183 protein-coding genes, 6 tRNA genes, 4 pseudogenes and 1 riboswitch (2 of these 194 only partly in view) are annotated in these 230686 nt (G+C 74.1%); of the genes and pseudogenes, 84 read left to right on the top strand and 109 right to left on the bottom strand.

The window, feature by feature from the left end; translation table 11 throughout:
• Positions 1-475, bottom strand: the 5' portion of a protein-coding gene (locus AC0OLQ_RS21505) for a DUF6058 family natural product biosynthesis protein (RefSeq protein ID WP_484527724.1). 137 nt of this gene lie to the left of the window's left edge; 475 of the gene's 612 nt are visible here — the first part of the coding sequence; the start codon lies at positions 473-475; its stop codon lies off the left edge, out of view.
• Between the two features lie 476 nt (positions 476-951).
• Here AC0OLQ_RS21505 and AC0OLQ_RS21500 point away from each other — a divergent pair.
• The 6 genes from AC0OLQ_RS21500 (at position 952) to AC0OLQ_RS21475 (ending at position 2669) form a co-directional block, all read left to right on the top strand.
• Positions 952-1024: transfer RNA gene (locus AC0OLQ_RS21500), tRNA-Pro, on the top strand.
• Between the two features lie 31 nt (positions 1025-1055).
• Positions 1056-1128: transfer RNA gene (locus tag AC0OLQ_RS21495), tRNA-Glu, on the top strand.
• Between the two features lie 28 nt (positions 1129-1156).
• A tRNA-Gly gene (locus tag AC0OLQ_RS21490) sits at positions 1157-1230 on the top strand.
• A gap of 31 nt (positions 1231-1261) precedes the next feature.
• The gene (locus tag AC0OLQ_RS21485; RefSeq protein ID WP_484527723.1) at positions 1262-2461 is read left to right on the top strand and encodes an RtcB family protein; all 1200 of its coding nucleotides are present in this window, start codon (positions 1262-1264) and stop codon (positions 2459-2461) included.
• A 39-nt stretch (positions 2462-2500) separates the two neighbouring features.
• A tRNA-Arg gene (locus AC0OLQ_RS21480) sits at positions 2501-2573 on the top strand.
• 23 nt (positions 2574-2596) lie between these two features.
• Positions 2597-2669, top strand: a tRNA-Gln gene (locus AC0OLQ_RS21475).
• Between the two features lie 6 nt (positions 2670-2675).
• Here the strand turns inward: AC0OLQ_RS21475 and AC0OLQ_RS21470 are convergent.
• The 3 genes from AC0OLQ_RS21470 to AC0OLQ_RS21460 are packed head-to-tail and all read right to left on the bottom strand — an operon-like array spanning position 2676 to position 3537.
• Positions 2676-2840 carry a hypothetical protein gene (locus AC0OLQ_RS21470; protein ID WP_357340413.1) on the bottom strand — a complete coding sequence of 55 codons (165 nt, stop codon included), beginning with the start codon at positions 2838-2840 and terminating at the stop codon, positions 2676-2678.
• On the bottom strand, positions 2837-3058 hold the full coding sequence (locus AC0OLQ_RS21465) for a helix-turn-helix domain-containing protein (protein ID WP_148425500.1): 222 nt from the start codon (positions 3056-3058) through the stop codon (positions 2837-2839). Before AC0OLQ_RS21465 ends, AC0OLQ_RS21470 begins: the two co-directional genes overlap by 4 nt.
• Positions 3058-3537 carry a DUF2975 domain-containing protein gene (locus tag AC0OLQ_RS21460; protein WP_357340411.1) on the bottom strand — a complete coding sequence of 160 codons (480 nt, stop codon included), beginning with the start codon at positions 3535-3537 and terminating at the stop codon, positions 3058-3060. Before AC0OLQ_RS21460 ends, AC0OLQ_RS21465 begins: the two co-directional genes overlap by 1 nt.
• A gap of 57 nt (positions 3538-3594) precedes the next feature.
• On the opposite strand from AC0OLQ_RS21460, the gene AC0OLQ_RS21455 reads away from it, so the two are divergent.
• Positions 3595-3667: transfer RNA gene (locus AC0OLQ_RS21455), tRNA-Arg, on the top strand.
• 35 nt (positions 3668-3702) lie between these two features.
• Here AC0OLQ_RS21455 and AC0OLQ_RS21450 read toward each other — a convergent pair.
• From AC0OLQ_RS21450 to AC0OLQ_RS21430, 5 genes and pseudogenes are all read right to left on the bottom strand, one after another.
• A complete protein-coding gene (locus AC0OLQ_RS21450) occupies positions 3703-4593 on the bottom strand; it encodes a Gmad2 immunoglobulin-like domain-containing protein (protein WP_484527722.1) in 891 nt (296 codons plus the stop codon).
• Positions 4581-5972 carry an ATP-binding protein gene (locus AC0OLQ_RS21445; RefSeq protein ID WP_484527721.1) on the bottom strand — a complete coding sequence of 464 codons (1392 nt, stop codon included), beginning with the start codon at positions 5970-5972 and terminating at the stop codon, positions 4581-4583. Before AC0OLQ_RS21445 ends, AC0OLQ_RS21450 begins: the two co-directional genes overlap by 13 nt.
• Positions 5973-5979: 7 nt before the next feature.
• A complete protein-coding gene (locus AC0OLQ_RS21440) occupies positions 5980-6660 on the bottom strand; it encodes a response regulator (RefSeq protein ID WP_357340405.1) in 681 nt (226 codons plus the stop codon).
• 92 nt (positions 6661-6752) lie between these two features.
• Positions 6753-7307 carry an AMIN-like domain-containing (lipo)protein gene (locus AC0OLQ_RS21435; RefSeq protein WP_484527720.1) on the bottom strand — a complete coding sequence of 185 codons (555 nt, stop codon included), beginning with the start codon at positions 7305-7307 and terminating at the stop codon, positions 6753-6755.
• A 115-nt stretch (positions 7308-7422) separates the two neighbouring features.
• A pseudogene (locus AC0OLQ_RS21430) lies at positions 7423-8682 on the bottom strand (MFS transporter); the annotation flags it as partial.
• Positions 8683-8756: 74 nt separating this feature from the next.
• Between AC0OLQ_RS21430 and AC0OLQ_RS21425 the strand changes: the two are divergent.
• Both AC0OLQ_RS21425 and AC0OLQ_RS21420 read left to right on the top strand, forming a co-directional pair.
• Positions 8757-8924, top strand: coding sequence for a hypothetical protein (locus AC0OLQ_RS21425; RefSeq protein ID WP_484527719.1), 168 nt, complete (start codon positions 8757-8759; stop codon positions 8922-8924).
• A 24-nt stretch (positions 8925-8948) separates the two neighbouring features.
• Positions 8949-9752, top strand: a complete 804-nt coding sequence (locus tag AC0OLQ_RS21420) for an ArsR/SmtB family transcription factor (RefSeq protein ID WP_484527718.1) — start codon at positions 8949-8951, stop codon at positions 9750-9752.
• A gap of 9 nt (positions 9753-9761) precedes the next feature.
• On the opposite strand, the gene AC0OLQ_RS21415 is transcribed toward AC0OLQ_RS21420, so the two are convergent.
• Positions 9762-10355: an HD domain-containing protein gene (locus tag AC0OLQ_RS21415; RefSeq protein WP_357340390.1), complete on the bottom strand. Its 594-nt coding sequence runs from the start codon at positions 10353-10355 to the stop codon at positions 9762-9764.
• A gap of 137 nt (positions 10356-10492) precedes the next feature.
• On the opposite strand from AC0OLQ_RS21415, the gene AC0OLQ_RS21410 reads away from it, so the two are divergent.
• From AC0OLQ_RS21410 to AC0OLQ_RS21390, 5 genes are all read left to right on the top strand, one after another.
• Positions 10493-11452, top strand: a complete 960-nt coding sequence (locus AC0OLQ_RS21410; RefSeq protein WP_484527717.1) for a TolB family protein — start codon at positions 10493-10495, stop codon at positions 11450-11452.
• Between the two features lie 145 nt (positions 11453-11597).
• Positions 11598-12389 (top strand): class I SAM-dependent methyltransferase, encoded by a 792-nt coding sequence (locus AC0OLQ_RS21405; protein ID WP_484527716.1) that lies wholly within the window; start codon positions 11598-11600, stop codon positions 12387-12389.
• A gap of 55 nt (positions 12390-12444) precedes the next feature.
• On the top strand, positions 12445-13446 hold the full coding sequence (locus AC0OLQ_RS21400; RefSeq protein ID WP_484527715.1) for a hypothetical protein: 1002 nt from the start codon (positions 12445-12447) through the stop codon (positions 13444-13446).
• Positions 13443-14096, top strand: a complete 654-nt coding sequence (locus AC0OLQ_RS21395; protein ID WP_484527714.1) for a sulfurtransferase TusA family protein — start codon at positions 13443-13445, stop codon at positions 14094-14096. Before AC0OLQ_RS21400 ends, AC0OLQ_RS21395 begins: the two co-directional genes overlap by 4 nt.
• Before the next feature lie 15 nt (positions 14097-14111).
• Positions 14112-15014, top strand: coding sequence for an inositol monophosphatase family protein (locus AC0OLQ_RS21390; RefSeq protein WP_484527713.1), 903 nt, complete (start codon positions 14112-14114; stop codon positions 15012-15014).
• A gap of 3 nt (positions 15015-15017) precedes the next feature.
• Here AC0OLQ_RS21390 and AC0OLQ_RS21385 read toward each other — a convergent pair whose 3' ends face one another.
• Positions 15018-15326, bottom strand: coding sequence for a hypothetical protein (locus AC0OLQ_RS21385; protein ID WP_484527712.1), 309 nt, complete (start codon positions 15324-15326; stop codon positions 15018-15020).
• Between the two features lie 162 nt (positions 15327-15488).
• On the opposite strand from AC0OLQ_RS21385, the gene AC0OLQ_RS21380 reads away from it, so the two are divergent.
• A complete protein-coding gene (locus AC0OLQ_RS21380; RefSeq protein ID WP_484527711.1) occupies positions 15489-16127 on the top strand; it encodes a M23 family metallopeptidase in 639 nt (212 codons plus the stop codon).
• Here AC0OLQ_RS21380 and AC0OLQ_RS21375 read toward each other — a convergent pair.
• The gene (locus tag AC0OLQ_RS21375) at positions 16124-16924 is read right to left on the bottom strand and encodes an SDR family oxidoreductase (RefSeq protein WP_484527710.1); all 801 of its coding nucleotides are present in this window, start codon (positions 16922-16924) and stop codon (positions 16124-16126) included. The two genes, AC0OLQ_RS21380 and AC0OLQ_RS21375, sit on opposite strands and share 4 nt — an antisense overlap.
• A 155-nt stretch (positions 16925-17079) precedes the next feature.
• On the opposite strand from AC0OLQ_RS21375, the gene sigJ reads away from it, so the two are divergent.
• Positions 17080-17958, top strand: a complete 879-nt coding sequence (gene sigJ, locus AC0OLQ_RS21370; RefSeq protein WP_484527709.1) for an RNA polymerase sigma factor SigJ — start codon at positions 17080-17082, stop codon at positions 17956-17958.
• 47 nt (positions 17959-18005) lie between these two features.
• On the opposite strand, the gene AC0OLQ_RS21365 is transcribed toward sigJ, so the two are convergent.
• From AC0OLQ_RS21365 to AC0OLQ_RS21350, 4 genes are all read right to left on the bottom strand, one after another.
• A complete protein-coding gene (locus AC0OLQ_RS21365; RefSeq protein WP_484527708.1) occupies positions 18006-18905 on the bottom strand; it encodes a GNAT family N-acetyltransferase in 900 nt (299 codons plus the stop codon).
• A 104-nt stretch (positions 18906-19009) separates the two neighbouring features.
• Complete coding sequence (locus AC0OLQ_RS21360; protein ID WP_484527707.1) at positions 19010-19639, bottom strand: methyltransferase domain-containing protein; 630 nt, start codon at positions 19637-19639, stop codon at positions 19010-19012.
• Positions 19636-20322, bottom strand: a complete 687-nt coding sequence (locus tag AC0OLQ_RS21355; protein ID WP_484527706.1) for a TIGR04282 family arsenosugar biosynthesis glycosyltransferase — start codon at positions 20320-20322, stop codon at positions 19636-19638. The genes AC0OLQ_RS21360 and AC0OLQ_RS21355 overlap by 4 nt, the downstream gene beginning before the upstream one ends.
• Positions 20319-20993: a glycosyltransferase family 2 protein gene (locus AC0OLQ_RS21350; RefSeq protein WP_484527705.1), complete on the bottom strand. Its 675-nt coding sequence runs from the start codon at positions 20991-20993 to the stop codon at positions 20319-20321. Before AC0OLQ_RS21350 ends, AC0OLQ_RS21355 begins: the two co-directional genes overlap by 4 nt.
• Before the next feature lie 145 nt (positions 20994-21138).
• Here AC0OLQ_RS21350 and AC0OLQ_RS21345 point away from each other — a divergent pair, with 145 nt between their 5' ends.
• On the top strand, positions 21139-22647 hold the full coding sequence (locus AC0OLQ_RS21345; protein ID WP_484527704.1) for a hypothetical protein: 1509 nt from the start codon (positions 21139-21141) through the stop codon (positions 22645-22647).
• Between the two features lie 125 nt (positions 22648-22772).
• Here AC0OLQ_RS21345 and AC0OLQ_RS21340 read toward each other — a convergent pair whose 3' ends face one another.
• Entirely contained in the window at positions 22773-23834 is a 1062-nt protein-coding gene (locus tag AC0OLQ_RS21340) for an NAD-dependent epimerase/dehydratase family protein (RefSeq protein ID WP_484527703.1), read from the bottom strand.
• A 195-nt stretch (positions 23835-24029) separates the two neighbouring features.
• Between AC0OLQ_RS21340 and AC0OLQ_RS21335 the strand changes: the two genes are divergently transcribed.
• Together AC0OLQ_RS21335 and AC0OLQ_RS21330 are read left to right on the top strand one after the other, a co-directional pair.
• Positions 24030-25349, top strand: a complete 1320-nt coding sequence (locus AC0OLQ_RS21335; protein ID WP_484527702.1) for a molybdopterin-dependent oxidoreductase — start codon at positions 24030-24032, stop codon at positions 25347-25349.
• Positions 25342-25791: a hypothetical protein gene (locus tag AC0OLQ_RS21330; RefSeq protein ID WP_484527701.1), complete on the top strand. Its 450-nt coding sequence runs from the start codon at positions 25342-25344 to the stop codon at positions 25789-25791. Before AC0OLQ_RS21335 ends, AC0OLQ_RS21330 begins: the two co-directional genes overlap by 8 nt.
• A gap of 111 nt (positions 25792-25902) precedes the next feature.
• On the opposite strand, the gene AC0OLQ_RS21325 is transcribed toward AC0OLQ_RS21330, so the two are convergent.
• Together AC0OLQ_RS21325 and AC0OLQ_RS21320 are read right to left on the bottom strand one after the other, a co-directional pair.
• Positions 25903-26118 (bottom strand): nuclear transport factor 2 family protein, encoded by a 216-nt coding sequence (locus tag AC0OLQ_RS21325; RefSeq protein ID WP_484527700.1) that lies wholly within the window; start codon positions 26116-26118, stop codon positions 25903-25905.
• Between the two features lie 104 nt (positions 26119-26222).
• Positions 26223-27455 (bottom strand): ArsB/NhaD family transporter, encoded by a 1233-nt coding sequence (locus AC0OLQ_RS21320; protein ID WP_484527699.1) that lies wholly within the window; start codon positions 27453-27455, stop codon positions 26223-26225.
• A gap of 108 nt (positions 27456-27563) precedes the next feature.
• Between AC0OLQ_RS21320 and AC0OLQ_RS21315 the strand changes: the two genes are divergently transcribed.
• On the top strand, positions 27564-33356 hold the full coding sequence (locus AC0OLQ_RS21315; RefSeq protein ID WP_484527698.1) for a WD40 domain-containing protein: 5793 nt from the start codon (positions 27564-27566) through the stop codon (positions 33354-33356).
• Between the two features lie 282 nt (positions 33357-33638).
• On the top strand, positions 33639-43319 hold the full coding sequence (locus AC0OLQ_RS21310; RefSeq protein WP_484527697.1) for a hypothetical protein: 9681 nt from the start codon (positions 33639-33641) through the stop codon (positions 43317-43319).
• Positions 43320-43449: 130 nt separating this feature from the next.
• Here the strand turns inward: AC0OLQ_RS21310 and AC0OLQ_RS21305 are convergent.
• The 5 genes and pseudogenes from AC0OLQ_RS21305 to AC0OLQ_RS21285 form a co-directional block, all read right to left on the bottom strand.
• Positions 43450-44219 (bottom strand): annotated as a pseudogene (locus AC0OLQ_RS21305) (PhzF family phenazine biosynthesis protein); the annotation flags it as partial.
• A 16-nt stretch (positions 44220-44235) separates the two neighbouring features.
• Positions 44236-44754: a GNAT family N-acetyltransferase gene (locus AC0OLQ_RS21300; protein WP_484527696.1), complete on the bottom strand. Its 519-nt coding sequence runs from the start codon at positions 44752-44754 to the stop codon at positions 44236-44238.
• A gap of 19 nt (positions 44755-44773) precedes the next feature.
• Positions 44774-45222 (bottom strand): annotated as a pseudogene (locus tag AC0OLQ_RS21295) (DinB family protein).
• Between the two features lie 138 nt (positions 45223-45360).
• Positions 45361-45756 (bottom strand): annotated as a pseudogene (locus tag AC0OLQ_RS21290) (DUF2000 domain-containing protein); the annotation flags it as partial.
• Positions 45757-45838: 82 nt separating this feature from the next.
• Positions 45839-46915, bottom strand: coding sequence for a Glu/Leu/Phe/Val dehydrogenase dimerization domain-containing protein (locus tag AC0OLQ_RS21285; protein ID WP_484527695.1), 1077 nt, complete (start codon positions 46913-46915; stop codon positions 45839-45841).
• A gap of 93 nt (positions 46916-47008) precedes the next feature.
• Between AC0OLQ_RS21285 and AC0OLQ_RS21280 the strand changes: the two genes are divergently transcribed.
• Entirely contained in the window at positions 47009-47467 is a 459-nt protein-coding gene (locus AC0OLQ_RS21280) for an Lrp/AsnC family transcriptional regulator (RefSeq protein WP_484527694.1), read from the top strand.
• A 98-nt stretch (positions 47468-47565) separates the two neighbouring features.
• On the opposite strand, the gene AC0OLQ_RS21275 is transcribed toward AC0OLQ_RS21280, so the two are convergent.
• Positions 47566-48804, bottom strand: coding sequence for a ricin-type beta-trefoil lectin domain protein (locus AC0OLQ_RS21275; protein ID WP_484527693.1), 1239 nt, complete (start codon positions 48802-48804; stop codon positions 47566-47568).
• 268 nt (positions 48805-49072) lie between these two features.
• On the opposite strand from AC0OLQ_RS21275, the gene AC0OLQ_RS21270 reads away from it, so the two are divergent.
• A complete protein-coding gene (locus AC0OLQ_RS21270; protein WP_484527692.1) occupies positions 49073-51718 on the top strand; it encodes a glycoside hydrolase family 3 protein in 2646 nt (881 codons plus the stop codon).
• Between the two features lie 105 nt (positions 51719-51823).
• Here the strand turns inward: AC0OLQ_RS21270 and AC0OLQ_RS21265 are convergent, their stop codons facing one another.
• The 4 genes from AC0OLQ_RS21265 to AC0OLQ_RS21250 all read right to left on the bottom strand — a co-directional run bounded on the left by AC0OLQ_RS21265 (position 51824) and on the right by AC0OLQ_RS21250 (position 56463).
• Positions 51824-53101, bottom strand: coding sequence for an MFS transporter (locus tag AC0OLQ_RS21265; RefSeq protein WP_484527691.1), 1278 nt, complete (start codon positions 53099-53101; stop codon positions 51824-51826).
• The gene (locus tag AC0OLQ_RS21260; protein WP_357340316.1) at positions 53098-53673 is read right to left on the bottom strand and encodes a helix-turn-helix domain-containing protein; all 576 of its coding nucleotides are present in this window, start codon (positions 53671-53673) and stop codon (positions 53098-53100) included. Before AC0OLQ_RS21260 ends, AC0OLQ_RS21265 begins: the two co-directional genes overlap by 4 nt.
• Before the next feature lie 86 nt (positions 53674-53759).
• Positions 53760-54242 carry an SsrA-binding protein SmpB gene (smpB, locus tag AC0OLQ_RS21255; protein WP_357340314.1) on the bottom strand — a complete coding sequence of 161 codons (483 nt, stop codon included), beginning with the start codon at positions 54240-54242 and terminating at the stop codon, positions 53760-53762.
• A 55-nt stretch (positions 54243-54297) separates the two neighbouring features.
• Complete coding sequence (locus AC0OLQ_RS21250) at positions 54298-56463, bottom strand: FUSC family protein (protein WP_484527690.1); 2166 nt, start codon at positions 56461-56463, stop codon at positions 54298-54300.
• A gap of 135 nt (positions 56464-56598) precedes the next feature.
• Between AC0OLQ_RS21250 and AC0OLQ_RS21245 the strand changes: the two genes are divergently transcribed.
• Complete coding sequence (locus AC0OLQ_RS21245) at positions 56599-57528, top strand: NAD(P)-dependent oxidoreductase (protein WP_484532396.1); 930 nt, start codon at positions 56599-56601, stop codon at positions 57526-57528.
• Positions 57529-57553: 25 nt separating this feature from the next.
• Here AC0OLQ_RS21245 and AC0OLQ_RS21240 read toward each other — a convergent pair whose 3' ends face one another.
• Positions 57554-58678 (bottom strand): vanadium-dependent haloperoxidase, encoded by a 1125-nt coding sequence (locus AC0OLQ_RS21240; RefSeq protein ID WP_484527689.1) that lies wholly within the window; start codon positions 58676-58678, stop codon positions 57554-57556.
• Between the two features lie 321 nt (positions 58679-58999).
• Here AC0OLQ_RS21240 and AC0OLQ_RS21235 point away from each other — a divergent pair, with 321 nt between their 5' ends.
• Positions 59000-60058, top strand: a complete 1059-nt coding sequence (locus AC0OLQ_RS21235; protein WP_484527688.1) for a PKD domain-containing protein — start codon at positions 59000-59002, stop codon at positions 60056-60058.
• Positions 60059-60154: 96 nt separating this feature from the next.
• Here AC0OLQ_RS21235 and AC0OLQ_RS21230 read toward each other — a convergent pair whose 3' ends face one another.
• Genes AC0OLQ_RS21230 through AC0OLQ_RS21220 form a run of 3 tightly spaced genes read right to left on the bottom strand, consistent with a single transcriptional unit; the run spans position 60155 to position 62357 of the window.
• Complete coding sequence (locus AC0OLQ_RS21230) at positions 60155-60808, bottom strand: lysoplasmalogenase (RefSeq protein ID WP_484527687.1); 654 nt, start codon at positions 60806-60808, stop codon at positions 60155-60157.
• Positions 60805-61632 carry a sterol desaturase family protein gene (locus tag AC0OLQ_RS21225; RefSeq protein WP_484527686.1) on the bottom strand — a complete coding sequence of 276 codons (828 nt, stop codon included), beginning with the start codon at positions 61630-61632 and terminating at the stop codon, positions 60805-60807. The genes AC0OLQ_RS21230 and AC0OLQ_RS21225 overlap by 4 nt, the downstream gene beginning before the upstream one ends.
• Positions 61629-62357 carry a FadR/GntR family transcriptional regulator gene (locus AC0OLQ_RS21220; protein ID WP_484527685.1) on the bottom strand — a complete coding sequence of 243 codons (729 nt, stop codon included), beginning with the start codon at positions 62355-62357 and terminating at the stop codon, positions 61629-61631. The genes AC0OLQ_RS21225 and AC0OLQ_RS21220 overlap by 4 nt, the downstream gene beginning before the upstream one ends.
• Positions 62358-62514: 157 nt before the next feature.
• Between AC0OLQ_RS21220 and htpG the strand changes: the two genes are divergently transcribed.
• Entirely contained in the window at positions 62515-64407 is a 1893-nt protein-coding gene (gene htpG, locus AC0OLQ_RS21215; RefSeq protein WP_484527684.1) for a molecular chaperone HtpG, read from the top strand.
• A gap of 108 nt (positions 64408-64515) precedes the next feature.
• Here the strand turns inward: htpG and AC0OLQ_RS21210 are convergent, their stop codons facing one another.
• The 3 genes from AC0OLQ_RS21210 to AC0OLQ_RS21200 form a co-directional block, all read right to left on the bottom strand.
• A complete protein-coding gene (locus tag AC0OLQ_RS21210; RefSeq protein WP_484527683.1) occupies positions 64516-65214 on the bottom strand; it encodes an SDR family oxidoreductase in 699 nt (232 codons plus the stop codon).
• Between the two features lie 29 nt (positions 65215-65243).
• The gene (locus AC0OLQ_RS21205; RefSeq protein ID WP_484527682.1) at positions 65244-65720 is read right to left on the bottom strand and encodes a winged helix-turn-helix transcriptional regulator; all 477 of its coding nucleotides are present in this window, start codon (positions 65718-65720) and stop codon (positions 65244-65246) included.
• An 85-nt stretch (positions 65721-65805) separates the two neighbouring features.
• Positions 65806-67374: an LLM class flavin-dependent oxidoreductase gene (locus AC0OLQ_RS21200; RefSeq protein WP_484527681.1), complete on the bottom strand. Its 1569-nt coding sequence runs from the start codon at positions 67372-67374 to the stop codon at positions 65806-65808.
• A 169-nt stretch (positions 67375-67543) separates the two neighbouring features.
• Between AC0OLQ_RS21200 and AC0OLQ_RS21195 the strand changes: the two genes are divergently transcribed.
• The 3 genes from AC0OLQ_RS21195 to AC0OLQ_RS21185 all read left to right on the top strand — a co-directional run bounded on the left by AC0OLQ_RS21195 (position 67544) and on the right by AC0OLQ_RS21185 (position 70912).
• Positions 67544-69379 carry a glycoside hydrolase family 3 protein gene (locus AC0OLQ_RS21195; RefSeq protein WP_484527680.1) on the top strand — a complete coding sequence of 612 codons (1836 nt, stop codon included), beginning with the start codon at positions 67544-67546 and terminating at the stop codon, positions 69377-69379.
• A gap of 143 nt (positions 69380-69522) precedes the next feature.
• A riboswitch (cyclic di-AMP (ydaO/yuaA leader) is annotated at positions 69523-69695 on the top strand.
• On the top strand, positions 69695-70351 hold the full coding sequence (locus tag AC0OLQ_RS21190) for a transglycosylase family protein (RefSeq protein WP_484527679.1): 657 nt from the start codon (positions 69695-69697) through the stop codon (positions 70349-70351). Its footprint overlaps the riboswitch before it by 1 nt.
• Before the next feature lie 111 nt (positions 70352-70462).
• Positions 70463-70912, top strand: a complete 450-nt coding sequence (locus AC0OLQ_RS21185; RefSeq protein ID WP_484527678.1) for a YbaB/EbfC family nucleoid-associated protein — start codon at positions 70463-70465, stop codon at positions 70910-70912.
• Positions 70913-71012: 100 nt separating this feature from the next.
• Here the strand turns inward: AC0OLQ_RS21185 and AC0OLQ_RS21180 are convergent, their stop codons facing one another.
• The gene (locus AC0OLQ_RS21180; protein WP_484527677.1) at positions 71013-73070 is read right to left on the bottom strand and encodes a M4 family metallopeptidase; all 2058 of its coding nucleotides are present in this window, start codon (positions 73068-73070) and stop codon (positions 71013-71015) included.
• Positions 73071-74037: 967 nt separating this feature from the next.
• On the opposite strand from AC0OLQ_RS21180, the gene AC0OLQ_RS21175 reads away from it, so the two are divergent.
• From AC0OLQ_RS21175 to AC0OLQ_RS21155, 5 genes are all read left to right on the top strand, one after another.
• A complete protein-coding gene (locus AC0OLQ_RS21175; RefSeq protein WP_484527676.1) occupies positions 74038-77163 on the top strand; it encodes an OmpL47-type beta-barrel domain-containing protein in 3126 nt (1041 codons plus the stop codon).
• Between the two features lie 21 nt (positions 77164-77184).
• Entirely contained in the window at positions 77185-78150 is a 966-nt protein-coding gene (locus AC0OLQ_RS21170) for a sugar phosphate isomerase/epimerase family protein (protein ID WP_484527675.1), read from the top strand.
• Complete coding sequence (locus tag AC0OLQ_RS21165) at positions 78147-79304, top strand: multicopper oxidase domain-containing protein (protein ID WP_484527674.1); 1158 nt, start codon at positions 78147-78149, stop codon at positions 79302-79304. Before AC0OLQ_RS21170 ends, AC0OLQ_RS21165 begins: the two co-directional genes overlap by 4 nt.
• A 189-nt stretch (positions 79305-79493) precedes the next feature.
• The gene (locus tag AC0OLQ_RS21160) at positions 79494-83549 is read left to right on the top strand and encodes a ThuA domain-containing protein (RefSeq protein ID WP_484527673.1); all 4056 of its coding nucleotides are present in this window, start codon (positions 79494-79496) and stop codon (positions 83547-83549) included.
• A gap of 244 nt (positions 83550-83793) precedes the next feature.
• Entirely contained in the window at positions 83794-85710 is a 1917-nt protein-coding gene (locus tag AC0OLQ_RS21155; protein WP_484527672.1) for a CocE/NonD family hydrolase, read from the top strand.
• Positions 85711-85753: 43 nt separating this feature from the next.
• On the opposite strand, the gene AC0OLQ_RS21150 is transcribed toward AC0OLQ_RS21155, so the two are convergent.
• Entirely contained in the window at positions 85754-86980 is a 1227-nt protein-coding gene (locus tag AC0OLQ_RS21150) for a PucR family transcriptional regulator (RefSeq protein ID WP_484527671.1), read from the bottom strand.
• Between the two features lie 234 nt (positions 86981-87214).
• Between AC0OLQ_RS21150 and AC0OLQ_RS21145 the strand changes: the two genes are divergently transcribed.
• From AC0OLQ_RS21145 to AC0OLQ_RS21130, 4 genes are all read left to right on the top strand, one after another.
• Positions 87215-88117 carry a dihydrodipicolinate synthase family protein gene (locus tag AC0OLQ_RS21145; RefSeq protein ID WP_484527670.1) on the top strand — a complete coding sequence of 301 codons (903 nt, stop codon included), beginning with the start codon at positions 87215-87217 and terminating at the stop codon, positions 88115-88117.
• A 158-nt stretch (positions 88118-88275) separates the two neighbouring features.
• Entirely contained in the window at positions 88276-90333 is a 2058-nt protein-coding gene (locus AC0OLQ_RS21140; protein ID WP_484527669.1) for a M6 family metalloprotease domain-containing protein, read from the top strand.
• A gap of 71 nt (positions 90334-90404) precedes the next feature.
• Positions 90405-90836 carry a hypothetical protein gene (locus AC0OLQ_RS21135; protein WP_357342359.1) on the top strand — a complete coding sequence of 144 codons (432 nt, stop codon included), beginning with the start codon at positions 90405-90407 and terminating at the stop codon, positions 90834-90836.
• A complete protein-coding gene (locus tag AC0OLQ_RS21130) occupies positions 90833-91432 on the top strand; it encodes a TlpA family protein disulfide reductase (protein WP_484527668.1) in 600 nt (199 codons plus the stop codon). Before AC0OLQ_RS21135 ends, AC0OLQ_RS21130 begins: the two co-directional genes overlap by 4 nt.
• 8 nt (positions 91433-91440) lie before the next feature.
• Here AC0OLQ_RS21130 and AC0OLQ_RS21125 read toward each other — a convergent pair whose 3' ends face one another.
• From AC0OLQ_RS21125 to AC0OLQ_RS21115, 3 genes are read right to left on the bottom strand one after another with little or no spacing between them, the layout of a single operon-like run.
• Positions 91441-92046, bottom strand: a complete 606-nt coding sequence (locus tag AC0OLQ_RS21125) for a YdeI/OmpD-associated family protein (protein ID WP_357342354.1) — start codon at positions 92044-92046, stop codon at positions 91441-91443.
• A gap of 15 nt (positions 92047-92061) precedes the next feature.
• Complete coding sequence (locus AC0OLQ_RS21120) at positions 92062-93468, bottom strand: CoA transferase (protein WP_484527667.1); 1407 nt, start codon at positions 93466-93468, stop codon at positions 92062-92064.
• A 37-nt stretch (positions 93469-93505) separates the two neighbouring features.
• Positions 93506-95821: a transglycosylase domain-containing protein gene (locus AC0OLQ_RS21115; RefSeq protein ID WP_484527666.1), complete on the bottom strand. Its 2316-nt coding sequence runs from the start codon at positions 95819-95821 to the stop codon at positions 93506-93508.
• Positions 95822-96064: 243 nt separating this feature from the next.
• Here AC0OLQ_RS21115 and AC0OLQ_RS21110 point away from each other — a divergent pair, with 243 nt between their 5' ends.
• Entirely contained in the window at positions 96065-97324 is a 1260-nt protein-coding gene (locus AC0OLQ_RS21110; protein WP_484527665.1) for a glycoside hydrolase family 6 protein, read from the top strand.
• Between the two features lie 57 nt (positions 97325-97381).
• On the opposite strand, the gene AC0OLQ_RS21105 is transcribed toward AC0OLQ_RS21110, so the two are convergent.
• Entirely contained in the window at positions 97382-98062 is a 681-nt protein-coding gene (locus tag AC0OLQ_RS21105; RefSeq protein ID WP_484527664.1) for a hypothetical protein, read from the bottom strand.
• A gap of 141 nt (positions 98063-98203) precedes the next feature.
• Positions 98204-99445, bottom strand: a complete 1242-nt coding sequence (locus tag AC0OLQ_RS21100; RefSeq protein WP_484527663.1) for a hypothetical protein — start codon at positions 99443-99445, stop codon at positions 98204-98206.
• A 155-nt stretch (positions 99446-99600) separates the two neighbouring features.
• Here AC0OLQ_RS21100 and AC0OLQ_RS21095 point away from each other — a divergent pair, with 155 nt between their 5' ends.
• Genes AC0OLQ_RS21095 through AC0OLQ_RS21085 form a run of 3 tightly spaced genes read left to right on the top strand, consistent with a single transcriptional unit; the run spans position 99601 to position 102509 of the window.
• Positions 99601-100539 carry a diacylglycerol/lipid kinase family protein gene (locus AC0OLQ_RS21095; protein ID WP_484527662.1) on the top strand — a complete coding sequence of 313 codons (939 nt, stop codon included), beginning with the start codon at positions 99601-99603 and terminating at the stop codon, positions 100537-100539.
• A gap of 43 nt (positions 100540-100582) precedes the next feature.
• Positions 100583-101356, top strand: a complete 774-nt coding sequence (locus AC0OLQ_RS21090; protein ID WP_484527661.1) for a nucleotidyltransferase domain-containing protein — start codon at positions 100583-100585, stop codon at positions 101354-101356.
• A 55-nt stretch (positions 101357-101411) separates the two neighbouring features.
• On the top strand, positions 101412-102509 hold the full coding sequence (locus AC0OLQ_RS21085; RefSeq protein WP_484527660.1) for a glycoside hydrolase family 18 protein: 1098 nt from the start codon (positions 101412-101414) through the stop codon (positions 102507-102509).
• Positions 102510-102524: 15 nt separating this feature from the next.
• On the opposite strand, the gene AC0OLQ_RS21080 is transcribed toward AC0OLQ_RS21085, so the two are convergent.
• From AC0OLQ_RS21080 to AC0OLQ_RS21040, 9 genes are all read right to left on the bottom strand, one after another.
• Positions 102525-103382, bottom strand: coding sequence for a peptidoglycan-binding domain-containing protein (locus AC0OLQ_RS21080; RefSeq protein ID WP_484527659.1), 858 nt, complete (start codon positions 103380-103382; stop codon positions 102525-102527).
• A gap of 1 nt (position 103383) precedes the next feature.
• Positions 103384-103506, bottom strand: coding sequence for a hypothetical protein (locus tag AC0OLQ_RS21075; protein WP_484527658.1), 123 nt, complete (start codon positions 103504-103506; stop codon positions 103384-103386).
• A gap of 231 nt (positions 103507-103737) precedes the next feature.
• Positions 103738-105387: a hypothetical protein gene (locus AC0OLQ_RS21070; protein ID WP_484527657.1), complete on the bottom strand. Its 1650-nt coding sequence runs from the start codon at positions 105385-105387 to the stop codon at positions 103738-103740.
• Complete coding sequence (locus AC0OLQ_RS21065; RefSeq protein ID WP_484527656.1) at positions 105384-107183, bottom strand: hypothetical protein; 1800 nt, start codon at positions 107181-107183, stop codon at positions 105384-105386. Before AC0OLQ_RS21065 ends, AC0OLQ_RS21070 begins: the two co-directional genes overlap by 4 nt.
• A 41-nt stretch (positions 107184-107224) precedes the next feature.
• The gene (locus AC0OLQ_RS21060; RefSeq protein WP_484527655.1) at positions 107225-109066 is read right to left on the bottom strand and encodes a hypothetical protein; all 1842 of its coding nucleotides are present in this window, start codon (positions 109064-109066) and stop codon (positions 107225-107227) included.
• Entirely contained in the window at positions 109063-113577 is a 4515-nt protein-coding gene (locus AC0OLQ_RS21055; protein WP_484527654.1) for a hypothetical protein, read from the bottom strand. The genes AC0OLQ_RS21060 and AC0OLQ_RS21055 overlap by 4 nt, the downstream gene beginning before the upstream one ends.
• Positions 113574-118376 carry a hypothetical protein gene (locus AC0OLQ_RS21050; RefSeq protein ID WP_484527653.1) on the bottom strand — a complete coding sequence of 1601 codons (4803 nt, stop codon included), beginning with the start codon at positions 118374-118376 and terminating at the stop codon, positions 113574-113576. The genes AC0OLQ_RS21055 and AC0OLQ_RS21050 overlap by 4 nt, the downstream gene beginning before the upstream one ends.
• Position 118377: 1 nt before the next feature.
• Positions 118378-121995, bottom strand: a complete 3618-nt coding sequence (locus AC0OLQ_RS21045) for a DUF6603 domain-containing protein (protein ID WP_484527652.1) — start codon at positions 121993-121995, stop codon at positions 118378-118380.
• A gap of 28 nt (positions 121996-122023) precedes the next feature.
• A complete protein-coding gene (locus tag AC0OLQ_RS21040; RefSeq protein WP_484527651.1) occupies positions 122024-126391 on the bottom strand; it encodes a peptidoglycan-binding protein in 4368 nt (1455 codons plus the stop codon).
• A 294-nt stretch (positions 126392-126685) separates the two neighbouring features.
• Between AC0OLQ_RS21040 and AC0OLQ_RS21035 the strand changes: the two genes are divergently transcribed.
• Together AC0OLQ_RS21035 and AC0OLQ_RS21030 are read left to right on the top strand one after the other, a co-directional pair.
• Entirely contained in the window at positions 126686-127333 is a 648-nt protein-coding gene (locus tag AC0OLQ_RS21035) for a LuxR C-terminal-related transcriptional regulator (RefSeq protein WP_484527650.1), read from the top strand.
• Between the two features lie 115 nt (positions 127334-127448).
• The gene (locus AC0OLQ_RS21030) at positions 127449-128057 is read left to right on the top strand and encodes a response regulator transcription factor (RefSeq protein WP_357342331.1); all 609 of its coding nucleotides are present in this window, start codon (positions 127449-127451) and stop codon (positions 128055-128057) included.
• Here AC0OLQ_RS21030 and AC0OLQ_RS21025 read toward each other — a convergent pair.
• The 6 genes from AC0OLQ_RS21025 to AC0OLQ_RS21000 form a co-directional block, all read right to left on the bottom strand.
• Entirely contained in the window at positions 127987-129771 is a 1785-nt protein-coding gene (locus AC0OLQ_RS21025; RefSeq protein ID WP_484527649.1) for an ATP-binding cassette domain-containing protein, read from the bottom strand. The genes AC0OLQ_RS21030 and AC0OLQ_RS21025 overlap by 71 nt on opposite strands.
• On the bottom strand, positions 129768-131435 hold the full coding sequence (locus AC0OLQ_RS21020; RefSeq protein WP_484527648.1) for an ABC transporter ATP-binding protein: 1668 nt from the start codon (positions 131433-131435) through the stop codon (positions 129768-129770). Before AC0OLQ_RS21020 ends, AC0OLQ_RS21025 begins: the two co-directional genes overlap by 4 nt.
• 63 nt (positions 131436-131498) lie before the next feature.
• Positions 131499-131618, bottom strand: a complete 120-nt coding sequence (locus AC0OLQ_RS21015; RefSeq protein ID WP_357272928.1) for a SapB/AmfS family lanthipeptide — start codon at positions 131616-131618, stop codon at positions 131499-131501.
• Positions 131619-131680: 62 nt separating this feature from the next.
• Positions 131681-131800, bottom strand: coding sequence for a SapB/AmfS family lanthipeptide (locus AC0OLQ_RS21010; protein WP_088974649.1), 120 nt, complete (start codon positions 131798-131800; stop codon positions 131681-131683).
• Positions 131801-131873: 73 nt separating this feature from the next.
• Complete coding sequence (lanKC, locus tag AC0OLQ_RS21005) at positions 131874-134465, bottom strand: class III lanthionine synthetase LanKC (protein WP_484527647.1); 2592 nt, start codon at positions 134463-134465, stop codon at positions 131874-131876.
• A 242-nt stretch (positions 134466-134707) separates the two neighbouring features.
• Entirely contained in the window at positions 134708-135568 is an 861-nt protein-coding gene (locus tag AC0OLQ_RS21000) for a S1 family peptidase (RefSeq protein ID WP_484527646.1), read from the bottom strand.
• Positions 135569-135754: 186 nt separating this feature from the next.
• Between AC0OLQ_RS21000 and AC0OLQ_RS20995 the strand changes: the two genes are divergently transcribed.
• The 3 genes from AC0OLQ_RS20995 (at position 135755) to AC0OLQ_RS20985 (ending at position 140121) form a co-directional block, all read left to right on the top strand.
• Positions 135755-138550, top strand: a complete 2796-nt coding sequence (locus AC0OLQ_RS20995; protein ID WP_484527645.1) for an FAD-binding and (Fe-S)-binding domain-containing protein — start codon at positions 135755-135757, stop codon at positions 138548-138550.
• 24 nt (positions 138551-138574) lie between these two features.
• The gene (locus AC0OLQ_RS20990) at positions 138575-138997 is read left to right on the top strand and encodes a glutaredoxin domain-containing protein (protein WP_484527644.1); all 423 of its coding nucleotides are present in this window, start codon (positions 138575-138577) and stop codon (positions 138995-138997) included.
• A 92-nt stretch (positions 138998-139089) separates the two neighbouring features.
• Positions 139090-140121, top strand: coding sequence for a nitronate monooxygenase (locus AC0OLQ_RS20985; protein WP_484527643.1), 1032 nt, complete (start codon positions 139090-139092; stop codon positions 140119-140121).
• Between the two features lie 124 nt (positions 140122-140245).
• Here the strand turns inward: AC0OLQ_RS20985 and AC0OLQ_RS20980 are convergent, their stop codons facing one another.
• Genes AC0OLQ_RS20980 through AC0OLQ_RS20960 form a run of 5 tightly spaced genes read right to left on the bottom strand, consistent with a single transcriptional unit; the run spans position 140246 to position 144051 of the window.
• Positions 140246-141484, bottom strand: a complete 1239-nt coding sequence (locus AC0OLQ_RS20980) for a styrene monooxygenase/indole monooxygenase family protein (RefSeq protein ID WP_484527642.1) — start codon at positions 141482-141484, stop codon at positions 140246-140248.
• A gap of 18 nt (positions 141485-141502) precedes the next feature.
• Entirely contained in the window at positions 141503-142108 is a 606-nt protein-coding gene (locus AC0OLQ_RS20975) for a GTP-binding protein (protein ID WP_484527641.1), read from the bottom strand.
• Positions 142086-142427 carry a DUF742 domain-containing protein gene (locus AC0OLQ_RS20970; protein WP_357342309.1) on the bottom strand — a complete coding sequence of 114 codons (342 nt, stop codon included), beginning with the start codon at positions 142425-142427 and terminating at the stop codon, positions 142086-142088. The genes AC0OLQ_RS20975 and AC0OLQ_RS20970 overlap by 23 nt, the downstream gene beginning before the upstream one ends.
• A gap of 20 nt (positions 142428-142447) precedes the next feature.
• Complete coding sequence (locus AC0OLQ_RS20965; protein WP_484527640.1) at positions 142448-142897, bottom strand: roadblock/LC7 domain-containing protein; 450 nt, start codon at positions 142895-142897, stop codon at positions 142448-142450.
• On the bottom strand, positions 142894-144051 hold the full coding sequence (locus AC0OLQ_RS20960) for a sensor histidine kinase (protein ID WP_484527639.1): 1158 nt from the start codon (positions 144049-144051) through the stop codon (positions 142894-142896). The genes AC0OLQ_RS20965 and AC0OLQ_RS20960 overlap by 4 nt, the downstream gene beginning before the upstream one ends.
• A gap of 299 nt (positions 144052-144350) precedes the next feature.
• Here AC0OLQ_RS20960 and AC0OLQ_RS20955 point away from each other — a divergent pair, with 299 nt between their 5' ends.
• From AC0OLQ_RS20955 to AC0OLQ_RS20940, 4 genes are all read left to right on the top strand, one after another.
• Positions 144351-144977 carry an SGNH/GDSL hydrolase family protein gene (locus AC0OLQ_RS20955; protein WP_484527638.1) on the top strand — a complete coding sequence of 209 codons (627 nt, stop codon included), beginning with the start codon at positions 144351-144353 and terminating at the stop codon, positions 144975-144977.
• A gap of 37 nt (positions 144978-145014) precedes the next feature.
• On the top strand, positions 145015-145395 hold the full coding sequence (locus tag AC0OLQ_RS20950) for a VOC family protein (RefSeq protein WP_484527637.1): 381 nt from the start codon (positions 145015-145017) through the stop codon (positions 145393-145395).
• Positions 145396-145508: 113 nt separating this feature from the next.
• On the top strand, positions 145509-147293 hold the full coding sequence (locus tag AC0OLQ_RS20945; RefSeq protein WP_484527636.1) for an N-acetylglutaminylglutamine amidotransferase: 1785 nt from the start codon (positions 145509-145511) through the stop codon (positions 147291-147293).
• Between the two features lie 41 nt (positions 147294-147334).
• Positions 147335-147610 carry a YegP family protein gene (locus tag AC0OLQ_RS20940; RefSeq protein ID WP_357342290.1) on the top strand — a complete coding sequence of 92 codons (276 nt, stop codon included), beginning with the start codon at positions 147335-147337 and terminating at the stop codon, positions 147608-147610.
• 10 nt (positions 147611-147620) lie between these two features.
• Here AC0OLQ_RS20940 and AC0OLQ_RS20935 read toward each other — a convergent pair whose 3' ends face one another.
• A complete protein-coding gene (locus tag AC0OLQ_RS20935) occupies positions 147621-148730 on the bottom strand; it encodes a carboxylate-amine ligase (protein ID WP_484527635.1) in 1110 nt (369 codons plus the stop codon).
• A 183-nt stretch (positions 148731-148913) separates the two neighbouring features.
• Entirely contained in the window at positions 148914-149225 is a 312-nt protein-coding gene (locus AC0OLQ_RS20930; RefSeq protein WP_484527634.1) for a hypothetical protein, read from the bottom strand.
• 118 nt (positions 149226-149343) lie between these two features.
• On the opposite strand from AC0OLQ_RS20930, the gene AC0OLQ_RS20925 reads away from it, so the two are divergent.
• Both AC0OLQ_RS20925 and AC0OLQ_RS20920 read left to right on the top strand, forming a co-directional pair.
• Complete coding sequence (locus AC0OLQ_RS20925; protein ID WP_357342284.1) at positions 149344-149964, top strand: L-threonylcarbamoyladenylate synthase; 621 nt, start codon at positions 149344-149346, stop codon at positions 149962-149964.
• Between the two features lie 76 nt (positions 149965-150040).
• On the top strand, positions 150041-151615 hold the full coding sequence (locus tag AC0OLQ_RS20920) for a Na+/H+ antiporter (RefSeq protein ID WP_484527633.1): 1575 nt from the start codon (positions 150041-150043) through the stop codon (positions 151613-151615).
• Positions 151616-151839: 224 nt separating this feature from the next.
• Here AC0OLQ_RS20920 and AC0OLQ_RS20915 read toward each other — a convergent pair whose 3' ends face one another.
• The 4 genes from AC0OLQ_RS20915 to AC0OLQ_RS20900 form a co-directional block, all read right to left on the bottom strand.
• A complete protein-coding gene (locus AC0OLQ_RS20915; protein ID WP_484527632.1) occupies positions 151840-153015 on the bottom strand; it encodes a zinc-dependent alcohol dehydrogenase in 1176 nt (391 codons plus the stop codon).
• A gap of 10 nt (positions 153016-153025) precedes the next feature.
• A complete protein-coding gene (locus AC0OLQ_RS20910; protein ID WP_484527631.1) occupies positions 153026-154006 on the bottom strand; it encodes an SRPBCC family protein in 981 nt (326 codons plus the stop codon).
• A 215-nt stretch (positions 154007-154221) separates the two neighbouring features.
• Complete coding sequence (locus tag AC0OLQ_RS20905; RefSeq protein ID WP_357342275.1) at positions 154222-154554, bottom strand: putative quinol monooxygenase; 333 nt, start codon at positions 154552-154554, stop codon at positions 154222-154224.
• 46 nt (positions 154555-154600) lie between these two features.
• A complete protein-coding gene (locus tag AC0OLQ_RS20900) occupies positions 154601-155605 on the bottom strand; it encodes a hypothetical protein (RefSeq protein WP_484527630.1) in 1005 nt (334 codons plus the stop codon).
• A gap of 309 nt (positions 155606-155914) precedes the next feature.
• Between AC0OLQ_RS20900 and AC0OLQ_RS20895 the strand changes: the two genes are divergently transcribed.
• Positions 155915-156991 carry a DUF6081 family protein gene (locus tag AC0OLQ_RS20895; protein ID WP_484527629.1) on the top strand — a complete coding sequence of 359 codons (1077 nt, stop codon included), beginning with the start codon at positions 155915-155917 and terminating at the stop codon, positions 156989-156991.
• A gap of 59 nt (positions 156992-157050) precedes the next feature.
• Positions 157051-157356, top strand: coding sequence for a DUF1330 domain-containing protein (locus tag AC0OLQ_RS20890; RefSeq protein ID WP_484527628.1), 306 nt, complete (start codon positions 157051-157053; stop codon positions 157354-157356).
• Between the two features lie 10 nt (positions 157357-157366).
• On the opposite strand, the gene AC0OLQ_RS20885 is transcribed toward AC0OLQ_RS20890, so the two are convergent.
• The 3 genes from AC0OLQ_RS20885 to AC0OLQ_RS20875 all read right to left on the bottom strand — a co-directional run bounded on the left by AC0OLQ_RS20885 (position 157367) and on the right by AC0OLQ_RS20875 (position 162736).
• Positions 157367-158110 (bottom strand): N-acetyltransferase, encoded by a 744-nt coding sequence (locus AC0OLQ_RS20885; protein WP_484527627.1) that lies wholly within the window; start codon positions 158108-158110, stop codon positions 157367-157369.
• A gap of 97 nt (positions 158111-158207) precedes the next feature.
• Positions 158208-161315 carry a GH92 family glycosyl hydrolase gene (locus tag AC0OLQ_RS20880; RefSeq protein WP_484527626.1) on the bottom strand — a complete coding sequence of 1036 codons (3108 nt, stop codon included), beginning with the start codon at positions 161313-161315 and terminating at the stop codon, positions 158208-158210.
• Positions 161316-161698: 383 nt separating this feature from the next.
• The gene (locus tag AC0OLQ_RS20875) at positions 161699-162736 is read right to left on the bottom strand and encodes a LacI family DNA-binding transcriptional regulator (protein WP_484527625.1); all 1038 of its coding nucleotides are present in this window, start codon (positions 162734-162736) and stop codon (positions 161699-161701) included.
• 337 nt (positions 162737-163073) lie between these two features.
• Between AC0OLQ_RS20875 and mmsA the strand changes: the two genes are divergently transcribed.
• From mmsA to AC0OLQ_RS20860, 3 genes are read left to right on the top strand one after another with little or no spacing between them, the layout of a single operon-like run.
• The gene (mmsA, locus tag AC0OLQ_RS20870; RefSeq protein ID WP_357342253.1) at positions 163074-164621 is read left to right on the top strand and encodes a multiple monosaccharide ABC transporter ATP-binding protein; all 1548 of its coding nucleotides are present in this window, start codon (positions 163074-163076) and stop codon (positions 164619-164621) included.
• Positions 164618-165916: a multiple monosaccharide ABC transporter permease gene (gene mmsB, locus AC0OLQ_RS20865; protein ID WP_357342251.1), complete on the top strand. Its 1299-nt coding sequence runs from the start codon at positions 164618-164620 to the stop codon at positions 165914-165916. The genes mmsA and mmsB overlap by 4 nt, the downstream gene beginning before the upstream one ends.
• A 54-nt stretch (positions 165917-165970) precedes the next feature.
• A complete protein-coding gene (locus AC0OLQ_RS20860; RefSeq protein ID WP_357342249.1) occupies positions 165971-167077 on the top strand; it encodes a substrate-binding domain-containing protein in 1107 nt (368 codons plus the stop codon).
• Positions 167078-167187: 110 nt separating this feature from the next.
• Here the strand turns inward: AC0OLQ_RS20860 and AC0OLQ_RS20855 are convergent, their stop codons facing one another.
• From AC0OLQ_RS20855 to AC0OLQ_RS20840, 4 genes are all read right to left on the bottom strand, one after another.
• The gene (locus AC0OLQ_RS20855) at positions 167188-172647 is read right to left on the bottom strand and encodes an ATP-binding protein (protein ID WP_484527624.1); all 5460 of its coding nucleotides are present in this window, start codon (positions 172645-172647) and stop codon (positions 167188-167190) included.
• 211 nt (positions 172648-172858) lie between these two features.
• Positions 172859-173650, bottom strand: a complete 792-nt coding sequence (locus AC0OLQ_RS20850; protein WP_484527623.1) for an ABC transporter permease — start codon at positions 173648-173650, stop codon at positions 172859-172861.
• On the bottom strand, positions 173647-175155 hold the full coding sequence (locus tag AC0OLQ_RS20845; RefSeq protein ID WP_484527622.1) for a hypothetical protein: 1509 nt from the start codon (positions 175153-175155) through the stop codon (positions 173647-173649). Before AC0OLQ_RS20845 ends, AC0OLQ_RS20850 begins: the two co-directional genes overlap by 4 nt.
• Positions 175152-176096, bottom strand: a complete 945-nt coding sequence (locus AC0OLQ_RS20840) for an ABC transporter ATP-binding protein (protein WP_484527621.1) — start codon at positions 176094-176096, stop codon at positions 175152-175154. Before AC0OLQ_RS20840 ends, AC0OLQ_RS20845 begins: the two co-directional genes overlap by 4 nt.
• Positions 176097-176240: 144 nt before the next feature.
• On the opposite strand from AC0OLQ_RS20840, the gene AC0OLQ_RS20835 reads away from it, so the two are divergent.
• The 4 genes from AC0OLQ_RS20835 to AC0OLQ_RS20820 all read left to right on the top strand — a co-directional run bounded on the left by AC0OLQ_RS20835 (position 176241) and on the right by AC0OLQ_RS20820 (position 180002).
• Positions 176241-177362 carry a sensor histidine kinase gene (locus tag AC0OLQ_RS20835; RefSeq protein WP_484527620.1) on the top strand — a complete coding sequence of 374 codons (1122 nt, stop codon included), beginning with the start codon at positions 176241-176243 and terminating at the stop codon, positions 177360-177362.
• Entirely contained in the window at positions 177359-178024 is a 666-nt protein-coding gene (locus tag AC0OLQ_RS20830) for a response regulator (protein WP_484527619.1), read from the top strand. Before AC0OLQ_RS20835 ends, AC0OLQ_RS20830 begins: the two co-directional genes overlap by 4 nt.
• Before the next feature lie 214 nt (positions 178025-178238).
• Positions 178239-178928, top strand: a complete 690-nt coding sequence (locus AC0OLQ_RS20825; protein WP_484527618.1) for an NADPH-dependent F420 reductase — start codon at positions 178239-178241, stop codon at positions 178926-178928.
• A gap of 36 nt (positions 178929-178964) precedes the next feature.
• A complete protein-coding gene (locus tag AC0OLQ_RS20820) occupies positions 178965-180002 on the top strand; it encodes an LLM class flavin-dependent oxidoreductase (protein ID WP_484527617.1) in 1038 nt (345 codons plus the stop codon).
• A gap of 81 nt (positions 180003-180083) precedes the next feature.
• On the opposite strand, the gene AC0OLQ_RS20815 is transcribed toward AC0OLQ_RS20820, so the two are convergent.
• The gene (locus AC0OLQ_RS20815; protein ID WP_357341649.1) at positions 180084-180548 is read right to left on the bottom strand and encodes a MarR family winged helix-turn-helix transcriptional regulator; all 465 of its coding nucleotides are present in this window, start codon (positions 180546-180548) and stop codon (positions 180084-180086) included.
• 138 nt (positions 180549-180686) lie between these two features.
• On the opposite strand from AC0OLQ_RS20815, the gene AC0OLQ_RS20810 reads away from it, so the two are divergent.
• Positions 180687-181247 (top strand): NADPH-dependent FMN reductase, encoded by a 561-nt coding sequence (locus AC0OLQ_RS20810; RefSeq protein ID WP_357341650.1) that lies wholly within the window; start codon positions 180687-180689, stop codon positions 181245-181247.
• A gap of 70 nt (positions 181248-181317) precedes the next feature.
• On the opposite strand, the gene AC0OLQ_RS20805 is transcribed toward AC0OLQ_RS20810, so the two are convergent.
• Positions 181318-182070 carry a GAF and ANTAR domain-containing protein gene (locus tag AC0OLQ_RS20805; RefSeq protein WP_484527616.1) on the bottom strand — a complete coding sequence of 251 codons (753 nt, stop codon included), beginning with the start codon at positions 182068-182070 and terminating at the stop codon, positions 181318-181320.
• Between the two features lie 261 nt (positions 182071-182331).
• Between AC0OLQ_RS20805 and AC0OLQ_RS20800 the strand changes: the two genes are divergently transcribed.
• On the top strand, positions 182332-182694 hold the full coding sequence (locus AC0OLQ_RS20800) for an STAS domain-containing protein (protein ID WP_484527615.1): 363 nt from the start codon (positions 182332-182334) through the stop codon (positions 182692-182694).
• Positions 182695-182846: 152 nt separating this feature from the next.
• On the opposite strand, the gene AC0OLQ_RS20795 is transcribed toward AC0OLQ_RS20800, so the two are convergent.
• The 9 genes from AC0OLQ_RS20795 to AC0OLQ_RS20755 are packed head-to-tail and all read right to left on the bottom strand — an operon-like array spanning position 182847 to position 190824.
• Complete coding sequence (locus AC0OLQ_RS20795) at positions 182847-184091, bottom strand: MalY/PatB family protein (protein ID WP_484527614.1); 1245 nt, start codon at positions 184089-184091, stop codon at positions 182847-182849.
• A gap of 10 nt (positions 184092-184101) precedes the next feature.
• Positions 184102-185352, bottom strand: coding sequence for an acyl-CoA dehydrogenase family protein (locus AC0OLQ_RS20790; RefSeq protein ID WP_484527613.1), 1251 nt, complete (start codon positions 185350-185352; stop codon positions 184102-184104).
• Positions 185352-186380 carry a phosphotransferase family protein gene (locus AC0OLQ_RS20785; protein ID WP_484527612.1) on the bottom strand — a complete coding sequence of 343 codons (1029 nt, stop codon included), beginning with the start codon at positions 186378-186380 and terminating at the stop codon, positions 185352-185354. Before AC0OLQ_RS20785 ends, AC0OLQ_RS20790 begins: the two co-directional genes overlap by 1 nt.
• Positions 186377-186829, bottom strand: coding sequence for a MaoC family dehydratase (locus tag AC0OLQ_RS20780; protein WP_484527611.1), 453 nt, complete (start codon positions 186827-186829; stop codon positions 186377-186379). Before AC0OLQ_RS20780 ends, AC0OLQ_RS20785 begins: the two co-directional genes overlap by 4 nt.
• Before the next feature lie 17 nt (positions 186830-186846).
• Positions 186847-187602, bottom strand: a complete 756-nt coding sequence (fabG, locus tag AC0OLQ_RS20775; RefSeq protein WP_484527610.1) for a 3-oxoacyl-ACP reductase FabG — start codon at positions 187600-187602, stop codon at positions 186847-186849.
• A 6-nt stretch (positions 187603-187608) separates the two neighbouring features.
• On the bottom strand, positions 187609-188301 hold the full coding sequence (locus AC0OLQ_RS20770) for an HAD family hydrolase (RefSeq protein ID WP_484527609.1): 693 nt from the start codon (positions 188299-188301) through the stop codon (positions 187609-187611).
• The gene (locus tag AC0OLQ_RS20765; RefSeq protein ID WP_484527608.1) at positions 188298-189281 is read right to left on the bottom strand and encodes an NADPH:quinone oxidoreductase family protein; all 984 of its coding nucleotides are present in this window, start codon (positions 189279-189281) and stop codon (positions 188298-188300) included. The genes AC0OLQ_RS20770 and AC0OLQ_RS20765 overlap by 4 nt, the downstream gene beginning before the upstream one ends.
• Entirely contained in the window at positions 189278-190060 is a 783-nt protein-coding gene (locus AC0OLQ_RS20760; protein ID WP_484527607.1) for an SDR family oxidoreductase, read from the bottom strand. Before AC0OLQ_RS20760 ends, AC0OLQ_RS20765 begins: the two co-directional genes overlap by 4 nt.
• Positions 190060-190824 carry an SDR family oxidoreductase gene (locus AC0OLQ_RS20755; protein WP_484527606.1) on the bottom strand — a complete coding sequence of 255 codons (765 nt, stop codon included), beginning with the start codon at positions 190822-190824 and terminating at the stop codon, positions 190060-190062. The genes AC0OLQ_RS20760 and AC0OLQ_RS20755 overlap by 1 nt, the downstream gene beginning before the upstream one ends.
• Positions 190825-190966: 142 nt before the next feature.
• On the opposite strand from AC0OLQ_RS20755, the gene AC0OLQ_RS20750 reads away from it, so the two are divergent.
• A complete protein-coding gene (locus AC0OLQ_RS20750; RefSeq protein WP_484527605.1) occupies positions 190967-191566 on the top strand; it encodes a TetR-type transcription factor C-terminal domain-containing protein in 600 nt (199 codons plus the stop codon).
• A gap of 39 nt (positions 191567-191605) precedes the next feature.
• Here the strand turns inward: AC0OLQ_RS20750 and AC0OLQ_RS20745 are convergent, their stop codons facing one another.
• From AC0OLQ_RS20745 to AC0OLQ_RS20735, 3 genes are all read right to left on the bottom strand, one after another.
• A complete protein-coding gene (locus tag AC0OLQ_RS20745; RefSeq protein ID WP_484527604.1) occupies positions 191606-192421 on the bottom strand; it encodes a hypothetical protein in 816 nt (271 codons plus the stop codon).
• A 72-nt stretch (positions 192422-192493) separates the two neighbouring features.
• Complete coding sequence (locus AC0OLQ_RS20740) at positions 192494-194122, bottom strand: acyl-CoA dehydrogenase family protein (protein WP_484527603.1); 1629 nt, start codon at positions 194120-194122, stop codon at positions 192494-192496.
• Positions 194119-194718: a TetR/AcrR family transcriptional regulator gene (locus AC0OLQ_RS20735; RefSeq protein WP_484527602.1), complete on the bottom strand. Its 600-nt coding sequence runs from the start codon at positions 194716-194718 to the stop codon at positions 194119-194121. Before AC0OLQ_RS20735 ends, AC0OLQ_RS20740 begins: the two co-directional genes overlap by 4 nt.
• 215 nt (positions 194719-194933) lie before the next feature.
• Here AC0OLQ_RS20735 and AC0OLQ_RS20730 point away from each other — a divergent pair, with 215 nt between their 5' ends.
• The 10 genes from AC0OLQ_RS20730 to AC0OLQ_RS20685 all read left to right on the top strand — a co-directional run bounded on the left by AC0OLQ_RS20730 (position 194934) and on the right by AC0OLQ_RS20685 (position 203713).
• On the top strand, positions 194934-195752 hold the full coding sequence (locus tag AC0OLQ_RS20730; protein WP_357341666.1) for a basic amino acid ABC transporter substrate-binding protein: 819 nt from the start codon (positions 194934-194936) through the stop codon (positions 195750-195752).
• Positions 195753-195834: 82 nt separating this feature from the next.
• Positions 195835-196629: an amino acid ABC transporter permease gene (locus AC0OLQ_RS20725; protein WP_357341667.1), complete on the top strand. Its 795-nt coding sequence runs from the start codon at positions 195835-195837 to the stop codon at positions 196627-196629.
• Between the two features lie 4 nt (positions 196630-196633).
• Positions 196634-197473, top strand: a complete 840-nt coding sequence (locus tag AC0OLQ_RS20720) for an amino acid ABC transporter ATP-binding protein (RefSeq protein ID WP_357341668.1) — start codon at positions 196634-196636, stop codon at positions 197471-197473.
• Positions 197474-197515: 42 nt separating this feature from the next.
• A complete protein-coding gene (locus AC0OLQ_RS20715; protein ID WP_484527601.1) occupies positions 197516-197938 on the top strand; it encodes an acyl-CoA thioesterase in 423 nt (140 codons plus the stop codon).
• 4 nt (positions 197939-197942) lie between these two features.
• Positions 197943-198230 carry a DUF1905 domain-containing protein gene (locus tag AC0OLQ_RS20710; RefSeq protein ID WP_357341670.1) on the top strand — a complete coding sequence of 96 codons (288 nt, stop codon included), beginning with the start codon at positions 197943-197945 and terminating at the stop codon, positions 198228-198230.
• Between the two features lie 25 nt (positions 198231-198255).
• A complete protein-coding gene (locus AC0OLQ_RS20705) occupies positions 198256-199032 on the top strand; it encodes an SIR2 family NAD-dependent protein deacylase (protein ID WP_484527600.1) in 777 nt (258 codons plus the stop codon).
• A gap of 190 nt (positions 199033-199222) precedes the next feature.
• Positions 199223-200353: a low temperature requirement protein A gene (locus tag AC0OLQ_RS20700; protein WP_484527599.1), complete on the top strand. Its 1131-nt coding sequence runs from the start codon at positions 199223-199225 to the stop codon at positions 200351-200353.
• A gap of 128 nt (positions 200354-200481) precedes the next feature.
• Positions 200482-201834, top strand: coding sequence for an extracellular solute-binding protein (locus AC0OLQ_RS20695; protein WP_484527598.1), 1353 nt, complete (start codon positions 200482-200484; stop codon positions 201832-201834).
• Between the two features lie 8 nt (positions 201835-201842).
• Positions 201843-202793, top strand: coding sequence for a carbohydrate ABC transporter permease (locus tag AC0OLQ_RS20690; protein WP_484527597.1), 951 nt, complete (start codon positions 201843-201845; stop codon positions 202791-202793).
• The gene (locus tag AC0OLQ_RS20685) at positions 202790-203713 is read left to right on the top strand and encodes a carbohydrate ABC transporter permease (RefSeq protein WP_484527596.1); all 924 of its coding nucleotides are present in this window, start codon (positions 202790-202792) and stop codon (positions 203711-203713) included. The genes AC0OLQ_RS20690 and AC0OLQ_RS20685 overlap by 4 nt, the downstream gene beginning before the upstream one ends.
• 6 nt (positions 203714-203719) lie before the next feature.
• Here AC0OLQ_RS20685 and AC0OLQ_RS20680 read toward each other — a convergent pair whose 3' ends face one another.
• Together AC0OLQ_RS20680 and AC0OLQ_RS20675 are read right to left on the bottom strand one after the other, a co-directional pair.
• Positions 203720-204493 carry an alpha/beta fold hydrolase gene (locus AC0OLQ_RS20680; RefSeq protein ID WP_484532395.1) on the bottom strand — a complete coding sequence of 258 codons (774 nt, stop codon included), beginning with the start codon at positions 204491-204493 and terminating at the stop codon, positions 203720-203722.
• Positions 204494-204681: 188 nt separating this feature from the next.
• Complete coding sequence (locus AC0OLQ_RS20675; protein ID WP_484527595.1) at positions 204682-205446, bottom strand: DUF427 domain-containing protein; 765 nt, start codon at positions 205444-205446, stop codon at positions 204682-204684.
• A 167-nt stretch (positions 205447-205613) separates the two neighbouring features.
• On the opposite strand from AC0OLQ_RS20675, the gene AC0OLQ_RS20670 reads away from it, so the two are divergent.
• A complete protein-coding gene (locus AC0OLQ_RS20670; protein WP_484532394.1) occupies positions 205614-206837 on the top strand; it encodes a multidrug effflux MFS transporter in 1224 nt (407 codons plus the stop codon).
• A gap of 62 nt (positions 206838-206899) precedes the next feature.
• The gene (locus AC0OLQ_RS20665) at positions 206900-207829 is read left to right on the top strand and encodes a diacylglycerol/lipid kinase family protein (protein ID WP_484527594.1); all 930 of its coding nucleotides are present in this window, start codon (positions 206900-206902) and stop codon (positions 207827-207829) included.
• A gap of 4 nt (positions 207830-207833) precedes the next feature.
• Here the strand turns inward: AC0OLQ_RS20665 and AC0OLQ_RS20660 are convergent, their stop codons facing one another.
• From AC0OLQ_RS20660 to AC0OLQ_RS20645, 4 genes are all read right to left on the bottom strand, one after another.
• Positions 207834-208103: a hypothetical protein gene (locus AC0OLQ_RS20660; protein WP_484527593.1), complete on the bottom strand. Its 270-nt coding sequence runs from the start codon at positions 208101-208103 to the stop codon at positions 207834-207836.
• Between the two features lie 13 nt (positions 208104-208116).
• Positions 208117-208515: a DUF2267 domain-containing protein gene (locus AC0OLQ_RS20655; protein ID WP_484527592.1), complete on the bottom strand. Its 399-nt coding sequence runs from the start codon at positions 208513-208515 to the stop codon at positions 208117-208119.
• A gap of 87 nt (positions 208516-208602) precedes the next feature.
• Complete coding sequence (locus AC0OLQ_RS20650) at positions 208603-209328, bottom strand: L,D-transpeptidase family protein (RefSeq protein ID WP_484527591.1); 726 nt, start codon at positions 209326-209328, stop codon at positions 208603-208605.
• 79 nt (positions 209329-209407) lie between these two features.
• Positions 209408-209740 (bottom strand): hypothetical protein, encoded by a 333-nt coding sequence (locus tag AC0OLQ_RS20645; RefSeq protein WP_484527590.1) that lies wholly within the window; start codon positions 209738-209740, stop codon positions 209408-209410.
• A gap of 129 nt (positions 209741-209869) precedes the next feature.
• Between AC0OLQ_RS20645 and AC0OLQ_RS20640 the strand changes: the two genes are divergently transcribed.
• The 3 genes from AC0OLQ_RS20640 (at position 209870) to AC0OLQ_RS20630 (ending at position 212823) form a co-directional block, all read left to right on the top strand.
• Complete coding sequence (locus tag AC0OLQ_RS20640) at positions 209870-210622, top strand: dienelactone hydrolase family protein (protein WP_484527589.1); 753 nt, start codon at positions 209870-209872, stop codon at positions 210620-210622.
• 62 nt (positions 210623-210684) lie between these two features.
• Positions 210685-212004, top strand: coding sequence for an FUSC family protein (locus AC0OLQ_RS20635; RefSeq protein WP_484527588.1), 1320 nt, complete (start codon positions 210685-210687; stop codon positions 212002-212004).
• Positions 212005-212109: 105 nt separating this feature from the next.
• Positions 212110-212823 (top strand): RraA family protein, encoded by a 714-nt coding sequence (locus AC0OLQ_RS20630; protein WP_484527587.1) that lies wholly within the window; start codon positions 212110-212112, stop codon positions 212821-212823.
• 13 nt (positions 212824-212836) lie between these two features.
• Here AC0OLQ_RS20630 and AC0OLQ_RS20625 read toward each other — a convergent pair whose 3' ends face one another.
• From AC0OLQ_RS20625 to AC0OLQ_RS20565, 13 genes are all read right to left on the bottom strand, one after another.
• On the bottom strand, positions 212837-213463 hold the full coding sequence (locus AC0OLQ_RS20625) for a response regulator transcription factor (protein WP_357341686.1): 627 nt from the start codon (positions 213461-213463) through the stop codon (positions 212837-212839).
• The gene (locus AC0OLQ_RS20620) at positions 213460-214725 is read right to left on the bottom strand and encodes a sensor histidine kinase (protein ID WP_484527586.1); all 1266 of its coding nucleotides are present in this window, start codon (positions 214723-214725) and stop codon (positions 213460-213462) included. Before AC0OLQ_RS20620 ends, AC0OLQ_RS20625 begins: the two co-directional genes overlap by 4 nt.
• 9 nt (positions 214726-214734) lie before the next feature.
• On the bottom strand, positions 214735-215184 hold the full coding sequence (locus tag AC0OLQ_RS20615) for an ABA4-like family protein (protein ID WP_484527585.1): 450 nt from the start codon (positions 215182-215184) through the stop codon (positions 214735-214737).
• Positions 215181-216113, bottom strand: a complete 933-nt coding sequence (locus AC0OLQ_RS20610) for a hypothetical protein (RefSeq protein ID WP_484527584.1) — start codon at positions 216111-216113, stop codon at positions 215181-215183. Before AC0OLQ_RS20610 ends, AC0OLQ_RS20615 begins: the two co-directional genes overlap by 4 nt.
• A gap of 171 nt (positions 216114-216284) precedes the next feature.
• The gene (locus AC0OLQ_RS20605) at positions 216285-216677 is read right to left on the bottom strand and encodes a VOC family protein (protein ID WP_484532393.1); all 393 of its coding nucleotides are present in this window, start codon (positions 216675-216677) and stop codon (positions 216285-216287) included.
• 21 nt (positions 216678-216698) lie between these two features.
• Positions 216699-217886 carry a DNA polymerase IV gene (gene dinB / locus AC0OLQ_RS20600; protein WP_484527583.1) on the bottom strand — a complete coding sequence of 396 codons (1188 nt, stop codon included), beginning with the start codon at positions 217884-217886 and terminating at the stop codon, positions 216699-216701.
• 39 nt (positions 217887-217925) lie between these two features.
• Positions 217926-218843, bottom strand: coding sequence for an NADP-dependent oxidoreductase (locus AC0OLQ_RS20595; protein ID WP_484527582.1), 918 nt, complete (start codon positions 218841-218843; stop codon positions 217926-217928).
• Between the two features lie 90 nt (positions 218844-218933).
• Positions 218934-219428 carry a DUF2231 domain-containing protein gene (locus tag AC0OLQ_RS20590; RefSeq protein WP_357341692.1) on the bottom strand — a complete coding sequence of 165 codons (495 nt, stop codon included), beginning with the start codon at positions 219426-219428 and terminating at the stop codon, positions 218934-218936.
• Positions 219429-219555: 127 nt separating this feature from the next.
• Positions 219556-220302 carry an ABC transporter permease gene (locus tag AC0OLQ_RS20585; protein ID WP_357341693.1) on the bottom strand — a complete coding sequence of 249 codons (747 nt, stop codon included), beginning with the start codon at positions 220300-220302 and terminating at the stop codon, positions 219556-219558.
• Between the two features lie 62 nt (positions 220303-220364).
• Entirely contained in the window at positions 220365-223553 is a 3189-nt protein-coding gene (locus AC0OLQ_RS20580; RefSeq protein ID WP_484527581.1) for a penicillin acylase family protein, read from the bottom strand.
• 196 nt (positions 223554-223749) lie between these two features.
• Positions 223750-224835, bottom strand: coding sequence for an endonuclease/exonuclease/phosphatase family protein (locus AC0OLQ_RS20575; RefSeq protein WP_484527580.1), 1086 nt, complete (start codon positions 224833-224835; stop codon positions 223750-223752).
• Between the two features lie 96 nt (positions 224836-224931).
• Positions 224932-225345: a VOC family protein gene (locus AC0OLQ_RS20570; protein WP_357341696.1), complete on the bottom strand. Its 414-nt coding sequence runs from the start codon at positions 225343-225345 to the stop codon at positions 224932-224934.
• A 136-nt stretch (positions 225346-225481) separates the two neighbouring features.
• Positions 225482-226615: a peptidoglycan recognition protein family protein gene (locus tag AC0OLQ_RS20565; protein ID WP_484527579.1), complete on the bottom strand. Its 1134-nt coding sequence runs from the start codon at positions 226613-226615 to the stop codon at positions 225482-225484.
• 272 nt (positions 226616-226887) lie between these two features.
• On the opposite strand from AC0OLQ_RS20565, the gene AC0OLQ_RS20560 reads away from it, so the two are divergent.
• The 4 genes in view from AC0OLQ_RS20560 to AC0OLQ_RS20545 are tightly spaced (at most 38 nt apart) and all read left to right on the top strand, a layout consistent with a single transcriptional unit that may run on beyond the window.
• Positions 226888-227970 (top strand): LacI family DNA-binding transcriptional regulator, encoded by a 1083-nt coding sequence (locus AC0OLQ_RS20560; protein WP_484527578.1) that lies wholly within the window; start codon positions 226888-226890, stop codon positions 227968-227970.
• Positions 227967-228899 carry a carbohydrate ABC transporter permease gene (locus AC0OLQ_RS20555; RefSeq protein WP_484527577.1) on the top strand — a complete coding sequence of 311 codons (933 nt, stop codon included), beginning with the start codon at positions 227967-227969 and terminating at the stop codon, positions 228897-228899. The genes AC0OLQ_RS20560 and AC0OLQ_RS20555 overlap by 4 nt, the downstream gene beginning before the upstream one ends.
• A gap of 1 nt (position 228900) precedes the next feature.
• The gene (locus AC0OLQ_RS20550) at positions 228901-229740 is read left to right on the top strand and encodes a carbohydrate ABC transporter permease (RefSeq protein WP_484527576.1); all 840 of its coding nucleotides are present in this window, start codon (positions 228901-228903) and stop codon (positions 229738-229740) included.
• Between the two features lie 38 nt (positions 229741-229778).
• Positions 229779-230686 carry the 5' portion of an ABC transporter substrate-binding protein gene (locus AC0OLQ_RS20545; RefSeq protein WP_484527575.1) on the top strand. It continues 388 nt past the right edge of the window, so only the first 908 of its 1296 coding nucleotides appear in the window; its start codon is at positions 229779-229781; its stop codon lies beyond the right edge, outside the window.

Genomic DNA, 230686 nt, shown 5'->3' with positions numbered 1-230686 from the left:
CGACCAGCGCGTGCAGCCGGTCGAGCCAGGCCGCCGACCCGGCGTCCGGCTCGGCCGGCGCCGCCCCGATCGCCGCGGTCAGCTCGTCCTTGCGCCGGATCGACTCCGGCGTCACCGAGCGCAGGCAGACGTACTGCCCGCTGAGGTAGGCGTCCCACTCCGCCGCGCCGCGCGCCCGGTCCGCCCAGTGCCCGACGAACCAGCCGGGCAGCGCGTCCACCCCGCCGGCCCGCTCGGCCAGCGCGAACAGGTCCGCCGGGACCATCTCCGCGCCGTCCGACCGCAGATAGCCCGGCAGCGGCAGCCGCCGGTCGAGCATCAACCGGCGTACGCCGTCCGGGTCCCGCCCGGTCGCCGCGCACAGCGCGTCGAGCACCACGAACTGGGCGCTGACGTACGCGTCGTCCGCCGCCGTCATCGGGTGCTCCCCGTTGACCTCCCGAAACCACTCCGCCACCCGGTGCCGCAAGTCCATTCCGTGCCCCTTCCGCTTCGGATGACAGCAAGGCTAGGGCGGGCACCGTTCGGGGCCGGCCGAAACGTTCTCGCGAATATCCGTTGCCGCGCTCCCGGCCCCGCCCGTACCGTGAACGGGCAAACGTCAACCGGCACCACCACCCAGGGAGCACACCGTGTCGCAGCAGAACCGCACCCGAGCCGAGCGGCCCGCGCCGCGCGGCGGTGCCCTGCTGCCCGAATCGGGCCTGGGTCGCTGCCGACGGCAGCAGTGGCAACCGGGGTGGTGGCGCGACTAGCGCCGGCGCGACACACACGCGCAGCCGCCCTCCCCGTGACCGGGGACCGGGCGGCTTTTTCGTCACCCACTCCGGGTTCTCGTACCTCGCAGCACATCCTCGTCCCGACCTCCGGCCGGCGACGTCGCTTCTTCTCAACTCAACAGTGGACGGCATGAGCACGATGCCCGGCCGGCGCGCCAGCGCCGGCCGGCAACCGGGACGAGGGAGCTGGCTGACCCGCTCGCCTTGGGCGCGAGAGACACGCGGTTCGATTCCGCGGTCCCGGACACCACGCGGACGGCACCCGCCGCGCCGCACGGGCCGTTGGAGCAATTGGCAGCTCACCCGGTTCTCACCCGGGAGGCTACGGGTTCGAGTCCCGTACGGCCTACGCCCGGTCCCGACCCCGGGACCACCACGCGGTTGTAGCGCAGTCAGGCAGCGCGTCACCTCGCCATGGTGAAGATCGCCGGTTCGAATCCGGCCAGCCGCTCGAACAGCACCCCTGAACCGAGGAGACGACGATGGGTTTCACCCCGCTGGCCGGTACCCGGGCGCCGGTCCGGGTCTGGACCGACCCGTACACGATCGAGGCGCAGGCGGCCCGGCAGCTGCGCAACATCGGCGCGCTGCCCTGGGTGCAGGGCGTCGCCGTGATGCCGGACGTGCACTTCGGCAAGGGTGCCACCGTCGGCTCGGTCATCGCCATGCTGCAGGCCGTCTCGCCCGCCGCGGTCGGCGTCGACATCGGCTGCGGGATGTCCGCGGTCCGCACCTCGCTCACCGCGGCCGACCTGCCCGACGACCTCGCCCCGCTGCGGACGGCGATCGAGGCGGCCATCCCGGTCGGCTTCGCCATGCGCACCGACGCGGTCGACACGCGCCGGATCCGCGGTCTGGAGCAGGGTGGCTGGGACGCGTTCTGGCGGGGCTTCGCCACCCTCGACCGGAAGGTGGCGCAGCTGGAGACGCGGGCCCAGCGCCAGCTGGGCACCCTCGGCGGCGGGAACCACTTCATCGAGGTCTGCCTGGAGCAGGGTGGCCCGGACGACGGCCGGGTCTGGCTGATGCTGCACTCCGGCTCCCGCAACATCGGCAAGGAACTGGCCGAGCGGCACATGGCGGTGGCCCGCGGGCTGCCGCACAACGTCGACCTGCCCGACCGGGACCTCGCGGTGTTCCTCGCCGGCACCCCGGAGATGGACGCCTACCGCCGGGACCTCTTCTGGGCCCAGGAGTACGCGCGCCGCAACCGGGCCGTCATGCTCGCGCTGCTCTGCGGGGTGGTCCGGGACGAGTTCCCGCAGGTGACCTACGACGAGCCGATCTCCTGCCACCACAACTACGTGGCGGAGGAAAGCTACGACGGGGTCGAGGTGCTGGTGACCCGCAAGGGCGCGATCCGGGCCGGCCGGGGCGACCTGGGCATCATCCCGGGCTCGATGGGCACCGGGTCGTACATCGTGCGCGGCAAGGGCAACCTCGACGCGTACTGCTCGGCGTCGCACGGGGCCGGGCGGCGGATGTCGCGGGGGCAGGCGAAGCGGACGTACAGCACCGCCGACCTGGCCGAGCAGACCGCCGGCGTCGAGTGCCGCAAGGACGCCGGGGTGGTCGACGAGATCCCCGGCGCGTACAAGGACATCACCCAGGTGATGGCCCAGCAGGAGGACCTGGTCGAGGTGGTCGCCCACCTCAAGCAGGTCGTCTGCGTGAAGGGTTGAACCGACCGGCGCCCCTGGGGGGAGGGGCGCCGGTCGTCCGCCCCGGTGGCGCAGCGGAGAGCGCGCCGGTCTACGAAACCGGAGAGCCCAGGTTCGAATCCTGGTCGGGGCACGGTCCGCGGTACGCGGATCCCATGCGAGCTGGTGCAACCAGGCAGCACATCCGATTCTGGATCGGAGAATTGAGGTTCGAATCCTCAGCTCGCAGCGATACCTACCGGCTGCGTCGGACGATCCGCACGCCGATCGCGAGCGCGCCGATGACGAGCAGGCCGGCCAGGAGTTGGAGGCCGGGCGAGTCGTCGGCCTCCCCGTACACCAGGCCGGCGATGCCGAGCGCGACGGCGAGGACCGCGACCAGGCCGAGTACGTACTTCATCGGTTTTCTCCCTCTTCCTCGACCCACTCGAGCAGGTCGCCGGGCTGGCAGTCGAGCACCCGGCACATGGCCTCCAGGGTGCTGAAGCGGACCGCCTTGGCCCGGCCGTTCTTCAGCACCGCGACGTTCGCCGGGGTGAGCCCGACCCGCTCGGCGAACTCGCCGACGCTCATCTTGCGTTTGGCCAGCTCGACGTCGATGCGGACCACGATGGGCATCAGATCACCGCTTCCATGTCGGTCCGGAGCGTGGTGGCCTGCCGCAGCAGCTCCCGCATCACCACCATCAGCAGCCCCAGCACGGTCACCCCGGTCACCAGCAGGAACAGCAGGATCGGCAGGCCCGGGTCGTCCGCGTTGAAGCCGACGTAGAGGAAGACGCCCACGAGCACCACCCAGGCGGCGGCGATGGCCCACACGATCGCGTCGACCCACCCCAGCGACGCCTCGCTGAAGATGCGGTCGTTCTTGACCAGGGTGAGCAGCTTCCAGGTGCACACGATCACCACCTGCACGCAGAGCACCCAGAACACCGTCACCGCGGTCGCCGGCCATCTCAGGTAGGCCATGTCCGGGTTCTCCCTGGCCATGTGCGCGAACTGCCCGGGCAGTGACATGACCTGGAACAGGACCAGGATCCCGAACAGCAGCACGAGGAAGGCTTTGAGCGGAGCCACCGCCCGTTGAGCTGTGAACATGCATCGACTATCACTCGCTACCTATCGAATGTCAATAGGTTCCGGGTGATTGCCCAGGCCCCCGTGGCGCAGTGGAGAGCGCGTCGGATTCCGAATCCGAAGGCCGCTGGTTCGAGTCCAGCCGGGGGCACGCACCGCTCCGACCGCCGTCCGCTGTGGGTCGCGTCAGCGGGCGGCGGCCATCTGGACCGGGATGCGGATCACGTTGATCCGGGAGCCGTCGCGCGCCGACACCTCGTACACCTCGATCGTCCCCGGTCCGGCCGTCGCGCGCCGGTAGCGGACGTCCAGCCGGTAGCCGCCGCGACAGCCGGAGCCGCAGGAGGCGGTGGTGAACGCGGTGCCGATCTCCTGGCCCGCGGCGTCCAGCACCCGGACGCTCACCGTCGCCTCGTACACGTCGGCGGTCCCGGTCACGGTGACCGGGCTGCCCACCGGGTCGCCGATCGCCGGGGCGGTAACCACGATCGGGGGCAGCAGGTCGGCGTAGTCGTCCCGCCCGGTCGCGCTGTCGGCCGGGGCGAAGGCGACCCGCCGCACGGTGGGGAACTGGGTGAGCGTCCAGACCACCTGGGCCCGGCGCAGCCGGGCGGTGGCCGCCCCGCCGGCGTCGAAGCCGGCCGGGGGCGACAGTGTCGCCACCCCGCCGGCGATGCGGGTCACCCGCGTGCCGGCCGGGACCAGGGTGGTCAGGCCGGTGGCGGTCTCGGCCGGGGACGGGCCGGCGGCCAGTTCGGTGAGCGCCAGGCGGGACGTGGCCACGGTGGCCGGCAGCGCACGCCGGGTGGGCACGAGTTTCCCGTCCCGGGCGAACCAGAGCTGCACGGTCAGCGGCCCGTCCGGCTCGGTCGGCGCTGCGGTGGTCGGCCTGCCGGTCGTGGCCGCAGTGGTCGGGGTGCGTGGCGCGGGCGGGGTCGGCGCGGGCGTGCCGGTCGGGCCGGCGGCGGTGGTGGGCGACGGGCCGGCCGGGGCGGGCCCGAGGGTGCCGGTGCGCGGCGGGGCGCAGGCGGCGGTGAGCAGCAGCAGCGCGGTGAGCGGCGGAATCAGGCGTCGCATGAGGTGCCCCCGGCGTCGAGGGGAAGGGTGAGGCGGAAGCGGGTGCCCCGGCCGACCTCGCTGGCCACGTCGAGCCGGCCGCCGAGCAGCCGGGCGTTCTCCCGGGCGATGGCCAGGCCGAGTCCGCTGCCGGGGCCGGTGCGGGCCGGGTCGACCTTGTAGAACCGGTCGAAGATGTGCGTCAGGTGGGCGGCGGGGATGCCGGGGCCACGGTCGGCGACCTCGACCATGAGCTGGGCGCCGGTGTGCCGGATCTCCGCGCGCAGGTCGCCGCCGCCGTGTTCGACCCCGTTGGCCACCAGGTTGGTGAGGATCCGTTCGAGCCGGCGCGGGTCGGTCAGCACCGGCGGCGCGTCGCCGTCCACGGTGGCCCGGCCGCCGCCCTGATGGGCGGCGACGATCCCGCGCAGCAGCGCGCCGACGTCCACCGGGCGGGTGGCGAGCACCTCCCGCCCGGCGTCCAGCCGGGAGATCTCCATCAGCTCCTCGACGAGCCGGCGCAGCCGGACCACGTCGGCGACGAGCAGTTCGGCGGCCCGGCGGGCGTCGGCGGGCAGGGCGTCGAGCTGGTCGGCGAGGAGCGAGGCCGCCGCCACCAGGGCGGTGACCGGGGTACGCAGCTCGTGCGCCACGTCGGCGGTGAACCGCCGTTCCCGGGCCTGCGCCTGGGAGAGCGCTTCGATCTTGGTTTCCAGCGCCTGGGCCATCTCGTTGAACGAGGTGGCCCAGGCGCTGAACTCGTCCCTGCCGCGCACCGGCAGCCGGGTGTGCAGCAGCCCCTCGGCGACGGCCCGGGCGGCCCGGCTGGCCCGGCCGACGGGTTCCAGGGTGCGGCGGGCGAGGGCGTTGCCGACCGCGGCGGCGAGCAGCACCACCGCCGCCCAGCCGACCACCGAGGCGGTGCGGAGCTGGTCGAGGGCGGTGACGAGGTCGTCCTCGACGGTCACCACGTACAGCTCGGCGGTGGAGCCGGGGATCCGGCCGCCGACGACCAGCAGGTGTGGCCGGCCGGGGGTGCGCTGGAAGCCGAGCTGCCCGGCGGCGATCGTGGCGCGCAGGTCGGGGCCGGGGCTGGGCGCGTACCGGGGGTTGGACGCCTGGCTGTCGCCGGCGACCAGCAGCACGTGCCGGCCGGACTCTTCGAAGCTGGTCAGCAGGTCGGCGCGGCGGGCGTCGGTCAGCGGCAGGAACTGGGCGGCGACCACCAGTTGGTAGCGGGCGTCGGCCGCCGCGCGTTGCAGCGAGCCGTCGAACCGGGCCTGCCGCAGCATGAGGTAGGACCCGCCGGCCAGCGCGCCGGCGGACACTCCGGCGACCAGGACGAACGCGACGACGAGCCGGCGCCGCAACCGCCCGGGTACGACTCTGCCGGCCACCATGGCGCGCTCACCCCGTCGCGAGCTTGTAGCCGGCCCCGCGGACCGTCCGGATCAGGGTCGGCGCGCCCGGGTCGTCCTCCACCTTGGCCCGCAGGCGCTGCACGGCGACGTCGACCAGCCGGGAGTCGCCGAGGTAGCTGTGCCCCCAGACCCGGTCGAGCAGCAGCTCCCGGGTGAACACCTGGCCGGGGCGCCGGGCCAGCTCCAGCAGCAGCCGGAACTCGGTGGCGGTGAGGGTCAGCTCCCGGCCGTCCTTGCGGGCCACGAAGCGGGCCGGATCGATCTCCAGCGGCCCGGCAGCCACGGTGGTCTCGGGGGCCGGGGCGACGGTCCGGCGCAGCACGGCCCGTACCCGGGCCACCAGCTCGGGCAGGTCGAACGGCTTGCGCAGGTAGTCGTCGGCCCCGCACTCCAGGCCGACCACCACGTCGATGGTGTCGGTACGGGCGGTCAGCATGAGGATCGGCACCTGACTGGTGCGCCGGATCTCCCGGCACACCTCGAATCCGTCCAGACGGGGAAGCATCACGTCGAGCACGATGAGGTCGACCGGGCCGGCCCGCCACGCGGTGAGGGCGGCCGGACCGTCGACGGCGGTGGCCACCCGGAACCCGGCCCGGCGCAGGCCGAGGGCCGTCACCTCCCGGATGGAGGCGTCGTCCTCGACGACCAGCACACGGCCCTCCATGACCACTCAGGGTAGTCCGGCGCGCCGCTGCGGGGCGTGGGCGCAACGGGCGGTGATGAGGGGCCGGTCGGCCCCTCTCACCTCGGGAAAGGTCACGCCTGCCACTGGTGGGCCACGTCGATCACGATGCGGCTGTGCGTGCCGGGGCCGCTGAGCACGAAGACCCGGTACGGCAGTCGGGCGCGGACGCCCACCGCGAAGGTCGTGTAGCCCTCGAAGCTGCCGCCGAAGACGACGTCCCGCAGCGTCCGGTAGCCCAGCACGGTCGCGGCGTGCTCACCGGCGCGGTACGGCAGGGTGGCGACGTGCGCGTCGTCGTACGCGGGCGCCCGCAGCGACACCGACAGCAGCGCGTCCCCGGCGGTGTACGGGCTGAGCGCGAGCCCCTGCCCCTCGGTGTACGTCTCGCCATAGGCGACGGAGTAGCCGTTCGCCGGCCCGGCGAACTCGAAGACCACCCGGTCCCAGCAGTCGTGCCGCCCGGTGCGGACCTCGATCAGCGGATCGCTGGTGAGCGTGCCGGCCGACTTGGCCGTGCTGCCCCAGGTGATCCCGCAGTACGGCGACGCCGCGGTCGCGCCGCCGGTGCCGGCGATCAGCCCGCCGAGCACGACGACCAGCGCCAGCAGTGTTCTCCTCAGTCTCATGGTGCCCTCCCTGCCAATGTGCCGGGACCCCGTCCGGCGTCCCTGCCCCGACGGTCGGCGCGCCGTGCCACAGCGGCTTCGCAGCCGGGTAACCGCCGGGTAACAGCGGGGGGCGCCACCCGGCGGTGGGCGGCAGCCGGTCCGGGTCGGGCAGCGTGCGCACGGGGGACCGGTACAGTGGCAGCCACGTGAACGCGGCGCCGATCGCGCCGACCCAGAGCGAGGTACGGGCGCCGGCGTACTGGCCGAGCAGGCCGGCCAGCCCGGCGCCGACCGCGATCGCGCCGGTGAGCAGGAACCGGAAGGTGGCGTTCATCCGGCCCAACAGCGCGTCCGGGGTGACCCGTTGCCGCAGGCTGACGCCGATCACGTTGCCGATCCCGGTCCGCCAGGCCAGCGCCAGCCAGCCGAGGCCGGCCAGCCACAGCCACGCGCCGGTGTCGACCAGAGCGACCAGCGCGCCGGCCGGGGCCACCAGCAGCCCGGGCAGCCAGAGTGCCCGGCCGTGCCCGATCCGGGCGGCCAGCGGACGGGCGGTCACCGCACCGAGCAGCGCTCCCACCCCGCCGGCGCCGAGGAAGAGCCCGAGCGCGCCGGCGCCGAGGCCGAGTTCGCGCAGGAAGACCACCGGCAGCATGGTGGTCATCAGGTTCACGGTGAGGTTGATGCCGGCCAGCGAGACGGCCAGCGGGCGCAGCAGCCGGTTGCCCAGCACGTGCCGGACGCCCTCAGCGAGCTGTCGGCCGAAGCCGCCCGCCGGCCGGTCCTGTCCGGTCCCGTCGGTGGCGATGGGGCGTACCCGGGTGAGGGCGAGCGCGGAGAGCAGGTGGGTGACCGCGTTCAGGGCCAGGGCGAGTGGGGCGCCGAGCCACTGCACGAGCACGCCGCCAAATCCCCGGCCGCCGATCTGGATGGTGGCGTTGGTGGTCATGAGCAGCGAGTTCGCCGCCACCAGGCGGTCCCGGCCGACCAACTCCGGCAGGAAGCTCTGCGCGGCCACGTCACCGAAGACCGTGCCGACGCCGGTGAGCAGCACGACCGCGTAGAGCTGGCCGAGGGTCAGCGCGTCCGCCCACCAGGCCAGCGGGATCGAGGCGTACAGGGCGGCGCGGGCCAGGTCGGCGGCGACCATCACGGTGCGGCGGGGCGACCGGTCCACCCAGACCCCGGCGGGCAGCCCGACCAGCAGGAAGGCGGCGGTGCCGAGCACCGCGAGCAGGCCGACCTGCCCGGGGGTGGCGGCGAGCACGGACACGGCCAGCACCGGCACGGCCAGGTAGCCCACCTGGAAGCCCAGGCTGTCGGCCAGGTTCGCCGTGTACACGTAGCGGAACGGGCGGGGCCAGCGGATCGATGGGGGAACGGTGGTGGTCATGACAGGGACCCTGGTCGGCGGCCACCGCCGCGGTCGATAAGTTTGAGCCAGGTCGAATCCGTCGGGAGGTGCGGGTGCTGAGCGTCGCGCTGGGGGTACGGGACCTGGCCGGGATCCGGTTCGCGATCTCGCCGCTGTGGGAGGCGATCGCCAGCGTCCGGGTGCTCCGGAGCCCCGACTGGTTCCCCGCCCACCAGCTCTGGCACCGGCAGGTGCGGCCCCGTCTGTCCACCGTGGACTGACGGCTCCTCGCCGACCTCGTGCCGATGCCGACCGTGGTGATTCCGAGCTTCGTCTGCCCGCCCCCGCCGTCCGCCCTGCCCACCATCGACTGGGAACTGGCCGCGCTCGCCGCCACCCCACCGGAGGTGGTCCGGGCCGGCCTGGACGAGCTGCCCGGGCCGCGTCCGCCCCGGCTCGCCGCCCTGTACGCCGACCCACCGGCCGGGCTGGCCCGCCTCGCACAGGTGATCGCCGACTACGTCGAGGTGGCGATCGCCCCGTACTGGCCCCGGATGCGGACCCTGCTGGAACGCGAGGTGCTCGTCGGCGCCGGGCGGATGGCGACCGACGGCGGGCGCGGCCTGCTCAACCGGATCGACCCGTACGTCTCCTGGGACGATGGGACGTTGCACATCGACCACCTGACCCGCGCGGGGACCTTCGACCTGGGCGGACGGGGCCTGCTGCTGGTTCCGTCGGTCTTCGGCGGCGGGCGGGTCTGGTCCAACCTGTCGGAGCGGGCCTCGCAGCCCCTCCTGCGCTATCCGGCCCGCGCGGTCGGGACCCTCTGGGAGCGCAGCGCCGCCCCGGCCAGCGCGGCACTCGCCCGGGTGCTGGGGCGTACCCGGGCCACGCTGTTGCACGAACTCGCCGTGCCCGCCGCCACCACGGAGCTGGCCCGGCGCTGCGGCCTCAGCGCCGGCACGGTCTCCCACCACCTGACGGCGCTGCGCGACGCCGGCCTGGTCGGCACCCACCGGGCCGGGCGGTTCCTGCTGTACGCCCGGACCGGCTCGGCGGAGTCGCTGCTGGCCGGTGCCGGCCCGCCCGAGCCGGTCGGCGGCTGAGGCCGGGCGTCAGCCGTGCACCGGATGCTCGGCCTGGAAGGCGAGCCGGCGGTCCGCGTCGGCGGCCAGCCCGGCGAGCACGTCGTCGAGGTCGAGGAAGGCCTGCCAGCGCGGCTGGCCGGTGATGTCGGCCAGCCGGTCGACCACCAGCTCCTCCAGGTCGGTGACGCGCTTGCCCTTCCACACCTTGTCGGCGAGGCTCACGAGCAGGTCCTCGAGCTGCACGCCCGGTGCGTGCCAGGCGGCGTGGGTGACGGCGAAGCGGGCCCGCTCCTCGGGGACGCCGAAGCGCAGCAGCAGCTGGTAGCCCGCCTCCTCGTGCGCCGAGCCGGGTCCGGACAACTCCTCCGGGTGCTCGACCTTGCCGAGGTCGTGGATCGCCGCCCCGAACAGCACCGCCTGCCGGTCGAACGGCACCAGGGGGAAGCGCGCGGCGAACGCGGCGGTGAGCTGCCGTGCGACGTCGTGCACCAGCCGCAGGTGCGCGGCGAGCCGGGGCGGCGCCTGCAGGGCGGTGAGCAGTTCGGCGGCCACGCCCGGCAGGGGCGGCAGTGGCGGATCGCCCGGATCGGTGAGGGCGCGGCGCAGCGCGTCGGAGGTCACCGGGGCGAGGGTACCGGCCGCCGGGGCGATCACCGTACGGGGTGACCGAGTGGCCGACCGTGGAACGGCCGCTCGTCCGATGCCATCGTGATCGTCCGTTCAGGAGGGTGGATCGACGTCTATCACGGGGGTGTTCCATGACCGAGTTGAATCGCCGGGCCCTGCTGCGTGCCGCCGTGCTGGCCGGGGCGGCCACGGCGACCGGGCTGGCCGGTGGGCTGACCGCCACGGCGCCCGCCGCCGCGGCGGAGTCCACCGAGGTGGTCAACGGGCCGTGGCTCGTCACCGGCAGCGCGGGGCTTCTGCAGATCAACCGGGGCCACACCACGCCGCAGGTGCTGCTGACCCACGCCTACGACGCCACCACCTCGCCCGACGGCCGGTACGTGGCCGTGAACAACCTGACCTACGAGGGCGAGACCGGGTCGAACCTGTCGCTGTTCGACCGGGTGACCGGCGAGGTCCGGAAGGTGATCAGCGACCCGTTCGGCATCTCGTACGAGTGGCCGACCTGGTCCCCGGACGGCACGGAGGTCGCCCTGGTCGTCGACCGCGAGACGCTGGTCGCGGTGAACGTGGCCACGGGCAGCCGGCGGGTGCTCGTCCAGGGGCACACGATGTACCGGCCCAACTGGTCCCGGGACGGCTCCATGATCGTCATGCAGTGGATCAGCCGGTCGGAGGGCCACCAGCTGCGCATGCTGGAGCTCGCCACCGGGCGGGTGCGGCGGGTCTACGCGCCCGAGGAGGGCGAGCGGTTCGGCTGGCCGGTCTTCATGCCCAACTCGGAGCGGGTGGTGTTCTGCACCAACCGCTGGTACCGGGACGTCGACCTGCCGCTCGGTGAGGACTCGCTGGCGTCGGTGCGGATCGACGGCACCGGCCTCAAGAAGCTCACCGACGAGCCGCGGATGTACCTGTCGCCGGTGTTCTCTCCGGACGGCCGCTACTGCGGGGCGCTGTCGGTGCCGCCGACCAACGAGTATCCGGACGGCGGCAACATCATCGTCTCGACCAGCGGCTTCGGCGACCAGTGGTGGATCCCGGGGGACGAGTACGACGACAGCATGCGGGTGGACTGGGCCCGCGCCATCTGACTCGACCACGACCCGCGACGCGGCGGCCGGCATCCCGGCCGCCGCGTCGGCGTACCGGGGTGGATTGCCGCGCTACCGGACGGTGGCGGTGCGAGGCTGGACGCGGGCGCCGCCGACGGGGGCGACGACCGCAGTGGAGGGTGCGATGGCCGAGCCGCCGACCGGGTCCTCGTCGCGCAGCGCGCAGGCGCACGGCCGCCGCGCCAACCGGCGCAGCTACCACGACGGCGCGCAGGTCAACGGGTACGTCGACGACCCGTACCACCGGATCCGCCGCGCGGTCGCGGCCCGGCTGATGGTCGACGGCGTGCCGGCGGGACGGCCGGTGCTGGAGCTCGGCTGTGGCCCGCGCAGCATGCTCGACCCGGCGGCGCTGCCCGGCCCGCTCGTGGTGGCCGACATGGCCGAGGCCGCGCTGGGCGCGGCCCGGCGGGCCGTCGGCGGCGACGCCCTGCCGGTCTGCCTGGACGCCACCCGTGGCCTGCCGTTCCGCGCCGGCAGCTTCGCCGGCCTGCTCACCGGAGAGCTGATCGAGCACGTCTACGACCCGCTGGCGCTGCTGCGCGAATGCCACCGGGTCCTCGCCCCAGGCGGCCTGCTGGTGCTGACCACCCCCAACCTGGCGCCCGCGCAGGACCGGCTGGCCTTCCTCGCCGGGCGGGCGCCCCGCCAGGTGGACCCCCTGCACCCCTACCTGTGGCTGCACATCCGGCCGTTCACCGCGTCGCTGCTGCGGCGGGTTCTGTGCCGGGCCGGGTTCGCGTCGCTGGCGATCCGCTCCAATGAGGTCGGTTGGCGGCTCCCGGGTGGACGCTGGGTCGCCTCCCGGCTGCTGGCCCGGGTCGCGCCGGGGCTCGGCGGCTCGCTGATCTGCGCCGCCAGGCGGACCGCGGAGACACCGTCACCGAGGGATGCCGGGCACCCGAACAGGGCGTGATGGTGATATTGACATAGGGCTATCATGAAGCTTCCGTCGTCGACCGGGGGATGTCATGGCGCGCCTGTTCACCTGGGTCGTCAACAATCTCGACGCGTTCATCGGCCTGCTGCTGGCCGTCACCGTGGCCGTCCTCGGCCTGACCAACACGGTCAGCCAGGACGTGGTCAACAGCGCCATCCTGCTGGTCCTGGCGGTGCTCGCACAGGCCGTGCTGCGCGACCGGCTCCGCCGGGAGACCGCCCAGCAGGAGGTGCGGGAGGTGATGCGGGACACCCGCGACCGGCTCACCGAACTGGTCCCGCAGATGCACGAGATCACCGGCCCGGAGGGGGCGCTGAACCGGGCCCGCGAGGCGATCGACAGCGTCTCGATGGTGCGGGTGCTGCACGGCAGCGAGGTCGGGCAGGCCCTGGCCGAGGCCCGCCGGCACACCGACCGGTGGACCTTCAAGGGCGGCACCGGCACCTTCACCCGGGCGGTCACCCTGCCGGAGTGCCTGGAGCACGCCCGCCGGCGCAACGCCACCCTGAGCTTCGCCATCGAGATCATCGACCCGACCGACGAGGACGTCTGCGAGCGGTACGCGCGGTTCCGGCGCAGCCTCGACCCGGACGCGCCGGGGGAGCGGTGGACCGTCGACCGCACCCGCAAGGAGTCGTACGCGACGGTGCTGGCCGCCTGCTGGCACCTGCAACGCTCCGGGCTGCTGACCGTCGAGGTCCGGCTCACCGCGCAGATGACCACCTTCCGCTACGACCTCTCCTCGACGTGCGTGATCATCACACAGGAGAACCCGCAGACCCCGGCGCTGCGGATCGACCGCAAGGAGCTCTACTACAACCGGTTCAACATCGAGTTGCAGTACAGCCGCGAGCAGAGCCGGCGGGTGCCCGTCGAGGCCGCCGCGCCGGTGAAGCTCGACGACGAGCCCTCGGTGGAGCAGGTCCGCCGGCTGTTCACCACCCTCGGGCTGCCGCTACCCCGCTCCTTCGGCGACCGCGAGGTCGCCGACATCGTGAGCCGGGCCATCCAGGCGAGGAACCCGTACGCATGATGAGCTACGCCGACCTCGAACGGGAGATCGACCGGGGCGCCCGGCCGGAGCTGCTACGCGGCTGGGTGCTCGACGTCCTCGACGACGTCGCGGAGGGGCGGCGGCCACTGCGGGCCGTCCGGCACCCGCTCGGCTTCACCTGCCTGCCGGTGGAGCGCACCGGCCCGGACGGAATCTGCGTGCACGCGTGGCCGGCCGACCCGCCGCCGGTGCGGCCGACCACCTCGACCATGCACTCACACAGCTGGGACCTGCTCAGCCACGTGCTGCACGGCGCGGTTCGCAACGAGCTGATCGAGGTGACCGACGCCTCCGCCGACCCGTCCTGGCGGATCTACGAGGTGCACAGCCGCGGCGACGTCGACGAGATGGCGGCCACCGACCGGCTGGTCACCGCGGTGACGGCCACCGTGGAGACGCATTCCGCCGGCGACTCCTACGCGCTGCGCGCCGGCGGCTTCCACACCTCGGAAGTCGGCGCGGGCGAGCCGGCGGTGACCGTGGCGCTCGGCCGGACCACGCCCGGCGTGTGCGACCTGAGCCTCGGCGCGGTGGACGGGCGCAGCCACCGGATACGCCGGGACCGCTGCGACGCGGCGGAGACGGCACGGATGGCGCGGGAGATAGCGCGACTGGTGGCACGGGGCTGACTGGCTGGAGGAGCCATGGACGTGGAGTCGAGCAGAGACGGGCCCGACCTGCGCGACGCGCACCGGTTCGCGGTGGAGGCGGCCCAGGCGGCCGGGCGGCTGCTGCGCCGGGGGACCCGGGGGGAGCTGCACGCCCGGGCCAAGAACGACTCCGGTGACCTGGTCACCGACCTGGACCTGGCCGCCGAACGGCTGATCGTCGACCGGATCCGGGCCCGTTGGCCGGAGCACGGGGTGATCGCCGAGGAGGGCGGCGAGTACGCCGCCGACAACTCCTGGGCCTGGCTGGTCGATCCGCTCGACGGCACCAACAACGTGGCGATCGGGCTGCCCGCGTACGTGGTCGGGATCGCGCTGTGTGACCGCGGCTCGCCGGTGGTGGGCGTGGTGCACGACCCGGTCGCCGGGCGCACCTGGTCCGCCGTGCGCGGCCGGGGCGCCTTCGTGCACGAGTCCGGGCCGGCCGCCCGCCCGCTGCAGGCGCCCCACCGCCCGGTGCCGACCGCGCCGGTGCTGGCCTGGACCCAGGGACATGAGGTACGCCGTGACGACAGCACCGCCCGCGCGCTGAAGGTCGTGCTCGACACCACCGCCCGGCGGGTGCTGCAACTGTGGGCGCCGCTGTTGTCCTGGGTGATGCTGGCCCGCGGCGACATCGACGGCATCGTCGGCTACCGCCCCGAGGCGGTCGATCTGCCGGCCGGGATGCTGCTCGCCGTCGAGGCCGGCATGGTGGTCCGGGCCCTCGACGGCGGCTGCTTCGACGACCGGTACGGCTGCCCGGCGGACCGGCGCAGCTTCGTGGCCGGCCCGCCGGAGACCATCGACCGGCTGGTGAAGCTGGTCACCGCGGCGCAGTGGATCGAGCCGCAGGTCCGCCAGCTCACCCCGATCAGCCTCTCCACCGTGGGCTGGTGAGGGTCAGTCCTCGAACCCGGGCTGGAACCGGCGGGAAGGTTCACCCTGTTCGGCCCACCAGCGCCCGCGCCGCACCTGCACCCCCGGCACGCCATCCAGCAGTCGGTCCGCGTCGACCAGGCTCGCCAGCGCCTGCGGCAGATCCGCGCGGAGTTCGGCGGCAGCCTCGTCGACGGTGTCCGGCTCGCTCGACCAGTCGATGTTCGCGTCCCGGAGCCGTCGCACCGCGAGGGCCGCCACCGCGTCCGGATCGTCCACGACGACCTCGACCCGGCAGTACACCTGCATCACGACCGGCTCACCGTTCTCCATGCGCCGCACCATCCCACCCGGATGTCCGACGAGCCAACCCATTCCTGACGCTTCGGCCTGGAAGCCGGTCCAGCGGTGATTCTCGGCGTGGGGAACCGGGGTGCCGTGCTCAGCGTAGCTGACGCCGCCGCGACCTTGCCGGTGCCTGCCATGCTCGGCGGGATGACGACCGGCCAGCCACCCAGACGCCGCACCGGCCGCCGTGCCGTTCGCATCGCCCTCGCAGTCGGCGCGGTCGCGGCCGTGCTCGCCGTCGCCGCCATCGTCGTACCCCTGCTGTGGCCGCCGGGTCCGCGCCCGCTGTTCCAGCTCCCCGTGCCCTGCGGCGAGCGTTGGCGGCTGGGCACCTACCCCGGCCACGATGACTACGACATCGACCTGTTCCCCACCGCGGGCGACGCGTGGGGGCGGCCGGTGCTCGCCTCCTACGCCGGCACGGTCACCGTGGCGGGGATCAACGGGTCGCTCGGTGGGCGTACCCCGGAGAACCCGAAGGGTCCGCGCGGACGCGGCGGAGGGTACTGGGTGAAGATCGACCACGGCGGCAAGTGGCAGACCGAGTACCTGCACCTGCTCGAACCGCCGCTGGTCCGGGCCGGCCAGCGGGTCGCCCGCGGCGAGCAGCTCGGGCGGGTGGGCAGCACCGGTGACTCCGGCGCCCCGCACCTGCACTACGAGCAGCACCGGGGCTGGGAGAAGGTCGAGACCTGGTTCGACGGTTCAGCCTCGGGCATCACCCACGACGACACCGAGTACGGCGTCACGCTCACCAGCAACAACTGCCCGGCCGGGCGGCCCTAGCCACGGGCCGAAGGCTGGCCGGCAGGGTACGCCGGGTGCGGCAGCCGCTCGGCCAGGAACGCCTCCCAGGTCCGTACGCCGAGGGTGGCGCCGGGGCGGGCCAGGTTGTCCCCGTTCCGGTACGCCCGGCCGGCTTTGCCGGGCAGCCGGACCGGCAGCCGCAGCCGCCGCCGGCCGACCGCGGCCAGATAGCCGGTGACCAGTTCGTTCAGGCCGTACACCCGTGGGCCGGCCATCTCGGGCACCAGGCCGGCCGGCGCGCCCAGCGTCAGCTCGACCATCCGGGCCGCCACCTCGTGGGCGTCGACCGGCTGGAGCCGCATCCCGCCGGGCACCGGGACCACCGGCAGTTTCGCCATCTTCTCCATCATGGTCAGCACCAGGTCGTGGAACTGGGCGACGCGCACCGTGGTCCACGGCACGCCTGACCCGGCGACGGCCCGCTCGGCGTCCAGCTTGGACCGCAGCCAGGCCAGCGGCACCCGGTCCGCCCCGACCACCGAGATGTACACGAGGTGCCGCACGTCCGCGCGCCGGGCGGCGTCGACCAGGTGGCGGGTCGCCACGTCGTCGCCCTTGGGCCCGCCGGCCAGGTGCAGCACGGTGTCGACCCCGCGTACCGCCGGGTCGACGCCGGCGCCGGTGCGCAGGTCGGCGGTGACGTGCGTGAGGCCGTCGCCGGGCCGGCCGCCGTGACGGCTGAGCACCCGCACCGGGTGACCCGTCTCGCGCAGCAGCGGCACGACGAGGCGGCCGAGGGTGCCGGTGCCGCCGGTGACCAGGATCGGTGCGTTCATGTCGTCCTCCGTTGAGATCCGCTAGGTTTCGGGCTTCACCGGCTCGACCCGTGGCGGCGGGGAAGTGTGACCGGAGTGACCGGCGTCACCCCTTGTCACACGGGCGGGCCGGCGCGGGTCGGTCAACCGGGAACCCCGCGAGGAAGGACTGGGACATGGGCGAGGACACCTGGCTGGCCGAGCGGTTCGAGCAGCAGCGGCCGCAGCTGCGGGCGGTGGCGTACCGGATGCTGGGCTCGCTGAGCGAGGCCGAGGACGCCGTGCAGGAGACCTGGCTGCGGCTCGCCCGGACCGATGCCGCCGCGGTGGACAACCTGGCCGCCTGGCTGACCACGGTGGTCGCCCGGGTCTGCCTGAATACCCTGCGGGCCCGCGCCACCCGCCGCGAGGATCCCCTCGACGTACGCCTGCCCGACCCGGTCGTCGACGTCGCCGAGGTGGACGCCGATCCCGCGCAGGCCGCGGTGCTGGCCGACTCGGTCGGGCTGGCGCTGCTGGTGGTCCTGGACACCCTGACCCCGACCGAGCGGCTCGCCTTCGTGCTGCACGACATGTTCGGTGTGCCCTTCGAGGAGATCGGCGCGCTGGTCGACCGGTCGCCGGCCGCCGCCCGGCAGCTCGCCAGCCGGGCCCGCCGCCGGGTCCGTGGCCAGGCGCCCGCACCCGACCCGGACCTGGCCCGCCAGCGGGAGGTGGTCACCGCGTTCCTGGCCGCCGCCCGGGAGGGCGACTTCGACGGGCTGGTCGCCGTGCTGCACCCGGACGTGGTGCTCCGTTCCGACGGCGGGACCGCCCGGGCCCGGCACTCCACCGTGCTCACCGGCGCGCGGGTGGTGGCCGCGCAGGCCACCACGTTCGGCCGGTTCTCCCCGTTCGCCCGGCCGGTGCTGGTCAACGGCGCCGCCGGCGTGCTGGTCAGCGCGGGGGGCCGGCCGCTGTCGGTGATGGCGTTCACGGTCACCGACGGGCGGATCGTCGCCATCGACGTGATCGCCGACCCGGAGCGGCTGGCCGCGCTCGGCCTCGCCGACTGAGTCCGGTGCCGAGGGCCGGCCCGCGGGTGGGTCGGCCCGGATCGGCGTCAGGGGAGGATGACCAGGTTGGCCATGTCGACCACCGGCCGGTAGCCGAGGTTGGCGTAGATCCGGTTCGAGGTCGGGTTGGCCTGGTCGGTGAAGAGGCAGACCCGGGCCCCCTCGGCCCGCAGGAGCCGGGAGACCTCCGCGACCGCGTTGCCGGCCCAGCCCCGCCCGCGCTGCTCCGGCGGTGTGTAGACCGGGCCGACGCGCGCGACGCCGAACGACGGCGGGTTGGCGGCGGTGAGGTGCACCCGCCGGCCCGCCTCGTCGGTCCAGAACCACAACCGCCCGTCCCGGATCCGGCGCAGCAGCTCGGCGCGGTCGGGGGTCTCGTGCGCGCTGACCCCGCGCGGGCGGCCCGCCTGCTCGTCGGCGTCGGCCATGAACGCGTCGAACCACTCGGCGGCCAGGTCGACGTCGTCCTCGGTCGCGACGGCCAACTTGCCGGGCACCCGCGCCGGCCGGACCAGCTCACCGAGTTCGTGCAGCCGGGTGTGCTGGGCGACCTCGACCCGGCCGCCGCCGAGCCGGGTCACCTCGTCGGCACACCGTTGCACGGCGGGCAGCGCGCCGTTGACCGCACGCACCTCCTCCCCGCGCTCGTGCCACACCCGGGCCAGCGCCACGGCCGCCTCGTCGGGCATCGGCAGCAGGAACGGCGGGCGCGGCGCGAAGGGCGCCGTCCGCATCCCGGCGCCGACGACGGCGCCGGACCCGTCCCGGACCACCAGCCACCAGTCGTGCTCGGGGAGTGCGACCCCGTCGGCCCGCCGGGCCAGCAGCCGGTGCGCGACGGTGGCCACGACCGTGCCGACCACCGGGTTCGCCGCCAGATGGTCACCGGCCGCGGCGAGGAACTCGCCCGGATCGGTGTGGAACTGCAGGCTCGGGACGCCGCTCATCCGCGCACGGTAGCCCGCCGCCGGGCCGCACCCGTACCGGATTTTCCGGGGCCGACGCCGAGGCCCGGCGGGGCCCGGGTCCTGGTGGGCGGGCGACGGCCGCGCTACCCGGCGACCAGCTCGGCGAACCAGCGCCGGCCGGCCGAGTGGAGCTCGCGGACGACCAGGCCGGCCGCCGCGGCCGGCTCGTGCACCGCCCGGGTGTCCAGCCGGGCCCAGCCGAAGCTCGGCCCCCGGTGCCGTCCGGACACCACGCGGGCCCGGCCCTGCCAGGTGCCGCTGCCGGGCGGGTCCAGCTCGACCAGAACCGTGCCGTCCGGGCGGAGCAGCTCCCGGCACCGGCGCAGCAGCCGCCCGGGGTCGCCGCCGATGCCGATGTTGCCGTCCAGCAGCACCACGTGCCGCCACCGGCCCTCGGCGGGAAGCGGATCGAAGAGGTCGGCCTGGACCGCGACGGCGCCCCGCGCCCGGGTCAGGGCCACCGCCCGGGCCGAGACGTCGACCCCCACGGTGGTCAGCCCGGCCCGGGCCAGCGCCAGGGTGAGGCGGCCCGGACCGCAGCCCAGGTCCAGCGTCGGGCCGGCGCAGCGGGCCACCACCGCGGCCGTCGCCGGCTCGGCCGGCCCGTGCCACCGCTCCACCGGCAGCCGGCGGCGCGTCCCGTCGCCCTGCACCAGCCAGTGCGCGTCGCTGTCCCGGTGCCGCAGCGCGGTGGCGAAACCGTCGGCGGTCACCGCCGGCCCCCGACCGGCCGGGCCCGCCGCACGGCGGCGACCTCCCGGGCGAACCGGCCCGTGGGAGCCAGGGCGGTCACCGCGAGCGCGTCGGTCCAGTCGTCCACGTCGCGCAGCACCGGCAGCGTCCCGATCCGCAGGCCGCGCCCGGCCAGCGCGGCCCGGGTGCGCCGCCCGGTGTCAGGGGTGGACATCGGCACCCCGCGTAGCGCCGCCGCCTGCCGGGGGTCGCGCAGGCCCAGCGCCCACCAGCCGCCGTCCGCGGCCGGGCCGAGCACCGCGTCGGTCGCCGTCCCGTCGAGCCGGCGTACGGCGGCGGCCAGCCGCGCCGCGGTGAGCTGCGGCGTGTCCATGCCGATCTGGAGCACCGGCCGCCCCGGGTAGGCGGCGGCCACATCGGCGTGTGCGTACGCGAGCCGGTCGGCGAGGTCGTCGCCGCGCTGTGGCAGCACCGGCCAGCCGGCGACCGCGGCGGCGAGGTCCGTCCCGTCCTCGGCGTCGGCGAACCGGCCGGCCAGCGCCAGCACCGGGACGACGCCCGGGGTGGCGGCGACGGCGTCGAGGGTGTCGCGCAGCGCGGCCGCGGCGATCCGGGCCGCCTGCGCGGGCTCGGCCGGCGGGCAGAGCCGGGTCTTGACCGCCCCGGCCACGGGCGCCTTGGCCACCACCAGCAGGACGGTCACCGGGGGCCGTCCACGCTGCGCAGCACGGCCAGGAAGTCCCGGGTGGCGCGGACCGTGCCGCGGACCGAGCCGGAGACCTTGGACCGCGTCCCGGCGGCGCGCGGGGCGTAGCGGACGTCCCGCTCGTGGATCCGCCAGCCGGCTGCGGCGGCCCGGATCATCAGTTCGAGGGGGTAGCCGAAGGCGCGGTCGGTGACGCCCAGGGCGAGCAGGGCGTCCCGCCGGGCCACCCGGATCGGGCTGAGGTCGCGCAGCGGGACCCCGCGCTGCCGCAGCAGCGCGGCGACCAGCGCCGTGCCGGCCCGGGCGTGCCACGGCCAGACCCCGGCGGACACCGGCCGGCGCCGGCCCACCGCCAGGTCGGCGGCGCCGGCCGCCACCGGGGCGACCAGCGCGGGCAGCTCGCCCGGGTCGAAGGAGCCGTCGGCGTCGAGCACGCAGACCAGCTCGGTCTCGGCGTGTTCCAGGCCGGTGTGCACGGCCGCCCCGTAGCCCCGGCGGGGCTCCCGCACCACCCGCGCGCCGTGCCGGGCGGCCACCTCCGGCGAGCCGTCCCGGGAGCCGTTGTCCACCACGATCGCCCGGTAACCGGGCGGCAGCGCGGTCAGCACGCCGGGCAGGGCGGCGGCCTCGTCCAGGCACGGCAGCACCACGTCGATCTGTGTCGGCATGCCGCCGACGCTAGGCCGGTCCGCGCCCCGCCAGGCCCGGATCGTGCTTACGGAACCCTTACCGAGCAGGCATTTCTTACCATCCGGTGACGTGCCGGCGGATCCGCCCACCCGGCGGCCCGGCGGGCCGTACCGTCCGGTCGTCATGAGATCCGCAGCCACCCTGCCCCGCGTTCCCGGCCCACGGCGGACCATCCCCGGGCACCGGGGCGATCTGGTCGCGCTGGCCGTCGAGGCGGTGCTGCTGGCCGCCGCGGTCGCCGTCGGGCTGGTGCTCAACCGCCGGGGCGCGGGCCTGCACGCGGACGCCGCGCCGCTCTACGCCACCTGGCGGCCGCACGCCGGTTGGGGCACCCCGCTCGCCGTGCTGGTCGCGGTGGTCGTGCTGGGGCCGGGTCTGCGCTGGGCGCGGACCGCCCGCTGGGGGCCGCTGCTGGCCGCCGGCTGGCTGGCCGCGGTCGCCTGGACGCTGTCGCTGGCCCTGGTGGACGGCTGGTCGGCCGGGTTGGCCCGGCGGCTCACCGTGCAGGCGGAGTACCTGCACGAGGTGCCCGGCGTCACCGACATCCCCCGGATGCTGGCCGGCTTCACCGACCGGATCCTCGACTTCCAGCCGGACTCCTGGTCCACCCACACCGCCGGGCACCCGCCGGGCGCGCTGCTGGTCTTCGTCTGGCTGGACCGGATCGGCCTGGGCGGGGGCGCCGCCGCGGCGCTCTGCTGCGTGCTGGTCGGCGCGACCGTCGCGGTGTCGGTGCCGGTCACCCTGCGCGCGCTGGGCACCGCCGAGGCGGCCCGGGCGGTGCTGCCCTTCCTGGTGCTGCTGCCCGGCGCGGTCTGGCTGGGCGCCTCCGGCGACGCCGTCTTCACCGGCGTGGTCGCCGCCGGGCTGGCCCTGCTGGCGGTACGCGGCCCGGCCGCCGCGCTGGCCGGCGGGCTGCTGCTCGGCTTCGCGCTGCACCTGTCGTATGGGTTCGTGCTCGTCGGCGCCCTGGCGGTGGCCGTGCTGGCGCTGCGCCGGGACCGCCGCCGGGCCGCCCTGCTCGCCGCGACGGCCGGCGTCGCCGGCGTCACGGCGCTCTTCGTGCTGGCCGGCTTCCGCTGGTGGGAGGGGTACGACCGGGTGGTCGAGCGCTACTACCAGGGCTGGGCGGCCGACCGCCCGTACGGGTACTGGGTCTGGGCGAACCTGGCGGCGCTGCTGCTCTCGGCCGGGCCGGTGCTCGGGCCGGCGCTGCGCCGCGCCGGGCTCGCCGCCCGGCCGGTGCTCGGGCCGACGCTGCGCCGCGTGGCGCTCGCCGCCCGGGCCGCCTGGCGATCACCCGGCGCCGCGCGGGGCGGCCGGCCCCGTGACCGGGTGCCCGGCCGGCCGGTCGGCGGGCTCAGCGGTGCCATCCGGCTCGGCCGACGGTGGATGGCGCCGGTGGCGGCGCTCGGGCCCACCGTCCTGCTGCCGGCCGCCGCCGCGCTGGCGGTGGCCGCCGCCGACCTGTCCGGGATGAGCAAGGCCGAGGTGGAGCGGATCTGGCTGCCGTTCGCGGTCTGGCTTCTGATCGCCGTGGCACACCTACCCGCGCCGACCCGCCGCTGGTGGCTGGCCGCCCAGGCGCTCACCGCCCTCGCCGTCAACCACCTGCTGTTCACGGTCTCCTGACCGTTTCGGATCTTGGCGACTTCCCGTTCCCCCCGAACGCCAACTCGCCAAGATCTCCCGGCACCCGCGTCGATCATGAGGTTGGCGGTGGCGAATCGGGCGGATCGCACCGCCAACCTCAGGGCTCAGGTGAGCAGGGCGGCGGGTTCGCGGAGGGGGTCGGTGGCGAAGGCGGTGACGCCGTCGGTGAAGGCGACCCGGGCGGTGTAGCCGAGCAGGTCCCGGGCCCGGGTCGGGTCGGCCACCACGTGCCGGACGTCGGCCGCCCGGGCGCCGCCGACCACGTCCGGCTCGGGGCCGCCCATCGCGCGGGCCAGGGCCGCCGCCAGGTCACCGACGGTGTGCGGCTCGCCGGAGCAGACGTTCACCGGGACCATGCCGTCCGGGGTGGGCGCGGTGAGCGCCAGCAGGTTGGCCCGGGCCACGTCGGTCACGTGCACGAAGTCGCGGCGCTGCCGGCCGTCCTCGTACACCAGGGGCGGCCGGCCGTCGGCGAGCGCCGAGCGGAACAGCGAGGCGACCCCGGCGTACGGGGTGTCGCGAGGCATCCGGGGCCCGTAGACGTTGTGGTAGCGCAGCGCCCACACTCCGCCCCCGGTCTGCCGGGCCCAGGCCGCGGCGTAGTGCTCCTGGGCGAGCTTGCTGGCCGCGTACGTGCTGCGCGGCTCCAGCGGGGCGTCCTCGGGGACCAGGGCCGGGTCGAGGGTGCCGCCGCAGGCCGGGCAGGTCGGGTCGTAGCGGCCGGCGGCCAGGTCGACGGGCCGGCGCGGGGCGGGGCGGACCACGCCGTGCCGGGCGCAGATGTACCGGCCCTCGCCGTAGACCACCATCGAGCTGGCCAGCACCAGCCGGGACACCCCGGCCCGGTGCATGGCGGCGAGGAGCACCGCCGTGCCGTGGTCGTTGTGTCCGGCGTAGTCGGGAGCGTCGGAGGGGTCCAGCCCGTGCCCCACCATGGCCGCCTGGTGGCAGACCGCGTCCACCCCGGACAGCAGCCGGTCCAGCAGCGCGGCGTCGCGGACGTCGCCGATCACCGGGTCGTGCGGCCGGGACCACTCCGGCAGCGCGCCGCCGTGCGCCTGGGGGAGCAGGGCGTCGAGGCAGACCGGCTCGTGGCCCTCGGCGACGAGCAGGTCGGCGATCTGCGATCCGATGAAGCCGGCCGCGCCGGTGACCAGTACCCGCATGCGGCCAGGCTAGGGCACCGCGGGGTCCGGTTCGGGCGGTTCGCGGTGCACGTCAGCGGTCCGTAATGACGGCGGCGGTAAGGGTTCGGTAATGCGGCAAACCGGACCGGCGCGCGGATGCGGCGTCTAGCGTCCTGCTGGAGGGACCACCGGCGTGACGGATGGGGCCCCGGACCGTGCAATCCAGGAGGAGACGTGCCCGCCAGCCCACCCCCACCGGACGACGCGCCGTCGGCCGCCCCGGCGGCCCTGTGGGCGGCGCTGGCCCGGCACCGGCCGCCCGGGGTGGACGCCGTCGACCGCGCCTGGCGCAGCCCGGTCCGGGGGCCCTGGCTGACCTCGGTGCTCGGCGCCGTGCTGCTGGCCACCCTGCCCCTGGTGATCGTGACCGGGCTGCTCGACTGGATCGCCTACGGTCCCCGCTTCGACCAGGCGTTCCCCCGGGACGTGGGCTGGCTGCACCCGCCGGTGTTCGACTGGCCGACCCGACCCGCCTGGCTGTTCCGCCTCACCCAGGGGCTGCACGTGACGCTCGGGATCGTGCTGCTGCCGGTGGTGCTGGGGAAGCTCTGGTCGGTGGTGCCCAAGCTCTTCGACTGGCCGCCGGCCCGTTCGGCCGCCCAGCTGCTGGAGCGGCTGTCGCTGCTGCTGCTGGTCGGCGGCATCCTCTTCCAGACGGTCACCGGCCTGCTGAACATCCAGTACGCCTACCTGTTCGGCTTCGACTTCTACACCGCACACTGGTACGGCGCCTGGATCTTCACGGCCGCGCTGGTCACCCACGTGGCGATCAAGCTGCCCCGGCTGGTCACCGCGCTGCGCGGGCCGGGCTTCGCGCGTACCCCGGTTGAGTTGACCCGGCCCGAGCCGGCGGATCCGGACGGCCTGGTGGCCCGGCGGCCCGGGCCGGCGACGATGAGCCGGCGCGGGGTGCTCGGCCTGGTCGGCGGCGGCGCGCTGCTGCTGGCGGCGCTGACCGTCGGGCAGAGCGTCGACGCGCTGCGCGGCACCGCGCTGCTGCTGCCGCGCGGCCGCCGGGTCGACGACGGGCCGACCGGCTTCCCGGTCAACCGGAGCGTCGCCGTGGCCGGGGTGACCCCGGACCAGGCCGGCCCGGGCTGGCGGCTGACCCTGCGCGCCCGAAACCGCACGGTCACCCTGGACCGGGCCCGGCTGCTCGCCCTGGCGCAGCACACCGCCGTCCTGCCCATCGCCTGCGTGGAGGGCTGGTCCACCTCGCAGACCTGGACCGGGGTCCGGCTGCGCGACCTGGCCGCCCTGGTCGGGGCGGTCGATCCGGCCACCGCCCGGGTCCGGTCGCTGGAGCGCGCCGGCCTGTTCCGCGAGGCCGTCCTGCACGGCGGTCAGGTGACCGACCCGGACGCGCTGCTCGCCCTGCGGGTCAACGGCGTCGACCTGACCCCCGACCACGGCTACCCGGCGCGGATCATCGTGCCGGCGCTGCCCGGCGTGCACTGCACGAAGTGGGTGGCGGAGATCGCGTTCGATGGCTAGGTTCCGGCGCGCCTACGGCGCTGCGCCCTGGCACCTGCTGCTCCTGGCCGGCTGCTTCGCGGTCACCGGCTGGATCGCGCTGCGGCTGGCCGGTGCGGCGTCGGCCGGCCGGATGCTGCTCTGGTTCCTCGGCGCGGTGATCGCGCACGACCTGGTCCTCTTCCCGGTGTACGCGTCGCTCGACCGGATGCTGCGCCGCCCCCTGCGGCGGGGCGGCACCCCGTCGCCGCTGAACCACGTCCGGGTCCCCGCGCTCGGCGCCGGCCTGCTGTTCCTGGTCTACCTGCCCGGGGTCCTCGGGCTCGGCGACGGCACCTACCTGGCGGCGACCGGCCTGGCGCCCCGGGCGATGCTCGGCCGGTGGCTGGCGGTCAGCGGCGCGCTCTTCGCAGTGAGCGCGCTGCTCTACGCCGCCCGTCGGCTGGTCCGCCGGGCCCGCTGACGGGTCACGGGGCGATGCGCAGCCGGCGGATGTGGCGGTCGTCGTAGTCCTCGAACCGGAACCGCAGGCCGGCGAACGGGCTGCCCGGGAAGTCGCCGCTGATGGTGGCGGTCACGACGTGCCCGCCGGGGTGTCCTCGACATCGGTGATCTCGTAGGAGACCAGCGGCGTCTCGCGGCGCCACGCACGGATCTCCGCGATGCCCCGGTGGGTCCGCCCCTCGTCCTCGACGACGGCGTCGTCGGCGAAGAGGGCGAAGTAGGGATCCTTGTCCGGCTGGCCGGCGAGCGCGAAGTAGCGGCGGATGATGTCGGGCGGGGTGTTCACGGTGCTGGCTCCTTGCCGGGTCGTGGCGGGTCGTTCTGATCCTGCCCGGCGGGTACGACGGACACGGCCGGTTCGCACGGTTCCGGCGGCACCGGGGGCTGGGGTCAGGACCCCGGGCCGACCAGCAGGGCGGCCACCGTGGCCGTGGTGGCCAGGACGGCGAGCGCGGCGCTGGTGGCCACGAACCGGCCCAGCGGCACGGCCACCCCGGCGGCCCGGCAGCGCTCGTACCAGATCAGCGTCGCCAGCGAGGCCCACGGGGTGGCGAGCGGGCCGACGTTGGTGCCGATCAGCAGGGCCAGCAACTGGGTGTGGTGGTCGGGGGCGATGACCGCCTCGCCGGCCACGTACGCGGGCAGGTTGTTGACCACGTTGGCGAAAAGGGCGCCGACCCCGCCGGCCCGCAGCGCCCCCTCCGCGCCGGGGTCGGCGCCGATCAGGGTGCCCATCACGGTGTCCAGGCCGTGCCGGCCGATGGTTTGCACCACCAGGAACAGCCCGCTCACGAAGACCAGCAGCCGCCACGGGATCAGCGCGAGCCGCAGGCTGCCCCGGGCACGCACGGCGAAGCCGGCGACCAGGATCGCGGCGGCCACCCCGGAGGCCAGCCCGATCTCGACCCCGGCCAGGATCCCGGCGACGAAGAGCAGGCACGCGGCGAGCGCGGTGCGGTAGAGCACCCGGTCGGGCGGCACGTGCGGCGGCGGCGGTACGAACGGGTCGGCGCCGGCGCGGGCCGGCCGCCAGTACCACCACCAGAGCAGCAGCATCGTGATCACGATGGCGACCAGCTGCGGCCACCACATCCGGGCCGCCCAGGGCACCGGCTCCAGGTCGATCCGGTCGCTGGCCAGGATGTTGGTCAGGTTGGACACCGGCAGCAGCAGGCTCGCCGTGTTGGCCAGCCAGACCGTGGTCATCGCCAGCGGGGTCGGCGGCACGCCCAGCTTGCGGGCCAGGGCGATCATCACCGGAGTGAGCAGGACGGCCGTGGTGTCCAGGTTGAGCGCGATGGTGGTCACCGAGGCGAACCCCACACAGAGCCAGAACAGCGCCCGGTAGCTGCCCCGGGCGGTGATCGCCACCCGGGCCGCGAGCGCGTCGAAGACCCCGGCCACCGCGGTCAGCTCGGCCAGCACCACCACCGTGCCGAGGAAGATCAGGATGGGCACGATCCGGCGTACGGTGGCCTCGGCGTCGGCGCGAGGGAGGAGTCCGGTGAGGACACAGACGACGCCCACCGCGGCCAGCCCGAGCGCGATCCAGTCCAGGACGTGCAGCCGCCCCCAGCGGCTCCGGTCCGGTGCGGCGGACGGCGGCTGGCCCACGGTCTCCACGAGGGATGATCCTCGCACACCGTCGCCCGGCCGGACCGGCCCGACGCGGCCGGCGCAGCGGCTGCCGAGGGTGTCCACGAATTGACCGTCGGTGGCCATAATGATCCTGTGTCCGTAGGCGCGCACCCGACCCGGTCCGACCGCCCCATCGACTTCTTCATCAGCTACTCCCCGGCCGACGAGCGCTGGGCGACCTGGCTGGCGTGGGAGTTCGAGGCCGCCGGCTACCGCACGCTGCTGCAGGCGTGGGACTTCGTGGCCGGCACCAACTTCATCGACTTCATGGACCGCGGGGTCCGCGAGGCCGAGGTGGTCGTGGCGGTGCTGTCCGAACGCTACCTGCACTCCACCTACGGCAAGCTGGAGTGGCAGGCCGCGCTGCGCGCCGACCCGGACGGCACCGGCAACAAGCTGGTCACCGTGCGGGTCGAGGACTGTCCCATCGACGGCCTGCTCGCCACCATCACCTACGTCGACCTGGTCGGCGTGGCCGATCCGGCGCAGGCGCGGGCCCGGGTGCTGGACCGGATCCGGCAGGCGCTCGACGGCCGGGCCAAGCCGATGCGGCAGCCGGCCTTCCCCCACCACCCCGCCGACCCGGCCGGGGTGCTCGCCGCGCCCGCCGGTGCGCCCGCACCCCGCCGCGCCCGACGTACCCCGATCAACCCGCCGCCGTTCCCGCCCGCCGCGGCGGCCGTGCCGGCGGCGCGCGGCACCCTCACCGTGCTCCAGGTGGCCGGGCCTCGCTTCGGCCGCGGAGTGATCGAGCCGGGTGCCCCGGTCACCCCCGGCGAGCTCCAGGAACACCTGATGGGCGACCTCACCCTGCTGATGAACGACGGGGTGCCCCGGCCGGACCTGCTGGTGGTGGCCGGCAACCTGACCGAGTCGGGCAGCCCCCGGGAGTTCTCCGACGCGCTGAGCTTCCTCACCGGGCTGCGGGTGCTGCTCGGCCTGGAGCCGCACCGGCTGGTCGTGGTGCCCGGCCCTCGCGATGTCACCATGGCCGCCAGCCGGGCCTACTTCGCCACCTGCGAGGCCGACGACGTCGACCCGCAGCCGCCGTACTGGCCGAAGTGGCGGCACTACGCGCGCCTCTTCGACGAGCTCTACCAGGGCCTCGAGGACCGGATCTTCGACAGCGAGCAGCCGTGGACCCTCTTCCCGGTGCCGGACCTGCGGGTGGTGGTTGCCGGGCTGAACTCCACCGTCGCGATCACCCACCGCGAGGAGGACCGGTACGGCTTCCTCGGCGAGGCCCAGTCCACCTGGTTCGCCCAGCGGCTGCGCCACTACCAGCAGTCCGGCTGGCTGCGGCTCGGCGCGATGGCGCACGCCCCCGGCCCGCGCACCCCGTACGCCGACGAGCTGGCCGTGCCCGACCCGGCGTCCCTGCGCGACCGCGGCTCGTTCAACCGGCTGGTCGGCCCGATGCTCAACCTGCTGCTCGCCGACGCCGCGCCCGGCGCCCGGGTCGACCCGGTGGTGCCGCTGGCCACCGCCTCCCGCGACGGCCGCGCCCAGGTGCTCCGGCTCGGCGCCGACGGGATGACCCGCTGGGTGCTCGGCCGCGACGACCGGCACGACGTCGGCGAGCCGACCAGGCTGAGCTGGCCGCGCGCCGAGGCGACGTTCGGCGCGGCCGGCCCGGCCCAGGTGCCCGACCCCCGGCAGCCCAGCGTGGTCGAGGGGCCGACCCAGGGCGCCGCCGAGGCGTCGGCCGCCGCGCCGGCCGTGGTCGCGCCCGCCCCGCTGGAGCGCCTGCTCGACCGGCTCGCCGAGGTCTGCGAGGCCCGCCACGACCGGGTGGTGGTCCGCCGGGTCGAGGCCGACCCGCCGCACCTCTACATCACCTACCGCGCCGACGGCGTGGTCCGGCAGCAGCGGGTCGGGGCGTACGTGGGCACCCCGACCCCGGCCGACGTCGACCACTTCGCCCGCCGGGTGCACGCCACCGATCCGGACATCCCCTCCGAACTGGTCTACGACGGCGACCGGGTGCCGCGCGGACTGGCCGAGGCGGCGCAGCGGCGCGGTGTGCGGGTGCTGCACCTCACCGAGTTCCAGGGCCTGCTCGACCTGCGCGAATACGTCGCCGCGCAGACCGCCCGGCTGCAGGCCGACCGGCTCTACCCGCCCGGCCAGTACGTGCCGCAGCGCTACCGGCACCTGGTCGGCGCCGACCAGCGGGTCCGTGAGGACGTGGTGGACGAGCTGCTGGAGCTGATCTCCGCGCCCGACGGCCGGTTCGTGCTGGTGCTCGGCGACTTCGGCCGGGGCAAGACCTTCGCGCTGCGCGAGGTGGCCCGCCGGCTGCCCACCGCCGCCCCCGACCTGATCCCGATCCTGGTGGAGCTGCGCGCGCTGGACAAGGCGCACTCGGTCGACGGGCTGGTCGCGGCGCACCTCGCCAACCACGGCGAGCAGGTGATCGACCTCAAGGCGTTCCGCTACATGCTCCGCCAGGGCCGGATCGTGCTGCTCTTCGACGGCTTCGACGAGCTGGTCGCCCGGGTGACCTACGACCGGGCCGCCGACCACCTGGAGACGCTGCTCCAGGCGGCCGAGGGCCACGCGAAGATCGTGGTGAGCAGCCGGACCCAGCACTTCAAGACCAACTCGCAGGTGCTGACCGCCCTGGGCGAGCGGGTGGGTCTGCTGCCGCACCGCCGGGTGCTGGCCATCGAGGACTTCACCCCCGGCCAGATCGAGACGTTCCTGCGCAACCGCTACGGCGGCGACGAGCGGGCCGCCCGCGAGCGGCTGGACCTGCTGGCCGGGGTGAAGGACCTGCTCGGCCTCTCCCGCAACCCGCGGATGCTCGGCTTCATCGCCAACCTCGACGAGGGGCGGCTGGCCGCGGTGGCCGGGGCCGGCGGCACGTTCAGCGCGGCCGCGCTCTACCGGGAGATCCTGGAGTCCTGGCTGGACTTCGAGGAGCGGCGCACCCAGGGGATCCCGGGCGCGCCGGTGAGCCTGCGCCGGCCCGAGCTGTGGCACGCGGTGAGCCGGCTCGCCTTCCAGCTCTGGGAGAGTGGCGAGTCCCACCTCCGGCTGGCCGAGCTGGCCGAGGCCGCCGGCCAGCTCGCCGGGCTGGCCGACTCCCGGCTGTCCGGGCCGCAGGCGATCCACGCGGTGGGCGCCGGCAGCCTGCTGGTCCGCACCGACGACGGGCTGTTCGGGTTCATCCACACGTCGGTGATGGAGTGGCTGGTCGCCGAGGGGATCGCCGAGCAGCTCAACCGGGGCGAGGAGCCGCCCGCGCTGGCGGTGCGCCCGCTGTCGGCGCTGACCGTGGAGTTCCTCGGCGACCTGGCCGACCCCGCCCGGTGCACCGCCTGGACCGCCCGGGTGCTGGGTGACGAGGCGGCCGGGGAGACGGTCCGGGCCAACGCGCTGCGGCTCAGCGCGCGGCTGCGGCTGCCCGACCGGGCCGACCTGCGCGGCGCCGTGCTGCGCGGCGAGGACCTCTCCCACCGGGAACTCGCCGGGGCGGACCTGACCGGCGCCGACCTGACCGACACCCGCCTGGTCGCCACCAACCTCACCGAGGCGCGGCTGGAGCACGCCCGGCTGCGCGGCGCCCGCCTGGACCAGGCCCGCCTCGCCGGGGCGGACCTGCGCGACGCGGAGCTGGCCGGCGCCCGATTGTTCCGCGCCGACCTGCGCGGCGCCCGGATCGCCGGCAGCAGGTGGCACCGCACCGCGTTGATCGACGTGAGCGCCGACGCGGCGCTGCTGCGCGCGCCGGAGCTCCGCGGCGCCGTGGTCGCCCCGGGCCGTCCCGTCGCGCCGGGCCTGGCCCCGCCCGCGGTGGGCGTGGCGTACGGCTTCGAGGTGGGCCGGCTGCCGGTGCCGGTGGCGTACAGCCCGGACGGCGCGGTGCTCGCGGTGGGCAGCGACGACGGTGGTGTGCTCATCTGTGACACCGCCGCCGGGCTGCCGGTGCGGACCCTCCAGGGCCACCGAGGCCGGGTCTACGCGGTCCGCTTCGACGCCGCCTCGCACCAGCTGGTGACCGGGGCGGCCGACCTCACCGTACGGCTCTGGGACGCCGACCACGGCGACGTGCGGCACGTCATCGAGGACGTCTTCGCCGGCTGGGTGTGGCCGCTGCTCACCGACGGCGAGCGGGGCCGGCTGGTGGTGGGCGACGCGGCCGGCGTGGTCCGGCTCTACGACACCCGGACCGCCCGGCTGCGCCACGAGTGGCCCGGCCACGCGGCGCCGATCTGGGGCACCTCGTTCAGCCCGGACGGCCGGCGGGTCGTGGTGGTGGACAGCGCCGGCGTGCTCCGGGGCTGGGACATCCCCTCCGGCCGGCTCGCCTTCGAGGTGCGCGAGCCGGAGGTGGTCTACCGGGTGGTGCACAGCCCGGACGGCCGGCTGCTGGCCGCCGTCGGCCAGCACGGCCGGGTCTGGATCCGCCGGGCCGTTGACGGCGAGCTGCTGCGCCAGCCGCGCGGCCACGAGGCCGACGTGTACGCCCTCGACATCCACCCCGACGGCACGCTGATGGCGACCGGCGACACCCATGGCGCGTTGCGGCTCTGGGAGGTGGAGACCGGCCGCCCGGTCCGGGTGCTCGGCCGCCAGCGCGGCGCCATCTACAGCGTCCGGTTCAACCGCGACGGCAGCCTGCTCGCCACGGCCGCCAGCGACGGCGCGATCCAGCTCTGGGACAGCGCCGACGGTCAACTGCGGCACGAGCTGACCCGGCACCGCGGCTCGGTCTGGCCGGTGGTCTGGCGGCCCGACCAGGCGCAGGTGGCGACCAGCAGCAACGACGGCACCACCCGGCTGTGGGACGTGCGCACCGGGCAGCTCCAGCACACCCTGCGCGGGCACGGCCGGCGGGTCACCGCGCTGTCCTTCCGGGACGACGGTGACGTCCTCGCCGCCTGCGGCAACGACGGCGTCGTCCGGCTCTGGGAGCCGCGCACCGGCCGGCTGGTCCGGCAGCTCGCCAGCCCCGCCGACCGGCTGCTGTCGGCGGTCTTCTGCCCGGGTGAGTCGCTGGTCGCCGCGCCGAGCGGCGACGGCGGCGTGCACCTGTGGAACACCGACACCGGCGTCGACGAGCGGGAGCTCAACGTGGACACCGACCACGTCTGGGCGGCCGCGTTCAGCCCCGACGGCGACGCCCTCGCCACCGCCAACGACGACGACACGGTGCGGCTGTGGTACAGGCGTACCGGCCGGCACTTCGCCACCCTCACCCCGCACCGGGGCCGGGTGCGCGCGATGGCGTTCAGCCCGGACGGCGAGACCATCGCCACCGGCTGCGACGACCAGCTCGTCCGGCTCTGGGACGCGGCCACCGCGACCTGCCGGCTCACCCTCGAACACCACACCGACCGGGTGTACGCGGTCTCCTTCAACACCGACGGGACGCTGCTCGCCAGCGCCAGCAACGACGGCGTCGCCGTGGTCTGGGACGCGCTCACCGGCGAGCGGCGCACTGTGCTCACCGAGCACACCGGCCGGCTCTGGTCGTGCGCGTTCAGCCCCAACGGCAACCTGCTCGCCACCGCCGGCGATGACCTCGTCATCCGGCTCTGGGACCCGGGCACCGGTCGGCTGCACGGCACGCTGGCGGCACACACCCGGCGGGTCTGGTCGGTGGCGTTCAGCCCCGACAGCAGCCTGCTGGCCAGCGCCGGCGACGACGGCACCGTGCGGCTGTGGGACGTCGCGGACCCGGAGCACGCCCAGCTGCGGACCACCCTGATCGGCCTGCCGGACGGCTGGGCGGCGGTGAGCCCGGACGGCCGGTACAAGTTGGACGGTGATCCGGGCGGCCAGTTCTGGCACGTCATCGGCACCTGCCGGTTCGAGGTGGGGGAGCTGGACCCGTACCTGACCCAGGTGCGGCGGCTGGCCGTCGACGCCCCGTTCTGACCCGGGCGAACCACCGGCCGCGCGCCGGCGCCCCGCGCGGAGCGCTCTTCACCAGCGTCGGCACCGGCCGTTTCGTTACACGCCTCGCCGGGTTGCGTCCGTGCCGGTGTGTCGATCTGGCTGACCGCTCAGTCCGGTCAGGACGCCCGGCGTAGTGACGTCGACTGATCGGCTTAACGCTGTGTCACGATCTCGACACAGAAGTTGTGGGTCTCCTCCGCGATCGATGTGCTGGCGCGGGACCAGCGCCGTCGGTGACGGGCGTCGAGGAAGAGGTGGCTCATGGTGGCTCTACGGCGGCTGCTCGCCGGACTGACCGCGGCGGTGGTGACCGCCGCGCTCGCCCTGGTGTGGACGGCGACGCCGGCCCACGCGGACGAGGCGTGGGAAAGCGCGCTCAAGACCCTGATGTCCAAGACCGCCACCTGGACCGAGGGCGGCCTGTCCCGGGTCGGCCGGCTCGGCCAGCCGCTGCCGCTGCTCGGCGTCAGTCCGGGCGCCCTGGTGGACACCGACAAGCTGGCCCGGAAGGCGTCCGACGCCCTGGCCGGCGCCCTGACCAGGGAAGACGTGGACCTCGGCGGCGGCACCCGGTTGACCAGCACGGTCACCACCACGGGCGGCGACCACCTGCTCGACGTGGTGGTCACCACCAAGCGGCAGGTCACCGCGAAGGACCTGGCGGTCGGCGGGGTGACCGTCGCCAAGGCGGTCGACGTCACCGGCTGGGCGACCCTGCACCTGCGGGCCCGGCACACCGCCGCGGGGGAGACCTACCTGGTCCGCGACGGGGACACCCCGCGCCTCGACATCGACGCGGCGGCGACGCTCCGCGCCGACCTGGACCAGGCCACCGCCTCGGTCGGCATCCTCGGCGTCACGCTCACCGCCGGCAGCACCCTCGCCGCCCGGACCCACGTCAAGGCCACCGTCACCGACCCCAACGGCGACGGCCGGCTCGCCTTCGACACCGGCGCCGGCGCCGGGACCGGTGAGCTGGGCGCGGCCGGTTCCCTCGCCGGTCTGGTCCAGGTGGCGCTGGACAACTCCGGCGGCGGCCGGATCTCCGACACCGAGACCGAGCCCGGCCCCGGCTCGGTGCACGGTCAGGTCAACCTCGGCGCGGCCACCGCCGGCGCCCCCTTCGACCTGCCCGCCGTCGCCGCCACCGTCAAGGTCGACTGGAACGACATCAGCGTGGGCAGCCCGACCGTCACGACCACCGGGCTCGACGAGACCATCGCGAAGTTCCGCAACATGAGCCCGCTGGACCTGGCCTCCGGGCTGGCCCAGCTCGCCACCCTGCTCAGCGGGGTGCAGCAGAGCGGGCCGGCCGGCAACCTGAGCCTGCCCTTCCTGCGCGGCACCTTCGCCGACGCCGTGAAGGTCAACGAGAAGCTCACCGGTTTCCTCAAGAAGTACGTGCACCCCAAGCCGGACGACCCGGAGTTCGACCCCGCCACCGACGACCCGGCCAAGGCCGGCCAGCCGAAGTTCAGCTCGATCCAGCAGCTCGTGGCGTTGCTCGCCGCCGAAGGGCTGCCGGTCGACAACCTCTCCTTCGCCGGCGAGAAGCTGGTCTTCCGGCTGAAGCTGGAGCGGGAGTCCACCGTGGCGGTGCCGCTGGACCCGGTCGCCGCCTCGGTCTCCGGCCGCGGCGCCACCTTCACGGCCAAGGGCTTCAGCGTCGCCGAGAACCGGTTCACCCCCGGTGAGCTGGTCGGCCAGCGGGTGGTCGCGGGCACTTCGGCCGGCACCATCGCCGCGAACACCGCCACCACGGTCACCCTGACGGAGAACTGGATCGGCGGCCAGCCGGGCCCCGAGAGCGTGTGGGTGATCAGCGGCTCCAGCCCCAACATCGGCGCGGTCGAACTGGCCGGCGCCCTCACCAAGCCGGCCGGCGGGGACAAGAAGGTCGGCCTCCGGACGGCCAACGCCCAGGCCAGCTTCGCCACCGTGAAACCGCGCTACAGCGCGGGGGTCACCCTCGTGCTCGACCTGCGCGACGACCTCGGCAGCCCGGCCGCCAACGCGGACCGGGTACTGCTGCGCACCGACCCGGCCACGCCGCTGTTCGCGGCCGACTTCCCGGTGACCACCGCGGTCGACTTCTTCGCCACCGCCGGCTTCCTCAAGGTCAAGCTCGGTGGCGACCTCTCCGTCGGCCCGGCCGCCGCCGGGCAGCGGATGCTCCAGGTCAGCTTCAAGCAGGCCCAGGACCTCAGCCTCGGCGAGCTGTTCCGCCGGTTGCAGTCCGAGCCGGGCGACCTGCTCGCCGTCTCCTCCTCGGTGAAGACCACCGGCCGGGTCACGGTCAGCGTCCCGGGCGCCACCGGCGCCCTCGGCCAGGGCGTCGGCGTGGACGTCAGCTGGAAGGCCGGCGAGCAGCCGGTGGTGGACACCAGCAGCCTCGACGGCATCTTCGCCGTCGACTTCAACCCGGACGACCCGAAGGCCCTCTTCGCGGTCGTGGTCGAGGCGCTGCGGCTGGTCAACGCCGCGCTCACCCAGCCCGGCGGCGGCAGCGGGCCGCTGAACACCGAGATCCCGCTGCTCGGCCGCTCGGCCCGAGAGCTGCTCGGCGCCGACGAGAGCGGCGTCGGCAAGGGCGTCACCTTCACCGCCGACGGGGCGAACTTCCTGCTCAAGGACGGCAACCGCAGCGGTGACGCCGCCTTCGACCCCCGCCTGGCCAAGCGGACCGTGGTCATCGGCAGCAAGGCGTACCGGGTGCTGGACCGCGTGGACGACCAGACCCTGCGGATCGACGCGGCCGGCACGGCGAAGCCCGCCGACGGCACCGCGTACGCGCTGCGCCCCGAACTGGCCGACGCGCTGGACAAGCTGCTGGCCGCACCCCCGGACACCCTCCAGGACGCCCTCGACCAGCTCAACAACGCGATCGGCGCGGACAGCGGCATCCAGTTCACCCTGGACGAGCGGGCCGGCGGCCCGTACCTGCGGGTCGGGCTGGACTGGAAGCGCAACGTCCGCACCGCCGGGCCGCTCGCCTTCGCCTGGGACGGCGCCCGCGAGCTGGTCAGCCTCGACAGCTCCGGCACCTTCGCCCTCGACGTGGACGCCCAGGCCAAGTTGGGCCTGCTGCTGCCGCTGAAGCTCAACGCGGCGCCGCTGCTGGACAAGACCTCCTCGGCCAAGGTCAGCGTCAAGGGTGGAGTGGACGACGCGGCGCTGGCCGCCCGGGTCGGCCCGCTCGCCCTCGACCTCGGCAAGGACCCCGACTTCGCCACCGTCAAGGCGAACCTCAGCGTGGGCCTCGGCGGGCTCGCCGCCGACGGGCCGGTCACCGACCTGCTCGGCCTGACGCCGACGTTCACCACCGCCGGCGTGGACTGCGGCGGCGGGGTCGGCGGCACGACCACCCCGGTCTGCGCCCGCGCACCGCTGTTCGTCAACAACTGCGAACCCGCCGACGACACCAATCTGCTCACCTTCGCAATGGGGCTGGACCTGCTGCCGCACGCGCAGACCCCGGACCTCACCTCCTGCTTCGCCAACCTGTCGCTGAAGCTGACCGACTTCAACGTCGGCATCGACGGCTACCTGGCCAAGGTGGAGGAGGCGCTCCGGCTGGCCAGCTTCGACGGCAAGCTGCCGCTGGTCGGCGACGACCTGCAGCAGGGCCAGAAGTTCGTCGCCCAACTGCGCGCGGACGTCAAGGCGGCGATCGGCCCGGTGCTGGCCAACGCCACGCTGGACAGCGCCGGCATGCAGACGGCGCTCAACGACGTGCTCAAGGATCTGGACCCGGGCGTGAGCGCGGTGGTCGGCTGCCGCAGCGGGGTGGCCACCCCCTGCCAGCCGGAGGACTTCCAGTCCATCCGGATCAAGCTGACCGCGTCGCGCGGCGCGCCCTCGGCCGCGGACGGCTGCAAGGACGCCGGCGACAGCGACAAGTGCCTCGGCGTCAACGTCCCGCTCGACCTGGGCATCCCCGGCCTGTCGCTGAAGGCGAAGAAGGGCGCCCCCGACGGCATCCAGGCCAAGCTCGGCTGGAAGCTGCACCTGGACCTGGTCCTCGACCGGGACGAGGGCTTCTACGTCCCCACCCACGACGGGGACACCGCGCCCGAGGTGCAGATCGGCGCCAACTTCGACATGACCGGCGACCTGGCCGCCCAGCTCGCCTTCATCCAGGTGAACGCCACCAAGCAGGGCACCGCGCCGCTGGTGCGGGCGTACTTCGGGGTCGACCTGAAGGGCTCCGCCGGGGAGAAGAGCTGCTTCGACCCGGCGGTGGCCGCGGACTGCGCCGCCGACGCGGACGCCAAACTCACCCTCGCCGAGTTCGCCGACCTGGGCTCGCTGCTCGCCACCGACCTCACCGCCCAGGTGAACATCGACTGGAAGCTGGCGGCGGCGGTGAACACCGGCGACGAGGTGGGCTCCGCGCTGCCCGGCATCAGCGCCCGCTTCGGCCTCAAGTGGGGCCTGGAGCACAAGCAGGGCGGGCTGAGCGCCACCGGCGGCGGGGTCACCACCCCGCTCCAGGTGACCTTCACCGACGTCGCGCTGGACGCCGGCGCCTTCTTCAGCAAGATCCTCAAGCCGGTGGTGGAGAAGCTCAAGGCGGTCACCGGCCCGCTCCAGCCGGTCATCGACACCCTGTACGCGCCCATCCCGGTGCTGTCGGACCTGTCGAAGGCCACCGGCGGACCGGACATCACCCTGGTGTGGCTGGCCAAGACGTTCAGCACCCTGACCGGCGGGCCGAAGCTCGACTTCGTCGACACCGTGCGCGCGGTGATCACCTTCGTGAACCGGATACCGGACTGCGACGCCGGCTGCTCGATCCCGCTCGGCCAGTTCCTGGTCGACCCGGCGAAGGCGCTCACCACCGAGGCCTCCCCGGCGTCGGCCGAGAGCCTGATCAAGCGGGACGACCCGTTCACCAAGGCGAAGACCGCTGACGAGGTGAAGTCCGCGGTGGACACCGCCGCCGGCAACGACGGGGAGAAGCTGTTCGCGCCGGGCTCCGACGGGAAGTCCAACGCCCAGAAGACCGGCTTCAGCTTCCCGATCTTCGACAACCCGGGCTCGCTGTTCGGGCTGCTCATGGGGCAGGACGTCGAGCTGGTCAGCTTCGACTCCGGGCCGCTGTCGCTCGGGTTCAGCTGGCGGCAGTCCTTCGGCCCGGTGTACGCCCCGCCGCCGGTGCTGATCACCCTCTCCGGCAGCGCCTCGGTGACCGCCCGGTTCATCGCCGGCCTGGACACCGCCGGCATCCGGCACGCGGTGGAGGCCGCCACCGACGGCACCGCCCTCGACGCGGTCAGCCTGCTCGACGGCCTCTACTTCAAGACCAGCGACAGCAGCGGCAAGCCCGTCCCGGTGGTCACCCTGCGCGGCGAGATCGCCGCGGGGGCCGAGGTCAGCGTGCTCATCGTCAAGGCGGGCATCCAGGGCGGGATCCGGCTCACGGTCGGATTCAGCTGGAACGATCCGAACAACGACGGAAAGTTCCGCACCAGCGAGTTCCTCCAGGCGCTGCTGGTGAACCCGGTCTGCCTCTTCACCACCAGCGGCCAGCTCTCGGTCTTCCTCAAGGTCTACATCACCATCGACCTGTTCCTGTTCTCCAAGACCTTCGACTTCACCCTGGTCGACGCCACCCTGCTGGACTTCCGGGCCCAACCCGACTGCAAACCGAAGCCACCCGAGCTGGGCGGCACGGTCGGCGACACCCTGGTCGTCTTCGCCGGCAAGTTCGGCAAGAAGGAGCAGCGCGGAGACAAGGCGTGGGACAACGGCGCCGGCACCTACGCCGGTGATGTGGTGAAGGTGTACGCGCTGCACTACGCCGACGCGGGCACCGAGGGCGCCACCGACGACTTCGACGGCTTCGCGGTCGAGGCGCTCGGGCGCAAGCAGGAGTTCCTCGACCCGAACCTGGCCCGGGTGGTCGTCGACGGGCGCGACTACCAGGTCGCCGACGCGGACAAGGTCTCCCTGTCGGTGCTGCTGCTCGGCGACGGTGACACCAGCGGTGACGGCACGAAGACCTCCGCGTTCGACAAGGCGGCCGTGGTCCTCGGCTCCGACGGCAGGGACCAGATCCGCACCGGCACCGGCCCGGCGTACGTGGACGGGCGCGACGGGGACGACGTGATCGTCACCGCCGAGGCGGCCGGCCAGGTGAGCCGGGTGGCCGGCGGCGGCGGGCAGGACAGCGTCACCACCGGCGACGGCAACGACGTGGTGGCCGGCGACAGCGGCCTCGGCGCGGTGGACCGGGCCGGCGCCACCACCGTGCACACCTCGGTCGGGGACAAGAGCCTCGACGGCCTGGTCGACTGGACCAGGCTGGCGGACCCGGCCGAGGCGACCTCCGGCGTGGCCGACCACGTCACCGTCGGCCACGGCGCCAGCACCGTCTACGGCAACGGCGGCGACGACGTGCTCGGCGTGGTCCTCGACGACCGGCCGAACGGGAAGAACCGCCTGGTCGGCGGCCCCGGCGGGGACATCGTCAACGGCGGTAAGGGCGACGACACCATCCACACCGCCGGGAGCGCCCTCCCGGCCGACCAGGACGCGGACGGAAGCGGCGACGCCGGGCTGACCAACAAGGTCGACACCGGCTCCGGCGAGGACACCGTGCACGGCAGCGCCGGAACCGACCTGGTCGTGTCCCACTCGGCCAACGGGCAGACCGGCCACGTGTACGGCTACGGCGGCGACGACGTGCTGGTCGGCGGGTACGGCACCGACGAGCTGTTCGGCGGCCCGGACGAGGACTACGTGATCGCCGAGCCGTCCAGCGTCGGCGAACCGGACGGCACCGACGGTTACGGCCCGGCCCGCCAGGTCGTCCACCAGCCGTTGCCGGCCGACACCCGGTCGCAGACCAAGCTGCTCGTCGGCGGCCTGGGCAGCGACCACGTGATCGGTGGCGACGGCGGGGCGATCGTCTTCGGCGACAAGCGGCTGACCGCCGAGACCTGCGCCGACGCCACCCTCGCCGGCGACCAGCCGCCCGCCACCGACCAGGGCGCGGCCGACCTGATCCTCGGCGGCGCCGGGGTCGAGGTGGTCGCCTCCGGCAGCGGGAACGACCGTGCCGACCTCGGCGGCGGCGACGACCGGGCCTGCGGCCAGCTCGGCGACGACACCCTGCACCTGGGCGGCGGCGCCGACCGGGCCTGGGGCGGTCCGGGCGTCGACCAACTGCACGGCGACGACGGGATCGACCTGCTCTTCGGCAACACCGGCGACGACGGCCTGTACGGCGGCACCGGCGTGGACACCGCCGAGGGCAACGAGGGCGCCGACCAGGTCCTCGGCGGCCCGGACGACGACGTGCTCTACGGCGGCGGCCGGGTGGCCGGCGCGGCCGACGGCCGGGACTTCGTCTACGGCGAGGAGGGCGTCGACCGGATCGTCGGGGACAACGGCACCCCGCGGATCGGCGACGTCGGGCCGTACCCGTTGGACCTGGCCGGGGACGTGCCGGCCGCCGGCGCCGGGGACGTGCTCTCCGGCGGGCCCGACGGCGACATAGCGTACGGCGGGCTCGGCGACGACCGGGTCGACGGCGACGGTGGGGACGACCAGTTGGAGGGCAACAACGGCGCCGACGGCGTCCACGGTGGCCTCGGCAGGGACGAGATCGTCGGCGGCTCCGCCCAGGAGCCCCTCGCCGGCAACGGTCGCCCGGACACCGGCGACCAGCTCTACGGCGACGGCGACCCCGACCTGATCGCCGGGGACAACGCTCGGTTCACGCCGGCCACCGCCGACGCGACCCGGGTCACCCAGGGCCGGACCGGCCCGGCGCGCAAGGTCACGTTGCTCGACCTCGGGTTCGCCCCGCTGGCCGGCACCAGCGGCGGTGACCTGATCTCGGGCGGCGACGCCGACGACGTCATCCTCGGGCAGGGCGGCCCGGACCGGGTGCACGCCGACGCGGGCGCCGACTTCGCCGAGGGTGGTCCCGGCTCCGACTGGGTCGAGGGCGACACCGGCGACGACGACCTGGTCGGCGGCTCCAGCACCGCGTACGACGGGACCGGGGCGGCCACGACGGGCCAGCCGGACACCGCGGACGCCGTGTTCGGCGGACCCGGGTCCGACGCGGTCATCGGGGACAACGGTGCGGTGCTCCGCCCGCTCTCCGGTGAGCAGCCCACGGCGGTGACGGTCCGGCTCGGGGCGGACGGCAACCCGTTCGGCCCGCGGATCGTGGTGCTGCTGGACCGGGCGGCGGCCACCGCCAACCGGTTCGGCGCGGACCGGATCAGCGGCGGCGACGGCGTCGACACCCTCTGGGGTCAGGACGGCGACGACGCGCTGACCGGCGACGGCGACGGCGACTACCTGGAGGGCAACGGCGGCGCGGACGCGCTGCGCGGCGACACCGCCCTCGGCGCGGCGGGCCGGACAACGGTCTCGCCGCTGCCGGACCCGGGCTGGCCGGGTGACCCGGCGGCCCCGGCCGACCTGGTCGGCGCCGGCGCGCCGGCCGGGCAGGACGACCTCATCGGCGGCAGCGCGGCCGCCGGGTTCCGGGACACCGGGGACGTCGTCGAGGGCAACGGCGCCGACGACGTGCTCCTCGCCGACAACGGCTCGCTGCTGCGCACGGTGACCACGGCCGGCGGCAAGGCGGCCGAGCGGGTCTACACCGAGCGGTACCCGACCGGCGCGGTGCCGGCCGACACCACGGTGGCCCGGACCCACGACCCGGCGCTGCCCGGCCCGTCCACCCGGTTCTGCACCACCGCCCAGGCCACCTGCGAGCCGGCCGGCGCCTACGGCAACGACCAGCTCTACGGTGACGCCGGCAACGACGGGGCCTGGGGCCAGGACGGCGACGACCTGATCCGGGGCGGCGCCGGCGACGACGACCTCTTCGGTGAGCTGGGCGCGGACACCCTCTACGGCGAGGACGGCCAGGACGCCATCCTCGGCGACCGGGGCGGCGTGGTGAACCAGTTCCTCAACGCCGACGACGTCGCGGCGCTGGGCTTCAGCCTGACGCTCTCCTCGGTCCCGCAGGAGTCGTTCACCGGGTTCCGGGCCGGCGGGTACGACCGCCGGGTGGACCTGCTGCACGACACCGACGGGGATGCCTGGATCGGCAGCGCCACCTCGGCGCCCATGCCGTACGCCGGGCTGACCGCCGGGGCGGCCGACCTCATCCGGGGCGGCGCCGGCGCGGACAACATCCACGGCGGCTTCGGCGACGACGTGGCCAACGGCGACAGCGGCGGCGACGAGGTGTTCGGCGGCGAGGGCTCGGACGTGCTCTGGGGCGGCAAGGGCTGCGACCCGGTGCTCGACGCGGCCAACCCGCAGTGCCGGGTGGACGGCGTGTTCAGCGCCGCCGCCCGGGGCGACCAGGACCAGTACGTCGACCACCTGTTCGGCGGGGCCGGGGCGACCAGCGGCCCGGCGGTCACCGCGGTGCTCGGCTCCGACCTGCTGGACTTCCGGCCGCGCGGCTCCTACCCGGACAACTGTGCGGCGGGGGCCTGGCCGGTGGACCTGGCGGCCGGCACGGTCGACCCGTGCCGCTGGTTCGAGGCGACCAACCTGGACAACGACGTCCTGGCCGACAACCAGCACCACCACGGCACCGACTGGATCTACGGCGGCTGGGACCGCGACGTGCTCCAGGGCGACGTGACGCAGAACGGGCCGAACAACGGTGACCGGCTGTTCGACTGGAACGGCGCGTACAACCTGTTCACCCACTGCAACTCGGCGTACGGCGGGTTCAACGACATCCGCCAGCACAGCCCGGCCATGCAGGACTTCCTGACCGGGCTGGCCTGGGCCACGGGCGCCGGACGCAGCCCCGGCGACGTGACCACGGCGGGCACCTCCGCCTTCCTGGAGCTGTCCTACGTGTATCCGCGGGACAACAAGGACCAGGGGGCCGGTACGGCGTTCCCGACCACCCCCGGGCACTTCGACACACCGTCCTGCACCGACTGAGCGACGCGTCCGGGGCCCGGCTCTCCTGGGGGGAGCCGGGCCCCGGCGTGCTCAGCCCTCGGGCGCGGGGCATGACCACGGCGTTGCCGGTCACCCGGATGCCGCCGGTGGCCGGCACGTCCACCACGAGCAGGCCCGGCCGACCCAGGTCGGCCCCCTGGTGCAGGTGCAGGGTGGTCGGCGGCTCGACCAGGCCATGGGTACGCAGGTAGCCGCCGAGCGCGGCGGCGGCTGCGCCGGTCCCGGGTCCTCGACGACGCCCCCGACGGGGAAGGGGTTGCGGACCTCGAAGCGGGTGCCGGCGGCGCGCCACACCAGCGCCACGGTGGTCCAGTCCTGCCGCAGCATCAGGTCGCGCAGCCGGTCGAAGTCGTAGTCGAGCGTGGCCAGCCGCTCCCGGGTCGCCGCGGCCAGGACCAGGTGGTGCGCGCCGGCGTACGCGACGCGGGGCGGCAACGCCGGATCGAGGTCCCCCGCGCCCCAGCCCAGGGCGGCGAGCGCCTCGGCGAGGTCCTCCGGCGCCACCGGCGCGTCGGAGGGCGCCACGCTGGTCAGGGTCGCGGTGGGCCGTCCGTCGGCGTCCCGGGCGGTCGCCACCGGAACCGTTCCGGCCGGGGTACGGAAGATCAGCTCGCCGGTGCCGCCGCGCTCGGCGACGGCCACGGCGGAGGCGATGGTGGCGTGGCCGCAGAAGGGCACCTCGGCCTGGGGGCTGAAGTAGCGGACGTCGTACTCGCCGGGCCCGGTGGCGGTGAGGAACGCCGTCTCGGAGTATCCGACGTCGGCGGCGATGGCCTGCATCTGCGGGTCGGTGAGGTCAGCGGCGTCGAGGACCACGCCGGCGGGGTTGCCCGCCGTCGGGTCGGTGGTGAAGGCGGCGTACCGCAGGACTTCCGTCATGACGCCAGGCTACGGGTCAGCCGCTGGCGGCCCGTACCCAGCGGATCTCGCCCTCGTGCCGGATGTCGGTCGGGGTGAGGCCGGCGGCGGTGGCGACGGCGGCGGACGCCCGGTGCTCCGGATGGATGTGGGCGATCACCGTGCCCACCCGTCGTTGCCCCAGCCAGCCGATCAGCGCGCGGGTCGCCTCGGTGGCGATGCCCCGCCCCTGCCAGGGGGTTCCCACCACCCACGCGATCTCCGCGAGGCGCTCGTCGGCCGGGCCGCTGACGGTCGCCTGGACCGTGCCCACCAGGCATTCCTCGTCGGTAAGCTGGATCACCCAGTTGCACCAGGAGACGGCCGGGCCGGGGGAACCGGCGACGAGCCGTTCGTAGCGGGCGCGCAAAGCCTGCGGGTCGGCGGGGGAGCCGCCGATGAAGGTGTGCAACCGCGGGTCGGCCAGCGCGGCGGCCATCTCCTCGGCGTGCTCCACGAGCAGCGGCAGCAGGAGCAGCCGCTCGGTGCGGATGGGGTCCGGGGTGAGGGGCGTCATGCTCCTGATCATGGCAGTGTCACATGCCGACCGTCCCGTCGATCCGTTCGCGGAGCAGGTCGGCGTGCCCGTTGTGGCGGGCGTACTCCTCGATCAGGTGCACCAGAACCCAACGCAGCGAGACGGTACCGCGCCAGGCGTCGTGACCTTCGACGTCGAGGTCGCGGGCGTCGGCGATGAACGTGTCGGCGAACGTGACCTCGTCGTGCCAGGCCCGGTGGGCGGCGGCGATGACGGTGGGCTCGGGTACCGCGTCGTCGAAGTCGCCGTCCGGGTTGGTCCGGGACGAGAACCGCGGGGGTGGTCCTGCCCGGCCAGGACCTGGCGGAACCAGCGGCGCTCCACGTCGGTGAGGTGCCGGACGAGGCCGAGAAGCGACAGCGTCGACGGCGGCACCGTCCGGCGGGCCAGGGCTTCCTCGACGCCGGCGCACTTCAGGGCGAGCGTGTGGCGCTGGGCTCGGAGCATGTCGTGCAGCAGTTGCCGTTCACCGACGTTGGCGGGCGTGCTGAACCGGCCGTCCTCGGCGGTGGGGAACAGTCCCGCCTTTCGGTGCGTCCGGTCCGGCCGTGCGCCGACCGTGGCGTCCGCGGCGTAGAGCGGGAGTCGCTTCGTCAGGGCGGTGATCCGGTTACGCGGGCCGTACGCCGCGACGGCGACGTAGTCGATCTCCTCGGCGGGCGTCGCGGCGAGCGCGGCCAGGTAGTCGTGGTAGGTCCGGGCCTGTCGGGCGACCTCGTTGAAGCCCACGGTGATCAGATCGTCGTCGGCGCGAGCGCTGCGGTGCAGGTCGCGGAGCTGGTCGGCGGTGGCGCTGAGGATGGGCACCGGATGGGGGTTCAGCCCGGCGTGCCGCCCGCCGGATCCGTCCTTGGCGTCGGCGGCCGGTGGGTGGGGCAGCCGTCCGCCGAGGCTCAGCGCGAGCACCGCCGCCGCGTTGGCCGCCAGCGCGGCCGGCAGGTCGGCGCGGACGACGATCACGAGTTTGGTGTTCAAGGTCATGCCGTGACGCTCCAGATCGGTCCGAGGTTGAGGGCGCGGGCGCGGGCGCGGGCGCGGGTGCGTGGGCGACGGCGGGTACGGCTCATCGGTGGCCGTCCCGGATGCGCTGGCAGGCCCGGAAGCGGGCGGCGGTGGCCGGGGTCGAGCCGGTGGCACGGGCGGTACGCAGGACGCCGGTGAGGGTGTCGGCGATGCCGTGGACCCGGACGGCGGCCTGCTCGGAGGTCTCGCCGTGCAGCTCGACGGCGGTGGCATGGATGATGCCGCCCGCGCTGACGACGATGTCCGGCGCCCAGAGGATGCCCCGCTGGTGCAGCAGGTCCGCGGTGGCCGGGGTGTCGAGCTGATTGTTGGCCGGCCCGGCGATCGCGGTGCAGCGCAGCTTCGGCACCGAGTCCGCGGTCAGCAGGCCGCCGAGGGCGGCGGGGACGAGGACGTCCACGTCGGCGGTCAGGCAGTCCTGCGGGCTGACCCAGGCGGCGCCGGCGGCGTCGGCGAGCGGGCGCCGGGTGTCGTCGAGGTCGCTGGCGACCAGAGTCGCGCCGGTGCCGGCGAGCATCCGCAGCAGGTGGCCGCCGACGCGGCCGAGGCCGAGCACGGCGAGGCTGCGCGTGGAGAGGTCGGCCGAACCGAACCGCTCGGCGCACAACGCGCGCAGCGCGGCGAGCACCCCGGCGGCGGTGTGCGCGGACGAGTCGCCGCTTCCGCCGGCGTCGACCGGTCGGCAGAACACGTACGGCGTCCGCTCGGCGATGGTCACCATGTCGTCCGGTCCGGATCCCACGTCCGGGCCGGTGGCGTAGGCGCCCGCCAGACCGGCGATGACATCGCCCACTTCGTGCAGAATGGCCCGGCGGGTGGCCCCGTCCGGTGTCCGGCCCGGCGGGAGGGCGACGACCGTCTTGCCGCCACCGTTGGGCAGCCCGGCCAGTGCGCACTTGTCCGACATCGCGGCGGAGAGCCGCAGCGCGTCGGTGAGACCGTCCCGCCAGTGCGGGTAGCGCGCCAGGCGGCAGCCACCGATGGCCTGCCCGAGCGCGGTGGAGTGCACCGCGACGATGATCGGCAGGCCGGACCGGGTGCCCCGCCTGACGACGACGTGTTCGTGCATGGACCCGCTGTCGATCTCCGCCGTGACCACGATGGTTCCTCCTGTCATCCGCCTGCCGGATCGGGGTTGACAGTAGGCAGATGGACGGTTATCGCCGGGCCGTACCGAACGTCGTTCGGAAAAGGTGGCACGATCTCGGTCGTGGACGAACTTGATACGGCGATCATCCAGCATCTCCAGACACATGCGCGGCAGACCAACCGCGAACTGGCCCGCGCCGTGGGCATCGCGCCGTCGACCTGCCTGGAACGCGTGCGCGCGCTGCGGGAACGCGGCGTGATCACCGGCTACCACGCCGAGATCAGTCTCGCCGCGCTCAACCGCGGGGTGCAGGCCCTGTTGCATGTGCAGGTCCGTCCGCTGAGCCGCACAGTCATCGAGGGCTTCAAGAAGTACGCGATGAGCCTGCCCGAGGTCGTGTCGGTGTTCGTGGTGGCCGGCGGCGACGACTTCCTGGTCCACGTGGCCGTGCCCAGCGTGGACAGCCTGCACGCCTTCCTCATGGACAAGTTCAGCGGACGCCGCGAGATCGTCGGGTTCCGCAGCTCGGTCATCTACCAGCACGCGCGCAAGCAGGTGATCGAACCGCTCGACGGGTGAGCACCGGACCCCTCGAGTCCTTCGGGTCGCGGCGACGCCGGGGCGGACGGGTCTGTACCGTCCGCCCCGGGGTCACTCCTGCGAAAAGGCGGTCGCGGTCAGCGGCGCCACTTCTGGTTCGCGCCGCCGGTGCAGTCCCAGATCTGCAATCGGGTGCCGTCGGCGGAGCTGACGCCAGTGGCGTCCAGGCACTTGTTGGACTGCGGGTTCACGATGTCGCCGGCGGCCGTGAAGGTCCACCGCTGGGCGCCGGTGCCGTTGCAGTCGTAGAGCTGCACCTTGGCGCCGTTGGCGGTCGACCCGCCGGCCACGTCCATGCACTTGCCGAGCGCACGCACCGAGCCGTCGGCGTTCCAGGTCCACCGCTGGGCGGCGGTGCCGTTGCAGGTCCAGAGCTGGATCGGGGTGCCGTTGGCGGTGCTGGCGGACGCGACGTCGACGCACTTGTTGCCGTACCCGACGATCGGCGCGCCGGTGGTGGAGCCACCGCCGTTGTCCCAGGCCTGGACCCGGACGTAGTCGATCACCATGGTCTGCGGGAAGATGGTGCTGCCGTCCGGCGAGCCGGGCCAGTTGCCGCCGACCGCGACGTTCATGATCATGAAGAACGGGTGGTCGAAGACCCACCGGTTGCTGCCGGCGTCGGCCGGGGTCTTGCGGGAGTACGCCACGCCGTCCAGGTACCAGGTGATCGAGTCGGGCGCCCAGTCGACGGTGTAGGTGTGGAAGGCGTCCGCGAGCGCCTGGCCGCCCGGGAGCGAGGTCTGACCGGTCAGCGCGGCGCCGCCGGAGTAGCCCGGCCCGTGCAGGCTCCCGTGCACCGTGGACGGCTCCCGGCCGATGTTCTCCATGATGTCGATCTCGCCGCTGTTGGGCCACGGGTTGGTGGCGATGTCGTTGCCGAGCATCCAGAACGCGGGCCAGAGCCCCTGCCCGCGCGGGATCTTGATGCGCGCCTCGAAGCGGCCGTACGCCTGGCTGAACGTGCCGTTGGTGAGCAGCCGCGCCGAGGTGTACTGGCAGCTGCCGTACCAGCAGGAGTAGCCGGCCGGGTTCTCCTTGCGGGCGGTGATGACCAGGTTGCCGTTGCCGTCGAGGGCGGCGTTGCGGGTGCTGTTGGTGTAGTACTGCAATTCGTTGTTGCCCCAGCCGCTGCCGCCGGTGTCGTACCGCCAGCGACTGCCGTCCGGCGGTGTGCCGGCCGCGCCGTTGAAGTCGTCGGACCAGGTCACCGCGCCGGGCGCGGCCACGGCGGGAGCGCCGCTGACGGTGGTGAGCGCGGCCGTGAGGCCCACGGCCGCGAGGGCCACGGCGGCGATGGTGCGGATGCTGCGCACGGGGTGCCTCCCTGCGGTTTCCGGTCGTCCCCGCTGCGGCGGACCTGAGTCGCCGAACGGTAAACAAACCGTAAAGATATACTTCGATGAAGTTATGAACGAAGTGCGGACCTGTCAAGAGAGCGCTTCCCGGGGTTGCCGCGACCGGTTCCGGAACCGGTCGGAAATATTGACGCGATGCGATGCGGTTCGGGAGGATCCGGAACCGGGACGTGGGCGGTCCGGGGCCGACGGGGCACCGGGCGACCGGTCCTGGGGGAGGCGCGAGATGAGACTGTCCAGACCCGCCACGCTCGCCGGGGCCGGCGCCCTGGTGGTGGCCCTGCTGCCGGCCCCGCCCGCGGCGGCCGCCGACGCCGGCACGGCCACGGTCACCACCGGCCGGTCGGTGTACGCGGCGGCCGAGGGCAGCCGGGTGCCGGTGGACGTCGGTGTGTCCACCCCCGACGGGCGACCCCTGGCCGCGCCGGTCACCGTGCGCTGGGCCACCGGCGCCGGCACCGCCACGCCCGGCGCCGACTACGCCGCCGCCTCGGGCACGCTCACCTTCCCGGCGGGCAGCCCGTCCGGCGCCACCCGCTCGGTCGCGGTCAGCGTGCGTGCGGACGGGGCGGCGGAGACCGCCGAGACGGTGCCGCTGACCCTGGCCGCCGACGGGGCCACCGTCGCGGCCCGGCCCACCGTGGTGGTCGGCGCGCACGGCCTGCCGTACCTCGACTCCCGGCTGCCGGTGCGGCGGCGCGTCGCCGACCTGCTCGGCCGGATGACCCTGGCGGAGAAGATCGGCCAGATGACCCAGGCCGAGCGGGCGGCGGTCGCCGACGACCCCGCCGCGGTCGCCCGCTGGCAGCTCGGCTCGGTGCTCTCCGGGGGCGGCTCGACGCCGGCCAGCAACACCCCGGCGGCCTGGGTCGAGATGGTCAACGGGCTCCAGGCGCAGGCGCTGAGCACCCGCCTCCAGATCCCGATGATCTACGGCATCGACGCCGTGCACGGCCACGGCAACGTCGTCGGCGCCACCGTCTTCCCGCACAACGTCGGGCTCGGCGCCACCCGTGACCCCAAACTGGTCGAGCGGGTCGGCCACGCGACCGCCGCCGAGGTACGCGCCACCGGCATCCCGTGGGACTTCGCCCCCTGCCTCTGCGTCTCCCGGGACGAGCGGTGGGGCCGCAGCTACGAGAGCTTCGGTGAGGACCCGGCCCTGGTGGTGTCGATGGAGACCGTCATCGACGGCCTCCAGGGCCGGCCCGGCCGGCTCGACGACGACGACCGGGTGCTGGCCACCGCCAAGCACTACGCCGGCGACGGCGACACCGACTACGACGAGGCCGTCGCCGCCGCGAACGAGGGCAAGCCCTGGTGGGAGCAGAAGTACCCGATCGACCAGGGGGTCACCGTCACCGACCGGGCGCACTTCGCCCGCGTCGACCTCGCCCCGTACCTGCCGGCCGTGCGGGCCCACAAGGTGGGCAGCGTGATGCCCTCCTTCTCCAGCGTGGACTGGACCGAGGACGGGCTCGGCAACCCGACGAAGATGCACGCCCACCGCGAACTCATCACCGACGTGCTCAAGGGCCGGCTGGGCTTCGACGGCTTCCTGATCTCCGACTGGGAGGGCATCCACCAGATCCCCGACCCCGCCGAGCCGACCAACGGCGGGCTGACCGCGTACAAGGTCCGGGTCGGGGTGAACGCCGGCACCGACATGTTCATGGAGCCGTACAACGCCGAGCAGTTCGAGCAACTGCTGCTGGCCGAGGTGACCGCCGGGCGGGTGAGCACCGCGCGGATCGACGACGCCGTGCGGCGGATCCTCACCAAGAAGTTCGAGCTCGGTCTCTTCGAGCACCCGTACGCCTCGGCCGACAACGTCGACCAGGTCGGCAGCGCGGCGCACCGGGCCGTCGGCCGGGAGGCGGTGGCGAAGTCGCAGGTGCTGCTCAAGAACAGCGGGCGGGCCCTGCCGCTGCGCCGCGACGCCTCGATCTACTTGGCCGGGCGCAACGCCGACGACCTCGGCAACCAGGCCGGCGGCTGGACGATCACCTGGCAGGGCGTCTCCGGCGCCGACGCCGTCCCCGGCACCTCGATCCTCGACGGCATCCGCGAGGTCGCCCCCGGGGCCCGGGTCACCTACAGCGCCGACGCCTCGGCCCCCACCGACGGCGCTCAGGTCGGTGTCGTGGTGGTCGGCGAGACCCCGTACGCGGAGGGCTACGGCGACGTCGGCGGCCCGGAGTGCGGCTGGTGCAGCGTGCCGCAGCAGGAGGAGAAGTCGCTGCGGCTCCAGCCCGCCGACCGGGCGGTCGTCGACAAGGTCTGCACTGCGCTGCCGACCTGCGTGGTCCTGGTGGTCTCCGGCCGGCCGCAGGTCCTCACCGACCAGCTCGGCGAGATCGACGCCCTGGTGGCGTCCTGGCTGCCGGGCAGCGAGGGCGCCGGCGTGGCCGACGTGCTCTTCGGCCGCCGCCCGTTCACCGGCCGGCTGCCGGTGAGCTGGCCGCGGGACGAGGCGCAGGTGCCGGTCAACGTTGGCGACGCCGACTACCGGCCGCTGTTCCCGTTCGGCTGGGGCCTGCGCACCGACCCGGGCCGGGACCGGCTGGCCGCGGTCGCCGCCGACCGGCCGCAGGTGCGGGCGGCCCTGGCCCCGGCCGGCTGGAACGCCGACGGCTCGCTGCGCGACGCCCCCCGGGTGCTGGACCGGCTCGGGCGACAGCTCGGCGCGGACCGCCGGGACGCCGGGCTGGTCGAGGCGATCCTCGGAGTCGCCCGGGACGCCGCCCAGGCCGCCGTGGTGCGGGGGAGCGCGCCGGAGAACTGGGCGGCGCTGATCGCCGACGCCGACCACGCCCAGCTCACCGACGACCCGGTCCGCGCGTTCACCCTGCTCGCCCGCGTGGCCGCCTGACCCGGCACGCCGGTCTCCCCGGGTGAGCGGTCATCGGGGAGACCGGCGTGCCGGCCCGGGCCGGCCGGGTCGCCGCGCGCGGTCCCGGCCGGCTGCCGGCCGCCGTCACTCCGCCCCGGTGACGGCGGGCGTGGGTGAGCGGTCCGACTGCGGCTGTTCCGGTGGCGCCGGCCGGCGCAGGTCCCGCCACGGGCCGCCGAGCAGCGGGGTGAGCACCACCAGCAGGTAGCCGGCGCCCACGGTGACGAGGGTGGCGGTGGTGCCGAACCGGTCGGCGGCCAGCCCGGCGCCGAACGCGCCCACCGGCATGGCGGCCCAGGCGCCCGCCCCGATCACCCCGTACACCCGGGCCCGCATGGTCGCCGGCACCCGCTCCAGCTCCACCGCGCCGATCAGCGGGTTGATGGCGCCGGCGGCCAGGCCGGACACCACGCAGACCGCGGCGATCACCGGCAGTGGCGGGGCGGCGGCGAGGGCCCAGAAGGGCGGCGCCCCGCAGACGGCGAAGGCGGTGACGAAGGTGGCGCGGCGCGGCAGGCGGTGCCCGACGGCGCTGAACAGCAGCGAGCCGACCAGCGCGCCGCCGCCCATCGCGCCGACCAGCACGCCGAAGGCGGTCGCCCCGCCGAGGTCCCGCGCCGCGACCACCGGCATCAGCACGTTGCTCTTGGTCGCGTCGAAGAGGTTGGTGACCAGCACCAGCAGCACCATGGCGCGCAGCAGCGGCTCGCGGACCAGGAAGCGCAGCCCGGCGGCGAAGTCCCGCCAGTAGCCGGCCGAGGGTTCGCCGGGGCCGCCGGACGGCCGCAGGCTCCCCGGCACCAGCACCGCCACCGCCAGCGCCGAGACGCCGAACGTCGCCGCGTCCACGGCCAGCACCGGGAGCGCGCCGAGCGCGCCGACCAGCAGGCCGGCCACCGGCGCGCCGATCAGGCGGGCGCCCCGCTCGGTGGCGCCGAACCAGCCGATCGCGCGCTCGATCGGCACACCGGCCTCGGTCGCCGCCTCGGGCAGCAGCGCCGTCCGGGCCGTCTGGCCCGGGGTGTCGAGCAGGCCGCTGACGAAGACCAGCCCGAGCAGCGCCGGGAACGGCAGCCCGACCGTGGCGTGCAGCAGCGGTACGGCGGCGACCGTCACGCCGGAGACCAGGTCGGCCAGCACGCTCGCCCGGCGGTAGCCGATCCGGTCGACGAGCACGCCGCCGAAGGCGCCGCCGAGCACCACCGGCGCGGTGGCGAACGCGCCGGCCAGCCCGGTGGCGGCGGGGGAGCCCGTCTCGGCCAGCACATAGAGCGGCAGCGCGATCAGGGTGAGCATGTTGCCGGTGAGCGAGACCGTGTGCGCGGCCAGCAGCCCGGCCAGCGGCCCCCACCGGCGGCTCACTGCGGCCCCCGGTAGGCCTGCCAGATCAGCGTGACCGTCCGCGCCTCCGGCCGGTCCGGGTTGCTGCGCGCCTGCCAGCGGGCGCCCAGTTCGGACAGCTCGCGGCGCAGCTCCACCAGCTCGTCGGGAGTCAGGTGGAGGAAGCTGTCGCTGCTGGTGGTGCCGCGCACCCACGCCGGGTCCAGCGACGCCTCGGCGTCGAGGTAGGCCTCGAACCGTTCGACGTAGCGCTGGAGGACGGCCCGGCGGAGCAGGCCGGAGGCGAGCCGCCGCTCCGGGTCGTCGAGCAGCTCCACCGGCTCCCAGTCGGTACGCGCGTGCGCGGCCCGCCACCACCGCTCCCGGCGGTTGCGGGCCAGCTCCGGGGCCTCCCGGACGAAGTCGTGCTCGGCCAGCTTGCCCAGGTGGTAGCTCACCGAGCCGACCGCCTCACCGGTGACGTCGCTGAGCATGCCCACGGTCTGCGGGCCACGGATGCGCAGCTCGCCGAGGAGCCGGATCCGGGTGGGGTGCGCCAGCGCCCGCATGGCCCGCGGGTCGGTCAGGTGCAGGGTGCTCGGCTCGTCCGACATGACGACAGGCTAGACCCACAACGGATGATGTACAAGAAGCCTTGTGTGTCGGCACGCGCGGAAGCGGGCCGCGTGGGCCGGGGTGATCAGGACGGGCGGCGGCCCTTGAGGCGGCGGCCCAGTTCGCGGGCGATCTCCCGGTTGGCGTCCCGCTCGGCGAGGGCCTGGCGCTTGTCGTACGACCTGCGGCCCCGGGCCAGGCCCAGCTCGACCTTGGCCCAGCCGTTGGAGAAGTACATTGACAGCGGCACCAGGGTGACCCCGCCGTCGCGCAGCTTCTCCAGGATCCGGGCGATCTCGACCCGGTTCAGCAGCAGCTTCCGGGTGCGCCGGGGCTGGTGGTTCGTCCAGGTGCCGAAGCCGTACTCGGCGATGTGCAGTCCGTACAGCATGATCTCGCCGTCGCGCTCCTGGGCGAACGCGTCGACCAGCGACACCCGCCCCTCGCGCAACGACTTCACCTCGGTGCCGGCCAGCACGATTCCGGCCTCGTACGTCTTCAGGATCGTGTAGTCGTGCCGCGCCTTCTTGTTCGAGGCGACCAGCTTGCGCCCGGTCTCCCTGGTCACGCCCCCACCTCCCCGCCGGTCGACGCCGAGCAGGATACCCGCCGGCCGGGGCTCGTCAGCCGGCCCGGGACGGTGGTGGCGCGGCGGCGCGGCGGAGGTGACCGCCGAGGTCGTCGAGCCAGCCGTCGACCTCCACCAGCGACAGCACCTCCGGCCGGTCCTCGCCGTCGCGCACCAGCCCGTGCACCTGCCGCGCGATGTCCCCGGCGGGGTCCGTGGGCGCGGGCGGCCGGTCGATCCGGCCCCGCGTCACCTGGCGGCCGAGGTCGGCGTAGTCGTCCCGGAGCCGGCCGGCCCGCGTGACCAGCGCCGTCGCCGGGCCGGGCCACGGGGCCAGCGCGCCGGGCCGGCGGTCGGCGAGCAGCGCCTGCCCGCCGTGGCTGGCGCGGTGCGCCGCCGCCAGCACCCGGTCCCAGTCGACCTGGGACGGCCGAGGATCGTGGCGCTCCATGTGGTACTGGACGAACGACGCGCTGGCGAGGGCCTCCGCGCGCCGGGCCGCGTCGACCGCGCCGCGCGCGTCCGCCGTACCCGCCAGCGCCTCGACGATCTTCTCGACGGCCCGCCCGCTCGCCGCCAGGTAGGCGCCCGCGTTGCGGCGCAGTTCGCCCCCGCTGCCGCGCGGCCAGACCAGCAGGCCGGCGAGGACGCCCACCACGGCGCCGATCGCGACGTCGACCACCCGGGCTCCGGCCAGTTGCCAGGACGCCGGGTTGAGCTGGGCGAACACGACGATGAGCAGCAGGGTGAGCAGCGCCTGGGCCCAGCCCAGGCCGAGCAGGGGGCCGACGCCGAAGGCAAGCACCAGCGCCAGCGGCAGCAGAGCGGCGTATGCCTGGCGTTCCGGCGAGACGAGCAGGAGCAGGCCGCCGGCGGCGCCCCCGGCGAGGGTGCCGATCAACGCCGGCCGCAGCGTGGTCCGGGTGTCCGACGCGGAGGCCCGCATCAGACTGAGCGTCGCCAGGAGAACCCAGAACCCGTGTTGCAGGTTGACCACCCCGGCGACCACCCGGGCGGCGGTCAGGGCCACGGCGAGCCGGACCGCGCCCTCGAGGTAAACCGACCGCGGGGTGAGGTGCGCCCGGAACTGCTGCCGGTACAGCGACCACGTGCTGCGCCCGGCGTACCAGAACTGGTCCGGGCCCGCCTCGGGCGGCCGCGCGGCGCGACGTTCCGGCGGACCGGTGGCGATCCGGACCGCCGTCGCGTAGGTGGCGACCTGGTCGAGGAGGGTCCGGACCGCCGCGTCCACGCGCAGCCGGGCCGGCCGGGCCGCCCGCCACGACGGCGGCAGCGCGGCGGCCCGCTCCGGCTCGTCGACGGCCGGTGCCCCCGGCCGCCGTACCGCCACGTCCGCGGAGCGCCGGAGCGCGGCGGCGCAACGCCGGAGCACGCCCGCCAGGTCGGCGTCGCCACTGCCCGGCACCTCCGGCCGGGACGCGAGGGGCCCGGCGACCGCGAGCACCTCCTGGGCGGCCGCCGCCGCGTCCCGCCAGGCCCGGTCGCGGCGACCGGCCGAGGTCGGGCGTGCCGTCATCGGCAGTCGGGGCATCCGCACCTCGTCGAGCAGTTGTGCCGCCCGGGCGTGCCGCCGGGCCGCCTCCTCCGCCGCGCCGGGCCGCGCGACCAGCATGTCCGCCAGTGCGTCGACCAGGTCCGCGAGGCCGCCGGCCGCCGCGGCGAGGCGCTGCGGGAAGGTGGCCGGCGCCGGGTCCGGCCAGAGCGTCACCTCGGCGAGCGCGACGAGGACGACGCCCAGCGTGACCCCGGCCAGCCGGGCCGGGAGGGTGTCCGGCTGGTAGGGCGGGAAGCAGGCCAGGATGTAGAAGAGCTGGAGCGCGTTGGCCAGCCCGACCAGGCGTGGCCCGCCGACCCCCGCGAACGCCACCGCGAACCCGACGGCGAGCATCCCGGCGGACGCCGCCGCGGTGCTGACCGCCAGCACGGTGCCGACCGCCACGAGCACCCAGGCCACCGGTACGGCGGCCAGCACGGTGCGCGCCCGTACCGCGGGCGGCCCCGGCAGCTGGGCGAAACTGCCCGTGGCGACCGTGCCGAACAGGGCGTACGTGGCGAGGGTGACGTCGCCCAGGCCGTAGCGGCAGCCGTAGAAGGTGAGAGACGCGACGACGGTCAGTCGGACCGCCCGACGGATGAGGCGGTAGCCCGGGTCGCGGCGACGCAGCCGGTCCCGCAGCTCCTCGCCGGGCCGTCGACCCATGCCCACACCGCTCCCCAACAGGTCCCCGGGGGCGGCGGGCCGTCTGTTCCCGGGACTCTATCGGGTCGGCGGCGGTGACGTTCCCCGGTTGGACCGACCGGCCGCGTCCCCGTCGGGCGAGTGTCCGCGATCGGGATGCTGCCCGCCTCCGGCACGCCTAGGCTGCCCGGTAGGCGAGGCGGGGAGCGGCGGATGACGCGGGTGTCGGTGCTCGGGCTCGGCGGCATGGGGTCGCCGATGGCGGCGAACCTGATCCGGGCCGGATTGACGACGGTGGTGTGGAACCGGCACCCGGAGCCGGCCCGCGCGCTCGGCGACCAGGGCGCCGAGGTCGCCGCGGACCCGGCCGACGCCGCACGCCGGGCCGACGTGGTGGTGACCATGGTGACCGACGCGGCCGCGGTGCGCGCGATCGCCGTCGACCAGGGGATGCTCGCCGCGCTGCCCGAGGGAGCGGTCTGGGCGCAGATGAGCACCATCGGGGTGACCGAGACCGCGCGCCTGGCCGAGCTGGTGCGCGCCGAGCGCCCCGGGGTGACCCTGGTGGACGCCCCGGTGGCCGGCAGCCGGGGGCCGGCCGAACAGGGCCGCCTCGTCGTCCTCGCCTCCGGCCCGGAGCAGGTGCGGGACCGGGTGGCGCCGGTCTTCGACGCGGTCGGGCAGCAGACCGTCTGGGTGGGGCCGGTGGGCGCCGGGTCGCGGCTGAAGCTGGTCAACAACCTGCTGCTCGCCTTCGTGAACGAGGGGATCGCCGCGGCCGTCGCCCTGGGCGACGTGCTCGGCCTGGACCGCGCCACGGTCCACCGGGCCCTGCGCGGCAGCCCACTGGTGTCGCCCTGGGCCGGCGACAAGCTGGACCGGATCGCCGGGGACGACTACACGACGCAATACTCGCTGGCCTTGGCGCTCAAGGACGTGGACCTCGCGCTGCGCGAGGTGCCGCCCGGCCGGTTCCCGGCCGCCGAGGCGCTGGCCGGCGAGTGGCGACGCGCGGCCGAGCAGGGCCTCGGCGGCGACGACCTGACGGTCGTGACGCGGGCCCTCGCCCGGGAGGCGACCCGATAGCACGCGGCGGAGCGTCCGGGTGCGGCTACAGCGGTCGGCCGTCCCAGCGGGCGAGCCCGGCCGCCGCCACCTGGCGGCCGACCGTCGCGCCGACCTCGTCGGTGTGCCGGAAGTGGATGCCCGACCACACCCGGGCGTCGACGTTGTCCCGGGTCAGCTCGCGCCAGTCCCGGTAGGTGAGGGTGACGCCGGGAGCGGTGGGGCTGGTGAGCGCCACCGGCCCGTCCGGCGGCCCGGCGAGGGCCCGCAGGGCGATCTCGGCGGCCCCCGCGTAGGTGGTGTGCCCGCTGGGATACTCCGGATGGGCGGGGGTGGTGATCAGCGGGGCCCACGCCGGATCCGGCGCGATGTGGCCGGTCCGGAGGGCGGTGACCGGGCGCCAGCGCAGGTCCCGGTACTTGGCCGCGTACGTGACGATCTGGGCGTCGACGGTCGCCGCATGGAAGAGGGCGACGAGCGCCGCCCGGCGCGCCGTCCCGCGGGCCCGCCCCGGCGCGGCGACGGCGGCGCGCAGCGCCCCGGTGTAGCCGTTCAGCGAGGTCCGCGCCCAGAACCGGGCCACGTCGGTCTGCCGATCGGTGCGGCTGCTGGTCTCCGCGGCGCCGACCGCCCGGCTCTCGGCCAGGTCACGGGCGTAGCGATCGCTGTCGAGCGCGGGCGGCGGTTCGGGCAGGTACGCCCGCACGTCGTCGATCAGGAACGGCCGGCCGTCGCCCTGGCCGGCCTGCACCGCGGCGGCGAAGCCGGGCGGGGTCGGCCGCCAGACGCCCGGCGCCGGCGGGGTGAAGGGTCGGTTGACCGAGGCGAGGTCGAGCCCGTCGCCGGCCCGCTCGGCGAGCACCTCGCGAGCGGCGTCCCGGCCGGTCACGACGGCGGTGCGTGCGACCGCGGCCGGGCCCAGCCGGTCCAGCGTGGCCGCGAGGGCCGCGTCCAGGTCGGCGGCGCGCGCCGGCGCCAGCGTGGTGAGGGCCTCGTGCACGGCCCCGGCGAGCGCGGCGTCCGCGGGGGCGCCACCGCCGGCCCGGGTGACCGCCCGCCACGCGGCGATCCAGCCGATCGCCCAGGTGCGGCTGCTGTTGACCTGGAGCGGCCCGGTGATCACCCCGATCGTCGCCGCGGTGACGTCGTACCACTCGAGCACGGTGTCCACCTGGGATCCGCGCGGATGCGACGCCGACGAGGCCGGGTGCGGCGAGGGTGGCCGCGCCGGCGCCGGCGCCGATCAGCAGGGTCCGGCGGCTGGGCCGCGTGTGGGGACGTGCGGAGGCCATGTGAGCTCCCGAGGTATGGGGAAAGAGCTCACGTCAGGCTAACCTAGTAAACCTATCGGCTCAATAGGTTATCGACGGCCGGACGAGGAGGCCGGAACGGACGCCGTCTTAACCGTAACCGGAGGTTGCCTTAACCACGGCACAGGCAGTCGCGCCCTACGGTCGGAACGTCACGTCCAGTAGGGACACGGGGAGTTTCAGTGATCAAACGTCATGTCGCACGCATCGCCGTCGCAGGGGTGATCGCACTGCTGGGCCCGGCCTTCGCCGCTCCGGCGAGTGCGGAGTTCAGCCTGGCGGTGGTGAACGACGACTTCGCCGCGGCGCTGCCGGTCGACGCGCTGCCGTACGCGAACGTCCAGGACCTCAGCACCGCGACCGCGGAGGACGGCGAGCCGACGTCCTGCTTCGGCTCCACCCGCACGGTGTGGTACTCCTACACGCCGACCAGCACCGGCATGGTCACGGCCGGCACCGGCCCAGACTACCCGGGCATCGCGGTCTACACGGGAAGCTCGCTGGACAGTCTCGCCGAGGTGTTCTGCCGGCCGCTGTACGGCTACGCGCCGGTGACCTTCGAGGCCCGGGCCGGCACGACCTACCTGTTCCGGACCGGGGCGGACTTCGCCGAGCAGGTCAACTTCCGGCTCGACGTCGCGCCGGACCCGGAGGTGGACTTCTCACCCCCCGGGTACGAGCCCAGCGTCTTCGACACGGTCTCCTTCTGGCCCTCGGTCCACGATCCGGCCGGCCTGGGGATCGCCTCCTACCGCTGGGAGTTCGGCGACGGCACCACGTCGGACGCCCAGTTCCCGCGCCACCGGTTCACCGCCGACGGCGACTACAGCGTCCGGCTCACGGCGCGGACGGTCGACGGGCGGAGCGCGTCGGCCTCGCACCCGGTCGTGGTGCGTACCCACGACGTGTCGATCGACCGGCTCGGCGTGCCGTCGACCGCCCGGGCCGGGCAGACCGTCACCGTCACCGTCTCCGTCCGGAACACCCGGTACGCCGAGAACGTCGAGGTCCGTCTCGACCGGGGTGGGCCGTTCGGATACGAGCAGGTCGGGGTCGATACGCAGCCGGTTCCGGTGATGGCGGCGGGCAGGAGCACCACCTTCTCGTTCGACTACACGGTCACGGCGGACGACCGGGCCGCCGGGAAGATCACCTTCCGGGCGGTGGCCGCGGTGCTGCAGAACCGGGACGCGCTCCCGGCCGACAACGAGTTGCTCTCGACCCCGGTGCGGGTGAGCTGAGCCGGTGCCGCCATCACGGGGGTGAGCGACGCGCGGCGCGGCGGGTGGCGGTGCCCGGGGACACCGGACACCGCCACCCAAGCGGTCCGCGGTCGGTCAGGAGACGGGCTGTGCGGCCTCGGCGGGCGACGCGGGCCGTGCCGGCCGCGCCGCCGTGGCGGCGGCCCAGCCGGTGGTGATCAGCAGGAGGGCCGCCGCGTAGGTGGTCATCACCAGGAGGTCCCGCCCGGGGAAGTCACTGCCCGCCGCCCCCACGCCGATCAGCAGGTCGGAGACGAGGAAGAGCGCCCCGCCGGCCGCCGTGCGCCGGGACACCCCGGCCGCGGTGGCGGCCATCAGGGACAGCGCCAGGCTGTAGCCGAGCACCGGCAGCCGCAACGCACCCAGCGCGTCCCAGAGCAGTGCGTTGGCGCCGGCCCAGACGAGCAGGTAGCCGACGGCCGCCGCCACCGGGGGCCGGCGGTGGCGGAGGAAGGCGGTGAGGAAGGCGACCTGGGTGACCAGGAAGCACCCCATGCCGGCCAGGAACGCGGCCTGCCCCGGCACGAGCAGCGCCACGTCGCCGGCGGTGGCGGCGACCAGGCCCACCGCCACCGCGTCCACCCGGCGCCGCCGGTCCCACAGGTACGCCAGCAGCAGCGGAGCCAGCAGCGGCTTGGCCAGCCACTGCGCCGGCGTCGAGTCGACCGCGACCCCGACCAGTTCGACCAGGGCGACGACCCCGAACAGGGCCAACCAGGGGCGTCTCACCGGGCCGGCTGCCAACCGGGCCGGCCGAAGAGGTAGCCGAGCCGGTGCCGCCACGAGGTGGCGTGCCGGACGTCGGACCAGATCGCGGCGAACTCGTGGGTGGCCACCCGCAGCGGGTTGTAGGTCTGGATGTTCTTGGTCAGCCCGTACCGGGCCGGGGCCCGCTCGGGCTCGAAGGAGCCGAAGAGCCGGTCCCAGACGATGAGGATGCCGCCGTAGTTGCGGTCCAGGTACTCGGCGTTCGACCCGTGGTGCACCCGGTGGTGCGAGGGCGTGTTGAAGACGAACTCGATCGGCCGCGCCAGCACGCCCACCCGCTCGGTGTGCAGGAAGAACTGGTAGAGCAGGCTGATCGACTGCTGCAGGAAGATCATCCACGGCGGGATGCCGAGCAGCGCCAGGGGCAGCCAGAACGGCAACGAGGTCATCGGCGTCCAGCTCTGCCGCAGCGCGGTGGAGAGGTTGTAGTAGACGCTGGAGTGGTGCACCACGTGACTGGCCCAGAGCACGCGGACCTCGTGGTGCAGCCGGTGGAACCAGTAGTAGGCGAGGTCGTCGGCGAAGAAGACGATCACCCAGGTCCACCAGTGGCCGGGGGAGAGGTGCACCGGCGCGACCATCCACAGTGCGGCGTAGATGCCGACGGTGAGCAGCTTCCAGGGAAAGCCGATGATCTGGCTGCCCAGCCCCATCGAGAGGCTGGTGGTGGTGTCGCGCAGCTCGTAGCCGCGCTCGTCGTCGTCGGGGAGGAAGCGGTAGGAGACCGCCTCGATGATGATCAGGAGGAGGAACGCCGGGACGGCGTAGAGCACGGCGGGGATCACGCTCGGGCTTCCCTTCTGGCGGCGGGGCTGGTGGGGGTGGTGACCGGGGCGGTCAGCAGGGCCCGGGCGTGGCGGGCGGCTGCCGTACCCTGGCCGGCCTCGATCGCGGCGGCGAGCCGGCGGTGGCCGGCGACGTCGAGCAGCTCGGCGGCCCGGGCGTCCGGGGGGACGTCGCCGACCGCGAAGGTGCCGGCCACCAGGCTGTTGAACGCCAGCAGGTAGGCGGTGTTGCCGCTGCCCTGGACGATCAGCCACCAGATCGCGATGTTGGCCTCGTTCATCAGGTCCAGGTCGGGGGCGAGCGTGCCGTACTCCTCGGCCGCCCGGACCAGCTCGGCGGTGACCTCCGGGTCGCCGCGCTCCGCGCAGAGCCGCGCCGCGTCGATGCCGACGCAGGCCCGCATCTCCAGCATGTCGCGGACCAGCGTGTCGACCGGGAGTACGTCAGCCGAGCGGGCCAGCGACAGCGCCAGGTCCAGCCCGGCGTGCACCCGCCAGTCGAGCACCCGGGTCGCGCCGCCCTGGCTGACCCGGACCAGGCCGAGTTGCTGGAGCCGGCGCAGCGCCTCCCGGACGGCGTGCCGGTTCACCGCGAAGGCGGCGGCCAGCTCCCGCTCGCCGGGCAGGGTCTCCTCCGGCCGGTAGCGACCGCTGACGATCGCGTCGCGGAGCTGGCCGAAGACGTGGTCGGAGACCGAGGCGCGGGGGACGGGGGCGAAGGCCATGGGCAGCAGTGTGGCCCCGCACACATCAACTCGTCAACTGGTTGGACCAGTCGCGTTTCCAGGTGGCCGCCATCGGTCCGACCGGTCGGTGCCGCCACCGTCACGCCTCGTATCCTTTCCGCCGGAACACCCCGCGAACTGGTGGAAGGGAGTCGGTGTGAGCGACCGGGTAGAGACGTTGGAGTTCCAGGCCGAGGCCCGTCAGCTGCTCCAGCTGATGGTGCACTCGATCTACTCGAACAAGGACGTCTTCCTGCGCGAACTGATCTCGAACGCCTCCGACGCGCTGGACAAGCTGCGCCTGGAGTCGCTGGTCGACAAGGACCTCCAGGTCGACACCGCCGACCTGCACATCGAGATCGAGGTCGACAAGGACGCCCGCACGCTGACCGTGCGGGACAACGGGATCGGCATGTCCCGCGACGAGGTGGTCGCGCTGATCGGCACGATCGCCAAGTCCGGCACCGCCGAACTGCTACGCAAGCTGCGCGAGTCGAAGGACGCCGCCGCCTCGCAGGAGCTGATCGGTCAGTTCGGCGTCGGGTTCTACGCGACCTTCATGGTCGCCGACCGGGTGACCCTGCTGACCCGCCGCGCCGGGCAGGCCGGCGGCACCCGCTGGGAGTCCACCGGCGAGGGCACCTACTCGGTCGAGGCCGTCGACACCGCGCCGCAGGGCACCTCCGTCACCCTGCACCTCAAGCCGGTCGACACCGAGGACAACCTGCACGACTACACGGCCGAGTGGACCATCCGCGAGATCGTCAAGCGCTACTCCGACTTCATCGCCTGGCCGATCCGGATGACCGTGGAGAAGCCGGGCGAGGACGGCGCGACCACCCGCGAGGAGCAGACGCTCAACTCGATGAAGGCGCTCTGGGCGCGCGCGAAGGACGAGGTCGACGAGGCCGAGTACAAGGAGTTCTACCGGCACGTCGCGCACGACTGGGCCGACCCCCTCGAGACCATCCACATGCGCGGCGAGGGCACCTTCGAGTACGAGGCGCTGCTCTTCCTGCCCTCGCACGCCCCGCTCGACCTGTTCTCCCCGCAGGGCCGGCGAGGCGTGCAGCTCTACGTCAAGCGCGTGTTCATCATGGACGACTGCGACGCGCTGATGCCCAACTACCTGCGCTTCGTCAAGGGCGTGGTGGACGCGCACGACCTGTCGCTGAACATCTCCCGGGAGATCCTCCAGCAGGACCGGCAGATCCGCGCCGTGCGCCGCCGCCTGGTGAAGAAGGTCCTCGCCACCCTCAAGGAACTGTCCGCCGAGTCGTACCGCACCTTCTGGTCGGAGTTCGGGGCGGTGGTCAAGGAGGGCCTGCTGGAGGACCCGGACAACACCGAGGCCCTGCTGGATCTCGTCCGGGCGGCCAGCACCCACGACCCGGCCGAGCTGACCACGCTGCGCGACTACGTCGAGCGGATGAAGGACGGCCAGACCGAGATCTACTACGCCACCGGCGAGAACCGGGCCACCATCGAGAACTCCCCGCACCTGGAGGCGTTCCGTGCCAAGGGCTACGAGGTGCTGATCCTCACCGACCCGGTCGACGAGGTGTGGGTCGAGCGGGTGGGCGCGTACGACGGGAAGACGCTGCGCTCGGTCGCCAAGGGCCAGGTCGACCTGGAGACCGACGAGGAGAAGGAGCAGGCCGAGGCCGAGCGGCAGGAGTACGCCGACCTGCTCACCTGGATGACCGGCGCGCTCGCCGACAGCGTCAAGGAGGTCCGGCTCTCCACCCGGCTCACCACCTCGCCGGCCTGCGTGGTGGGCGACGCGCACGACATGACGCCCACGCTGGAGAAGATGTACCGGGCCATGGGGCAGGAGGTGCCGCGGGTCAAGCGGATCCTGGAGCTCAACCCGACCCATCCCCTCGTCACCGGGCTGCGCAAGGCGCACGAGCAGGGCGGCGACAACACCGCGCTGACCGAGACCGCCGAGCTGTTGCACGGCATGGCGCTGCTGGCCGAGGGTGGTGAGCTGGCCGATCCGGCCCGGTTCACCCGGATCCTCGCCGACCGGCTCGCCCGGAGCCTGTAGGCCGGGCGACCCGCCGGGACGTGGATGTCCGCCACGTCCCGGCGGTCACCCGCGGATCAGCCGGTCCAGGTGGGCCGACTCGTCCGGCGCCGGCTCGCGTGTCCCGGCTCAGGGCAGGTCGGGGTAGAGGGCGGGGACGCCGCCGGACAGGCCGGCGAGGACCCGCCGGGAGGTCTCGTCGGCGACGATCTCGTACCGGTCGGCCTCGATGGCGTCGACCGCGATGCGGGCGATCTCCGCCGGGTCGGACTTGGGCACGTCCAGGCGGGCCGTCATGTCGGTGTCCATGTAGCCCACGTGCAGCCCGGCGACCCGCACGCCCCGGTCGGCGAGCTGCGCTCGCAGCGCGTTGGTCATCGCCCACTCCGCCGACTTGGCCGCGCTGTACGCGCCGACGCCGGGGAAGGCGATCCAGGAGAGCACGGAGAGGACGTTCAGCACGGTGCCGCCGCCGTTGGCGGCGATCCGCGGGGCGAACGCCCGGACCATCTCCAGGGTGCCGAAGTAGTGGGTCTCCATCTCCAGCCGGACCAGCGCCGGGTCGGCGTCGAGCAGGTCCGCTCCGGTGCCCGAGCCGGCGTTGTTGACCAGCAGGGTCACGTCGCCGGCCAGCTCGGCGGCGGCGGCCACCGACGCGGGGTCGGTGATGTCCAGCCGCACCGGGGTGACGCCCGGCAGGTCGACGGTGTCCGGGTTGCGCGCGCCGGCGTAGACGGTGGCGCCCCGGGCCAGCAGCTCGGCGGCCAGGTGCCGGCCGAAGCCCCGGTTGGCCCCGGTGACCAGGGCGGTGCGTCCAGCGATCTTCATGTGTTGCTCCTGAGGGTGTGGAAGGGAGGTCACGCTTTCCGCAGGCCCGGGCCGGGCAGCACGGCCACCTCGTCGGGCGGGACGTCGTGCCCGGCGTCGCAGCGCAGTCGCACGTGCACGGCCGCCCCGCAGTCGCGGTGGGTCACCGTGACCGACGGGCCGGTGTCGTCGACGGCGTACGCGTCGCCCCACTGGCGCAGGGCGGCGAGCACCGGCAGCAGGTCCCGCCCCTTGGCGGTGAGCAGGTACTCGTCCCGGGTGCGCTGACCGGGCTCGCGGTAGGGCCGCCGCTCCAGCAGCCCGTCGGCGACCAGCTGCTTGAGGCGGGCGGCGGCCACCGGCTCGCTGACCCCGGCCCGGCGGGCGAAGTCGTCGAAGCGGCGGGTGCCGAAGGACGCCTCGCGCAGCAGGAGCAGCGCGGTCCGGTTGCCCACCACGTCGAGCGCCCGGGCAATCGAGCAGTTCGCGGTGGACCAGGCGTCGCGTTGCGCGAGGAAGTCCGTCATGCGGATGACGCTACCCCTCTGACTTAGGGAAACAAAAGTCAGCTATCTCACGCGGGGGCGCGCCGGCGAGCGGGAATAGCCCGTCTCAGACCTGGCCGGCGTAGAAGCCGTGCCGGGCCAGCGGCTCGACGATCACCCGCTCCTCCCACGACAGGTGCGACAGCAGGGTGTCGGTGAGGACGTCCACGGCCTTCTGCACCTCGGTGAAGTCGCCCGGGTTGCGGATCAGGTCGACCAGGGCCCGGTCCACGCCCTCCACCACGTCGTGGATCACCACGTGCTCCGCTTCCAGCCGGTCGAGCACGGGGCCGAGCCCCGGGTCCGCGCGCCGCAGGTGCGGGAAGATCGAGTTGTCCTCCAGCCCGTGGTGCTGGGTCACCGCCGTGCAGTACGCGGCGCAGTACGCCCCCAGCGTCCAGTTGTTCTGCCGCATGGTGAGCTGGTTGAGCACGGCCCGGGCGGCGCCGGCGGAGACCACCCCGCGTCGGACCTGTTCGAGCAGGTCACGAACCTGGGCCAGCTCCTGCCGCAGATGGTCGTGCACGTCGACGAGGTGCGCGCCGACGGCCTGGGCGTGCGGGGTGTAGACGTGGCCGTCCGGTGCCGGCGGGGCGGCCGGGCGGGTGGACTCGTCCCAGAGCCGGTGGTCGGTCAGCCGTACCCCGGGGTCGGGGGTGGGGGTGACCGCGAGCGCGGTGGCGCCGCCGGCCTCGACCGCCTCGCGCTGCTCCTCGGCGGCACCGGCCCGGGCGCCGGGCTCGGCGCGTTCGGCGCCGACCAGCTCCCGCACCGCGGGCGCGACCTCCTGGGCGAAGAGCTGGATCGTGGTCGGGTCGTCGGCGCCCAGGACGAACGTGGAGACGCCGTGGTCGAGGGCCAGCCCGGCCAGCTCCTCCACCCACTGCTCGGGGGGCCCGGCCAGGAAGCCGCTGGAGGAGCGGACGAACCGACCGTTGATGTTCAGCAGCCGGCGTACCGACCGGGGGTCCCGCCCCGCCGCCTCGGCGCTCTCGTCGATCACCGCGTTCATCGCCGGCAGCTCGGCCGGCCCGTTCGGCAGGTACGCCAGCGACGGCAGCCAGCCGTCCGCCGCGCGCCCCACCAGCCGCAGCATCCGGGGCTTGTACGCGCCGACCCAGATCTCCACCGGGTGCGCCGGGGCCGGCCCGCGCTTCGCCCCGACCACCCGGTAGTGCTCGCCCTCGACGCGGACCATCCCGCGCCGCTCGGTGTCCCACACCTCGCGGATCACTCGGATCGCCTCGTCGAGGGCGTCCACCGCCTGCCCGGCGCTGAGCCGTCGCCCGCCGACCGCCTCGATCGCCTCCCAGAACGCGCCGGCGCCGAGGCCCAGCTCCACCCGGCCACCGGTGAGCAGGTCCAGGCTGGCGACGCTCCGGGCCAGCACCACCGGTTGGCGCAGGGGCAGGTTCAGCACGTTGCCGGCCAGCCGGATGCGACTGGTCGCCGCGGCCAGGTAGGACATCAGCGTCCAGGTGTCCAGGAAACCCGGCTGGTAGGGGTGGTCCTGAAAGGTGACCAGGTCCAGGTTGACCTGCTCGCAGAGCTTGGCCAGGGCCACCACCTGTTCGAACCGGCCGGCGGTGGGTGTGACGAAGCCGCCGAAGGCCAGCTCGTGTCCGTAGTCGGTCATGCCGTCCCGCCGCCTCCTGCCGATCTTGCGCGAACCCTGCCCACGGTAGTCCGGCCCGGCGCCGGCCCGCCGGGCGGTTCCGGAACCGGCAAGGATTGTTCACAGTCGATGCCCACGGGCATAGGGTGCCGGTGAACGGCCTCAGCGTTCCTCCGGGAAGGAGCGACCCGTGATCCGTCACCACCGCCGCCACTGTCCCCTCGGTCTTGCCCTCCTGCTCGTCGCCGTCACCGCCCTGGCCGTGCCCGCGCCGGCCACCGCGGCCGGCCTGCCCTACCAGGACCCGACGCTGCCCGTCGCCACCCGCGTCGCCGACCTGCTCGCCCGGATGACCCTGGACGAGAAGCTCGGCCAGATGACGCAGGCCGAGCGGGGCTCGGTCACCGCGAGCGACCTCACCACCTACCGGCTCGGCTCGGTCCTCTCCGGCGGCGGCTCCGCGCCCACGCCGAACACCGCCGCGTCCTGGGCCGACATGTACGACGGCTTCCAGCGCGCGGCTCTCGCCACCCCGCTCGGCATCCCGATGATCTACGGCGTCGACGCCGTGCACGGGCACAACAACGTGTACGGCGCGACGATCTTCCCGCACAACATCGGCCTCGGCGCGACCCGCGACCCGGCGCTGGTGCAGCAGATCGGCCAGGCCGTCGCCGAGGAGATCACCGGCACCGGGGTGGACTGGAACTTCGCGCCCTGCCTCTGCGTCGCCCGCAACGACCGGTGGGGCCGCACCTACGAATCGTTCGGCGAGACTCCGGACCTGCCGTCGAACCTGTCCACTCTGATCACCGGCCTGCAGGGCAGCACCCTCGGCGGACCCACCTCGGTGCTCGCCACCGCCAAGCACTACATCGGCGACGGCGGCACCACCGGCGGCGACGACCAGGGAAACACCCAGCTCAGCGAGGCCGAACTGCGGGCCGTCCACCTGCCCCCGTTCCAGGCGGCCGTGCAGCGCGGGGTCGGCTCGGTGATGATCTCCTACAGCAGCTGGAACGGCGTGAAGCTGCACGGCCACCAGTACCTGATCACCACGGTCCTCAAGGGAGAGCTGGGCTTCTCTGGGTTCGTCGTCTCCGACTGGAACGGCATCGACCAGATCGACGGCGCCGCCGGCTTCACCGCGGCCGAGGTCAGCACGGCGATCAACGCCGGCATCGACATGGTGATGGTCCCCACGGCGTGGAAGACCTTCCTCAGCACGCTGCGCGCCGAGGTGCAGAACGGCCACGTGCCGATGAGCCGGATCGACGACGCCAACCGGCGCATCCTCACCAAGAAGTTCGAGCTGGGCCTCTTCGAGCGGCCGTACACCGACCGGAGCTGGACCCCGACGGTGGGCAACGCCGCGCACCGGGCCCTGGCCCGGCAGGCCGTCCGCCAGTCACAGGTGCTGCTGAAGAACAACGCCGGCGTCCTGCCGTTGGCCCGGGACAACAACAAGATCTTCGTGGCCGGCAAGAGCGCCGACAACATCGGCAACGCGAGCGGCGGCTGGACGATCTCTTGGCAGGGCTCGTCGGGCGCGATCACCCCCGGCACCACGATCCTGCAGGGCATCCGGGCCGCGGTGGGTCCGACCACGACGGTCACCTACAACCAGCGCGGCACCGGCATCGACGGCACCTACCGGGCCGCGATCGCCGTGGTCGGCGAGACACCGTACGCCGAGGGCCAGGGCGACCGCACCGGCAGCATGAGCCTGGACCGGGACGACCTGCGGACCATCGCGACGCTGCGGAACGCGGGCGTGCCGGTGATCGTGGTGCTGGTCTCCGGCCGGCCGATGGACATCTCGGCCGAGCTGCCCCGATGGGACGCGCTGCTGGCCGCCTGGCTCCCCGGCACCGAGGGCGGCGGCGTGGCCGACGTCCTCTTCGGGGGGTACGCGCCGACCGGAAAACTGCCCATGACCTGGATGAACTCGGTCAGTCAGCAGCCCATCAACGCCGGCGACGGGCAGGTCCCGCTCTTCCCGCAGGGCTACGGCCTGACCTACTGAGCCGCGACTCATAAGGCACTTTCGGACGGTGCGCAACTCGGACGGAGGGGCCTTCGCTCGGGCGGGTGAAGAACTTCACAAGAGGTGGGCGATGGGCGGAAACCCTTCCTAACGTCGTATCCGTTCGCGATCGCGGACACCACGGGCCGGTAACGCCTAATCCCGCCGCCGGCCCGGCGGTACCTGGACCTCGGGCGGGAGCGGGGGACCCACACGTTCCTCGGTGCACGACACCTCGGGGTGAAGCCGCCTCCGGCGGCCGGGCTCCTCGGCCCGAACCCGACAGCTCACCTCGTCGGCGTGGAGGAAACCCACATGGCAACTGAATACGTCGCCCGTCATCGACGGACCGCTCAACGGCGCACCGCCGTCGGCGCACTCGTCGTCGGCGCCGCCACCGGCGCGGCCGCCCTGCTCGGCCCGGCCGCTCCGGCCAGCGCCGCCGGCGTGAACTGGGACGCCGTCGCACAGTGCGAGTCCGGCGGCAACTGGCACATCAACACCGGCAACGGCTACTACGGCGGGCTCCAGTTCTCCCGCAGCACCTGGAACGGCTACGGCGGCCAGAAGTACGCCAGCCGGGCCGACCTGGCCAGCCGCAGCGAGCAGATCGCCATCGCCGAGAAGGTCCTCGACGGGCAGGGCATCGGCGCCTGGCCGGTCTGCGGCAAGAAGGGCGGCTCCACCAAGAAGTACGCCAGCAAGGACTCGGGCTCGACGAGGTCCACGAAGAAGGCCACCACGGAGCGGTCGTCGCGCGGCGACCGGCCGGCCACCCGCAGCGAGCGGCGCAGCGCGCCCAGCACCGGCGGCGCCGGCAGCTACCTGGTCCAGCCCGGGGACACCCTCTCCGAGATCGCCGACGCGAAGAACGTCGCCGGCGGTTGGCACGCTCTCTACGAGCGCAACAAGGGCGTGGTCGGCGGCGACCCCGGCCTGATCTTCCCGGGCCAGCGGCTGCGCCTGCGCTGAGACCCCACCGCACCACGAACGCCCGGCCGGGGTTCCCGGCCGGGCGTTCGGTTGCGTCGGGGCCGGTTGCTATCGTCACGATGCTCGGAAAGACGTGAAGAAAGCGCGGATATGACCAACGACCCGTTCTCCGCGGCCGCGAGCCTCGACGAGCTGCTGACCAGGACGCAACAGGCGCTGTCCGCGATGCGGTCCCGGGCCGCCGAGCACACCGACGGCGCGCCGGCCGAGCTGCTCCGGGCCGAGGGCGCCGCGGCCGGCGGCCGGGTCCGTGCCGTCGCCGTCCAGGGTGGCCGGCTGGAGTCCGTCACCGTCGACCCGGGGTTGGCCGGCGAGCCCGTGGAGACCCTCTGCGGGCATGTGGTGGCGGCCGTGAACGCCGCCCTCACCGAGCTGGACGCCCGGGTCAGCGCCTCGGCCCGGGCCGACGTGGACGCCCTCGCCGCGCGGCTCGGCGGCCTGCCGGAGCAGTCCGCCCGGGACATGGAGCGGTTCAGCCGGGCGATGGAGGGCGTCGCGGCCCGGATCCGCCGCGACGGCGCCGGTTCCCGCCCGGCCTGACGCCGCGCGGATCCGCAGTTCCCGGACCCGCTCCCAGCTACGGCGGAGACGACGAAGCGGCCGGCCGTCGGGAGGACGACGGCCGGCCGCTCCGGTGTGGTCAGCTCAGCGTGACCGCGGTGTCGTCGACGACGAAGGAGGTCTGCAGGGAGCTGTCCTCCACGCCGGTGAACGAGATGGTGGCGGTGGTGCCGGCCAGCGACGAGATGTCGAAGGACCGCTGCACGTAGCCGGTGGCCTTGTTGAGGTTGGAGTAGGTGGCCAGGGTGGTGCTGCCCGCCTTCACGGTCAGCTTGTCGTAGGCGGTGGTCGTGGTCGACTCCGCGCTGTCGATGTGCAGCCAGAAGCTCAACGTCGCCCGGCAGCCGGCCGGGATGGACACCGACTGGCTGAGGGTGTCGGTGTGCGTCGTGCCGTAGCCGTCGAGCCACGCCTTGTACGAGCCGCCGTGGGCCGCCTGGGCGGTGTCGTTCGTGATGACGCCCGCGCTGGCGGTCCAGCTCACGTTGCCGGACTCGAAGCCGGGGTTGGCCAGCTTCTGGCCGGTGCAGCTGCCCGACGGCGGGGTGGTCGTGGCGGTCGGCGTCGGGGTGCTGCCCGTGCAGGTCGCCTCACCGGTCTGCGCCGGCACGCTGATCGCGTTCCAGGCGGCCTTGACCGCGTTGAACTCGGTGCAGCTGGTCGGGTAGAGGTTCTTCGCCGCCTGCAGCGTCCAGACGCGGTACTTCAGGTACGAGGAGGACGAGGTCTTCAGCAGCATCGCGTTGTACATGATCTTCATGGCCTTCTGGATGCCCAGGCCGGTCACGCTGCTGCCGTTGCAGGTGGAGCTGGCGGGCTGGCCGTTGGTCGGGCTGCTGCCGTTGGCCAGCAGGTAGAACCAGTGGTTGCCCGGGCCCGCCGCGGCGTGCACCTCGGTGCTCGGGATGCTGCTGGAGTAGCAGTTCGGGTCGCCCAGCGCCGACGGGTTGTACATGTTGCGGATCGGGCCGCTGCCCACCAGGTTGACCTTCTCGCCGACCAGGAAGTCGGGAGCGTCGTAGCTGGACGGCTCGTTGGCGAACCACTCGGTGGCCGCGCCGAAGGTGTCGGCCACGAACTCCTGGGTGCCGGCGCCGGAGATGCCGCCCGGGGTGTGGTCGTCGATGCCGTGGCCGATCTCGTGGGCCACCACGTCGAGCGAGCCGATCCACTGGCCCGAGGTGTTCTTGCCGATCTGGACCTGGGTGCCGTCGTAGTAGGCGTTCTGGTCGTTCAGGCCCACCCGGATCGGCCAGTAGCCGCCGTTGCCGTCGGCGCCGTTGCGGCCCAGCCACTGGGCGAGCATCTTGTGCTCGGTCTGCGCGGCGAACAGCGCGTCGACGCAGCCGGTCTCCTTGTTGGTGGCGGTGCCGTTGCCCCAGACGTCGTCGGAGCCGCTGAACGTCGTGTTGGTCGCGGCGTCCTGGCAGCTCAGGTTGGTGACGGTCGGGTCCTTCATGGAGTACGTGCCGCCCGACTGCGTGGTGTTCAGGGTCAGCGGGCTGGGGCCGTTCCAGGCGCCGGTGCCGGTGCCGTGCACGACGTGCTCCTGCGTCCGCAGCACCTTGCCGGTGCGGGCGTCGACGTCGACGGTGAGCCGGCTCGGGCCCTCGGCGTCGGTGCCGCGCACGGTGGTCTCCCAGGCCAGCGCCGGCTCGGCGCCGAGGGTATAGACGACCAGGTTGGTGCCCTCGACGGTGCTGACCGTCTTGAGCTGGGCGCGCGCGGTCTTCGCCGCGGCGGCCGAGGTCAGCTTCGGCGTGGTGGCGAGGCTGCCGATGGCCTGCTGCTGCGCGACGGAGGCGTACTTCAGGTTGCCGGCCGTGTCGGTGGCCAGCACGAAGTCACCGCCGACCACGGGCAGGCCCTTGTAGGTGCGCTCGTAGGGCACGTACTGGGTGCCCTCCGAGGAGATGACCGGCTTCTGCACGAAAGCGTCGTCGGCGCTGGCGTGCAGGTAGGCGGGCCGGTCGGCGACCAGCGCGCGGGCCGAGTCGGCGGCGATCGCGCGGGCCTGGGCGGCGTCGGGGGCGGCGGGGCCGGGCGGCGCGGCCTGCACGGCCGCGGCCGTGCCGGCGGCGATCAGGCCGGCCGCCGCCGCGCCGGAGAGCGCGACGAGGCGAGGTGAGAGCTTCAACGGGGTTCGCTCCTGTTCCTAGGCGCGCCGCACGGAGCCCGGTGGGGACGGGCGGCGCGGTGAGGCGAGGCGGGGTGACGGTCGATCTCCGAGGCTGCCGGCGTGGCCCCGGTTCGACAGATCGACCGTCCCGAGCCGCCGGGGTCGGCGACTCGCTGGGGGCACAATCACACGGCCCAGGGCCGGGATCAATGGGTGACCCGGGCAACCGACGCCGCGCGGTCACCTCGCCGTCGCCCGAAATTCAGGAAGCCATGATCTTCAATAGCCCCTGATCAGGCCTAATGTTGTCCGCGGTGGACGACCGCGTGTCTGCTCTGCGTCGATTGCCGCTCTGCGCTCATGGCGCACATTGGCCCTCGTCGAGACGGTGACCTCCCGGCGCCTTCCCGGTCCGCCCGCCGGCGCCGATCGGCCTTCGGATGATCATCCGTTCGGCCCCCGCCGCCGGGCGATCGACGTGGTGCTTCCAGGGGGTGCCTGGGCGCCGGTAGGAATTCGCCGACCACTTTCGTCTACTCCGTAGAAAAGTAGTCGACGGACTGACGAAAGCTATGGACACGCTGAGAGGAAGTCAGTAGGGTCGCTGACTATCAATATGTTTCGTCGAGATGAACTACCGGCACGGTAGCTCTCGACGGTAGGCCCTCCGGGCGGCGCAACACGTCCGCGGACCCACGACCGGCCAGCCCCCTGGCCACCCCGGGTCGACGCCACCACGGCGGCCGAGCCTCACCGGCCGACCGATGCCCTTACCGACCAACCCATCAGCTCCGCAGTACCGCCGTGCCCGACGACCGTCGTCGGCCCGGTGGCGCTCCACCATCCACATCGGACGACCGTGGCCCGGGGCCACGGCCGGGGATCCCGTGCGGCCAGGGGAGGGGTCGCACGGACAACGCGGCACCTCAGCTCCGCCGATCGACCCACCGACGCACGCTGCTCCCGGACCGTGAAAGAGGAACCCATGAACGCACATCCACCGCGGAACCGGCGCTCCGCCGGCCGGCTCCGGAGACCGGTGGCCGCCCTCGCCGCACTGGCGCTGCTGCTGACCACCGGGCTCTCCTCGTCCCCGGCCAGCGCGCGGCCGACCGACCCGGAACGCTCCGCCCCGGCGGCCGCCGCGGCCCCGTTGCAGGCCCAGGTGCTGACCTGGACGGCCGGGGACAACTTCCTCGCCTACCGTTCGGCCCCCACCACGGCGGTCGCCGGACCGGCCACCCTCGTCTTCGAGAACAGCGCGGCCACCGGAAACACCACCGGCATGCAGCACACCCTGACCTTCGAGACGTCCGACCCCGCGTACAACAGCGATGTCGACGTGAACATCCTGGCCGATCCGACGGACGCCAACGGGGGGCGTTGGACGGTCGACGTGGTGCTCTCCCCGGGCACCTACCGCTACTTCTGCTCCATCCCGGGCCACGGCGGAATGACCGGCCTGCTGGTCGTCGACGGCGGCAGCTCGGACACCACGGCCCCGACGGTCACCGCGGCGGTGACCGGGGAGAAGGACGCCAACGGGGCGTACGTGGGCAGCGCGACGGTGACCTTGACCGCCGCCGACAGCGGCTCCGGCGTCGACCGGGTCGAGTACGCCCTGGACGGCGGCGCGTACGGCACCTACGCGGCGCCGGTGACGGTGAACCAGCCGGGGCAGCACACCCTGAGCTACCGGGCCACCGACAAGGCCGGGAACACCTCGTCGCCGCGGCAGGCGTCGTTCACCGTGGTCGAGCCGCCGCCGACGGACACCACTGCGCCGACCGTGACCGCCGCGGTGACCGGGCAGCGGGACACCAACGGGGCGTACGTGGGCAGCGCGACGGTGACCCTGACCGCCGCCGACACCGAGTCGGGCGTGGCGAAGGTCGAGTACGCCCTGGACGGCGGCGCCTACGCGGCCTACGGGGCGCCGGTGACGGTGAACCAGCCGGGGCAGCACACGGTGAGCTACCGGGCCACCGACAAGGCGGGCAACACCTCGCCGGCGCAGCAGGTGTCGTTCAGCGTGGTCGAGCCGGCCCCGGCCGACACCACGCCGCCGACCGTGACCGCCGCACTGACCGGGGAGAAGGACCCGAACGGGGCGTACGTGGGCGGCGCGACGGTCACCCTGACCGCCACCGACGCCGGCTCCGGCGTGGACCGGGTGGAGTACTCCCTCGACGGGCAGCCCTACGCCGGCTACACCACCCCGGTGGCGGTGAACCAGCCGGGGCAGCACACGGTGAGCTACCGGGCCACCGACAAGGCGGGCAACACCTCGTCGCCGCAGCAGGTGTCGTTCAGCGTGGTCGAGCCGACCCCGGCCGACACCACGGCGCCGACCGTGACCGCCGCGGTGACCGGCCAGCGGGACACCAACGGGGCGTACCTGGGTAGCGCCACGGTCACCGTCTGGGCCACCGACGCCGAGTCGGGCCTGGCGAAGGTCGAGTACGCCCTGGACGGCGGCGCCTACGCGGCCTACGGGGCGCCGGTGACGGTGAACCAGCCGGGGCAGCACACCCTGAGCTACCGGGCCACCGACAAGGCCGGCAACACCTCGCCGGCGCAGCAGGTGTCGTTCACCGTGGTCGAGCCGACCCCGGCCGACACCACCCCGCCCACCGTCACCGCCGCGGTGACCGGCCAGAAGGACGCCAACGGCGCCTACCTCGGCGCCGGCACGGTCACCCTCACCGCGACCGACAGCGGATCCGGCGTCGACCGGGTCGAGTACTCGCTCGACGGTCAGCCCTACGCGGCGTACTCCGCGCCGGTCACCGTCAACCAGGTCGGGCCGCACACGGTCAGCTACCGGGCCACCGACAAGGCCGGCAACACCTCGTCGCCGCAGTCGGTGTCGTTCACGGTGGTCGACCCGCCCGCGCCCGACACCACCCCGCCCACCGTCACGGCCGCCGTCACGGGGCAGCTGGACGACGCGGGAGCGTACCTGGGCAGTGCCACGGTCACCCTGACCGCCGCCGACAGCGGCTCCGGGGTGGACCGGGTCGAGTACTCCCTCGACGGCCAGCCGTACGCCCGCTACGCCGCGCCGGTCACCGTCGACCGGGCCGGGTCGCACACCGTGAGCTACCGGGCCACCGACAAGGCCGGCAACACCTCCGGCACCGCCTCGGTCAGCTTCACGGTGGTCGCCAGCGGGCCGCAGCCCGAGTGCGTCAAGGACACCCGGCCCACCGTCTGGCTCGGCACCGTCGACAGCGGCGTGCCCAACCGGGTGGTCCAGGGCGACTGCACCATCAACGCCGTCATCGACGACGAGCGGAGCTGGCCGAACCACGGCGAGTTCGTCTCCTACGTCACGGCGGTCGCCGAGCACCTGCACCACCTGGGCGTCATCTCCCACACCGAGCACGGCCGCCTGGTCAGCGCGGCCGCCCGCTCCGGCGTCGGCAAGCCGGCGGGCAAGGACGGCTACCAGCCGATCCTCGACTCCTCCGCCGCGTCCTTCGGCCGCTGGCAGCAGGTCGGCGCCGGCGGGTTCGCCCGCAACGCCGACGGCTCGATCACCAGCCGGCCGGTGCCCGGGCTGGGCATGCTCTGGTACCCGGTCAGCGCGTACGGCGACTTCTCGCTGAAGCTCCAGTGGCGCGACGACGCGCCGGGGGAGGGCCGGGCCAACAGCGGCGTCTTCGTCCGCTTCCCGGACGTCCGGAACCATCCGGCCGAGTCCCGGCCCGAGTGGGTGGCCATCAAGTACGGCCACGAGCTCCAGATCTTCGACCGGCCCGACGGTGACCGGTACAAGAGCGGCTCGGTGTACGGCTTCGACCGGGTCGACCTGGCCGGCGCCGGGGTCACCCCGAAGGGCACCTGGAACGACTACGAGATCCGCGTGGTCGGCCAGCACTACTCGGTGTTCCGCAACGGCGAGCTGATCAACGAGTACGCCAACGTCGCCGACGCCGTCTTCGACCCGCCCCGGGCGGACGACCCGGGCGGCGCCGGGCGGCAGCACGCCACCGGCTACCTCGGCCTCCAGAACCACGGGACCGGCGACATCGTCAGCTTCCGGAACGTGCGGATCGCCCCGCTGACCGCCTGCTGTTCGGGCGGCGCCGCGAACACCTGCTGCTGAGCGAGCGAAAGGGACACCACCATGGCAAGGAGAAGCATCGACCGCCGTACCCTGCTCCGGGGTCTGGTCGGCTCCACGGTCGCGGTCAGCGCCGCGAGCCTGGCCGGCGCGCTGCCGGCCGGGGCCGCCGAGGACGCCGCCGGCCGGCTCATTCCCCAGGGACACCTGGGCATCCAGCTCTACAGCGTCCGGGACAAGATCGCCCAGGTCGGCTTCGCCGCCGTCTTCGAGGAGCTGTCCCGGATCGGCTACCGGGAGGTGGAGTTCGCTGGCTACACCCAGGGGTCGGTCGGCGCCATCACCCCGCAACAGATCCGCCGGCTGCTCGACGACAACGGGCTGACGGCGGCCGGCAGCCACCGCGGGCTGAACGACTTCCGCACCAATCTGGAGTGGGAGCTGGAGGTCGCGGAGATCCTCGGCATGCCGGCGATCGGCACCGCCGAGGCACCCACCGGCGACCGGACCATCGCCGGCTACCAGCGGGCCGCCGCCGAGTTCAACGCGTGGGGCGCGGCGGCCGCCGCGCGCGGCCTCAAGCTCTACCAGCACAACCACACCATCGAGTTCAGCTTCGCGGTGGACCGCCCCGACGTGCGGCTCTACGACCTCTTCCTGGAGCTCACCGACCCCCGGTACGTCTACCTCGAGATGGACATCCTCTGGGCGTACGGCGGGGCGCGGAAGTACCCGGGCTTCCGCCCGGTCGACTACGTCAACGCCCACCCGGAGCGCTACCCCCTGTTCCACGTCAAGGACGGCGTCCCGCTGCCCGACCCCCAGCAGGGCAACTCCTACGCCGACGTGGAGTTCGGGGCGGGCGTCATTCCGTTCGCCGACTTCTTCGGCGAGCTGACCGGCCGGGGCCGCTTCGAGTTCCTCTGGGAGCAGGACTCCGCGCCGGGCACGCAGCCGGACCCGCCGGGGTCGCTGGGCGCCGCCGAGCGCAGCTACCAGCGCATGGTCGACCTGCGGGGTGCCCGATGAGCGCCTGGCGGCTGGCCGAGGAGGAGTCCGAGCCCCGGCAGCCCCGGACCGCGCGTCCCCGGACCGGTGGCCGACGGATGCTGGTCGTCGCGGTGGTGGTGCTGCTCACCCTGGTCGGCGCCGGCGGGCTGGCCGCCGCCCGCACCGGGATGTTCGCCGAGCGGCCGGACGGCTGCGTCAAGCCCGACCGGACGATCCAGCTCTACGCCGTGGAGCTGCCCAAGGACGGCACCCAGATCCGGCTCGGCTACGGCCTCACCCCGCAGACGGCCTCCTACCCGGGCCCGCTCATGGAGATGATGGAGGGCGAGTGCCTCGCCATCACCCTGCACAACCAGGTGCCCGAGGCCACCCTGGCGGCGCTGCGGACCAACCCGGAGCACCCGTTGGGCGTCTCGCTGCACGTGCACGGGGTCAAGTACACCCAGGACTCCGACGGCACGGTGCAGAGCGGCTCGTACGTCCCGTCGGGCGGCTCGCGCACCTACACCTGGTACGCCCAGCCGCGCAACAACAGGACCGGGTCGCCGGGCACCGCCGGCTACTGGTGGTACCACGACCACGTGGTGGGCGGGCCGCACGGCACCCAGGGGCTCTCCGCCGGCCTCTTCGGCGGCCTGGTGGTCCGCCGGCCCGGCGACCCGAAGCCGGACCGGACCTACACGGTGGCCTTCGGTGACCGGCAGAGCATCAACCTGCGCCGGGGCGAGGCCACCGACACCTGCACCGAGGTCAACCCGCAGCCCGGGCCGACCTGCCTGGTCGCCCGCAAGGGGGAGCGGGTGGAGTTCGTGGTGGTCGGCATCGGCAACGACATGCACACCTTCCACCTGCACGGGCACTCCTGGGCGGACACCCGGACCGGGACGGTGCCCAACGGCCAGCCGTTCGCCGACTCGGTGCCGGTGATCGACAACAAGACGCTCGGCCCGGGTGACTCGTTCGGCGCCCAGGTGGTGGCCGGCGACTCGGTCGGGCCGGGCCACTGGATGCTGCACTGCCACATGCAGTTCCACTCCGACGCCGGGATGTCCACCATGCTGCACGTCCTGGACGAGAACGGGAACATGCCGCCCGGCATGGACCACGAGCACGGCGTCGCCGGGGCCACCTCGGCGACCGCCGCCGACGGCGGCGCGCACCAGCACGACTGACGGGTCCGCGGCTGCCGGCCCTCAGCGCCGAGGACCGGCAGCCACCGGACGACCTCCACCTCCGAAACCGCCGCACCGGCCACCCGCCACGGGTGGCGCCGGTGGACGCGTACGCCTTTCCTCCGGTGACCGCCTCACGTCACCGGCGGAATCGACGAACCCGGAAACCTCACAACAGGAGGAGTCGAGATGGCCGACAGACGCCATTTCCGGTTCTCCCGATGGGTCGGCCTCGACGCCGGCCCGACGGGAGCCACCACCACACCGCCCCCACCGACCGCCCCGCGTCGCCCCGGCGCCCGTCGCCGGCTCGGCGCCCTGGCGTCGAGCGCCGCCCTGGCGCTCGGCGTGCTCGCCCTGCCGGGCCAGACCCTCACCCCGACCCCCGCGGCGGCCGCCGAGGCCGCGCCGGCGGTCAAGGTGCTGGTCTTCCACGGCCCCGTGGACAAGCAGGACGACCCGGTCACCAAGGCCACCGCCACCATCCGCGAGATGGGCGAGCAGCAGGGCTTCACCGTGGACGACTCCGCCGACCCGGCGGTGTTCAGCTTCGGGAACCTGGCTCGCTACAGGGCGGTGGTGTTCCTCTCCGCCAACGGCGTCACCCTCACCGACGCGCAGGAGGCGGCCTTCCAGGCGTACGTGAAGAACGGCGGCGGCTTCGTCGGCGTGCACGACGCCGCCCGGGCCCAGCCGGACTCGTCCTGGTTCACCGGCCTGATCGGCACCCGGCCGGCCGCCGGGCTGCCGAACGCCGAGAAGCCGGTCTCGGCCACCGCGAGCGCGGAGAACCCGCCGAACGAGACCGCCGCGAAGGCGATCGACGGCTCGACCGGCACCAAGTGGCTGACCTTCTCGCCGACCGGCTGGCTGGCGGCGAAGCTGGCCAAGCCGGTGGTGGTCAGCCGCTACGCGCTGACCTCGGCCAACGACTTCCCCGGCCGGGACCCCAAGAACTGGACCCTGCAGGGCTCCCAGGACGGCACCACCTGGACCGACCTGGACACCCGCAGCAACGAGACCTTCCCGCAGCGGTTCCAGACCAGGCAGTTCAGCTTCACCAACACCACCGCCTACCAGCACTACCGGCTCAACGTCACGGCGAACAGCGGGGAGCCGCTGATCCAGCTCGCCGAGCTGTGGCTGATCGGCCCGGACGCGGGACCGCCGCCGGAGACCACGGTGCAGCAGGCGAAGGTCGACCTCACCGACCGGCAGCACCCGGCCAACAAGGGCCTGCCGCTCACCTGGACCCGCGCCGACCAGTGGATCAACTGGGACCCGAGCCCGACCGGCCGGGTGCACACCGTCGCGCAGGTCGAGGAGGGCACCTACAACGCCGGCCTGAGCGGCAACGGCGCCTTCCACCCGATCTCGTGGTGCCAGGACTACGACGGCGGCCGGTCCTTCTACACCGGGATGGGACGCACCGAGGCGAGCTGGACCAGCGACAAGCAGTTCCAGGGGCACCTGGCCGGCGCCATCAAGTGGTCGGCCGGCCTGGTCCGCGGTGACTGCCAGGCCACCATCGCCGCGAACTACCGCGTCGACCGGCTCACCGCCGCCAACCAGCCCGGCCAGCTCGACCAGATCGGTGAGCCGCACGGCCTGACCGTCGCCCCCGACGGCGGGGTGTTCTACATCGGCAAGGCGGCCTGCCCGAGCGGCCCGGTGGCGAGCTGGGACGACCCCAAGGTCGGCCTCGGCTGCGGCACCATCCACCGGTGGGACCCGAAGACGAAGCAGCCCAAGCTGCTCACCACCCTCGCGGTGATGGGCAACCGGGGCAGCGGCAGCGAACTGGTGAAGAACGAGGAGGGCCTGGTCGGCATCACCCTCGACCCGAAGTTCGCCGAGAACGGCTGGGTCTACGTCTACTGGATGCCGCACGAGTCCATCGACCGGGACCGGCGGATCGGCCAGCGGACCGTCTCCCGGTTCACCTACGACGCCGCGAAGCAGGCCATCGACCAGGGCACCCGCAAGGACCTGCTGCACTGGGACACCCAGATCCACAGCTGCTGCCACGCCGGCGGCGGGATGACGTTCGACGAGAGCGGCAACCTGTACATCGGCTCCGGTGACAGCAACTCCTCCGGCGGCTCCAACGGCTACTCCGGCAACAACTGGACGCAGGAGTTCAAGGGCACCTCGTTCCAGGACGCCCGGCGTACCGCCGGCAACACCAACGACCTCAACGGGAAGATCCTGCGCATCCACCCGGAGGCCGACGGCACCTACACCATCCCGGCCGGGAACCTGTTCACCGGCAAGGAGGAGGGCGGCGGCAAGGCCCGCCCGGAGATCTACGTGATGGGCGTGCGCAACATCGCCCGGATCGCCTGGGACTCGGTCCACCACTGGCTGACCGCGGCCTGGGTCGGCCCGGACGCCGGCGCCCCGGACCCTGAGCTGGGCCCGGCCAAGTACGAGACCGCCACCATCATCACCTCGGCCGGCAACCAGGGCTGGCCGTACTGCATGGGCAACCGGCAGCCGTACCGTGACCGCAGCAGCACCGACGCGACCGTGCTGACTGGCTGGTACGACTGCGACAACCTGAAGAACACCTCGCCGCGCAACACCGGCCTGGTGAACCTCCCGCCGGCCCGGGACAACATGATCTGGTACTCGCCGCAGGGCGGTGGCCCGGTCTACCCGAAGCGGACCGACGGCAGCGGGCTGCCCACGTACCAGCTCGGTCAGGAGACCTTCACCCAGCCGTACCTCAAGGGCGGCGGGCAGGCGATCATGGACGGCCCGACCTACCAGCGCGAGAAGGTCGACACCGCAAGCGGGGTGGCCTGGCCGGCGTACTGGGACGACAAGTGGTTCATCGGCGACCAGTCCAACGCCAACAACCGGGTGGCCGTCACCGTCGACCCGGCCACGGTCGACGAGCACGCCCCGCCCGCGTTCGCCGAGGACCTGCGCCAGATCATCCGCGGCGGCTCCGGCGGCAACCAGCTCCAGTCCTGGATGGACGCCAAGTTCGGCCCGGACGGCGCGCTCTACATGCTGGACTACGCGGGTGGCTTCTTCAGCCTGCACAGCAACCAGAAGCTGATCCGGATCGCCTACACCGGTGGCGAGGCGACCCCGCGGGCGAGCGACGCCTCCTGGCGGGCCGTCACGTCGAGCCGGCCGAAGACCGTCACGTTCTCGGCGGCCCGGGTCGGTGGCGTGGCGTGGGAGTGGAACTTCGGTGACGGCAGCGCGCCGTCGCACGAGGCGAACCCCACGCACACCTACGCCGACTACGGCACCTACGAGGCCACCCTGAAGGTGACGTACGCCGACGGCCAGGTCTCCACCGCGAAGATCACCGTCACGGCCGGCTGCGCCGCGCCGGACAGCCGGGCGACCGTGCGGATGCTGGACACCGACACCGGAGTGACCAACCACCAGGTCGGCGGCGGCTGCACCGTCAACGACCTGATCGACGACGAGCGGAGCTGGACCAACCACGGCCAGTTCGTCAGCCACGTGTCCGACGTGGTGAACGACCTGCGCGCCGACGGCGTGCTGGACAACCGGGAGGCGACGAAGCTGAACACCGCCGCCGCCCAGTCGCCGATCGGCAAGGTCGCCGGCTACCGGTCGCTCTTCGACGGCACCGCGGCGTCCCTCGCCGACTGGCGGCAGGCGCCCGGAGGGTCGTTCAACCTGCAGCCGGACGGGACCATCCGCAGCTCGGGTGGGCTCGGCATGCTGTGGTACGCCAAGGACGAGTTCGCGGACTTCTCGCTGCGGCTGAAGTTCCGCGACGTCTCCGCCGGCACCACGTACGCCAACAGCGGGGTCTTCGCCCGGTTCCCGGATCCGCGGATCCCGCTGGACGAGCGACCTGCCGGCAGCTGCGGCACGGTCGGCTCGGCCCGGTCGTCCCAGGCCTGGGTGGCGATCTACTGCGGTCACGAGATCCAGATCTACGACGGGCCCACCGGCGAGCCGCAGAAGACCGGGTCGATCTACAACTTCGACTCGCAAGGGCTCGACAAGGCCGGGGCGACCCCGAAGGGGACCTGGAACGACTACGAGGTCCGGGTGGTCGGCCAGCACTACACGATCATCCGGAACGGCGTGGTGATCAACGAGTTCGACAACACGCCCGGGAAGGCGTCGTCCCGGGCCGGTGACCCGCCGACCGACCTGCGGCAGTTCCTCAGCGGGTTCGTCGGGTTGCAGAACCACAGCACGAACGACCTGATCGAGTTCCGCGACGTACGGGTACGCGACCTGTAGTCGCACCGGCGGCGCCGGGCACGGGGTCGACCCCGTGCCCGGCGCTCGCGGGTCAGCCTCCGTCAATGACTCTGCGCGTCGCCCCGCGAACTGCGACAGGCGTAGGAGCCGGGGGCGGGCTTCTTCCACAGGTGTCCGAAGACCCGTACACCCGTCGATCCGTAGGTTCGGGGCGACCGTCGCGGCGGTGTGTCCCCTGTGTACGCCGCCGGTCGACGGCCGGCGCGGGAAGGAGAGCATGCGGATGCGAAGCGGAAGACATGCCTGGCGGGCCACGGTGGTGGCCCTGGCGGTCGCGGTCACCGGCCTGCCGGCGACCGGCGCCCTGGCCGGGCCGGGCGCGGACGACGGCGCCCGGCTGGTGGTCGAGGGCGGGGTCACCCAACCGGTGTTCGGTTACGCCGACGCGGTCCGGGAACGAATCTTCGTCACCTCGGACGTGGACACCGACGGCGACGGCGCCCGAGACATCGTCGCCATGGACATCATCCGGCCACGGGCCAGCGAGAACGGGCTCAAGGTGCCGGTGGTGATGGACGCCAGCCCGTACTACTCGACGGTGTGCCGGGGCAACGAGAGCGAGTGCAAGGCCGACCTCGACGGCGACGGCCTGAACGACACCTGGCCGCTGTTCTACGACAACTACTTCGTCCCGCGCGGCTACGCGATGGTGCTGCTCGACATGATCGGCACCAACAACTCGACCGGCTGCCCGGTCACCGGTGGGCGGGCCGACAACATCAGCGCGCCCACGGCGATCGACTGGCTCAACGGGCGCCGGCCGGGCTTCGACGCCGCCGGCCGGCAGGTCGTGGCGGACTGGCACAACGGCCGCACCGGCATGATCGGCAAGTCGTACGACGGGACCCTGGCGAACGCCGCCGCGGCCGACGGGGTGGCCGGGCTGACCACCATCGTGCCGATCTCGGCCATCTCCAGCTGGTACGACTACTCCCGCAGCAACGGCCTGGTCACCCGGGCGAACAACTACTCGGGCAGCCTGGCGAACACGGTCACCAACCCGGCCCGGCGCGCGTACTGCGCCCCGGTGCGGGCCGCCCTCGGGCAGGGCGGCGACGACGCCACCGGCGACTACAACGGCTTCTGGGCGGAGCGGGACTACGTGCCGCACGCCGACCGGGTCCGGGCCAGCGTCTTCGTGGTGCACGGCATCAACGACGACAACGTCCGCCCCGACCACTTCAGCAAGTGGTGGGCGGCGCTGGGCGAGCAGGGCGTGCCGCGCAAGCTCTGGCTCACCGGCGCCGGCCACGTCGACCCGTTTGACTTCCGCCGGGGCGCCTGGGTGGAGACCCTGCACCGCTGGTTCGACTACTGGCTCCAGGGCGTCGACAACGGCATCATGCGGGAGCCGGCCGTCGACATCGAGCGGGCGCCGGACGTCTGGGAGACCGCGCGCGCCTGGCCGCTGCTGGACGCCCGGCCGACCCAGGTGTTCCTCCGGGCGCCGGCGGCCGGGAACGTCGGCGGGCTCGCCGTCCGCTCCGGCCCCGGCAACGGGTCCGCGACCTTCCAGGACACCCCCACGATGACCGCGACCAACGCCATCCGCCACCCGTCGGACCCGGCCGCGAACACCGAGAACCGCCTGGTGTTCCTCTCCGCGCCGCTGACCGCCCCGCTGCACGTCTCGGGCACCCCGGTCGTGCGGATCAACGCCACCGTCGACGGCGAGGACACCAGCTTCGCCGGGCTCCTGGTCGACTACGGCACCCGCCCGCGGTTCAGCACCAGCGGCGACGGGATCCGGACGCTGACCGACGAGGACTGCTGGGGCGCGAGCGCCACCTGGGGCGGCTTCGCCGAGAACGCCTGCTACCGGAAGACCGAGAAGACCGTCGCGACCAACCCGCAGGAGCTGGTCACCAAGGGGATCATCGACGGCCTCAACCTCGACTCGCCGTCGGTGTCGACGCCGCTGGTGCCCGGCCGGAAGACCGCGGTCGACGTGAACCTGCTCCCCGAGGACTACGTCTTCGACGCCGGCCACCAGATCGGCGTGGTCCTGCTCGGCTCGTACTCCGGCTACAGCAGCCGGGCCAAGCAGAGCCGGGCGCACATCACCGTCCACTTCGACCGCAGCCGGATCACCCTGCCGGTGGTCGGCGGCCGGACGGCGGCGGAGGCCGCCGGCCTGTAGGAGACCCGGGGGCGGGACGCCGGCGGCGGCGTCCCGCCCCCGGCTACCGCTCGGGCTGGTACCGGCCGGTGAGCCGGCCCAGCTTCAGCGCCAGGTGCAGGCACAGCCGCTCGTTGCCGTCCTTGAGGTCGGTCTCGGCGAGCAGCTCCACCCGTTGCAGCCGGTAGTACAGCGTCGTGCGGTGCAGCCGGAGCCGTTCGGCGGTGGCGTGGGCGTTGCCCGCCAGGTCCAGGTAGACCTCCAGGGTCTCCAGCAGCACCTGGTGCGCCTCGTCGCCGAGCAGCCGGCCCAGCCCCGGGTGCACCCGGGCGACATCGAGGTGGCGGGCGTCCACGCCGGACAGCAGCCGGTAGATGCCCAGGTCGGCCCAGGGCACGACCGGGCCCAGGGCGGGCAGTTGCACGCCCACCCGGGCCGCCTGGAACGCCTCCTGGTAGGACAGGAGGCTGTCGTACAGCCGGGGCCGGCCGTCGCCGACCCCGAGCACCGTTCTGCTCACCGACGCCAGCCCCCGGGTCGCCGCGCGCAGGGACTGGTCCAGGTGCGCGGCGGCTTCCTCGGCCGCCACCCGGCCGGTGGCCCGCCCGCCGCAGAGCAGCAGCACCCCGTGGTCGTGCCGGACCAGGTGCAGGGTCTCGCGGGAACCGACCCACTGCCGGGTGGCGACCAGCGCGTGCTCGAGGGCGACCCGGGCCGCGTCGTCCAGCACGTCGTCCCGGGTCACCGCGAGCTGGGCGACCAGCGCGGTGACCTGGCCGTCGCGGGCCACCACGCCGTCGGTCAGCAGCGAGCGGACGGCCTCCCGCCGGGCCTCCGGGGACTCCACCAGCAGGGTACGGGTGGCTTCCGCCTCCCGCTGCGAGGTCAGCTCGCCCAGCAGGTTCTCCCGGTAGAGGGCCAGCGACAGGTCCGGCATCGCCTCGGTCACCACCGAGATGTCCTCGTCGGTCATCCCGTCGACCGCGTCGATGAACCAGACGAAGCCCAGCAGCAGGTCCTGGTGCCGGATCGGCACGCAGACCCGGGGGAGCAGGTCCAGGTCCGGCCGGGCCGGGGTGCGGACCGGCTGCCGGGCCTGCATGATGCCGATCTCCCGGGCCCAGGCGATCACCTCCGGCGTGGTGTGCCGGCGCAGGATCGAGCTGCGGCGCACCCCGTCGATCAGTCCGGTGTGTTCGCTGTAGACGACGACGCGCTGGCGCCGGTCCTCGATGAGTGCCGGTCGCTTCACCCGCGCCGCGACCCGGTCGACGATGCGTTGCAGCTCCATGCGCATGCGCTTCCCCCGGACCGGCCCGGGTCCGGCGGGGTCCCCGCACGGTGTGGGCCGGATGTGTGCTGGTTGGACCCTGGGCCTACCTTCCGATGATGGTGGCGGGCGCGCAATACCCCCGCGACAGCCGTACCCGGTCCGCGTGGAGCGGTTCCGGCATCTGTCGGAAGACCGCGGCCCGGGACGGCCCTAACGTGTGCGGGGCCGGGTCCGCCGAGAAGGGAAACCGTCGTGGCCGCAACCAGGCCCTGGCAGGGCGTCGTCGTCGCCCTTCCCACACCGTTCCGGAGCGACCTCTCCGTCGACTTCGACCGGTTCCAGGAGCACGTACGGTGGCTGGGCGACTCCGGCTGCCGGGGCGTGGCCCCGTGCGGCCCGCTGGGGGAGTACCCGGCCCTGTCCGAGGGGGAGCGCGCCGACGTGGTCCGCGCCGCCGTCGAAGCGGCGCCGCCGGGCTGCGCGGTGCTGCCGGCCGTCGGGGGGTACGGCAGCCGCCAGGCGCGCCACTGGGCCGAGCAGGCGCGGGTCGCCGGGGCGCAGGCGGTGCTCGCCCCGCCACCGGTCGGCTACCCGGGCGGGCCCGCCGAGGTGGTCGCCCACTATCGCGAGGTGGCCGCCGTCGGGCTGCCGGTGGTGGTGTGCCGCGATCCGGCCGAGGCCACGGTGGACCTCACCCCGGACCTGCTCGCCCGGGTCGCCGAGACCGACGGCGTGGTGGCGGTACGCGAGGACGACGTCCGCCGGCTGCACCGGGTCCGCGAGCTCTGCCCTCACCTCGACGTGCTGGCCGGCGCCGACGACGTGCTGCTGGAGCTGACGGTGTGTGGCGCGACCGGGTGGCTCGCCCGCTGCCCCAACGTCCTGCCCGGGCTCTGCCTGCGCCTGCACCGGCTCTGCGCCGCCCGCGACCTGGCTGCCGGGCTGCCGCTCTACGCCCGGTTGCACCCCCTGCTCGGCTGGGGCGCCCGCACCGAGGGGGTGCAGGCCGTGAAGCTGGCCATGGGGCTGGCCGGCCGGTACGGCGGCCCGTGCCGGCCGCCCCGCGGCGCGCTGCTCCCGGAACTGGAGGAGCGGCTCTGCCGGGACCTGCGACGGGCCGAGCGGGCCGACGCCGGGCCGGTGCCCACGGCGTGACGTCCTGCACGTGTCGGAAGTCGCCGGCCCACCTGCCGACATCTGCACGGTGACCGCCGCGCCGGCCGCCTCCTAGGGTCGGGATCGGGCGTGATCAATGCGGACGGTGAGCGCCCCTGATCGCCCCGCCCCCAGCCCCCGACCTGAGAGGTGACTCGATGCACCTTCTGCCCACCAGGCGTGCGGTGTGGCGCTCGGTGCTGGCCGCCGCCGTCACGACCGTCCTGGTCGCGACCGGCGCCGCCGGGCCGGCCTCCGCCGCACCGGGCGCCCCGCCGGACGCCCCCGCCCCGTTCCAGCCGCTCGACCCCCAGCGCTGGCAGAACCCCGACACGATGACCTGGGACGACTACCGGCAGGTGCCGAACCGGAACTGGGCCGACCCGACTGTGCGCGGCTCGGTCCGCAACTTCAAGATCGCGCTGGTCACGCTGGACTACGTGGACCAGCCGTTCGTCATCACCCAGCCGGCCGGCTCGACGGTCTTCGGCAACCCGCAGGCGACCGCCGCGAACGTGCCCCGCAACCAGGTCGCGGGGTTCTACACCGACTTCCTGAACAAGCCCGGCGACCTCAACCGGGGACACACCCTGCACGAGTACTGGATGCAGGACTCCAACGGCCGATACGGGGTGGACCTGACCGGCTTCGGCCCCTACGAGATGCCCTCGAAGTCCTACCAGTACGGCATCGACAACCGCTTCAACCCCGGCGCCTGCCCCTCCGGCGAGACCTGCAACCGGAACATCCGCACCGACGGGCTGGGCGCCTGGCGCGCGGCGGTCGGCGACGCGGTGGCCGACAGCTTCGAGCTGGTCTTCATCCTCTCGGCCGGCCAGGACGAGTCGTCCACCTGGCAGGAGTTCGGCCAGATGATGTTCCAGACCAAGGAGGACGTGCCGGACGCGTGGGGCCCGCCGGACCCCGCCCTGCCCAACTACGCGAGCACCCGGTACGTCGAGTGGAGCTCGTGGAAGGCGGCCGCCAGCATCTGGCCGAACGCCGGCGGCGGCTCGTCCACACAGGCCGAGAGCTCCGGCATGGGCGTGTACGCCCACGAGCTGAGCCACCTGCTCAGCATCGCGGACAACTACAACAACCCGTACGGCACGCCGTTGCAGCGCGCGTACACCGGCATCTGGAGCATGATGTCGCGCGGATCCTTCAACGGGCCGGGCGGGCCGCACACCCGCTGGCAGATCCCGCCGGTCAACGGCGGCTCGATGGGGTCACTGCACACGGTGCGGGACAAGCTGAAGATCGGGCTGCTCGGTGAGGAGCACGTGCTGCGGCTGTCCCGCGAGGGGCTGGCCGCCTCGGGGATGGTGGTCGCCGACGTGACCGCCCGCGCCGTCGACGCCGGACCGGGCGGGCTGACCGGCCTCAACATCGCGATGAACGAGGACCGCTCGCCGAAGTGCGTCGTCAGCACCGACCCGCTCTGCGACGGTGGCAAGTACAACAACTACACGGTCGAGGTCGTCGACCGGATGGGCGCGGACTCGTTCACCCCGGACAGCGGCGTGCTGATCAGCAAGACCAAGAACGCCGACAGCGCGCCGTTCGTGTGGGTGGTCGACGCGAACCCGCAGGACATCGACATGGTGGACTTCTACCAGCCGAACGGCACCCCGCAGAAGATCACCATGGGTGACTACCGGCAGCTGTCCGACGCGCTGTTCCACGCCGGGGCCAACTCCGGCAGCGAGTACGAGTACGTGGACAAGGCCAACCGGCTGCACTTCTACGTGCTCAACCTGCGCCGGGACGGCGACGGGGTGCTGTCCTACACGGTGGCCGTCCGGTCGCTGGACGGCGCCGGGCCGAGCGCGCACGGGGTGGCGCTGTCCAAGGGCCACCTGGTGACCCGGGGAGAGCCCACCGGCAAGGGCGCGACCTGCACCTTCGACCTGACCAACACCGGGACGTACGTGGCCGACGGGCAGCCGCACCCGGAGGACGCCGGCGCGTACCTGAAGTCGGACGTCTACCGGCTCTCGGCGACCGTCGGCGGCGAGGGCTGGCGGGTGGAACTGCCCAACGAGCTGGCCACCGCCGAGTTCGGGGCCAGCACCCCGGTTGCCGTCTCGGTCGGGGCCGGCTCCGACGCGACCGCGACCACCCTGGTGACGCTCACCGCCACCTCGGAGAGCGACCCGAGCAGGACCGTCACCAGCCAGTGCCGGGTCGAACGGCCCCGGGCGCTGCTCGGCTGACCCGCACCCGGGGCGGTGCGGACCGTGTGCCGCACCGCCCCGGGCACCGACCCCGACGACCAGGAGGACAGATGCGTCGCCTGCTGGCAGCGCTGGTGCTGCCGTCGCTGCTCACCGGCGCGCTCACCGCGTGCGGTGACGGCGAGGAGGCCCGGTCGGCGATGACCGTGCGGGTGCTCGTCCGGGACATCAACATCCGGCCGGCGGGCGTCGAGTGCGCGGGCACCGGCCCCTACACCCACTTCCACAACCGGGCGCCGTTCCAGGTGGTCGACCCGGCCGGCCGGACGCTCGCCGAGGGCTCGCTCTCCCCGGGCCGGTCGGTGGCGACCTTCGCCGAGGACCTGGAGGTGCCGCGCGTGCCGACGTACTGCGAGTTCGCCGTGCCGGTCGAGCTGGCCGCGCGGGACGCCTATCGGCTGGTCGTCGACGGCCACCCGCCGGTCGACCTCACCCCGAACGACAGCGAGGGACCCGCGCTGGTCGCGGTGGTGCCGTCGTGACCCGGGCGTACGCCGTCCGCCTGACCGCCGTCGCGCTGGCGCTGGCGGGGGTGTTCGCCGCGACCGCATGCTCCGGCGGCGACGACGCGCCCGCCCGGCCCGAGCCGGTCGCCGGTGGGGCCGCGGCGCTGCCGGGTCCCGCGCCGGCGGGTCTCGCGCTGCGACCGGCGCCGTCCGGGGCGCCCGGCGCGCCGGCCGTCACCGGCGCGCTCACCGACGGCAGCCCGGTGGCCCTCGCCGAACTCTGGGCCGACCGGCCGGTCGTGCTGGTCTTCTTCACCACCTGGTGCACGCTCTGCGCCGACCGTCAGGCGGCCCTGAGCGAGCTGGCCCGCCGCCATCGGGACGAGGTCGTCTTTGTCGGGGTGGCCACCGAGGACAAGCCCGAGGACGTCCAGCGCTACCTGCGGGAGCACCGGGTCGGGTACCCGGTCGCGCTCGACGCCGACGGGCTGATCTGGCGCTCGTACGCGGTCCGCGAGCCCCCGGCCGTGGTGGTCGTCGCCAAGGGCGGTGCGCTGCTGCGGGGCTGGCCGGGCGGCGTGGACGCGGCCACCCTTGACGCCGAACTGCGCAGGCTCGTGCTCGCGGGCTGACCGGCGGGTCAGTCCGGCGCGGCCGGCCGGCGCTTCTGGGGATACGGGGTCTCGCCCCGGGCGAGCATCTCGACGAACTCGGCCAGTCGCCGCGCCCGGGTCTCCGCCCGCCGGGCGGCGCCGAGCCGGTAAATGATCGCGTACCGGTTCTGCGCCGTGAGCACGTCGAACATCGCCCGGGCCCGGGCGTTGCCGGCGAGCGCGGCGACCAGGTCGTCCGGCACCTCGGCGGTGGCCTGCCCGGCGTACGCGGCGTCCCAGCGGCCGTCGGCCCGGGCCCGTTCCACCTCGGCGAGCCCGGGCGGCCGCATGCGGCCCTCCTCGACCAGCCGGGCGACGATCCCGACGTTCCGCGCCGACCAGGGGCTGCGCGCCCGCCGCGGGGTGAACCGCTGGCGGTAGGTGGCCTCGTCCCGGCGCCGCACCTGGCCGTCGATCCAGCCGTGGCACAGCGCCTCGTCGAGGGCCTGGTCGTAGGTGAGGGTGGTGGGCCCGGCGGCGCCCCGCTTGGCCAGCACCAGCCACACGCCGACCGGGTCGTCGTGATGGGTGGCGAGCCAGTCCCGCCAGGCGTCCGCGTCGGGCACCACCAGCTCCGGCGGTTCCTGCGCCATCGGCTCCTCCTCCGCTCAGCGGGGCAGCCAGGCCGGCGGGTCGCCGCCCCACCGCGTCGGCGGGCTCGCCCAGGTACGCGGACCGCCGGGCAGGGTGACCGGAGGCAGCGCGTACCGGAGGCGCCCCGCGGGGCTGTCCCGCTCGGCGCACCAGGGGTCCGGGTCCGGCGGGGCGGCGGCCTGGACCGCCCCGGCCGGCAGCTCGTGCCGCAGCCACCGGGCGGTACGCGCCAGCGACAGCTCGGCGGTCCAGGCGCCCCCGTCGCCGGCGCGCAGCGCCAGCGCCCGCAGCACCGCCGCGGCGAGCAGGTAGCCGGTGCCGTGGTCGAGCGCCTGGGCGGGCAGCACGCCCGGCGTGCCGTCGGGCCGCCGCTCGATCTCGGCGATGCCGGTGGCGGCCTGGACCAGGCTGTCGAAGCTGCGTCGCCCCGCCCACGGGCCGGTGCCGCCCCAGGCCGACAGTCGCGCCACCACCAGGTCGGGGCGGTGCCGGCGCAGCGTCTCGGGGGAGAGGCCCCACCGGTCCAGCGCCCCCGGCCGGTAGCCGGTGACCACCACGTCGGCGTCGGCGAGCAGCGCCGTGAACCGGGCCCGGTCGGCGTCCCGGCCCAGGTCGAGCAGGGTGGACCGCTTGCCCGCGTCGGTGTCCAGGTGCTGCGGCTCCAGCTCGGGCAGCCGCGGGGAGTCGACGCGCAGCACGTCGGCGCCGAGCAGGGCGAGGAACCGGGTGGCCACCGGACCGGCGATCACCCGGGTCAGGTCGAGCACGCGTACCCCGGCGGCGGGCAGCCCGGCCGGCGCGGCGGACACCGGGCGGGCCGCCGCGGGGGCGTCGGCCCGGAGCCGGACCAGGGGTTCCGCCGCGACGGCCGCGGCCTGCGGGTGCGCGTCCCATCCGGCCGGCGTGCGGGCGGCCACGGCGAGGCCGTCGGCCGCGGTCACCCGCTGTTCGACCTCGGCCGCCGGGCGGGCACCGATCCGCTCGCCGACCGTCGCCACCAGGGCCTCGTCGTCGGGGTGCGCCGGGTCGAGGTCGAGCGCGGTCAGCAGTCGCCGCCGGTGGTGCGGGTAGTTGGCGTGGGTGCGGACCCAGCCGTCGGCGGCCGGCCAGAACCGGGACAGCGGGGCGAAGCCGCTGAACGCCTGCCCGTCCACCCGCAGGTGCCGCTCGCTGGTGAAGGCGACCGCCACGGCGCGGCTGTCCACGGTCAGCGGGCCGTCCGTTCCGGCGCCGCGGGCCCGGGCCAGCTCCAGCGCGGCCAGTCCGGCGGCGGCGACGCACGCCACGGCCAGGTCGGTGACCGGCAGCCGGGCCGGCAGCACCCCGGCGGGGCCGGCCGGCCGCACCGCCTCGGCGTCGGCCGGGTCACCGCCGAGCGCGGCCCAGGCCGACCCGATCGCGTCCGTCCTCTCGTTCTCCACGCCGCCGATCATCGCACCGCCGGCGGCGGCCCGGCGCTCACCGCGGTCGCCGGGTCTTCGACGGCGACAGGCTGGGCAGCGGGCTGAGCGAGGGGGAGATGGTCGGCCGCGAGGTCGGTCGCTCGCTCGGGGTGGGGCTGGGGCTCGGGCGCGACCGGGTCGCGCTCGGCGTCGGCCGCGCGGACGGGGTGGGCGAGGAGGTCGCCGGCGGCGTCGCCGGCGCGGTGGTCTCCGGGGCGTCGTTCGGGAACGCGGGATCCTGGAACCGGTACTTGTCCGGGTCGAGCTTCAACGCCGCGGTGGCCTGCTCCATGAACTGCCGCCAGATCGGCCCGGGCCCGGTGGAGCCGTACACCTCGTAGCTGGCGTCCTTCGTCTGCAGCGGCTTGCCGTCGGTGGTGCCCAGCCAGACGGCGGAGGCGAGCGCCCCGGTCCAGCCGACCATCCAGGTGTGCACGTTCTGGGTGGTGCTCTGCCCGGCCTGCCAGGTGCCGGTCTTGCCGGCCGAGTCCCAGCCGTTGTCGAGCTTGGCCGCCCGGACCCGGCGCAGCGTCCAGTCGAGCTGGTTGATCGCCTCCTGGTCGAGGCCGAGGTCGGTCTGCTTGAGCTGCTCGCTCCACACCTTCTCGTCGCCCTTGGTCACTGACCGGACGAAGTGCGCATCGGCACGCTTGCCGCCGGCCGCGAAGGTGGCCATCCCGTTGGCGTGGTCCAGCACGCTGATGCCGTACTGGCCGATGCCGACCTCGGTGGAGAAGCGCCCGGCCACCTCCTCGGCGGGCTTGTCCCGCAGGTCCACCCGCTGCGGCTGGGGGTTGCCCTTGACGGTCTCCCACATCGACTCCACCCCGGCCCGCTTCGCCATGTCGATGACCTTGGCGGTGCCGAGCTTCTCGGTCAGCTCGAAGTAGGTGACGTTCAGCGAGGCGACGGTCGCCTCCCAGAGCGCGCAGTTCGGCTGGCAGGGCGCGTGCTCGGCGTTGCGGATCGGGCCGGCCGGGCTGCCCTTGGTCCGCCCCGACTCGGGAAACTCCTTGGTGTCCGGCGAGTCGAAACGCTGCTTCACCGAGATCTCGTTCTCCACGGCGGCGGCCAGGTCGTACACCTTGAACGACGAGCCCGGCGGGTGCTGGCCGAACCCGCGGGCCTGGCCGTTCTCGTCGCGGTACCAGCCCGCGTAGTCGGCGCCGGAGCTCTTGTCACCGCCGTAGTAGCCGAGCACCCGGCCGGTGCCCGGCTCGACCGCGACCAGCGCGGCCTGCCAGTTCTTCCGCTGGCCGCGGACGGCTTCCGGGGCGGTGTCCCGGCGGATGTCGGCCGCCGCCTCGGCGGCGTCCTGCACCCGCTTGTCGATGGTCGTGACGATCCTGTAGCCGCCGTCCCGGATCACCTCGTCCGGCTTGCCGCGGAACGGCTCGGTCTCCCGCAGCTCGCTGAGCACGTGGTTGACCACCAGGCCGGTCGGGCGGTCCAGCCCGGAGCGGCCCGCGTCGGGGTCGATCGGCCGCACCGTGTCCGGGTACGCCAGGTTCGCCGCCTGCTCCGAGGTGAGGTAACCGAGCTTCACCATGCCGTCGCGGATGTAGTTCCAGCGGTCGATCGAGTTCTGCTTCGCGGTGGCGTTGCGCCGCGGATCGTAGCCGGGGGAGCCCTCGGGGTCGGCCGGGTCCGCCTCCGGCTGCTTCACCATGGCGCAGAGCACCATCGCCTCGGCCTGGGTGAGCTGCTGCTGCGGCGGGGCGTCCCGGCGCACCGTCTTGCCGAAGTAGGTCTGCGCGGCCGCCTCGATCCCGTACGCCCCCCGGCCAAACGGGACGGTGTTCAGGTAGAAGCCGAGGATCTCCTCCTTGCTGTACTTGTCATCGAGCTTCCAGGCGATGACCGCCTCGCGCAGCTTCCGCGAGTAGGTCACCCCGCGCAGGTCGGCGGCGACCCGCGCGTACTGCTGGGTCAGGGTGGAGGCGCCCTGCCGCTGCCCGCCGGTGACGTTCGCCCAGGCCGCCCGGAGCACGCCCTTGAAGTCCACGCCCTTGTTCGTCCAGAAGGTGCGGTCCTCGGCCGCCACGATGGCCTGCTTGGCCGAGTCGTTCATCTGGTCGTAGGGGACGATCGTGCGGTTCTCCGCGCCCAGCTTCGCCAGCGGCGTGCGGCCGTCGGCGTAGTAGACGGTGGTCGACTCCGGGAGTTTCAGGTCGGTCGGGGTCGGCACGCTGTCGAAGTAGTAGCCGCCGGCCACCAGGCCCGAGCCGGCCAGCAGCGCGAGCACCGCCAGGAAGATGAGCAGGCGGTGCCGCCGACGCCTCCGGCCCGGGGGCGGTGTCGCGTCGTCGTCGTTGTCACCGGTCTGAAGCATCCGCACCCGATACCCTCCGACTGCTCGGCCGAATCGTGTCCCTGCCCGGCTCGCAGGCTAGCGGAGCTGCGGCGACGGCACCGGGCGTCGCCGCCCTCCGGGTGGCCCTCGCCGCGCTGCGGCACGGCGGCCGCCAGCTCCGGCAGCCTGAGACATTGACAGTCGCGGCTGCTCCGGGGGAGGCTCTGACGAGCTGCGGGAACGCTCCCATCACCCGTTCCCCCGTCCATCAGGAGCAAAGACGTGGCCCTGACCCCCTTCCGGCGGCGCGCCCTGACCGGTCTCGCCGCCGTCGCCGCGACCGTCGCCGCGGCCGTACCGTTCTCGCCCGCACCGGCCGGCGCGGAGATCCGCGACGGCGTGACCTTCTACACCCCGCGGCCCGACCACGGGGCGGTGGCGCAGATCGCCGAACTGACCGCAGCCGGCCGGTACCAGGAGGCCGCCGGACTGCGCGCGATGATCCGTACGCCCCAGGCCGTCTGGGTGACCGGCGGCTCCGCCGCCGCGGTCAGCCGGACCGTCAACGCCGAGCTACGCCGCGCGGCCGCCAAGAAGACCGTGCCCGTGCTGGTCGCCTACAACATCCCGTTCCGCGACTGCGCGCAGTACTCGGCCGGCGGCGCCACCTCGGTGGCCGAGTACGAAGCGTGGATCGACGCCTTCGCCCGAGGCATCGGCGGTCACGAGGTGGCCGTCATGCTGGAGCCGGACGGCCTCGGCATCATCCCCTGGTACACCACCATCACCGGCAGCCAGGACTGGTGCCGCCCGGCCGAGGCGGATCCCGCGACCGCCGCCGCCGACCGCTTCGCCATGCTCAACTACGCCGTGGACAAGCTCAGCGCCCTGCCCCGCACCAGCGTCTACCTCGACGGCACGCACAGCGCGTGGCTCGGTGTCGGCGACGCCGCCGACCGGCTGGTCAAGGCGGGCGTCGTGAAGGCCGACGGCTTCTTCCTCAACGTCTCCAACTACGAGACCACCGAGCGCCAGCTCAAGTACGGCAACTGGATCTCCCGGTGCATCCACTACGGCACCGAGGGTCCCGAGTGGGCGCGCGGCCACTTCGACTGGTGCGCCAGCCAGTACTACCCGGCCGACCCGGCCGACTTCAGCACCTGGGGCCGCACCGACGCCTGGTACGCCGAGAACGTCGGCGACGTGCCGGCCGACCGGCTCGCCCACTTCGTGGTGGACACCAGCCGCAACGGGCAGGGGCCGTGGACGCCGCCGGCCGGGGTGAGCTGGCCGGACCCGCAGACCTGGTGCAACCCGCCGGACCGGGGGCTGGGCGCGCGTCCCACCACGGCCACCGGCGACCCGCTCGCCGACGCGTTCCTCTGGGTGAAGACCCCCGGCCAGTCCGACGGGCAGTGCGACCGGGGCACGGGCACCGGCCACGACCCGGCGCGCGGCGGTATCGCCGACCCGGCCGCCGGCGCCTGGTTCGACGAGCAGGCCCTCGAACTGGTCCGGTACGCCAACCCGCCGCTGCGCTGACCGTTCCGGGCCGGGGCGGCGATCGACCGCCCCGGCCCGGTCACCGGCGCCCCGACCTCAGCGCAGCGCCCACCCGGTGGCCCGGCCGTTTCGGGTCCGGCCGGCGAGCCGGCGGACCGGCCAGCGGACGTTGCCGCCGGACCGGCCGGCCCAGAACGGCGAGAGCCGCCACATCGGGTGGGTGGTGCTGTCGCCCGGCCCCGTGAAGGCCTCCCGGTCGGCGTACCCGTGCCGCCGGAACAGGTCCCGGTCGGTCTCGGTGAACGCCTCCGCGTACGTCGGCAGGCTCAGCGTGTCCATCCAGCGCTGCGCCCCGACGAGGACCGCGGCGGCCCGGCGCGCGGCCGTCGGGCCGGGTGCGGCCAGCAGCGCGAGGTGGTTGTGCGCCTCCGCGGGACGCTGGGCGGCGAGCGCCTCGTCGAGCTGGAGGAAGCGCTCCTCGTCCGGGCCGGCGGCCGCGGCCAGGCGGTCGGCGTACCGGTTGGGCGCCGGGATCGGCCGGTAGCGGTGGAACCACACCGTCGCCGCGGTGCCGTCCCGGAGCAGGAACGCGTCGCCGAAGAGCATGGCGTGCTCGGTCCAGATCCGGGCCACGGCGGCGAGCACGGCGGTGCGGCGTTGCGCGTCCGGGACGAGCCAGGCCGCGAGGGCGGTGGGGCAGATGGCCTCGGCGACGAGATCGGCGATCCGGCCGATGTCGCACCATCGGGCCCGGACGACGGGTGTAGCTGTGCTCATGAAGGAACTCCTGGTCACCAGGGTGATCGCGTAGGTGGAGGGCGCCGGGGTGGTCGTCGGCGGCGCCGGCCGCGAGCGGCCGTGCAACTACTCGCTGGAGGGACCCGGGGCGCGGTGCGGCAGGCCGCCACCGCGGGCCGGTCAGGCGGGCCGGGTGCCCGGGCGGGGCGTGCGGGACACCGGCGCCGGACCGTCGGCCGGGCGGTGGTGGCGCCCGCTCAGCGCCGGCGGGGCCCAGGTGGCGGCCCCGCTGACCGCGGCCTCGCCGGGGGCGCCACCGGCCGACCCGGCCGCGCCGCTGCCCGACGAGACCGGCGTGGCCGGGACGGGGGCCCGGTCCGTCCGGTCGGACCGGACCGGACGCGGCCGCTCGGTGCCGGCCGGCGACGGCGACGACGACGCGGGGGTGGCCTCCGACGGCTGATTCAGGGCCGCCCGGTGCGGGCCCGGCTGGAGGATGGTTCCTTCGGCGGTGGCCGGGGCCCCGGCGGCGTCGGCGCCACCGGCGGGCCCGTGCGGCGCCGGGCCACCGGTGTCGGCGCGGGGCGGGGTGCCGGGCGGGGTGCCGGGCGGGGTGGTCGGTGGGGGCGTCGCGGGCGGCGGCGTGGGCACCGGAGCGGCGGGTGGGTCCAGCAGGTCGGTCACCGGCGTGAGCGGCGTCAGCACGGGATCCAGCGGCTCGCGCACCGGCTTCAGGCCGCGCCACACGGGGGAGAGCGCCGGGGCGAGCGGCCTGGTGACCGGGGCGAGCGCGCCGGCCACCGGGGTGAGCAGCCCGGCGCCGACCGGCTCGGTGACCGGCGCGAGGGCGCCGGCGACGGGGGCGAGCAGCCCGTCGCGCAGCGGATCGGTGACTGGGCGGAGGCCGTGCGTCACCGGCGCGAGCACCCGGTCGCGCACCGGCGCGACGACCGTGTCGAGCCTGTCGGCGGCGCCGGGTCGTGGTGCCCGCCGCGCCGGCGTGGCGCGGTCGCGCCCCGGGTGGGCCGGTCGGCGCCCGTCGGCGCGGGTCGAGCCGGGCCGGGCGGCCCGAGCGGCGCGCCGGTCGTCCGGGCGGGTGACGGCTCGCTGGTCGGGTTTGGGGCGGGGCCGCTCCCGGGGCGGGACGGCCGGCTCGCTCGGGGCGGGCGGGGGGGCGGCCTCGGGCGGAACGGCGCCGGCGCCGTCGGACGAGGGGGGCGGCGTCACCGCGCCGAGGACCGGGTTCAGCACGTCGGTGAGCAGGTCGACGGCGGCGGTGAGCGGAGCGGCGGGCGGGCGCTCGGCGGCGTGGGCGGCGGTGCCGCCGGCGACCTCGTGCGCGCCCCAGGCCACGGCGACCCCGCCGAGCAGCAGACCGACGCGCAGCGCGACCCGCGTCAGCCGCCCGCCGCGTCGAGTCATCCCGGCACCCCTCCGATCCCCGGCCAGCGCCGGCGATCAACGCCCGTACTGTACCGAACGAAGTCGGTTGATCACAGCATGCCGCCGACCGGTATTCGCGCGCGTCGCGGCGCCGGCAGGCGTGGAAAATCCGGCGGTGGGGTACCACCGGGGCCATGAGCACGAGCACGGCCGACCGTCCCGACACTGACGCCCCCGCTCCGCCGGCCGGCGTGGTCGCGGTCGTCGCCCACCGGAAGAAGACGTTCGGCGGCGGTCTCGACGAGCTGCGCGCCGGCCTGGTCGCCGCCGGGGTCGGCCGGCTTCTCTGGTACGAGGTGCCGAAGAGCCGCAAGGCGCCGAAGAAGGTGCGCCGGGCGCTGGACAAGGGCGCCGAGCTGGTCCTGGTCTGGGGTGGCGACGGCATGGTGCAGCGGTGCGCCGACACCCTCGCCGGGTCGGACGTGCCGATGGGCATCCTGCCCGCCGGCACCGCGAACCTCTTCGCCACCAACCTGGGCATCCCCGCCGACCTGCCCGCGGCGCTCCGGATCGCCCTGTACGGCCGCCGCCGCGAGCTGGACCTGGGCCGGCTCAACGGGGAGCACTTCGCGGTGATGGCCGGCGCCGGGTTCGACGGCGACCTGATCCGCGACGCCGACCGCAAGCTCAAGGGCCGGCTCGGCCGGATCGCGTACGTCTGGACCGGGCTGCGGCACGTCCGCGGCGAGTGCGTACGCACCCGGATCAGGGTCGACGGCGCCGACTGGTTCGACGGCGAGGCGAGCTGCGTGCTCTTCGGCAACGTCGGCACCATCACCGGCGGCATCCCCGCCTTCGACGACGCCCGCCCCGACGACGGCGCGCTGGAGATCGGCGTCTCCACCGCCAGCGGCGCCGTGGACTGGGCCCGCACGCTGGGCCGGATGGCGGCCGGCCGGTCCGACGAGTCGCCCTTCGTCCGGATCACCCGGGGGCGGAAGGTGAGCGTCCGGTTCGCCGAGCCGAAGACCTACGAGCTGGACGGGGGCGCACGGGGCACGGCGAAGCGGCTGAAGGTGAAGGTGGTTCCCCGCGCGCTGACCGTCTGCTGCCCCGACCAGCCGCCGGAGTGACCCCGGCCGGCGCCGCCGCGAACCGGGGCGGCAGGATGCGGCCATGGACGACGACGTGCGCCGCTACCTCGGCGAGCTGGTCGAGCGGGCCCGGGCGGTGCTCGGCGACGACCTCGTCGGCGCGTACGCGGCCGGCTCGGTGGGGCTGGGGGCGTACCAGCCGGGACGCAGCGACGTGGACGTGGCCCTGGTGGTCGCCCGGCCGGTCGCCGCTGCGGCGAAGCGGGCGCTCGTGGACCAGCTGCGGCACGAGGCGCTGCCCTGCCCGGCGCGCGGCCTGGAGCTGGTGGTCTACCGGCGGGACGTGGCCGGCTCCGGCAGCCCCGAGCCGGGCTTCGAGGTCGAGCTGAACACCGGCCCCACCATGCCGTTCCGGGCCACCTACGACCCGGCCGACCGGCCCGCCGCCGACGGGCGGTTCTGGTACGCCCTGGACCGCAGCATCCTGCGCCAGTCCGGGCTGGCCCTGCTCGGCCCGCCCGCCGCCGAGGTCTTCGCCGACCCGGGGCCGGCCGACCTGCGGCGGTTGCTGGTCGAGGCGCTGCGCTGGTGGCTGGCGCTGCCCACCCCGCCCGGCGACGCCCCCGCACCCGGCGCCGAGGACGCGGTGCTCGGCGCCTGCCGCGCCCTGGTCCGCTGCCGGGACGGCGTCTGGCTGGGCAAGGTGGACGCCGGACGGCGGCTCGCGGCCGACGACCCGGACGCCGAGCTGATCCGCCGGTCGATCGCGGCCCGCCGGGGTGGGCCGCCGCCGGCCGGCCCCGCGGCCCGCGCGTTCCAGCAACGGGTGCTGGACCGGATCGCCGCAGTGCATTGACGCGGGTCGTCGCCCTACTGTAAACAAGGCGTACTGAACAGTCGGGGAGGTCCCCATGCGACGCTCGGTACTCCTGGCCGCATTCCTGCTCGTCCTCGCCACGACCGGCCCGGCCGTCGCCGCGCCGCCGCCCGCGCCCACGCCGCTGGCGGCCACTCCGGTCCAGGTCTACGGCGCCTGGCACTGCGGCGACGACTTCTGCACCTGGGGCACGGCCCGCACGGTCGCCCAGTTCGACAGCCAGAACCACTGGCTGATCGACCGCGGCGACGGCCGTCCCTCGGTCAACCTCGTGGTGCTGAGCTTCGTCAACCCGCTCGACCTGCTGCGCCAGACCACCGACGCCACCACCCTCGACGGGGTGCCGCGGGGCATGACCAGCGAGATCGTGCAGTACTTCACGACCCGCGGCGTCCGGGTGATGCTCTCCATCGGTGGCATCACCTACACCGACGACTGGGACGCCGCGCTCGCCGAGAACCCCACCCTGCTCGGGCAGCGGGCCGCCGCGGTGGCCAGCCGGCTCGGCGTCGGCATCGAGATCGACTACGAGCAGAACACCGGCCCGAACCTGGCCGGCCTCCAGTCCTTCATCGACGCCTACCGGGCGGTCCACCCCTACGACGCCACCGGCGCGCGCACGCCGGCCCGGCTCACCATCGACGTGGCCGCCGGCGACCGCTGGCTGATCGACCTCAACCGCAAGGCCACCGCCGACTGGCTGCGCACCGACGCCCCGGTGCTCGACTACGCCAACGCCATGGTCACCGCCCGGCCCGCCTCGGCCAGCACCGCCCAGGCGGACTGGCAGGAGCACGTCGACGGCAAGCCGCAGTACAGCCCGCCGGTGCCCCCGCTCGCCCCGGCCAAGTTCACCGGAGCGGTCTACCTGGCCTACGGCGGCAAGCCGCTGCCCGAGTGCGTCAACTACGCCAACTCGGTGCAGAAGGCCGCCGCCCCGTACGTGCAGAGCGTCGCGCCGCACGGCGCAGGCAGCACGGCCGGCATGCTGGGCTTCATGTTCTGGGCGGCGGAGCGACCGTCCACCCGGGGCATCGGCACCGTGCCGCCGAACACCTGCGAGGGCGGCGCGGGCGCCGGAGCGACCGCGCTCGCCGTGCCGGTGCCGATGCCCGCGCTGCGGCAGGGCTGACCGGGGTCCGTCCGGTCAGTAGGTGACCCGCACACCCATCTGCCCCCAGGTGAGCCGGCCGACGACGCCGTCGTCGGCGAGCCCGCGCATCCGCTGGTACCAGCGGACCCCGTCCTCGGTACGCGTGTCGAAGTCGACCCCGGCCGGGCCGCACCGGCTGGCGCCGATGAACCGCTTGACGAATGCCACGTCCTCGCCGCTGCTGCCGTGCTTCACCGTGCGGCACCCGGGCGCCCGCCCCGGCTGCGGCTGCGGCCGGGCGGTGGCCTGCCGCAGCGCGGCCAGGGTGGCCGGGCCGACGATCCCGTCCACGGTCAGCTTGCGGGCCTGCTGGAAGGCGCGGACCCAGGCGGCGGTGCGCAGGCCGAAGGCGCCGTCCACCGCGAGCCGGGCGTTGAGGCGATTGGCCAGGGTCTGCAACTCGCGGACGTCGCTGCCCCGGCACCCGTTCTTCAGCACCCGGTCGCCCAGCCGGGTCGCGGCCGCCGTGGCGATGCCCCAAGGCCGCGGGCTGTCCTCCAGCGACCGCTGGTGGCTGACGCTGACGTGCAGGTGCTTCTGGTGCGGGTTGCTGCCGGTGTACCGGGCGGCGGTGAAGCCCCGGGTCCGGCTCCAGATCGTCCGGTTCCAGATCACGTACTGGCAGGACGGGTGGTTGATGGCGTGCCGCACCACCAGCAGCGGGTCGATCCCGTCGACGTCCACGTCGAGGGCGTTGACCGAGGCGTCGTCGCCGTCCGGGTTGTGGTCGGAGCGGCGCGCCTGGTGCGCGGCGTCGCCGATCCAGCCGTCCGAGCTGTGGTCCCGATGCGGCCACCGGGTGTTGATCTCGTCGCGCAGCACCCGCAGCGCGGGTGCCAGGTGGGCGCTCACGTCACTGCTCCTCGTCCGCGGCGAGGTCGTACTCGATCTCGTCGCCGATCAGGGTCTCCGGGTCGTCATCCTCCTCGAAGACCGTCACCTGGTAGTCCGGCTCGATGGTGGCGGTGTCGGTCATGGTGTCTCCGCTTCCTGCTCAGGCCGGCGTCACGCGGCGGCGCGAACTCGCCGGCCGGGTCTGGGTCCACTGTCGAAACCGCAGGTCACCGAGGCAACACCTGAGTCGGCTATCAGCGCTACGGCGAGCCGGGCGGCCGCCATGCCGCGCCGATCGTGCCGGCCGTCCGCCGACCGGGCGGCCGGATCGGGGGATCGGCGAGCACGGCGCTCCGCCGGCCGGGCCGCCCACTCACCCGATCGGAGGAGCCATCCGATCTCGCTCGGCCAGGTCGGCCAGCGCGGCCCGGAGCGCGGCGGTCAGCTCCGCGCCGGAGACCCCGCCGGCGTGGGCCGGCAGCGCGCCGAGCACCCGCGCGGCCACGGCGTCGGCGAGCGCGTCGACCTCGCCCGGGTTGCGCGGGAGCGCGGTCCCGGCCGGCGGGTCGGCGGTCGTGCGCGGCTCGGGCAGCCGGGCCAGCGCCGCCCGGACCGGTGCCGGGTCGGCGGCCTGCCCGGCGACGGTCTCGCCGATGACCCGGACCGTCTGCACGATCTCGTTGAGCACGCCGAGCGTGGACATGCCCTTCGGGATGCCGCCGCCGACGTACTGCCACGGCAGCGCGCGGAGCTGAAGCGCGACCGCCGGGTCCTTGAGCAGCGCCAGGAACCGCGTGGCGTCGGACCCGGCCTCCGCGACCAGGCCCCACGAGCGCTGGTCCCGTTCGGCCGCCTCCGTGGACCGGATCCCGAGGTGCAGCCGGTCCCGGCCCGGGTCGGTGCCGGCGTACGGCCGCCGGGTCCAGCCGTCGTCGGCGCGGGCCGAGGCGCCGGCGTGGATCCAGTGCGCCGCCGACGGGTGGCGCTGGAACGCGGCGAGCAGCGCCTCCGTGTCCACGCCGGTGACGTCCACGTCGAGCGCGTCGACGGTGCCCCGGGCGGTGGGCCGGTGATCGGCGTGGTGGACCGAGTCGACGACGGTCCGGCCGGCGCCCGGCCAGCGCCGGGTCAGCTCGGCGCGCAACGTCTCCAGGGCCGGGGCGAGCCGGCGCGGCCCGGCCGCCTCGGCGGCGATCAGCTCGCGCAGCGCCTGCTGCTCCGTCTTCCGTTCGGTGAGGTCGCCCTCGCCCCGGTGGTAGTGCGACCAGACCTGGCAGCCCTTCGCCTTCGCCCAGGCGTGCATCCGCCGATACCAGGCGGCGCAGCGGCTGCCGTCCGGATCCAGGTCGGCCGGGTAGCCGCCCGCCGTCGTGATCCGCGGATGGTTGATCTCGGCGATGCCCCACGGCTTCTCGGTGGCCCGGGCCAGCTCCACCATGATCGCCAGGGCGGAGGCGGGCTCCTCGTAGCCGGCCGGGCGGAACGGGTTGCGGGCCGTCGGGTCGTACGGGTACCAGTCGGCGAGGACCAGATCCACCGCGTCGGCCTCGTGCTCCGGCCACCAGGTGCGCCAGTCGTTGACTCGGCGTCCGGCGGCGTCGACCCGGCGTACCCATTGCAGGGTCCAGCAGACCGCGAGCCGCAACCGGCCGTCGTGCCGGGCGGGATGGTCGCCCACCTGGGTGCGGGTCCGGGTCCACGAGGTGCGGAACGCGGCCGGGGCCGGGTCGCCGCCGGTCTGCTGCTCGGGCTCGTGGTGCGGCACCAGGATCAGCCGGCCGGTCCGGCCGGTGGCCTGCCAGGCCGCGACGAACGCGGCCGCGTCCACCTCCGGGTCCTTGTGCGAGACGATGAGGTCGGCGTCGGCGGGCGCCTGGGCCAGCCGCTGCCGCGGGTCGGTCCAGGCCGCCGCGGGGAGCCCGTCGCCCGGCCCGAAGAAGATGCGCACGCAGCTCGTCCCCGGATAGGTGCCGAGCATGCCGGTCACCGTGCGGGTCCCCGGGCACCAGCCGGTCGGCATCATGCCGGCACCTCCACGGCGAGGGGCTCCAGGTCGGCACGGATGGCGCTGACCTGCCAGTGGAAGGCGTGCGACGCGGGGGAGCCGTCGACCGTGCGGACCCGGAACACCCCGTCCCGGACCCGGCCGGCAGCCAGCGCGGAGACCGGCTCGTCGTCCTCGAAGACCGGGGTGAGCTGCACGGTGCGCCCCTCCGCCCGGGTCAGCGCCTCGAAGTACACGGGCAGCTCCACGGTGGCCGTGCCGTTCTCCAACCGGCCCTCGCCCCGGTAGTAGACGCCGTTCTCCGGCCCCTCCAGCGCGGCGTGGATGAGCTGCCGGCGCTGCGTGGCGTCCGGCGGGTCGAGCGGGTGGTCGATGGCGAACTGCTTGGACTTGCCCTTGATGATGCCGTTGCTTGCGGTGAGGCTGATCGTGTAGCCGCTGGCCTCGCTGTTGCCGAGGTAGATGGCGCCGGAGGAGAACAGGTCGAAGGTACTGATCCCGCCGCCGCTCCACGAGGCCAGCGGCGGCGTGGCCGGCCCGACCACCATCTTGCCGGTGACCCGCATGTCGCCGCCGAAGGAGCTGCGGTTCTCGACGAAGAGGCAGCCGCTGTCGGCGCCCCCGACGCCGCCGAAGCCGACGTGCACGCCGGCGGCGTTGAGCAGGTACAGGCGTTCCGGGCCGCCGATGTGCAGCCGGGTGCCGCCATTGATCCAGGTCCAGTTCGGCATGTTCAGGTTCCCGGCCACCGTCAGCGCGCCCCCGACGCCCAGGTCACCGTTGCCGTTGGCGTCCTTGACGACGCTGACCCCGCCGGTGGCCCGCAGGCCGAGCGCGCCCTCGGCGGTCACCGACAACCCGCCGCGCCCACGCAGGGTCGCCGCGCGCAGTTCCTTCACCGCCAGATCCGCGTACGGCTTGCTGCCCTCGGTGTAGGCCAGGCTCGGGCCGTCCGCGCTGCGGTCGACCAGCTCGAAGCCCTTGCCGGCGCGGAACGAGAACTGGGCGTGCTGCACGCCCGGCCCCCAGAAGCCCAGCGCGCTGACCACCTGCCCGGCGCTGACGTTGGCGCCCTCCATGCTGCCCAGGTGCAGCATGCCGCCGCCGATGCGCAGCCGGTCCGCGCCGTACTGGGTGAACGCGATCAGGTCGTCGGGGTCGTTGTTGTTGGCGATCCGCAGGATCGTGTTCTCCCCGTTGTACGGCCAGTAGCGGACGTACGCCTCGTCGCCCGAGCCGCCGCCCGGGTCGCTGGGGAAGGTGATGCCGGCCTGCGACCCGGCGCCCACGGCCGGCACGATCGCGCCGACCGGCACCCGCAGCCCGGCGGCCTGCCGACCAGTGCCCTGCACGGTGACCGTGCCGCCGGTGCGGGTCACCTTGCCGAGCAGCACCGCGTGCGCCGGGTCGGTGGGGGCGGTGGCGCTGACCCTGACCAGCCCCTCCTCGGTCCACCGGGTCTCCGCGGCCACGCCGCCCTCGTCGCGCACGTCGGTCAGGAACTCGTGGTACTCGACCCAGACGAAGAAGGTGCCGTCGCCGGGGAGCGGGCTGCGCCGGCTCTCCGGCAGCACGATCACGTTGCCGTCGCCGTCGATCGCCACGCCCTGCCCGACCGTCACGTCGCCGCCGGTGGGGGTGAGGTCCAGGCCGCTGACCACGCCCACCGGGCGCAGCAGCCGGGCGGCCAGGTTCTGCCGGGCCAGCAGGTAGTCCAGCGCCTGGGTGAGGTCGTCGGCGCGCAGGTACTCGTAGTCGTAGTACCGGGGCCGCGCCATCGGCAGCGGCAGGTCCTTCTTCCAGATGATCGTCATGTGCAGTTCTCCGCTGTCTGTGTCGGTCGCGGGCGGGATGGTCAGCGCGGTTGGACGGTGTCGTAGTGCAGGCCGCTGGAGACCTCGCCCGCGCCGCTGTGCCGGGTACGGCCGAGCCAGAGGTGCACCGAGCCGTCGGCCCACCGGGCCAGCTGCCAGCGGCGCAGCACCCGGCTGCCGGCGCGGGGCACCTCCTCCTCGGGGAAGGCCAGCTCGACGAGGCGGCCGTCCCGCTCGCGCCAGTCGAGCAGCCGGCTGTAGCCGGTCACCGCGACCGGCGCGCCGTCCCGGTTCGGCTGTTGCAGGGGCACCCGGCGCAGCCGGACCACGTCGGGTCGGTCCTGGGTCGGGCCGGGCAGCAACGGCACCCAGTTCTCCGGCACGGTGGTGGCGAAGGCGTACGACAGGGCCGGCACGTCCGCGTCGGGGTCGGCCGGCGGGCGCGGCGGCACGGCGGCCCGGCCCACCTGGGCCGCCCGGTCGATCGGGCGGCCGGTGGCGCCGGTGACGGTGCGCTCGATCGCCCAGGCCAGGTTCGCCGTCTCGTCCCGGCCGAACCGGACCTCCTCCACCGGCGCCGAGTCCACCGTGGCGGCCGCGGTCGCGGGCAGGACCAGCACGTCGGCCGCCCCGCCCCCGGTGGCCCCGGCCGGCCGGAACAGCGCGACGCCCTCGGCGGCGGCCGGCACCAGCGTCTGGTTGCCGAAGGTGTCGGTGACCAGCAGCGAGCGCACCCGGGTGGCCGAGCCGACCGGCAGCTCCAGCGGGAGCAGGAAGTGGTCGTTGGCGTAGACCAGGCCGTACTCGAGCACGAACATCCGGGCCAGGTCGCCCGCGCCGGCGCCGACGCCGGCCAGGTTGACCCGTGCGTCCTCCAACTCCCAGAACCGGGTGGACGGCATACCGGCGTACACGACCGGCGTGGGCAGCAGCACCTTCACCACGTCCTGGACCGCCGGCCGCGCCTCCAGCGTGATGCCCGGCTCGTGGTCGAAGTGGTACCAGTCCAGCCGGTTCCCGTCGTACTCGTGGGCGGTGAGGACCAGCTCGGCTCTGCCGTCGTGCGCGGCGACGGCCGCCTCGTGCTCCAGCCGCTCCCGCCGCCACGCCGACCCCTCCAGGCCGGGGGTGCTGAACAGCGGAGTGAAGTCGGCCGGCGGCCACGGCGGCGCGGCCGGCCGGGAGCCGCCCGGAGCCAGCACGGCGGGCAGCTGCAGCAGGTAACCGGGGCGCGGTCCGGCCGGCCGCTCGGGGACGCCCAGCCAGTCGTACCAGTCGTCCACGGCCCGGTCCACGGCGGCGGCGAGCGCCGCCGGCACCGGGACCTCGCGGGCGAACCGCCCCTCGGCGCAGGCCCGCAGCACCAGGTCCCCGTGCGGCACCCGGCCGGCGGCGATGCGCAGGTAGCCGACGGTCTCCGGATCCGCGGCCGACGCGCCCTCCGGCGGGGTCGCCGGCACCGGGTACGCGGCGCACACCGGGCCGGCCATCTCGCCCGCCCCGGCGGCGGCCAGCAGCCGCAGCAGTTGCTGCCCGCTCTCCACGGCGTGCCGCAGGTCCCCGGCGGTCGCCGCCGGTTCCCGCTCCACCAGCGCCTCCCACGGCACCCCGGCGGGCAGTCCCACCGCTCCGGCGTACGGGCCGGGCCGGTAGCGGGTGAACGGGGCGACCTCGGCGTGCACCCGGGCGGTGACCGGGGAGCCAGCGTCCTCGCCGGTGAACTCGCCGAGCTGCCACTGCCGGGCGAGCAGCCAGAGCGGGTCGGCGATCCGGGCGTCCACGGCGGGCGCCAGGTCGGCGCGGCGGGTACGCGGCTCCAGCCGGGTCCAGGTGGTGACCGACGGTGTCGCGGTGTCCGTGCGCGGCTCCTCGACGGTGGTCATCGGTTGGCCTCCTGTCCGCCCTGCGGGGTCAGCGTCGCGTCCGGCACGAAGTCGGTGGTGGCCGCGGCCTCGGCCACGTTGGTGGGGAAGTAGAGGGCGGGCAAGAACTGCCCGGCCGCGCCGAGCGAGTCCAGGTCGACGGCCCGAGCCAGGGCCAGGTCCAGTGCCTCGTCCAGCACCTGGGCGAGGCTCGCCGGCTGCCAGTTCGTCGCGCCCTGCGGCGCCAGGCCGAGCAGCACCGCCTGCGGGGCGGCCGCGCCGGGCGCGTCGTACTCGAAGGTGAGCCCGGTCTGCACCTTCTCGGCCGGCACCACCTCGGTCCACTCGTCGACCACCAGGCCCTGCACCGGGCGGGTCGGGTCGATCCGGCCGGGGGCGACCACCACCAGGGATAGCGGCTCGGTGCCGGCCCTCGGCGCCGCCTCGCCGACCCAGCGGTCGCCCGGGACGTACGGCAGCTGCGCCACCCGGACCGTGGCGGGCACCTTCACCACGCCCCCGGCGTCGAGCGCGTCGGCGCTGGTGAGCACCTCCTGGAGCCGGCCGACGGCCGGGCGGACCCGGCCGTAACGGGACAGCCAGCGGCGTACCGGATGGGGTGACCCGCCCTGGAGCGCGTCGCTGGCGGCCAGGGCGGTGGCCAGCTGGGCCGTCTGCGGCGCGGTCGCTCGGGGCAGCACCGGCATGTCCGGGCCGAGCAGGGCGCGCAGCCGGGCGATCTGCGCCTCCCGGCGGCGGGCCGGCGGAGCGTCGACGCGGTCGAAGTCGGTATCCGGGTCGCAGGTGCACCCGCCCGGCGGGCAGGGGGTGCGATCCCACAGTTCGGCGACCACCCGGCAGTGCGCGGCGAGCCGGCGGTCCAGCTCGAACCGGGTGGTGGCGGCGGTGTCCGCGACCGCGCCGGCCGCGCCTGGCCTCGCGGGCGGGGGCACGGCGCCGACCACGCCGAGGCCGGCGGCCACGGTGAGCAGGGCCCGGGCAGTCGTCTCGTCCCAGCCGGCCGTGTCCGGGGCGAGCAGCCCGGCCAGCCCGGCGGCGGCATCCCGGGCCGCCTGCCAGGTCTCGTCAGCCTGCGCCCTGGTGTCCGCGTCCAACTGCGGCGGGACCGAGGGGTCGACGCCGAGGTCCGCGGCGACCGCCGGGCGCGACCGGCCGAACAGGTCGCGCAGCACGGTGGCGGCGTGCAGGAACTCGGCCAGGCTGACCCGCTCCAGCGGCCAGGCGGGGTCCCGGTCGTAGTCCAGTTCGAGGGTCCAGTCGTCGCCGATTTCGGTGGGGCGCAGCGGGCCCCAGGCGTCCAGGGCGATCCGGCGGTCCAGCTCGGCGTCGTCCGGCCGGCCCGGGTGCGGCGGCGCGGCGAGCAGGTCCACCGCCGGAACCTGGAGGCGGTCCAGGCTGGCCGGTCGCCAGACGGTGGCGGTGACCCCGTCCGGGGCGTGCCAGCGATAGCGCCAGAACACCCGGAACGAGGGCGGCAGCAGCACGCTGGCGAGGACGTCCACGGCGACCCCGGCGAGCCGCGGGTGGTGCCCGCGGGCAGCCGGCCAGTCCTGGCGGAGCCGGTCGAAGCGCCCGTCGGAGTTGACCAGCAGCAGCACCCGGTGGGTGAGCGCGGTCCCGGTCGCCGGGGTCCGGGTGACGTGCAGCTCGGGCGGGTTGGTGGCCGCACCGGAGGCCGCGTCCACGGCCGCGGCGGCGCGGTTCATGTCGCCCAGGGCGAGCTGGTGCACGCTCTCGGCGAGCAGCGTGTCGGAGACCGCGTCGACCGCGTCGGCCAGGTCGGCCAGCACGTCCCGGACCGCCGCGCGCTCGCCGGCCGGCCGGGCGGCCAGCCAGCCGTCGAGGCCACCGGCGGTGTGCAGCCGGTGCAGCTCCAGACCGTCCACGGTGGCTGTCGACTCGACGGTGACCGCGACCCGGTTGCGGCCGTCGTCGGCTGGGTCGACCCGGTGTGCGCGGACCGGGGCCAGCCGGCGCAGCGCCGGCAGGAGCTGGTCCCACGGGCCGGCCGGGTGGTCGTGCAGGCCGCGCTCGAACCGGTAGCCGAGCAGCGCGCCGAGGCTCAGTCCGGCGCGGACGCCGTCTAGGAGCTGCTCGGCGAGGCGGACCCGGCGGGAGGAGAGCTCCACCGCGAGGGCCGGGTCGCCGCCGTGGCTGCGGGACGCGCTGCGCAGCACCGCGGCGGTCACCGCCTGCGCCGGGGAGGGCGCGTGCACGTGGCCGGCACCGGCCGGAGCGAGTGGCAGGCTCGGCGGGGCGACCGACGCCGGGATGTCCGCCGGCCGCTCCACCATGGTCGGCTTGCCGGCCGGCGCGAGGTCGACCACCCAGCCGTAGCCGCCGACGTGCACCCCGGGCGCCGGGCCGGCGGTGACCTGGGCCAGCCGGCGGGTGGCCAGCGAGGTGATCCAGGCGTCCAGCCGGTGGCTGGCCAGGCCCAGCGTGCCGGCCACGTGCCGGTGCAGGTCGGCCACGGGCAGCCCGTCGTCGAGGGCGTCGCGCAGCCCGGTCAGCGTGGTGCGGAAGTCCCGCAGGTCGGCGGTGGCCCGCACCTGCCGGGGGTCGGCGGAGCTGCCGGCCAGGTAGGGGCCGATGGTGTCGGTGGTGCCGGGCACCGGCACGGCCAGCCGCTGGCGCAGCACCGGGGTGCGCTCGCGCGGGCGGATGTCCACCAGCTCCGGCTCCGGCGGCTCCAAGGCCTCGGGCAGGTTCGCCTCGGCGGCGAAGGCGTCCGCGGCGGCCGAGTGCTCGGCGATCAGGGCGGCCCGCAGCAGCCGGTGGAACAGCGGCACCGGCCCGTCACCGGGGCTGGCCGGGACCTCGTCGCCGCGCAACCCGACCGCGGCCAGCGCGTCCAGGTAGGCCCGCACCCGTCCGGCCCAGGGCGCCCCGGGCCCGTCCAGTAGCGGGGTGCCCAGCGCGTACGCCTGCCTGGCGAAGACCGCCAGGGAGAGCCGGGGGTCGGTGGGGCCGCCCAGCCCGAGCGCGGCGAGCAGGTCCCGGGCCGGCTCCACCACCTGCTCGCGCCAGTCCGGGCCGAGGCCGAGCCGGGCGAAGCGCCACAGCCAGCTCACATACTCGTTGCCGAGCATGCTGCGGGCCCGCACCTCCAGCACCCGGGCGTCGGTGCCGAGGATCTCCAGCAGGGTGGCCTCCGGGTCGGCCAGGCCCGGCACGATCCGCGGCACCGGGGAGGCGAGCCAGACCTTGCGCCACAGGTTGGTCAGCAGTGCGACGGCCTTCGCCTCGCCCGGCCCGGCCGGCTGCCAGTCCCGCAGGCTGGCCACCGGCAGCAGCCCGTACGGCTGCCGGCCGATTCGCAGCGTCGGCAGCGGGCCCTCGGCGTGCACGTGCTCGACGAAGTGCGCGCGGACCGCGGCCCGCTCGGCCGAGGTGGCCACCGGCAGCAGGTGACGCAGGAGGCCGCCGAAGCTTGCCGGCCAGAGCAGCCGGCGGACCAGCCGCCCGGTGGGCCGGTCGACGGCAGTGGCGCCGCCGCCCCGGGCCAGCCCGGTGGGCGCCCCGGTGCGGGCCGGGGCGCGGCGGGCGGCGGCGAGGGCGTCCTCCGGCGCGGCGGTCAGCGGGACGCCCAGCGCGGCGGCGGCCAGCGCGGCGGCCGCCTCCGCCGCCGCGGCCCCGGTGACGCTGTCCGAGGTGGACACCGCCGCGGCGGTCGGCGCGGCGGCCGGGGTCTGCGCGCCGGTGTTGTTGGTCGGGGCGTCGGGGGCGAGGAAGGCCAGCCCGTCGGTGGCGGAGTGCGCCTCCAGCAGCCGGGCCAGCGCGCGGGCGGAGCCGGCCGGGCCGGTGGCGGCGTCGAGACCGAACACCAGCAGCCGCTCGACCTGCTCCGGCTCGCCCTTGGCGTTGACCGGCACGGTGACGGTGAACGCCATACCGGCGGCCTTCGCGGCGGCGAAGTCGACGGTCCAGCGCATCCCGGCGTCGATCGGCAGCGCCTCGTCGGCAGAGTCGATGGTGCCGGTCGCAGTGTCCGGCACCGGGCTCGGGCCGACCGCCAGGTCCCGGGTCACCGGGTCCGAGGCGCCGCTGAAGAGCTTGCCGCCGGCGGTGCGGCCGACCGCGTACCACTGGGTGGGCAGCAGCCGGGCCCGGGCCGGCTCGCACCACGGGCCGGTGCGGGTCAGCGGGTCGGGAAAGACCCCGCCGACCGGTTCGAGGACCCGGGCGATCCAGCCGGCCCGGGGCGCGCCGAAGCGGCGGACCAGGTCGTTCCACGCCGCCTCGTCCGGAGACCCGGTCGGCCCGTCCGGCCGCCCGTCCCCCCAGTACGCCCGCCCGGCCGCGATCTCCTCGACGGTCAGCCCGGGCTCGTGGTCGTCCACGTGGATCTGGTCGGGATAGACCCGGATCCTCAGGGTGGCCCCGGCGAACCGGGTCTCCAGGCGGACCGGGAGCAGGACGGCCGGGGCGGCGGCGGTCAGCGTCCACGGGGTGCCGGTCAGCGCGCCGGACAGCGGCGGCCGGTCGGCGGCGTACGTCGAGGTGCTCATGACTGGCTCTCCGGCGTCGGTAGCAGGTCACTGGCGTGGCGGGCCAGGAGGACGGGGCGTTGCAGCACCGCGCGGGCGGTGTCGGCGGCGTTGCGGCCCTGCCGGGCCGCGAACACCACCGCGTCCGGCGGCGGCGGGTCGCCGGTGAGGTCCACGCCGAAGCGGGCCGCGGCGGGCTGCTCGCGGAGCACGAAGAAGTGCCCGGCCTCCCCGTCGTCCTCGCGGCCCGCCCCGCACGCGACCTCCGCGGTGTACGGGAAGCCGAACAGCAGCAGGTCGGGGGAGAGCCAGGCGTTGAAGATCGGCAGCACGTCCGGCCCGGTCGGGGTGCGCTCCTCGGGCCCGGTCCAGGTGGCCGCCCGCATGGTGACCACGGTGGACGGGTAGCGGCGCAGCAGCTCGCCGCGGATGACCAGCACCAGCGACTGCTCGCCCGGCGCGCCGACCGCGGTCAGGTGGCTGCCCAGCGGCCCGTTCCGCCAGGCCGGGTCGGTCAGCGGCGGGATGTCGGTCAGCGGCGCGCCCGCGGACACCGCGCCGCGGACGTCCCAGAACTGCCGGAACCAGGTCTGCGTCGGGTCGGCGGGAAACTCCCGCCACAGCATCTCCCGGCTCATCTCGTGGTTGAGCCCGACCAGGAACGCCTCGATGAAGCGCGGGTTGGCGGCCAGTGCGGTCATCGTCTCGGGCGCGACGGCCGGCAGGTTCGGCACCACGTGCTCCTGAGACAGCCCGCGCAGCAGCTCGTAGGCGGGAACGTCGAAGGTGACCCCGGCGAGCAGCCGGCGCAGCGGGTCGCCGCTGTCCGGCAGGGCGTCGACCAGGTCACCGTCGCCGAGGGTGAGCCCGGCCAGCACCTCGCCGGCCACGGCGGTCTCCGGGCGGACCGTCTCGCGGACCGCCGCCGCGGCGTCGTCCAGCGGCACGGGGGCCGGGTGGTGGTCGCGGGCCAGCGCCTGGGCCGGGGCGAGCCGGCCCTGGTGGGCGGCGGCCGCGGCCATGAAGTCGTCGCCCATCTTCGCCCGGTCGGCGACCAGGTCGGCGCGGAGGTCGGCCACCGTGACCGCGCAGCCGCGGGCGGCGCCCGCGTCGGCGGCTCCGGTCGCCGTCACGGCGGCGGTCCAGCTCACCGGCACGCCGTCGGGGTCGAGGTCGAAGGCGGCCCGCCAGGTGACGGTGGCGCCGGTGCGCCGGGCGACCACCAGGTCGGGGCGGCGGGTGCCGGTGATGTCGGCGACCGCCACGCCGGCCCCGTTCGCGGTCGCGAAGGCCGCCTCGTCCGGCACCGGCCGGGCCATGGTCCAGCCGCCGGTGACCCGGCCGCGCCGGTTGACGCCCTTTCCGGTGAGGTAGCGGGCCACCGACGCGCCGCCCACCGAACCGGTGGCGAAGATCAGCAGGTCCGGCGTCTGGTCCCCGGTCATGTCGACGACGTCGATGCCGACCGCGGTGACGTTGCCGAGCTGCATCGGGGTGGGCAGCGAGTCGTTCCAACCGTCGGCGACCGCGCCGGTCTCGTCCAGCCGCCATCCGACCCGGTAGAACACCCGGTTGTCGGTGCGCCCAGCCCGGTTCACCGCGTAGGCCACGATCAGCTCGGGCCGGCCGTCGCCGTCCAGGTCGGCCAGGGCCACGTCGAGCCCGGCGACCTCCGCGCCGACCGGGTCGGGCAGCTCGTACGGCCCGGTCCAGCCGCCCGCCGCCGACCCGTTCGCGTCCGCATCCCGCCCCACCCAGTACGCGACCCGGCAGGTGCCGGCCGTCGTGCCGGGCAGCAGCGCGGCGGTGACCACGGTGGGCCGGGCGGTGGGCAGCACGGCGCCCAGGGTGGTGGCGGTGGCCAGGGCGACCGCCGGCACGGCCGGCCCGTCCACCGCGGCGGTGAGCGCCGGCTCCCGCACCGTGCCGTCCTCGGCCAGGCTGTGGGCGACCTGGGTACGCGGCCGGCTGCCGGCGCCCTGGGTGACGGTGTGCGTGAAGACGAGCGAGGAGAGCAGGCCCACCTTCGGGGCGAACCGCACGTGCGCCGGGGCGGGCGCGTCGACCGGTCCGTTGCCGCGCGGGTCGGCCGGCGTGCCGTGGTCGACCCAGGCGGTCGGCTGGGGGTAGCCCCAACGCCACGAGGTGAGCCGGCCGTCCGCGGTAACCGCGAAGAGTTCGCCGTCGCGGGAGTCGCCGACCAGCGGCCCGGGCCGGTGCGCCCCGAACCCGCCGGCGGGCACCTGAGTAGTTTCGGTGCGCCACGCCCAGAGGTAGCGCTCCTGGATGTCGTGGTACCAGAGGTAGCGGGTCATCAGGCGCACGTCGGCCGGGTTGGTGGGGTTGGCGCCGAGCGTGACGATCGCCGCCTCCTCCTCGTTGCCGAACGGCGCCGCCTCCTGGGCCAGCGACACCACCCGGCGGCCGTCCGGCGCCGGGTCATGCAGGTACGTCGACCCGTCGGCGAACAGCGACACCAGCCGGCCGTCCGGCGTGACGTACTCGATCCCGTACTGCCCGTTGGGGTAGCGGTGCTCGGCGGCCGGGGAGCCCCAGGTGGCCGGTCCGGTGAACGACCGCCACTGTCCGTTGTGGGCGAACAGCCGGTTGCTGCTGGTGGCGACCAGCACGCCGACGAAGGACGGCCGGGGTGTGCCCCAGAGCCGCTCGTTGCCGCCGACCGGAGTGCCCAGCGAGGTCCAGGAGCGGGCCGTCGGGTCGAACCGCCACAGCGCGGTGTCGCCGCCGAGCACATAGAGCAGGGCACCGCCGACCACCGGGCGACTGTGCACGCCGCCCGTCGGGGCGCCGCAGTCCGCCCACACCCACCGGTCGCCGTCCCAGCTGCGCTCGAACAGCCGGCTGTCGTGGGTTCGCACGTACACCCGGCCGGGGGCCAGGACGGCGCCGGAGGTGGCGACCCCGGTGCCGGGCGGGGTGCCGTGGTCCCGCCACACCCAGCGGTCCGGCCCGAGCCGGCGCCGCTCGAACAGCCGGCCGTCGGCCGCTCCCAGAAAGAACCTGTCCCCGCTGAGCAGGTCACCGCCGTTGGTGACCACCCGGGTGACCGGGTCGTCGGCGGCCGGCGCGAGCGCGGCGAGGGCGCGCACCCCGGCGGTCCCGGTGTGCCACCACGGGTTCGCGGCGGCCGCCTCGATCACCTCGCGGGTCAGGTCGCCGACCCCGCGCCCGTCGCTGACCAACGTGTCCAGCACGGTGCCGCCGGCCGGCACCCGGGCGGCCGGGACCGCGCTGGCGCCGCCGGCCAGCCGGGTCAGTGCGGCCGCCCCGTCGGTGTCGACCCGCCGCGCCAGGGGGCCGCGCGGACGCAGCAGCCGGCGCACCGACGCGGAGGTGGCCGCCGCCGCGCCCGGGTTGTCGGCGAGCCGCCGGTCCAGCGGCTCGGCGGTCGCGGCGGCCAGCCCCGGGTTCGACACCTCAACCAGGTCGTGCACGGGCTGGGTGAGGGCGACCAGCCGGTCGTCGCCGACCGCCGCGCCGGGCGCGTCCGGGTCGACCCGGCGGGCATACAGGGCCTCCGCGGTGTCCCGGGCAGCCTGGCCGCGGCGCAGTTGCTCGTTGGCCTCGCGGATCTGGGCGGCCCGCTGCCAGGCCGCTGCCGCCAGGTCCTCCTGGTGCCGCTGCACCACCTGGGTGCCGAGCGCGGCGGCGGCCCGGTGCCGCGGGTCCAGGTTCAGCCCGGCCAGCCACCGCGGTTCCGCGCCGGGCGCGGGGAGCTGGGTCTCCTGGCTGTGCAGGTCGCCGTAGAGCGGCGGGGTGAGCCGCTCGGCGGAGTGCCGGAGCAGCCCGGTCAGGGCGCCCTGCCAGGCGGCGCGGACGTCGTCGGCCCAGGCGCTCGGGGTCATCGCGGGCGAGGCCAGCGCGCCCTCGAAGCCGAGCACCGACCGGCCCTCGACACCCTCTTGCGCCTGCGCCGGCAGGCCGCCGCCGGGCGCCGCGATGTCCACCGGCTGCCGGCCGACATCGGCTGGCAGCGGCCGGGCCCGCAGCCGGCGCGCCAGGGACTCGAAGTCGCCGTCCGGCCCGGTGCGGAAGGTCCAGTGGTGGTAAACCGGCAGCAGCACGGCGTCGTCCGGGCCCGGGTGCGCCGACTCCGGCCCCCAGGCGGGGGCGAGCGGCCCGGCGTCCGCCACCGGCTCGCCGAGTCCGGCCCGTACGCCGGCCTCGAACGCCGGGACCACGGCGGCCAGGTACTCGGCGCCGGCGGCGAGGCGGCGCGGGCAGACCAGCCGGGACAGGGTGCGCTCCGGCGCGGCGGCGATCACCTCGGCGACGTCCTCGTCCTCGGCGGTGACGAGCACCTGGGCGTGCGCCCAGCTCCACGACTCGGCCAGCGTCGGTAGCTGCCGGACGGTGGTGGCCAGCCGGGGCAGCGCCTGGCCCGCCTCGGTGCGCAGCTCGCCGCCTCCGTCGACCGGCACCACGACCAGCACCAGCCAGGGGCGCAGCCCGCCGTTGGCGTCCGGCCGGGCCGGGGTGTAGAGCCAGGGCAGGTCGGGGCGGTCGAACTCGACGGCCGCGAACATCGACACCTCGACGTTCTCCGCGCCCGGGGCCGGGAAGCTGCGGATGATCTCCTCGGGGTCGACGCCGACCACGTCGCCGGGACCGTGCAGCAGTGCCGTCGAGGTGCCGGTGATCTCCCGGGTCGCCCCGGTCGCGGTTTCGGTGCCCAGCGCCGTGACGGTCAGGTCGACCGAGGCCCGGGCCCGGGGGAGGGCCCCGGCGAGCGGGTCGGTGTCGGCGACCACCCGGGCGACGCCGTCGCGTACCCAGGGCAGGAAACGCAGGCCACCCATGTCAGCGGACCTCCAGTTCGGCGGGGACGATCCGGGGCTGAGGCACCCGGACCCGGGGCCGGCGCAGCGTGCCGGCCCGGCGGGACGGTCCGGTGGGCTCGGCGGCCGGGCGCGGCGCGGGGACCGGTGCCCGCGCGGCGGCCCGGCGCGGTGCGGGGACGGTGAATCCGGCATCGCCGGGACCGGCGTCGGCCAGGCCGAGGGCCGGGCCGGTGAACCGGGCCGGCCCGGCGCGGCGGCTGCCGGCGAACGCGGCCGGCGCGGTGGCCGCGAACCGGGCCAGCAGGTCACCGCCGCCGGTCGCGGCCAAACCGCGCGCCGCGGGCAGCGGCCGGCCGGCGGCCTCCGGGTCGTCGATGACGATCCGGTCGTACGCCGAGTCGTCGCTCAGCGCGGCGAACGTGGTGAGCGCGGTCGCGGGCAGCGCCGTGCCGTCGGGCAGCGCCACCGTCCGGCCGGCCGCCAGGCGGACGAACCCGGGGGTGGTGAGCTGCTCCTCGGGCGTGAGGTCGCGGAACTGGCCGGGGGCGAAGTCGTCCTCGACCGGCTCGCCGAGCGTGCCGGCCAGCTTGTCGTCGCCGGCGCCCACGCTCACCCCGGTCAGGGTGAACCGGTTCGGGCCGCTGATCCGCGAGGTGCCCATCCGGGACAGGTCGGTGTCCAGCGGCAGCACGTTCTCCCGGACCGAGAGCAGGGCGCCCGGTTGCAGCAGCACCGGGCCGCTCCAGCCGGCCAGGTCGCGCAGGGTCACCGGCTCCCCGGCGGTGAGGGTCGGCCGGACCTCCCAGGCCTCCGGGGCGGACAGCGCCGCGCCCAGCGCCTTCCCGGCGTCGACGGAGCTGGGCTCGTCGGACACGGCGGTGTCCCCGTCGGTCCAGCTGAACTTCGCCGACACCTCCCAGAACAGGAACTTGATGCGCGCCTCGCCCCACGCCTTCCACGGGCCGGGACCGCTGATCCCGACCAGCAGGTTGACCGCCAGCAGTTCCTTGTCCTTGAACTTCAGCGACACCGTCGCGCCGATCTCGGCGGTGAACCAGAACGGTTTGAACTGGAACATCACGTCCAGCCAGGCCCGGCCGTCGATGACGAACCCGCCGCCCTCGAAGTGCAGCTTCAGCTCGGCCCCGAACTGGGCGGTGTTGCTGGTCACCGCGAGGTACGCGGTCAGGTTCAACCCCTTGCCGGACTTCTGCAGGGCGATGCTGAACCGCTTGACCGGCGGGAAGCCCGGCGGCGGGTTGTAGCGCGGATGGAAGCCGCCGATGGAGACCGCGAAGGTGCTGCCGGCGCCCCACCGGGCGCGCAGCGCCATCTCCCCGGAGACCGGTCGGCCGAACAGCTTCGAATCGATCAGCGCGGCGTCCACGCTGATCTCCCGCTTGGCGAAGTCGACGATGCCGGCCGAGTCGAGCCGGAACTTCCCGGCGTCCTTGAAGTCGATGACCAGCTTGCCGAGCAGCAGGATGCGCACCGGGTCGGGGAACTCGACCAGCACCGCGAGGTCGGCGACGACCTGGCCGCCGAGGAAGTTGAGCCGGACCATCGCCCCGAGCACGGTGCCGGTGGTGTCGACCGGGAAGATCCGGCTCAGCGTGGCGATGACCGCGGGCGCGTTGCCGACCGGATCCGCCGGGAAGAGCAGGGCGTCCAGGGTGCCGGCGCGGGCGGCGTTGCGCACCTCCTCCGGGTTGGTCCGCCGGTTCCAGCCGACGACCAGGCCGAGGCCGGTGATGGAGATGCCCCAGAACAGCATCAGCCCGGGGAACCACTCGTACGTGCCGGCCAGCAGCAGCGAGAAGGTGTGCCCGCCGTCGGCCTCGGTGAGCCGCCTGCCGTCCGGGTTCCGGGTGTTGAGGATGGCGGTGGCCTGGAGCCGGAAGCCCTTCATCGGGGCCAGCGGCGTGATGGAGGTCATGCCGAGCTGGAGCACCCCGGCGTACAAGCCGCGGGCCTCGTCGACGAAGAGGTAGCCGCCGCCGGAGACGATGCCGTTGTCCATCCGCAGCCCGACGCCGTCCGGCCCCTTGAAGCGGGGGCGAAGGTCGGCCGCGCCGAGGTTGCCGGCGGTGGCCCGGTCCCCGGACTCGGCGGGCAGCGCGGGCGGGAACGTCAGGTCGGCCGCGACGCCGATGTTCTGCACCACGGCGTGCAGCGGGCCGAGCGTGGCCCGGACCGTGGTGGTCAGGGTCAGGCTCAGCGCACGGGTGGCGGTGGACGCCTCCAGCGCGATCCGCAGCCCCTCGATGCCCAGGCCGTGCCAGGACAGGTGCACCGGGTACTCGGCGGCGAGCGCGGCCGCCCCGGACAGGTGCAGCCCGCCCCGCATCGACCAGGCCAGGCCGAGGTCGAGGCCGACCCGCAGCCCGTCGGCGGGGAGCAGCTTCGCCAGCAGGCCGTCGCCGTCGCCGGCCCGGACGACTAGCTCCGCCCGGCCGGCGCGGATGCTCAGCTCGACGTCGTCGCGTCCGGCGCCGAGGCTGGCCCTGCCGCCGATGATCAGCTGCTCGACGGCGAGGTGGGTGCCGCCCGGCGAGCCGAGGATCCAGCCGGGTTGCCCGGCCGGGGCGATCCGGGCGACCTCGGCGGCCCACTTCACCACCGCCGCGTCGCCGCTGAACGTCACGCCCGCGCTGTTGATCGCCAGCGCCGGCCCCGATCCGCTCAGCTCGGTGGCGACCGTCCACTTGCCGATCGCGCCGTCCAGGCGGGCCTCGCCGGTCGGGGCGAGGATCACCGTGAACCGGCCGTCCCAACTGGCCAGGCCGAGGGTGACCCCGAGGCCGAAGGTGGGGCTCCAGGGCGCCAGCCCGGCTCCGGGCGGCGGCGTGCCGTCGGGGGTGCGCAGGCCGCTGAACCGCAGCCGCAGCAGGCTGTCCGCCAGCCGCCGGCCCACCTCGCCCTGGTCCGGCCCGAGGTCGGGGCGGACCCCCTGGCCGGCGTCGAGGCCGAAGGCCCGCAGCGCCCGGGCCAGCCGGGGCAGCAGCCGGGCGGAGAAATCGGCCACCCCCTCGGGGGTGTCCAGCCCCTGCGGTGCGTACCGCTGCGTGAAGTAGTCGCCGGGGTCGCGGACCAGGTCGACCACCCGGTCCAGGTGCAGCTCGTCGCGGCGCTTCGGCAACCGGACCGGCGAGTCGCCCGGCGGCATCGGCGCGCTGGGCGGGTTGGCGGCGGCCGGGTCGATGAGGCCGAGCAGGTCGAGCACCGGCACCACCCAGGGCGCCCGGCGCAGGAGGTAGGTCAGCACCAGCAGGTCGACCAGGTCGTCGGCCAGCTCCTCGGCGAGGCCGGCCACGTCCGGCAGGCCGTTCTTCACCGTGGGCAGGTCGCCGATCTTCCCGACCACCCCGCCGACGGCCTCGCCCAGCTTGGTGAGCCCGTCGAGGCTGTCCAGCCTGGCGTCGTCGCGCACCGCCGAGAGCGCCTCGAGGGCGTCGCCGACGGTGGCGGCCCACTCCTCGAAGCGGGCGGCGTCGAAGCCGCTGACCGCCTCCAGGTCCCAGCCGAGCGCCCGCATCAGCCGGGCCCGCCGCCACGGGTCGTACGCGGCCAGCACCGGCTCGGCGAACAGCTTGATCTCGTCCCAGAGCAGGGCGAGGACGTTCTTCGCCTCGGTCATCGCAGCTCCCGTCCTTGCGTGCCGCCGGTCATGCCGTCACCCGCGGCAGGTCGCTCAGGTCCAGCCGCAGCGAGCCGCGGGCGGCCGAGAGGGTCCGCTCGCCCACGGGCAGCGCCGTGACGGGCAGCGTGTAGCGGTGCCCGGTCGGCCAGGCCGGCCAGCCGACCAGCGTGGCCAGCGCGGTGGCCACCGGCGCGTCGGCGCTCACCACCTGCCGGATCGCGGTGATCAGCGCCGTCTCGTGCGCGTCGGTCCACCCGGTGGGCGGGCCGCTGAAGTCCGGGCCCGCCGCCCTGGCACGGGTGAGCACGGTGTGCAGCTCGCTGGCCGCCCGGGGCCGGGTGCGGAACTCCGGCTTCTCGCCGACCGAGGCGGGCGGTCCGACCGCGACCAGTTGGTGCGCCCGGTACTGCTGCCAGCAGGCGAGCAGGGCGACCGATCGTTCGGAGGTGAACAGGTCGCCGATCCGGGCCCGGCGGGGCTGGCCGTCGGCGCCGGTCACCCCGGCTACGGTCGGGGTGGCCGCCGGGTCCGGCGAGTCCCAGTCGGTGACGAGTAGGTCGTGCAGCCGCTGCCGGGCGGGCGTCCACAGTCCCCGGCGCACTCCGTCGTGGCCGCGCAGGGCCAGCGCGTACCGGTGCATCCAGTGCCAGGATCGCAGCCCGAGCAGCTCCAGGGTGGTGCCCACCGACTCGCGGGCCGTGCCGGTCGAGTCGGTCTCCGCCGGCCGGGCCCGCAGCACCCGCAGCTCGGGGTGGAGCAGCCCGCCGCCGTCCTTGCCCCAGCCGGGCACCGCGTTGATCCCGCCGAGCCCACCGAGGGCGTCGTAGGCGTCCCGGTCGGTGGCCCGCAGCCAGGCCAGGTACGCCCACATCTCGCCGGGCTCGGCGCCGATGTCCAGCGCCGGGGGCAGCGTGGTGGGCGCGGTCCGGGGCCCGTCCGCCCGCCAGCCGAACGGGCCGAACCGCAGCACCGCCGGGTCGTCGGCCGCGACCGCGTCGAACCAGCCACCCGCCGCGTCGGGCACCCGGTTCTCGGCGACCGCACGGAGCACCTTGAAGGTGGAGAGTTGCCGGGCGGCGCGGGTGCCGACCTCGCCGCCGGCCGCGATGGCGGCGGCCAGCGAGGTCAGGGTGGGGCCGCTGCCGTGGTCCTGCGGCCTGGGCAGCAGCGCCTTGGGCAGCAGTTCCGACTCCGGGTCGAGCACCGGCCCGCTCCACTCGGCGTCGGTGGCGTGCCCGCGGTACGCGCCGAGCCGAACCAGTTCCGGGTGCCCGGCCGGGGGGTTTCCCGCGCCGGCAGGACGGCCGGTCACCACCCGCGAGTAGAGCCGCTGGTCGGTGGCGGTGACCTCGTCGAAGAGCCAGACGTTAGGCTGCGCCAGCCGCTGCGGGGTGTCCCCGGTGACCTGCCAGGACTCCACCACCACGGGGCAGCGCCGGCGCTTGTCCAGCCAGTGCTTGATCGCGACCTGGGTGGCCAGGTCGGCCACCCCGCTGACCGGCCCGAGATAGCGCTCGCTCTCCGGCACGTCGACCGGTTGCAGCCGGTCCGACCACCGGGGCGAGGTCGCGCCGGCCGGCTCGACCGCCGCGCGCTCCTGCCGTGCGTACGCCTGGAACTCCCGCACCGCCCAGTAGGTGACCAGCCCGTAGCTGCCGTCGGTCGCCCCCGGGGTGCGGAAGCCCAGCGTGGCCAGGTCCTGCTGGAGGCGGCTCACCCAGCGCTCGGTGACCAGCTTCGCCGGCCGTTCCACTCCGTCGTAGCGGGCGAGCACGGTGCCGGTTGCGTCCTGGTCGCCGGCGCGCAGCACGAACCCGCCGTACGGCGCCGGGGTGGTCAGCGAGCAGCCGAACGACAGGTCCACGGTGTACGTGGTGAGCGCGGCGGCCCGGTTCTCCTCGGGCAGGTGCCACCAGAGCCGCTGGGTGGCGGTCTTGCACTCGCCGGCCGGCCAGCTGAAGGTGATTTCACCGAGGTTGTTGCGCCCGACGATCTCCTTGCCGTTGCCCCAGGAGCCCTTGTAGTGGTCCAGGTTGCGGGCCGCGGCCAGGTACTGGATGAGCGCCTGGTCGCGGGGCAGCCCGGCCGGGTCGAGCACGGCCTCCGGGGCGCCGTCGCGGCGGACCTCCGGGTCGGCCTCGTCGTGCCGCAGGAACTGCACGTAGACGTTCCACTCGGGCTGCCGGCCGAGCACCTTGAGGGCGTCGTAGTCGCTGACCGACGGCCGGCCGGAGACCCACCAGCCGGTGGTGTCGTCGGCGCCGACGGTCACCCGCACGCCGGCCCGCATCCGCTGGCCCTCCTTGTCGGGCAGCTCGTTGGCCCAGCCGACCAGGTCGATCCGGCCGGTCACGTCGAGCAGCGGCACGTAGCCGACGTCGTGCAGCGCCCGGGTCGCCATGTCCTCGTTCCGGAAGGCGCTGGAGACGAAGCCGGCCAGCACGCCCTCGGTGCGGTTGACCCCCTCGTAGGGCTTGGCCGGGTCAGGCCCGCAGGCGTAGGGGAGCGTCGCCGAGTAGCGGATCCGCTCGGCCGAGCCGAAGTGGATGTCCCCGCCGAGCAGCACCAGCCGCCGGCGGCGTATCCCGTCAGGGCCGGGCGGCGCGGCGGCGAAGAGCCGGGCCAGCACCTTGTGGACGGCGGCGTCGCTGGCCACCCAGGCGTCCTCGGCGTCGGCGGTCCACCGCCCCGCGGTCGCCCTGGCCAGGGGCTGGGCGAACTGTTCCAGGATCGGCACGCCGAACAGCGCCACCGGCTGGGCGACCACGGTGACCCCGTCGTCGCCGAGCACCCCGCCGCCGGTGAGCATCTCGTCGAGCGGGTTGTCGTCGAGCAGCAGCCCGCCGGGGTGGCCGGGGCCGCCCGGGTACTGCCGCCAGGTCCGGGTGTCCAACGCGATGAGCTGGTACCGCGGCCAGGTCACCGTGTAGTGGTAGGTCAGCGCGCCGGCCGGGCGAACCAGCTTCCCCTCCGGGGTGACCCCGGTGGGCAACCCCAACCGGGTACGCAGGGCCAGGTCGTCGGCGTCGTTCGGCGCGGCCGACCAGCCGCGCAGCGCGGTGAGCGCGGCCCGGCCGGCCTCCCCGGCGGGGCCGCTCTCGGCGAACCGTTCCGGGGTGTTGCCCCACGCCTGGAAGACCACGAACGCGGCCATGGCGTTGCGCACGATCCGTCGGCCCAGCGCGGAGTTGACCACCGCGTCGGTCACCCAGGACCGGGTCATGTTCCAGTCGTCGGTGACCTCGTGGTCGTCGGCGACCATGTACGTCGTCACATTTGCCAGCTGCCGGCGCACCGCGGCCAGGCCGGCCCGGAAGCCGGTGAGCAGGAGGGCCTGCCGCTGCCACCGCTCCCAGCGCTCGATGATCTCCTTCTGCTGGGCGCTGGGCGAGTACGCCCGGCCGGCGCGCATCAGGTCGTACACCGTCTCGCCGGGCGGGCGGCCCTGGGGGTCCTTGAGGATCCGGGTGTCCGCGGGCAGCACGTGCTCGAAGGTCGGCCAGCTCGCCGGCCACAGCACGTCGGACCACGCCAGCAGGTACATGCACAGGTACTCGCGCAGCGACATCAGGTGGCTGTCGGCGGCGCCGGAGGTGAACTTCGCGTCCCGGGACATGGCGGTGGCCCGCTTGCCCGGCAGGTACGTCAGGTCGGTCGGCGGCGAGGTGGTGCCGACCGGCATCGCCTCCGGGGCGAGCCCCAGCCGCGCCGCCACCCCCTGGTACGCGGGGACCGCCGGCTCGCTGCCGACCGCCGGCAGCGCGTCGTGGCCGTGGATGATGCCCAGCAGCGGATCGGCCACGTCGTCGGCGTAGATCTGGTCGCCGCCGAGGACGAGCTGGTGCGGGCGGCGCGCGGGATCCCCGCCGGCGGCCGCGATGATCGGGTCGAGGACGGGGAAGGCGTCCTGGCCCTCGCCGTGCGGCTTGCGGCACGAGCCGTAGAAGATCCGCAGCTGGTTCGGGTCGGTCGGCGGGGTGACGAAGGTGGGCACGGCCGGCATCGCGGCCGGCGCCTGCGGGTGGCCCTGATAGGTCAGCGCGGTGCGGGCGGCCGCGGCGGTGGCGGCCACCACGTCGGGGTCGAACAGGCTGCCCGCGCTGGTCCCGCCGGCGAACGCCAGGTCGTAGCCGTAGAGGGTGCCCGGGGCGAGGGTCACCCCGGTGACGGTCACCGCCGCCACGTGCAGGCGGTCGGCGAGCTTGACGGTGGCGCGGCTGCCGGTGCCGACGGTGGCGCCGCGGGCGTACCCGGGGGCGACGCCGAGCGCGAAGACGGTCAGCGTCACCGTGCACTCGGCGCGCAGGGCGACGAAGACGGTGACGCCGGTCGGGTCGGCGCGGCGCACGATCGGGCCGCAGAGCACGAGGGGCAGGCCGGTCGGAGCGGTCATGCGGTGTCCCTTCACCCGCGGCCGGTGTTCGTTCTTGCCTCGATTGAAGTCAGTGGGTAACCGCTCGACCACCCGCGCAACAGCGCGAAGGTTCGACCTTGCCGGGTGACAACCATCGGGCCGACGACGGGCGGGCCCGCCTGACCGTCCAGGCTGAACGTCCACTCAGGTCGTTTCACTGACGGAGACCCGACGCCCGCTTGTCCCGGGCGACCCGGGCGCGCTAGAGCCCGCACTGCGGGATATTCCCGAGGAAGTCGACTGTCGGCCGGCGTTTCGGGGCAAGGTGTCCGGGTGAGCGACGTACGGGATCAGGTGGGGTCCGCTCCGGACCCGGGCCGCGCGCGGCCGGTGCGGGTCGCGTTGGTCGCGGAACCGGGCCTGCTGCGGACCGTCGTGGTCGCGGTCCTCGCCGCCACGCCGGACTTCGAGGTGGTCGGTGAGACCGAGCCCGCTCGGGGCCTGCCGGCGATGCTCGCCGCCTGCCGTCCGGACCTGCTGCTGGTGGACCTCGACGCGGTGGACGATCCCGCTGTGCTCACCGGACCGGGTGCCGACGGGTGTGCCGTGGTCGTGCTGACCGCCTGCCGCACCCCCCGGGCGCTGCGCCGGGCCCTCGGCGCGCGGGTTCGCGGGGTGGTCGCCACGGACGTGCCGCCGGAGGAACTGGTCGAGCTGTTGCGGGCGGTCGCCGGCGGGCAGCGGATGATCGATCCGATGACGGCGCTCGCCGCCCTCGACGCCGCGGTGAACCCGCTCAGCGAACGGGAACGCGAGGTGGCCGCGGCGGCGGCGAAGGGGTTACGGACCGGGGAGATCGCGAAGCTGCTCCACCTCGCACCGGGCACCGTGCGCAACCACGTGTCCAGCCTGTTGCGCAAGACCGGCGCGCGGAACCGCTGGGAGGCGGTCGAGCGGGCCAGGGACGCCTGTTGGATCTGACGACACGCGGATCACAGGGGTGTCGCACAACGGTCACCTTCGATTAAGTTCCTGACGGTGCGTCATCAGGCGCGCACGGCAGGTCAAGATCGGGGAATCATGTCCGGGAGTCGCCATGGTCCGCACGCTGCTCGCGCTCAAGGGTCGACTGGTCCGGGGAGCCCTCGCCCATCTGCTGGCCGCGGAGGACGACATAGACGTCGTCGGCGAGGCGGCCACGGCCCACGCGTTGCGTGACGCCCTGCGGGACGATCGCCCGGACGTCGCCGTCGTCGACGCCGACCTCGTCCCCCTGCACCAGCTCGCCCGGATCGCCGCCGCCCACCCCGACGGCGGCGGGCGGCTGCTGGTCCTGGTCGAACAGCGGCGCGCCGCCCGGGTCCGTCCGATGCTCGCCGAGCACGGACGACGGGTCGGCTTCCTCAGCCGGGACGTGCCGCCGCAGCGGATCGCCGAGGGCGTACGGCTGCTCGCCCGCGGCCAGGTGGTGCTCGATCCGGACCTGGTGGTCGCGGCGTTGGAGGTCACCGACAACCCGCTGACCCTCCGCGAGCGGGAGGTGCTCGACGTGGCGGCCGAGGGACATCCGGTCCGGGAGATCGCCGAGAAGCTGGCGGTCTCGGCGGGGACGGTGCGCAACCACCTGTCCCGGGTCATGGCGAAGACCGGCGCGCGGACCCGGTTGGAAGCGGTGCGGATCGCCCGGGAGTCCGGCTGGATCTGACCGGCTCCGCCCCGCCCTCCCAGTAGCCCACCAGCTCCCGGTAGGCGGTCGAACGGGCCAGCAGCCCCCGGTGACTGTCGAGCAGCGCGTGGTGGCCGTCGAGCAGCAGCACCCGGCGGGCGCGCAGCGCCGAACTGACCCGGTGCGCGATCACCACGAGCGTGCCGGGCCGCTCGGCGAACGCGGTCTCCAGCCGCGCCTCGCCGGCGGGGTCGAGGTGGCAGGTGGCCTCGTCGAGGATCACCAGGGGCGCCGGCGAGAGCCAGGCGCGCAGCAGGGCCAGTTGCTGACGCTCCCCGGCGGACAGGGCGGCCGGGCGCAGCGTCGCGTCCAGGCCGCCGAGCCGGTCCACGAGCCCGGACAGGCCCAGCCGGACCGCCGCCCGGACGATCGCCGGGTCCGCCAGGTCGGGCCGCAGGTAACGGAGGTTGTCCCGGACGCTGCCGGTGAAGACATAGGCCTCCTGCGGGATCAGCACCCGGCGCCGCGCCAGGTCGGCGGCCGTCGCACCGGCCACCGGCGTGCCGCCCACCTCGACCGTGCCGGACTGCGGGCGCAGCACCCCGGCGATCAACGCGGCCAGGGTGGACTTGCCGATCCCGCTGGCACCCACCACCACCAGGTGGTCGCCGTCGGGCACGTCGAGGTCGAAGCCGTCGAGCACCGGGTCGGCGTGCGGCCCGTACCGGAACGTCACGCCGCGCAGGGACAGCGCCGGCGGGCCCGGTCGCGCGGGCCACGCCCCGCCGACCGGCGGGGCCTCCCCGGACCTCGGGGCGCCGGTGCGCAGCAGCCGGTCCAGGGTGACGGTGAACCGCAGCCCGCCGGCGGCCACCCCCTGCACCAGGGTGTGCAGGGCGGGTTGCACCCCGCGGACGACGTAGACCAGGGCGCCCAGCACCGCGCCCGGCCCGAGGCCCTGCCGGACCAGCCAGGGGGTGGCGAGCACGACCACGGGGACCGGCAGCCAGCCGCCGACGGCGAGGCTCAGGCCGCGGGTGACGGCCATCGTGGCCAGCCGCCGCTCCACTCGCGCCTGGGCGTCGACGTGCCGGCCCAGCCACCGGGTGACCTGGTCCCGCGCGCCGCTGACCGAGACGTCGCGGTGGCCGGCGATCGCGGTGACCGCGACCCGGGTGAGGCGTTCGTCGGCGAGCACGTACTCCCGCTGGCGGGCGATCATCGGCGGCACGGCCGCGGCGAACAGGCCGAGACCGGCCAGCACCGGCACGGTGACGAGCAGGGCGACCGGGGCGGCGAGGGAGAACAGCCCGACGATCGCGGCGCAGGCGGCGAAGAGGAAGCCGCGGACCACCGTCAGCAGGCCGGCCCAGGTGTCCCGGACGATCTCCACCTGATGGGTCAGCCGCCCCACCGCCGCGTCGTCGACCCGGCCGTCCGTCGCGCCGGCCAGCGCGCCGGCCACCACGCGGCGCAGCAGGTCGTCACGGAACGGTTCGACCACGTCGCCGAGGCTCGCGTACGCCCGGTTGGTGCCCACGGCGCCGACGAGCACGGCGGCCGCGAGCAGCCCCAGCCAGAGCAGCCCTACCGCCGGGCGCCCGGCCAGGAAACCGGCGTCCACGGCCCGCGCGGTCAGCAGCCCGGCCAGCGCCGCCGGCAGCGCCTCGGCCGCCGACCAGGCCGCCAGCCGCGCGAGCGCGGCCCGCCGCGCCCGCAGCGCGGCCCGGATCACCGCACCGACCGTGGTCACGACCGGAACACCGCCCGGTAGCCGGGGTCGTCCCACAGCACGGCATGCGGACCGACCGCGCGGATCCGCCCGCCCGCCACCCAGGCCACCAGGTCGGCCCGGGCGGCCGTGCCGACCCGGTGGCTCACCACCACCCGGGTACGCGGATCCGCCCGGTCGGTCAGCGCCCGGCTCACCCGGTACTCGGTCACCGTGTCCAGGCTGGACGTGGCGTCGTCGAGGATGAGCAGCCGCTCGGCCCGCAGCGCGCGGGCGAGGCCGAGTCGCTGGCGTTCCCCGCCCGACATGGCGACCTCGGCCAACGGCGTGCCGTACCGGTCGGGCAGCCGCTCGACGAAGTCGTGGATGGCGGCGGCCCGGGCGAGCGCCACCGGCTCGGCTCCGCAGCCGATCGCGGCGCCCACCGTCTCGCCGACCAGCACGGGCCGTTCGAACCCGTAGCCGACCGCCGCGTGCAGCGCCGCCGCCGACAGTTCGGGCAGCGGTGTCCCGTCCAGCCGCACCTCCCCGGCGTCGGGGTCGCGCAGCCGGCCGGCGACGGCGGCGAGCAGCGACTTGCCGGCGCCGGACGGGCCGACGACGGCGAGCAGCGCGCCGCCCGGCACCCGCAGGTCGACCCCGTCGAGCAGCGGCCGGCCGTCGTCGGCCCGCACGCTGACCCCGCGCAGTTCCAGGCAGCCGGGGCCGGGCGGCAGGGTCCGGTCGCCGTACCGGCGGGCCGGTTCGGTGAGCACCTCGGCCGCGCGACGACAGCCGGCGCGTACCCGGACGGCCTTGTTGAGGGCGCTGACCACGGTGCCCAGGCCGGCGCCGAGCGCGGCGTACTGGAGGGCGGCCAGCAGGTCTCCCGGCGTCAGCCGCCCGGCGGCCAGGGAGAGCCCGCCCACGGTGACGACCGCCAGTTGCAGCATCGGGCTGAGCACGGCGCCCCGGGTCGCCGCCCCGGCCAGCACGGTCCACGTCCGGGTACCGTGCCGCCGCAGCTCGGCGACCGGGGCCAGGACCCGGTCGACCTCCCGCACGGTGGTGCCGGCCGCGGCGATGGTCCGCGCCCCGGCCAGCGCCTCCACCAGGAGCCCGGCCAGGTGCCCCTGGGCCCGCTGGTAGCCGGCGACCGCGGCGGACGCGTCGGCGACGAACCCGCGCAGCAGCACGCCGAGCAGCACCAGCCCGACGACGAAGGTCGCGCCGAGCCACGGATCGATCATGGTGAGGGCCACCAGGCTGCCCACCGGCGGCAGCAGCACGGTGCCGGCCAGCACGATGGTCGGGGCCGCCTGCCCGGCGTCGGCCACCTGGCCCACCAGGCGACCGACCAGGTCACCGACCGGGTGGCGGGCCGCGGTGCGGGGATCGAGGGCGAGGATGTGCCGGATCAACGTGTGGCGCAGGCCGGCGACGGACCGCGCGCTCGCCGCGCCGGTGCCGTAGTCCCGCACCACGCCCGCGCCGACCAGCAGCACGACCAGGCCGCCCACCGCGGCGAGCCAGCGGCCGGCGGACTCCCCGGCGGTGGCGCCGACGGCGGCGTCGACCGCCCGGCCCAGCGCCGCGGGCAGTGCCAGTTCGGCCGCCGCCCCGGCCACGGTGGCCAGGGCCAGCACCGGGGTCCACCAGCCGGCGGACCCGACGGCCCGCCACAGGAGCCGGTCGGCCGGGGTCATGGCACCTCCACGGGCGCGGCCCCGGACCGGCGTGAGCCGGCCCGGGGCCAGGCGAACCGATCGTCAGTTGCAGGTGGTGATGCTCAGCGAGCTGTCGCCGCAGAGCAGCAGGCTGGCCTGGCTGCCGCCGCCGTAGTTCTCGGTGGTCGGCAGTTCCATCGCCTGGAGGTCGAGCAGAGCCATGATCCTTCTCCTTCTGTCGTGACGGTTGTGTCGGGTCGTGGTCGTCCCGGTCGACGGCCGGGTCACTTGCAGGTGGTGACGCTCAGCGAGCTGTCGCCGCAGAGCAGCAGGCTGGCCTGGCTGCCCCCGCCGGTACGCTCGGCGGCCGGCAGCTCCATCCCCTGGAGATCGAGCAGGGCCATGTCGTTTCACCTCCTTCCGTACGAGTCGGGTCGGATCGCCCCGGAGTGACCCCCGGGGAGCTGGGTGGGCCGGTCAGTCGCCGGCCGGTGGGGTGGGCCGCGCGGGCGCGGCGCCGGACAGTGGCGCCAGGAACGGCAGGCCGGAGCTCGCCGGCCGGGTCGCCGCGAGGGCGCTCAGCACGCCGGCGGTGCCGGTGGCCAGGTCCATGGAGAGCCGCAGCAGCTGGTCGCCGGGGAAGGCGGTCGCCCCCCGGTACGGCAGCGCGTGCCAGCTCAGCAGCCGGGCCTGCCGGCGAGCCGGTTCGAACTCACCCCGCTCGGCCAGGTAGCTCACGATCCCGGCGCGGCCGGCGAACAGCCCGGACTGGGCGTAGAACGGGAATTCGGCGCAGCGGCGGATGGCCGCGGCGGCGGTGCGCAGGTCCTCGTCGGGGCGGTGGCGCAGGTACTGGTCGAGCACCAGGCCGATGCCCACGCTGCCCTCGGCGAGGTAGGGCATGGTCCGCCAGCCCTCGTTGACCTCCAGGTGGCCGGCGTCGCGCCGCACGCACCGGCGCAGGTCCTGCCGCAGCGCGGTCGCGGCGTGGTCGAGCAGGTTCCGGTCGTGGTCCAGTTCGTACATCCGCAGCAGCATCAGCGCCACGCCGGCGCCGCCCCGGAACAGCCCCGCGTACGGGTGCCGGCCACCGCTGACCTCGGCGACCGATGCGACGTCGCCGAGTCGGCCGACGACCAGGTCGACCGCCCGCCGGGCCGCGTCGGCGTACCGCCGCTCGCCGGTGAGCCCGGCGAAGTGGGCCAGATTGAGCGCGACCCCGGACAGGCCGCTCGTCAGATCGTCGCCGAGCTCGGTCCACGGCTCGTCGAGGCAGCGCTCCAGCAGCCGCAGCGCCTCGGCGCGGTGCCCGAGCAGTTCCAGCACGTACGCGACGCCGTGCAGCCCGTCGTAGAAGCCGAGCCGGCTGCCCGAGGCCGGTTCCCGTACCCGGTCGATCAGCCATCGCTCGTGCCCGGGGTCGGTGCCGGCGCCGCTGACGTGCAGCGCCCAGAGCACCCCGGCCGCGCCGTGGGCCAGGTTCAGCCCGCCGTCGGCGGCGGCGAACTGCCGGATGTCGCCGGGGAAGAGGCGGTCGTCGCGGTGCGGGGTGGCGCTCGCGGTGATCGCGGCGGCGAGCCTGTCCCGCAGCGCTGGCCAGTCGTCCGGGTCGATCGTTGTCGCGTCCGGGTGTCCGGGGCGGTGCCCGCTCCCGGGCTCGGTCTCCGCCTCGGTCTCGCCGAGGATCACGGCGACCGCCTCGTCGAGCAAATTCCGGGGGACGGGGAACTGTTCCGCCACCACCTCGGCCAGGTGGGCCGCCTTCTCCGGCGTCAGCCGGAGCATCGCGGTCAGCGGCAGGAACAGGGCCAGCCGCAGGCAGGCCAGGGCGTACCGGTCCACGTCGAAGCCCGTCCGGTCGCGGGGCGCGGCGAAGGCCTGGTTGCGCAGTGCCGGCCGGGCGGCCGCCGCGGCCGGGGTCGCGACCTCGAAGTCGACCAGCGTGACGGCACCGTCGTCGCCGACCATAATGTTGAACATGTGCAGGTCGCCGTAGACCACGCCGTGGGCGTGGATGGCCTCCAACGCCTCGGCGACCTGCCGGTGGAGGTCGAGAGCCCACCGGGTGTACGCGTCCCGGTCGGCGTCGAGGTGGACCAGCGGGTAGCGCTCCACCACCAGCTGGTTCAGCGGGCGGCCCGCGACGAACGTCAGCGCCAGGAACTCGTGCCCGCCGAAGCTGAACTCGTCGTGCACCCGCACCAGGTGCGGCACGTCGGCGAGCCGGCGCAGCACCTCGGCCTCCCGGCGCAGGCGGGTCACCGCGTCCGCGCCGGTGGCGTCCAGCCCGGCGTGCGGGCGGGCCTCCTTGAGCACCACCCGGTCCCCGGTGCGGCTGTCGCGGGCCTCGTAGAGACCACCGCCGTTGGAGAAATGGATGACCTTCTCGATCCGGTACGGCAGGTCGGTGGTGGTGGCGGCGTTCCGGGCGGCCAGGTGCGGGGCGAGGAAGTCGGGCAGGGTGACCCAGTCGGGCACGTGGAAGACCGGATCGCGCCGGTCCGGCACCAGGGTGCCGCTGGCGTCCTCGATGGCCGGCACCACCTGGCCCTCCGGCGAGAGGCAGTACCGGGCGGCGAAACCGCCGTAGCGCAGGTAGACCGGGCCGTCGCCGTAGCGCAGGTCGCTCAGGATGTACGGACCGGTCTCGCCGTCCAGCAGCGCGGCCAGCTCCTTGGCGGTCAGCTCCAGTTCCGCGTCGTCGCGCGGGTAGACGGTGATGAACTTGCCGCTGGCCGCCCGGCGGGCGTACTTGCTGTTGCGCATGAGCAGCATCCGCGAACCGCGCAGGTGCTTGAACGGGATGTCGCGGGGCTGGCAGTAGTCCATCACCCGGACAAGCACCCGCTCGGCGTTGTCCAGCCGGGCCGACACGTGGATCTTCCAGCCCTGGGGCGGGAGGGAACCGCCGACCGGCGCGTGGATCAGCCAGTCGTCCTTGACCTCGCACTCCCAGCCGGGCGCCGGCGGGCGGTCCGCGAGGTAGCCGGGAGCCTCGACATCGGAACTGGCGAGCGAGTCGTAGAACAGCGGATCGACCGCGCAGTACGAGTCGTACCGTTCGTCCATGTCGTCTGCCTCCACCGGCTGATCGGGTGAGGTCAATCCTGCGGACGGCGGAGGTGGGAGCAAAGTGCGATGAGTCATGACCGGCGCGTGATTTTCACACCCCGAATTCGTGACAACGGCGGAGTTTGAAGTCGCGAATACCGTGCCACCAGTGCGGCGTACTCCGGCCGGACGTGCGAAGACCCGCACCGGCGCGCGGCCGGTGCGGGTCTCCCGGTGCCGGCCGACGGCCGGCGGGTGGCTCAGTAGACGGTCACGCCGTAGGCGCTCGCCGCCTCGGTGACCGGCTGGAAGAAGGTGGTGCCGCCGCTGCGGCAGTCACCGCTGCCGCCGGAGGTGATGCCCAGCGCCTTGGTGCCGTCGTAGAGCGGGCCGCCGGAGTCGCCCGGCTCGGCGCAGACGGTGGTCTGGATCATGCCCTTGACCGTGCCGCCGCCCTGGTAGCGGACGGTCACGTTCAACGCGGTCACCGTGCCGCTGTGGGTGCCGGTGGTCGAGCCGGTGCGCTTGACCGCCTCACCGACGAACGCGTTCGCGGCGGTGTAGCCGCCCGGGTGGCTGAGTGAGGCGTTGTCGTAGCGGACCAGGGCGTAGTCGTTGCCGGGGAAGCTGGAGCTGATGGTAGGCCCGATCAGTGTCTTGAGGCCGGAGTCGGTGTACCAGGTCTTGGCCACGTTGCCGCAGTGCCCGGCCGTGAGGAAGTAGTAGACGTTCGACTTCACCACGTTGAAGCCGAGCGAGCAGCGGTAGCCGCCGCCGTAGATGGCGTTGCCGGCGGACAACAGCGGGCGGAAGGTGCCCCGGGCCCGGTCGACCCGGATCGCGCCCGCCGCGGCGCCGGCGCTCTTCTTGACCGTGGCGACCTCGGCGGCGGAGACGCTGTCGTCGGCGGTCACCACCACACGGCCGGAGGCCGAGTCCACGCGCCAGGCGATGCCCTGCACGCCGGAGGCGGCGACGGCGGCGTCCACCCGGGCCAGTTGGTCGGCGGTGAAGCTCGGGGCGGCGGCCGAGGCGGCGCCCGGAACGGCGAAGGCGCCGGCGGCCACCAGGCCGACCGTCGCGGCGAGCAGGGGGGTGAGTCGGCTTCGGCGGATTCTCACGGTCTTCTCCTCGGACGGTGAAGGCCGCCGGTTGCGTCGGCGTCCATGCCGTGCCGCCGGGGTCGGTTCGGGGTGTGACCTCGGCGAACGCTGTAGCGGCGAGTATCCACCCGGGTCGATGCCAGGGCAAGGGGTCGGCGGCGCGTCGTCCGGTCCTGACTAGGGTGGGGCGGGGGAGGTGCGGCGATGATGGTGGAGCTGAGCGGGGACGCCCGGGCCGGACTGGAGGCGGTGGTGCCCGGCGGGGTCACCACCCGGGCCGCGGACCGGCTCAAGCTGGCCCACGACGCGTCGCACTACCTGTTGCACCCGAGCGCGGTGGTCACCCCGGCCGACGCCGACCAGGTCGCCGCCCTGCTGCGGCACAGCCGCCGCACCGGCACCCCGCTGACCTTCCGCTCCGGCGGCACCAGCCTCAGCGGCCAGGCGGTCACCGACCGGCTGCTCGTCGACACCCGACGGCACTTCCGCGACCTCGACGTCCTCGACTCGGGCCGGCGGGTGCGGGTGCAGCCCGGGGTGGTGCTGCGGCAGGTCAACGCGCGGCTCGCCCCGTACGGCCGCAAGCTCGGCCCGGACCCGGCGAGCGAGTCCGCCTGCACGGTCGGCGGCGTGGTCGCCAACAACTCCAGCGGGATGACCTGCGGCACCGAGTTCAACACCTACCGCACGCTGGAGTCGCTGCTGCTGGTGCTGCCCAGCGGCACCGTGCTCGACACCGGCGCCCCGGACGCCGACGCCCGGCTGCGCGCCACCGAACCGGAGCTGCACGCCGGCCTGCTGCGGCTGCGCGACCGGGTGCGCGGCAACCCCGACTCGGTGCGCCGGGTCCGCGCCCAGTACGCCATGAAGAACACCATGGGGTACGGGGTGAACGCCTTCCTCGACCACGACGACCCCGCCGACCTGCTCACCCGGCTGGTGGTGGGCAGCGAGGGCACCCTCGCCTTCGTGGCGGCGGCGACCTTCCGCACCGTACCCGTGCACCGGCACGCCGCGACCGGCCTGCTGGTCTTCGACACGCTGGGCGCGGCGATGGCCGCCATGCCGGCGCTGGTGGCCGCCGCACCGGCGGCGATCGAGCTGCTCGACGCGGCCGCCCTGCGGGTCGCGCAGCGGGACCCGCAGGCGGACGCCGCGCTGCGCGGCCTGCCGGTCCGCGAGCACGCGGCGCTGCTGGTCGAGTGGCAGGAGTCCGACCCGGAGGCGCTCGCCGCCCGGGTGGCCGCAGCCCGGCCGGTGCTGGCCGACCTGCCGCTCACCACCCCGGCCCGGCTCAGCGGCGAGGCCGCCGCCCGCGCCGCGCTCTGGCACATCCGCAAGGGCCTGTACGCCGCGGTGGCCGGCGCCCGCCCGTCCGGCACCACGGCGCTGCTGGAGGACATCGCCGTCCCGGTCGAGGCCCTCGCCGACACCTGTGCCGCGCTCGCCGACCTCTTCGACCGGCACCGGTACGAGGAGAGCGTCATCTTCGGCCACGCCAAGGACGGCAACCTGCACTTCATGCTCAACGAGCGGTTCGCCGGCGGCGCGGCCCCGGCGCGCTACGCCGACTTCACCGAGGAGATGGTCGACCTGGTCCTCGGCCACGGCGGCACGCTCAAGGCCGAGCACGGCACCGGCCGGGTGATGGCCCCGTACGTGCGCCGCCAGTTCGGCGACGAGCTGTACGCGGTGATGCGCGAGGTGAAGACGCTCTGCGACCCGGACGGCGTGCTCAACCCGGGCGTGCTGCTCAGCGACGACCCCGAGATCCACATGCGGCACCTGAAGACCGTGCCGACCGTGGAGGAGGAGGTGGACCGCTGCGTCGAGTGCGGCTACTGCGAGCCGGTCTGCCCGAGCCGCGACCTGACCACCACGCCCCGGCAGCGGATCGTGCTGCGCCGGGAGATCGCCGCCGCCCGCGCCGCCGGCGACCCGGCCCTCGTCCGCGAGTTGGAGGACGCCTACGACTACGACGCGGTGGACACCTGCGCGGTGGACGGCATGTGCGCCACCGCCTGCCCGGTTCTGATCAACACCGGCGACCTGGTGAGGCGGCTGCGGACCGAGCGCAACGGCGGGGTCGCGCAGGCCGGCTGGCGGGGCGCCGCGCGCCGCTGGGGCGCCACCACCCGGGGCATGGCCCGCGGGCTGGACCTGGCCGGCGCGCTTCCGCCCGCGCTGCCCGAGGCGGCCACCCGGGCCGCCCGCGCCGTCCTCGGTGCCGAACGGGTCCCGCAGTGGCGGCGCGACCTGCCCCGGGGCGGCCGGCCGCGGCACCCCCGCCCGGTCGACGAGCCGGACGCCGTCTTCGTCCCGTCCTGCCTCGGCACCCTGTTCGCGCCGGCCGAGGGCGGCTCCGGCGTGGCCGCCGCCCTGCTCACCCTCGCCGACCGGGCCGGCGTCCGCCTGCTCGTGCCCGACGGGGTGGCCGCCATGTGCTGCGGCACTCCGTGGTCCTCGAAGGGCCTCACCGCCGGCTACCAGTCCGTGCGCGACCGGGTGCCGCCGGCGCTGCGGGCGGCCAGCCGCGACGGCGCGCTGCCGGTGGTCAGCGACGCCGCCTCCTGCACCGAGGGCTTCGCCAAGCTGCTCGCCGGGGCCGGCGACCTGCGGGTGGTCGACGCCGTCGGGTACGCGGCCACCGAACTGCTGCCCCGGCTCACCGTGCGCCGCCGGCTCGGCTCCCTCGCGCTGCACCCGACCTGCTCGTCCACCCGGCTCGGGCTGGACGACGCGCTGCTCGCCGTGGCCCGCGCCGTCGCCGACGAGGTGGTGGTGCCCGCGGGCTGGCAGTGCTGCGGCTTCGCCGGCGACCGGGGCCTGCTGCATCCCGAGCTGACCGCGTCGGCCACCCGCGCCGAGGCCGCGGCCGTCGTCGCCCGCTCCTTCGACGGGTACGCCTCGGTGAACCGCACCTGCGAGATCGGGCTGGCCCGGGCCACCGGGCAGCCGTACCGCCACCTGCTGGAACTGCTGGCCGACGCGACGGCCTGACGGCGGCGGGTAGCATCCCGCGATGTGCTGCGCAGTTGGTGGTTGGCCGGTCTGATGCTGGTGTGCGGGGTGCTCGCCGCGGTCGGCGGGGACACCCCGGTGGTGGCTGTCGTCGAGTTCCTGGTCTTCGCGGTGCTGGCGGTGCTCTTCTCGCCGCTGGCCTTCCCGAGGTCGCTGCCGGCCGGGGAGGCGCGGCGGCGCAGCGCCCGCGACGGCCGGCCGGTGGTCTACTGGCGGCCCGGCTGCCGCTACTGCCTGCGGCTGCGGCTCCGGCTGGGTCGCCGCGCCCGGCGGGCGTACTGGGTGAACATCTGGCGCGACCCCGACGGGGCGGCGGCGGTCCGGGCGATCACCGGCGGCGACGAGACGGTCCCGACGGTGGTGCTGCCTGATCAGGCCGTGGTGAACCCGGAGCCGGCCTGGCTGCGCGAACGCCTGCCGTCCTGACGGCAGGCGCGGCCCGGTCACAGGTGTGGCTCCTGCCGCGCATAGGTGCGGGGCGCGGGGCGCGCCGGGCGGTGACCGGGCAGACTGGTGCCGTGGACGGGCTACGGGAACTGCTCGGGGTGGACCTGCCGGTGGTGGCGGCGCCGATGGCCGGCGGACCGACCACCACCGGGCTGGCCGCGGCGGTGGGCGCGACCGGGGCGTTCGCGTTCCTGGCCGCCGGCTACAAGACGCCGGAGGCGGTGGCGGCGGAGATCGCCGACCTGCGTGCCGCCGGCCGGCCGTTCGGGGTGAACGTCTTCGTGCCCACCCCGGTGCCGGTGGCGGAGGTGGAGTTCCGCCGCTACGCCACCCGGATCGCCGCCGAGGGCACGCCCTACGGGCTGGACCTGGCGGACGCGGCCCGCACCGAGGACGACGACCACTGGGCGGCGAAGCTCGACCTGCTGCTCGACGACCCGGTGCCGGTGGTCAGCTTCACCTTCGGCCTGCCGCCGGAGCCGGTGGTCCGGGACCTGCGGGGGGCCGGCAGCCGGGTGCTGGTCACGGTGACCGACCCGGCCGAGGCGGCGGCCGCGGCCGACCTCGGGGTGGACGGGCTGGTCGTGCAGAGCGGCGCCGCCGGCGGGCACCTGGGCACCTTCACCCCGGACGCCCCGCCGCCGCCGCGCCCGCTGCCCGAGCTGGTCGCGCTGATCGCCGGCAGCGCCGGCCTGCCCGTGCTGGGCGCCGGCGGGATCGGCGGCCCCCTGGACGTCCGGGCCGCGCTCGCCGCCGGTGCCGTCGGCGTGCTGGTCGGCACGCTGCTGCTGCGGGCGGACGAGAGCGGCGCCGGCCGGACCCACCGTGAGGCGCTGGTCGACCCGCGACGGGACCGGACGGTGGTCACCCGCGCCTTCACCGGCCGCCCGGCGCGTGGGCTGCGCAACGACTTCATCGACCGGCACGAGGCGGCAGCCCCGCTCGGCTACCCCGCGCTGCACCACCTCACCCGGCCACTGCGGGTCGCCGCCGCCCAGGCCGGCGACGCCGACCGACTGCACCTCTGGGCGGGCACCGGCTGGCGCGGCGCCCGGGCCGCCCCGGCCGCCGACATCGTCACGGACCTGACCCGCGACCTCTGAGCAGCGCCACGGCCGGCGACAGCGCCCACGTGACCGCCTTACCCGGCCGGCGAGCGGCCGGCCATCCGAGGGCGGCCGGGCTCGGATGGCCGGGAGCCGCCGACCGGCGGCTCCCGGCGTGCGGTCAGCCGGCGACCGAGGCCAGGTAGCGCTCGGCGGCGTCCGGGGTCATGAACCAGTCCCGGAAGTCGTTCGGGTCGCTGAACCCGTTGGCGAACCGCCGGGCCACGACCGGGTTGCCGGCGGCCGCGCCGAGCACCTGCTGCACGTGCGGCGGCAGCGGTTGCAGCATGGCGTTCGTCCAGCCGGTGACCGCCTCGCCGGTCTCGGTCCAGAACCGCTCGAAGGTCTGCGTCATCCAGTCCCGGTCGAACGGCCGGTCGCCGTGCTCCAGAATCGACCCCAGATAGGTGTACGCGCACTTCGCGGCGGTGTTGCTGCCCTGGCCGGTGATCGGGTCGTTGGCCACCACCACGTCGGCCATGCCGAGCACCAGCCCACCCGAGGGCAGCTCCGCCACCGGTTGGCGCACTGTCGGGGTGTACCGCCCGGACAGGGTGGCCCGCCCGTCGGTCAGCTCCACCTCGGCGCACCGGTCGTAGATCCACGGCGTGTAGCGGCGGGTCAGGTCGAGGGTGAGCTTCAGGTGCTCGGCCGGATCGCGCCGCTCGGTCCACAGGTCCAGCGGCCCACCGGGCACCGCCTCCCAGAACAGGATCTCGCAGGGACCGGAGTGGGTCAGCGCCGGGATGACGAACAGCTCGCCCAACCCGGGCACCGCGTTGAAGCTGACGTGCGGCACCGGCAGCAGCGGGTCCGGGGTCATCCCGTGCACGTACGCCACGGCCAGCCCGCGCTGCGGCGCGTCGTACACCGAGCGGGCCGGGTCGCGGTCGAAGACGCCGACCAGGTCGCCCTTGCCGGCGGCCACCACGGTCAGGTCGTAGCGGCCGAGCCGGGCCAGGCCGTCCAGGTCGCTGGTGGTCACCGTCTGGTAGAGCACCGTGCCGCCGCGCTGCTCGAACAGTTCCAGCCAGTCGGCCATCTTGATCCGCTGGTCGGTGCTCTGCGCCGGCTCGTCGAGCGGGCACGCGATGCGCAGCGCCCGCTCACCGGGAGGCGCGGAGAGCGAGACCTGCAGCCCCTCGATCCGGGGCGCCCGGTCCTGCCACAGGTCCAGCCCGTAGCGGCGTTCCGTGGCGAGCGCGGTGCCGAACATCGCCTGGGTGCTCATGACCCAGCCCCGGCGGATCTCGTCGGGCGTCCGGGCCGACATCACGGTGACGTCGTACCCCTCGGCCTGCAGGCTCAGGGCGAGTTGGAGCCCGGACTGGCCGGCCCCGACGATCAGGATTCTGCGCATGGTTCCTCCAGGGTTGAGCTACCGCGCCGCGAGCGCGCCCGCGGTGGGCCGGGGGGTGCGGGACATGGCGTGTTCCACGACCGTCAGCAGCGCCCGCGCCACCGACGACGGATCGCGGGCGTCGCACGCGGTCAGGGGTACGCGGGCCGGCAGCGAGAGCGCGGCGCGGACGTCCTCGAGCGGGTGGTGCAGCACCCCGTCGAAGAGGTTCACGCAGACCACGAAGGGCACGTCGCTGTCCTGCTCGAAGTAGTTGACGGCCGGGAACGAGGCGGCCAGGTCGCGGGTGTCGGCGAGCACCAGAGCGCCGACCGCCCCCCGGCACAGGTCGTCCCACATCGGCCAGAACCGGGGCTGGCCCGGCGTGCCGAACAGGTAGAGCACCAGGTCGGGGCCGATGGTCAGCCGGCCGAAGTCCATCGCCACGGTGGTGGTCGTCTTGTCGATGCCGGGGTCCAGCCGGTCGACGGTCTCGCTGGCCGCCGTCATCCACGCCTCGGTGTTGATCGGCGGGATCTCCGAGATGGACCGGACGCAGGTGGTCTTGCCGACCCCGAAGCCGCCGGCGATGACGATCTTCGCCGAGGTCAGCAGCGGGCTGTCAGGCAAGTTTGCGGAGGCCATCGCGCAGTCTCTCCAGGAGGCGGAAGTCGACGTTGTGGTGGTCGGTGTGGATCAGCAGCCGGTCGGTGGCGGCCAGGTCGTCGACGACGACCCGGGTCACCCCCAGCGAGATCCCGCAGACCGCGGAGAGCTCGGCCACCGAGCGCGCCGCGGGGCGGGCGTGCTCGTACAGCGAGCGGGCCTCGGGCAGCAGGCCGGCGGCGAACACGGCGTCGTAGTGGGGCACCGACACCAGGGTGTGCACCAGCAGCGGCTGCCGAGTGCGGGTCCGGCCGGCGGTCAGCACGTACGGCCGGACCTTCCAGTACCTCAGCGGCATGATCATTTTCCTCCGGCCGGTCAGCGGGCCTGAGCGGCGGTCATCCGGTGCAGCTCGTGCCGGACGGCCGGCGTGAGGGCGTGCCACACCGCGCCGACGAACTGCGTCATCCGGTACGACACGACCCGCAGGTCGCAGCCGGGCGCGGCGGCCACGGCCAGGCCCGCGGACTCGCCCACCCGCATGAACAGCAGGTGCCCGCGGGGCAGCCGGACGGTGAGGTACTCGGCGGAGCCCAGCTCCAGCAGGGCGGAGCTGCGGTCGGCCATGCTGAGCAGGCCGGCGGTCAGCGCGGCGAGCTGGTCGCCCAGGTCGCGGCCGACGCCGCGCGAGGCGGCCAGTTGCAGGCCGTCCAGCGACACCAGCAGCGCGTGGTTGACTCCCGGCACGTCCTCGGCGAACTGCCGGATCAGCCAGGCGCAGTCGGGCAGCCCGTTGCTCGTGCCGGTTCCCGGGTGGACGTGGGTCATCGCTGCCGTCCTTCGTGGTCGGTGGGGGTGCGGGCGTCGCTGACGCCGGCCGCGAAGGCCGCCGTCTCGTCCGGCCACGCCTCGGGCGGGGAGCCCACGCCGGGTTCGGCGGGGGGCCGGGGCGCCGGGACCCGGTCGCGGACGCTCTCGGGCACCCGGCGGGGCAGCCCGGGGGTGGCCGGCGCGTCGCCGGCCGGCGTGCTGAGGGTGGTCAGCCGGACGGTCGGCCCGTTGGTGCCGTCGTGGGGCGCGGCCATCGGCGTACTCCAGGGGTCGGTCCCGTGCGAGGCGGATGGCCAGGCCGGCGGCGGTGCGGGCGCGGCCGCGGCCGGGCCCGGCGCGGGGATCTCGCAGAGCAGCCCGCCGGGTACGGCCACGGATGCGGTGGTCCCGCCGGCGGGCCGGGTGGTGAGGGTGACCCGCAGGTGGTGGGCGACGGCCAGGTGGGCCACCACGGCGAGCCCGAGGTGGGCCGCGGGGTCGAGAGTGATCGGGGTGGCCGGCCGGCCACTGAGCAGGGCGTTGAGCTGGGTCAGGTGGTTGGGGTGCACGCCCACCCCGGCGTCCTCGACCCGCAGCAGGACGCCGCCGTCCTCGGTGACGAACGCCGACACGGTGACCGGGGCGGTGGGCGGGGAGAACCGGGTCGCGTTGTCCAGCAGTTCGGTGAGCACCCGGATCACGTCGTCGGCGGCGAACTCGACCACCGCCAGCTCGACCACGTGGCCGAGCCGGATGCGCGGGTAGTGCTCGACCGCGGAGGCGGCGGCGCGGACGACGTCGACCAGGGGGACCGTCTGCGGGTCGGCGTCCTCGACCCGCTTGCCCAGCAGCACCTGGAGGTTCTCCGCGTGCCGCCGGATCCGGGTGTTCGCGTGGTCGATGCGGTAGAGCCGCTCCAGGCGCTCCGGGTCCTGCTCGTCGGCCTCGACGGCCTCCAGGTGGGCGCCCATCTGGTAGGCCGAGGCGAGGATCCGCAGGGCGAACTGCTCGCAGATGGCGGGCCACGGGCCGGGCCCGCGGGCCTCCTCCGCAGGTGGCGGTGCGGGGGTTTCCGGTGGCGCGACGTCCCACCGGGCGACCGTCGGATCCAACCAACGTGCCGCCCGCTGCCGCCAGGTGGCCCGTCGCCGCGTGATGTCGGTGCTTCTCACGAAAAAACCGGCCTGTCCGTGATCTTCGGCTCTGGCATGGTGCAGCAGTCAACCATCACGTGTGCGCCGATTGCAACGTTGAAGGGCAACTTGGGGCGGTTTTCACACTCCGGTCGCCACACTGCCACAAATGGTTGATCGGTCCCGCGCCGAAGAACGCAACAGCCGGATGCGAGATCTTTCCGGCGGGTCGGCCGTCAGCGGGGGCGGCGTCCGATCGACCGGCCACCCGTGCGGGCCGCCCGACCGGCGGTGCGGCATGATCATGGAAACGGCGTGGCGCGGAAGGGGACGGGCGGATGACGGTGGCGGTGCCGCGCGGCGGCCGGGTGCTCTTCATCGGTGACAGCATCACCGACGCCGGTCGGGACCGGGCCTGCCCCGACGACCTCGGCACCGGGTACGCCATGATGGCCTCCGCCTGGTTCACCGCCCGCCACCCCGACCACCGGGCCACCTTCCTCAACCGGGGCATCAGTGGCGACCGGGTACGCGACCTGCGGGCCCGCTGGGAGACCGACTGCCTGGCCCTCGCCCCGCAGGTGGTGTCGGTGCTGATCGGCATCAACGACACCTGGCGGCGCTACACCCGCGACGATCCGACCAGCGCCGCCGACTTCGCCCGTGACTACCGGCATCTGCTCGAGGCCACCCGGCCGCTGGGCGCCCGGCTGGTCCTCGTCGAGCCGTTCGTCGTCCCGCTAAACGACGCGCAGCACGCGTGGCGGGCGGACCTCGACCCGAAGGTCGAGGTGGTCCGCAAGCTCGCCGCCGAGTTCGACGCGACGCTGGTGGCGGTGGACGAGCTGTTCCAGGCGGCCGACGTGGACGGCCGGGTGTGGACCCGCGACGGCGTGCACCCCACCCCGTTCGGTCACGCGCTGATCGCCCAGGCCTGGCTGCGTGCGGTCAGCCCGTCGGCCTGAGTCTGCCATCGACGCCGATCGTGGTTAAGCTCGGCGGATGCACCGCTCCCGGCTCTACGCCCTGATCCTCGACGCGCCCCGCGAGGCCGCCGGGCCGGCGACCGAGTTCTGGTCCGCGGCGCTCGGCGCGCCGACCCGCACCGACCCGGCCGAGCCGCAGTTCACCGACCTGGTCGACGTGGTGCCCGGGCTGGTCACCGCGGTGCAGTCGGTGGACGACGCGCCCCGGCACCACCTGGACATCGAGACCGACGACGTGGCCGCCGAGGTCGACCGGCTGGTCCGCCTCGGCGCCACGCCGGTGTCCCGCTGGCTCGACTGCCACGTGCTGCGGGCGCCGGGCGGTCACCTGCTCTGCGTGATCCCGGTGGCCAGCGACCCGGAGTTGTTCGCGGAGACCGCCACCCGCTGGGACTGAGTCGGGGGTGGCCGCGAGAGCGCTCTCGGCGCCGGCGCGCCGGCGCCGCTCCGCGACCACCTGACCAGCGGGATCGGGTTTTCCGGGCACCGCTTCGGGTAGTCGCGGCGACCATGTGTGGCATCGGCGGTGAGGCGCGCTTCGACGGCTCGCGACCGGACTCCGCCGCGGTCGAGCGGATGACCGGGGCGATGCGCTCGCGCGGGCCCGACGGCGAGGGTCTGCGGCCCGAGGGCTGGGTGACGCTCGGACACCGGCGGCTGACCGTGATCGACCTGTCGGAGGCGGCGGCGCAGCCGATGGTCCGCGAGGACCTGGGGCTGACGCTCGTCTTCAACGGCTGCGTCTACAACTACCCGGAGCTGCGCGAGGAGCTGATCTCCGCCGGCCACACCTTCCGCTCCACCGGGGACACCGAGGTGGTCCTCGTGGCGTACGCGCAGTGGGGCGAGCGCTTCGTCGAGCACCTGGTGGGGATGTTCGCGGTGGCCCTGGTCGACCACCGGCGGGACCGCCTCGTCCTGGCCCGCGACCGGCTCGGCATCAAGCCCCTCTACCTGGCCGAGTCGCCCGGCCGGCTGCGGTTCGCCTCCACGCTGCCCGCGCTGCTGCGGGCCGGCGAGGTGGACACCGACATCGACCCGGTGGCGCTGCACCACTACCTGTCCTGGCACTCGATCGTGCCGGCGCCGCGCACCATCCTGCGTGGAGTACGCAAGCTGCCACCGGCCACCCTGCGGATCGTCGAGGCCGACGGCCGCTCCCGCGAGCACGTCTACTGGCAGCCGGACTACCGCCGCGACCCGGCGCACGCCGGCCTGACCGCCGAGGACTGGACGGCGGCGGTCGGGGACGCCCTGCGCACGGCCGTGCGGCGGCGCCTGGTGGCCGACGTGCCCGTCGGGGTACTGCTCTCCGGCGGCCTCGACTCCAGCATGATCGTCGCCCTGCTCGCCGAGGCCGACCAGCACCACCTGCAGACCTTCAGCATCGGCTTCAGCGGCCGCGACGGCGAGGCGGGCGACGAGTTCCACTACTCGGATCTGGTGGCGGGCGCCTTCGACACCGATCACCACCGGATCCGGCTCGGCGACGAGGACCTCGTCCCGGCCGTCCGCCGCGCCGTGACCGCGATGACCGAGCCGATGGGCAGCCACGACGTCGTCGCCTTCCACCTGCTCTCCGAGCAGGTCGCCCGGCACGTCAAGGTGGCCCAGTCCGGCCAGGGGGCGGACGAGGTCTTCGCCGGGTACGGCTACCACCAGCCCCTCGCCGACGTGCCCCGCGACGCGGTGGCCGAGGCCTTCGCCGACGCCTTCTTCGACCGTACGCACGCCGAGCTGAGCCGGATGGTCGGTCCGGCCCACGCCTGCCCCCGGGACGCCAGCCGTGAGGTGCTGGCGGCGCACCTGGCCGCCCCCGGCGCCGAGACCGCGCTGGACGCGGTGCTGCGCCTGGACACCCACCTGATGCTCCCCGACGACCCGGTCAAACGGGTCGACAGCATGAGCATGGCCTGGGGGCTGGAGGTGCGTACTCCCTTCCTCGACCAGGACCTGGTCACGCTGGCCGCCGCCTGCCCGCCCGAACACAAGACGGCCCAGGGTGGCAAGGGCGTGCTCAAGGAGGTGGCCCGGTCGGTGCTGCCGGCCGAGGTGATCGACCGGCCCAAGGGCTACTTCCCGGTCCCGGCGCTGCGCAACGTCGACGGCCCGGTCCGCGAACTGGTCGCCGAGGCCCTCGCCGCGCCGGCCGCCCGGCGGCGGGAGCTGTTCCGGCCGGCGTACGTGGCGGAGCTGATCGCCGACCCGGACCGCGCGCAGGCCGCCGCCGGGAGCAACAAGCTCTGGCAGCTCGGGCTGCTGGAGCTGTGGTTGCAGTCGCACGGCATCGACTGACCGCCTGGTGTCTCCGCCTCCTCGCCGGGTAAGCGGTGCGGATGAAGTTCCTCATCGCCGCCGCCGACACCGGCACCTACGGGTTCACGCTGGTGGGCGCCGACGGCCAGGTCATCGCCACCGGGCGGCAGTACGCCGACAAGGCCGCGGCCCTGGCCGTCGTCGCGGACATGATGCGCGAGATCGGCGGCGCCGCGATCGAGGACCGCACCGAGCCGACCGAGCCGACCGAGCCGGCCGGGGCGCCGCCCAGCCGGACGGTCGACGGGGAGCCCGACCTGGCCCGGATCGGGCGGTCCGGCATCCCGCCCGTCTGACCACCGGTGGTCAGCCGTCGAGGGTGCGCGCGGCCAGCTCGTCCAGGACCGCCCCGACGTCCCCGCCGGTGTCGGCCAGGATCCGCCGCTGCCGGGTCGCCCCGCTGCCGTCGCGGCGCAGCCGGTCGAGCTGCTGGTGCACCACGTCCAGGTCGCCGTGGCGGCTCAGCGCCGGAGTCACGGTGGTGACCAGGTCGTCGATCAGCTCCCAGGCCGGTCGGGACCCGCCCGCGCGCAGGTCGACCAGGTCCCCGTCCACCCCGTCGTGGGCGGCGCGCCAGTGCGCGGCAGCCACCACGCAGCCCCGGATCCGGGGCGCGGCCCGGCCGGCGCGCACGTCGTCGATCGTCGTGTCGACCAGGGCCCGCAACAGGGCGGCGACCAGCACGGTGTCGTCGACCGTCGGGCAGACGTCGCCCACCCGGACCTCCACCGTCGGGTAGGCGACGGACGGGCGGGCGTACCAGTAGACCATCTGGGCGTCCAGCATGATGCCGGCGTCGACGAGCTCCTGGACCGTCCGGTCGTAGTCGGCGGCGGAGTCGAAGTGCGGGGTCGGCCCGACGCTCGGCCAGCGGTCGAACTGGATGGCGCGCCAGCTCGCGTGCCCGGTGTCCCGCCCGTCGTGCAGCGGCGAGTTGGTGGTCAGTGCCTGCACCACCGGCAGCCAGGGCCGCAGGTGGTTGCAGACCTGCACGGCGAGTTCCCGGTCCGACACCCCGACGTGCACGTGACAGCCGCAGACCGCCGGATCGTGCGCCACCGGCCCGAACCGGTGCGACATGGCACGGTAGCGGTCCTTGTCCGGCACCGAGCGGTGCGGCTCGCACACCGGCGTCGCCGCGACCGCCACCAGCCGCGCCCCCGCCGCCTCGGCGGCCTCCGCGGCGGCCCGGCGGAGCGCCACGAGGTGCGCGCGCAGCTCGCCCAGGCCGGTGCAGATCGGCGTCACCATCTCGACCATGCTGTGCCGGAACTCCTGCCGGCTCTGTTCCCGGCTGGCGCCGGCGAGAGCGGCGAGCACCTGGTCGGCCACCGGCAGGCTCTGTCCGGTCACCGGATCCAGGAGCAGGTACTCCTCCTCCACGCCGAGCGTGCGGACCGCCGGGACGGGCGCCACGGGCTCACCTCCGGGGTGCGGCCGGCACGCGGCGGACGCGTGCCGGCGTACCGCGCGGGCGGGTCGGCGACGGACGCACCGGGGCGCGCCTGCCGCCTCACGTCGACGGTACGGCGCATCCCCGGCACCCGGTGGACGTTTGCCCTGGCCACTGCGCGCCGACCGGCCGGGCGGCGCTACCCCTCAGGCGGCCGTGACGGCGAGCGGCTCGGCGGGCCTGGCCGGCGCCGGGTCGGTGGACCGCCCGCTCGACGGGCCGACCCCGCCCGGCTCCGCGGTCGGCGGCGCGGGACGCGGGACCCGGGCGGCGCGCAGCCCCTCCTGGGCCTTGTTCCAGGCGGCGCAGGGCCAGGCGGCCCCGACGCAGCTCGGGCTGACGCAGACCTCGTCCTCGTCGGGCTGGTGGGCGTCGGCCACAGCCGCGGACAGGCCCCACAACAGCGGATCGGTCACCTCGGCCGGTCGGTCGGCGTGCTCGGTGCTGGCTTCGGACATGTTCAGGTCCCCCCTCTTTGAGCCGCCCCTCTGTTTCCAGAACGTCCCTACGCCAAACCTGGTCACGCCGGATCTTCCGAGTTCGCCTCCGCCCGGCCGGCGGCATAGGCTGACCGACGTGGCGAGGTACTACGACCTGCACCCGGACAATCCCCAGCCCCGGGTGCTTCGGCAGATCGTCGACCTGCTCCGCGGCGACGGCCTGATCGCCTACCCGACGGACTCCTGCTACGCCCTCGGCTGCCAGCTCGGCAACCGCGCCGGGGTCCAGCGGATCCGGGAGATCCGCCGCCTCGACGAGCGGCACCCGTTCACCCTGGTGTGCGCCGACTTCGCCCAGCTCGGCCAGTTCGTCAAGCTCAGCAACGCGGTCTTCCGCCAGGTCAAGGCCGCCATCCCGGGCAGCTACACGTTCATCCTGCCGGCCACCGCCGAGGTCCCCCGGCGCCTCCAGGATCCGCGGCGGCGGGTCGTCGGGGTCCGCGTACCGAAGCACACGGTGACCCAGGCGCTGCTGGCCGAACTCGGCGAGCCGCTGCTCTCCAGCACCCTGCTGCTCCCCGGCGAGGAGGAGCCGCTGACCCAGGGGTGGGAGATCAAGGAACGGCTCGACCATCTGGTCGACGCCGTGGTCGACGCGGGCGACTGCGGCCTGGAGCCGACCACCGTGGTCGACCTGTCCGGGCCGGAACCGGAGATCCTGCGCCGCGGCGCCGGCGACCCGTCCCGCTTCGAGTAGCGATTCGCCGTTCCACCCCGCCGCGCCCCGGCGGTGCGGCACCGTGGGGTCCGGCGGACGGTGACGGGGGTACGGCGTGAGCGCACTCGTGCTGATCACGGTGCTCGGCGCAACCGTGCTCGTCGGAACGACCATCGGCGGCCGGTACAGCGTGGCGCCGCCCGTGCTGCTGATCGCCATGGGGGCGGGGCTCGGCCTGCTGCCGCCGTTCGACAACGTGATCCTCGAACCCGAGGTGGTGCTGCTGCTCTTCCTCCCGGCGATCCTCTACCGGGAGAGCCTGGTCATCAGCCTCCGCGAGATCCGGGCCAACCTCGTGGTGATCGCCCTGCTCGCCGTCGCGCTGGTGATCCTCACGATGGTCGCCGTGTCCTACGTGGCGCAGGCGCTCGGCGTCGAGCCGGCCGCGGCCTGGGTGCTCGGCGCGGTGCTCGCGCCCACCGACGCCGCCGCCGTGGCCGGCCTGGCCAAGCGGATGCCCCGCGGCATCCTCACCACGCTGCGCACGGAGAGCCTGGTCAACGACGGCACGGCGCTGGTCCTCTTCGCGGTGGCCGTCGGGGTGATCGCCGGCGGGGCGGTGCCCAACGCGCTGGAACTGGGCGGCCAGTTCGTCGGCAAGGCGGTCGGCGGGATCCTCTCGGGTCTGCTCGTCGGTGGCGTGGTCGTCCTGATCCGCAAGCACGTCGACGACCCGATGCGCGAGGGCGGCCTGAGCATCCTCACCCCGTTCGTCGCCTTCCTGCTCGCCGACGCGGTGCACGCCAGCGGGGTGCTCGGGGTCGTGGTCGCCGGCCTGCTGCTCTCCTACGCGGGGCCGCAGGTGATCCGGGCCCGCTCCCGGCTCACCGCGTACGCGTTCTGGGACCTCTCCACCTTTATGATCAACGGCAGCCTCTTCGTGCTGCTGGGCATGCAGGTGCCCCGGTCGCTGCGCAGCATCACCAGCCACTCGCCGCTGGAGTCGTTCGGCATCGCGGTGCTGATCGTCCTGGTGGTGACGGTCACCCGCATGATCTGGGTGCAGCTGTCGGTGGCCGGGCTGCAGGGCATCGACCGCCGGGAGTCCCGCCGCGCCCGCCGCTTCGACGCCCGGGACCGCACCGCCGCCGGCTGGGCCGGATTCCGGGGCGCGGTCTCGCTCGCCGCCGCGCTGGCCGTCCCGGTCACCACGCACGCCGGGACCCCCGTGCACGAACGCGACCTGATCATCTTCGTCACGGTGGTGGTGATCGTGCTGATCATGCTGGTGCAGGGCACCACCCTGCCGGCCGTGGTCACCTGGGCCCGCCTGACGGGGGACCGGGAACGAGAGCACGAGGTGCGCTGGGCCCGGATCCGGGCGACCGAGGCGGCCCTGGAGGCGTTGCCGGAGGTCGCCGCCGAACTCGGCGCGTCCCTGGACACCGTGAACCGGCTCCGCGCCGACTACCAGGACCACCTGGCGGACGTCCGCTCCCCGCGCAGTGACGAGGTCGACGAGGAGCGTGACATGGCCCGGCGGCTGCGCCTCGGCGTGCTGGACCGCAAGCGGCAGGAGGTCACCCGGCTGCGCAACACCAACCAGATCGACGACGTGGTGCTGCGGCAGATCCAGGCCGCCATCGACATCGAGGAGGTCCGGCTGCTCGGCCCGGCACCGGAGGACTGAGCGCCCAGCTCTTGAGCGTGGCTCCCGGCGCGGCCGGGCGGGGAGCTGAGACGACCCCCGCCCGGCCCGTCCGGTCAGCCGGCGCAGTAGACGTCGCCGGAGCAGCCCTCCAGGCCCCGGGCCCAGGCGATCATGTTGGCCCCGTTGTAGATCTCGGACTGCACCAGGGTGCAGGCCGCCGCCTGCGCCGGTGCGGCTCCGAGGAACAGCCCCGGCGGAAACTTTCAGGGCTTGAGCACCACCTTCAGGCAGTCGTCCTGCTTGTTCTTGAAGATGTCGTAGCCGTGCGGCGCGTCGTCGAGCCGCATGGTGTGGGTGATGATGAAGCTCGGGTCGATCTCGCCCCGGTGGATGCGCTCCAGCAGCGGCCGCATGTAGCGCTGCACGTGGGCCTGCCCGGAGCGCAGGGTCAGCGACCGGTTCATGAACGAGCCCATCGGGAACTTGTCGATGAACCCGCCGTACGCCCCGATCGCCGCGACGGTGCCGCCGTTGCGGCAGGCCAGGATGGCCTCGCGCAGCGCGTGCGGCCGGTCGGTCTCCGCCTTCACGGCCTGCTTCGCCCGGTCGTACGCCTGCAGGGCCGCCGAGGGGTGGTGACTCTCCATGCCGACGGCGTCGATGCAGACGTCCGGCCCGCGGCCGGCGGTCATCTCGCGCAGCGTGTCCAGGACGTCGGTCTCCTCGTAGTTGATCGTCTCCGCGCCGGCCCGGTCCCGGGCGATGCGCAACCGGTAGGGGAACCGGTCGATGACGACCACCTGTTCGGCGCCGAGCAGGAAGGCGCTCACGGCGGCGAACTGACCCACCGGGCCCGCGCCCCAGACCGCCACCACGTCACCGGGCTTGACGTCGCCCATCTCGGCGGCCATGTAGCCGGTGGGCAGCACGTCGGACAGGAACAGCACCTGCTCGTCCGGCAGCTCGTCGCCGACCTTGAGCGCGCCGACGTCGGCGTACGGGACCCGGACGTACTCGGCCTGCCCGCCCGCGTAGCCGCCGAGCAGGTGCGAGTAGCCGAAGATGCCGGCGGGAGTGTGGCCCATGGCGGTCTCCGCGATCGCCGCGTTCGGGTTGGAGTTCTCGCAGACCGAGTAGAGGCCGCGTTGGCACGAGCCGCAGTCCCCGCAGGCGATGGGGAAGCCGACGACCACCCGGTCGCCGACGCGCAGTCCGTCCCGTGCCCCGGCGCCCAGTTCGACGATCTCGCCCATGAACTCGTGGCCCAGCACGTCGCCGCGCCGCATGGCCGGGATGAACCCGTCGAGCAGGTGCAGGTCGGATCCGCAGATCGCCGTCGAGGTCACCTTGAGGACCGCGTCGCGCGGGTTGAGGATCGTCGGCTCCGGCACCTCCTCGACGGCAACCCGGTTCGGTGCCAGCCAGCAGTTGGCCTTCACGGTGCCTCCCTCACGCGGTCCGGTGGGCCGCCAGCGGGCGGGCCGGACGCTGCTTGGCCTGGGTCTGGATGCTCGTGCCGTCGGGTGTCCCGTCCGACCGGGTGATCTCGCCGGTCTCGATGATCTGCTTGAACCGCCGCAGGTCGTCGCAGATCTGCTGCTGCGGGTTCTCGCCGAACGCCTTCGCCACCAAGGTGCCGAGGCGGCGGCCGGGCACCGCGTACTCCAGTTCCACCCGCACCTCCGTGCCCTGGTCGCCGGCGGCCGGGGTGAACCGGACGGTGCCGCGGTTGGGAACCCGGGAGCCGTCGACGGAGCGCCACCGGATGAGCTGGTTCGGGCGCTCCTCGACGATCTCCGCCTCCCACTCCACGGTCCGGCCGGCCGGCGCCTTCGCCGACCAGCGGGTGCGCCCCGGACCGGTGCTGCGCACCGACTGGAGGTGGTACATGAAGCCCGGCAGGTTCTCGAAGCCGTGCCAGAAGTGGTACGCCTCCTCGGGGGTGCGGTTGACCGTCACCGACCCGTGCGCGAAGCCCGGCGGGCTGATCCGGCGGTTGCGGGTGGCGCGCACCGAGGCGTACAGGTCGATGGCGGTGATCCCGCCCAGGGCGGCGAGGGTGAGGCCGAGCCGCCGGCGCCGCTCGCCGCACCGGTTGCGGTACGCCTGGCCGGTCACGGCCAGGTCGAGCGCGTCACCGGCCACCCGGGTCCAGGCCCCCATCCCAGCGCGCCGGGGCACCAGCAGCACCGCGGCGTGGCCGATCTCGCGGAGCCCGGCCGCCCGCAACACCGCCCTGGCCGTGGGCGAGTCGTCCACGCCGACCGCCCGGGCCACCCGGGAGCCCGCCGCGAGCGTGGTCACGCCGAGGCCGAGGCTGAACCAGCCCAGGAAGCGGGCCAGGCCCTCCGAACCCCGGTCCCGGGTCGCCCGCTGGATCCCGAGATTGTCGGCCACCGAGCGGACCCCGAGGGTCGTTTCTCGTGTCATGCGTCGTCACCCCGTGTCGGAGAAGGGGTCGGTGACCATGGCCCGAGCGAGCCCGGTGCGGATTTCCGCGGTGCCGCCGGTCCCCGACTGGCCGGCGTGCCATTCCCGCAAATCCCCGCCGCACACCTGCGCCCCGCCGGCCGGGGTGGCACACCGGCGGGCGGGCGGCCCGGGGGAGCGGGGGCCGCCCGTGCCCGGGGACGTGGCGACGGCCCTCAGTCGCTCTCGGGGACGGCCATCTCGCCGAGCCGCGACCAGTCCTGCTGCGGCACGCTCATGTTGACGATCCGGGGCGTCTCGGCCAGGTGCGGCGGCAGGGTGCGCTGGGCCTCGCGGAAGTGCGCCGACTGCACGTGCGCCGCGCCGGCCTCGTCGTCGCGGAACGCCTCGACCAGCACGTACTCGGTGGGGTCGTCGAGGCTGCGGGACCAGTCGAACCAGAGGCAGCCCGGCTCGGCCCGGGTGGCCTCGGTGAACTCGGCGGCGATCTGCGGCCAGCGGTCGGCGTCCTCCGGCCGGATCCGGAACTTCGCGGTAATGAAGATCATGCGGCTCAGGCTACCCAGGCTGGCAGCGGCTCGCCGCCGTCCCCGCTCAGCCCTTTGTGACCGGGGTCAGCAGCTCGGATGCCCGCCGGTCGGCGAACGCGGTGACCGCCTGCTGCCCGGCGCCGAAGACGATGGCGACGCCCAGCAGGGCGGCGGTGCTGTTCACCGTGGTCTCCACCAGGCCGCCGATCACCAGCATGATCCCGACGACCGCGACCAGCGGACCGATCGCCAGCTTCAGCAGGCCCTGCTGAAAGGGCAGCTTGTAGGGCAGGCCGCCGGAGCGTGAGGTGATCATGGAGGGCAGGGCGCTGATGAACGCCCCGAGCGCTCCGGCGATGAGCACGAAGAAGAGCAGCCGCCAGGCCGGCACACCGGCCGCGTCGGTCGGCGGCTTCAGCAGCTGCACGTCCCGGCTGCGCCACTGCACCAGCACCATCAGCGCCTCGGCGACCAGCGCGAAGACCGACAGCCCCAGCATCCGGTTGCGCAACCGGCGCACCGACTCGTGGAACTCGTCCGACGCCGCGTGGTAGCGCAGCAGCAGCGCCTGCACCTTGGCCTGGAACCGCGCCGGCGCCGCGGCGTCGGCCGACGCGTCGAAGTCGGTCAGCACCTTGTCGTCGGCCTTCAGGAACTGCGCGGCCGCGCCCTGGTACGCCGGCAGCAGGCCGAGCAGCTCCTCCGGCGTACGCAGCTCCACCATGGCGCGCTCCACCGAGTGGATCGTCTGCCAGGCGTACTCCAGGTTGCCGCCGCGCAGCCACTCGACCACCCCGCTGCGGCCGAGCACGGACTCCACGCCGGACAGCTGGCCGCGCAGCCGGGCGACCCGGGCGGCGTTCGCGCCGGTGCGGGACTCGATGCCGCTCAGCTGCTGGTGGAGGTCGTCGAGCTTGGTGCGCACCCGCACCTGCCACACGGCGGCGGGCACGGTGGACCCGCCGCTCCCGCCGCTCCCGCCGCTCCCGCCGCTCCCGCCGCTCCCGCCGGGTGCCGGCGGGGCCGGATTGTCGGGTGTGCCCTCGGGCTGGGTCTCCTGGTCGATCATGGTGACTGCCCCCCAACCGGCGCAGCTCGGCCGCTGCCCTCTCTACCCAGTATCCGCAGGTCAGAGGCGATATGGCCAGGGCGGTTCGGGCATTTGACAGCTCCCGTGCCGCAGCGGTCCCGACCCGACGGTCCAGGATGGCGGAGCCCGGTGCCGCCCTCTCGGCGCCGCCCCGGCGGGGTGGCCCGCCGTCCGGGCCGCAGCGCCGCGCCGTGCGGTGGATGTCCCGCCGGCAGTCATCTCCGACGATGGTCCGAGGTGGACCGAGCGGACCGGTGCGGCCACCGCCACCGCAGCAGGGAGGGCGACGTGCGCAGACAGGACAGGCTCCGCTGGGCGCTGGGCGCGGCGACGGTCGTGATCGTGGTCGGAGGTTCCGGGTCGGCGTCGCCGCCCGCCGTGGCGGCGCCCGGGTCGCGGCCGAGCGTGGTGCGTTACGACTCGGTGGACCTGGCCGAGTACGAGCGGAAATGGTCGAACATCTACGGCCCGCTGGACGGGGCGACCCGCGGCATTGCCGACGGGGTGCTGACCGTCAGCGACGTGCCGTTCAAGACCGGTGTGGACTTCAACGTCTACGACCACCTCAAGTACATGGCCGTCAGCAACCGGACCTTCCCGGCCCCTCGGCAGGGGTCGGTCGAGTTCGCCGTGGACATCACCGCGCGCACTCCCGGCGCGACCGGCGGGCACGTGGTGCACGGCCGGTACGGCCCGCCCGGCTCCGCCGCCGTCGCCGACCCGACCGCGCGCCCCTACGTCAGTCCGGTGCTGGAGGGGCAGCAGGCGGCGGTCGTACTCAACATGATCGACTTCTGCACCGGGCAACTCTTCGACTGGTTCGTCTCCGGCACCCGCGCCTTCCCGCTGATCGAGCGGCTGCCCAGCACGGTCACCGGGAACACCACCGACCCGGACTGCCCGGGCGCCACCGAGGTCGGCCTGGACAAGGCGTACACGCAGATCATCCGGGAGGTGCCGATCACGCCGGGCGTGCCGCACCGGGCGGCGATCCGTTACCGGCAGGCCGGCGGGCACGCCAGCGTGACGTACCTGCTGGACGGTGCCGTGATCGCGCGGGTCGGCGAGGTCGGCGTGCCGCTGGACCGGCAGGGCGTCCCGTACACCGGCATCTATCCGTCCCTCGGCGGCGGCGAACCGCTGGCCGGGAAGATCCGGTCGTTCTCCCTGGGACACGGCCTGTTCAGCCTGCTCGACGCGTTCCCGTTCCAGTACGGCTGCACCCCGCCGGACGCTGCCGGGCCGGGCGTCTGCGACCCCCGGTACGCGCCCTACAGCGTCTCCATCCCGCCCGCGGAGCGCGCCTTCGGCCAGGGCGCCGTCGGCTCGTTCCGGAACTTCACCGTCCGCACGGTCGGCCGGTAGGAGGCCGCCCTCCGCTGCGGGGGACAACGGGGGCGCGTGCGGGTCGATAGCCTGGGGCGGTGACCGTCTACGCCCTCGCGCAGATCACCGTCCACGACCAGCAGCGCTACGACCGGTACGTCGCCGCCTTCCTGCCCGTCCTGGGGCGGCACGGCGGCCGGCTGCTCGCCGCCGACGCGTCCCCGCTGGTGGTGGAGGGGAGCTGGCCGCACGAGAAGGCCGTGCTCATGTCCTTCGACAGCCGGGAGGACTTCGAGCGCTGGTCGACCTCGGCGGAATACCGGGAGATCTCCCGGGACCGGGAGGCGGCCACCGAGGGCGTCGTCCTGCTGCTCGAAGGGATCGGCCACGCCTGGCCGGCCTGACCGCCCGGCGCTACAGCCGGTGCCGCACCCAGACGTTCGGCTCGACGTAGGCGGCGTGGTCGTGCGCCACGTCCACCAGCACCGGCGCCAGCGCGCCCGGCACCCGCACCGGGCCGCTGTTGTCGAACGGCAGGCCGGTCCACCGCCGCCAGTCGGCGAGGGTGCCGGTGATCGCCATCGACCGGGGCGCGACCCGTTCGATCACCCCGCCGGCCCGCACGTGCACGCGCAGCCACGGGTCGACCGGCAGGCCGTCGGGGCGGACCCGCGCCGCGTACTCGGTCATCGGCAGGTCGGGGGCGGCGGCCTTGCCGTTCGGCCGCACCGGCGCGACCAGCGTGTCGAAGCCCTGCCGGGCGACCGCCTCGCGCATCGCCGCGAGCATCAGCCCGGACACTCCGCCGCCGCGCCGGTCCGGCCGCACGCAGATCTCCAGTGCGGAGACCAGGTTCGGGGTGGCGCCGGTGAGCCGGTTGACGGTGGCCCGCTGGATCATCCGGTCCCAGCCGCCGTCGGGTAGCTCGTCCTCCGTCCAGCGCAGCGGCACGGCGTACGCCCGGGCGACGGCGCGGCCCGGCTCGGCCGGGTCGACGGCGGCGAAGACGAACTCCGGGTAGAGGTCGTGGGCGACGCTGTAGTAGACCGAGCCCATCGGGTCCCAGAGCATGAACTGCGGCCAGGCGCCGTCGAAGCCGGTGTCGAGCAGCGGCGCCAGGTCGGGGCGCTCCGCCAGGCTCACGATGTCCAGGGTCACGCCGGGCAGGGTAGAGGGGCCGCCGCTCGATCCGCACACCCTTTTCCGCCGGACAGCGGCCGGTGCCCTCCGGCCGCTGTCCGTCGCGGGAGCCTCGTCAGGTGCCGTAGACCTCGACCTCGTACAGCCGGGCGGCCGCGTCGGTGGTCTGCGTGGGGGTGATGACCTTGATCAGCACGTACCTGCCGTCGACGGACATCGGATGGGTGCTCACGCCGGCCGTGTTGCCCCGGACCTGGGCGACGGTCGTCCACATCGACCCGTCGGCCGAGACCTGCAGGTCGAAGTCCCGGGTGTTCCAGGCGGGATCCTCGCCACCGGCGGCGGCGTGGTGGACGGTGACCGACTGGATGCGGTGGGCGGCGCCCAGGTCGACACGGAGGAACTTGTTCGTGCCGACCGAGCACCACTTGTCGGCGTTGCCGCCGGAGGTGCTGCCGTTGACCGCCTTCTCGGGCCCCTCCGTGCTCGCGCACTGCGAGTCGGCGGTGGCGGGCCGGTTCAACGCCAGGTTCGTCGGGCCGCTGCCGCCGTAGACCTCGACCTCGTCGATCCGGGCCGCGGTGTTGCCGTTGTTGGTGGGTGTGGTGATGCTGAGCCGGACGTACCGGGCGGACGCGGCCGGGAAGGGGTGGTAGGTGCGGCTCGCGCGGTTCCCGGACACCGTGGTGCGGGTCGTCCAACTGCTGCCGTCGGTGCTGGTCTGGATGGTGAAGTCACCGGTGTTCCAGCCGGTGTTCTCCCCGCCGAGTCCGGCGTGCTTGACGACGACCGAGCGGACGGTCTGGTTCGCGCCGAGGTCGACCTGGAGGAACTTGGTCCCCGCGGCGAGTGAGCACCACTTGCTGGCGCTGCCGAGCCGGCCGTCGAACGCCTTCTCGGGGCCCTCGGCGGTGTTGCACGCGGCCGAGCCGCTGGCCGGCTTGCCGGCGGCCAGGTTCGGGCCCAGCTCCGGCGCAGGGGCGGGTGGGGTGGACCCGTCGGTGAAGGACGGCGGCACGTTGGCGGGGTCCGTGCCCCACGCGGACGGCGCGCCGCCCATCGCGTACGACAGGGTGGCGCCGCCGGCGAGGTCGGCGTACCGCAGCCAGGTGCGCTGGGTGGCCGTCCCGTTGACGGAGAGGCTCTGCACGTACTGGTTGCCCTGGCCGGCGTTGGCGGCGGTGATCTGGACGTCGCCGGCCGGCCGGTCGACGAGGATCGACGGGAAGACCGGGCCGTGCAGGGCGAGGGTGTCCGCGCCCGGGGTGGGCGGGTACATGCCGAGGGCGGACCAGACGTACCAGGCGGAGGTGGCGCCGAGGTCGTCGTTGCCCGGCAGGCCGCCCGGACCGGTGGTGAACGACTCGTTCATGATCCGCCGGACCGCGGCGCTGGTGCCGGCCGGCGCCGCGGCGAAGTGGTAGGCCCAGGGGACGCCGTGCTCCGGCTCGTTGCCGATGTAGAAGTACGGCTGCGACTGGCCGCCGTTGGTCTGGGTGAAGTGGTGGTCGAGCCGCTGGACGGCGGTCTGCCGCCCGCCCATCAGGTCGATCAGGGCGGCGAAGTTGTAGGGGACCATCCAGGTGTACTGGGAGGCGTTGCCCTCGACGTAGTTCGACTGGCTGGCCGGGTCGAGCGGCCACGGCCAGGTGCCGTCGGCGTTTCGCGGGTGGACGTAGCCCGATTCGCTGTTGAACGTGTTGCGCCACCACTGCGCTCGCGCGATGTGGGTGTCGTACGTGGCGGTGTCACCCAGGGCCCGGGCGAACTGGGCCACCGCGAAGTCGCTGGCGGAGTATTCCAGCGAGTCGGACGGGTCGCCGTCGATGTAGTGGCGCTGCACGTACCCGCTCTGCCGGCCGCGGATCGGGCTGCCCTGGGTGGTGCCTCCGGCGGAACTCTTCTTCATCAGGGCCAGCGCCGCGGCGGTGTCGAAGTTCCGTACGCCGAACTGGTACAGGCTGTCGACAATGATCGGGCCGGGGTCGCCGGTCATCACGAACGCCTCGTTGTTGTTGTGCGACCACTTCGGCAGCAGGCCGCCCTGCTGGCCGTCGAGCACCATGGACCGGGCGATGTCGGTCGCCTCGGCCGGCGCCAGGAAGGCGATCAGGGCCGCCCACGAGCGGTAGATGTCCCAGCCGGAGTAGTTCTGGTAGACCGGATGGTCGGCGGTGTGGATGACGTTGTCGAAGCCGCGGTACCGCCCGTCGACGTCGTTGGCCAGGTTGGGGTTGATGAACACGCGGTACAGCGCGGTGTAGAACTTCTGCAGGTCGGTGGCGGAGCCGCCGGTGACCTGCACGCGGTTGAGGATCGCGTTCCACTGGGCGTCGGCGTTCGCGCGGACGGTGTCGAAGGCGAAGCCCGACTGTTCGGCGGCGAGGTTGGCCTGCGCGCCGGCCTGGCTGACGAAGGAGATGCCGACCTTGACCTGCACCACCGGGTTGCTGGTGGTGTCGAAGGTCAGGTAGCCGCCGGAGTTGGTGCCGCTGGCGCTCGTGGAGCCGGCGGTGACGGTGCCGCCGAGCCAGGTGCCGACGCCGCTCGGGGCGCGGTCGAACTCCATCCGGTAGAAGATCTGGTAGGTCTTGCTGTTGCCGCAGAAGCCGCCACCGGTGACGCTGCCGGTCACCGTGGACCCGCTGATCTGGATCGAACCGGCGCGGCTGCCGGTGGCGCTGCGACTGGTGTTGACCAGCACCCGGGCGGCGCTGGTCGCGGGATAGCTCAGGCGCAGGATGGCGCTGCGCCGGGTGGCCGACGCCTCGACCCGGGTGTTGCCGTAGTTGCTGAGCACGGCCCGGTAGAAGCCGGGAGCGGCCTGTTCCTGCGCCTTGTCCTGGGTGGCGCGGTAGGACGTCCAGGAGGTGCCGGGGGAGGCGCCGAGCGCGCCGGTGACGGGCAGGATGCCGAGGTCCTCGTTGTTGGGGCAGCCGGCGCCGTTGAAGTGGGTGAGGCTGAACTCCTCGATCTGGGTGTCACTGAAGCGGTAGCCGGACGGTGAGGCGGTGGGGGTGTCCGGGCTCAGCTGCACCATGCCGAAGGGCTGCACCGGGCCGGGGACGGTGCTGCCGCCGGCGCCGCCGCCGACGGGGTTCGGCGCGTTGCTGTCGTCGGTGCCGATGAAGGGGTTGACGTACGGGGTGAGGTTGAGCGACGCCGCTGCGGCGGGCGAGGCGACCGCGACGAGCGCGGACGCGGTGGTGACGGCGGTGGCCACCAGCGTGAGTAGACGGGGCGGGCCTGATCGGAGCATGAGGCGGTCCTCCTTTGAGGCGCGGACGACACCGCATGACATCGTTGTCATCGACGAGTGTCATGGTCCTGTGTAGAGCGCCGGAAGGTCCGTGTCAATGGGGGAGCGGGCCGGGAATACGGTTCAGGAGGCGGCACGGCGGCCGAGACGTGCGACGGTACGACTGGAGGGACTGCCGCACGACTGGTTTCGAGCTGTCGCGATCGCGCCACCGAAGTCGCCCGCCGGATCCGTGCCGACGACGGCCCCGCTGTCGTGCTCTCGCTCCTGGCGCGGCTCGAAGGCGCGCGCGGGCGGCGGTCCGAAGCCTCGCACACCGACGGACACGACGAGCTACGGCCGGAGGACTAGGAGCCGGTCGGTCCCGTCGAGATCGGCGGCCGTTCACCGGAGCCGCGGGCCAGCAGGCGGGTCGGGATCACCACCTGCCGGGCCGGTCCGCGGTCGCCGTCGATCCGGTCGAGCAGCAGTCGCGCCGCCCGCCGCCCCATCTCCTCCGGGTCGTGCGCCACGACGCTCACACCCAGGACGTCGCCGAGATCCACGTCGTCGAAACCGACCAGAGCCGGCGGGGCGGGGTGGCCGCGCAGGGCCCGCAGCGCGCCGAGGGTGATTCGGTTGTTCATGGTGAACAGGGCGGTCGGGGCGGGGGTGCGGCCCAGCAACCCGAGCACCGCCCGTTCGGCGGTGGCGACGTCGTGCGCGTTCTCCACCAGGTAGTCCGCCCAGTTCGCCACGCCGGCCACACGCATGGCCTCGGCGAAGCCGTCCAGCCGGTCGCGGTGGGTGCTCAGTCGCGACAGGTCTCCCACCACTCCGATCCGCCGGTGGCCGATCGCGCTCAGGTGGGCTCCGGCCTGCCGGGCGCCGTGGTGGTTGTCCAGCAGGACGGTGTCCGCCGCCAGCTCGACCGGGGGCCGGTCCACGAACACGAACGGGATGCCGTGGCGGTGTTCGGCCGCGAAGTGGGCGTGCTCGGTCGCGGTCGAGGCGATCACCAGCGCTCTGACCCGCCGCTCCAGCAGCGCGTCGGCGAGTCGCCGTTCCCACTCCGGATCCTCGTCGGTGCTGGCGGTGATCAGTTGCAGGCCCCGCATGCGCAGCTCGCGCTCCAGGCCGCCCGCCAGCCGGGAGTAGAACGGGTTCGCCAGGTCGCCGATGAGCAGGCCGACCAGCGTGGAGGTGCTCGCGCCCCGGCGTAGCTCGCGGGCCACCCCGTTCAGCCGGTAACCGAGCTGGTCGGCGGCGTCGCGCACCCGCGACCGGGTGTCCTCGGCCACGCGCGGCTCGCCCGCGAGGGCCCGGGAAGCCGTCTTGACCGACACCCCGGACAGCGCCGCGACCTGCGCCAGGCTCGGTCGACCAGCCTTCCGGTCCACGGTCATGGCCGGAATTATGACACTCGCGCCCCGGCCGGCCACACCGCCTCACCAGGCCCGACCGGGCCATGAAGACGCCTCACGAAACAGCGTTATACGATGGCGCGTCAACGATGTCATGGGCTTGATCAGTAGCACCACCCCGCCCCTCGCCGGCAAGTCCGGGGAGCGTCGCAAAGGTCACTCAGCGTGGCGGTCGATATTACCGACTTGTTACGCAAATGAGCGACTTGGGCACTTGCGGAAGGGCTCCTGACGAGATTGGGTTGCCCACGACAACGAAAAGTGAGCGAAGGTCATAACCCGCGGAGGCGGCCATGCCGTTGGCAAGGTGGTGGGAGCGATGAGCGATCTGCCCGTCCTCCTGGAGATGCGCTCCATCACCAAGGAGTTCCCCGGCGTCAAGGCCCTGGCCGACGTCAACCTGGTGGTCCGGGCCGGCGAGATCCACGCGATCGTGGGCGAGAACGGCGCCGGCAAGTCGACGCTGATGAAGGTGCTCAGCGGCGTCTACCCGTACGGCAGCTACGACGGCCAGATCATCTACCAGGGCGCGGAGACCCGCTTCTCGGACATCCGGGCGAGCGAGAACGCCGGGATCGTGATCATTCACCAGGAGCTCGCGCTCATCCCGGACATGTCGATCACCGAGAACATCTTCCTCGGCAACGAGCCCCGCAAGCGGGGGGCGATCGACTGGAAGTCCGCGAACCGGAGGGCGCTGGACCTGATGGCCCGGGTCGGCCTGCGGGAGGACCCGGACACCCTGGTGAAGGACATCGGCGTCGGCAAGCAGCAGTTGGTGGAGATCGCCAAGGCGTTCGCCAAGGACGTCAAGCTGCTCATCCTGGACGAGCCGACCGCCGCGCTCAACGAGGCCGACTCCCGGCACCTGCTGGACCTGCTGCGCGGCTTCCGCTCGCGGGGCGTCACCTCGATCATGATCTCGCACAAGCTGAACGAGATCGAGGCGATCGCCGACCAGATCACCATCCTGCGTGACGGCCGGACCGTCGAGACGCTGAACGTCAAGGCCGACGGCGTCGACGAGGACCGGATCGTGCGGGGCATGGTCGGTCGCGAGCTGCACAGCCGGTTCCCGGACCACACGCCGAAGATCGGCGAGGTCTTCTTCGAGGTCCGGGACTGGAACGTCCGGCACCCAATCTCGGCCGAGCGGCAGGTCTGCAAGAACGAGAGCTTCGTCGTCCGCCGCGGCGAGATCGTGGGCTTCGCCGGGCTGATGGGCGCGGGCCGCACCGAACTCGCGATGAGCGTCTTCGGCCGCTCCTACGGCGTGTACGAGTCGGGCACGATCATCAAGGACGGCAAGGAGATCGTCCTGAAGTCGGTGGCGGACGCGATCGCCCACGGGCTCGCGTACGTCAGCGAGGACCGCAAGGCGATCGGCCTGAACCTGCTCGACGACATCAAGACCTCCACGGTCGCCGCCAAGCTGTCGAAGATCTCGCGCCACGGCGTCCTGGACGAGGTCCTGGAGTACAAGGCGGCCGAGTCCTACCGCCGGGAGCTGCGCACCAAGGCGCCGACGGTCGACGAGGGCGTCTCCAAGCTCTCGGGCGGCAACCAGCAGAAGGTCGTCCTGGCCAAGTGGATGTTCACGGACCCGGACCTCCTGATCCTCGACGAGCCGACCCGCGGCATCGACGTGGGCGCCAAGTACGAGATCTACGGCATCATCCAGCGGCTCGCCGACCAGGGGAAGGGCGTCGTCGTCATCTCCTCGGAGCTGCCCGAGCTGATCGGGCTCTGCGACCGCATCTACACCGTGTTCGAAGGCACCATCACCGGCGAGATCGCCCGGCAGGACGCGGACCCGGAAACCCTCATGAAGCAGATGACCTCGACGAAGAAGATGCAGACACGATGAGCCGAATCAAGGACCTGCAGAAGAACCTCTTCGGAGGGACCACGTCCAACGCCCGCCAGTTCGGGATGATCTTCACCCTGGTGGCGATCGTCGTCCTGTTCCAGATCCTCACGGACGGCCTGACCCTGCGATCGGACAACCTGATCGCGCTGTTCAACCAGAACTCGTACATCCTCATCCTGGCCATCGGCATGCTGATGGTGATCGTCGCCGGGCACATCGACCTCTCGGTCGGCTCGATCGCCGCCTTCACCGGCATCCTGGTGGCCAAGTCGATGGCGGAGTGGTCGCTGCCCTGGCCCGCCGCCATCCTGTTCGGCCTGGTGATCGGCGCGGTCATCGGCGCCTGGCAGGGCTTCTGGGTCGCCTACATCGGGGTGCCGGCGTTCATCGTCACCCTGGCCGGCATGCTGCTCTTCCGGGGCGGCAACCAGTTCATCGGCAACGCGAACACGATCTCCGTGCCGGAGGGCTTCCGGGTGATCGGCTCCGGCTTCCTGCCCGAGGTCGGCCCGAACACCGGCTACAACAACCTGACGCTCCTGCTCGGCCTCGCCGCCTGCGTGGCCGTGGTGTGGCGGGAGTTCCAGGCCCGCAAGACCCGCCGGGACATGGACGCCGATCCGGCCCCGATGTGGATCTCGGTGCTCCGGATGGCCGTCATGGTCGGTGTGATCGTCTTCGCCTCGCTGCGCTTCGCCAGCGGCCGGGTCGGCACGAGCTTCCCGGTCTCCGGCATCATCCTCGTGGCGCTGGTGCTGGCCTACTCCTTCTACACCCGCAACACCGCGGGCGGCCGGTACATCTACGCCGTCGGTGGCAACGCCCGGGCCGCGGAGCTCTCCGGTGTGAAGCTCAAGCGGGTCAACTTCTTCGTCATGATGAACATGGCCGTCCTGGCCGCCCTGGCCGGCATGATCTTCGTGGCCCGTTCGGCGGCCTCCGGTCCGCAGGACGGCAACGGCTGGGAGTTGGACGCGATCGCCGCGGTCTTCATCGGTGGCGCGGCCGTCTCGGGCGGCATCGGCACCATCAGCGGCTCGATCGTCGGCGGTCTGGTCATGGCCGTGCTCAACAACGGCCTGCAGCTGCTCGGCGTCGGCACCGACCGGGTCCAGATCATCAAGGGCCTGGTGCTGCTGCTGGCCGTCGCGCTCGACGTCTACAACAAGAAGCAGGGCAAGTTCTCCGTCATCGGGAGCCTCACCCGCTCGTTCCGCCGCGACACTCCCGCCCCGCCCACGGCACCGCCCGGCGCGGAACGGGAAACGGCCCGCACCGCGGTGCCGAGCTGACGCGTCACCCCGCCTCACACCCCGTATCACCTCTCCAGAAGGGCACCACCAGCCATGCGTAAACTGTTCGGCAAATCGATGGCCATCGGCGCCATCGCCGCGCTGGCCCTCACCGCGACCGCCTGCGGCTCCGGCCGTGACGGCGACACCGGCGGCGCCAAGGGCGACACCAAGGGCTTCGCGGCCGACTCCCTGATCGGCGTCGCCCTGCCGTCGAAGACCTCGGAGAACTGGGTCCTCGCCGGTGACCTGTTCACCAACGGCCTCAAGGAGGCCGGCTTCAAGAGCGACGTCCAGTACGCCGGCGCGTCGACCACGGTCGCCGACCAGCAGGCCCAGATCACCGCCATGGTGACCAAGGGTGCGAAGGTCATCGTCATCGGCGCCACCGACGCCGCGCAGCTGTCGACCCAGGTCGCCGCGGCGCACGCCGCCGGCGCGAAGGTCATCGCGTACGACCGTCTGATCACCAACACCCCGGACCTCGACTACTACGTCGCGTTCGACAACTTCAAGGTCGGCCAGCTCCAGGGCCAGGCCCTGCTGGACGGCATGAAGGCGAAGAAGCCGAACGGCCCGTACAACATCGAGCTCTTCTCCGGCTCGCCGGACGACAACAACGCCGGTGTCTTCTTCAACGGCGCGATGAGCGTGCTCAAGCCGGAGATCGACAAGGGCAACGTGGTCGTCGCCTCGAAGCAGACCGAGGTCAAGCAGACCGCCATCCAGGGCTGGAAGGCCGAGGGTGCGCAGGCCCGCATGGACCAGCTGCTGACCTCGACCTACGGCAGCAAGGAGCTGGACGGCGTCCTCTCCCCGAACGACACCCTGGCCCGCGCGATCATCACGTCGATCAAGGGTGCCGGCAAGCCGATCCCGGTCGTCACCGGCCAGGACTCCGAGGTCGAGTCGGTCAAGTCGATCATGGCTGGCGAGCAGTACATGACGATCAACAAGGACACCCGGAACCTGGTCAAGCAGACCATCGCCATGGTGAAGTCCCTGCAGGCCGGCAACAACCCTGAGGTGAACGACACCAAGTCGTACAACAACGGCGTCAAGGTCGTGGACACCTACCTGCTCCCGCCGGTGGCCGTCACCAAGGCCAACGCGGCCGAGGCGTACGCCAACGACCCGAAGCTGGCCCCGCTCACCAAGTAATCCCCTCGCACGAAGGAAGGGCCCCGGAGTTCGCTCCGGGGCCCTTCGTCATGCGCCTGGGTCGCAACCGCGGCGCGGTCGGGGCGCTCGCCGCCGATCGCGCCGGGCGGTCAGCGCGAGTGTGCCTCGATGGCCTCGATGACCCGCGGGCGCAGTTCGGCCGCGCGGACGACGGCGTCGACGGAGCCGACCTCGACGGCGCGCTGGATGCTGTGCACCCGGTCGAACTCCGTGGCCACCTCGCCGAGCTTCTCGGCGCGGACCGACGAGCGCAGCTCGTCCAGTTCCGCGGTCAGCGCGGCGCGGTCGGCGCCGGAGGCGGCCGCCACCCGGGCCTCCAGGTCCCGCACCCGCGGGTCGGCCGCGGTCCGGGCGTTCACCTCCCCGGAGAAGACCACCGCGGCGGCCGGCGCGCCGCCCAGCACCGAGGCGAACGAGCCCTCCAGCGCCAGCACGGTCATGTTGGGGTTCAGCGCCTTCGAGAACACCACGAACGCCCCGCCGTGGTACCGCGAGATAACGCAGAACACGATGGGCCCGCGGAAGTTCACGATGGCGCGGCCGATCTCGGCGCCGTACTCCAGTTGCAGCTTGCGCATCGACTCGGGCGAGCCGTCGAAGCCCGACAGGTTCGCCAGCACCACCAGCGGCCGGTTGCCGCTGGCCGCGTTGATCGCCCGGGCGGCCTTCTTCGACGAGCGGGGGAACAGCGTGCCCGCCGTGTAGGTGTCCGGGCCGTCGGTGGGCGGGAAGCCGCGCCGCGGCACCGACCGGGACTCGATGCCGAGCAGGCACACCGGGATGCCGCCGAGATGCACGTCCTGCACCACCGCGGTCTCCGCGTCGGCCATGCCCGCCCAGCGCTCCAGCACCGGGTGGTCCTGGTCGGCGAGCGCCCGCATCACGGTCCGGATGTCGAACGGCTTCTTCCGGTCCGGGTTGGCCGCGGCCGAGAAGATCTCGCCGACGGTGGTGAAGTCGCTGCCGGCCACGACGTGCGGGAAGTCCGAGATGTCCCGGTCGACCGGGTCGCTCGTCGTCGCTCGACGCGGCGCCGACTCGCCGGGCGCCACGTACGTGTGGTCGTAGTGCGCCATCAGCACGTCGCGCGCCGCCGGGAGGTCGGGCGCCCAGTACTGCGCCTGCCCGTTCGGGCCCATCACCCGGTCGTAGCCGCCGATGCCGAAGTTGTCCTCGGCCGACACGCCGCCGGAGAAGTCGAGCGACTGCTTGCCGGTGAGCACCATCGCCGAGTCCGGCGTCATCACCAGGACGCCCTTGGTGTGCATGAGCATCGTCGCCTCGGCGTTCCAGTACGGCTGCGCGCCGACGTTGATGCCCGCCACCACGATGTTGATCTCGCCGCCGTCCTGGGTGAACTCGACGATCCGCTTGAGCGCGGCCGCCACCCAGTCCATGTTCTCCGTGCCCGACGTCATGGAGATCCGGGCGCCGGCGGAGAGCGCGTACCACTCCAGCGGCACCCCCATCCGCTCGGCCAGGTCCAGCGCGGCGATCACCCGGCGGCACTCCGGCTCCGACAGCGCGCCGAGCGACTTCGTGGGGTCGCCGAGCAGCACGACCCGGGTGACGCCCTGCGGGTGCCGCGGGGTCGGCGTGGTCACCACACCGGCGACGATCGCCGCGGTGTTGCGCCCCCTGGGCCGGTCGACCGGCACCAGCGCGTGCCGGTCGTCGAGGTCGTGCTCGACGAAGTCGCCGAGCAGGCCGGTCAGCTCGTAGGGGTAGACGGTGTTGCGGCTGCTCGCGCGCAGCACCTTCAGCCGGTAGTCGTCCAGCGGCTCGACCGGCTCGACCGGCGGCTCGCCGACGCTCAGCTCGGCGCCGCCCGTGGCGTTGAACGAGATCCGCACGGCGATCTTGGTCAGCTCGCCGGTCCGCCGGTCGCGCTGCCGCGCGATGAACAGGATCTCCTCCAGGCCGGCCCCCGCCGTCGTCGGGCGCACCCGCCCGGCGATCATCTCCATCTCCTCGCGGGTCAGCTCGCTCGGCGGCCAGACGTAGATCACGATGCGGTTGGTCTGGAAGCGCGCCTTCGCCGGTCGCCGCGACTGCGCGCGGCGGATCGAGTCGAGGCAGGCGGCGACCGTGTCCTCGGTCGTCGGCAGCGCGACCAGCCGCCCGTCCTGCTCGCGCAGCGCGGTCAGGTCGCGCACCTGCGCGAACGCGACGAGGCGCTCGTCCGACGGGTTCTCCCGCGCCACGCACTGGAAGAGGTAGACCTCCTCGTCCGACGACGGCAGCCGGGTCAGGTCAAACTTGCGCAGCCGCTCCAACTGCATCCGCTGCGCGATGTACGGGTGCAGGCCGCGGATCAGCCGCTCCTCGCTCATCCCCGAATCCGACGGGCGGAAGGTGAAGTGGTGGTGCATCACCGCGCCGGCGCGCCCCGCGACGGTGGTGGTGACCCGGCGGACCTGGTGCGGCAGCGGCTGCGCGTTGACCGCCTCGTGCAGCGCGGCCGCCATCGCGTCGAAGTCCTCCGGCTGGTCCTCCCACGCGAGGTAGATGTCGGCGTCGATCGCCTCCGCGCCGCTCGCCAGCTCCGCGAGCCCGCGCAGCGCGTCGCCGAGGGCGTCGAAGCGCACCGCGGCGGAGACCACGCTCGAGTCCGCGCGCTCGGCGACCACGAACGTGCAGCCCGCGACCTCGTGGTTGCGGACGCCGGTGAGCCCCTTGTTGCCGTAGTAGCGCCGGGTCAGCACCTCCAGCATGACCGCGTTGTCGAGGTGGTCGCGCACCAGTCGCTGGCCGAGCAGCCGCACCAAGGGCTCGGTGCTGCGCACCATCTCCGCGACGCGCTCGGCGCGGTCCGGCGCGTCCGGGTGGGCGTCCAGGTGGCGCAGGTGCTTGCGGACCTCGGCGTAGACGCGGGCGCGGTTGCGGCGCAGCAGCGGCTGGGCGAACCAGGCGAACACCACGCCGCGCGCCAGGTCGGCGACCACCGGGAAGCGGACCTGCGTGGCGGCCACCAGCCGCTCCAGCGCGAGGCCCGCGGGCTCGCGCAGCGTCTCGTCCGGCGGCGGCTCCCGCAGCCACGAGCGCAGCAGCGTCGCGATGACGGTGGCGTCGGCGGCCGCGCGTTGCTGGGCCAGGAAGATCCGGAACACGGCGGCTTCCAGCGCGGGGGAGCGCTCCAGGTCGGTGACCCCGTAGTGGCCGAGGGCCTTGGCGAGCTTGGCCTGGAACGCCGCCGGCAGCCCGGCCCGCTCGATGTCCAGGCTCTGCAGGTAGGTGTGGAAGTACTCGCGCGCGCTGGGGACGTGGCCGTCGCCGTCCTCGCCCGTCGGCCGGTTCCGGCTCAGCTCGGCGAGGTCGGCGAAGACGTTGACGAGTTCGAGCTCCTCGGCCAGCGGCCGGTGGCCGTCCTCGGTGGCCGCCCGGCGTGCGGCGAGGTAGGCGTCGATCACCCGGCGGTCGTCGTGCGGGTCCACGTCGAAGCCGAGCAGCAGGCTGCGCAGGTCCTCGTGGCCGCGCGTGGCGCGCTGCCGCGCCGGGAGCTCCACGGCCTCGGCGGGCAGGTCCAGCTCGACGGTGGCCGCGGCCGGGTCGTCGGCGGTCTCGGCGCCCGCGTCGGCGAGCGGCTCCAGTCGCAGCAACGGTGCGCCGGCCTCCACCTGGCTGCCCACGGAGACGGCGCATTCCTTGAGCCGGGCCCGGAACGGCGCCCGCAGCACCGTCTCCATCTTCATGGCCTCCAGCACCAGCACCGGTGCGCCCGCCTCGACCTCGGCGCCGACCGCCAGCGGCGTGGCGACGACCAGCGCGGGCATGGGGGAACGGAGGACACCGCCCTCGTCCCGGCTGACCCGGTGCGTCACGCCGTCCACCTCGACCAGGTGGATCGGCCCGTACGTGTCGGTGAGCAGGCGGTACCGGACGCCGTTGACGGCGATCTGCCCGATGTGCCGGTCGAAGCGGTCCAGCTCGACGTCAGCGGTGCGCACGTCCGCGCCCGCCTCGATGCCGACGCGGAACCGGTGCGCGCCGATCCGCGCCACGCGCATCCGGTAGCCGACGCCGCGCAGCTTGAGGTCCAGCGGCCGGCCGCTGGCGTGCTGCACCTGCGGGCGGCCGCCGAACGCCGTCGACAGCAGCCGCTGCCGCTCGACGCGCTCCTCCTCCTCGTACGCCTCGATGGCGGCGGCCGCCAGCGCGACGGCGGAGTGCCGGTGCGCGACGAGCCGGCCCTCGCCGCGGACGCGGTCGATCCAGCCGGTGTCCGCGCTGGCGTCGATCACCTCGGGCTGGTCGAGCAGGTCGAGCACGAAGCTCTTGTTGGTCGCGCCGCCCTCGATGATCACCGTGGTGTTGGCCATCGCCCGGCGCAGCCGGCCGAGTGCCTCGTCGCGGTCACGGCCGTAGGCGATGATCTTCGCGATCATCGAGTCGAAGTCGGCGGGGATGGTGTCACCCTCGCTGACGCCGGTGTCCACCCGGATGCCCGGCCCGGCGGGCAGGTCCAGCCGGGCGATCCGGCCCGGGGAGGGCGCGAAGTCGCGGTCGGGGTCCTCGGCGTTCAACCGGGCTTCGATGGCGTGGCCGCGTTCCACCGGCGGCTGGCCCTCCAGCCGCCCGCCGGAGGCCACGTGCAGCTGGGCCTTGACCAGGTCGAACCCGGTGGTCGACTCGGTGATCGGGTGTTCCACCTGGAGGCGGGTGTTGACCTCCAGGAACGCGAACAGCCGGTCGCCGGGGTGGTAGAGGAACTCGACGGTCGCCGCGCCGCGGTAGCCGACCGCGACGGCCAGCCGTTCGGCCGACGTCTTCAGTTCGGCGGCCTGCGCCGGGCTGAGCACCGGCGACGCCGACTCCTCGATCACCTTTTGGTTGCGCCGCTGCACCGAGCAGTCCCGGACGCCCAGCGCCCACGCGGTGCCCTGGCCGTCGGCGATCACCTGGACCTCGACGTGCCGGGCGCCGGTGACCAGGCGCTCCAGGAAGACGACGCCGCTGCCGAACGCCCGCGCGGCCTCCTGGCTGGTGCGCTCGTAGGCGTCGGCGAGCTCGGCCTCGTTGGTGATCACGCGGATGCCGCGGCCGCCCCCGCCGGCGGTGGCCTTCAGCATCAGCGGGTAGCCGATCTCGGCCGCCGCCGCCAGGGCGGCGTCCAGGGTCTCGACGGCGCCGCGGCTCCACGGCGCGACTGGCACGCCGACCTCCTCGGCGATCAGCTTCGCGCCGATCTTGTCGCCGAGCTGGCGCATGGCCTCCGGGCTCGGCCCGACGAAGGTGACCCCGATCTTCTCGCAGAGCTCGGCGAAGGCCGGGTCCTCGGCGACGAAGCCCCAGCCGACCCAGGCGGCGTCGGCCCGGGTCTCCACCAGCGCGCGCTCCAGCGTCGTCAGGTTCAGGTACGGGCGCGCGGACGCGGGACCGAGATCGTAGGCGAGGTCCGCCTCACGCACGAACGTGGCGTCGCGGTCGACGTCGGTGTGCAGGGCGACGGTCTCGATCCGGGTCCCGGTCTCCGCGGCCAGCTCCCGGACGGCGTGGATGAGCCGCATCGCGGCCTCCCCACGGTTGACGATGGCGATACGGCTGAACACCCGACCGACCCCTCCGTTGGACCCACGTGTACGCGCCGCGAGGCGACGGCCCCCGGCAGTGATCACCTTTCCGTCTGCCGGCCTGCGGCGCCATGTCGTAACCGCCGAACCCTGAGCGGCGCCCGTTGTAGGAACCGAACAAAACTTTTTGGCGCTCCTGAGGGCAGGGCGGCTCCACGCGCGTGCCCGGTCCGGCTACCGGGGAGTACGGTCAGCGGGCGTCGCGGCGCTGGAACACGACCAGGCCCGCGACGACCGCGGCGGCGGCGTACAGGGACAGGACGCCGAGCCCGGCCCACGGCCCGATGTGCTCGGCGGCGAGGTTGCGGGTCGACTGGATGCTCAGCCCGGCGTCCATCGGGGCGAACCGGTGGATGCGGTGCTGCCAGGTCGGGTCGGTGACGAACATGGCGACGACCGGCGATCCGTAGAGCAGGGCCAGCGCCGCCGTCAGCGCACCGGCGGTGTCCCGAAGGAGGAGCGCGAGCCCGGCGCCCAGCAGGGTGACCAGCCCGGTGTAGAGAACCGTGCCGACGGCCGCCCGCCGGGTGAGGTCGTCGGCGAGCGACAGCGCCGGAAAGCCGTGCGCCGCGTCGAACCCGCCGCCTGGCAGCATCGTCCGGCCGGCCACCAGGGACCCGGCGACCGCCAGCACCCCGGTGCCCACCCCGAGGACGGCCAGGGCGCCGAGCTTGCCCAGCACCACCGGGAACCGGCGCGGTACGGCCATCAGCGTCGGCTGGATGGTCCGCGTGCTGTGCTCGGCCGTCACCGCGAGCACCGCGAGGACCACGATGCCGAGCTGGCCCAGGCGCACGCCGGCCAGCGACAGTCTGGTGAGGTCGGGGTCGCAGGGGGAGTCGCAGTGGGCGTGGTCCAGCGACCCGGTGACGGCGAACCCGACGGCCGCCGTCCCGGCGACCGTGAGGAGCATCAGCCATCCGGTGCTCGGCAGGGTCCTCAGCTTCGTCCACTCCGCCCGCAGCGAGCGCGGCGCCGTCACGCGTCCCACCTGCGCAGCCGCCACCAGGCGAGCCCGAGGGTGACCACGACCCATGCCGCGACCACACCGATCCCGGCCCACGGCCCGATCATGGCCCACGGCTCGACGAGCGTGACGGTCGGCGGCTTCGCCCGCTGCGTCGCCATCCCGCCCGCCAGCGTGGTGTACATCAGCCACCTCGGCGAGGTGCCCGGGAGGATCATGCCGGCGATCAGCGGCCCGAGCACCAGCACGACGGTGATCGTGATCGCGGCCGCGCTGTGCCGCAGCAGCACGCCGATCCCGAGGCCGACGACGGCGACACCGGCCAGGAACGCGGCGGTGAGCAGCAGCGCCCGCAGCACCGAGTGGTCAAGGAGGGACGGTGGGGGAAAGGCCGGCGGCGTGAAGCCCCGGTCGCGCAGGACCGGGATGGCGAGCACGAACGAGCCGACCGCACCCACCAGCCCCACGAGGAACGCGGTGGCCCCGAGGACGACCGCCTTCGCGGCCAGCACCCGGCCCCGGCGCGGGGTCGCCGCGAACGTCGTGCGGATCATGCCCCGGCGGTACTCCGACGTGGCGTAGAGGACCCCGATCGCGATGAGGGCCATCAGACCGGCGACCACGCCGACCAGCCCGATCTCCACCATGTCGTCGTCCGGCGGCCGCGGACCGACCTTGCCGATGCCCACCACGGTGTACGTGCCGTCGGCCTCGGTGACCTGGCCGCCGGCGCGTATCCCGCCCTTCCCGTCGAGCCGGTCCGCGCCGCCGATCGCCTCGCCGTGCCAGGCGCCCCCCGAGTCGAGGCGCACGTTGTCGAAGGTGGCCCGGGCGCTGGTCGGCCGCTCACCGACCGACGAGCTGCCGCCGCCACGTGAGGTGTACACGGCCGCCGGCGACGAGACGTAGAAGCCCATCTCCACCACTGCGGGCAGGCTCTTCGGCGCCGCCGTACCGATCTTTCGCCACGCGGCGCCGTCGGCCGACTCGTATCCCGTGATGGTGTCGCCCGAGCGCACGAGCCGCAGCCAGCGCGGGCCGCCGCCGGCGCCGCCCCTGCGGACCGCGTCGAAGTCCCATTGCAGCTGTACGCCCTGACCGGCGGTCAGCAGCACCGCCGCGTACGACGAGCCGGGCCTGGTGCCGTCCTTGATCATGATTCCGGCGGCGGGCTGGGCGAAGGGGCTCGGATCCTCCAGCCGGGTCATCCCCTCGGAGTCCATGCCGGCGGCGCGCCGGTCCGGTTCCCGCGCCACCGACGCGACCCGCACGGTGAGCGTCGCGTCGCCCGTGACCTGCTGGTGCACGAAGTAGAAGGCGTCGGCGACCGGCCCGCCGCGCGGCCCGCTCACGAAGTCGGCGCTTTCGTTGATGTTCGTTCTGCTGCCCGAGGCGGCGAGGTAGCTCAGGCCGACGGTCAGAGCGGCCGCAGCGACCAGCGTGACCACCCACCGGCTCACCGACCGCAGCTTGGTCCACTCGGCCAGCAGCAGGCGGGGAAAGGATTCGCGAGCGGTCACCGTACGCCCCCTTCGACCGCCGGCGCGGCGCCCTCGGGCGCGAACTCCAGGGCGCCGCGGGTCAGGTCCATGTACGCCTCCTCGAGCGAGGCCCGGTGCCGCCTCAGTTCGGAGAACGGGATGGCGGCCTCGGTCAGCAGGGCCGACACCCGGTCGCCGGCCAGCCCGTCGACGACGACGGTCTCCGGACCGGTCACGGTGACGGTCGCGCCCCCGTTGGCGAGCACCGTCGTCGCCTCGGTCCGCTGCGCGGTGGTCACCTCGACGCGGTCCTTGGACGCGGCGGCCAGGAGTTCGGCCACGGTGGTGTCGGCGATCAGGCGGCCGCGGCCGACCGCGATGAGGTGGTCGGCGGTGTCCTCCAGTTCGCTCATCAGGTGGCTGGAGACCAGAACCGCCCGGCCCTCGGCGGCCAGCGACCGCATCAGGCCCCGGATCCAGACGATGCCGTCCGGGTCCAGCCCGTTGACCGGCTCGTCGAACATCAGCACCGGCGGATCGCCGAGCAGGGCCGCGGCGATGCCCAGCCGCTGCTGCATGCCGAGCGAGAACCCCCCGGTCCGCCGGCGGGCGGCCGAGGCCAGGCCCACCTGGTCGAGCACCTCGGCCACCCGGCGCCGGCCGATGCCGTTGCTGTGCGCCAGCCAGAGCAGGTGGTCGCGGGCGCGCCGGCCCGGGTGCAGGGCCGACGCGTCGAGCAGCGCACCGACCTGGGTCAACGGCGTACGCAGGGAGCGGTAGGGGCGCCCGTTGACCAGCGCCTCGCCCTCGTCCGGCACGTCGAGCCCGAGGATCAGCCGCATGGTCGTCGATTTCCCCGCGCCGTTGGGCCCGACGAAACCGGTGACCTCGCCGGCCCGGACGGTGAACGACAGCCCGTCCACCGCGACGGCCGTGCGGTACCGCTTGCGTAGCCCGCGTACCTCGATGGTGGGTTCCATGGCAGGGACGTTAGGCGCGGTGACCGGCGGGCGCGTCACGGCGCAGAGGGGTCTTCCGCCGGTGGCCGCTTCCCCCATGCGGGGGAGGCCGGGTCCCTGTCGGGATGGACGACACCGCTGTCGCGGCCGGTCACAATGGCGGGCGTGAAGCGGATCGGGCTCGCCGTGGCCACGGCCGCCCTCGGCGCCGTGGCGGTGATCGAGTCGGTGGCGGGCGCGTCCGACGGGCCGCCGACCGGGATCGCGGCGCTCCTCGCCCTCGCGGTGGTCGCCCCGGTCGCCCTGGCCCGTCTCTGGCCCGCGACGGCGGCCGTCCTGTCGGCCTCGGCGGCCCTGTCCGGCCTGGTGGTCTCCGCTCCGGTCACCGTCGCCGGGGCCACCGCGCTGGCCCTGCTCTACGGGGTCGCCGGCCACCGGCGGTCACCGGGCACCAGCTGGGCCCTGGTCCTGCCCTTCGTCGGGTACGCGGCGGCGCCGCTGTCGAGCGACCGGCCGGGCGGACGGCCCGTCGCCCTGATCCTGCTGGCCGTCGCGGCACTGGCGACGGCCACCGGGGTGGCGCTGCGACTGCGCGACGAGCGGCGGCGCCGCCGGGCCGACGAACGGTCGTCGGCGGCGTCGCTGATGGAGTACGCGGCCCGCGGCGAGCGGGCCCGCATCGCCCGGGAACTCCACGACGTGGTGGCGCACCACATCACCATGATCGCCCTGCAGGCGGAGGCGGCCCGGCTCACCACACCGGGTCTGCCACCGGACGGCGCCCGCCGGCTGACCGCCATCGGCGACACCGCGCGGATCGCGCTGACCGAGATGCGGCGGCTGCTGGGCGTGCTCCGGGAGGACGTGGACGCCGAGCCGACACTTCGCCCCCAACCCGGGCTCCGCCAGCTCAACGCCCTGCTCGACGAGGTACGCGACGCGGCCGTGGGCGGCGGCGTCCGCCTGATCGTGAGCGGCTCCGTCGAACCGCTCGACCCCGGGGTGGAGCTGACGGCGTACCGCATCGTGCAGGAGGCGCTGACGAACGCCCGCCGGCACGCTCCCGGCGCGGCCGTCGACGTCGAGCTGCACTACCGCGGCGACGACCTCAGCGTGCGGGTCCACGACAACGGTCCCGGCCCGGCCCCGGCCGGCGGACGCGGGCACGGGCTGGCCGGGATGCGGGAACGGGCGGCTATGGTCGGTGGCCAGGTCACGGCCGGTGCCGCACCCGGCGCCGGGTTCCTCGTCGAGGCCGTGCTGCCGACGAAGGGAGCCACGCCGTGACGGCCACCCGCATCGTCGTGGTCGACGACCAGGACGTCGTGCGCGCCGCCTTCGAGGTACTGCTGGCGACCCAGCCCGACTTCGCGGTCGTCGGCTCGGCCGCCGAGGGCGAGCAGGCCGTGCGGATCTGCCGCCGGCTGCGTCCCGATGTCGTCCTCATGGACATCCGCATGCCGGGGATGGACGGCATCGAGGCGACCCGCCGGCTCCTCACCGACCCGGAGCCGCCGCGGGTGCTGATGCTGACGACGTTCGACCTCGACGAGCACGTGTACGACGCGCTCGGCGCCGGCGCGAGCGGTTTCCTGCTCAAGGACGCCACCGCCGAGCGCCTGTTCGACGCCGTCCGCGTCGTCGCGGCCGGGGAGGCGCTGCTCGCGCCGACGGTGACCCGGCGGCTCGTGGCCGAGTTCGCCCGGATGCGGGTACGCCGCCGCGAGCCGGACGTGGTGCTCCGTGCGCTGACCGCCCGGGAGACCGAGGTGCTGCGGCTGATCGCCGAGGGGTTGTCGAATCCCGAGATCGCCGCCCGGCTAATCGTGGGGGAGGAGACCGTCAAGTCCCATGTCAGCCGAATGCTCGCCAAGCTCGGTCTCCGCGACCGCACCCAGGCCGTCGTCGTGGCGTACGAGTCCGGCCTGGTGGTCCCCGGCGACCGGTGACGGTCAGCCGGCGGCGAGCTGCTCGCGCACCCGTGGCGCGACCCCGGCCGTCCGGCCCCAGTGTCATCTCGCCGAAGCTGTCGACCTCGATCACGACCGGGTGCCCACCGCGCGTCTCCACCGTCATCGCGCCCCCGGGAGTGTGATCGGGACTTCCTTGACCGGTCAAGCATGGGAGATATGCTTGACCGGTCAAGGAAATGAGGTGGCAGGCATGAGTGACGACGATCTCGCGACGGCGGGTCCCGCTCCGGCCGCGACGGCGACCCTGTCGTCCCGGCCGCGGCTCGCCGTGCTCGGCGCCGGGCACACCGGGCCGGTGATCGCCCGGGTCGCGATGGCCGCCGGGTATCCGGTGACGATCGCGGCCTCCGGCGACCCCGCGAACATCGCGCTGATCGCCGACGTGCTGGCCCCCGGGGCCGAGGCCCGCTGGGCGGCCGACGCCGTCGAGGACGCGGAGATCGTGGTGCTGGCGATACCGCTGCACCGGTTCCCGAGCCTCGACCCCGCGCTGCTCGCCGACCGGCTCGTGGTGGACACGATGAACTACTGGCCGCCTGTCGACGGCGTCCAGGAGATGTTCGACGATCCCCGGTACGGCAGCAGCGAGATCGTCCAACGTCGGCTCGCCCGCTCGACCGTCGTGAAGACGCTGAACCACATCGGCTACCACGAGCTGGAGGACGACCGCCGCGCGCCGGGCGCGCCGGACCGCCGCGCGCTGGGCGTGGCCGGTGACGACGGCGCCGCCGTGCGCACCGTGGCGGACCTGATCGAGCGCATCGGCTACGACGCCGTCCGGCTCGACAGCCTGCGCGCCGGCCGTCTGCTCCAACCCGGCGGCCCGGTCTTCGGGGTGTCGCTGCGCAGGACCGAGTTCGCGCGGGCGCTGGCCGGCTAGCCGCTCCCGCTTCCACCACAGAGACAGAGGCTCATCGTGACTTCCTTTCCCCTCGTGCTCGGCCTGGACACGTTCGGCGACGTCACCCACGACGCCGACGACCGCCCGGTCTCGCACGCCCGGACCATCCGCGACATCGTCGAGCAGGGTGTCCTCGCCGACCAGGTCGGCGTGGACTTCTTCGGCATCGGTGAGCACCACACCGACGACTTCCCGCTCTCCGCCGCCGACGTGGTGCTCGGCGCGATCGCCGCCCGCACCACCCGGATCCGCCTCGGCTCGGCGGTCACGGTGCTCAGCTCCGACGACCCGGTGCGGGTCTTCCAGCGCTACTCCACCCTGAACGCGGTCTCCGGCGGCCGGGCGGAGGTGATCCTCGGCCGTGGGTCGAGCATCGACTCGTTCCCGCTGTTCGGCTACGACTTGGCCGACTACGAGCAGCTCTTCGAGGAGAAGGCGCAGCTCTTCGCCGAGCTGCTCAAGGGCGGGCCGGTCACCTGGAAGGGCACCATGCGCGCGCCGCTGCACGAGCAGGACGTCGTGCCGCACACCGAGTCCGGACCCTTCCCGGCCTGGATCGGCGTCGGCGGCAACCCACAGTCGGTGATCCGCGCCGCCCGGTACGACTATTTCCTGATGCTCGCGATCATCGGCGGGTCGCCGGCCCGTTTCGCGCCCTTCTCCCGCCTCTTCCACCAGGCGCTCACGCAGCTCGGCAAGGACCCACTGCCGATCGGCGTGCACTCGCCCGGGCATGTCGCCGCCACCGACGAGCAGGCCCGCGAGGAGTTCTTCCCCCGCTACCAGCAGGTGATCCGCCGAGTCGCCCGGACCCGCGGATTCGCCGTGCCGACCCGGGAGACCCTCCTGCGGGAGGTCGGGCCGGACGGTGCGCTCTACGTCGGATCGCCCGAGACCGTCGCGCGGAAGATCGCCGCGAACCTGCCCGTGCTCGGCGCGAACCGCTTCGAGATGAAGTACGGCATGGGCGGCCTCTCGCACGGGGCCCTGATGACCGCCATCGAGCTCTACGGCACCGAGGTCATCCCGCGCGTCCGCGAGCTGCTGAGCTGACCGGCTTCCGGTCCGGCCGTCCGTGGCGCCGACGACCGGACCGATCGGCGGCTGCCGGCCGTCGGGGGACCGGGGGAGGGGTCAGTCGGCCGTTCCGACGCGCTGGAACGCGCGGGCCAACTGGACGAGGTCGATGCCCTCGAAGTGGTCGAGGAACCGCCGCCGCACGCTGGCCAGATGACTCGGCCACGACTCCTCGAGCCGGGCGAGACCGGCGTCGGTGAGGACGGCGTTCCAGCCGCGCGCGTCCTCCGCGCACTTGGCCCGCTCGACCAGGCCCTGCGTCTCCAGCCGACCGATGGTGCGGGTCATCCCGCTCAGCGACAGCTGGCACGCTGCCGCGAGCTCGCTCATCCGCATCTGGCGGCCCGGCGCCTCGGAGAGGTGCATGAGCGCCGTGTACTCGGTGAGGGGCAGTTGGCGGTCGCCCACCATGTCGGCGTCGATGGTGCGGGGCAGGACGTGCATGATCCGGCCCAGGGAGCGGACCAGCGCTTCCTCCTCGGCGTTGAGGGGGCGCAGCGATTTCGGTGCGGCGGCGGACATGCCCCCATCTTACTTGCTTGACCGAGCAAACACAGGTCCCACGGTGATCGCCGCCATAGCGCAGCTAGTTGCTTGACGAAGCAACAAGTGGCTAGCGTGTGCTTGACCAGGCAAGGACTTTTGAAGGGCATCTACGACATGACCAGGATCGGAATCATCCTCGGTAGCACCCGCCCGGGTCGGAACGGCGAGTCGGTGGCCCGCTGGGTGTTCGACGTCGCCAAGCAGCGCAGCGACGCGCAGTTCGAGCTGATCGACCTGCTCGACTACCAGCTGCCGCACCTGGACGAGGCGTACCCGCCGGCGATGGGCCAGTACACCCAGCCGCACACGCTTCGCTGGGCTAACACCATCGCGTCGTTCGACGGGTTCGTGATGGTCACCCCGGAGTACAACCACTCCACCTCGGGTGCCCTGAAGAACGCCATCGACTTCCTCTACGCGGAGTGGAACAACAAGGCCGTCGGTTTCGTCAGCTACGGCTCCGCCGGCGGCACCCGGGCCGTGGAGCACCTGCGGCTCATCGCCGGCGAGCTGCAGATGGCCGACGTCCGGTCCCAGGTGGCGCTGTCGCTCTTCACCGATTTCGAGAACTTCAGCGTCTTCAAGCCCAGCCAGTTCCAGCAGGACGCCCTCAACGCCACCCTCGACCAGGTCGTGGCCTGGAGCACCGCGCTCGCCCCGCTGCGCAACAGCTGAACACCCTTCCGGCACCGACCGGAGACGGCCGCGGAACCCTCCGCGGCCGTCTCCGTATCCGGTGCGTCGCTCAGGACCCTTGCCGGGGCGCCACGAATCCGGGAGCCGGCTGGGGAAACTCGCCGGTGACCTGGGTGATGATCTCCACGGCCACATCGCGCAGTTTGCGGTTACGGTTCTGCGACGCCTGCCGGAGCAGGGTGAAGGCCTGTGTGGCGGTGCACCGCTGCTGGCCCATGACCACCCCGAGGGCCTGATCGATGACGCTGCGGGACGCCATCGCGTCGGCGAGTTGCTGATGCAGGAGGGCCTGGTCGGCCTGGCGGAGGATGACGCCCAGCGCCGCCGACCCCTGGTCGGTGAAGGCCAGGGCCTGCCGGCGCGCCGGGTCGGTGAAGGCGCGCGGGTGGGTGGCGTAGAGGTTCAACGCACCGACGGTCTCCCGGTCGACCGTCATCGGCAGCGACAGCGAGCTGACGATGCCGAGCCGGAGCGCGTGTTCCCGGTAGCGGCTCCAGCGTCCGTCCTCGCGCAGGTCGAACACCTCGACGACCTGCCCCTGGCGCAGGGCCTCGAGGCAGGGGCCCTCGTCGGCCCCGTACTGGATCTCGTCGCCCTGGGCGGCCAGGCGGCCGCTGCTCGCGACGGTGAAGGCTCCACCGTCCCGGCGCACCGTCAGCCCGCACCCCACGGCGGGGGTGACCACCTCCACCGCGACCCGGACGATCTGATCCAGGAACCGGTCGACGTGGGGCGAATCGGCGAGCAGGGCCAACAGTCGGCCGGAGGCCGAGGCCAGAGACGGGTCAGCAGCATCGGACACCACTGCTACCTCCTGAATTCCATGTGCCCGTTCGGTTGGACCGAAGGTGACGCCACTGCTCTGGCCTGCCCCTGAGGGAGCGGCGGCCAGTGCTTCCTTGCTGAGGAGCCCACGTTTCCCCGGTCGGCAGGGTGCCAATCGGGGTGGTACGGGGCTAGGGTCGAGGTGGGTTCGGACATGAGCCCAGGACCAGTGCCGGGCCGCCGACGGTGAGCCCGGCCATCAACCCGGTCCGGAGATCCTCACCGGGAGGAGCACCTCATGTCCGTCCATCACGCGCAGCATCACGCGGCGTCGGCAGACACCCGCCCGTCGTCCCTGTCCCTGGCGCTCGCCGGGGAGGGCCCGGCGATGGTGGTGGAGGTCGGGGGCCCGCTCGACATGGCGACCGTCGACCCGCTGGTCGACCTCGTGGACCGGCTGGTGGCCGGCCGACCGCCCGCGGTGCTGGTGCTCGACCTGAGCGGGGTGACCTTCTTCTGCGCCGCCGGCGTCAACGCGCTGCTGACGGTCCGCCGTCGGGTCGGCTCGGCCGGCTGCACCCTGGTGGTGCGCAGGCCCTCCCGGATCACCGTCGCGGTCCTCGACATCGTCGGCCTCAAGGACGAATTCACCACCGAGTGACCTGCCTTTCCCTCCACGTCTGTCGGCGGACGGCAGCGGTCACATCGGACTCCGGCCCGCCGGCATGTGGCGTGATACCCGGAGTGGATCAGCCCGAAACGGCGGAACGCCGGTGATCCGAGCCACCGGCAGCCCTCGGTGGGGGCCGGGGCTCAGGCCGGCGGACGGCGCGCGTCGACGGCCCGGCCCATCCGGGTGACGGCCTCGGTGAGGATCGCCGGTGAGGTGGCGAAGTTGAGGCGTACGAAGCCGGTCCCGCCGGTGCCGAAGACGTGCCCGGAGCTGAGGGCGACCCGCGCGTCGTCGAGGAACATCCTCGCGGGCCCGGCGAGGTCGCTGGCCACGCCGGGTTCGCCGGCCGGCTGGTCGGTGGCGACGCCCAGCCGGGTGCAGTCCAGCCAGGCGAGGTAGGTGCCCTCGGGGCGGTGGCAGACGACGGCCGGGAGGTGCTTGGCCACCAGGGTCTCCAGCAGGGTGCGGTTGGCGTCGAGCCCGTCGAGGAGGAGGTCGAGCCACTGCCCGCCGGTGCGGAACGCGGCCGTGTGCGCGAGCACGCCCAGGTGACTGGGGCCGTGGCCGACCTCTTCCGGCATGCGGCGCAGGTCGGCGGCGGCCCGCGGCCCGGCGACCGCGAGCGCCGCCTTGAGGCCGGCGAGGTTCCACGCCTTGGAGGCGGAGGCGAGGGCGAACGCGTTCTCGGCGCCGGACACCGTGAGGTACGGGGTGAAGTGCGCCCCGGGAAGCACCAGCGGGGCGTGGATCTCGTCGGAGATCACCCGTACGCCGTGTCGGCCGGCCAGGTCGGCGACCGCCTCGAGCTCGTCCCGGCGGTGGACCACGCCGGTCGGGTTGTGCGGGTTGCACAGCAGGAACGCCGGCCGGCGGCCGGCGGCCCGGGCCCGGCGGAACGCCTCGTCCAGAGCGGCGGGGTCCATCCGCAGGTCGGGCCCGAGCGGCGCCTCGATCACCTGCCGGCCGGCGTGGCTGACGAAGGCGTAGAAGGGCGGGTAGACGGGGGAGCAGACCACCACCGCGTTGCCGGGGTCGGTCACCAGCCGGAGCACCTCGACGATGCCCATCATCACGTCGGGAACGACCGCCGTGTGGTCGACGCGGAAGCCGTGCCAGCCCCAGCGCCCGGCGGCGAACTCGCCGAGCGCCTCGGCGTACGCCGTGCCGTGCGCGTAGCCGGTGTCACCGAGGTCGATCGCGCGGCGCAGCGCGTCGGCCACCGGAGCGGCGAGGGGTACGTCCTGCTCGGCGACCCAGAGGGGCAGCACGTCGGGCGGATGCATGCGCCACTTCACGCTGCTGCGCTGCCGGAGCTCGGCCAGCGTGAGCACGGTGAGCGGATTCCGGGCCGGGGAGCCGTCGGCGGAGGGGGCGAGGCCTGCCATGCCCACCACCCTAGGCCGTCTGACGCCCGGTGCCGTTCCGCTGCCGCGCGGCAGCCTGGCGCCGCAACTCGTGACGGGCCAGGGCGTTGCGGTGCACCTCGTCGGGTCCGTCGGCGAACCGCAGGGTGCGGATGCCGGCGTAGGCCTTCGCCAGCGGGAAGTCCTGGGACAGCCCGGCGGCGCCGTGCACCTGGATGGCCTTGTCCAGGATCCACTGGACGGTCGCCGGGGTGGCGATCTTGATGGCCTGGATCTCGGTGTGCGCGCCCTTGTTGCCGACGGTGTCCATCAGCCAGGCCGTCTTGAGCACCAGCAGGCGCAACTGCTCGATGCGCACCCGCGACTCGGCGATCCACTCGCGGATCACGCCTTGCTCGGCCAGCGGCCGGCCGAACGCCACCCGCTGCTCGGCGCGGGCGCACATCAGCTCGACGGCCCGCTCGGCGAGGCCGATGGAGCGCATGCAGTGGTGGATGCGGCCCGGGCCCAGCCTGGCCTGCGCGATCGCGAACCCGTCGCCCTCGGCGCCGATCAGGTTCTCGACCGGCACGCGTACGTCGTGGAACGCCAGCTCGGCGTGCCCGCCGTGGTCGTGGTCGTCGTACCCCAGCACCTCCATGCCCCGGGTGATCTCCACGCCCGGGGTCGCCCGCGGGACCAGCACCATCGACTGCTGGCGGTGCCGCTCGGCGTTCGGATCGGTCTTGCCCATCACGATGAAGATCCGCGCGTTCGGGTTCATCGCGCCGGTGATCCACCATTTGCGACCGTTGATCACGTAGTGGTCGCCGTCCCGCTCGATCCGGGTGGCGATGTTCGTGGCGTCCGAGGAGGCCACGTCGGGCTCCGTCATGGCGAACGACGACCGGATCCGGGCGTCCAGCAGCGGCTCCAGCCACTGCTTCCGCTGCTGAGCGGTGCCGAACATCGCCAGCACCTCCATGTTGCCGGTGTCCGGAGCGGCGCAGTTCAGCACGGCGGGCGCCAGGTGGCTCCGTCCGGTGATCTCGGCGAGCGGGGCGTACTGGAGATTGGTCAGGCCGGCCCCGTGCTCACCGGGCAGGAAGAGGTTCCACAGCCCTCGCTTCCGCGCCGCGGTGCGCAGCTGCGCCAGCACCGGCACCGAGTCCCAGGCCCAGCGGTCGCCGAGCTGACCGAGCTGCTCGTGGAAGACCTGTTCGGCCGGGTGGATCTCGCGGTCCATGAAGTCCAGGAGGTTGTCGCGCAGCCCCTCGGTCCGCGGGTCCAGGGTGAAGTCCATCAGTGCTCCTTGAGATAGGTCAGGCCGGCGTCGAGGAGCAGCTCGGTGACCTCGCCGAGCCGCTCGAAGCCGGCGCCGACGGTCTGGCCACGCAGGTGCCGGAAGTGGATGCCCTCGAGGATCGCGGCCAGCTTGAAGGCCGCCAGGCCGAGATGGAAACCGAGTCGCGGGAGGTCCCGTCCGCTCGCGGCCGCGTACCGGTCGAGGATCTCGTCCTCGGTCAGGAAGCCGGGCGCGGACGACGCCTCGGCCACCACGGCGCCGACGAGCCGGCCGAGCCGTTGGTAGAGCACCAGCAGCGCCAGGTCCGTGAGCGGGTCGCCGAGCGTGGCCATCTCCCAGTCGATGACCGCGGCGAGTCGGTCGCGGTCGTCGACGAGGACGTTGTCGAGGCGGTAGTCGCCGTGCACGATGCCCGGCGCCGAATCGGCCGGCACGCCGGACGCCAGGCGGGCGTACAGCTCGTCGGCGGCCGGCAGGTCCCGGCAGTACGACGCGTCGAGCTGCTTCTTCCACCGCCGCACCTGCCGACCCAGGAAGCCCGCGGGCCGGCCGAAGTCGGCCAACCCCACGGCCGCCGGGTCGACCGCGTGCAGGGCGACCAGCGTGTCGACCAGCCGGGTCGAGATGACCCGGGTGCGTTCCGGGCCGAGCGGCTCCAGTTCGGCCGCCTGCCGGTAGGCCGTGCCGGTGACCCGCTCCATCACGTAGAACGGCGCGCCCAGCACGTCGATGTCGGAACAGAGCGCGTAGGTCGCCGGCACCGGCACGTCGGTGGCGTGCAGCGCCGACATGACCCGGTACTCCCGGGCCATGTCGTGGGCGGTCGACAGCACGTGCCCCAGCGGCGGCCGCCGCACGATCCAGGTCGCCCGCCCGTCACCGACCTCGTAGGTGAGGTTGGACTTCCCGCCGGCGAGCAGCCGGGCGGTCGACAGGCCCGCGGCCCCGGGCACCGAGGCGGCGAACCAGTCGGCGAGCCGGGCCAGGTCGAGGCCGGGCGGGTCCTGCGGCGCCGGAGCGGTCACGGGACCAGGACGCTGACGGTCTCGACGACGCAGGCCGGCTTCCCGGCGCCCGCCAGCTCGACGGTCATCTTCGCGGTCGACTGGTAGCCACCGCCGCCGGGCACCAGCGACAGCAGCTCCACTCCGGCCCGTACCTCCGAGTCGACGGGGACCGGAGCGGGGAAGCGGAGCTTGTTGGCGCCGTAGTTCACGCCCATGCTCACTCCCTCGACCCGGTACACCTGCCAGACCAGCATCGGCACCAGCGACAGCGTCAGGTAGCCGTGGGCGATGGTGCCGCCGAACGGGCTGCGGGCCGCCCGCACCGGGTCCACGTGGATCCACTGGTGGTCACCGGTCGCCTCGGCGAAGGCGTCGATCTGCTGCTGCGTGATCCGGTGCCAGCCGGAGTAGCCGAGGTGGGTGCCGACCGCCTGCCTCAGCTCCTCGATGCCCTGGAAGACCTTCATCGTCCCTGCCTCTCCACTCAGGCCTTCGGCCCACCGGCGACGTACAGCACCTGGCCCGACACGAAGCCGGCAGCCTCGCTGACGAAGAAGGACACCGCGTGCGCGATGTCCTCCGGCGTGCCGGTGCGGGCGACCGGGATCTGTGCCGCGGCGGCCTGCTTGAACTCCTCGAACGGCACGCCGAGCCGGGCCGCGGTGGCCGCGGTCATCTCGGTCTCGATGAAGCCCGGGGCGATCGCGTTCGCCGTGACCCCGAACTTGCCGAGTTCCAGGGCGAGGGTCTTGGTGAAGCCCTGCAGCCCCGCCTTCGCGGCCGCGTAGTTGGCCTGGCCGCGGTTGCCCAGGGCGGAGGTGCTGGACAGGTTGACGATCCGGCCCCAACCGGCCTTGGTCATGTAGCCCTGTACGGCCCGGGTCATCAGGAACGAGCCCCGCAGGTGCACGCCCATGACCGCGTCCCAGTCGTCGGCGGTCATCTTGAACAGCAGGTTGTCTCGGGTGATGCCGGCGTTGTTGACCAGGACCGTGGGCTCGGCCAGCTTCCCGGCGATCCGGTCCACGGCCGCCCGTACCGCCTGCTCGTCGGCGACGTCGGCGCCGACTGCCACGGCCCGGCCGCCGGCGGCCTCGATCTCGTCGACGACCGGCCGGCCCGCCGCCTCGTCCAGGTCGACGACGGCGACGGCGAAGCCGTCGCGGGCCAGTCGCCTCGCGACGCCGGCCCCGATGCCACGGGCCGCTCCGGTGACGACGGCGGTGCGGGTGATGGTCATGTGCGGTCAACTCCTCGGTGGGTGGGGATGTGGCAGGTCGGCACCGGGGTGCGGCGCCGGCGGCAGGGCGGGGATCACCTCGGCGAGCGCGGCCCGGGTGCTGTCGGCGTCGGTGTGCCAGACCGCCCGCATGCCGACCGCGCGGGCGCCGAGCACGTGCGGCTCGGCGTCGTCGACGAACAGCACCCGGTCGGCCGGCAGGCCGAGGCGGTCCAGGGTGAGGGTGTAGATCGCGGCGAGCGGCTTGCGCAGGCCGACCTCGGCGGAGATGACGACCGGGTCGAAGAGCCCGTCGATCAGCTCCCGGGGGTAGGTGTTGCCCCAGCTGTTGGAGAGCAGCCCGACGCGGACGCCGAGGTCACGCAGCTGCCGCGCGAGGGCGATCATCGCCGGGTCGGGGCGGACCCCGGCGAACAGCCGGCCCAGCACCCCGACCGGGTCGACGGGACGCCCGTCGAGCGTGGTGAGCTCGGCGGCGAGCAGGGTGTCGAACTCCTCGACGCTGAGCGCCCCGGTCTCCAGCCGGTGGATGGGCGTGCCGTCCGGGGCGTCGCGGGACAGCCAGGCCTTGAGCGTGCGCGAGAACGACCCCGGCTCGATGCCGTCGCCGCGCAGCCATGCCGCGATGGACGCCCGCACCGGCCCGGTGAGCACGCCGCCGTAGTCGAAGACCACGGCCTCCACCTGGTTGCCGCTCACGGGACGTACACCACCCGGCCGACGGTGGAGCCGTCGGCGAGCCGCTGCACCCCGGCGGCCACCTCGTCGAGTGGGAGGCGCTCGCTGACCAGGGGACGTACGGCGCCCTGGGCAGCCAGCGCCGTGAGGGCGCGATGGCACTCGGCGACGGCGGCCGGGTCGTGGCGGTGGTAGAGGCCCCAGTGCAGGCCGACGATCGAGTAGTTCTTGACCAGGGCGTGGTTGAGCGCGGCGGACTGGATCCGGCCCCCGGCGAAGCCGACCACCAGGATCCGGCCCTCGAAGGCGACGCACTTGGTCGACCGCTGGTAGGTCTCCCCGCCGACCGGGTCGTAGACGACGTCGGCGCCCCGGCCACCGGTCTCGGCCCGGACCACCTCGACGAAGTCCTCGTCGCGCCGGTCCACGACCACGTCGGCGCCCAGTGCGCGGGCCACCGCCGCCTTCTCCGGACCACCCACCACGCCGATCACCCGGGCGCCGGCCGCCTTGCCGAGCTGGACGGCCGCGCTGCCGACGCCGCCCGCCGCCGCGTGCACCAGCAGTGTCTCGCCGGCGCGCAGCCCGGCCCGCCGGTGCAGGCCGAACCAGCCGGTCTGGTAGCCGATGTAGAGTGCGGCCGCTTCGGCGTCGTCGAGCGCCGCCGGCGCCGGGAAGGTGGTCGCCGCGTCCAGCAGGGCGTACTCGCCGAACCCGCCGTACGGCAGCGTGGCGCCGCCGAGCACCCGGTCGCCGAGGGCGAATCCGTCCACACCCGCGCCGAGCGCGACGATGTCGCCGCACAGCTCGACCCCCGGGGTGAACGGCAGCTCGGGCCTGACCTGGTACTCGCCGCGGCACATGAGGACGTCGGGGAAGTTGGCCGGACAGGCCAGCACCTTCACCACGAGCTGCCCGGGGCCCGGCTCCGGGTCGGTCACCTCGACGAGCCGCAGCACGTCGAGGGGCTCGCCGAGCGCCGCCACCCGCCATGCCTTCATCGGAGCGCCCCCTGGTCCTCGAGCTGTCGCTGGAGCGTGTTCATGCCCGTCAGCCAGCGGTCGGTGTCGGCGGCGCGGTGCCGGTAGTAGTCGGCCACCCGGGGATGTGGCAGGACCAGGAACCGGTCGTCGTGCAGGGCCTGCCACGTCACCTCGGCCACGTCCTCCGGGGTGAGGGCCCCGTCGCGGCTGATCAGTTCCCGCAGCGGCCCGGCGTGCTCCAGCATCCGGGTTTGCACGCCCTGCGGGCAGATGGCCTGCACCACGATCCCGCGATGCCGGTAGGTGGCCGAGAGCCACTCCGCGAACGCGACGCAGCCGTGCTTGCTGACCGCGTACACCGGGTTTCCGAGCGTCGTGAGAAGCCCGGCCGCGGAGGCGGTCACCACGAAACGGCCGGCGCCGCGCTCGACCCACGCGGGCATCAGCAGTCGCGCGGCCCGCACGTGCGCCATGACGTTCACCTCGTGGCTGGCGGCCCACTCCGCCTCGCCGGCGTCCAGCCCGCGCCCGCGGTCGATGCCGGCGTTGCCGAACCAGATGTCGACGTCGCCCAGGTGGCTCCGGGCCGTCTCGACCAGCGCGGTGACGCCCTGCTCGGTGGCGGCGTCGCCCGGAGCGGCGTGGCCGCCGATCTCCTCGGCCACCCGGCGGGCCGCGCCGGCGTCGAGGTCGTTGACCACCACTCGCGCTCCCTCGGCGGCGAGTCGGGCGGCCAGCGCCCGGCCGATGCCGTGCCCGGCGCCGGTGACGACGACGCCCCGATCCCGTACCGGCATCAGACACCTCCGGTCAGGGTGAGACCGCCGTCGACGACGAGCAGTTGGCCGGTGATCCAGGCGGCGTCCGCGGAGAGCAGGAACGCGACGACGCTCCCGACGTCCGTGGGGGCGCCGAGCCGCTTGAGCGGGTACGCGGCCGCGACCTGCTCCTCGCGGCCCTCGTAGAGCGCGGTGGCGAACTTCGTCTTCACCACGGCCGGGGCCACGGCGTTCACCCGGACGTCCGGTCCCAGCTCGACGGCGAGTTGCTGGGTGAGGTGGGTCAGCATCGCCTTGCTGGCGCCGTAGAAGCCGATGCCCGACGCCGGCCGGACGCCGGCCACCGAGGAGACGTTAACGACGGCGCCGCCGTGCTCGGCCATCCAGCCCCGGTGGACCTGTTGGACCCACGACAGGGCGGCGAGGCAGTTCACCTCGAAGACCTTGCGGGCCGCGCCGAGGTCGAGATCGACCAACGGCCCGTACGCCGGGTTGATGCCGGTGTTGTTGACCAGGAAGTCCGCGCTGCCGAAGGTGTCGACCGCCCGGCTCACCACCTCGGCCTGGTGGTCGGGATCGTCGGCGTGGCCGGCGACGCCGACCGCGTGCGCGGCGCCGAGCCGGGCGACCGCCTGGTCCAGCGCCTCCGGCCGGCGTGCCGTGATCACCACCCTGGCGCCGTCGGCGACCAGCCGTTCGGCGATGGCCAGGCCGATGCCGCGGCTGGCACCGGTGACGATCGCCGTACGGCCGGCGAATCTGGTCGACGCAGCCTCCGACACGGCCACCCCCTCCGCAGTTACTAAGCGCTTGCTTAGGATGTGTCTGAGGGAGTGTGCGACAGCCCGGTGGGCGTCGTCAACAGGTTCGCCCGGTTGGCTGTGGTATCAATGCCGGCCGAGGCTCAGGAGGGAAGGTGGACGCGTGGTGACCGACAGCGCCGAGCAGTCCCGCGCCGACGCGACCCGCGCCCGGCTGCTCGACGCGGCCGTCACCGCGTTCGCCGAGCGGGGCTTTCACGGCACGACGACCCGCGACATCGCGGCCGCGGCCGGGCTGAGCCCCGCCGCGCTCTACGTGCATCACAAGTCCAAGGAGGAACTGCTCTACCTGATCTCGCGGTCCGGGCACGAGCACGTGCTGCGGCTGGTGCGGGAGGCCGCGGCGTCCTCCGCCGACCCGGCCACGGCGCTGCGGCGGGTGGTCCACGACTTCGTCGTGACCCACGCCCGCGACCACACCACCACCCGGGTGGTGAACTACGAGCTGGCGGCGCTCAGCCCCGCGCACCTGGCCGAGATCCGCGAGATCCGCCACCACATCGAGCAGGCGATCCGGCAGCTCGTGGAGGCGGGTGTCACCGCCGGGGTCTTCGAGACCCCGGATCCACGGATGGCGGCCGCCGCCCTGCTCTCCCTCGGCGTCGACGTGGGCCGGTGGTATCGGGACGGCGGCGACCTGGTCCCCGAGTACATCGCCGCCCGGTACGCCGAGATGGCGCTGCGGATCGTCGGCGCCCGCTGAGCGACACGTCGACGCGGTCAAAACGAGCCGGGTGGCAGGTCACCACACGCAGGATCGGGGCATGAACGCCCAGGCGATGCCGGCGGCGAACCGGTTCCCGTGCCACTTCGCCATGATCCACTGACGGTCCTTGGTGACGTACCGGATGTCGATCTGCGCGCCGGCGGGGGCGGTGCCGAGCGGGTGAACGGCGACGGCGGGTCCTGACCCGTACGCCGCGGCGGCGCCGATGTTGCCGTACGCGCCGCAGGTCGTGCGGGCGGTGGTGGCCTTGAGCCCGCCGCCCTTGTTCTCGCTCCACACCCCGTAGGGGCTGCACAGCGGGTCGACGCCGTTGGCGGTGCAGAAGACCTGCTCGGAGTGCCACCAGCGCAGCTGGTCTGGGGAGCCGTCGGCGTTGCTGGAGCCGACCACGTTGGGGCCGCCGGCGCAGCTCGAGGACATGAACCCGGTGCGCTCGATGGCGAACTTGCGCGTGCCGTAGGCGTAGGCGCACCCGTCGAAGCTGCCGCCGGCGTAGCCCCAGGGCCAGCGCGTGATGCCCTCGGTGTTGCCGGCGCTGGCGTCGCCGGTGTCGCGGATGTCCATGTGGTCGAAGCTGGACTTGACGGCGCCGTCGGCGAAGACGAAGTCGCGGGCGAAGAGGTAGCCGACCATCGGCCCGTTGGCCTTGTAGCTCAGCAGCACCCAGCCGGGTCCCATGCCGGTCTGCGCCCATGAGTCCTCGGCCGCGGTCTGCACCCGGTTGACCCCGTATCCCCACGCGGCGGCGGGGGAGGGGGCGATCAGTGCGGTCACCGCCAGAACGGCGGCCAGCACCATCGCGGACCGGGTCACGTCACGCCATCGAGACATCCGCCACTCCTCAGCTCGCGCCTGGCGGAAACCTACATCGTTGTACTTCGATCTGACAATCCCGCTTCCCGGTCAGCCCAGCTTCGGTGCGGCGCGGGAGATGATCGTGGCGAAGTCGACCCCGCCGGGCAGGGTGCCGAACGCCTGGCCGTGGTCGCCGCCGAGGCGGGAGGCGCAGAAGGCGTCGGCGACGGCCGGGTGGCCGTGCCGCACCAGCAGCGCGCCCTGCAGGACCAGCGCGAGCCGCTCGACGACCCGGCGGGCCCGCAGTTCGAGGTCGGCGTGGTCGGCCAAGTCGGCCCGCACCTGGCGCACCGCGGCGTCCAGTCGCGCGTCCGCGCCCGCGGTGGCGGTCACCTCGGCCCGGAACGCCTCCATGACCTGGGGCTCCCGGGCGACGGCGCGCAGCACGTCCAGCGCGGCGACGTTGCCGGAGCCCTCCCAGATCGAGTTCAGCGGAGACTCGCGGAACAGCCGCGGCATGCCCGACTCCTCGACGTAGCCGTTGCCGCCCAGGCATTCGAGGGCCTCGGCGGCGTGTGCCGGCCAGCGCTTGCACACCCAGTACTTGCCGACGGCGAGGGCGAGCCGCTTGAACGCCGTCTCGCCGGCGTCGCCGCGCGCCGACCGGTCCGTCGCTCCGGCCAGCCGCATCATGAGCACGGTGGCGGCCTCGGACTCGACCGCCAGGTCGGCCAGCACGTTGCGCATCAGCGGCTGGTCGACGAGGTACCGGTCGAAGGCGCGCCGGTGGGTGGCGTGGTGGACGGCGGTGAGCACCCCCTGGCGCATTCCGGCCGCCGCGCCGATGACGCAGTCGAGCCGGGTCAGGTTGACCATGTCGATGATCGTGCGCACGCCGCGGCCCTCGTCGCCGACCCTCCAGGCGACCGCGTGCTCGTACTCGATCTCCGCCGAGGCGTTGGACCGGTTGCCGAGCTTGTCCTTGAGGCGCATCAGCCGCATCGGGTTGCGAGTGCCGTCGGGCAGGACCCGCGGGACGAGGAAGCAGGTCAGCCCGCCCGGCGCCTGCGCGAGGGTCAGGAAGACGTCGCACATCGGCGCCGACGTGAACCACTTGTGCCCGAGGAGCCGGTAGGTGCCGTCCGGGTCGGGGCGCGCCACCGTGGTGTTGGCGCGCACGTCCGACCCGCCCTGCTTCTCCGTCATCGACATGCCGGCCAGCAGCCCCCGCTTGGCCAGCGGCGGACGCAGCCCGAAGTCGTACGCCTTCGCGGTGAGCAGCGGCTCGTAGCGCGCGGCCAGTTCCGGGCTGTGCCGCAGTGCCGGCACGGCCGCGTAGGTCATCGAGATCGGGCAGCCGTGGCCGGCGTCCGGGCGCCAGACGTAGAACTTGGCCGCCCGGGCCACGTGTGCGCCCGGCCGGCCGTCGGCCCACGGTGCGGCGTGCAGGCCGTGGGTGACCGCGGTGCGCATCAGATCGTGCCAGGCCGGGTGGAACTCCACCTCGTCGATCCGGTGGCCGTAGCGGTCGTGGGTGCGCAGGACCGGCGGGTGCTCGTTCGCCAGCCGCCCGTGCTCGATCGCCGGCGCGGCGCCGCCGAGGCGGCCGAGTTCGTGCACCTCGGCGGCGGCCCAGCCGGCGCCCTCCCGGTCCAGCCCGTCGAGCAGTGCCGGGTCGTCCGCCGCGTCGTAGCCGGTCAGCGGGGGAACCTGGTTGAGGACCTCGTGTGTGGTCACGGCGACACTCCAAGGGCGCGGTGGATGAACCTGATCAGGCCCGGGATGGTGCCCGGGCCGGCGACCCCGGCGGCCAGCGGACCGACCATGGCCTCGGCCAGGGCGCCGACCACGGCGGTCGAGGTCAACTCGGGGTCCTGCGGGGGCAGTTCGCCGCTCGCCACCCCCGCCGCGACGTGGCCGGCGATCAGGTCGGCGTAGGCGCGGCGGAAGGTGAGCCGCTCAGCGTCGACCGCCGGGTCGACCGGCTCGGCGAGCAGCGCGTACGCCAACCGCGGGGACTGCAGCGCGCGGCCGGCGAACGTCTCGACGACGGCCGCCACCTGCGCGGCGACGGTGGCCTGCCGTGCCGCGGCGCGGGCCACCGCGTCGACCTCGCGCTGGGAGGCGGTGCGGAAGACCTCGGCGAAGAGGTGGGCCTTGGTGGGGAAGTGGCGGTAGACGCTGCCGGTGGCGACGCCGGCGCGTTCGGCGACGGCGGCGACCGAGCAGCCGGCGTAGCCGTGCCGGGCCATGATCTCCAGCGCGGCCGCGATGATCCGCTCGCGCGAGGCGCTCAGCCGAGCCTTCACCCGCTCGGTGCTCCGGTAGGCCACGGAAGAAGTGAACCATCATTCAGTCCTTGCCCGCAAGGTGCGCCCGGTTGCGTGCCGGGTGCCGGGTTCACCGGCGGGAACGGTCACAGCTTGGGCGCGGGACCCCGTGACGATCTTGGTGCGGCTCCTCCGATCGGGTACCGTCCCCTGTCACATCGTCTTTGCACCAGCCCTGGCTGCCTGTCATGCCGGGGTCGATCGGAGGGACACCGCCCGTGACTTTCCAGAGCGCAGTCCGCAAGGCCGGCCTCATCGTGGCGATCGCCGCCCTCGCGGCGAGCGCGGGATGCGCCAAGAAGGAGGACGGCGAGACCCAGGCGAGCGGGGTCAAGCTCGTCGAGAAGGGCAAGCTCACCGTCTGCACCCACCTGCCGTACGCGCCGTTCCAGTCCAAGGACGCCGGCGGCAAGGTGGTCGGGTTCGACGTCGACGTGATGGACCTGGTCGCCAAGGACCTGGGCGTCGAGCAGACGATCGTCGACACGCCGTTCGAGGGGATCAAGTCCGGTCAGGACCTGAACACCGGCAAGTGCGACGCGGCCGCCGCCGGCATGACGATCACCGAGGAACGGCAGAAGGTGATGAACTTCTCCGACCCGTACTTCGACGCGACCCAGGCCCTGCTCGTCAAGACCGGCAAGGCGTACAAGTCGCTCGACGACCTCAGGGGCAAGAAGGTCGGCGTCCAGTCCGCGACCACCGGCCGCGACTACGCCAAGAAGTTCGAGCAGGAGAAGGGCCTCAAGCTCGTCGAGTTCGAGGACCTCGCCGCCGAGCAGCAGGCCCTGGCCAACGGTCAGATCGAGGCCGCCGTCAACGACCTGCCGGTCTGGACCGAGTACATCAAGGAGCACCCGGGCGGCTTCGAGGTGACCGCCGAGTTCGACACCGGTGAGCAGTACGGCTTCTCGGTGAAGAAGGACGGCAACCCGGAGCTGCTCAAGAAGATCAACGAGGTGCTCGCCAAGGCGAAGCAGGACGGCACCTACGACTCGATCTACGAGAAGTGGATCGGCAAGAAGCCGAACGCCTGATCCACCGCCCGGCCGGAGGGCGCGCGCCCCGCGCGCGCCCTCCGCGTCGGCAACCCCCGCACCTCTCAAGGAGCGCCCAACCGTGAAGCTGCGACGCCGCCAACGTGAGCGGCTGTCCCTCTGGCTCCAGTACCTGGCCTTCGTGGCAGTCATCGCCGTGGTGATCGTCGCGGCCGACTGGGGCCGGCTGAGGGAAGCGTTCTTCCGCGTCGACATCATCGAGTCGATGTTCCCGACGATCATCACCGTCGCGCTGCGCAACACGATCCTCTACACGCTGGGCGCGTTCGCCTTCGGCCTGATCTTCGGCACCGTCCTCGCGTTGATGCGGCTGTCCCGGGTGGCTCCGTACCGGTGGGTGGCGACCGCGTACATCGAGCTGTTCCGCGGCCTGCCGGCGCTGCTGGTGCTCTTCCTGGTCGGGTACGGCATCCCCATCGCCTTTCCGGAGCGGGAGATTCCGGGCGGCGTGTTCGGGTCGATCACGATCGGTCTCGGGCTGACCGCCGCGGCGTACATGGCCGAGACCATCCGGGCCGGCATCCAGGCCGTGCCGAAGGGGCAGATGGAGGCGGCGCGCACCCTGGGCATGTCGCACTTCACGGCGATGCGCACGATCGTCATCCCGCAGGCGTTCCGGATCGTGATCCCGCCGCTGACCAACGAACTCATCCTGCTCACCAAGGACTCGTCGCTCGCCTACGTGCTCGGCGTGACGGCGCAGACCATCGAGGTGACCAAGTTCGGCCGGGACACGCTCAACGACCGGGTGAACGCCACCCCGCTGCTGGTGGCCGGCCTCACCTACCTGGTCATCACCCTGCCGCTGTCCCAGGTGGTACGCCGCCTCGAACTCCGCTACGCCAAGGCTCGGTGATCCCATGACGACCAGCCAGTCCCAGCCTGCCGTCGAGATCCGCGACCTGCACAAGTCCTTCGGGCCGCTCGAAGTGCTCAAGGGCATCGACTTCGAGGTCGGCCACGGCGAGGTGGTCTGCGTCATCGGGCCGTCCGGGTCCGGCAAGTCGACGCTGCTGCGGTGCGTCAACCTGCTGGAGGAGCCGACCGCCGGCAAGATCTGGGTGAACGGGACCGAGATGACCGACCCGGACGTCGAGATCGACGCGGTCCGCCGCGGCATCGGCATGGTCTTCCAGTCGTTCAACCTGTTCCCGCACCTGACCGTGCTGGACAACCTCACCATCGCCCAGCGCCGGGTGCTCCGGCGCGGCCGCGCCGAGGCGGAGCGGATCGCGCGGGACAACCTGGACCGGGTGGGCCTCACCGACAAGGCCGGCGCGTACCCGGCGCAGCTCTCCGGCGGGCAGCAGCAGCGGGCGGCCATCGCCCGGTCGCTGTCGATGGACCCGAAGCTGATGCTCTTCGACGAGCCGACCTCCGCCCTCGACCCGGAACTGGTCGGCGACGTCCTCACCGTCATGCGCAAGCTGGCCGAGGACGGCATGACCATGATGGTGGTGACCCACGAGATGGCGTTCGCCCGGGACGTCGCCGACCGGGTGGTGTTCATGGACGGTGGCGTGGTCGTCGAGCAGGGGCCGCCGGAGGAGGTGCTGGGCTCGCCGCGGCACGAGCGGACCCGCTCGTTCCTCTCCCGGGTCCTCGACCCGACCCACGTCGCGCAGCTCGGGCGGCCCGACGAGGCCGCCGAGCCGCCGGAGGCGCCCGGGCTGCCGGCCGACGACCGCCACCAGCTCTGACGGCCGCCCGGCGGTGTCGTACCCCTGGTTAGGCTCGACCGCATGGCAGATCCGTTCCGGGTACGCGTCTCCGTCCGCGGCTACGAGCTCGACACGCAGGGCCACCTGAACCAGGCCGTCTACCTCCAGTACGGCGAGCACGCCCGCTGGGAGTGCCTGCGCGCCGCCGGCATCCGGCAGGACCGGCTCCTCGCCGGCGGGGTGGGGCCGGTGGCCCTGGAGGTCACCGTGCACTACCTGCGGGAGCTGCGCGGCGGCGACGAGGTGGACGTGTCCTGCGAGTTCCGCTGGGGCGAGGGGAAGACCTTCCAGATCGTCCAGGAGCTCACCCTCCCCGACGGCACCCAGGCCGCCACGATCACCGGGGTGGGCGGCCTGCTGGACCTCGCCTCCCGGCGGCTGGTGCCCGACCCGCGCGTGCGGTTCCGGCAGCTCGCCACCGACCCGGCGCCGATGAACCTCTGAGCCGATGGAGCTGGAGTTCAGCGGTGAGGTGTGGTTCTGGCGGGGGCCCGCGCCCTGGCACTTCGTCACCGTGCCCGACGAGCTGTGCGGTGAGCTGGAGGCGGCCTCGGCGTCGGTCACCTACGGCTGGGGGATGATCCCGGTGACCGCGCGGATCGGCGGGACGGGGTGGCAGACGTCGCTGTGGCCCAAGGACGGCCGCTACGTCGTGCCGGTGAAGACGGCGGTCCGCAGGGCCGAAGGGATCGCGCTGGGCGACCGGGTGGCAGTCCACCTGACCGTCATGCGCTGAATCGGCGACGGGGGAGCGGGAGCGGATGGAACTCTCGGGCACGGCGGAAGCGGGGAAGCTGCTCGCGCGGGCGCGGCGGCCGGTGGTCTTCACCGGCGCCGGCATGTCGGCCGAGAGCGGCGTGCCCACCTTCCGCGACGCGCTCACCGGCCTGTGGGAGCAGTTCGACGCCCAGGCCCTCGCCACCCCGGAAGCGTTCCGCGCCGACCCTGCCCTGGTCTGGGGCTGGTACGAGTGGCGGCGCACCGCCGTCCGACGGGCCGAACCCAACCCCGGGCACCGGGCCGTGGCCGCCATCGAGGCCCGGGTGCCGGGGACGGTGGTCGTCACCCAGAACGTCGACGACCTGCACGAGCGCGCCGGCTCCGCCGCCCCGGTCCACCTGCACGGGAGTCTGTTCGCGCCGCGCTGTTCGGCCTGCGCCCACCCGGCGCCCGTGCCCGACGGCGTCGCGGAGCCGGGGGAGGGCCGACCGCTGACGCCGCCCCGCTGCGGGCGCTGCGACGCGCCGGTCCGGCCCGGGGTCGTGTGGTTCGGTGAGGCGCTGCCGGAGCAGGCCTTCGAGGCCGCCGTCGAGGCGGCGTACCGCTGCGACGTGCTGCTCACCGTCGGCACGTCCGGGCTGGTGTATCCCGCCGCCGAGATCCCGCAGGTCGCGGCCCGGCTGGGTGCCACGGTGATCCAGGTCAACCCGGAGGAGACGCCGCTGGACGCGGTGTGCGAGCTGAACCTGCACGGACCGGCGGCGCACGTGCTCCCCGCCCTCGTGCGGGCCGCGTGGGGTGACGCCGCCCCGGCCTGACCGGGGGCTCTCTCCCGAGGACCGGCGGCCAATCACCGGAATCCGCGAATCGCCCCGCGCCCCGGGGCCTACCGTCGGCGGAGGCGACCGGTGGGTCGGGTGGCGGAGGGGCGACGAGGTGCGGCGGGACGGGGCACGGCGGCATCCGGCCCGGCCGCGCCCGCCCGGTCCGGCGCCGGCCGAGCGTACGGTGACGCCGTTCGAGATCTTCTTCGACCTGGTGTTCGTCTTCGCGCTCACCCGGATCATGGCGCTGGTCGGGCAGCGGGCCACCGCGACCAGCATGGCGCAGGGGCTGATCCTGCTCGTGCTGCTCTGGTTCGCCTGGTCCTCGTACACCTGGTTGGGCAACCACACGCGGGCCGACGTCGGGATGGTCCGCGGCGGCTTCCTGGTCGCGATGGCCGCGCTGTTCGTGGCCGCGCTGGCCATGCCCGAGGCCTGGACGCCCGGGCCGGGCCTGGATGGGCCGCTGCTCGTCGCGCTCGCCTACGTGCTGCTCCGCGTCGTCCACCTCACGCTCTACCACCGGGCGGCGGGCGACGTGCCCGGGCTGCGGGCGCGGATCCGGTTCTTCGCGGCGATCAGCGCCGCCAGCTGGGTGCCGCTGGTGCTCGGCGCCCTGCTGGCCGGGGCGGCGCACGGGGTGCTGTGGGTGGCGGCGTTCGTCATCGAGATCGGCGGCCAACGCCTGTCGTACGGGCGCCGCGGCACCTGGCCGCTGCGCAGCGCGAGCCACTTCACCGAACGGCACGGCCTGGTCCTGATCATCGCGCTCGGCGAGTCGCTGGTCGCCGCCGGGATCGGCGCCGCGTCGGCGGTGACCGCGCCGCCGGTCCTCGGCGTGGCGCTGGTCGGCTTCGCGGTCACCGCCTGCCTGTGGTGGCTGTACTTCGGCCGGGCCGGGCCGGCCGCCGCCCGCGTCCTCGCCACGGCCACGGGGGACCGGCGGGACCGGATCGCCGCGGACGCCTACAGCCAGACCCACCTGCTGCTGATCAGCGGGGTCATCTACCTGGCGCTCGGCATCGAGCAGGTGCTCGCGCTCGTCGCCGGTGTGCACGGCGGCGACGGGCACGCCACCCTCACCTGGTCCGGCTCGGTCGCCCTCTACGGCGGTGCCGTGCTCTACCTGGGCGGCCGGCTGCTCTTCCTCCGGCTCACCGGGCAGCCGGTCGGGCCGGCGCGGTCAGCGGTCGCCGTGCTGGCCCTGCTCCTGCTGCCGGCCGGGGTGCTGCTGCCACCCGCCGCGGCGCTCGGCCTGCTCGGCCTGCTCCTGCTCGCCGCCGTCACCGTCGAACGCCTTCCGGAGCGGCGGTAGACGCCCGCCCGCTCCGCCGGCGGACACCGGATGATCAAGGACTCCCCGGCCCCTGGTTTGAAAGTTCCGAGAACCGGAGAAGTGCAGGTCGCGCGGACAGGGTGGCCGTGCGTTCTCGGGAGGTGGCAATGTCACGGAATCTGCGGGTGACCGCGTTGGCCGGGGTGCTGACCCTGGCGATCAGCGGCTGCGGCGGAGTGGGCGGCGGGGGCGACTCCGGCGGCGGGGACGCCAAGGGCAGCGGCGCGCTGAGCACCATGGGGTTCGGCCTCTCCGACGAGATCGCCAAGACGCGGGTGGACGCCTTCAAGAAGGACCACCCGGACGTCCAGCTGAACATCACCGAGGGTGCCTTCGACGAGCAGCAGTTCCTCTCCGCGGTGGCCTCGGGCAACCCGCCGGATCTGGTCTACATGGACCGCAAGCTGATCGGCACGTACGCCAAGCGCGGCTCGATCCAGCCGCTGACCGACTGCGTCGAGAAGCAGCACATCGACCTCGGGCAGTACCGGCAGGCCGCCAAGGATCAGGTGACCCTCGACGGCACGGTCTACGGCATCCCGGAGTTCTCCCAGGTGCGGGTGCTCTACCTCAACGAGGCGCTGCTCAAGCAGGCCGGTCTCACCGCCGACGACGTGGACCTCGCCGACTGGGCGAACCTGCCGGCGGTCAACGCGAAGCTGGCCAAGGTCTCCGGCGGTCGGCTGAGCCGGATCGGCATCGACCCGAAGATCCCCGAGTTCCTGCCGATGTGGGCCAAGGCCAACGGCGCCGAGATGATCTCGGCCGACGGCGCGAAGGCCAACCTGACCGACCCCAAGGTGGTCGAGGCGCTGACCACCGGCGTCAAGCTCATCCAGGACCAGGGCGGCTGGGGCAAGTTCAAGTCCTTCCGGGACACCTTCGATTTCTTCGGCGCCGAGAACCCCCTCGCCAAGAACCAGATCGCCGCGTGGCCGATGGAGGAGTGGTTCCTCAACCAGGCCGCCAAGAACAGCCCCAAGGCCGAGCTGGTCGTGAAGCCCTTCGTGGACCGGCAGGGCAAGCCGCTGACCATGTCCAACGGCCAGGCGTGGGTGATCACCAAGGGGGCGAAGAACCCGGAGGCGGCCTGCGCCTTCGTCAAGCAGATGACCGCCACGGACACCTGGTTCGCCGCCGCCAAGGCGCGGGCCGAGGCGCGCAAGGCCGCCAACCTGCCGTTCACCGGCGTCTGGACCGGCAACACCGCCGCCGACAAGAAGATCTTCGACGAGCTGTACCAGCCGACCGGCAACAAGCGCTTCGACGACGCGGTGGCCACCATCCGCGAGGCCCAGGACATCGCGTTCGCCATGCCCGCCTCGCCGGCCGGCGCCGAGTTCGACAAGGCCTGGACCGAAGCGGTGAACCGGGTGCTCTCCGGGCAGGCGCAGCCGGCCGAGGCGCTGGCCCGGGCCCAGCAGGAGGCGACCGCCGCGCTGGACAAGGCCGCGGGCTGAACCCGGCCATGGCCACCACCGTCACCCCTCCCGTACCGGGCCGGCGGCGCCGCACGCCGCTGGCCCGGCGGGAGGCCCGCTGGGCGTACCTGTTCCTGGCGCCCTGGATCGTCGGGTTCCTGGTGTTCACCGCCGGTCCGATGATCGCCAGCCTCTGGCTCAGCTTCACCGAGTACGACGTGATCAACGCGCCGCGCTTCACGGGACTGGACAACTACCGGCAGCTCGTGTCGGACCCGCAGGTGGCGCGCAGCCTGGGCAACACCGTCTACTACACGGCGCTGCACGTGCCGCTGGTGATGCTGATCTCGCTCGGGCTGGCGCTGCTGCTCAAGCGGGTCGGCCGCTGGCAGGGCTTCTTCCGTACCGTGTTCTACCTACCGGTGATGACACCGGCGGTGGCCGTCGGCATCCTCTTCCTGCTGCTGCTCAACACCCAGGACGGCCTGATCAACCGCGGTCTGGCGCTGCTCGGCATCGACGGTCCGAGCTGGACCACCGACCCGGGCTGGGTGATGCCCGGGATCGTGCTGATGAGTCTCTGGAGTCTCGGCTCCACAGTGATCATCTACCTGGCCGCGTTGCAGAACGTGCCCCGCGACCTCTACGAGGCCGCCGACCTCGACGGGGCCGGCCCGTGGGCGCGGTTCCGCCACGTGACCCTGCCGATGATCTCCGGCTCGCTCTTCTTCACGTTGATCGTCAACACCATCGCCTCGCTGCAGATGTTCACCGAGGTCTACACCATGTACTTCGGGAACCGGCAGACCCAGGGCTCGTTCAGCAGCGACGCGGCGTCGTTCTACGTGATCCACCTGTTCCAGCAGGCGTTCCAGTTCCTGCACATGGGCTTCGCCTCGGCGATGGCCTGGCTGCTGTTCCTGATCATCCTGATCGTCACGGCCGTGCAGGTGAAGCTGAGCAACCGGTTCGTCTACTACGAGGGGGAGGACCGGTGACCACGACGAGTCAGCCGGTGGGCACCGGCGTCGCGAGCACCCTGGTGGCGCCGGTGGTGGCGCCCCGGCCGGCGGCCCGGGAGGACGGCCGGCGACCGCGCTGGCAGCGGATCCTGTTCGTGGTCGCCCTGGTGGGCGCGGCGGTGATCTTCATGGTGCCGTTCGTCTGGCTGGTCAGCGCCTCGCTGCGCCCTCGCGAGTACGTCTTCGCCCCCGGCTTCCTGCCCACGCCGTTCGCCCCGGACAACTACGCCCAGGCCTGGCAGGCCATGCCGCTGCTCACCTGGCTGTTCAACAGCGTGGTGGTCGGGGTGGCGGCGGCCGCTGCGGCGACCCTGTCCAGCGCCTGGGTCGCGTTCGGGTTCGCGTACTTCCGCTTCCCTGGCCGGAACCTGCTCTTCGGTCTGGTGCTGGCCACCATGATGCTGCCGTTCGCGGTCACCATGATCCCGACGTACCTGATCTGGAACCGGCTCGGCCTCGTCGACACCCAGGTGCCGCTCTGGGCCGGCAACCTCTTCGGCTCGGCGTTCTACATCTTCCTGCTGCGACAGTTCTTCCTCTCCCTGCCCCGGGAGTACTTCGAGGCGGCGCGCGTCGACGGGGCGAGCTATCCGCAGCTGTTCTGGAAGATGGCCTTCCCGCTGATCCGTCCGGCGCTGCTGGTGGCGTTCGTCTTCGAGTTCAAGGCGAGCTGGACCGACCTGATCAAGCCGCTGATCTACCTGCGCAACGAGCAGCTCTACACGCTGCCCCGCGGGCTCAAGGTGATCCTCGACCGGTTCGGGTACGGCGGCGAGCAGCAGTGGGAGATCGTCCTCGCCGGCAGCGTGATCGCCACCGTACCCATGATCATCCTGTTCTTCCTGGCCCAGCGGCACTTCGTGGAGGGCATCGCCACCACCGGCCGCAAGGGGTGACGGCGATCAGCCCGCCGCCGGCTGGTCGAGGAAGGCGAGGGTGACCGCGGCGAACAGCGGCGAGCTGAAGATGCTGTAGTGGGTCAGCCCGGGCAGGATCGCCAGACCGTGCCCGCCCTTGGGCCGGCCCTCGTTCGCCCAGCCGCCGTCGCGCAGGCCGCCGTCGAGCAGCTTGAACACCTCCACGTAGTGGCTCGGCGGCGCCATGTCGGCGTCGGCCGCGACGATCAGCGTCGGCACCCGCAGGCCGCGGACCTCCTCGGTCAGGTCGAAGTCCTTCGCCATCAGCTCGCCGATCTTGTCGAGCAGCCGGGGGAAGTCCTCCGGGCGCGGCGCGACCCGCTGGTAGAGCTGGTACATGGGGGTGTCGGTCATGAACTGCGCGGCGGCGCCGGTCACCTGACCCTGCTGCGCGCGCATCTCGGCGTAGATGGCGTCCGACCGCACATGCGCGGACGCCGCGACGAGCCGGCCGAGCTTCTCGGGGTGGGCCACCGCGGCGTGCAGCGCCACGCCGCCGCCCAGCGAGTAGCCCACCAGGTCGGGCCGGTCCAGCCCGAGGTGGTCGATGAGCGCGGCGATGTCATCGGCCATCGTCCGCAGGTCGAGCGGGCGGTCGACGTCGGCGGTGCGGCCGTGACCCTGCAGGTCGACGGCGATGACCTGGTGCCGCGCGGCGAGCGCGGGCAGCAGCGGCCCGAACATCTCGCCCGACCCGAGCCCGCCGTGCAACAGGATCAGCGGGTGCCCGGTGCCGTGCGTCTCGTAGTAGAGATTGATGCCGTTGACCTCGGCGTATCGGCCGGTGCCCTCGACGTCCGTGGTCCAGTCAGTGGCGGTCACGCTGACGCTCCTCCCGTGCGCGTTCGGCGATGGCGGCGTGGACCCCGACGGCGCCGGCCGCGAGGTCACGGACTGCGGCCTCACCCTACGCAGCCGGTTGCGTCGCCCGCTGCCCGCCGCGCCGCTCAGGAGAAGTGCGTACGCGGCCGGGCGAGGCGTTCCCCGTCCACCACCAGATCGACCTTCTCGTTGTAGAAGGCGACCAGCCCGGCGATCGGCCGCAGGGCCGCCGTGGGGTAGTCGTAGGACCAGGCCAGGTCCGGATGGACCCGGTCGCCGGCGCGCATCGACCAGTAACCGCTGGTGCGGCCCTTGTAGGGGCAGGCGGTCCGGGTCTGCGACGGCACGAGGTGCCGGAAGCGCACGTCCGTCCGGTTGAGGTAGTAGCGGGTCGGCAGGCCGGTCTCGAACACCAGCACCGGCGAGGTCGACTCGGCCAGCACCGTCCCGTCCAGCTCCACCCGGACGTGCCGGGTGGAGCGCAGCGCGTCCACCCGGGAGTACGGGTTGCGGGGGTGGACGAAGACCTCCTCGTCCTCCTCGAACCAGGCGTCCAGGGCGGCCCAGTCGAACCGGATGGTGTCCGCCAGCGCGGGCGGCGCGTCGTCGCCGTACCACCGGGCACAGCCGGCCCGGGCGAACTCGCCGACCCGCAGCCCGTGCAGCCGCGCCGTGCCGCGCCGGGTCTCCTCGGTGCGTCCCTCGTCGACCAGCAGGTCCCGGCGGACGTCGGCGGCGGGGACGTAGTACTGCGGGTAGGGCGGCCACTCCCAGACGTACCGGGCGCGGGCGGTGTCCAGCACGAGTTGGCCGGCGAGGAAGGCGCGGATCCGGCGGGGCGCCGGCTCGATCCGGCCGACCTCGGCGGCCGGCTGCGGGTAGTCGGGCACGGTGTCTCCTCCTGGTGGAAATGCGCGGCGGACGGTTCAACGAGCCGGTGTGACCTGGGGCACCTTCGCCGACGGTGGGAATGAGATCGGCCGTCGGGGATTTGCTGCCAGGTGTGACCACTGCGCAGTCTTCGCCCGCCCCGACCGCCGCGGCACCCGGTGACCTGATGAGCCGCGGGCAGCAGCTGCGCCTCGTGCTGGTGCTCGGCTCGCTGATCGCGATCGGGCCGCTGACCATCGACATGTACCTGCCCGCGCTGCCGGCCATCACCGCCGACCTGGAGACCACCTCGGCGGCCGTGCAGCTGACCCTCACCGGCACCCTCGCCGGGCTCGCCCTCGGCCAGTTGCTGATCGGCCCGCTCTCCGACGCGGTGGGCCGGCGACTGCCGCTGCTCGCCGGGATCGCCCTGCACATCCTGGCCTCGCTGCTCTGCGTGGTGGCGCCGACCGTCCAGGTGGTCGGCGTGCTCCGGGTGATCCAGGGGCTCGGTGTCGCGGCCACCTCGGTCGTCGCCATGGCCGTGGTCCGCGACCTGTTCGACGGCGCCGCCTTCGCCCGGCTCTTCTCCCGGCTTATGCTCGTGATGGGCGCGGCCCCGATCCTGGCGCCCACCCTCGGCTCCGCGCTGCTGCGCTGGTCGGACTGGCGGGGCGTGTTCGTGGCCCTCGCCGCCTTCGGGCTCCTGCTGGTGGTGGTCGCGGTGGTCGGGCTCCGGGAGACGCTGCCGCCGGAGCGCCGCCGCCACGGCGGCCTCGCCGCCGTCGGCCGCGACTACCGGGCGCTGCTGCGGGACCGGATGTTCGTCGGGCTCGTGCTGGTCGCCGGGCTCGCCATGGCGGCGCTCTTCGCGTACGTGGCCGGGTCGTCCTTCGTCTTCCAGCAGCGGTACGGGCTGGACGAGCAGCAGTTCGGGCTGGCGTTCGGCGCCGGGGCGGTCGGCCTGATCACCGCCACCCAGCTCAACGTGCGGCTGCTGCGCCGGTACAGCCCGCAGCGGATCCTGGTCACCGCGCTCGCCGTCGGCACCGCAGCCGGTCTGGTGCTGGTGGGCTTCGCCGCCACCGGCGTCGGCGGCCTGGCGGCCGTGCTGGCCTCGCTCTGGGTGGTGCTCGCCGCGGCCGGGCTCGCCATGCCGAACGCGCCCGCCCTGGCGCTGTCCCGGCACGGGGAGGCGGCCGGCACCGCCGCCGCGCTGCTGGGCGCGGTCCAGTTCGGCGTCGGCGCGCTCGCCGCGCCGCTGGTCGGCGTGCTCGGCACGGGCAGCGTGGCGATGGCCGCCGTCGTGGCCGGCGGCATGGCGGTGGCCCTGGCCGTGCTGCTCACCGTGGTCCGGCCGGCGCGGCTGGCCGAGGTCGAGCCGGCCGCGGTCGCCGTCGCCGTGCACTGACCCCGGACGCCGGCCCGCCGTTGCCGCCCTGAGCGGCGGGCCGGCGGATAGGGTCGGGAACCGTGCGGACCAAGCAGGAGCTGGGGGCGGCGATCCGGGAACGGCGGCGGGCGGCGCTGGTCGTCAACGCCCACTCCCGCCGTGGCCGTCGGCTCTACGAGACCGTCCACTCCCGACTGCGCGCGGCCGGCTTCACGCTGCTCGGCGCGTATCCGGTCGACCGGCCCGGCGAGCTGGACCGGGTGCTCGCCGAGGCCGCCGACCTCGGGCCGGACCTGCTGGTCGCCGGGGGCGGCGACGGCACCATCGGCACGGCCGCCCGGCTGCTCGCCCACCGGGACATGGCGCTGGGGCTGCTGCCGCTGGGCACCACCAACAACTTCGCCCGCACCGTCGGCGTCCCGCTCGACCTCGACGCCGCCGTCGCCCTGTTCACCGACGGCAAGGTGATCGACGTCGACCTGGGGCTGATCGGCGACACCCGGTTCACCAACCACGTCGGGATCGGGCTGTCCGCCGACATCATGCTGACCGCGCCGCCGCGGCTCAAGCGGGTGGTCGGCCGGCTCGCGTATCCGCTGACCGCGCTCGGGCTGCTGGCTCGGCACCGGCCGCTGCGGGTCACGGTGCGCGCCGAGGGGCGGGAGCACGGCTTCGACACCCACCAGGTGTACGTGGCCAACGGCGGCTTCCACGCCGGCCGGCCGATCACGGCCGACGCCAATGCCGACGACCGGCTGCTGGTCGCGTACCCGGTCGGCGGGCCGACCCGGCGCGGCCTGCTGCGCGAGACGGCGCGCAACGCGGCGGCCGGGCACCGCCGCACCCTCGGCGACAAGCCGTTCCTGGCCGTCCGCCAGCTCTGGCTGGAGACCGACCGGCCCGCGCGGATCGAGGTCGACGGCGAGCCCTACGGGGAGACGCCGGTGCGCATCGGCCTGGACCCGAACGCGCTGCGCGTGATGGCCGCGGCGGACAGCCCGGACCGCTGAGCGGTCAGTCCCGGCGGTCCTCGTCGGGGGTCGGGATCTCCTGATTCTGCTCCAGCGCGTCCGCCGCCGTGAGGTCCCCGCGTACCGCTTCGGGCAGGCCGGTGTCGTCGCTGGGCGGGGTCAGCACGCCCTGCTCGGCCAGGTCCGCCTCGGTCGCCTCGGGCACCGCGTCCTCGATCGCGTCCGGCGGGCCGACCACCGTCTCGTCCTGCCGCTGCTCCTGCGCGTCGGCCTCCGGCGGCCGGCGCAGCGGATTCTCGTCGCCGACGCTCATCGTCCGACGCCCGTCACCGGCTGCGCTGGACGAACGGCGCGGTCTGGTCGGCCACCTCGCCGTACTCGGTGGGAAGCTGGCCGACCGCCTGCGCGTAGGCGGCCGGGTCGACGGCGTCGCGGAGCACGTCGAAGACGGCGGTCACCCCGTCCTTGGCCCGGTCGACGTCCACGTCGGCGCGCTCGCTGACCCGCTCCACGAAGATGTCGAGGCCGAACCGCTCGCCGGTCTCACTGCTGGCGAACGCGTACGCCCGCAGCGCCTCGGGGAGGCGGGTGGCCAGATCCCGGGCCTCCCCGCCGTCGATCCGCTCCGCCAGCGTGGTCAACGTGGCCCTCGTGACGGCCGTGGCCTGCTCCGGCGACATCCCGCAGCGTTTCGCCACCGAGCCGATGAACTCGTCCTGGTCCACCTCGACGCCTCCCTCTCGGCTGAGGAAGGCGTCTTCCCGCGCTCCGCCGCCGCAAACGACCCGGCGGCCCGCCGCACCGGACGACGGTCAGCGGTAGATGTGCACCGGGGTGCCGATGCGGATGGTGGTCCAGAGCCGGTTCATCGCCGGGACGGGCACCCGGACGCAGCCGTGGCTGGCCGGGTAGGTGGGCACGGAGTTGGCGCCGTGCACCGCGTAGCCGCGGTAGAAGTAGTTCGGCCGCCAGAGCAGGCCGAGGTCGCTCTGCCGCCAGCCGTCGATGCGCCGTTGCACCGTCCAGTTGCCGGTCGGCGTGGGAGTGCTCGCCTTGCCGCTGGAGGCGTCCAGGATGCGCACCACCGACCCGCCCTTGGCCAGGTAGAGCACCTGCCGGGTGAGGTTGGCCTCCACCGAGTAGCCCGGGTGGGTGTACTTCGGCTTCGGCACGTCCGGACGGTCGAGCGCCGCCCAGGTGCGCGGCCCGACGATGCCGTCCCGGACCAGGCCGTTGACCTTCTGGAAGGCCACGACCGCGTGGTGCGTCGACGGCCCGAAGATGCCGTCGACGCCGCCCACGTCGTAGCGCAGGGCGGTGAGCCGGTTCTGGAGCGTGGTGACCGCCGCGCCCCGGGACCCCTGTCGCAGGGTCGGCTGGCTGGCGGCGGCGAGGGTGACCGTGGTGCCGGTGGTCGGGCCAGCGGCCGCGGCGGGAGTGGCCGGGACGGCCAGGCCGGCGACCAGGAGGGCCATCCCGAGCGCGGCGTGCGCGGCGGGGCGGCGGTGGCGAATGACGTGTGGTGAGACGGGAAGCATTGTTCCTCCCTTCCGAACTCCTACCGAGACGGTAGTTCGCGGAAGAAGAAAAAGCTGCCCCTTCGTCCGGTTTCAGCTTTCAGGCGACCCGGGGAGTCGGCAGGACGACACGGCGGGCCGTGCCGGAGACCTCGCCGGTGCGCTCCACGGACGGCTCCGGGACCGGGGCCGTGCTCCCGCTCTCGCCGACGGCCGTCCCGGACCCGGCCGGGTCGTCCACGCCAGTGGTCCGGACGGCGGTGAGCAGCGCGAGGAGCCGGTCCACGTCGTCGGCGGGCAGCCGGAACGAGCCTCGGCACAGCGTGCCGCTCCACAGCGACAGCACCACGGCGTCGCGGTCCGGGTGGTAGCTGACCCGCAGCGTCCGGTCCTCGCCGCGCAGGTCGGTGAACAGGTCTCCGAAGCTGGGCATCGGCCGCACCTCTCCCATCCACCCAGGATGCCCCCGCCGCCGTGCCCACCGGAAGGGCCTCGCCGTGCCCGGCTCCGGGAGCGGGGGTAGCCTGCACGGCGGAACGCGCAGCGCAGGGAGGTCCCGAGAGTGCAGACGACGACCGTGGACGTGCCGACCGGCGACGGGGTGGCGGACGCCCTGCTCGTCCGGCCCGACGGAGCCGGGCCCTTCCCGCCGGTCCTGGTCTTCATGGACGCGTTCGGGCTGCGCCCGCGGATGGCCGAGATGGCCGAGACGATCGCCGCGCGCGGCTACGTCGTGCTGGTGCCGAACCTGTTCCACCGCTTCGGCCGCGCCCCCCTGGTCGACCTCTTCGGTCTGGGCGACGAGAACCGGCGCGGCGAGCTGTTCGAGAAACTCACCCCGATGATCAGGTCGCTGACCCCGGACGTGGTCGCCCGGGACACCGCCGCCTACCTGGACTTCCTCGCCGCCCAGCCGGGCGTCGCGCCCGGCCCGGCGGCCGTCACCGGCTACTGCATGGGCGGCACCAACGCGCTGCGGGCCGTCGAGGCGCACCCGGACCGGATCGCCGCGGCGGCCGCCTTCCACGCCGGGCGGATGGTGACCGACGCCCCGGACAGCCCGCACCTGGGCGTCGGCGCGGTCCGCGGCGAGCTGTACTTCGGCCACGCCGACCAGGATCCGTCGATGACCGCCGAGCAGATCGCCACCCTGGAGAAGGCCCTGGACGCCGCCGGCGTCACCTACCGCTCCGAGGTCTACCCCGGCGCTCGCCACGGCTACACCCAGTCCGACACGCCGATGTACGACGAGAAGGCCACCGAGCGGCACTGGGCCGCTCTGTTCGACCTGCTCGACCGCACCTTCCGGCGCTGACCCGGGGGTCCTCCCGACCACAACCGGACGATTCACCCGGGCCGCGCCGGGTAACCGCCGCCATGGCCGACGACCGCCCGGACAGCGTCCGCTCACCGCTGGACCGGGCCGCCGCGCGAACCGGGCACGCGCTGGCCGACGCCCGCGCCGCGGGGGGTGCGGCCGGCCGGCTGCGGCTGCGCCAGCTCGAGGTCACCGTCGTCATCGCCGTCCAAGCCGGGCTGGCCGCCGCGCTCGCCGCGCTGCTCGCCCAGCGCCTGCTCGGGCCCGGCGCGCACGTCTTCGCACCCGCCGCCGCGGTCGGCACCATCGCCACCGCCATCGGCCAGCGGGCCCGCCGTACCTTCGAGCTGCTGATCGGGGTGGGGCTCGGCATCCTGGTCGGGGACGTGCTGCGCGACCTGCTCGGCACCGGGTCCTGGCAGACCGGTCTGGTGGTCACCCTGGCCATCGCGACCGCGCTGCTGGTCGCCGGGCGCGGCGGCGCCCTGGTCGGCCAGGCCGGCGGTACGGCCGTGCTGATCGCCACCCTGGCCCCGGTCGAACCCGGCCTGGAACTGCCCCGGATCTTCGACGCGCTCGTCGGCGGCCTGGTCGGCCTCGGCGTGGTGGTGCTGCTGTTGCCGGTCAACCCGCTGCGGGTGCTGGACCGGGCGACCGAGCCGATCATCTCCACGCTCACCACCGAACTCGACGCCGTCGCCCGCGCGCTGACCACCCGGGACGCCGACGCGGCGGTCCACGCCCTGGAGCGGATGCGCGGGCTCGACGCCGACGTGGGGCGGCTCAACGAGGCGCTCAGCGGGGCCGAGGAGGTGGTCACCCTCGCGCCGGTCCGCTGGCGCCGGCGCGCCCGGTTCCACCGGTACGCGCGCGCCGCGGAGCACCTGGAGCGGGTGATCCTGTACGCCCGTTCGATGGCCCGCCGTTCCGCCACCGCCCTCCAGTACGACGAGCCGATCCCGCCGGTCCTGGCCGACGCCGTGACCCGCCTCGGCCAGGCCGTCCGGGTGATGCGCCGCGAGTGCCGGGACGACGAGGACCTGACCGACACCCGCCGGCTGGTCCGGGAGAGCGCCGAGCTGGCCGGCCGGGCCTGGGCGCAGGGGGTCCGTTCCTACGGCGACGGTGTGATCACCGACCTGCGTACGGCGGACAGCGAGTTGCTGCGGGCCACCGGGTGCGACCCGGACGACGCCAACCGGGTGGTGCGTACGGCGGCCGGCGCGGGCGAGGCGGAACGGCGCCCGCCGCTGCGGGCGCACCTGCCCCGGCCGGCCCGGCACACCCCGCGCGCCCGGCGGCGGATCCGGATGGCGCGGCGCACCAGAGCCCGCCCCGAACCGTTCCGCCCACCGACCCGCACAGCCCAGCCCACCTGAGCCGGCGCGGGGATCCGGCGCCGCCGGTGCGCGGGCGACGAACCGGAGCCACGAGCCGGGAACTGGCCCCTTCCACGGCCGACCGGGCTGGCTAGCGTCGGGCGCATGAGCATCGACCGCGCAGAGCTGACCCGGCGGTTCGCCGCGCTGACCACCGCTCACGTCGCCGACGCCTGCCTGCGGGCCGCCGTCCCGGTGCGCTGCGCCCCGGCCGGCGTACGGCCGGTGCTGACCGGCGGACGGCTGGCCGGCCGGGTGCTGCCGGCCCGGCACGTCGGCAGCGTCGACATCTTCCTCGAGGCGATCGACCGCGCCGCCCCCGGCGACGTGCTGGTGGTGGACAACGACGGGCGCACCGACGAGGCGTGCGTCGGCGACCTGGTGGTGCTGGAGGCGCAGGCCGCCGGCCTGGCCGGCCTGGTGGTCTGGGGCCTGCACCGGGACACCGGCGACATCCGGGCGGTCGGGCTGCCGGTGTTCAGCCTGGGCGCCACGCCCACCGGCCCGCGGCGGCTGGACCCCCGGCCGGCCGAGGCGCTCGCCTCGGCGCGGGTGGGGCAGTGGACGGTCGACGCGGGAGACGTGGCCCTGGCCGACGAGGACGGGGTGCTCTTCGTGCCGGCGGGCCGGGCCGGCGAACTGTTCGACCTGGCCGAGTCCATTCGCGACACCGAGCGCCGGCAGGCCGACCGGATCCGGGCCGGCGAGCCGCTGCGGGCACAGGTCGGGTTCGGGGCGTACCTGGCGGGCCGGGCGGAGAACCCGGCGCTGACCTTCCGGGAGCATCTGCGTGCGGTGGGCGGCGCGATCGAGGAGTGAGCCCGGCGGGCGTTCAGGCGTCCCGCGCCCGGAGCGCCAGGCGTACCCGGTTCGGGCTGTTCGTCTTGGTCATCAGGCTGGTGATGTGGGTCTTGACCGTGGTGACGCCGATGTGCAGCCGGTCGGCGATCTCGGTGTTGGACAGGCCCTCGGCCACCAGGTTCAGCACGTCCCGCTCGCGCGTGGTGAGACCGGGCACCGGTCCCGGCGTCTCGGCGCGGGCGTGCACCGCCCGCTGGACCAGCCGCCGCAGCACCTCCGGGCTGAACGGGCTGTCCCCGGCGGCCGCCCGGCGTACGCCGTCGAGCAGGTCGGTCGGGGGCGCGTCCTTGAGCAGGAACCCGCAGGCGCCGGCGGTCAGCGCCGGGTAGAGGTGGTCGTCGTCGCCGAAGGTGGTGAGCACCAGCACCCGGGTGGCGGGTCGGTCGGCGAGGATCCGGCTGGTCGCGGTGATCCCGTCGACGCCGGGCATCCGCAGGTCCATGACGACCACGTCGGGCAGCAGCCGACCGGCGAGGGCGATCGCCTCGCGGCCGTTGTCGGCCTCGCCGACCACCTCCAGGTCGGGCTGGGCGTCGCAGAGCATGCGCAGGCCGGCGCGGATGAGGTGCTGGTCGTCGACCAGCAGGACGCGGATCATGCCGGCTCCGGCGCGTGCGGGCCGGCCGGGCGCGGGCGCGGCGTCGGCGGCTCCGGCGGGCGGGCCGGGGAGCCGGGTGGCCGGGCCGGTGCGGCGCCCCCGGCCGGCAGGACCGTGCGGACGCGCCAGCCGGCGCCGGTGGGACCGGCCTCCAGCCGCCCGCCGAGCACCTCGACCCGCTCCCGCATCCCGGTGAGGCCGTGGCCGCCGCCGGCCGGCACCGCGGCCGGCACCGACCCCGGCCCGTCGTCCGACACCTCCCAGTGCACGGATCCGTCGACCACCGCCACGGACAGTCGGGCCCGGGCCGCGGCGCCGGCGTGTTTGGCCACGTTGGTCAGCGCCTCCTGGGTCAGCCGCAGGACCGCCTGGCCGCGCACCGCGTCCAGCGACCCGACCGCCGGGTCGACGTCGGCCTCCACGGTGACGCCGGCCTGGCGGGCCCGGTCCACCGCCGTGTCCAGCGCCGCCGGGAGCGCCGACGGCTCGATCGCCGTCAGCGCGGCGTCCCCGCGTACCCCGTCGGGATCGCGCAGCACCGCGACCAGGCGGCGCAGGTCGTTCAGGGCCGCCGTGCCGGTGCCGTGCACGTCGTCGAAGACCTCGCTCACCCGGGGGTCGAGGTCCGGCAGCACGTGCCGGGCCACCCCGACCCGCAGCACCATCGACGCGACGTGGTGCGCGACCACGTCGTGCAGTTCGCGGGCGATGGCGCTGCGCTCGTCGGCACGGGCGGCGCGGCTCTCGGACTCCCGCCGGCGCTGCTCCGCCGCAACCCGCTCCTCGGCCTGCCGGGCCAGCTCCCGGGTGGTCCGGATGACCAGGCCGAGCAGCAGCGGCAGGCCGACCTCGACGGTCAGCCCGAAGACCCCGGAGAGCAGCCGCCGGACCGGGTCGCCGATCGAGTCGGTCATGTCGACCGCGGTCAGCAGGCCGGCGGCCAGCCAGATGGTCCGGGGCCGCCCGGCCCACATGGTCAGCTCCAGCAGCGCCCAGCTGGCCCCGACCTGGTTGATCGTCGTGTCGTCGACCAGCGGGAAGGCGACCGCCAGCAGCGCGGCCTGCGCCACCAGGTTCACCAGGGGCCGGCGGTGGCACACCAGGGCGGTGGCGAACGCGACCAGGGCGAGCGCCCACTGGGTGGCCGTCGGCACGTGGTGGCCCTGGGCGCCGAAGACCAGATAGCCGAGGCCGCTGAGGTCCAGCAGCAGCATCCGCGCGAGCGTGTCCCGCGCGTCGAACAGCCGACCTACCCAGCCCACGACGCCAGCCTAGGCGGTGCGGCCGGCAGCCGGGGGGACCGCCGGCCCGGCCCACCGCGTCCGCAGCCCGAGGTGGACGGCCAGGCCGAGCGGCCCGAGCAGGATGGTCAGCAGCAGCACCGGCGCCAGGAGCAGGGCCGGCATGCCCCGCTCCCGGCTTTCTCGCCAGATCCACCGGCCGACGAACAGGTCGAACCCGATCATGTGCGCCCAGGCCGCCGCCGCGCCGTCCGCACCGCCCAGCAGGTCCCGGACGCCGTCCAGGGTCGGCGCGGTGACCACCGGCAGCACCCGGCCGAGCGCCGGGAGCACCAGGATCGCGTAGATCAGTAGGACCGGGAGGACGATCAGCGGCGAGCCGACGATCCGGGCCGTCCACGACCAGCGGGGTGCCAGGATCATCAGCGCCCAGAACGGCGCGGCGACCGCGAACGTCAGGGTGAACAGCGCCCCGGTCATGCGACCAGCACCAGGCCGGCACGGCGCTGCCCGCGGGCCAGGACCGCGCCGGTGGCGGCCGCCGTCGCCACCACCAGGGCCGCCGTGACGGCGAGGGTGAGCGCGTCCGGGCGCAGCAGCGGCTGCCCGCGCAACGCCTGCCAGGTGACCAGCAGGGTGGCCGCCCCGTACGCCGCGCCGGCGACGAGCAGCAGCCGGGCCCGGGTCCGCTCGTCCAGCCGGGTGCCGAGGAAGCGGTTGAGCAGCATGGCGAGCAGCGGCAGCGCCTGGAGGGCGTGCAGCCCGACGAAGTGCCCGATCCGCAGATCGCCGCCGGTGGTGCTCCAGCCGACCAGGGGCAGCCCCGGCCCGCCGTCCGCCACGCCGACGCTGTGCGCCCCGCTGATCCCCTCGGCCGCCGACTCGGGCGTGCGGGTCACCATCGGGATGGCGACGAGCATGCCGAGCAGGGACAGGCCGAGGCCGAGCCGCACGGCGTACCCGGCGACCCGGTCCGCCGCCGGCCGCAGCAGCGCCACGATCCCGATGACCAGCTGGGCGACGAAGAGCACCATGATCGCCGCGCCCATCGCCGAGAACAGGGCGGCGTTCAGCCGGGTGGTGCCATTGTAGTGGCTGGTGGTGCCGCGCAGCACCTGCGTGACGATGATCGCCATCTCCACCACCGACACCGCGACGATGACCGTGGCCGCCCACTCGGCGAGCCGGCTGCGGCGCGGCAGCAGGGTGAGCATCCAGGCGAGGGTGGTGCCGTAGAGCACGAAGGAGATGGCGAACTTCAGCGGCTTGAGCCAAATCGGCGCGCCGGTGAGCACCCGCGGGTCGGCGACGACGCCGACCGCCGCGACGACGGTGAGCGCCGCCATCGCCGCGACGAAGAGCATGAGGGGGCGGTGCCAGCGACCCGCCCGGTTCAGCACGGTAGTCATGCCTGTAGATGCTGGTGGCCGGGCCGCCCGGTCGCGCCCGACCTCAAGCCCCGATGCCGGCCGCAGGTCCGGGACGCGCCTCCTACCCAGGGAGGAGGCGCCGCCCGAACGCCGCGTCGAGGACGGCGGAGGTGAGCTGGTCGAACCGGCCGGCCGCCCGCGGCGGCGCGCTCACGACCCGCCCGCGAGGGGCTGGACGAGCTGGATCGGGTTGCCGTCCGGATCGGCGGTCCAGGCGATGAGCAGCCGGTCCAGCCAGACGTGCGGGGCGGCGAGCGCCGGCGCGCCGGCGGCGGTCAGCGTCGCGTACGCGGCCGCAGTGTCGTCGGTCCAGAGCACCACGGCGGCGCGCTGCCCGCTCGGCACCGGGTCGAGCCCGTGGTCGTCCCGGGTGGACGCCACCGAGGCGATGCCGATCCGGTAGCCGTCCAGCGTCAGGTCGACGTGGATCGGCGCGCCCTCGGCAGGCACCCGGAAGGTCTCGGTGAAGCCCAGCCCGGCGTAGAAGGCGGCGGCCCGGGTCACGTCCTCGCTGAACAGGATCACCTGTGGGGTGCGGAACATCGACACGGGTGGACCGTACCGTCAGTCGGGCAGCCGGGGCATCTCGAATCCGGGGTCGCGGCCGAGCAGCACTCCGCGGGTCAGCGCCCGCGACCCGAACCGGTCCCGCACCGCGTCCACGGCGGCGTCCAGCGCCGGCCCCGGTTCGCGGGTGAACGGCAGGGTGAGCTGCACGTGCCCGTCGTCGAGGTTGCCGACGGCGACCCCGATCAGCGTGACGCCCCGGGTCTCGATCTCCGGCAGCGCGGCGCGCAGCAGCGATTGGGCGGCGGCCCGCAGCGGTCCGGTCTGCGCGGTGGGCTTGTCCAGGGTGTGCGCGCGGGTCGCCCGGGTGTAGTCGGCGAAACGCAGCCGCAGGGTGACCGTGCGGCCGCTGCGCCGGGCGGCCCGCAGCCGCCCGGTCACCCGGTCGACGAGCCCGGCCAGCACGGCGTCCAGCTCGGCGGGGGAGTGCGGCTCGCGGGCCAGCGCGTGCTGCGCGCCCATCGAGGAGCGCCGCCGCCCGACCTGCACGGCGCGCGGGTCGCTGTTGTGGGCGAGGGCGTGCAGGTGGCGGCCGGCGCCCGGGCCGAGCAGCGACACCAGGGTCGGCTCGTCGAGCCGGGCCACCTGCCCGACGGTACGCAGGCCCCGCTCGAGCAGCTTCGCGGCGGTGACCGGGCCGACGCCCCAGAGCCGCTCCACCGGCAGTGGGTGCAGGAAGGCCAGCTCGCCCTCCGGTGCGACGACCAGCAGCCCGTCCGGCTTGGCCACCCCGCTGGCCACCTTGGCGAGGAACTTGGTCCGGGCCACCCCGACGGTGATCGGCAGGCCGACCTGCCGGCGTACCTCCCGGCGCAGTTCCGCCGCGATGTCGGCGGCCGGACCGACCAGCCGGCGCAGCCCGCCGACGTCGAGGAACGCCTCGTCGATGCTGAGCCCCTCGACCAGCGGGGTGGTGCGCCGGAAGATCTCGAACACCGCCCGGCTGGCCGCCGTGTAGGCCGCCATCCGGGGCGGCACCACGACGGCGTCCGGGCAGAGCCGCCGGGCCTGACGGCCACCCATGGCGCTGTGCACCCCGCGTGCCTTCGCCTCGTAGCTGGCGGCGAGGACCACGCCGCCGCCGACGATGACCGGCCGGCCGCGCAGCCGGGGGTCGTCGCGCTGCTCGACCGAGGCGTAGAACGCGTCCAGGTCGGCGTGCAGGATGGTGGCCTCGCTCGACACGACCACCATGTTCGCACAGATGTTCGAAGGACGGGCCGGTCAGGGCATGCTGATCGCGAGCTTGCCCAGGGCGCCGGAGAACTCCGCCAGGGCCCGGGGCACCTCGGCCAGCTCGTAGCGGCGGTCGACGGGCACCCGGACGCGACCGGCCAGCACGTCGTCGGCGAGCCGGTCGAGCGTCCTCCGCTCCGGCTTGCCGAAGATCGAGACGGCCGCCGGGTGCTGGTCGGGGCCGAAGCCGATGGTGGAGGCCAGCCGGCCGTCGGGGGCGAGCAGCCCGGCCAGCGGCGCGCCGTCACCGGCCAGGTGCACCACCGCGGAGACGCCGTCCGGGGCGAGGGCGCGCACCTGCCCGGTCAGGTCGCCGGTGTAGTCGACCACCTCGGCCGCGCCCAGGTCCCGGACGAAGTCCGTCGCGGGGCCGGGGCGGGCGGTGGCGACGACCCGGGCGCCGGCCAGCCGCGCGTACTGCACGGCCAGCGCGCCGACGCCACCGGTCGCCCCGGCCACCAGCACCGTGTCGTCGGGCCGGACGGCCAGCGCCTCGAGCGTGTCGAGGGCGGTGGCGCCGGCCAGCCCGAGCACGCCCGCCGTGGACAGCTCGATGCCGTCCGGGACGCGGGTGATGCCGTCCCCGGCGCCGACGGTCACGTACTCGGCCCACGTGCCGTCGCCCAGGTAGGAGCGCATGAGCACCCCGAACACCGGGTCGCCCACCCGGAACGGGCTGGTGCTGCCGATCGCCTCCACCTCGCCGGCGAAGTCCTTGCCGAGCACCACCGGGTACCGGTAGTCCATCGACCCGCGCATCATCCCGCCCGCCGCCTTCCGGTCGAAGGCGTTGACCGAGGAGGCCCGCACGCGGACGAGCACCTCGTCCGGGCCGGGGCTGGGCCGGGCCAGGTCGTCGCGGGCGGTCGGCTCCGCCCCGTCCCGGTCGAGAGTGATCGCCTGCATCCGCTGCTCCTTCTCCCTGGCCCGGCGGTGCACCTCGACGTCCGGGCGGCGCGGCTTTCCCCGCCGGGAACCGGCTACACCCGGCCCGGGTCAGGCGCGGCGGGCGCGGGGCCGGCGGGACAGCGAGCTCGGCGCGTTCACACCCGCCTCGTCACTCACGCTCATCCCCAGCCGCTCGACCAGTTCGCCGCCCAGCCAGCCGGTGAACCCGGCCAGCACGAGGCCGGCGAAGCTGCACACCAGCGCGCCGGCGTTCGGTTCCCAGTTGTCCGCGCCCCGGCGCAGCAGCCAGCTCACCGCGAACAACACCAGCACGACCACGTTGCCGAGGCCGTGCGTCGCGCCGACCCGCTTGGCGCGCGTGCCGGCCGGAATGGCCGACCAGTCGATCAGGCCGAACACCGCGGCGACCAGGCCGCCGATCACGCCGGCGGCGATGGTGTACGCGGCCGAGACCTGAAAGCCCGCCCGGTCGGTGATCAGGTACAGGATGTCGAAGATCACCGAGGTGGCGAGCAGTCCGAGCGGAAACACGATCATGATGGGGTGGATTGCGTGCCCCATCGACTTCGCGCGACTCTCCATGCCGGTCCTTCCTTCTCGGCCCCAGGCGCCGCCGAGTTCCCCACCTGGCGCCGGCTACACCTCCGGGCGGGGAAGGGCGATCGCCTGCCGGAGCGGGCGGCGAGCACCGCGCCCCCGCTACACCGGGTCAGGGCGCGGTGCGGGCCCGGTCCCGGACGAGCAGCTCGACGACCACCGCGATGGCCACCGCCTCCACGGCCAGCAGGGTGAGCAGGATCAGCAGCTGGGTGGCCCCGGCCCGGATCGGCCCGGCCCCGCCGAGCAGCACCCCGACGAACGCGCCGGGCAGGGTGACCAGCCCGACCGTGCGGGTCTGGTCGAGCGCCGGGACGAGGGCCTGCCCGGCGGCCGGGCGGCAGATCTCCAGCGCGGCGTCGCGGGGGAGCAGCCCCAGGGCCAGCCCGGCCTCGTACTCGCCGTGCCGGGTCCGCAGCTCGTCGAGGGTACGGCGACCGGCCAGGCTGGTCGCGGTCATCGCCCCGCCGATCAGGATGCCGGCGGTGGGCAGCACCACCAGCGGGGTCGCCGGCAGGGCCCGGCTGGCCAGGAGGACGGCCAGGCTGGGCGCCACCCCGGCGGCGATGGCCAGCGGGGCGACCCGGGCCGGTGCCTGCGCCCCGATCCGCCGGCGCGCGGTCAGCCCCGCCACGACGTACATGAGCAGCACGAAGGCGGCGGTGCTCCACCAGGCGCGGAGCACCGCGACGATGACCAGCGAGACGGCGGCGAGCTGGACGGTGGCCCGGGCCGCCGCGGTGAGCACCGTCCGGGCCCGGCCGAGCCCGCTGAGCCGCAGCACGGCGGCGCCGGCCAGGGTGAGCGCGACGAGCGCCACGACCAGCGCCGGGCCGATCGGTACGGTGCCGCCGGTCACCGGATGACCCTATGCCGGGCGGCCGGCCGGCGGGTGCGGTCCCGCCGGCCGGCCCCCGGGTGTCACCGGCCGTAGACCTCGAACTCGTAGAGCGAGAAGCCGTACGAGGTGGCCCGCTTGACCCCGTACATCCGCACGTAGCGGGCGGTGACCGGGGTGAGGGTCACGATGTCCGTCCCGCCGTTGCCGGCGGTCGTGCTGAACACCGGCTGCCAGGTGCCGCCGTCGGCGGAGACCTCGATCCGGTACGCGCTGCCGTACGCGGCCTCCCAGCGCAGCACCACCCGGCCGACCGTGCGGGCCGAGCCCAAGTCCACCCGGATCCACTGGTTGTCGTTGTAGCTGCTGGCCCATCGGCTGCCAAGGCTGCCGTCGACCGCCTTGTCCGGGGTGTTGCTGGTCAGGAACTGGGTGCTCGACGCGGTCGCGGCGCGCCCCTGGGCCAGGTTGGCGACGTCGTCACCGCGGCGCGCCGGGAAAGAGACGACCTGCTGGTAGGTGGGGCGGTTCTGCCAGGCGATCAGCGGGTGGGTGATGCCGCCGAGCCCGGACTGGGCGATGGCGTCGGCGCACCACTGGTCGCCCGCCCCGCAGGACTTGTCGCCCGGGTAGACGGTGGTCGCCGGCACCGCGGCCGCCTGGGCGAGGGTGTCGAGCAGGCTCTGCCGGCAGGCGCCCAGGTTGCCGTTGCCGCAGTACGCGCGGCCCAGCCCGCCGGCCACCGGGTCGCCGAGCACGGTGCGGACGTCCTTGTCGACGTAGCCCCACCAGCCGTACTGGAAGGAGGAGCCCTTGTGCGGCTGGCCCTGCGCGGCCCAGACGGCGCCGCCGTCCCGGCCGCCGTTCTGGCCGCCGGACGGCGCCTCGTTCACCTCGATGGCGTCCACCAGTGCCGCGTAGAGGTCGGGGCCCAGGCCGGGCCGGAACTCCGCGGCGGCCAGCAGCGGCCACCACGCGTCGAAGATCCGGATGGCGTCGGCGTGCTGGTAGACCTTGGACCCGGCGGCGGTCTCCACCCGGCGGGCGCCGGCCTGCTGCCAGGCCCGGAGCTTGTTCACCGCGTCGGCCAGCGCGGGGTCGGTGACCGGCGCGCTGCCGAGCACCCGCAGCAGGTCGCCGAGGACCTGCTGGCCGCGCAGGTCGGTGACCGCGGCGTCGGCCATGATCCGGACCACGTCGGCCCGGCCGAGCTTGCGCTGGGCGATCGCGGCGCGCACCGGGCTGTCGAGGAGTTGGCCCCGGTGCACCGAGCCGAAGCTGAAGTTGCCGTCGGCCGCGCCGAAGTCCTTCGCCTGCTTGTTGTTCCAGCTGACGTAGTAGTCCTGGTTCACCGACTGCGGGTGGGCGGCGGCCGGGAGGTAGCTGGCGGTGTTGGTGTCCGGGTTCCAGCCGACCCACTCGTTCGCCGCCTCCGCCCGGGTGGGCAGGTTCGGGTCGGCGGTGGACGGCCGAACCGGGTTCGACCCGGAGTTGAAGTAGGCCGCCTCGGTCGAGTTGACGTAGAACCAGTTGAAGGCGTAGCCGACGTTCGAGGCGGACTGCTGGAACGCCGCCGCGGAACCCATCGCGGCCGGGTCGTTGTACGCCTGGAAGCCGATCGCCGAGTCGGCCTCGTGCCGGTAGGTCGAGCGCAGCCTGGTGAAGGCGGTCGGCTGCCCGTTCACCAGCCCTCGGTAGGCGACGAGCCCGTACCTGGTGCGCAGCGCGCGCAGCGTGTAGGAGCCGGCCGGGGTGGAGTCGGCCAGGGTCGGCGACCAGGAGTTGGTGTGCTGGAGGACCTCCATGGCCACGCACTGCCCGTGCCACAGGTAGCGGTTCGACCCGAGGGTCGGTGCGCTGCCGTCGGTGGTGCACAGCGGCACGGCGTAGGTGTCGGTGAGGTCCTGGCTGGCGGAGGTGGCGCTCCAGGCGTAGTCCTGGCCGCGGCCGAGCAGCACGTAGAGGTTCAACCCGGCGAAGGCGGCGCCCCGGGCGCTCACCCCGGGTCCGTGGAGTTCCTGGAGCATGAGCAGCTGCGGGGCGAAGTAGCCGGTCTGCGGGCCGAACACGGCGACCGGGTTGCCGGTGGTGGTGTGCCGGCCGGAGACCACCACGGCGTTGGACATGCCGTGCGACCGGAGCCCGGCGAGGCCGCTGAGCAGTCCCTGCGTGGTGGTGCTGCCGCCGGTCTTCGCGGTGGTGGCCCCGCCGCTCTGGTCGTAGGCGAGGGGCTCGGCGACCACGCTGCCGGCGTCGGGGAGCACCGCGCCGGTCGCGCCGGGCGGGGTCGCGCCGTACGGGAAGCTCTGCCCGTCGTGCAGGGTGAGCACCGTCTCCGGGTCGTTCTGGGACCGGAACGCCTGCCAGACCCGGTCGCCCTCGGTGGCGCCGAACTTCGCCCGGGCGGCCACCCGGACCAGGGCGGACTGGATCTCGGAGCCGCCGCCCCCGCCGAACAGCCCGCCGATGACGCCGGCGGTGGCGATCAGGTCGGTCATGGTGAAGTGCTGCGGTTTGCCGGCCCCGGCCAGGACGTACTCGCCGGGGTAGTTGTCGGCGCTGATGGACTGGTCGATGTAGGCGTTGACGCCGGCGATGTAGTCGGTGACGTCGGTGTAGAGCTGCTGGCCGCGGGTGCCCTTCTGGCGCAGCGCGTCGACCTGGGCCTGCAGGTCCGCCTCGGTGTACGGCGAGTTGGCCCAGACGCTCTGTTCCAGCTCCCGGTTGCCCGGGGCGCCGCCGGCGAAGGAGGTGAGCGTGCCGCGACCGACGTGCCGCAGCAGGTCCATCACCCAGAGCCGGTCCTGCGCCCCGGCGTAGCCGGCGCCGAACATGGTGCCCGAGCGGGTGGTGCCGGTGACGTGCGGGACGCCGGTCGCCTTGTCGCGCACGATGGTGACGTCCGCGCGGGGCCGCACGGTGCTCTCCACCTGCCCGTCGGGCACGCCGAACGAGGCGTCGTTGTAGAACTGCGCGATCTGTTCGTCGGTGAGCCCGGCGTAGCCGTAGACCAGGCTCGCGTACTCGTCGAGCTGGTCGCTGGAGTGCGCGGGCCGGGTGCCGAGCGCCTGGTGCGCGAGGATCGCGGCGAGGGTGGCGTTGCCGTTCTCCCCGGGCGGCAGGATGTCGGCGCACTGGCCGAGGCAGTAGTCGTTGCCGGTGAAGGTGGTGGCGGCGACGGCCGGTGACGGTGGGACGGCCGTCAGGGCGCTCGCGGTGAGGGCGGCGGCGGCCAGCGCCGCGAGCCGGGCACGGGTGGTGGGACGGGGCATGGCGATTCCTCCGGATGTGCGGAGTCGGGCCGGGGCTGCGCCCGGCTGTCGCTTGCCGACGTCTCGCCCTCCGTGCCCGGGCGTCACACCCGGAGGTGAGAGTGACTCATATCTACCTCCGGGTAATGATCGATGGCGTTCCATGCCTCGGGATAGGTGCCGTTCACCACGCGCGAATGCCGACGTTTCGCCTCGATCACGGCAGCGCGAGCACGGCCTGGTGCCCCAGGTGGTCCGACGCCCACCGGCCGGCGGGGGTCTGCCGAGAGGCGCCGAAGACCTCGCTGGACACCGGCACCACCGTGCCCCGGACCAGCACCATGTCGATCCGGTGCTCGACGTCGTCGGCCGGCTCGGTCAGGTCGTCGCCCAGCCCGGCGGTGTAGCCGGGGTCGCCGGGGTGCAGGATCGGCCAGGTGTCGACCATCCCGCCGGCGACCAGGGCGAGGTACGCGAGCCGGTTGTTCGGATCGGGCAGTTCGGGCCCGCTGTTCAGGTCACCGACGAGGATCAGCCGGCCGGGCACGTTCAGCGGGCCGCGCAGCAGTTCCTGCGCCTGGAGCAGGCGTACGCCGGGGTGGAACGCCTCCAGGTGGGTGTTGACGAACCGGAAGGTGCGGCTGCCCAGCACGGCGTCGACCGCCGTCCAGCCGCGGGCGCTCGTGGCGGTGCCGCCCGTGGCGGCGAGCGGGAAGACCAGGTTGTTGACGAAGTTGCCCGACGAGGTGGCGTTCACCTTGACCCGGCCGCCGTGCCGCACCAGGATCACGTCCCGCATGGTGAGCCGGACGTCCCGCAGGTAGGGCGCCCCGGCCGGGGCTTCCAGGTCCGCCTCGTCGCGCACCACGACGACGTCGTACCGGTGGCCGGACCCGGCCAGCTCCGCCATCAGCAGCGCCAGGTAGTCGTACCGGACCTCGGTGGCCGGGGCCGGGTCGCCGAGCGGCCCGGTGCGCCAGAGCGCCACCTCCTGCAGGCCGACCAGGTCGGGCCCGCGCTCGCGGATCTCGTCGGCGATCAGCGCCGCCCGGGACGGGAAGTCGACCAGGTCCACGTGGCCCAGCAGGGCGGCGTTCGCGGCCAGGAACGCCGGCAGGGTCGGCGCGGTGATCGACGGCGTGAGGTCGCCGCCCAGGTAGAGGTTTCGGGTCAGCACGGAGACCTTGGGCCCGGCTTCCGCGTGTGCCGGCGGGGCGACGAGCCCCAGGCCGGCCACCGCGAGGGCGGCCGCGGTGGCCAGCCTGGCCAGGCGTCGGAGGTGTGCGCGAGGGCTGCCGTCCATGACTGTCGTCCTCTCCGGCGGGATCCGTGATCCGCGTACGCTAACGCCGGTCACGCCACCGTGGACACCGCCGTTCGGGCCACCTGCGCCTGGCGGTCAGGCCTGTGGCTGGCCGATGTTCACCATCCAGGCGACGCCGAACCGGTCCACGCACATGCCGAACTCGTCGCCCCACATCTGCTTCTCCAGCGGCATCGAGACGGTGCCGCCGTCGCAGAGCTGGTCCCACCAGCGGCGCAGGTCGTCCGCGTCGTCGCCGCTCAGGCTGATCGTGATGTTGTCGCCCACCGTGCGGGCCATGCCGGGCGGGGTGTCGGAGGCCATGAGCGTGAAGCCCTGGTCGGTCTCCAGCTGCGCGTGCATGATCCGGTCGGCCACCTGCGGGTCGGGGTTGCCGAACTCGCCGAAGGTGTTCACGCGCAGGTCGCCGCCGAACACCCGCTGGTAGTACTCCATCGCCTGCCGGGCGTCGTCCTCGAAGCTCAGGTAGGGATTCAATCTGGATGTCATCTCGCCTCCTCGGTCTCGTGACCTGCGCATCGTCGCACCGCGACGGGTGGAGGCCAACGAGGCGCGGCGAGCGAATGTGGACAGCGGTGGAGGTGGCGCCGTTGCCACCTCCACCGCTTTCCCCGCCGGTGCGCCGTCAGTTCTTCTGGAACGACTGGCGCACCACACCCCCCACCAGGGCGCACCAGGTGGTGGTGCTGACCTTGCCGTTCGGGTCGAGACCGTGCAGTTCCTGCAGGTCCTTGAGGGCCTTCTTGGTCGGGTAGTCGTACTCGCCGGTGATCGCCACGTCGGCGTAGCCCTTGGAGTTGAGCATGAACTGCACCGCCTGCACCGGGATGCCGGTGGCGTCCTTGTCCAGCTCGGGCGCGAGGGTCTCCCAGGTCGGCGCGGTGAGGGTGGCGTCGATGTCGACCGGAATGCCGTTGCGTGCCTGCCAGTCCTGCACCGCCGCCACGGTGGCGGCGTCGAACACGCCGGTGATCGGGACGGTGTAGCCGCGGAAGGTGAGCAGGCGCTGCGCGACCTGCACCACCGGGCCGCCGACGAAGCGCCAGATGTCCGGCCAGCGGCGGGCCGGCACGTCGGCCAGGTCGGTGCCGAGTTTGGCGAAGACCCGGCGACGCAGCGCCGGGAACTCCCGGTAGAACATCGCGCCCGGGCACTGCGTGGCGCGGAAGTCCCAGTGACCGAAGATGTCGTGCGCGTGCAGTCCGTACTGCTGGCAGACGGTGGTGCAGAGCTTCACCAGGGCGTCGAGCAGCTCGTCGGGCGGCGTGTCGGTGACGTAGGTGCCCTCGTTCTCGATGCCGATGGCCCGGCCGTTCTCGCCGGGGCAGTGCGCCGAGATCATCTGCCGGTCGCCGGCCTGCAACCGCTCCAGGCTGCCGTGCCGGCCCTCCAGGACGTGGCCGCCCCGGCTGACCGTGAAGTGCTGCCCGGTGTCCGACCAGCGGTTGACGTCCATGTGGAGGTCCTGGCAGTCGCGGGCGAGCTGCTTGGCGTGTTCCTCGGAGTAGTCCGTGCTGTTCGGGAACGCCATGTGGTGCACGATGATCTTGTTGGTAGCGATCGCGCTGATCGACAGCGGGTCCGCCGGCGGGCGGGCGCCCCACTCGTCGCAGCTGATGATCCAGTCGAGGTCCGCGCCCGGCGCGGCCTGAGCGGCGGCCGGGAAGGCGAGTTCGCTCCCGACGACCGCGACCGCGGCGGCGCCGAGGCCGGCCCGCAGCAGGGTACGACGGTCCAGCTCGGGGTGGTCGAAGTGCATGGCATCTCCTCAGTGGCCCGACGGATGTGCGGGCATGTAAAGGAACTCCAACTGCTGCGCGCGAAGTGGAGAATATTGCCAGGATCGGCCGACGCGCCAGAGGACAAATCCGACGAGTGCTGATCGTCGTGCCGATACCCGTCCGGCCGACCCGCGTCCCGCCCCAGGTCAGGGGCGGTTGGAAACGTTTTCGTAACGGCCTATTGACCTGACCGTCGAGTCGGGCGCAGACTCCCGGAAACGTTTACAGCAAACAGGTGGAGGTGCGGGGCGTGGGTCGTAAACGTTTACAGGAGTCGGCCGACGGCCGGCCGACGGTGCACACCGTCGCCGCCCGCGCCGGTGTCTCCATCGCGTCCGCCTCCCGCGTGCTCAACGGCGTCGGCGGCAGCCCGGAGACCGTCCGCAAGGTCCGCGAGGCCGCGGCCGAGGTCGACTACGTGCCCAACGCCATCGCCCGCTCGCTCCAGTCGCAGCGCACCGGGCTCGTCGCGCTCGCCGTCGAGGACATCGGCAACCCGGTGTACGTCGAGATGATGCGGGCCATCGAGTCCGTGGTCGCCGCGTCCGGCCGGCAGCTGCTGGTGCACGCGACCGGCGGGCGGATCGACAACGAGACCGCGCTCCTGCGCCGGCTGGCCCACCGCTACGTCGACGGGATGATCGTCTCCCCGATCCGGGTCACCGACGACCACCTCGCCGCGCTCGTCGACAGCCCGGTGCCGGTGGTCGTGGTCGGCCAGCTCGCCGCCGACGCGCCGGTGGACAACGTCCGCACCGACTCCCGTACCGGCGTGGGGCTGGCCGTCGACCACCTGGTCGCGGCCGGGCGGCGGCGGATCGGCTTCGTCAACGGCCCGCTGGACACGGTGCCCGGCGCGGCGCGCGACGCCGGCTTCCGGGCCACCCTCGCCGGGCACGGCATCGCGCTCGACGAGCGCCTGGTCGAGGTCGGCGACTTCCGCTACGCGGCCGGCCGGGCCGCCACCGAGCGCCTCCTCACCCGGGCCCGGCCCGACGCGCTGGTCTGCGCCAACGACCTGATCGCCGTCGGCGCGCTGCACGCCCTGCTGGCCGCCGGCCGGCGCGTCCCCGAGGACGTGGCGCTGGTCGGCATGGACGACACCGAGCTGGCCCGGATGATGTTCCCCCAGCTCTCCAGCGTCTCCCTCGGCTCGGCCGAGCGCGGTCGCCGGGCCGCCGAACTGCTGCTCCAGCGCATCGCCGACCCGACCCTGCTGCCGCGCCGCGAGCAGGTCGCCCCCAGTCTCGCCGTGCGCGCCTCCAGCGCCGCGACCCCGCTCCTCGTCCCCGAGCCGGCGCCCGCGCCGCGTACCCCGGAGGTGACGGCATGACCACGCTGGCCGAACGGCCCGACGTCGCCCGCGCCGACGGGCCGCGCGCGGCCCGGTCCCGCTCCGACCGGCTCGGCATCTACCTGCTGCTGCTCCCGTCGCTGCTGCCCATCGTGGTGCTCTCGGTCTTCCCGCTGGTGCGCGGCATCTACCTCGGCTTCACCGACGCCCGCGCCGGGCGCAACGTCGAGATCAGCTTCACCGGGCTGGCCAACTACCGAGAGCTCCTCGGCGACGAGTTGTTCTGGAACTCGTTCAAGATCGGCCTGCTCTGGGCGGTCGGGGTGACCGTGCTGCAGTTCGTGCTCGCGCTCGGCCTGGCCCTGCTGCTCAACCAGCAACTGCGGTTCCGCGGCGTGGCGCGGGTGCTGGCCGTGGTGCCCTGGGCGATGCCGCCGGTGGTCGTCGGCATCCTCTGGAAGCTGGTCTACCACCCGGACGCCGGCCTGCTGAACGAGTTCTTCCACCGGATCGGCGCCGACGGGCTGCGCACCAACTGGCTCGGCGACTTCAGCACCGCGCTGGTCGCGGTCATCATCGTCGGCGTCTGGGCCGGCATGCCGCAGACCACCGTCGTCCTCCTGGCCGGGTTGCAGGGCGTGCCGCGCGAGTTGCACGAGGCGGCCGCGGTGGACGGCGCCTCCACCTGGCACCGGTTCCGCAACGTCACGCTGCCCGCCATCGCGCCGGTCGTCGTGGCGATCACCTCGCTCGACTTCATCTGGAACTTCAACTCGTTCGGCCTGGTCTACGTGCTGACCGCGGGCGGGCCGGGCGGCAAGACCATGCTGCCGATGCTCTTCGCCTACGAGGAGGCGTTCCGCTACGGCAACTACGGCTACGCCGCCGCCCTCGGCAACGTCATGGTCGTGATCATCGTCGCGCTGCTCGCGGTCTACCTGCGACGCCGACTCCGGGAGGCGAACTGACATGTTCGGAAAGCCGAGCCGCACCGGGCGGACCCTCCAGTACGTCGCGCTGACCGGCTACCTGATCTTCCTGGGGTTCCCGCTGGTCTGGCTGCTCTCCACCGCGTTCAAGCCGCCGCGGGAACTGGTCCAGCTGCACCCCACGCTCATCCCGAGCAACCCCACCGTGCAGAACTTCGTGCAGGCCTTCACCGAGCAGCAGCTCGGCCGGGCCGCGCTCAACAGCCTTCAGGTGTCGCTCGCCTCGGCGGTGCTCACCGTGCTGGTCGCGCTGCCCGCGTCGTACGCGCTGGCTCGGTTCCGGACCCGGCTCGGCACCGTGGCGCTCGGCTGGGTGCTGCTGTCGCAGCTCTTCCCGTTCGTGCTTTTGATCATCCCGATCTTCCTGATCCTGCGGCAGGTCGGGCTGGCCAACACGCACGCCGGGCTGGTTCTGATCTACGTGGTGTGGGCGCTGCCGTTCGCGCTCTGGATGCTCCAGGGCTTCGTCCGCAACATCCCGCGCGAACTGGAGGAGGCGGCCAGCGTCGACGGCGCCAGCCGGCTGCAGACCCTGCGCCGGGTGGTCTTCCCGCTGCTCGCCCCGGGCATCGTGGCCACCGCGCTGTTCTCCTTCATCTCCGCGTGGAACGAGTTCTTCTTCGCCCTGGTGCTGGTCAAGACGCCCGAGCTGGCGACCCTGCCGGTCGCCCTGGCCCGGTTCGTCGGCATCGAGGGCACCGCCCGTCTGGGTCCGCTGGCGGCCGGTTCGCTCCTGGCCACCCTGCCCAGCCTGATCTTCTTCGCGGTCATGCAACGCCGCCTCTCGTCCGGGTCGCTCGCCGGCGCGGTCAAGGGCTGACCACATCCCCCAACCACCACCACCAAGGAGGAACCCCCATGCTCCGTAGCAGGTTCCGTCGACTCGCCGCGGCCGCCGCGGTCGCGGTCGTCGGCCTCGGCGCCCTCACCGCGTGCGGTGACGGCGGGGGCGAGGACGAGAACTCGTCCGGCCCCGCCAAGCTGCGCTTCCTCAGCCTCGCCTGGCAGAAGGAGTCGCTGCAGGCCAACAAGGACCTGGTCGCCAAGTGGAACGCCGAGCACCCGGACATCCAGGTCGAGTACGTCCAGGGTGACTGGAACTCGGTGCACGACCAGCTGGTCACCTCGTTCGAGGGCGGTGACGTGGCCGACATCGTGCACTACGAGGCCTCCGCCATCGGCGAGTTCAGCAAGCAGGGCTACCTGGCCGACGTCTCCAAGCTGCTCAGCGACGACTTCAAGGGCCAGATCGACCCGGGCGTCTGGGACACCGCCACCTTCGACGGCAAGGTCGCCGGCGTGCCGTTCCTGCTGGAGTCGCAGGTCGTCATCGCCAACAAGAAGCTGCTCGACGCCGCCGGCATCGCGGTCCCGCCCGCCGACGGCGGCTGGACCTGGGACGAGTTCCAGGCCAACGCCCAGAAGCTCACCAAGCCCGGCCAGTACGGCGCGGCCTGGGCGCTCAAGTCGCCCACCAACCGGGTGCTGAACCTGGCGCTCAACTACGACGGCAAGTTCTTCTACAGCGACGGCGGCAAGACCGAGGTCAAGGTCGGCGACGCGGAGAAGGAGGTGCCGAAGCGGATCCACGACATGCTCTACACCAGCAAGTCGGCCTCCCCGGAGGCGCTCGGCATGAGCGGCGCGGACACCCTGCCCGGCTTCTTCGGCGGCAAGTACGCGATGCTCCCCGGCTCGGTCTCGCTGCGCCAGCAGATGGTCGAGCAGGCCCCCGCCGGCTTCGAGTGGGTGACCCTCCCGCCGAT

This window comes from Micromonospora sp. Utrum1 (genome assembly GCF_057197805.1).
Note: the sequence above shows the minus strand (reverse complement) of the source record. Positions and strands in the feature narration are given on the sequence as shown.

Excerpts from the sequence above, each read along its gene's own strand:
- AC0OLQ_RS21485 (WP_484527723.1), top strand. The coding sequence starts at position 1,262 with ATGGGTTTCACCCCGCTGGCCGGTACCCGGGCGCCGGTCCGGGTCTGG.
- AC0OLQ_RS21470 (WP_357340413.1), bottom strand. The coding sequence starts at position 2,840 with ATGAAGTACGTACTCGGCCTGGTCGCGGTCCTCGCCGTCGCGCTCGGC.
- AC0OLQ_RS21465 (WP_148425500.1), bottom strand. The coding sequence starts at position 3,058 with ATGCCCATCGTGGTCCGCATCGACGTCGAGCTGGCCAAACGCAAGATG.
- AC0OLQ_RS21460 (WP_357340411.1), bottom strand. The coding sequence starts at position 3,537 with ATGTTCACAGCTCAACGGGCGGTGGCTCCGCTCAAAGCCTTCCTCGTG.
- AC0OLQ_RS21450 (WP_484527722.1), bottom strand. The coding sequence starts at position 4,593 with ATGCGACGCCTGATTCCGCCGCTCACCGCGCTGCTGCTGCTCACCGCC.
- AC0OLQ_RS21445 (WP_484527721.1), bottom strand. The coding sequence starts at position 5,972 with ATGGTGGCCGGCAGAGTCGTACCCGGGCGGTTGCGGCGCCGGCTCGTC.
- AC0OLQ_RS21440 (WP_357340405.1), bottom strand. The coding sequence starts at position 6,660 with ATGGAGGGCCGTGTGCTGGTCGTCGAGGACGACGCCTCCATCCGGGAG.
- AC0OLQ_RS21435 (WP_484527720.1), bottom strand. The coding sequence starts at position 7,307 with ATGAGACTGAGGAGAACACTGCTGGCGCTGGTCGTCGTGCTCGGCGGG.
- AC0OLQ_RS21420 (WP_484527718.1), top strand. The coding sequence starts at position 8,949 with ATGCCGACCGTGGTGATTCCGAGCTTCGTCTGCCCGCCCCCGCCGTCC.
- AC0OLQ_RS21410 (WP_484527717.1), top strand. The coding sequence starts at position 10,493 with ATGACCGAGTTGAATCGCCGGGCCCTGCTGCGTGCCGCCGTGCTGGCC.
- AC0OLQ_RS21405 (WP_484527716.1), top strand. The coding sequence starts at position 11,598 with ATGGCCGAGCCGCCGACCGGGTCCTCGTCGCGCAGCGCGCAGGCGCAC.
- AC0OLQ_RS21400 (WP_484527715.1), top strand. The coding sequence starts at position 12,445 with ATGGCGCGCCTGTTCACCTGGGTCGTCAACAATCTCGACGCGTTCATC.
- AC0OLQ_RS21395 (WP_484527714.1), top strand. The coding sequence starts at position 13,443 with ATGATGAGCTACGCCGACCTCGAACGGGAGATCGACCGGGGCGCCCGG.
- AC0OLQ_RS21390 (WP_484527713.1), top strand. The coding sequence starts at position 14,112 with ATGGACGTGGAGTCGAGCAGAGACGGGCCCGACCTGCGCGACGCGCAC.
- AC0OLQ_RS21385 (WP_484527712.1), bottom strand. The coding sequence starts at position 15,326 with ATGGAGAACGGTGAGCCGGTCGTGATGCAGGTGTACTGCCGGGTCGAG.
- AC0OLQ_RS21380 (WP_484527711.1), top strand. The coding sequence starts at position 15,489 with ATGACGACCGGCCAGCCACCCAGACGCCGCACCGGCCGCCGTGCCGTT.
- AC0OLQ_RS21375 (WP_484527710.1), bottom strand. The coding sequence starts at position 16,924 with ATGAACGCACCGATCCTGGTCACCGGCGGCACCGGCACCCTCGGCCGC.
- sigJ (WP_484527709.1), top strand. The coding sequence starts at position 17,080 with ATGGGCGAGGACACCTGGCTGGCCGAGCGGTTCGAGCAGCAGCGGCCG.
- AC0OLQ_RS21365 (WP_484527708.1), bottom strand. The coding sequence starts at position 18,905 with ATGAGCGGCGTCCCGAGCCTGCAGTTCCACACCGATCCGGGCGAGTTC.
- AC0OLQ_RS21350 (WP_484527705.1), bottom strand. The coding sequence starts at position 20,993 with ATGCCGACACAGATCGACGTGGTGCTGCCGTGCCTGGACGAGGCCGCC.
- AC0OLQ_RS21345 (WP_484527704.1), top strand. The coding sequence starts at position 21,139 with ATGAGATCCGCAGCCACCCTGCCCCGCGTTCCCGGCCCACGGCGGACC.
- AC0OLQ_RS21340 (WP_484527703.1), bottom strand. The coding sequence starts at position 23,834 with ATGCGGGTACTGGTCACCGGCGCGGCCGGCTTCATCGGATCGCAGATC.
- AC0OLQ_RS21330 (WP_484527701.1), top strand. The coding sequence starts at position 25,342 with ATGGCTAGGTTCCGGCGCGCCTACGGCGCTGCGCCCTGGCACCTGCTG.
- AC0OLQ_RS21310 (WP_484527697.1), top strand. The coding sequence starts at position 33,639 with ATGGTGGCTCTACGGCGGCTGCTCGCCGGACTGACCGCGGCGGTGGTG.
- AC0OLQ_RS21300 (WP_484527696.1), bottom strand. The coding sequence starts at position 44,754 with ATGACGCCCCTCACCCCGGACCCCATCCGCACCGAGCGGCTGCTCCTG.
- AC0OLQ_RS21285 (WP_484527695.1), bottom strand. The coding sequence starts at position 46,915 with ATGACAGGAGGAACCATCGTGGTCACGGCGGAGATCGACAGCGGGTCC.
- AC0OLQ_RS21270 (WP_484527692.1), top strand. The coding sequence starts at position 49,073 with ATGAGACTGTCCAGACCCGCCACGCTCGCCGGGGCCGGCGCCCTGGTG.
- AC0OLQ_RS21260 (WP_357340316.1), bottom strand. The coding sequence starts at position 53,673 with ATGTCGGACGAGCCGAGCACCCTGCACCTGACCGACCCGCGGGCCATG.
- AC0OLQ_RS21250 (WP_484527690.1), bottom strand. The coding sequence starts at position 56,463 with ATGGGTCGACGGCCCGGCGAGGAGCTGCGGGACCGGCTGCGTCGCCGC.
- AC0OLQ_RS21245 (WP_484532396.1), top strand. The coding sequence starts at position 56,599 with ATGCTGCCCGCCTCCGGCACGCCTAGGCTGCCCGGTAGGCGAGGCGGG.
- AC0OLQ_RS21220 (WP_484527685.1), bottom strand. The coding sequence starts at position 62,357 with ATGGCCTTCGCCCCCGTCCCCCGCGCCTCGGTCTCCGACCACGTCTTC.
- AC0OLQ_RS21210 (WP_484527683.1), bottom strand. The coding sequence starts at position 65,214 with ATGAAGATCGCTGGACGCACCGCCCTGGTCACCGGGGCCAACCGGGGC.
- AC0OLQ_RS21205 (WP_484527682.1), bottom strand. The coding sequence starts at position 65,720 with ATGACGGACTTCCTCGCGCAACGCGACGCCTGGTCCACCGCGAACTGC.
- AC0OLQ_RS21200 (WP_484527681.1), bottom strand. The coding sequence starts at position 67,374 with ATGACCGACTACGGACACGAGCTGGCCTTCGGCGGCTTCGTCACACCC.
- AC0OLQ_RS21190 (WP_484527679.1), top strand. The coding sequence starts at position 69,695 with ATGGCAACTGAATACGTCGCCCGTCATCGACGGACCGCTCAACGGCGC.
- AC0OLQ_RS21185 (WP_484527678.1), top strand. The coding sequence starts at position 70,463 with ATGACCAACGACCCGTTCTCCGCGGCCGCGAGCCTCGACGAGCTGCTG.
- AC0OLQ_RS21175 (WP_484527676.1), top strand. The coding sequence starts at position 74,038 with ATGAACGCACATCCACCGCGGAACCGGCGCTCCGCCGGCCGGCTCCGG.
- AC0OLQ_RS21170 (WP_484527675.1), top strand. The coding sequence starts at position 77,185 with ATGGCAAGGAGAAGCATCGACCGCCGTACCCTGCTCCGGGGTCTGGTC.
- AC0OLQ_RS21165 (WP_484527674.1), top strand. The coding sequence starts at position 78,147 with ATGAGCGCCTGGCGGCTGGCCGAGGAGGAGTCCGAGCCCCGGCAGCCC.
- AC0OLQ_RS21160 (WP_484527673.1), top strand. The coding sequence starts at position 79,494 with ATGGCCGACAGACGCCATTTCCGGTTCTCCCGATGGGTCGGCCTCGAC.
- AC0OLQ_RS21155 (WP_484527672.1), top strand. The coding sequence starts at position 83,794 with ATGCGAAGCGGAAGACATGCCTGGCGGGCCACGGTGGTGGCCCTGGCG.
- AC0OLQ_RS21150 (WP_484527671.1), bottom strand. The coding sequence starts at position 86,980 with ATGGAGCTGCAACGCATCGTCGACCGGGTCGCGGCGCGGGTGAAGCGA.
- AC0OLQ_RS21140 (WP_484527669.1), top strand. The coding sequence starts at position 88,276 with ATGCACCTTCTGCCCACCAGGCGTGCGGTGTGGCGCTCGGTGCTGGCC.
- AC0OLQ_RS21135 (WP_357342359.1), top strand. The coding sequence starts at position 90,405 with ATGCGTCGCCTGCTGGCAGCGCTGGTGCTGCCGTCGCTGCTCACCGGC.
- AC0OLQ_RS21125 (WP_357342354.1), bottom strand. The coding sequence starts at position 92,046 with ATGGCGCAGGAACCGCCGGAGCTGGTGGTGCCCGACGCGGACGCCTGG.
- AC0OLQ_RS21115 (WP_484527666.1), bottom strand. The coding sequence starts at position 95,821 with ATGCTTCAGACCGGTGACAACGACGACGACGCGACACCGCCCCCGGGC.
- AC0OLQ_RS21105 (WP_484527664.1), bottom strand. The coding sequence starts at position 98,062 with ATGAGCACAGCTACACCCGTCGTCCGGGCCCGATGGTGCGACATCGGC.
- AC0OLQ_RS21100 (WP_484527663.1), bottom strand. The coding sequence starts at position 99,445 with ATGACTCGACGCGGCGGGCGGCTGACGCGGGTCGCGCTGCGCGTCGGT.
- AC0OLQ_RS21095 (WP_484527662.1), top strand. The coding sequence starts at position 99,601 with ATGAGCACGAGCACGGCCGACCGTCCCGACACTGACGCCCCCGCTCCG.
- AC0OLQ_RS21090 (WP_484527661.1), top strand. The coding sequence starts at position 100,583 with ATGGACGACGACGTGCGCCGCTACCTCGGCGAGCTGGTCGAGCGGGCC.
- AC0OLQ_RS21085 (WP_484527660.1), top strand. The coding sequence starts at position 101,412 with ATGCGACGCTCGGTACTCCTGGCCGCATTCCTGCTCGTCCTCGCCACG.
- AC0OLQ_RS21075 (WP_484527658.1), bottom strand. The coding sequence starts at position 103,506 with ATGACCGACACCGCCACCATCGAGCCGGACTACCAGGTGACGGTCTTC.
- AC0OLQ_RS21070 (WP_484527657.1), bottom strand. The coding sequence starts at position 105,387 with ATGATGCCGACCGGCTGGTGCCCGGGGACCCGCACGGTGACCGGCATG.
- AC0OLQ_RS21065 (WP_484527656.1), bottom strand. The coding sequence starts at position 107,183 with ATGACGATCATCTGGAAGAAGGACCTGCCGCTGCCGATGGCGCGGCCC.
- AC0OLQ_RS21060 (WP_484527655.1), bottom strand. The coding sequence starts at position 109,066 with ATGACCACCGTCGAGGAGCCGCGCACGGACACCGCGACACCGTCGGTC.
- AC0OLQ_RS21055 (WP_484527654.1), bottom strand. The coding sequence starts at position 113,577 with ATGAGCACCTCGACGTACGCCGCCGACCGGCCGCCGCTGTCCGGCGCG.
- AC0OLQ_RS21050 (WP_484527653.1), bottom strand. The coding sequence starts at position 118,376 with ATGGGTGGCCTGCGTTTCCTGCCCTGGGTACGCGACGGCGTCGCCCGG.
- AC0OLQ_RS21045 (WP_484527652.1), bottom strand. The coding sequence starts at position 121,995 with ATGACCGAGGCGAAGAACGTCCTCGCCCTGCTCTGGGACGAGATCAAG.
- AC0OLQ_RS21040 (WP_484527651.1), bottom strand. The coding sequence starts at position 126,391 with ATGACCGCTCCGACCGGCCTGCCCCTCGTGCTCTGCGGCCCGATCGTG.
- AC0OLQ_RS21030 (WP_357342331.1), top strand. The coding sequence starts at position 127,449 with ATGGTCCGCACGCTGCTCGCGCTCAAGGGTCGACTGGTCCGGGGAGCC.
- AC0OLQ_RS21020 (WP_484527648.1), bottom strand. The coding sequence starts at position 131,435 with ATGACCCCGGCCGACCGGCTCCTGTGGCGGGCCGTCGGGTCCGCCGGC.
- AC0OLQ_RS21015 (WP_357272928.1), bottom strand. The coding sequence starts at position 131,618 with ATGGCTCTGCTCGACCTCCAGGCGATGGAACTGCCGACCACCGAGAAC.
- AC0OLQ_RS21010 (WP_088974649.1), bottom strand. The coding sequence starts at position 131,800 with ATGGCCCTGCTCGATCTCCAGGGGATGGAGCTGCCGGCCGCCGAGCGT.
- lanKC (WP_484527647.1), bottom strand. The coding sequence starts at position 134,465 with ATGGACGAACGGTACGACTCGTACTGCGCGGTCGATCCGCTGTTCTAC.
- AC0OLQ_RS20995 (WP_484527645.1), top strand. The coding sequence starts at position 135,755 with ATGATGGTGGAGCTGAGCGGGGACGCCCGGGCCGGACTGGAGGCGGTG.
- AC0OLQ_RS20980 (WP_484527642.1), bottom strand. The coding sequence starts at position 141,484 with ATGCGCAGAATCCTGATCGTCGGGGCCGGCCAGTCCGGGCTCCAACTC.
- AC0OLQ_RS20975 (WP_484527641.1), bottom strand. The coding sequence starts at position 142,108 with ATGGCCTCCGCAAACTTGCCTGACAGCCCGCTGCTGACCTCGGCGAAG.
- AC0OLQ_RS20970 (WP_357342309.1), bottom strand. The coding sequence starts at position 142,427 with ATGCCGCTGAGGTACTGGAAGGTCCGGCCGTACGTGCTGACCGCCGGC.
- AC0OLQ_RS20965 (WP_484527640.1), bottom strand. The coding sequence starts at position 142,897 with ATGACCCACGTCCACCCGGGAACCGGCACGAGCAACGGGCTGCCCGAC.
- AC0OLQ_RS20955 (WP_484527638.1), top strand. The coding sequence starts at position 144,351 with ATGACGGTGGCGGTGCCGCGCGGCGGCCGGGTGCTCTTCATCGGTGAC.
- AC0OLQ_RS20950 (WP_484527637.1), top strand. The coding sequence starts at position 145,015 with ATGCACCGCTCCCGGCTCTACGCCCTGATCCTCGACGCGCCCCGCGAG.
- AC0OLQ_RS20945 (WP_484527636.1), top strand. The coding sequence starts at position 145,509 with ATGTGTGGCATCGGCGGTGAGGCGCGCTTCGACGGCTCGCGACCGGAC.
- AC0OLQ_RS20940 (WP_357342290.1), top strand. The coding sequence starts at position 147,335 with ATGAAGTTCCTCATCGCCGCCGCCGACACCGGCACCTACGGGTTCACG.
- AC0OLQ_RS20930 (WP_484527634.1), bottom strand. The coding sequence starts at position 149,225 with ATGTCCGAAGCCAGCACCGAGCACGCCGACCGACCGGCCGAGGTGACC.
- AC0OLQ_RS20910 (WP_484527631.1), bottom strand. The coding sequence starts at position 154,006 with ATGACACGAGAAACGACCCTCGGGGTCCGCTCGGTGGCCGACAATCTC.
- AC0OLQ_RS20905 (WP_357342275.1), bottom strand. The coding sequence starts at position 154,554 with ATGATCTTCATTACCGCGAAGTTCCGGATCCGGCCGGAGGACGCCGAC.
- AC0OLQ_RS20900 (WP_484527630.1), bottom strand. The coding sequence starts at position 155,605 with ATGATCGACCAGGAGACCCAGCCCGAGGGCACACCCGACAATCCGGCC.
- AC0OLQ_RS20875 (WP_484527625.1), bottom strand. The coding sequence starts at position 162,736 with ATGACCGTGGACCGGAAGGCTGGTCGACCGAGCCTGGCGCAGGTCGCG.
- mmsA (WP_357342253.1), top strand. The coding sequence starts at position 163,074 with ATGAGCGATCTGCCCGTCCTCCTGGAGATGCGCTCCATCACCAAGGAG.
- mmsB (WP_357342251.1), top strand. The coding sequence starts at position 164,618 with ATGAGCCGAATCAAGGACCTGCAGAAGAACCTCTTCGGAGGGACCACG.
- AC0OLQ_RS20860 (WP_357342249.1), top strand. The coding sequence starts at position 165,971 with ATGCGTAAACTGTTCGGCAAATCGATGGCCATCGGCGCCATCGCCGCG.
- AC0OLQ_RS20840 (WP_484527621.1), bottom strand. The coding sequence starts at position 176,096 with ATGGAACCCACCATCGAGGTACGCGGGCTACGCAAGCGGTACCGCACG.
- AC0OLQ_RS20825 (WP_484527618.1), top strand. The coding sequence starts at position 178,239 with ATGAGTGACGACGATCTCGCGACGGCGGGTCCCGCTCCGGCCGCGACG.
- AC0OLQ_RS20815 (WP_357341649.1), bottom strand. The coding sequence starts at position 180,548 with ATGTCCGCCGCCGCACCGAAATCGCTGCGCCCCCTCAACGCCGAGGAG.
- AC0OLQ_RS20810 (WP_357341650.1), top strand. The coding sequence starts at position 180,687 with ATGACCAGGATCGGAATCATCCTCGGTAGCACCCGCCCGGGTCGGAAC.
- AC0OLQ_RS20800 (WP_484527615.1), top strand. The coding sequence starts at position 182,332 with ATGTCCGTCCATCACGCGCAGCATCACGCGGCGTCGGCAGACACCCGC.
- AC0OLQ_RS20795 (WP_484527614.1), bottom strand. The coding sequence starts at position 184,091 with ATGGCAGGCCTCGCCCCCTCCGCCGACGGCTCCCCGGCCCGGAATCCG.
- AC0OLQ_RS20790 (WP_484527613.1), bottom strand. The coding sequence starts at position 185,352 with ATGGACTTCACCCTGGACCCGCGGACCGAGGGGCTGCGCGACAACCTC.
- AC0OLQ_RS20780 (WP_484527611.1), bottom strand. The coding sequence starts at position 186,829 with ATGAAGGTCTTCCAGGGCATCGAGGAGCTGAGGCAGGCGGTCGGCACC.
- fabG (WP_484527610.1), bottom strand. The coding sequence starts at position 187,602 with ATGACCATCACCCGCACCGCCGTCGTCACCGGAGCGGCCCGTGGCATC.
- AC0OLQ_RS20765 (WP_484527608.1), bottom strand. The coding sequence starts at position 189,281 with ATGAAGGCATGGCGGGTGGCGGCGCTCGGCGAGCCCCTCGACGTGCTG.
- AC0OLQ_RS20760 (WP_484527607.1), bottom strand. The coding sequence starts at position 190,060 with ATGCCGGTACGGGATCGGGGCGTCGTCGTCACCGGCGCCGGGCACGGC.
- AC0OLQ_RS20745 (WP_484527604.1), bottom strand. The coding sequence starts at position 192,421 with ATGTCTCGATGGCGTGACGTGACCCGGTCCGCGATGGTGCTGGCCGCC.
- AC0OLQ_RS20720 (WP_357341668.1), top strand. The coding sequence starts at position 196,634 with ATGACGACCAGCCAGTCCCAGCCTGCCGTCGAGATCCGCGACCTGCAC.
- AC0OLQ_RS20715 (WP_484527601.1), top strand. The coding sequence starts at position 197,516 with ATGGCAGATCCGTTCCGGGTACGCGTCTCCGTCCGCGGCTACGAGCTC.
- AC0OLQ_RS20710 (WP_357341670.1), top strand. The coding sequence starts at position 197,943 with ATGGAGCTGGAGTTCAGCGGTGAGGTGTGGTTCTGGCGGGGGCCCGCG.
- AC0OLQ_RS20705 (WP_484527600.1), top strand. The coding sequence starts at position 198,256 with ATGGAACTCTCGGGCACGGCGGAAGCGGGGAAGCTGCTCGCGCGGGCG.
- AC0OLQ_RS20695 (WP_484527598.1), top strand. The coding sequence starts at position 200,482 with ATGTCACGGAATCTGCGGGTGACCGCGTTGGCCGGGGTGCTGACCCTG.
- AC0OLQ_RS20690 (WP_484527597.1), top strand. The coding sequence starts at position 201,843 with ATGGCCACCACCGTCACCCCTCCCGTACCGGGCCGGCGGCGCCGCACG.
- AC0OLQ_RS20670 (WP_484532394.1), top strand. The coding sequence starts at position 205,614 with ATGAGCCGCGGGCAGCAGCTGCGCCTCGTGCTGGTGCTCGGCTCGCTG.
- AC0OLQ_RS20660 (WP_484527593.1), bottom strand. The coding sequence starts at position 208,103 with ATGAGCGTCGGCGACGAGAATCCGCTGCGCCGGCCGCCGGAGGCCGAC.
- AC0OLQ_RS20650 (WP_484527591.1), bottom strand. The coding sequence starts at position 209,328 with ATGCTTCCCGTCTCACCACACGTCATTCGCCACCGCCGCCCCGCCGCG.
- AC0OLQ_RS20645 (WP_484527590.1), bottom strand. The coding sequence starts at position 209,740 with ATGCCCAGCTTCGGAGACCTGTTCACCGACCTGCGCGGCGAGGACCGG.
- AC0OLQ_RS20635 (WP_484527588.1), top strand. The coding sequence starts at position 210,685 with ATGGCCGACGACCGCCCGGACAGCGTCCGCTCACCGCTGGACCGGGCC.
- AC0OLQ_RS20630 (WP_484527587.1), top strand. The coding sequence starts at position 212,110 with ATGAGCATCGACCGCGCAGAGCTGACCCGGCGGTTCGCCGCGCTGACC.
- AC0OLQ_RS20625 (WP_357341686.1), bottom strand. The coding sequence starts at position 213,463 with ATGATCCGCGTCCTGCTGGTCGACGACCAGCACCTCATCCGCGCCGGC.
- AC0OLQ_RS20615 (WP_484527585.1), bottom strand. The coding sequence starts at position 215,184 with ATGACCGGGGCGCTGTTCACCCTGACGTTCGCGGTCGCCGCGCCGTTC.
- AC0OLQ_RS20610 (WP_484527584.1), bottom strand. The coding sequence starts at position 216,113 with ATGACTACCGTGCTGAACCGGGCGGGTCGCTGGCACCGCCCCCTCATG.
- AC0OLQ_RS20605 (WP_484532393.1), bottom strand. The coding sequence starts at position 216,677 with ATGTTCCGCACCCCACAGGTGATCCTGTTCAGCGAGGACGTGACCCGG.
- AC0OLQ_RS20595 (WP_484527582.1), bottom strand. The coding sequence starts at position 218,843 with ATGCAGGCGATCACTCTCGACCGGGACGGGGCGGAGCCGACCGCCCGC.
- AC0OLQ_RS20590 (WP_357341692.1), bottom strand. The coding sequence starts at position 219,428 with ATGGAGAGTCGCGCGAAGTCGATGGGGCACGCAATCCACCCCATCATG.
- AC0OLQ_RS20580 (WP_484527581.1), bottom strand. The coding sequence starts at position 223,553 with ATGCCCCGTCCCACCACCCGTGCCCGGCTCGCGGCGCTGGCCGCCGCC.
- AC0OLQ_RS20575 (WP_484527580.1), bottom strand. The coding sequence starts at position 224,835 with ATGGACGGCAGCCCTCGCGCACACCTCCGACGCCTGGCCAGGCTGGCC.
- AC0OLQ_RS20570 (WP_357341696.1), bottom strand. The coding sequence starts at position 225,345 with ATGACATCCAGATTGAATCCCTACCTGAGCTTCGAGGACGACGCCCGG.
- AC0OLQ_RS20565 (WP_484527579.1), bottom strand. The coding sequence starts at position 226,615 with ATGCACTTCGACCACCCCGAGCTGGACCGTCGTACCCTGCTGCGGGCC.
- AC0OLQ_RS20555 (WP_484527577.1), top strand. The coding sequence starts at position 227,967 with ATGACCACGCTGGCCGAACGGCCCGACGTCGCCCGCGCCGACGGGCCG.
- AC0OLQ_RS20550 (WP_484527576.1), top strand. The coding sequence starts at position 228,901 with ATGTTCGGAAAGCCGAGCCGCACCGGGCGGACCCTCCAGTACGTCGCG.